The 193,838-nt window shown below is 65.1% G+C and carries 167 protein-coding genes; 81 read left to right on the top strand and 86 right to left on the bottom strand.

Annotation, left to right across the window (positions count from 1 at the left end; genetic code table 11):
• Positions 1-558: 558 nt before the first annotated feature.
• The 4 genes from AABA84_RS29755 to AABA84_RS29740 all read left to right on the top strand — a co-directional run bounded on the left by AABA84_RS29755 (position 559) and on the right by AABA84_RS29740 (position 8,201).
• Positions 559-969: a hypothetical protein gene (locus AABA84_RS29755; RefSeq protein ID WP_338313926.1), complete on the top strand. Its 411-nt coding sequence runs from the start codon at positions 559-561 to the stop codon at positions 967-969.
• A gap of 201 nt (positions 970-1,170) precedes the next feature.
• On the top strand, positions 1,171-2,826 hold the full coding sequence (locus AABA84_RS29750) for a thiamine pyrophosphate-requiring protein (RefSeq protein ID WP_338313925.1): 1,656 nt from the start codon (positions 1,171-1,173) through the stop codon (positions 2,824-2,826).
• 86 nt (positions 2,827-2,912) lie between these two features.
• The gene (locus AABA84_RS29745) at positions 2,913-6,473 is read left to right on the top strand and encodes a GAF domain-containing sensor histidine kinase (protein ID WP_338313919.1); all 3,561 of its coding nucleotides are present in this window, start codon (positions 2,913-2,915) and stop codon (positions 6,471-6,473) included.
• Positions 6,474-6,500: 27 nt separating this feature from the next.
• The gene (locus AABA84_RS29740; protein ID WP_338313918.1) at positions 6,501-8,201 is read left to right on the top strand and encodes an alpha/beta hydrolase; all 1,701 of its coding nucleotides are present in this window, start codon (positions 6,501-6,503) and stop codon (positions 8,199-8,201) included.
• Between the two features lie 4 nt (positions 8,202-8,205).
• Here AABA84_RS29740 and AABA84_RS29735 read toward each other — a convergent pair whose 3' ends face one another.
• On the bottom strand, positions 8,206-9,789 hold the full coding sequence (locus tag AABA84_RS29735) for an MDR family MFS transporter (RefSeq protein WP_338313917.1): 1,584 nt from the start codon (positions 9,787-9,789) through the stop codon (positions 8,206-8,208).
• 156 nt (positions 9,790-9,945) lie between these two features.
• On the bottom strand, positions 9,946-10,461 hold the full coding sequence (locus AABA84_RS29730) for a YcgN family cysteine cluster protein (RefSeq protein ID WP_212251510.1): 516 nt from the start codon (positions 10,459-10,461) through the stop codon (positions 9,946-9,948).
• Positions 10,462-10,755: 294 nt separating this feature from the next.
• Between AABA84_RS29730 and AABA84_RS29725 the strand changes: the two genes are divergently transcribed.
• The 3 genes from AABA84_RS29725 to AABA84_RS29715 are packed head-to-tail and all read left to right on the top strand — an operon-like array spanning position 10,756 to position 14,213.
• Entirely contained in the window at positions 10,756-13,044 is a 2,289-nt protein-coding gene (locus AABA84_RS29725) for a transglycosylase domain-containing protein (protein WP_338313916.1), read from the top strand.
• A 9-nt stretch (positions 13,045-13,053) separates the two neighbouring features.
• Positions 13,054-13,632 (top strand): DUF1214 domain-containing protein, encoded by a 579-nt coding sequence (locus AABA84_RS29720; protein ID WP_212251506.1) that lies wholly within the window; start codon positions 13,054-13,056, stop codon positions 13,630-13,632.
• The gene (locus AABA84_RS29715) at positions 13,629-14,213 is read left to right on the top strand and encodes a DUF1254 domain-containing protein (RefSeq protein ID WP_338313915.1); all 585 of its coding nucleotides are present in this window, start codon (positions 13,629-13,631) and stop codon (positions 14,211-14,213) included. Before AABA84_RS29720 ends, AABA84_RS29715 begins: the two co-directional genes overlap by 4 nt.
• A 182-nt stretch (positions 14,214-14,395) precedes the next feature.
• On the opposite strand, the gene AABA84_RS29710 is transcribed toward AABA84_RS29715, so the two are convergent.
• Entirely contained in the window at positions 14,396-14,701 is a 306-nt protein-coding gene (locus AABA84_RS29710; protein ID WP_338313914.1) for a hypothetical protein, read from the bottom strand.
• A 272-nt stretch (positions 14,702-14,973) separates the two neighbouring features.
• On the opposite strand from AABA84_RS29710, the gene AABA84_RS29705 reads away from it, so the two are divergent.
• Both AABA84_RS29705 and AABA84_RS29700 read left to right on the top strand, forming a co-directional pair.
• A complete protein-coding gene (locus tag AABA84_RS29705) occupies positions 14,974-16,233 on the top strand; it encodes a hypothetical protein (protein WP_338313913.1) in 1,260 nt (419 codons plus the stop codon).
• 53 nt (positions 16,234-16,286) lie between these two features.
• Positions 16,287-16,868, top strand: coding sequence for a hypothetical protein (locus tag AABA84_RS29700; protein ID WP_212251499.1), 582 nt, complete (start codon positions 16,287-16,289; stop codon positions 16,866-16,868).
• 558 nt (positions 16,869-17,426) lie between these two features.
• Here AABA84_RS29700 and AABA84_RS29695 read toward each other — a convergent pair.
• From AABA84_RS29695 to AABA84_RS29665, 7 genes are all read right to left on the bottom strand, one after another.
• Entirely contained in the window at positions 17,427-17,666 is a 240-nt protein-coding gene (locus tag AABA84_RS29695) for a hypothetical protein (RefSeq protein ID WP_212251497.1), read from the bottom strand.
• Positions 17,667-18,333: 667 nt separating this feature from the next.
• Positions 18,334-18,543 (bottom strand): cold-shock protein, encoded by a 210-nt coding sequence (locus tag AABA84_RS29690; RefSeq protein ID WP_092226167.1) that lies wholly within the window; start codon positions 18,541-18,543, stop codon positions 18,334-18,336.
• Between the two features lie 1,134 nt (positions 18,544-19,677).
• Positions 19,678-20,103: a hypothetical protein gene (locus AABA84_RS29685; protein ID WP_212251495.1), complete on the bottom strand. Its 426-nt coding sequence runs from the start codon at positions 20,101-20,103 to the stop codon at positions 19,678-19,680.
• A 216-nt stretch (positions 20,104-20,319) separates the two neighbouring features.
• Positions 20,320-21,498 (bottom strand): MFS transporter, encoded by a 1,179-nt coding sequence (locus AABA84_RS29680; protein ID WP_338313924.1) that lies wholly within the window; start codon positions 21,496-21,498, stop codon positions 20,320-20,322.
• A gap of 55 nt (positions 21,499-21,553) precedes the next feature.
• On the bottom strand, positions 21,554-22,741 hold the full coding sequence (locus AABA84_RS29675) for an MFS transporter (protein WP_212251493.1): 1,188 nt from the start codon (positions 22,739-22,741) through the stop codon (positions 21,554-21,556).
• On the bottom strand, positions 22,738-24,099 hold the full coding sequence (locus tag AABA84_RS29670; protein ID WP_212251491.1) for an NAD(P)-binding domain-containing protein: 1,362 nt from the start codon (positions 24,097-24,099) through the stop codon (positions 22,738-22,740). The genes AABA84_RS29675 and AABA84_RS29670 overlap by 4 nt, the downstream gene beginning before the upstream one ends.
• A 49-nt stretch (positions 24,100-24,148) precedes the next feature.
• A complete protein-coding gene (locus AABA84_RS29665; protein ID WP_212251489.1) occupies positions 24,149-24,466 on the bottom strand; it encodes an ArsR/SmtB family transcription factor in 318 nt (105 codons plus the stop codon).
• 125 nt (positions 24,467-24,591) lie between these two features.
• Here AABA84_RS29665 and AABA84_RS29660 point away from each other — a divergent pair, with 125 nt between their 5' ends.
• From AABA84_RS29660 to AABA84_RS29635, 6 genes are all read left to right on the top strand, one after another.
• Positions 24,592-24,954: an ArsR/SmtB family transcription factor gene (locus AABA84_RS29660; RefSeq protein ID WP_212251487.1), complete on the top strand. Its 363-nt coding sequence runs from the start codon at positions 24,592-24,594 to the stop codon at positions 24,952-24,954.
• Entirely contained in the window at positions 24,947-25,474 is a 528-nt protein-coding gene (locus tag AABA84_RS29655; RefSeq protein WP_212251485.1) for an arsenate reductase ArsC, read from the top strand. Before AABA84_RS29660 ends, AABA84_RS29655 begins: the two co-directional genes overlap by 8 nt.
• Before the next feature lie 2 nt (positions 25,475-25,476).
• On the top strand, positions 25,477-26,532 hold the full coding sequence (gene arsB, locus AABA84_RS29650) for an ACR3 family arsenite efflux transporter (RefSeq protein WP_338313912.1): 1,056 nt from the start codon (positions 25,477-25,479) through the stop codon (positions 26,530-26,532).
• A gap of 16 nt (positions 26,533-26,548) precedes the next feature.
• The gene (gene arsC / locus AABA84_RS29645) at positions 26,549-26,950 is read left to right on the top strand and encodes an arsenate reductase (glutaredoxin) (protein ID WP_338313911.1); all 402 of its coding nucleotides are present in this window, start codon (positions 26,549-26,551) and stop codon (positions 26,948-26,950) included.
• Positions 26,951-27,074: 124 nt separating this feature from the next.
• Positions 27,075-28,010, top strand: coding sequence for an ABC transporter substrate-binding protein (locus AABA84_RS29640; protein WP_338313910.1), 936 nt, complete (start codon positions 27,075-27,077; stop codon positions 28,008-28,010).
• Positions 28,011-28,189: 179 nt separating this feature from the next.
• Positions 28,190-28,597 carry a GFA family protein gene (locus AABA84_RS29635; RefSeq protein ID WP_212251477.1) on the top strand — a complete coding sequence of 136 codons (408 nt, stop codon included), beginning with the start codon at positions 28,190-28,192 and terminating at the stop codon, positions 28,595-28,597.
• A gap of 31 nt (positions 28,598-28,628) precedes the next feature.
• Here AABA84_RS29635 and AABA84_RS29630 read toward each other — a convergent pair whose 3' ends face one another.
• Both AABA84_RS29630 and AABA84_RS29625 read right to left on the bottom strand, forming a co-directional pair.
• Entirely contained in the window at positions 28,629-29,516 is an 888-nt protein-coding gene (locus AABA84_RS29630; protein WP_338313909.1) for a DUF1259 domain-containing protein, read from the bottom strand.
• A gap of 38 nt (positions 29,517-29,554) precedes the next feature.
• Complete coding sequence (locus tag AABA84_RS29625) at positions 29,555-29,788, bottom strand: hypothetical protein (protein WP_038971518.1); 234 nt, start codon at positions 29,786-29,788, stop codon at positions 29,555-29,557.
• 426 nt (positions 29,789-30,214) lie between these two features.
• Here AABA84_RS29625 and AABA84_RS29620 point away from each other — a divergent pair, with 426 nt between their 5' ends.
• Positions 30,215-31,285 carry a Cj0069 family protein gene (locus tag AABA84_RS29620; RefSeq protein WP_338313908.1) on the top strand — a complete coding sequence of 357 codons (1,071 nt, stop codon included), beginning with the start codon at positions 30,215-30,217 and terminating at the stop codon, positions 31,283-31,285.
• Positions 31,286-31,330: 45 nt separating this feature from the next.
• On the opposite strand, the gene AABA84_RS29615 is transcribed toward AABA84_RS29620, so the two are convergent.
• The 7 genes from AABA84_RS29615 to AABA84_RS29585 all read right to left on the bottom strand — a co-directional run bounded on the left by AABA84_RS29615 (position 31,331) and on the right by AABA84_RS29585 (position 39,955).
• Positions 31,331-34,519 carry an efflux RND transporter permease subunit gene (locus AABA84_RS29615; protein ID WP_338313907.1) on the bottom strand — a complete coding sequence of 1,063 codons (3,189 nt, stop codon included), beginning with the start codon at positions 34,517-34,519 and terminating at the stop codon, positions 31,331-31,333.
• Positions 34,516-35,937 (bottom strand): efflux RND transporter periplasmic adaptor subunit, encoded by a 1,422-nt coding sequence (locus AABA84_RS29610; RefSeq protein ID WP_338313906.1) that lies wholly within the window; start codon positions 35,935-35,937, stop codon positions 34,516-34,518. The genes AABA84_RS29615 and AABA84_RS29610 overlap by 4 nt, the downstream gene beginning before the upstream one ends.
• 79 nt (positions 35,938-36,016) lie before the next feature.
• On the bottom strand, positions 36,017-36,409 hold the full coding sequence (locus AABA84_RS29605) for a FixH family protein (protein WP_212251465.1): 393 nt from the start codon (positions 36,407-36,409) through the stop codon (positions 36,017-36,019).
• A gap of 99 nt (positions 36,410-36,508) precedes the next feature.
• On the bottom strand, positions 36,509-36,874 hold the full coding sequence (locus AABA84_RS29600) for a hypothetical protein (protein WP_338313923.1): 366 nt from the start codon (positions 36,872-36,874) through the stop codon (positions 36,509-36,511).
• A gap of 116 nt (positions 36,875-36,990) precedes the next feature.
• Positions 36,991-37,968 carry a tripartite tricarboxylate transporter substrate binding protein gene (locus tag AABA84_RS29595; RefSeq protein WP_338313905.1) on the bottom strand — a complete coding sequence of 326 codons (978 nt, stop codon included), beginning with the start codon at positions 37,966-37,968 and terminating at the stop codon, positions 36,991-36,993.
• A gap of 72 nt (positions 37,969-38,040) precedes the next feature.
• Positions 38,041-38,946, bottom strand: a complete 906-nt coding sequence (locus AABA84_RS29590; protein ID WP_338313904.1) for a VOC family protein — start codon at positions 38,944-38,946, stop codon at positions 38,041-38,043.
• 16 nt (positions 38,947-38,962) lie between these two features.
• Positions 38,963-39,955 (bottom strand): zinc-dependent alcohol dehydrogenase family protein, encoded by a 993-nt coding sequence (locus AABA84_RS29585; protein ID WP_338313903.1) that lies wholly within the window; start codon positions 39,953-39,955, stop codon positions 38,963-38,965.
• 111 nt (positions 39,956-40,066) lie between these two features.
• Here AABA84_RS29585 and AABA84_RS29580 point away from each other — a divergent pair, with 111 nt between their 5' ends.
• The 3 genes from AABA84_RS29580 (at position 40,067) to AABA84_RS29570 (ending at position 42,313) form a co-directional block, all read left to right on the top strand.
• Complete coding sequence (locus tag AABA84_RS29580) at positions 40,067-40,768, top strand: GntR family transcriptional regulator (protein WP_338313902.1); 702 nt, start codon at positions 40,067-40,069, stop codon at positions 40,766-40,768.
• 92 nt (positions 40,769-40,860) lie between these two features.
• Positions 40,861-41,724: a fumarylacetoacetate hydrolase family protein gene (locus tag AABA84_RS29575; RefSeq protein WP_338313901.1), complete on the top strand. Its 864-nt coding sequence runs from the start codon at positions 40,861-40,863 to the stop codon at positions 41,722-41,724.
• Positions 41,725-41,731: 7 nt separating this feature from the next.
• Positions 41,732-42,313: an amino acid synthesis family protein gene (locus AABA84_RS29570; RefSeq protein WP_028142963.1), complete on the top strand. Its 582-nt coding sequence runs from the start codon at positions 41,732-41,734 to the stop codon at positions 42,311-42,313.
• Positions 42,314-42,331: 18 nt separating this feature from the next.
• Here the strand turns inward: AABA84_RS29570 and AABA84_RS29565 are convergent, their stop codons facing one another.
• The 5 genes from AABA84_RS29565 to AABA84_RS29545 form a co-directional block, all read right to left on the bottom strand.
• A complete protein-coding gene (locus AABA84_RS29565; protein ID WP_338313900.1) occupies positions 42,332-44,224 on the bottom strand; it encodes a TRAP transporter large permease in 1,893 nt (630 codons plus the stop codon).
• Complete coding sequence (locus AABA84_RS29560) at positions 44,221-45,246, bottom strand: TRAP transporter substrate-binding protein (RefSeq protein ID WP_028142961.1); 1,026 nt, start codon at positions 45,244-45,246, stop codon at positions 44,221-44,223. Before AABA84_RS29560 ends, AABA84_RS29565 begins: the two co-directional genes overlap by 4 nt.
• Positions 45,247-45,408: 162 nt before the next feature.
• The gene (locus AABA84_RS29555; protein ID WP_038947835.1) at positions 45,409-46,419 is read right to left on the bottom strand and encodes a transketolase family protein; all 1,011 of its coding nucleotides are present in this window, start codon (positions 46,417-46,419) and stop codon (positions 45,409-45,411) included.
• Entirely contained in the window at positions 46,416-47,261 is an 846-nt protein-coding gene (locus AABA84_RS29550; RefSeq protein ID WP_212251452.1) for a transketolase, read from the bottom strand. Before AABA84_RS29550 ends, AABA84_RS29555 begins: the two co-directional genes overlap by 4 nt.
• A 17-nt stretch (positions 47,262-47,278) precedes the next feature.
• Positions 47,279-48,040 carry an SDR family NAD(P)-dependent oxidoreductase gene (locus AABA84_RS29545; protein WP_212251450.1) on the bottom strand — a complete coding sequence of 254 codons (762 nt, stop codon included), beginning with the start codon at positions 48,038-48,040 and terminating at the stop codon, positions 47,279-47,281.
• A gap of 133 nt (positions 48,041-48,173) precedes the next feature.
• Between AABA84_RS29545 and AABA84_RS29540 the strand changes: the two genes are divergently transcribed.
• A complete protein-coding gene (locus AABA84_RS29540; RefSeq protein ID WP_212251526.1) occupies positions 48,174-49,091 on the top strand; it encodes a LysR substrate-binding domain-containing protein in 918 nt (305 codons plus the stop codon).
• 44 nt (positions 49,092-49,135) lie between these two features.
• On the opposite strand, the gene AABA84_RS29535 is transcribed toward AABA84_RS29540, so the two are convergent.
• Complete coding sequence (locus tag AABA84_RS29535) at positions 49,136-49,897, bottom strand: hypothetical protein (RefSeq protein ID WP_212251448.1); 762 nt, start codon at positions 49,895-49,897, stop codon at positions 49,136-49,138.
• A gap of 15 nt (positions 49,898-49,912) precedes the next feature.
• Positions 49,913-50,101: a hypothetical protein gene (locus AABA84_RS29530; RefSeq protein ID WP_018315770.1), complete on the bottom strand. Its 189-nt coding sequence runs from the start codon at positions 50,099-50,101 to the stop codon at positions 49,913-49,915.
• A gap of 253 nt (positions 50,102-50,354) precedes the next feature.
• Here AABA84_RS29530 and AABA84_RS29525 point away from each other — a divergent pair, with 253 nt between their 5' ends.
• Complete coding sequence (locus AABA84_RS29525; protein ID WP_212251446.1) at positions 50,355-51,332, top strand: DUF2336 domain-containing protein; 978 nt, start codon at positions 50,355-50,357, stop codon at positions 51,330-51,332.
• Positions 51,333-51,552: 220 nt separating this feature from the next.
• Here the strand turns inward: AABA84_RS29525 and AABA84_RS29520 are convergent, their stop codons facing one another.
• From AABA84_RS29520 to AABA84_RS29505, 4 genes are all read right to left on the bottom strand, one after another.
• Positions 51,553-51,897: a DUF1491 family protein gene (locus AABA84_RS29520; RefSeq protein WP_212251444.1), complete on the bottom strand. Its 345-nt coding sequence runs from the start codon at positions 51,895-51,897 to the stop codon at positions 51,553-51,555.
• 53 nt (positions 51,898-51,950) lie between these two features.
• Positions 51,951-52,160, bottom strand: a complete 210-nt coding sequence (locus tag AABA84_RS29515; RefSeq protein ID WP_028142952.1) for a hypothetical protein — start codon at positions 52,158-52,160, stop codon at positions 51,951-51,953.
• A 155-nt stretch (positions 52,161-52,315) separates the two neighbouring features.
• Entirely contained in the window at positions 52,316-53,026 is a 711-nt protein-coding gene (locus AABA84_RS29510) for a peptidoglycan-binding domain-containing protein (protein WP_212251442.1), read from the bottom strand.
• Positions 53,019-54,884: a PAS domain-containing sensor histidine kinase gene (locus AABA84_RS29505; protein ID WP_212251440.1), complete on the bottom strand. Its 1,866-nt coding sequence runs from the start codon at positions 54,882-54,884 to the stop codon at positions 53,019-53,021. The genes AABA84_RS29510 and AABA84_RS29505 overlap by 8 nt, the downstream gene beginning before the upstream one ends.
• Positions 54,885-55,295: 411 nt before the next feature.
• Here AABA84_RS29505 and AABA84_RS29500 point away from each other — a divergent pair, with 411 nt between their 5' ends.
• Both AABA84_RS29500 and AABA84_RS29495 read left to right on the top strand, forming a co-directional pair.
• Positions 55,296-55,739, top strand: coding sequence for a DUF5330 domain-containing protein (locus AABA84_RS29500; RefSeq protein WP_212251438.1), 444 nt, complete (start codon positions 55,296-55,298; stop codon positions 55,737-55,739).
• A gap of 68 nt (positions 55,740-55,807) precedes the next feature.
• A complete protein-coding gene (locus tag AABA84_RS29495; RefSeq protein ID WP_212251436.1) occupies positions 55,808-56,236 on the top strand; it encodes a SufE family protein in 429 nt (142 codons plus the stop codon).
• Positions 56,237-56,391: 155 nt separating this feature from the next.
• Here the strand turns inward: AABA84_RS29495 and AABA84_RS29490 are convergent, their stop codons facing one another.
• Together AABA84_RS29490 and AABA84_RS29485 are read right to left on the bottom strand one after the other, a co-directional pair.
• The gene (locus tag AABA84_RS29490) at positions 56,392-56,808 is read right to left on the bottom strand and encodes a MucR family transcriptional regulator (RefSeq protein ID WP_338313899.1); all 417 of its coding nucleotides are present in this window, start codon (positions 56,806-56,808) and stop codon (positions 56,392-56,394) included.
• A 137-nt stretch (positions 56,809-56,945) separates the two neighbouring features.
• On the bottom strand, positions 56,946-57,827 hold the full coding sequence (locus AABA84_RS29485) for a DUF308 domain-containing protein (RefSeq protein WP_338313898.1): 882 nt from the start codon (positions 57,825-57,827) through the stop codon (positions 56,946-56,948).
• Positions 57,828-58,139: 312 nt separating this feature from the next.
• Between AABA84_RS29485 and AABA84_RS29480 the strand changes: the two genes are divergently transcribed.
• Together AABA84_RS29480 and AABA84_RS29475 are read left to right on the top strand one after the other, a co-directional pair.
• Complete coding sequence (locus tag AABA84_RS29480) at positions 58,140-59,789, top strand: glycosyltransferase family 39 protein (RefSeq protein ID WP_338313897.1); 1,650 nt, start codon at positions 58,140-58,142, stop codon at positions 59,787-59,789.
• A gap of 169 nt (positions 59,790-59,958) precedes the next feature.
• Positions 59,959-60,738: a class II aldolase/adducin family protein gene (locus tag AABA84_RS29475; RefSeq protein ID WP_100177703.1), complete on the top strand. Its 780-nt coding sequence runs from the start codon at positions 59,959-59,961 to the stop codon at positions 60,736-60,738.
• A gap of 233 nt (positions 60,739-60,971) precedes the next feature.
• On the opposite strand, the gene AABA84_RS29470 is transcribed toward AABA84_RS29475, so the two are convergent.
• The 3 genes from AABA84_RS29470 to AABA84_RS29460 form a co-directional block, all read right to left on the bottom strand.
• Positions 60,972-62,366 (bottom strand): M20/M25/M40 family metallo-hydrolase, encoded by a 1,395-nt coding sequence (locus tag AABA84_RS29470; RefSeq protein WP_338307572.1) that lies wholly within the window; start codon positions 62,364-62,366, stop codon positions 60,972-60,974.
• Positions 62,367-62,390: 24 nt separating this feature from the next.
• Positions 62,391-63,719, bottom strand: coding sequence for a glycosyltransferase family 87 protein (locus AABA84_RS29465; protein ID WP_338313922.1), 1,329 nt, complete (start codon positions 63,717-63,719; stop codon positions 62,391-62,393).
• Positions 63,720-63,845: 126 nt separating this feature from the next.
• Positions 63,846-65,468: a helicase HerA-like domain-containing protein gene (locus tag AABA84_RS29460; protein WP_338307573.1), complete on the bottom strand. Its 1,623-nt coding sequence runs from the start codon at positions 65,466-65,468 to the stop codon at positions 63,846-63,848.
• Between the two features lie 348 nt (positions 65,469-65,816).
• On the opposite strand from AABA84_RS29460, the gene AABA84_RS29455 reads away from it, so the two are divergent.
• From AABA84_RS29455 to AABA84_RS29410, 10 genes are all read left to right on the top strand, one after another.
• A complete protein-coding gene (locus tag AABA84_RS29455; RefSeq protein ID WP_018315753.1) occupies positions 65,817-66,182 on the top strand; it encodes a hypothetical protein in 366 nt (121 codons plus the stop codon).
• A 25-nt stretch (positions 66,183-66,207) separates the two neighbouring features.
• Positions 66,208-66,615, top strand: a complete 408-nt coding sequence (locus AABA84_RS29450; RefSeq protein WP_028142940.1) for a DUF4332 domain-containing protein — start codon at positions 66,208-66,210, stop codon at positions 66,613-66,615.
• Positions 66,616-66,882: 267 nt separating this feature from the next.
• A complete protein-coding gene (gene folP, locus AABA84_RS29445) occupies positions 66,883-67,743 on the top strand; it encodes a dihydropteroate synthase (protein WP_338313896.1) in 861 nt (286 codons plus the stop codon).
• The gene (folB, locus tag AABA84_RS29440; protein ID WP_027533885.1) at positions 67,740-68,108 is read left to right on the top strand and encodes a dihydroneopterin aldolase; all 369 of its coding nucleotides are present in this window, start codon (positions 67,740-67,742) and stop codon (positions 68,106-68,108) included. The genes folP and folB overlap by 4 nt, the downstream gene beginning before the upstream one ends.
• A complete protein-coding gene (gene folK, locus AABA84_RS29435; protein ID WP_212251422.1) occupies positions 68,108-68,599 on the top strand; it encodes a 2-amino-4-hydroxy-6-hydroxymethyldihydropteridine diphosphokinase in 492 nt (163 codons plus the stop codon). The genes folB and folK overlap by 1 nt, the downstream gene beginning before the upstream one ends.
• An 81-nt stretch (positions 68,600-68,680) precedes the next feature.
• Complete coding sequence (locus AABA84_RS29430; RefSeq protein ID WP_338313895.1) at positions 68,681-70,552, top strand: methylmalonyl-CoA mutase family protein; 1,872 nt, start codon at positions 68,681-68,683, stop codon at positions 70,550-70,552.
• Positions 70,549-71,013: a GFA family protein gene (locus tag AABA84_RS29425; RefSeq protein ID WP_212251418.1), complete on the top strand. Its 465-nt coding sequence runs from the start codon at positions 70,549-70,551 to the stop codon at positions 71,011-71,013. The genes AABA84_RS29430 and AABA84_RS29425 overlap by 4 nt, the downstream gene beginning before the upstream one ends.
• A gap of 23 nt (positions 71,014-71,036) precedes the next feature.
• On the top strand, positions 71,037-73,193 hold the full coding sequence (gene scpA, locus AABA84_RS29420) for a methylmalonyl-CoA mutase (protein WP_212251416.1): 2,157 nt from the start codon (positions 71,037-71,039) through the stop codon (positions 73,191-73,193).
• A gap of 35 nt (positions 73,194-73,228) precedes the next feature.
• On the top strand, positions 73,229-73,525 hold the full coding sequence (locus tag AABA84_RS29415) for a nucleotidyltransferase family protein (protein ID WP_212251414.1): 297 nt from the start codon (positions 73,229-73,231) through the stop codon (positions 73,523-73,525).
• 22 nt (positions 73,526-73,547) lie between these two features.
• Complete coding sequence (locus AABA84_RS29410) at positions 73,548-74,327, top strand: RsiV family protein (RefSeq protein WP_246550819.1); 780 nt, start codon at positions 73,548-73,550, stop codon at positions 74,325-74,327.
• 7 nt (positions 74,328-74,334) lie between these two features.
• Here AABA84_RS29410 and AABA84_RS29405 read toward each other — a convergent pair whose 3' ends face one another.
• Complete coding sequence (locus AABA84_RS29405) at positions 74,335-74,994, bottom strand: SRPBCC family protein (protein WP_338313920.1); 660 nt, start codon at positions 74,992-74,994, stop codon at positions 74,335-74,337.
• Positions 74,995-75,019: 25 nt separating this feature from the next.
• Between AABA84_RS29405 and AABA84_RS29400 the strand changes: the two genes are divergently transcribed.
• The 6 genes from AABA84_RS29400 to AABA84_RS29375 all read left to right on the top strand — a co-directional run bounded on the left by AABA84_RS29400 (position 75,020) and on the right by AABA84_RS29375 (position 81,423).
• Positions 75,020-76,012, top strand: a complete 993-nt coding sequence (locus tag AABA84_RS29400; RefSeq protein ID WP_212251411.1) for a tripartite tricarboxylate transporter substrate binding protein — start codon at positions 75,020-75,022, stop codon at positions 76,010-76,012.
• Between the two features lie 88 nt (positions 76,013-76,100).
• Positions 76,101-76,607 (top strand): tripartite tricarboxylate transporter TctB family protein, encoded by a 507-nt coding sequence (locus tag AABA84_RS29395; protein WP_212251409.1) that lies wholly within the window; start codon positions 76,101-76,103, stop codon positions 76,605-76,607.
• A gap of 6 nt (positions 76,608-76,613) precedes the next feature.
• Positions 76,614-78,125 (top strand): tripartite tricarboxylate transporter permease, encoded by a 1,512-nt coding sequence (locus AABA84_RS29390; RefSeq protein ID WP_212251407.1) that lies wholly within the window; start codon positions 76,614-76,616, stop codon positions 78,123-78,125.
• A gap of 51 nt (positions 78,126-78,176) precedes the next feature.
• The gene (gene meaB, locus AABA84_RS29385; RefSeq protein WP_212251405.1) at positions 78,177-79,166 is read left to right on the top strand and encodes a methylmalonyl Co-A mutase-associated GTPase MeaB; all 990 of its coding nucleotides are present in this window, start codon (positions 78,177-78,179) and stop codon (positions 79,164-79,166) included.
• Positions 79,163-79,819 carry a pyroglutamyl-peptidase I gene (locus tag AABA84_RS29380; protein ID WP_212251403.1) on the top strand — a complete coding sequence of 219 codons (657 nt, stop codon included), beginning with the start codon at positions 79,163-79,165 and terminating at the stop codon, positions 79,817-79,819. The genes meaB and AABA84_RS29380 overlap by 4 nt, the downstream gene beginning before the upstream one ends.
• Positions 79,820-80,052: 233 nt before the next feature.
• Entirely contained in the window at positions 80,053-81,423 is a 1,371-nt protein-coding gene (locus AABA84_RS29375; RefSeq protein ID WP_212251401.1) for a TIGR03808 family TAT-translocated repetitive protein, read from the top strand.
• Positions 81,424-81,551: 128 nt separating this feature from the next.
• Here AABA84_RS29375 and AABA84_RS29370 read toward each other — a convergent pair whose 3' ends face one another.
• The 4 genes from AABA84_RS29370 to AABA84_RS29355 form a co-directional block, all read right to left on the bottom strand.
• Positions 81,552-82,295 carry a TIGR03809 family protein gene (locus tag AABA84_RS29370; protein ID WP_212251520.1) on the bottom strand — a complete coding sequence of 248 codons (744 nt, stop codon included), beginning with the start codon at positions 82,293-82,295 and terminating at the stop codon, positions 81,552-81,554.
• Between the two features lie 637 nt (positions 82,296-82,932).
• The gene (locus AABA84_RS29365) at positions 82,933-84,648 is read right to left on the bottom strand and encodes a S8 family serine peptidase (protein WP_212251399.1); all 1,716 of its coding nucleotides are present in this window, start codon (positions 84,646-84,648) and stop codon (positions 82,933-82,935) included.
• Positions 84,649-84,664: 16 nt separating this feature from the next.
• A complete protein-coding gene (locus AABA84_RS29360; protein ID WP_212251398.1) occupies positions 84,665-85,360 on the bottom strand; it encodes a hypothetical protein in 696 nt (231 codons plus the stop codon).
• On the bottom strand, positions 85,357-85,926 hold the full coding sequence (locus AABA84_RS29355; protein WP_018315733.1) for a sigma-70 family RNA polymerase sigma factor: 570 nt from the start codon (positions 85,924-85,926) through the stop codon (positions 85,357-85,359). Before AABA84_RS29355 ends, AABA84_RS29360 begins: the two co-directional genes overlap by 4 nt.
• Positions 85,927-86,363: 437 nt before the next feature.
• Between AABA84_RS29355 and AABA84_RS29350 the strand changes: the two genes are divergently transcribed.
• Positions 86,364-87,521: a GGDEF domain-containing protein gene (locus tag AABA84_RS29350; RefSeq protein ID WP_212251397.1), complete on the top strand. Its 1,158-nt coding sequence runs from the start codon at positions 86,364-86,366 to the stop codon at positions 87,519-87,521.
• A 63-nt stretch (positions 87,522-87,584) separates the two neighbouring features.
• The gene (locus AABA84_RS29345) at positions 87,585-88,688 is read left to right on the top strand and encodes a DUF2336 domain-containing protein (protein ID WP_212251396.1); all 1,104 of its coding nucleotides are present in this window, start codon (positions 87,585-87,587) and stop codon (positions 88,686-88,688) included.
• Between the two features lie 11 nt (positions 88,689-88,699).
• Here the strand turns inward: AABA84_RS29345 and AABA84_RS29340 are convergent, their stop codons facing one another.
• Both AABA84_RS29340 and AABA84_RS29335 read right to left on the bottom strand, forming a co-directional pair.
• Complete coding sequence (locus AABA84_RS29340) at positions 88,700-89,338, bottom strand: NrsF family protein (protein ID WP_212251395.1); 639 nt, start codon at positions 89,336-89,338, stop codon at positions 88,700-88,702.
• A 2-nt stretch (positions 89,339-89,340) separates the two neighbouring features.
• Positions 89,341-89,886, bottom strand: a complete 546-nt coding sequence (locus tag AABA84_RS29335) for a sigma-70 family RNA polymerase sigma factor (RefSeq protein ID WP_212251394.1) — start codon at positions 89,884-89,886, stop codon at positions 89,341-89,343.
• A gap of 290 nt (positions 89,887-90,176) precedes the next feature.
• On the opposite strand from AABA84_RS29335, the gene AABA84_RS29330 reads away from it, so the two are divergent.
• From AABA84_RS29330 to AABA84_RS29310, 5 genes are all read left to right on the top strand, one after another.
• On the top strand, positions 90,177-90,869 hold the full coding sequence (locus AABA84_RS29330; protein ID WP_338313894.1) for a hypothetical protein: 693 nt from the start codon (positions 90,177-90,179) through the stop codon (positions 90,867-90,869).
• 148 nt (positions 90,870-91,017) lie between these two features.
• The gene (locus AABA84_RS29325; protein WP_338313893.1) at positions 91,018-91,797 is read left to right on the top strand and encodes an enoyl-CoA hydratase; all 780 of its coding nucleotides are present in this window, start codon (positions 91,018-91,020) and stop codon (positions 91,795-91,797) included.
• A gap of 222 nt (positions 91,798-92,019) precedes the next feature.
• The gene (locus AABA84_RS29320) at positions 92,020-93,417 is read left to right on the top strand and encodes a TolC family outer membrane protein (RefSeq protein ID WP_212251391.1); all 1,398 of its coding nucleotides are present in this window, start codon (positions 92,020-92,022) and stop codon (positions 93,415-93,417) included.
• Between the two features lie 24 nt (positions 93,418-93,441).
• Complete coding sequence (locus tag AABA84_RS29315) at positions 93,442-93,999, top strand: hypothetical protein (protein WP_212251390.1); 558 nt, start codon at positions 93,442-93,444, stop codon at positions 93,997-93,999.
• Between the two features lie 48 nt (positions 94,000-94,047).
• On the top strand, positions 94,048-95,010 hold the full coding sequence (locus AABA84_RS29310) for an amidohydrolase family protein (RefSeq protein WP_212251389.1): 963 nt from the start codon (positions 94,048-94,050) through the stop codon (positions 95,008-95,010).
• A 3-nt stretch (positions 95,011-95,013) separates the two neighbouring features.
• Here AABA84_RS29310 and AABA84_RS29305 read toward each other — a convergent pair whose 3' ends face one another.
• The 3 genes from AABA84_RS29305 to AABA84_RS29295 all read right to left on the bottom strand — a co-directional run bounded on the left by AABA84_RS29305 (position 95,014) and on the right by AABA84_RS29295 (position 100,965).
• Positions 95,014-98,130 (bottom strand): efflux RND transporter permease subunit, encoded by a 3,117-nt coding sequence (locus tag AABA84_RS29305; RefSeq protein WP_338313892.1) that lies wholly within the window; start codon positions 98,128-98,130, stop codon positions 95,014-95,016.
• 38 nt (positions 98,131-98,168) lie between these two features.
• Entirely contained in the window at positions 98,169-99,419 is a 1,251-nt protein-coding gene (locus tag AABA84_RS29300; RefSeq protein WP_212251386.1) for an efflux RND transporter periplasmic adaptor subunit, read from the bottom strand.
• 145 nt (positions 99,420-99,564) lie between these two features.
• A complete protein-coding gene (locus tag AABA84_RS29295; protein ID WP_338313891.1) occupies positions 99,565-100,965 on the bottom strand; it encodes a CoA transferase in 1,401 nt (466 codons plus the stop codon).
• A gap of 53 nt (positions 100,966-101,018) precedes the next feature.
• On the opposite strand from AABA84_RS29295, the gene AABA84_RS29290 reads away from it, so the two are divergent.
• Together AABA84_RS29290 and AABA84_RS29285 are read left to right on the top strand one after the other, a co-directional pair.
• Entirely contained in the window at positions 101,019-101,306 is a 288-nt protein-coding gene (locus AABA84_RS29290) for a hypothetical protein (protein ID WP_212251384.1), read from the top strand.
• A gap of 199 nt (positions 101,307-101,505) precedes the next feature.
• Positions 101,506-102,276, top strand: a complete 771-nt coding sequence (locus AABA84_RS29285; RefSeq protein WP_212251383.1) for an SDR family NAD(P)-dependent oxidoreductase — start codon at positions 101,506-101,508, stop codon at positions 102,274-102,276.
• A gap of 179 nt (positions 102,277-102,455) precedes the next feature.
• Here AABA84_RS29285 and AABA84_RS29280 read toward each other — a convergent pair whose 3' ends face one another.
• Genes AABA84_RS29280 through AABA84_RS29270 form a run of 3 tightly spaced genes read right to left on the bottom strand, consistent with a single transcriptional unit; the run spans position 102,456 to position 108,113 of the window.
• Positions 102,456-105,839: an error-prone DNA polymerase gene (locus AABA84_RS29280; protein WP_338313890.1), complete on the bottom strand. Its 3,384-nt coding sequence runs from the start codon at positions 105,837-105,839 to the stop codon at positions 102,456-102,458.
• The gene (locus AABA84_RS29275; protein ID WP_212251381.1) at positions 105,836-107,428 is read right to left on the bottom strand and encodes a Y-family DNA polymerase; all 1,593 of its coding nucleotides are present in this window, start codon (positions 107,426-107,428) and stop codon (positions 105,836-105,838) included. Before AABA84_RS29275 ends, AABA84_RS29280 begins: the two co-directional genes overlap by 4 nt.
• Positions 107,325-108,113 (bottom strand): ImuA family protein, encoded by a 789-nt coding sequence (locus AABA84_RS29270; protein ID WP_212251380.1) that lies wholly within the window; start codon positions 108,111-108,113, stop codon positions 107,325-107,327. The genes AABA84_RS29275 and AABA84_RS29270 overlap by 104 nt, the downstream gene beginning before the upstream one ends.
• 162 nt (positions 108,114-108,275) lie before the next feature.
• Between AABA84_RS29270 and AABA84_RS29265 the strand changes: the two genes are divergently transcribed.
• The 3 genes from AABA84_RS29265 (at position 108,276) to AABA84_RS29255 (ending at position 112,680) form a co-directional block, all read left to right on the top strand.
• Positions 108,276-109,511, top strand: coding sequence for a putative DNA modification/repair radical SAM protein (locus tag AABA84_RS29265; RefSeq protein ID WP_212251377.1), 1,236 nt, complete (start codon positions 108,276-108,278; stop codon positions 109,509-109,511).
• Positions 109,511-110,953: a UdgX family uracil-DNA binding protein gene (locus tag AABA84_RS29260; RefSeq protein ID WP_212251376.1), complete on the top strand. Its 1,443-nt coding sequence runs from the start codon at positions 109,511-109,513 to the stop codon at positions 110,951-110,953. The genes AABA84_RS29265 and AABA84_RS29260 overlap by 1 nt, the downstream gene beginning before the upstream one ends.
• A 98-nt stretch (positions 110,954-111,051) precedes the next feature.
• On the top strand, positions 111,052-112,680 hold the full coding sequence (locus tag AABA84_RS29255; protein WP_212251375.1) for an inorganic phosphate transporter: 1,629 nt from the start codon (positions 111,052-111,054) through the stop codon (positions 112,678-112,680).
• A gap of 73 nt (positions 112,681-112,753) precedes the next feature.
• Here AABA84_RS29255 and AABA84_RS29250 read toward each other — a convergent pair whose 3' ends face one another.
• The gene (locus tag AABA84_RS29250; protein WP_338313889.1) at positions 112,754-113,926 is read right to left on the bottom strand and encodes a M20 aminoacylase family protein; all 1,173 of its coding nucleotides are present in this window, start codon (positions 113,924-113,926) and stop codon (positions 112,754-112,756) included.
• Positions 113,927-114,140: 214 nt separating this feature from the next.
• Here AABA84_RS29250 and AABA84_RS29245 point away from each other — a divergent pair, with 214 nt between their 5' ends.
• From AABA84_RS29245 to AABA84_RS29215, 7 genes are all read left to right on the top strand, one after another.
• The gene (locus AABA84_RS29245) at positions 114,141-115,760 is read left to right on the top strand and encodes a GMC family oxidoreductase (protein WP_338313888.1); all 1,620 of its coding nucleotides are present in this window, start codon (positions 114,141-114,143) and stop codon (positions 115,758-115,760) included.
• A 12-nt stretch (positions 115,761-115,772) separates the two neighbouring features.
• Entirely contained in the window at positions 115,773-116,654 is an 882-nt protein-coding gene (locus AABA84_RS29240) for an alpha/beta fold hydrolase (RefSeq protein WP_338313887.1), read from the top strand.
• 241 nt (positions 116,655-116,895) lie between these two features.
• Positions 116,896-117,840: a metallophosphoesterase family protein gene (locus AABA84_RS29235; protein ID WP_338313886.1), complete on the top strand. Its 945-nt coding sequence runs from the start codon at positions 116,896-116,898 to the stop codon at positions 117,838-117,840.
• 14 nt (positions 117,841-117,854) lie between these two features.
• Positions 117,855-118,190, top strand: a complete 336-nt coding sequence (locus tag AABA84_RS29230) for a cupredoxin domain-containing protein (protein WP_212251364.1) — start codon at positions 117,855-117,857, stop codon at positions 118,188-118,190.
• A 103-nt stretch (positions 118,191-118,293) separates the two neighbouring features.
• Entirely contained in the window at positions 118,294-118,845 is a 552-nt protein-coding gene (locus AABA84_RS29225) for a sigma-70 family RNA polymerase sigma factor (RefSeq protein ID WP_028143205.1), read from the top strand.
• Complete coding sequence (locus AABA84_RS29220) at positions 118,842-119,600, top strand: anti-sigma factor family protein (protein ID WP_338313885.1); 759 nt, start codon at positions 118,842-118,844, stop codon at positions 119,598-119,600. The genes AABA84_RS29225 and AABA84_RS29220 overlap by 4 nt, the downstream gene beginning before the upstream one ends.
• 72 nt (positions 119,601-119,672) lie before the next feature.
• Positions 119,673-120,281, top strand: coding sequence for a hypothetical protein (locus AABA84_RS29215; protein WP_338307602.1), 609 nt, complete (start codon positions 119,673-119,675; stop codon positions 120,279-120,281).
• Between the two features lie 107 nt (positions 120,282-120,388).
• Here the strand turns inward: AABA84_RS29215 and hpnO are convergent, their stop codons facing one another.
• Positions 120,389-121,780: an aminobacteriohopanetriol synthase HpnO gene (gene hpnO / locus AABA84_RS29210; RefSeq protein WP_212251358.1), complete on the bottom strand. Its 1,392-nt coding sequence runs from the start codon at positions 121,778-121,780 to the stop codon at positions 120,389-120,391.
• Between the two features lie 141 nt (positions 121,781-121,921).
• On the opposite strand from hpnO, the gene AABA84_RS29205 reads away from it, so the two are divergent.
• Complete coding sequence (locus AABA84_RS29205) at positions 121,922-122,560, top strand: DUF2147 domain-containing protein (RefSeq protein WP_338313884.1); 639 nt, start codon at positions 121,922-121,924, stop codon at positions 122,558-122,560.
• Here AABA84_RS29205 and AABA84_RS29200 read toward each other — a convergent pair.
• A complete protein-coding gene (locus tag AABA84_RS29200) occupies positions 122,528-125,116 on the bottom strand; it encodes an MMPL family transporter (RefSeq protein WP_338313883.1) in 2,589 nt (862 codons plus the stop codon). The two genes, AABA84_RS29205 and AABA84_RS29200, sit on opposite strands and share 33 nt — an antisense overlap.
• A 463-nt stretch (positions 125,117-125,579) precedes the next feature.
• On the opposite strand from AABA84_RS29200, the gene ispH reads away from it, so the two are divergent.
• The 3 genes from ispH (at position 125,580) to AABA84_RS29185 (ending at position 129,731) form a co-directional block, all read left to right on the top strand.
• Positions 125,580-126,506, top strand: a complete 927-nt coding sequence (gene ispH / locus AABA84_RS29195) for a 4-hydroxy-3-methylbut-2-enyl diphosphate reductase (RefSeq protein ID WP_338313882.1) — start codon at positions 125,580-125,582, stop codon at positions 126,504-126,506.
• Between the two features lie 36 nt (positions 126,507-126,542).
• Positions 126,543-127,703 carry an adenosyl-hopene transferase HpnH gene (gene hpnH, locus AABA84_RS29190; RefSeq protein ID WP_212251355.1) on the top strand — a complete coding sequence of 387 codons (1,161 nt, stop codon included), beginning with the start codon at positions 126,543-126,545 and terminating at the stop codon, positions 127,701-127,703.
• Between the two features lie 1,053 nt (positions 127,704-128,756).
• Entirely contained in the window at positions 128,757-129,731 is a 975-nt protein-coding gene (locus tag AABA84_RS29185) for an alpha/beta hydrolase family protein (RefSeq protein WP_338313881.1), read from the top strand.
• A gap of 78 nt (positions 129,732-129,809) precedes the next feature.
• On the opposite strand, the gene AABA84_RS29180 is transcribed toward AABA84_RS29185, so the two are convergent.
• From AABA84_RS29180 to AABA84_RS29145, 8 genes are all read right to left on the bottom strand, one after another.
• Positions 129,810-130,202 carry a type II toxin-antitoxin system VapC family toxin gene (locus AABA84_RS29180; RefSeq protein ID WP_338307605.1) on the bottom strand — a complete coding sequence of 131 codons (393 nt, stop codon included), beginning with the start codon at positions 130,200-130,202 and terminating at the stop codon, positions 129,810-129,812.
• Positions 130,189-130,464, bottom strand: a complete 276-nt coding sequence (locus tag AABA84_RS29175; RefSeq protein ID WP_338313880.1) for an AbrB/MazE/SpoVT family DNA-binding domain-containing protein — start codon at positions 130,462-130,464, stop codon at positions 130,189-130,191. The genes AABA84_RS29180 and AABA84_RS29175 overlap by 14 nt, the downstream gene beginning before the upstream one ends.
• Before the next feature lie 191 nt (positions 130,465-130,655).
• Entirely contained in the window at positions 130,656-131,405 is a 750-nt protein-coding gene (locus tag AABA84_RS29170) for a phosphorylase (RefSeq protein WP_212251351.1), read from the bottom strand.
• Positions 131,402-133,384, bottom strand: coding sequence for a squalene--hopene cyclase (shc, locus tag AABA84_RS29165; protein WP_338313879.1), 1,983 nt, complete (start codon positions 133,382-133,384; stop codon positions 131,402-131,404). The genes AABA84_RS29170 and shc overlap by 4 nt, the downstream gene beginning before the upstream one ends.
• Positions 133,385-133,435: 51 nt before the next feature.
• The gene (hpnE, locus tag AABA84_RS29160) at positions 133,436-134,692 is read right to left on the bottom strand and encodes a hydroxysqualene dehydroxylase HpnE (protein WP_338313878.1); all 1,257 of its coding nucleotides are present in this window, start codon (positions 134,690-134,692) and stop codon (positions 133,436-133,438) included.
• Positions 134,692-135,531 (bottom strand): presqualene diphosphate synthase HpnD, encoded by an 840-nt coding sequence (gene hpnD, locus AABA84_RS29155; protein ID WP_338313877.1) that lies wholly within the window; start codon positions 135,529-135,531, stop codon positions 134,692-134,694. The genes hpnE and hpnD overlap by 1 nt, the downstream gene beginning before the upstream one ends.
• Positions 135,521-136,405, bottom strand: coding sequence for a squalene synthase HpnC (gene hpnC, locus AABA84_RS29150; RefSeq protein ID WP_212251347.1), 885 nt, complete (start codon positions 136,403-136,405; stop codon positions 135,521-135,523). The genes hpnD and hpnC overlap by 11 nt, the downstream gene beginning before the upstream one ends.
• Before the next feature lie 193 nt (positions 136,406-136,598).
• Positions 136,599-136,832, bottom strand: coding sequence for a hypothetical protein (locus AABA84_RS29145; protein WP_212251345.1), 234 nt, complete (start codon positions 136,830-136,832; stop codon positions 136,599-136,601).
• 458 nt (positions 136,833-137,290) lie between these two features.
• Here AABA84_RS29145 and AABA84_RS29140 point away from each other — a divergent pair, with 458 nt between their 5' ends.
• Together AABA84_RS29140 and AABA84_RS29135 are read left to right on the top strand one after the other, a co-directional pair.
• On the top strand, positions 137,291-137,788 hold the full coding sequence (locus AABA84_RS29140; protein ID WP_212251343.1) for a hypothetical protein: 498 nt from the start codon (positions 137,291-137,293) through the stop codon (positions 137,786-137,788).
• A gap of 77 nt (positions 137,789-137,865) precedes the next feature.
• Complete coding sequence (locus AABA84_RS29135) at positions 137,866-138,699, top strand: hypothetical protein (RefSeq protein WP_212251341.1); 834 nt, start codon at positions 137,866-137,868, stop codon at positions 138,697-138,699.
• Positions 138,700-138,727: 28 nt separating this feature from the next.
• On the opposite strand, the gene AABA84_RS29130 is transcribed toward AABA84_RS29135, so the two are convergent.
• From AABA84_RS29130 to AABA84_RS29115, 4 genes are all read right to left on the bottom strand, one after another.
• A complete protein-coding gene (locus tag AABA84_RS29130) occupies positions 138,728-141,094 on the bottom strand; it encodes an efflux RND transporter permease subunit (protein WP_212251339.1) in 2,367 nt (788 codons plus the stop codon).
• 207 nt (positions 141,095-141,301) lie between these two features.
• Positions 141,302-142,087 carry an ethanolamine ammonia-lyase subunit EutC gene (gene eutC, locus AABA84_RS29125; RefSeq protein WP_212251337.1) on the bottom strand — a complete coding sequence of 262 codons (786 nt, stop codon included), beginning with the start codon at positions 142,085-142,087 and terminating at the stop codon, positions 141,302-141,304.
• A gap of 6 nt (positions 142,088-142,093) precedes the next feature.
• Positions 142,094-143,680 (bottom strand): B12-binding domain-containing radical SAM protein, encoded by a 1,587-nt coding sequence (locus tag AABA84_RS29120; RefSeq protein WP_212251335.1) that lies wholly within the window; start codon positions 143,678-143,680, stop codon positions 142,094-142,096.
• A gap of 151 nt (positions 143,681-143,831) precedes the next feature.
• Positions 143,832-145,214: an ethanolamine ammonia-lyase subunit EutB gene (locus tag AABA84_RS29115; protein WP_212251333.1), complete on the bottom strand. Its 1,383-nt coding sequence runs from the start codon at positions 145,212-145,214 to the stop codon at positions 143,832-143,834.
• A gap of 222 nt (positions 145,215-145,436) precedes the next feature.
• Between AABA84_RS29115 and AABA84_RS29110 the strand changes: the two genes are divergently transcribed.
• Complete coding sequence (locus AABA84_RS29110; protein WP_212251331.1) at positions 145,437-147,176, top strand: methyl-accepting chemotaxis protein; 1,740 nt, start codon at positions 145,437-145,439, stop codon at positions 147,174-147,176.
• Positions 147,177-147,499: 323 nt separating this feature from the next.
• The gene (locus tag AABA84_RS29105; protein WP_338313876.1) at positions 147,500-148,840 is read left to right on the top strand and encodes an epoxide hydrolase family protein; all 1,341 of its coding nucleotides are present in this window, start codon (positions 147,500-147,502) and stop codon (positions 148,838-148,840) included.
• 104 nt (positions 148,841-148,944) lie between these two features.
• Here AABA84_RS29105 and AABA84_RS29100 read toward each other — a convergent pair whose 3' ends face one another.
• From AABA84_RS29100 to hpaR, 16 genes are all read right to left on the bottom strand, one after another.
• On the bottom strand, positions 148,945-149,907 hold the full coding sequence (locus AABA84_RS29100; RefSeq protein ID WP_338313875.1) for an alpha/beta fold hydrolase: 963 nt from the start codon (positions 149,905-149,907) through the stop codon (positions 148,945-148,947).
• Positions 149,908-150,046: 139 nt separating this feature from the next.
• Positions 150,047-151,261 (bottom strand): acyl-CoA dehydrogenase family protein, encoded by a 1,215-nt coding sequence (locus AABA84_RS29095; RefSeq protein WP_338313874.1) that lies wholly within the window; start codon positions 151,259-151,261, stop codon positions 150,047-150,049.
• Between the two features lie 158 nt (positions 151,262-151,419).
• Positions 151,420-152,631, bottom strand: coding sequence for an ABC transporter substrate-binding protein (locus tag AABA84_RS29090; protein WP_338313873.1), 1,212 nt, complete (start codon positions 152,629-152,631; stop codon positions 151,420-151,422).
• A gap of 112 nt (positions 152,632-152,743) precedes the next feature.
• Positions 152,744-153,319 (bottom strand): HdeD family acid-resistance protein, encoded by a 576-nt coding sequence (locus AABA84_RS29085; protein ID WP_212251320.1) that lies wholly within the window; start codon positions 153,317-153,319, stop codon positions 152,744-152,746.
• A gap of 126 nt (positions 153,320-153,445) precedes the next feature.
• Positions 153,446-154,969, bottom strand: a complete 1,524-nt coding sequence (locus AABA84_RS29080; RefSeq protein ID WP_338313872.1) for an FAD-dependent oxidoreductase — start codon at positions 154,967-154,969, stop codon at positions 153,446-153,448.
• A 27-nt stretch (positions 154,970-154,996) separates the two neighbouring features.
• Positions 154,997-155,623, bottom strand: a complete 627-nt coding sequence (gene folE, locus AABA84_RS29075) for a GTP cyclohydrolase I FolE (RefSeq protein ID WP_212251316.1) — start codon at positions 155,621-155,623, stop codon at positions 154,997-154,999.
• Positions 155,624-155,758: 135 nt separating this feature from the next.
• Positions 155,759-156,649: an alpha/beta fold hydrolase gene (locus AABA84_RS29070; protein ID WP_212251314.1), complete on the bottom strand. Its 891-nt coding sequence runs from the start codon at positions 156,647-156,649 to the stop codon at positions 155,759-155,761.
• Positions 156,650-156,775: 126 nt separating this feature from the next.
• Positions 156,776-157,603 (bottom strand): metal-dependent phosphohydrolase, encoded by an 828-nt coding sequence (locus AABA84_RS29065; RefSeq protein ID WP_212251312.1) that lies wholly within the window; start codon positions 157,601-157,603, stop codon positions 156,776-156,778.
• Between the two features lie 215 nt (positions 157,604-157,818).
• Complete coding sequence (locus AABA84_RS29060; protein ID WP_212251310.1) at positions 157,819-158,697, bottom strand: transglutaminase family protein; 879 nt, start codon at positions 158,695-158,697, stop codon at positions 157,819-157,821.
• Entirely contained in the window at positions 158,694-161,219 is a 2,526-nt protein-coding gene (locus AABA84_RS29055) for a circularly permuted type 2 ATP-grasp protein (RefSeq protein WP_338313871.1), read from the bottom strand. Before AABA84_RS29055 ends, AABA84_RS29060 begins: the two co-directional genes overlap by 4 nt.
• 27 nt (positions 161,220-161,246) lie before the next feature.
• On the bottom strand, positions 161,247-164,516 hold the full coding sequence (locus tag AABA84_RS29050) for a transglutaminase family protein (RefSeq protein ID WP_338313870.1): 3,270 nt from the start codon (positions 164,514-164,516) through the stop codon (positions 161,247-161,249).
• Positions 164,517-164,762: 246 nt separating this feature from the next.
• Positions 164,763-166,067: a methyl-accepting chemotaxis protein gene (locus AABA84_RS29045; protein ID WP_338313869.1), complete on the bottom strand. Its 1,305-nt coding sequence runs from the start codon at positions 166,065-166,067 to the stop codon at positions 164,763-164,765.
• A complete protein-coding gene (locus AABA84_RS29040) occupies positions 166,045-166,563 on the bottom strand; it encodes a PAS domain-containing protein (RefSeq protein ID WP_212251302.1) in 519 nt (172 codons plus the stop codon). The genes AABA84_RS29045 and AABA84_RS29040 overlap by 23 nt, the downstream gene beginning before the upstream one ends.
• 243 nt (positions 166,564-166,806) lie before the next feature.
• On the bottom strand, positions 166,807-168,330 hold the full coding sequence (locus AABA84_RS29035) for a UxaA family hydrolase (RefSeq protein ID WP_338313868.1): 1,524 nt from the start codon (positions 168,328-168,330) through the stop codon (positions 166,807-166,809).
• A 162-nt stretch (positions 168,331-168,492) separates the two neighbouring features.
• Positions 168,493-169,269, bottom strand: a complete 777-nt coding sequence (locus tag AABA84_RS29030; protein WP_008549964.1) for an HpcH/HpaI aldolase family protein — start codon at positions 169,267-169,269, stop codon at positions 168,493-168,495.
• A 265-nt stretch (positions 169,270-169,534) separates the two neighbouring features.
• On the bottom strand, positions 169,535-170,068 hold the full coding sequence (hpaR, locus tag AABA84_RS29025; RefSeq protein WP_212251296.1) for a homoprotocatechuate degradation operon regulator HpaR: 534 nt from the start codon (positions 170,066-170,068) through the stop codon (positions 169,535-169,537).
• 110 nt (positions 170,069-170,178) lie between these two features.
• On the opposite strand from hpaR, the gene hpaH reads away from it, so the two are divergent.
• The 6 genes from hpaH to AABA84_RS28995 all read left to right on the top strand — a co-directional run bounded on the left by hpaH (position 170,179) and on the right by AABA84_RS28995 (position 176,748).
• Positions 170,179-170,985 carry a 2-oxo-hept-4-ene-1,7-dioate hydratase gene (gene hpaH, locus AABA84_RS29020; RefSeq protein ID WP_338313867.1) on the top strand — a complete coding sequence of 269 codons (807 nt, stop codon included), beginning with the start codon at positions 170,179-170,181 and terminating at the stop codon, positions 170,983-170,985.
• Positions 170,986-171,014: 29 nt separating this feature from the next.
• On the top strand, positions 171,015-171,413 hold the full coding sequence (locus tag AABA84_RS29015; RefSeq protein ID WP_338313866.1) for a 5-carboxymethyl-2-hydroxymuconate Delta-isomerase: 399 nt from the start codon (positions 171,015-171,017) through the stop codon (positions 171,411-171,413).
• Positions 171,406-172,944: a 5-carboxymethyl-2-hydroxymuconate semialdehyde dehydrogenase gene (hpaE, locus tag AABA84_RS29010; protein ID WP_338313865.1), complete on the top strand. Its 1,539-nt coding sequence runs from the start codon at positions 171,406-171,408 to the stop codon at positions 172,942-172,944. The genes AABA84_RS29015 and hpaE overlap by 8 nt, the downstream gene beginning before the upstream one ends.
• A gap of 128 nt (positions 172,945-173,072) precedes the next feature.
• Positions 173,073-174,056: a 3,4-dihydroxyphenylacetate 2,3-dioxygenase gene (gene hpaD / locus AABA84_RS29005; RefSeq protein WP_212251288.1), complete on the top strand. Its 984-nt coding sequence runs from the start codon at positions 173,073-173,075 to the stop codon at positions 174,054-174,056.
• Positions 174,057-174,230: 174 nt separating this feature from the next.
• Positions 174,231-175,100 carry a fumarylacetoacetate hydrolase family protein gene (locus tag AABA84_RS29000; protein WP_338313864.1) on the top strand — a complete coding sequence of 290 codons (870 nt, stop codon included), beginning with the start codon at positions 174,231-174,233 and terminating at the stop codon, positions 175,098-175,100.
• Between the two features lie 19 nt (positions 175,101-175,119).
• On the top strand, positions 175,120-176,748 hold the full coding sequence (locus AABA84_RS28995; protein WP_338313863.1) for a thiamine pyrophosphate-dependent enzyme: 1,629 nt from the start codon (positions 175,120-175,122) through the stop codon (positions 176,746-176,748).
• A 119-nt stretch (positions 176,749-176,867) separates the two neighbouring features.
• Here the strand turns inward: AABA84_RS28995 and alkB are convergent, their stop codons facing one another.
• From alkB to AABA84_RS28975, 4 genes are all read right to left on the bottom strand, one after another.
• Complete coding sequence (alkB, locus tag AABA84_RS28990; RefSeq protein ID WP_338313862.1) at positions 176,868-177,521, bottom strand: DNA oxidative demethylase AlkB; 654 nt, start codon at positions 177,519-177,521, stop codon at positions 176,868-176,870.
• A 9-nt stretch (positions 177,522-177,530) separates the two neighbouring features.
• A complete protein-coding gene (locus AABA84_RS28985) occupies positions 177,531-178,277 on the bottom strand; it encodes a 2OG-Fe(II) oxygenase (protein ID WP_338313861.1) in 747 nt (248 codons plus the stop codon).
• A gap of 205 nt (positions 178,278-178,482) precedes the next feature.
• Entirely contained in the window at positions 178,483-179,169 is a 687-nt protein-coding gene (locus AABA84_RS28980; RefSeq protein ID WP_338307635.1) for a DUF2848 domain-containing protein, read from the bottom strand.
• The gene (locus AABA84_RS28975) at positions 179,162-180,511 is read right to left on the bottom strand and encodes an amidase (RefSeq protein WP_338307636.1); all 1,350 of its coding nucleotides are present in this window, start codon (positions 180,509-180,511) and stop codon (positions 179,162-179,164) included. Before AABA84_RS28975 ends, AABA84_RS28980 begins: the two co-directional genes overlap by 8 nt.
• A gap of 193 nt (positions 180,512-180,704) precedes the next feature.
• Between AABA84_RS28975 and AABA84_RS28970 the strand changes: the two genes are divergently transcribed.
• From AABA84_RS28970 to AABA84_RS28955, 4 genes are all read left to right on the top strand, one after another.
• The gene (locus tag AABA84_RS28970) at positions 180,705-181,118 is read left to right on the top strand and encodes a Zn-ribbon domain-containing OB-fold protein (protein ID WP_212251274.1); all 414 of its coding nucleotides are present in this window, start codon (positions 180,705-180,707) and stop codon (positions 181,116-181,118) included.
• A 3-nt stretch (positions 181,119-181,121) separates the two neighbouring features.
• Complete coding sequence (locus AABA84_RS28965; protein WP_338313860.1) at positions 181,122-182,261, top strand: thiolase C-terminal domain-containing protein; 1,140 nt, start codon at positions 181,122-181,124, stop codon at positions 182,259-182,261.
• A 5-nt stretch (positions 182,262-182,266) separates the two neighbouring features.
• A complete protein-coding gene (locus AABA84_RS28960; protein ID WP_338313859.1) occupies positions 182,267-183,181 on the top strand; it encodes an SDR family oxidoreductase in 915 nt (304 codons plus the stop codon).
• A gap of 117 nt (positions 183,182-183,298) precedes the next feature.
• Entirely contained in the window at positions 183,299-184,411 is a 1,113-nt protein-coding gene (locus tag AABA84_RS28955; protein ID WP_212251271.1) for an SMP-30/gluconolactonase/LRE family protein, read from the top strand.
• Between the two features lie 61 nt (positions 184,412-184,472).
• Here the strand turns inward: AABA84_RS28955 and ppc are convergent, their stop codons facing one another.
• The gene (gene ppc, locus AABA84_RS28950; protein WP_338313858.1) at positions 184,473-187,265 is read right to left on the bottom strand and encodes a phosphoenolpyruvate carboxylase; all 2,793 of its coding nucleotides are present in this window, start codon (positions 187,263-187,265) and stop codon (positions 184,473-184,475) included.
• Between the two features lie 1,156 nt (positions 187,266-188,421).
• On the opposite strand from ppc, the gene AABA84_RS28945 reads away from it, so the two are divergent.
• From AABA84_RS28945 to AABA84_RS28935, 3 genes are all read left to right on the top strand, one after another.
• Positions 188,422-188,961, top strand: coding sequence for a hypothetical protein (locus AABA84_RS28945; RefSeq protein ID WP_212251269.1), 540 nt, complete (start codon positions 188,422-188,424; stop codon positions 188,959-188,961).
• 95 nt (positions 188,962-189,056) lie between these two features.
• A complete protein-coding gene (locus AABA84_RS28940; RefSeq protein WP_338313857.1) occupies positions 189,057-191,603 on the top strand; it encodes a hypothetical protein in 2,547 nt (848 codons plus the stop codon).
• A 386-nt stretch (positions 191,604-191,989) separates the two neighbouring features.
• Positions 191,990-192,382 (top strand): hypothetical protein, encoded by a 393-nt coding sequence (locus AABA84_RS28935; protein WP_338313856.1) that lies wholly within the window; start codon positions 191,990-191,992, stop codon positions 192,380-192,382.
• A 64-nt stretch (positions 192,383-192,446) separates the two neighbouring features.
• Here AABA84_RS28935 and AABA84_RS28930 read toward each other — a convergent pair whose 3' ends face one another.
• Positions 192,447-192,851, bottom strand: a complete 405-nt coding sequence (locus AABA84_RS28930) for a YccF domain-containing protein (RefSeq protein ID WP_338313855.1) — start codon at positions 192,849-192,851, stop codon at positions 192,447-192,449.
• An 81-nt stretch (positions 192,852-192,932) separates the two neighbouring features.
• Positions 192,933-193,727, bottom strand: coding sequence for an enoyl-CoA hydratase/isomerase family protein (locus AABA84_RS28925; protein WP_338313854.1), 795 nt, complete (start codon positions 193,725-193,727; stop codon positions 192,933-192,935).
• Between the last annotated feature and the right edge of the window lie 111 nt (positions 193,728-193,838).

The raw sequence follows: 193,838 nt of genomic DNA, 5'->3' as shown, positions 1-193,838 counted from the left end.
CACCGGTTGGCCGCCACATCTCCGCAAGCCTTGACGCACAGACCCCGGGCGTCAGGACCACACGACTTCTCCGTCCGCGCACATCCCGATCCGCATTCCCGACGGCTGGCGTGCGCTCGCCGTCGGGGCCGAACAGGGACGCTGTCAGCGCCGTGTCGTATCGCGCCTGCCGCTGCTCACGGGTTTCCCCGCCCTGCAGCCATCATCACGCGCCGACGCCGTCGCGGCCACCGCATCCCGGCCCGCGCTTCGTGACGATCGCGAAACGCCCCTTGTGGCGGGCGGGATGCGAAGGCTTGTACGGCAAAACCGAACTTCTGTAAATTCGAATATTTTTGCGCGGAGCTCTCGACCCACCGCTGGTGTGTTTTGCCCGACAGGCAACACAAGCGATCGTAGCCCCCGATGCCGCGGAGCCGAATTCGAGCGCCGCTCCCACAGATGCATTTTCCCCGGATCCGGCTACGGAACTTTGACCGCCATGTGAGTCCTGATAGTCTTCAGCACGGCGTGGCTCGACGAACCATGCTGTCAATCGATGGACCGGAGCTGTTGAAGATGCGGATCAGAAGCGTGACGCTCTTGGCACTCAGCCTCTTGCTTGCCGGCGTCTGGTCTCAGGACAGCGCGAGGGGACAGACCGCGCCGCCGGTTTCGCTTGCTCCGCCCAAGGCATCGCCGCCGCGGTCGAATGCCAAAAATTCCCCGGCAGCGTCGGACAGGATGGTACCGACACCTGCGACTGGCGGACTTCCACAAGCGCCGAATTCTGCCGCCGACTATGACGGCTTCCGTGCCACCAGTGACGACAATGACACTCCGGATCGGGCGACGCGACCGATCAGGTCGCGCGCCGCAAAGAGCTCCACGCCCAATCCGGATACGCAAGGCAACACGGCTCAGCAATTGATCGATCAGGAAGATGAGGCGTTGAAGCGCAAGCTGATGATCTGCCGAAACTGCAAGTAGGACGGAGCTTCCCGTCGCCCGGAGGGAGCGAAAGCGAAATCCGGGGCCGGCGCCAGCGGGTGCAGTTATCCCGGATTGCGCTTCGCTCCCTCCGGGCTACGGCAGCGCGCTGCATAGCTGACCTACCGCCTCCTTCGCGTCCCCGCACTTTACCCTCCCCCGATTTCCTGATCCTCTCCCCCCAACGCCGGACCAACCGGCCTGCCCCGGGAGAGAGACGCCATGAAGCTCGGCACCGCCATTGCGGAAATCATGAGGCGCGAGGGGATCGAGATCCTCTGCGGCTATCCGGTCAACCATCTGATCGAGCATGCGGCCAAGGCCGAGATCCGCCCCGTGATGGTGCGGCAGGAGCGCGTCGGCATCCACATGGCGGACGCGATCTCGCGGGTGACGTCGGGCCGCAGCATCGGCGCGTTCTGCATGCAGCATGGACCCGGCGCGGAGAATGCGATGGGCGGCGTCGCTCAGTGCTTTGGCGAATCCGTTCCCGTGCTGGTGCTGCCGATGGGCTATCAGCGCCGGCTTGCGCATATCGAGCCGAACTTCAATTCCAGCGAGGCGATGAAGCCGTTCGCGAAATCGTCCGAGCCGATCATCCTGGCGGCCGAGGTCGCCAACATCTTCCGCCGCGCCTTCACCAAGCTGAAGAACGGCCGCGGCGGCCCCGTGATCGTCGAAATCCCCTCCGACATGTGGAACGAGGAGGTGCCGGAGCCGCTCGACTACACGCCGGTGCTGCGCACCCGCTACGGCGCCGACCCTGTTCACGTGAAGGAGGCAGCCAGCCTGCTCGTCAATGCCAGGCGTGCTGTGATCTATGCCGGCCAGGGCGTGCATTACGCGCAGGCTTGGCCGCAATTGAAGCGGCTCGCGGAGCGGCTGGCGATCCCGGTGACCACCAGCTTAGGGGGCAAATCGTCGTTCCCGGAAACGCATCCGCTCTCGCTCGGCTCGGGCGGGCTCGCCGTGCCGCGCGCGGTGCCGAAATTTCTGAGCGAAGCCGACGTCATCTTCGGCATCGGCTGCTCCTTCACCGAAACGAACTTCGGCATCGCGATGCCGAAGGGCAAGACCATCATCCATTCCACGCTCGATCCCAACCATCTCAACAAGGATGTGGAGGCCAGGATCGGTCTCGTCGGCGACGCCGGCCTCGTGCTCGACGCGCTGCTGGAGGAGATCGGCAAGACCGTCACCACCGATCGTGACGCTTCAGCGGTCGCGGCCGAGATCGCGGCCTCGCACAAGGAGTGGCTGGCGAAATGGATGCCGAAGCTCACCAGCAATGACGCCCCCTTGAGCCCCTATCGCGTGCTATGGGACCTGCAACACACCGTCGACATCGACAACACCATCATCACGCACGATGCCGGCAGTCCGCGCGACCAGCTCTCCCCGTTCTGGAAATCGACAAAACCCCTCACCTATCTCGGCTGGGGCAAGACGACGCAACTCGGCTACGGCCTTGGCCTTGCCATGGGCGCCAAGCTCGCAAAGCCCGACAAGCTCTGCATCAATGTCTGGGGCGATGCGGCGATCGGCTTCACCGGCATGGATTTCGAGACCGCGGTGCGCGAGCGCATCCCGATCATGTCGATCCTGCTCAACAATTTCTCGATGGCGATCGAATTGAAGGTGATGCCGGTCTCGACCGAAAAATATCGCTCGACCGACATTTCCGGCGACTATGCCGCAATGGCGCGCGCCTTCGGCGGCTATGGCGAGCGGGTGACGAGGCCGGAGGACATCGTCCCCGCGATCAAGCGCGGCATCCAGAAGACGCAGGAGGGCATCCCGGTGCTGCTGGAGTTCATCACCAGCAAGGAGACGGAGGTGTCGCGGCCGGGGACGTGAGACGGGCCGGACGCTGGCTCCGGCCGCAGGGAATGTGATAATCCGCCCCGGTGCCGCGCCTGTCGCGGCATCAAGCCGGATCGCAAATGACCAACCCTTCCCACGACGTCGCCGATGAGCTCGCAGCCGAGAACGCGCAGCTGCGCAGCGCGCTGGCGACTGCGCGGGATCGCCAAAGCGCCAGCGCGGAGATCCTGCGCACCATCGCGGCCTCGCCCTCCGATGCCCGACCGGTGTTCGAGGCGATCGCGTCGAGTTCCAAGCGCTTGCTGGACGGCTTCTCCGCCACCGTGCTCCAGTTCATCGGCGACGAGCTGCACCTCGTGGCCTACACGCCGACCAGCCCGGAGGCGGACGCGGGGCTCAGTGCGTCGTTCCCGCGCAAGATCGCTGAGTTTCCGACCTTTGCGCTGGTGCGTGGCGGCGAGACGATCCAGTTTCCCGACAGCGAAGCCGCTGACGTGCCGCAGCTGAACCGTGATCTGGCGCGGCTGCGCGGCTTCCGCAGCGTGCTGTTCATGCCGCTGATGAACCGGGGCACGCCGGTCGGCATGATCAGCGTCACCCGCGCCGAGCCGGGCGCGTTCGCCCCCGACCTCGTGCAGCTGCTCCAGACCTTTGCAGACCAGGCCGTGATCGCGATCGAGAATGCGCGCCTGTTCAACGAGACGCGCGAGGCGCTGGAGCACCAGACCGCCACGGCGGACATTTTGAAGGTGATGGCGGCCTCGCCCTCGGACGTGCAGCCGGTATTCGAGGCCATTGCGGCCAACGCCAACCGGCTGATCGGCGGCTTCTCCACGGCCGTGCTGCGCTATGTCGAGGGCGCTGCGCATCTTGCCGCGTTCACGCCGACCGATCCGGCCGGCGATCGCGTGCTCCAGGCCTCGTTCCCGGTACCGTTCGCGCAGTTCCCGCCCTACCATCTCGTGGCCAAGGGTGCGGCGGCGCAACTGCCCGACACCGAGCTCGAGCCGGCCGCGCGCGACATCGCGCGCGCCCGCGGCTATCGCAGCATGCTGTTCGCGCCGCTGATGAGCGAGGGCGAAGCCATCGGCATCATCATCGCAACGCGCCGTGCCACCGGCGCCTTCGCCGAACATCATGTGCGGCTGCTGCAGACCTTCGCCGATCAGGCGGTGATCGCGATCAAGAATGTCAGCCTGTTCAATGCGACGCGGGAGGCGCTGGAGCGTCAGACCGCGACCGCCGACATCCTCAAGGTGATCGCGGCTTCGCCTGCCGACGTCACGCCGGTGTTCCAGGCCATATCCGACAGCGCCAAGGCGCTGATCGGCGGACATTCCTCCGCCGTCACCCGCGTCATCGACGGCCTGTTGCACCTGGCGGCCTTCACCACTGACAACGAGGCCGGCAACGCGGATCTGCTCAGCTTATTCCCGGCGCCGCTGTCGGCATCCGGCATTCACAGCCGGGTGGCGACGAGCGGAAAGTTCGCATTCCGCAGCGACATGCAGAACGAAGGCGACCTCACGGACGCCATGAAGGAGCTGGCGCGCACCAGAGGCTATCGCAGCATCCTCGTGATCCCGATGCTGCGCGACGGCGTTGCGATCGGCACCATTGGCGTGACGCGGCCTGAGGCCGGTCCTTTCCCGGACAAGGCGATCGCCCTGCTCCAGACCTTTGCCGACCAGGCCGTGATCGCCATCGAGAACACGCGGCTGTTCAACGAGGTGCAGGCGCGGACGCACGAGCTTGCGGAGTCACTGGAGCAGCAGACTGCGACATCGGAGGTACTCAGCGTCATCAGCCGATCGGCCGGCGATCTCGCGCCGGTATTCGAGGCGATGCTCAGCAAGGCAATGCAGCTCTGCGGCGCCAGTTTCGGCGTGCTCAATACCTACGACGGCACGCAGTTCCGCACAGCCGCCACTTACGGCCTGCCCCCTGCCTACGATGAATTCCGGCGCAAGGCGCCCCTCAACTATGGTCCAGCGACTGCGCCGGCGCGTCTTTTGAAGGGCGAACCGTTCGTCGAAATCGTCGACCTGCTGGAGTCGGACGTCTATCGCAGCGGCGAGCCGAACCGTCGGGCGCTGGTCGATCTCGGCGGCGCCCGCTGCCTGCTCGCGGTGCCGCTGCTCCAGGACGAGCGCGTGGTCGGCAACGTCATGATCTTCAGGCAGGAGAACCGGCCCTTCTCGGAGAAGCAGATCACCTTGCTGAAGCAGTTCGCGGCGCAAGCCGTGATCGCCATCGAGAACGCGCGGCTGCTCAGCGAATTGCGTCAGCGCACCGAGAATCTGACCGAGGCGCTGCAACAACAGACGGCGACTGCCGACGTGCTCAAGGTTATCAGCCGCTCGGCGTTCGACTTGCAGGCCGTGCTCGATACGCTGGTCGAATCGGCGGCGCGACTGTGCGAAGCCGATATGGCGGCGATTACCCGCAAATCCGGCAGCACCTATTTCCGGGCGGGCTCCTACGGCTTTCCAGCCAAATTCGTCGAATATGTAAGAGATCTTCCGGTCCGGGCAGATAGGCGTACCATCACGGGCAGGACGTTGCTCGGCGACAAGGTGGTCCATGTCACCGATGTGCTCGAAGACCCCGATTACTTCTTTGAAGGCCAGGAATTGAGCGGCAATCCGCGCAGCTTCCTGGGTGTGCCCTTGCTGCGCGAAGGCAGCACCGTTGGCGCCATCGTTCTCGCCCGTCGCGCGATCCGGCCGTTTAGCGAAAAGCAGATCGAACTCGTTACCAGTTTCGCCGACCAAGCCGTCATCGCGATCGAGAATGTGCGCCTGTTCGACGAAGTACAGGCCCGTACCAGCGAACTTGCAAAGTCGCTCGAAGATCTGCGCGGCGCGCAGGACCGGCTGATCCAGACCGAGAAGCTCGCCTCCCTCGGCCAGCTCACCGCTGGCATCGCGCATGAGATCAAGAACCCGCTCAACTTCGTCAACAATTTTGCTTCCCTCTCCGCCGAGCTGACGGATGAGCTGAACGAGGCGCTCGCGCCGGTTCCACTCGCAGACGATGTCCGCAGCGAAGTCGACGAGCTGACCGGGCTATTGAAGGACAATCTCGCTAAGATCGTGCAGCACGGACGGCGCGCCGATTCCATCGTCAAGAACATGCTGCTGCATTCCCGCGAGGGCGGCGGCGAGCACCGGCTGAGCGACGTCAACGCGCTGGTCGAGGAGAGCCTCAACCTCGCCTATCACGGCGCGCGTGCCGAGAAAGCGCAGTTCGACGTCAGGCTGATGCGCGACCTGGATCCGGCGGCAGGCTCAGCCGAATTGTTCCCGCAGGAGATCACGCGGGTGCTCCTGAACCTGATTACGAACGGTTTCTACGCCGTGGCCAAGCGCAAGACAGAGGTCGGCTCGGCCGGTTACGAGCCGGCGGTGATCGCCACGACCCGCGACCGGGGCGAGAGCATAGAAATCCGCATCCGCGACAACGGCACCGGCATTCCGGACGAGGTGAAGGAGAAGATGTTCAATCCGTTCTTCACCACCAAGCCGGCCGGCGAAGGCACCGGTCTCGGGTTGTCGATGAGCCACGACATCGTCGTGAAGCAGCACGGCGGCACCATCGACGTCGCGACCACGCCCGGCGAGTTCACCGAATTCACGATTCTTCTGCCACGCAAGAGCAGCTTTTCAGACAAGCCCTGAGGACAATTTCGCCCGGGAGACGTTTTGATGAATCTGGCGCGGCTCGTTCGGCGACAACTCCTCTCGCTATCAGGCATTGGCCTCGTGCTCGGTGCGCTGTTCTTCGCGGCTGCACTGACGCCGACGCTGATCCCGAGGAGCTATCTCACGCAAGGTGTCCTCGCCGGCGGCTGCTTTGCGATCGGCTATTTCGCCGGCGTGCTGTGGCGGCAGCTGTGGCACTATCTCGAGCTGCCCGAGCCTTCGGCGCGCGCCAGATCGATTGCGAATGCGCTGGCGGCAGCCGCCTGCCTGCTCGTCGTCATCGTCTTCCTGTGGTGCACAGCCGAATGGCAGAACTCGATCCGCGCCGTGATGAAGATGGCGCCGGTCGAGACCGCGCATCCGCTCAAGGTCTGCGTCATCGCCCTGATCACGTTCGTCGTGCTGCTGGTGCTGGGGCGGCTGTTCGCGCTCCTCGCCCGCTTCCTCGCCACGCACACGAGGCGCGTCATTCCGCGGAAACTCGCCAACGTCATCGGCGTACTCGCCGCAGGTCTGCTGTTCTGGTCGATCGCCAGCAATGTCCTGATCAACACGGCGTTTCGCGCACTCGATTCATCCTTCCGCGAGCTCGACGCCTTGCACGAGCCCGAGCGCCCGCAACCAACCGCCTCCGATCGGACAGGAGGCCCGGCGTCGCTGGTGAAGTGGAACGAGCTCGGACGTACGGGACGCAGGTTCATCGCCTCGGGTCCGACCGCAACCGAGATCAGCGCCATCAGCGGAAGGCCAGCGCGGGACCCGGGCCGGGTCTATGTGGGCCTCGCCGGCGGCGCCACCGCGCAGGCGCGCGCCAGGCTTGCGCTCGAGGAGCTCAAGCGCCAGCACGGTTTCGAACGCAAGATCCTGATCGTCGTCACGCCGACCGGCACCGGCTGGATCGATCCGTCCGCGATGGATACGGTCGAATATCTCCACCATGGCGATGTCGCCAGCGTCGCGATGCAATATTCCTATCTCAACAGCCCGATGTCGCTGTTGTTTCAGCCCGAATACGGCGCGGAGGCGGCGCGCGCGCTGTTCGCGGAGATCTACGGCTTCTGGACGACGCTGCCGAGGGACAAGCGGCCGAAGCTGTATCTGCACGGGCTCAGCCTCGGCGCCATGAACTCGGAGAAATCCGCGGAACTGTTCGAGATGATCGGCGATCCCATTGCCGGCGCGCTATGGAGCGGGGCGCCGTTCGACAGCCGCCTCTGGCGCTCGATCACTGCGAACCGCAATCCGGGATCGCCGGCGTGGCTGCCGGAATTCCGCGACAGCCGCTTCGTGCGCTTCATGAACCAGAACGGACCGACGGTCCCGGCAGACGCGCCGTGGGGTCCGATGCGCGTCGTCTACCTGCAATATGCCAGCGACGCGATCACGTTCTTCGCCTATCGCGATGCCTACCAGGCCCCGGCCTGGATGAGCGCGCCGCGCGGGCCGGACGTGTCCCCGGAGCTGCGATGGTATCCGATCGTGACGATGCTGCAGCTCGCGCTCGACATGGCGGTTGCGACCAATACGCCGATGGGCTTTGGCCACGTCTATGCGCCCGAGCATTATGTCGATGCCTGGATCGCGGTGACCGATGTCCATGACTGGTCCGCCGAGGCGCTGGCACAGCTCAAAGCGCAGCTTGCGGCGAAAGCCCGGACGACGGGCGCAGGCAATGTCGACGACGATTCCGACCGCGGCGGCTAGGCGCCTACTCCGCCAGCTCGACGGGCTGCTTCGCCGAAGGGCCGGCGAGCGGCCGCTCCTCCATCGCGATCAGGCACAGCGCGGCGGTGGTCATCAGCGCGGTGGCGGCGCCGAACACGTAGCGGAACGCGTGGCGCATGTCCTCAGTGGGAATAGCGACGGCGCCGGCGGCGTGGTGCTCGCCGGCGAGCGGAACGTCGATGCCCAGCGCGATCAGCAGGATCGCCGCGAACGCGGCGACCGTGAACGAGGACATCAGCGAGCGGAAGAAGTTCATCGCGCCGGTGATGGTGCCGACCTGCGGACGCGCCACCGAGTTCTGCAGCGAGACCACGCAGACCGGGAAGGTGGTGCCGAGCCCGAGCGCGAACGCCGCCATCAGCGTGAGCAAGCCCCACAGCGGCAAGGTGGTGAGCGTGAGGCCGAGGCCGCACAGCGCGGCCCAGGACGTGCCGATGATCGCGACGCGCTTGTAGTGCTTGGCGCGGGCCATGGTGCGGCCGGCGACGGCGGCGCCGACGGTCGAGACCGCCGCGAGCGGGATCAGCGCAAGCCCCGCCTCGCTTGCGCTCAAATGGTAGACCGACTCGTAATAAAGCGGCAGCTGCACGGTGAGGCCGGTGATCGCCCCGAGCCCGCAGCCGCCGGCGGTCAGCGCGAACGGCGCCACCGATCCGGTCAGCAGCTTCAACGGCAGGAACGGCTCGTCGGCCCGCCGGGCGTGCCAGACGAAGCTGACGGCGAGCGCGACCGCGCCGCCCACCATCGCCAGCACGGTCGGCGACAGCCAGGGATAGCGCGTGCCGCCCCAGGTCAGCACCAGCATGAAGACGACGGCGGAGGCCATCAGCAGCACGCCGCCGAGCCAGTCGACCTTGCGCTTGCGGTGGAACACCGGGATCTTCTTCATCTTCGGCAGCAGCATCACGATGGCCGCGGCCGCGAGCGGCAGGTTGATCCAGAAGATCATCGACCAGTGCAGATGCTCGGCGAACACGCCGCCGATGACCGGACCCAGAATGCCGCCGACCATCCAGACGCTGGAGAAATAGGCCTGGTACTGGCCGCGCTCGCGCGGGGAGACGACGTCGGAGATCACCGTCTGCACGACCGGCATGATGCCGCCGCCGCCGAGCCCCTGAAGGCCGCGCGCCAAAATCAGCATCGGCATGTTCGGCGCGATCGCGCACAGCACCGAGCCCGCCACGAACAGGCTGAGCGAGATGATGATCATGACGCGGCGGCCGTAGATGTCGCTCAAGGTGCCGAATACCGGCGCGACCGCGGTCGAGGCGAGCAGATAGGCGGTGATGACCCAGGAGAGATTGGAGACGTCCTGGAACTGGCGCCCGATGGTCGGCAGCGCGGTCGCCACGATGGTCTGGTCGAGCGCTGCCAGGAACATCGTCAGCATCAGGCTGATGACGATGGTGCGGACCTCGTCCTGTGACAGCGGCACCGGCGGCGCGATCGACGGCGCGTCATCGACGCTGATGACTTCGCTCGGAAGCCGGGACAGCTCCTCGGCGATATCGTCAGGCAAAGTCTGGATGTCGGCAGAACTGCTCCGCCGGTCGAACTTGTTCATCTCGCTCGGATGCCGTGTGGCGGCACAACGCCGCAAAGGATTCGTTCTATGCAGCCCAATGTAGACAGCAAAGTTTGTCCCGGGCAGGCACCGCGGCGCATGGGTGCATCCCGCCCCCGGGCCATCCCGAACACGTGATCGGAAGCGTGCGGCAGCTCAGTCCTTCGGACGTCGCTTCAGGCGGGCCCGCTTCGGCAGCAGCGCGGGCCATTGCACGATGTGGTCCTCCAGCTCCTCGTCCGGAATATCCTCCTCGCTACCTTCGACCCGGCCGCGCACGGAGACGCCGGCGTCGTGCACGGTGTTGGGATCACCGGAGACCAGCGGGTGCCACCAATAGAGATCGCGTCCTTCCGCAACCAGCTTGTAGCCGCAGCTCGGCGGCAGCCAGTTCAGGGTGCGGACATTGGCCGGGGTCAGGCGGACGCAGTCCGGAACCTTGTCGGAGCGATTCGGATAGTCCTTGCAGGCGCAGCTCATCCCATCGAGCAGCTTGCAGCCGATATGGGTGAAATAGATCTGCCCGGTGTCCTCGTCCTCGAGCTTGTTCAGGCAGCAACGCCCGCAGCCGTCGCACAGGCTTTCCCATTCGCCCGCCGACATCTCTTCCAACGTCTTGGTTTTCCAGAAGAATCCTTCCTGGCCTGAAGGTCGTTTGGGAACTGCGGTCATGCGCCTCAACAAAAGTTCGAAAGAGCTACGGCTCAAGCCATCTAGGGCGTGCGGCCGGGGTGGTGCAAGCAACGCGCCTTTGAGGCCCGTAATGAACCGGGGTCAATTAGGCTTGTTGTTCAAAATCGCGAGCCTGACCATTGGTTTATGGGCCCCGCTCGGCTAGAAGGAACAGCAAGTCCCTCGGATGCTGGCCGGGCGCCTTGGGTTTGCCGCAACATTCCCTCAAGACGTCTCGATGCCGCCCCCGGCCGGGTGCTTGAACGCTTTCGAACCGAGCCTCAAGGGTTCTAGGTGCGCCAGATCATACCACCGCATTGGAAGGCCAGGGTCCGGAATTTCTTCCTGGACCTCGATGCGCGCATCGACTCCTCGCTGTTCTCCTCGGCCAAGGGCATCCGCGAGCTCTACGAGCGCTACTCGACCTTCATGGACCGCTTCTATGTCGGACGCTGGAAGCGCTGGGTGTTCATCGAGCCGCTGTCGGAAGCCGCGACCCTCGGCCTCGGCGGCCTGGTCGTGATGCTCACCCTCGCCATCCCCGCCTTCCGCGAGACCGCGGACGAGGACTGGCTGAAGAAGTCCGATCTCGCGGTGAGCTTCCTCGACCGCTACGGCACCCCGATCGGCAGCCGCGGCATCAAGCACAACGACTCGATCCCGCTGGAAGACTTTCCGGACGTGCTGATCAAGGCGACGCTGGCGACCGAAGACCGCCGCTTCTACGAGCATTTCGGCATCGACATCGCCGGCACCGCACGCGCGCTCGTGACCAACGCGCAAGCCGGCGGCGTCCGCCAGGGCGGCTCCTCGATCACCCAGCAGCTCGCCAAGAACCTGTTCCTCAGCAACGAGCGCACGATCGAACGCAAGGTCAACGAGGCCTTCCTCGCGGTCTGGCTGGAATGGCGCCTGACCAAGAACGAGATTCTCAAGCTCTACCTCGACCGCGCCTATATGGGCGGCGGCACTTTCGGCGTCGACGGCGCGGCGCATTTCTACTTCAACAAATCCGCACGCGACGTGACGCTTTCGGAAGCGGCGATGCTCGCCGGCCTGTTCAAGGCGCCGACGAAATACGCCCCGCACATCAACCTGCCGGCCGCGCGCGCCCGCGCCAACGTCGTGCTCGACAACCTCGTCGACGCCGGCTTCATGACCGAGGGCCAGGTGTTCGGCGCCCGCCGCAACCCGGCCTTCGCGGTCGACCGCCGCGACGAGGCCTCGCCGAACTACTATCTCGATTACGCCTTCGACGAGATGCGCAAGCTGGTCGACACCTTCCCGAAGTCGTACACCGAGCGCGTCTTCGTGGTGCGGCTCGCGATCGACGCCAATGTGCAGAAGGCGGCGGAAGACGCGGTCGAGAACCAGCTGCGCCAGTTCGGCCGCGATTATCACGCAACGCAGGCGGCGACCGTCGTGTCCGATCTCGACGGCGGCATCCGCGCCATGGTCGGCGGCCGCGACTACGGCGCCAGCCAGTTCAACCGCGCCACGGACGCCTATCGCCAGCCGGGTTCGTCGTTCAAGCCTTACGTCTACACCACCGCGCTGCTGAACGGCTTTACGCCGAACTCGATCGTGGTCGACGGCCCGGTCTGCATCGGCAATTGGTGCCCGCAGAACTATGGCCATTCCTATTCCGGTTCGGTGACGCTGACGCAGGCGATCACGCGCTCGATCAACGTCGTGCCGGTCAAGCTGTCGATCGCGATTGGCCAGAAGGAGCAGCCGAAGGCGCCGAACCCGGCCAAGATCGGCCGCGCCAAGATCGTCGAGGTCGCGCGCCGCTTCGGCCTCAAGGCGCCGCTGCCCGACACGCCGTCGCTGCCGATCGGCTCGGACGAAGTCACCGTGCTCGAGCATGCCGTCGCCTACGCGACCTTCCCCAACCGCGGCAAGGCGGTGACGCCGCATTCGGTGCTCGAAGTGCGCACCGGCGCCGGCGACCTCGTCTGGCGCTGGGACCGCGACGGCCCGAAGCCGCGGCAGGCGATCCCCGCCTCCGTTGCCGCCGACATGGCCGGCATGATGAGCCACGTCGTCAGCGAAGGCACCGCGCGACGCGCCGCGCTCGACGGCATTCCGACCGCGGGCAAGACCGGCACCACCAATGCTTATCGCGACGCCTGGTTCGTCGGCTACACCGGCAACTTCACCTGTGCGGTCTGGTACGGCAACGACGACTATTCGCCGACCAACCGCATGACCGGCGGCTCGCTGCCGGCGCAGACCTGGCACGACATCATGCTCGCGGCGCATCAGGGCGTCGAGGTCCGGGAAATCCCCGGCATCGGCATGGGCCAGAAGCTGCCGCCGCAGCATGTGAGCAACGCGCAGGCCAACGCGGCGCCGAAGGTGCTGGAGACCAAGCCGGGTCCGCCGCCGGTGCTGACCAAGCGCGGCGCCGATATCCTGGTGCGCGTCGAGAAGCTGCTGGATGACGCCGCCAGGACGGCAAAGAAATCGGCGGATGCCGACACCAAGGCGGCCAGGCCGTCCTCGGCGACGAGCGCGCTCGCCTTCCCGCAGAACTATGCGGAAGAGAACGCCAACGCGTCCGCCCCACGCAAGAACTGATCGAAACAAGTGCGGCTGATCCTGATCACATTGACGGCCCTTCTGCTCGCGACGGTGGTCGGCTTGGGTGCGACCTGGATGACGACGACGCGCGGCACCGAGATCGGCGCGCTGACCATCGGCGCCTGGACCGCCCGCCCGCGCACCGGCACCGCCGACGTCGATCCCTATTCGCGCGCCACCATCGTGCGCAACGGCGAGCTGCCGATCGGCACCGGCGACGGCGTCGCCTTCACCGCCACCGCCGACGACAAGAAGAAGGCGCTCGACGGCCGCTGCGACGTGATCGTCTCCGGCGTGACGCCGCCGGCGCGGTTCTGGACGCTGACGCTGTACGACCGCAAGGGCCATCTCGTCGCCAATTCGCTGCAGCGCTACGGCTTCACCAGCCAGGAGATCGTGCGGCAGTCCGACGGTTCGTTCGAGATCCGCATCGCCTCGCGCTCGCGCGCCGGCAACTGGCTGCCGACCGGCGGCATCGAGCGCTACGCACTGATGCTGCGCCTCTACGACACCCCGGTCGGCGTTGCGACGCGCACCCAGCGCGATGCGCCGATGCCCACCATCACGACGGCGGGCTGCTCATGATCCGCCTCCTGTTCACCGTCGTTGCCGGCGTGGTGCTCGGCCTCGTGGTCCACCTCGTCAGCGTGCTGGCGCTGCCGCGGATCGCGACGCAGGACGCCTATTCGCGGCTGACGCCGATGACCAAGCTCAACGGCGTTAGCCAGCTTCCCCTCGCCGATCCGCAGACCTCGCCGATGCCGTTCATGGACCCGGCCTTTGCGCTGGCGATCTGCCGCTACGACCTCACAAGCGGGCCGATCAAGCTGACGGTGCCGGTGAGCCAGGCCTACACCTCGGTGTCGTTCTACACCCGCAACGAGATCGCCTATTACGCCATCAACGACCGCTCGGCGGGCCGCAAGGTGATCGAGCTCGACCTGATGACGGAGGCGCAGCACAACGAGCTGCCCGAGGACGAAGAGGTCACCGCGGCCGACCGCCTGATCATCGATTCCCCCAGCACAACCGGCCTGATCGTGATGAAGGCGCTCGCCCCCGAGCCCGGCCTGATGCCGCAGGCGCAGGCGACGCTGGCGGCCGCGAGCTGCGGCCCGCAGACCGAGCAGCCGGCCAAGGCCGAGGCCCCGCGCGGCCGGCGCTGAGGCGCGGGCGTCTCAGGCACCCGCAAAACAAAAGCGCGAAAACAACCCCATGCACAGTAGCGGGGGCAGCTCAATGTCCGCTCGGCTGACATTACCCGACGTTACAAGAGGGTTCGCGTGGTTCGGCTAAGGGCCACAAGCAGACCATACACATACGCCTGCCTATAGTATTTGTGCATTCGTTAATTTCCAGCGGAAGGCTTCTTGCGAGTCGCGAGTGAACCGAGGAACCCCGCAATCATGCTGGCAAGCTCCCTTTTTGCATCTTCGTCGCTCTCGGCGCATTGCCGCAAGCGTCCGAGCTGAGCATTGAACATAATCCATTTTCGGCGAGCCTCCCCCGGAGGCATGTGATTGAGCGCAACGTTCAACGCTTTCGGATCATGCTCCTTAAGGAACGCGATGTCGCCCTCAAGGCCATCTTTCCAAGCATCGGTATCTGCTTTAGCGCGAAGCCCTAGCTTTAATTGCCTTCTGTAGCGCTTCATGAATTAACTCACGGCAGGTCGGCCAACCCTCATTAAGTTGTAGCGAACATTTTGGGCAACCTCTGACGTGCCGAATGCTAAATTTTAGATGAAGCGAGGCGACTTCCGCATTGGGTCACAAGCTGCCGCGGCGCACCATGCTGCGATTGGTCCGCTGAGGGCCATAAACTGCCATTGAAGATGAAGGCACGATGTTTTTACTCGATCCTGACTGGCTTTCTTCCCGATGTCCCAAAGCCTATCTTGGTTGAAAAGGCGCGAGAGGCAGCGAAATGCTACCGGAACCAATTGCTTATTGCTTCTACCGTTATCGCGGGCTCTGCCTTCACACATGGATCGTCACGACTTTCACAATCATTGTGGCCGCCGCTCAGCTACAGGCTTCAGCAGCACCAAACGCGTCAGCGTGCGGATACCTCGCTGGTCTGATTGATAAGGCACCGCCATCAGGGCCCTTGTTCCTACCCAGCTATCCGACCGTCGAATCGGGGCCTCTGCATGGCGCCGCCTACCTCTATGACAATGCGGTAGCCGCCATCGCGTTGGTCGGTTGCGGTGAGCAAGACAAAGCGTATCGGATTGGCTCGGCGCTTCTCTGGGCCATCGATAACGACCGCACCTGGCATGATGGACGGCTCCGGAACGCTTACGCCGCAGGTGTGGTGGCGAATGGCCCCGTCAAACTTCCGGGGTGGTGGGACAATGCTCAGAACAAATGGTTAGAGGATCGATATCAGGTGGGCAGCGACAATGGTAACATGGCATGGGCCATGTTGGCGTTGCTGTCGCTTGACGATGTGAACGCCGGCTCTCGGTTCCGCGATGGTGCTGCACAGCTTGGCGCCTGGGTCGCGCAATGGCCCGATACGCGCGGTACTGGCGGTTTCACGGGCGGTACGTTTGGGCACGAACCGACGCCGGAAGTGCGGGCGTGGAAATCGACTGAACATAATACTGACCTCGCTGCCGCGTTTGGCCTTCTTGCGATCCGTACGGGGGATTCGCGCTGGCGTGATAAGGCAACGGCTGCTGAGCACTTCGTAAATACGATGTGGAATCCGGCATGCGCCTGTTTCGCTGCAGGGACCGCTGAAGACGGCGTCACCCACAATCCGATTTTGGCTCTCGATGCTCAGGTCTGGCCTTTAATAGCGCTCTACGGAGCGGTCGAGAAATTTGCATCGGCAATTACGACCGCCGAGCAGCGAATGAGTGTCGACGAGGGCTTTTCTTACGGTGAAGACCGAGACGGTGTGTGGACCGAAGGGACGGGCCAAATGGCTCTCTTAATGAAATTGCTCGGCAGGACTGGGAGGGCAAACTCGTTGATCGCTGTAATCGAATCCCAGAGGTCGCCGGATGGTGGGTTCTATGCCACAACTGTCCGCGAGTTACCGACCGGGTTCGTGTTGGACACTGATCCGACCAAGCCGCGACTCTATTTCCGATTGTCACATCTTGGCGCAGCTTCGTGGGCTGCCCTCGCGGAACGTGGGTTCAATCCCTTTACGCTGACAAAAGGACTCCCGTAGTTAAGTCGCGGTGCTTCTCGTTCCGCCTCTCTTTTGGTCTTTTTGATTTCGATATGTCCGCAAAGGGTCACAAGCGTCCCTTTGACCCGGCCCCGACCACGTCGGGATTGCCCCTGTCAGCCGACGTCGAGACAAGCGCCGGAGGCGGTCGAAAAGGGCGGCAAGCGGAACGGCGGCTGGGGAATTTACCGAAGGTTAGCGCTCGTGTTGCACAACCATTGGATGTTGACCATCCGAACGAAGCTTGTCCGCGCATGAGATTGGCGCTCAAAATCGCGCTCGTGGCGATCTGTGCTGCAATCTTGACCGCGGTGCTTCTCATCATCGTCTTGGCCGGCATCTTTGGGATGCAAGGGAGCAGGACGTTGCAAATTCTGAGTTCGGCGCCCGAGCTATACCTCTTGCCCACCATTATCTTCGTTGAATTTTGTTTCCTGACGAACGACTTGCTGGCTTATCTGTGCAAGAAATTCGAGCTGGACTTCGGGATAAACTTCTCCGAGATCCCGTTTAAGTTCGACCTCGATAAGCTGGAAGCACCCATTCCGCTTCGAACGAAACTCGTGCAGCTCTATCCGCTCACGATCCTTCTGACACTGCTCGGGTTCGCTGTCGCGCTAATGACACGCCAATAGGCACGATCTCCAGGTCCGCCAGAGGCTCTCATGGGCAATCGCGCCCTGCCCACAGGGCCGCAATACGGGACGGGTCTGTTCAGACAATCCAAGAGCGGCGAGCACGGCAGCGTGATCGATTGCGTTCGGAGAGGTTTGATAGCTGGCCTGAATCGGCCCGCTCGACCCGCATGCGGAACGCAGCTTCCGCTTTCAGCCGAAGCGGACGTTGTCGTGCTCACAGCCGATCGGCTTGAGACCCGAAGCGGACGTTCATCGAGTCCTGCCGGGTTTGGTTTCGATCGGAAGATCACTGAACGTACGAAAGCTGATCTTCCGTAACGACTCGCTCGATCTTCTCGGACTTGCACTTGATGCGGTATCTAACTCGTCCATCGGATTCGATGGGCATATGCTGGACGATAGTGTAGACCATTGGCGGTTCAGTTGTGGCCCGCCCCTGCGGGCCCTGGGGTTGGTGGCGAACGTCTTCGTTAAGCTTATAGGCATAGGACATGTGCTTACCCTCAACGTTTACGGCTGCTCTGGCGATGCGGACGCCTTTGGTCTTAGCGGGGATTAGTCCTCAAGAACGGATTTCGTCGCCTCGAAGACCTGCTCTGCCGTGCCCTTGATCGTGCCCGTCGCCCAGGCCTGAAACACGGTAACGTAGGCGTTCATGTACGCCTCGTCGTCTGCAGAGAAGTAGACTTCGTCAGTCACCGTATCCAAGACAAGCGCTCCTGTATCGATGCAAATTTCCTCGATCAGTACCAGGCGCTCTTCGTGTTCAGCGAGATGACGTTTTACGATACTCATTGTATCTCCTGCTTTGCGGCGACCTGAAGTCGGGGCCTGACTTGGCTTGGCGAACGCAATTCAAAGCTAGGGGGCGGCTCCGTCGACACATCGTCCGCACTCTCTTCAACGATGGTAAAGGAGTTGCCGGACTGCCATGAACGGCTAATTCCGATCGCAGGCCACCGGTTCAATCTGCTCGTTCGATCATCCTTCGGAAGGGGGACGCCGAACGGGGCCGACAATCAACTTGTAGGTGGGCACCCGAGCGGTATTCCACGATTCCAGGGTCGCGCCGCAAACCGAGCACTCGAAGCTCGCGATCTGCCGACTGGGAGCCATCGCCTCGGTTCGGCCATAGACGGCGCCGCACCGACAGGATCGATGATGAGAATCGAGCATGCCCGTTTATGCGCCTGAAAGACAGAACAAGCCACTTCGAAAGTTCAACAGGCCATCGAGGCCCAAGACAGTGACGCCCGCTGATTTCGGCTTCTCTGTCCGGTCCTCCATCGCAGCCCGGCGACGACAGGCCGAGTGTCCAAGCGAAGCCTCGGACCAACCGACTTTTCCAGTCGCTTTCACGGGTGGAAGCGAAAACCCCGCTCCCGATGACTCGGGGGCGAGGCAGACCACAAGCTCTGCCAGTACATCCGTGGCTGGAGCGACAGGTCTGTCGTGCTCTTAACTAAGCAGCACGGAGATTTTCGGCAGCGGACTTGCCGGTACGACGGTCAGCGACGACGTCATAAGACAACGTCTGACCTTCGCTCAGAGTGCCCATGCCGGCGCGTTCGACCGCGCTGATATGAACAAAAACGTCGTTGCTGCCGTTGGTGGGCTGGATAAAGCCGAAGCCCTTTTGGGTGTTAAACCACTTCACTGTACCTGTATTCATCAGGTGTTCCTTTCGTACGCGCGCAGGATCTGGCGCGCGGACTTGCGGCCAGTGTTCCGGTCAGTCGATGTTGGAGAATGTCTGAAACGTGCGCGCCGTCAGGAGCTGAGGCGAAAGCGGAACAGTTGTTCGGCCAGTATCGATCCCTGAAACAATACACCAACGGTTGCGAGACTTCAAGAAGAAAGCCAACGAGTGCTTCCTGCCACGTTTATCCGTTCCATCGTTAAGAGCCTGTCGAACGCGGTGATTGATTGATCTTTTTCAGAAGCGTGTCTTTAGCCGGCCCCGCAGCAAGAAGGACCGCTTGCGCTTCGAGGCGTTCCTTTTCGGCAAGTATCAAGTATGTTTTGTTCGAAACTGGACGTCTGCTCAAACCCGCGACAATGGACTGCCTCTCCAAGACGTACCGACGATCCTGAAGAGGTATTCGACGAGGCGGTGTCGCGAGAACCGGCCCATCGCCTAACGCGCGTCGGACGATGGGCCGCTCCGGGTGGATGACGCAAACCTAGAGAGGTCCAAGTATCGCGCCACAGACCAATATTGTTAAGCTCACGACGAGAAAGTCGTTCCTGTCGGATACCCAGAAAGAGGCCGGGATGGAGGTCCTTTACGCGCCAGCCGTGTCGACCGATGCCACCGCATTGATTCGCCGGCGCGAACGACCGGCTTTTGCAGACGTGGGCCCCCTTAAGGTCTGCGGAATGATCGCGCCGTCATAGCCCGTCACGAGGAGAATCGTCACCCGCGTCGCCGGCCTCGGGCCACCGGCAAGTTCCATGTGGTTTCCTTTTCCCGCACTTTCCGGCATTGTTCGGCATGGCAAAAGTAAAAGTGAGCTTCAAACCACTCCGTAAGTCTGAGGGCGACTGGGTTATCATCGCCGAGTGCCCAGGCGCAGAACCCCGCGAAATCACGGGCTTCACGAGTAAGGCCGAAATTGACGATTGGATGAATGGAGAGCGCCGGATCGCGTGGCTCCGATCGCAGGGTTACGCCAAGTGACGTGACAACTCCTTCCCTTTGGCGCTTCGCGTCCGTCTGGGAAACCCACCTACGCGCGATTGACCCAAGCGGCGATCGCCGCGTTGCCAGACGAGGGTTGCGTCGGCCTGCGAGCGTTTGCCGGTCCTAACGCTCCTCGGTCGGATGCACCCATTTGTAGGGCGTGATGCTTTGCGTGGCGGTCAGCTTGATCATGTGGACGGGCGGCGCGGAACGTCCCTTTCGGCACGACCGGCACTTGAGCGAGGCTTCCAGCTTCCAGATCGGCGTATCGCGCGGCCGGCGGATGGCATCGAGCGGCAGGCTCGCGCGCGCCTTGCACCTGTTGCATTCGACCTCGAGCCAGCCCATGCCGCCGTTGAGGCATTGGCCGATCGTCGGCGAGGGCTGCGACGGCCCGCCGTAACCTTCCATGCGAAGCGACCAGGCTTCGGCCTCGGCCCGGTCGGCCTCACGGACCGCCTTCTTCGCCTCCTCGCGCGCGTGCTTGGCCGAAATTTCCGCGCCCAGAATCCGGCCGCTCCAGATGACCTCGCGTGATTTGGTGCCCATGCCGTCATCAAAGCTGCGCTCGACGGCGCTGGCAAATTATCGATCGCTGGTAGGCCCGGCGCGCAATTCGATACTGCGGGTCGTGGGTGTGGACAACCGAGGCTGAAGATCCCGTAGCAAAGCCGCGGCGCCGGCGATGGCGGAGCGCCACCATCGAAAGTCGTCACGCCCGCGGGCAACAATCCGGCGTAGTCTTTTCTGCCGAGGCAAGTGGGCTCACGATGGCCGCTTGCCCGCATGATCCCGCCGCGCCCACAGCAGCGCCAGCGGCCCCAGCGCGATTCCGGCAGCCAGAACGATGAACACCAGCAGCCAGCCGTTCGCGCTCCGCGGACCGCCGGCCATGTCGAGTGCGACGCCGGTTCCCCATGCGCCGGCGGCTGACAAGCCGAAGCCGACGGTGGAATGCAGGGCCAGCGTTGCGCCGCGATGCTCGGAGATTGCCGCAGCCGACATGCCTGCGGTCAACGCACCTGAATCCGCCGGCACCGTCAGGCCGTAGATCATCAGCAGCAGCGCGAGCACCCATGCCGGTGCCGTTGCGTTGAGGCCGATCACGAGCGCGACACTGGCCGACGCGATCATCACCACCGTGATGGCGCGATGCCGTCCGAACTTCAGGGCGGCCTCGTTGCCGAGGATGCTTGCGGGCATCGAGATCACCGCGAAGCAGAAGCTCATCAGTACCGGCGTCATCCAGGACGGCCCGCCCTGATGCGCAACGACGAAGGTCCAGAACCCGACCAGCCAGGTGCGAATGCCATAGAGCTCGAAGCAGTGCGCGCCGTAACCGAGGATGTAGCCGAGCGCCTCGCGATTGCCGAAGACAGGCGCGAAATTCAGCAGCCGCCCCGTCTTCGGGACAGGCCGGCGGCCCTCGATCAGGAGGCACGCAACCACCATCGCGACGGGGCCGACGCCGGTGACGTAGAACGCGGTCCGCCATCCCCAGCGATCGGCGAGGACTTGCGCAACCAGGAACGACAGGCCGACGCCGACCGAGAAGCTCGACGTGTAGAGCGTGACCGCCCGCGAGGTGTCGCCGGCCGGCAACCGGTCCGTCAGCGCCTTCAGACCCGGCATGTAGGCGCCGGCAAAGCCCAATCCTGCGAGCGACCAGATCAGCGTGCCCGACCAGAACCCCTGGGCAAAAATGCCGAAGGCCATGGTCGCAAGTCCGCTGACGATGGAGCCGCACAGCAGCACGATCCGCGCGTCGATGCGATCGGTCAGCGTCGTCAGCACCGGCACGGCCAGCATGTAGCCGAACGCATAGCCGCTCGCCATCAGCCCGCCTTCGGCAGCGGAAAGTCCCCACGCCGGCATCAGATGCTGCGCCAAATTCGCGGACAGCGTGACGTGCGGCAGCAGATTGCCGAGCTGGCCGATACACATCACCGCAATCAGCGGCCCCCCGCTCAAGCTCCGAATGCTCGCCTCCCCTCGGTCCCTATCTCGTCTGGTCTGCACGCAGCAACAGAAGCGCAAAAAACGCGGAGATCGAGGCCAGCGCGCTGATCCATAGCGCGCTGCTGCCAAAATGCTCCACCATCAGCCCGAGCGCGAGTGGCGCGAGCGCGCCTGTGGCCCGCGACGGCAACGAGATCATGCCGACCCGTCTGCCGAAGCCCGCCGGCCCGAACAACGCCAGGGGAAGCGTGCCGCGGGCAATGGTGATGATGCCGTTGCCTGCGCCATACAGCACCGTGAAGGTCGATGCGAGCAAGGGGCCGCCCGCGACCAGTGCAACAACCCCGATCGGATTCATGAGCATGGCGAGCCGCGCCGACAACAGCGGATGAAACCGGCCGAGCCATCCTGCTTCCAGCAGGCGGGCCCCGACCTGCGCGGGCCCGACCAGGGCTCCTGCGAACAAGGCCTGCGCCGGCGTCGCGCCGAACGCAACCAGCATGGTCGGCAGAATGGCCGAGACACCCGAGCTGACGAAGCTTGCCGCCGCGAACATGTAAGCCAGCAGCACCATCGCGAACGTCTCGCTCTGCCGTCCGGATCTCTGGCTCGCGCCCGGATCCGGCCGCGGCTGCTGGTCCAATGGAACGGCGCGCGGCAGCGACAGGTTGAGCGGCAACGCCAGGCAGATATGGATCGCCGCCCACACCTGGCAGGCGACGCGCCAGTCATACTCGGAGGCCAGCCACGTCGTGAGGGGCCAGCCGAGCGTGCTGGCGAAACCCGCGATCAGGGTGATGCCGGTGATGGTTCGCCGCGCGTTGCTGCCGTAGATGCGCGCAAGCGTCGCGAAGGCCGCTTCGTAAAGCCCCATGCCCATGCCGATCCCGAGCAACACCCAGGCTGCAACCAGCACCGCAATGCCGTGAGCCACAGACAGCAGGAGCAGGCCCGCCACGAAGACGAGGTTCGAGACGGCAAGCAGACCGCGCCCTCCGAACGTATCGATGGCATGCCCCACCCGCGGCCCGAGCAGGCCGGAGATGACGAGCGCTCCCGACAGCGCGCCGAACACGTAGGTCGGCGCGAGACCGAGATCGCGCGCAATCGGCGCGGCCAGGATGGCAGGGAGATAGTAGCTCGACGCCCACGCGATGGTCTGCGCGGTTCCGAGTGCGGCGACAATGGCGAGCGGACCGGCCACCCGGTCCGCCGGGACCTGCGTCATGAGCAGCCGCACCCCGCGCGACCTGCCTTCTTGGCGTTTTCATCGTCGGCACAGCAGGCTGACGGCTCCTCCTTCGCCGGCCCGCCGCAGCATCCCGCTCCCGCCGTCTCGACACCGCCGCGCGTGCAGACGCCGGTCTCCGGCAGCACGAGCTCGACCCGTGCCGCAGCCTTCTTGTCGCCGGCGATGTCGGCGGCGATGGAGCGGACCTGCTCGTATCCGGTCATCATCAGGAAGGTCGGCGCACGGCCGTAAGATTTCATGCCGGCGAGATAGAAGCCCGGCTCGTCATGCGCGAGCTCGCGCGCACCGTGCGGCCGAACCGTGCCGCAGCTATGCTCGTTGGGATCGATCAGCGGCGCGAGCGCGGCCGGAGCCTCGATCGCCGGATCGAGCCGCAGCCGCAGCTCGGACAGGAACGATAGATCGGGACGGAAGCCGGTCGAGACGATCAGTTCGTCCGCCACCACACTCTGCGCACCGCAGCAGGTGCCTGCCGAAATCCTGAGACGGCCTTCGAAGTCCGACAGATGCGTGACGCCGAAGCCTGTTTCGACCCTGATCTTTCCGGCAGCGACGAGCGCGGCGAAGGTGGAGCCCAGCTCGCCGCGCGCGGCCAGCTTGTCATTGCTGCCGCCCCCGAACGCCTTTGCGGGATCGGTGCCACGCAACAGCCAGATCGCTTGCGTGCCTGACACCTCGCCCGCGAGCTGCACGAGATCAATCAGAGTGCCCAAAGCGGAATGGCCGGCGCCGAGCACGGCAACGGTCTTGCCGGCATATCTGGCGCGCTCAGTGCCCCGCACATCCGGCATGCCATAGGCGATGCGGCCGGCGCGCTCGCGTTCGCCGATCGCGGGCAAACCGTTGCTGCCGGCGGGGTTGGGAGAGAACCACGTGCCTGACACGTCGATGACGGCATCGGCGCGAAGCACCTCGGGGCCTTTGCCGTTCTGATAGCGAATTTCGAACGGCGCCTGCTCCCTGCCCTTCGTCTTCGCCTTGTCGAAGCCGGCGCGGCTGATCGCCGTGACCCGGCTCGACGTCCGGATCGCCTCACGCAGCGGCGTGCGTGTCGCGAGTGGGGTGAGATATCGGTCGATCAGCTCGCCGCCGGTCGGATAAGAATGAGGGTCCGGTGAATTCCACCCCGTCGGCGCGAGCAGCCGCGCCGCCGCCTTGTCGACATTGTATTCCCACGGCGAGAACAGCTGGACATGCTGCCACTGACGGACCGCATGCGCGGCTTCAGGGCCGGCCTCGAGCACGATCGGAGACATACCGCGCTCGAGCACGTGCGCAGCCGCGGCGAGGCCAACAGGCCCGGCTCCGATGATGGCGACCGTCTTGGCGTTCATTCCGACTTCTCCCATCTTTCTAGAATCATCGAATAATTCAACAAATCAATCACGCGGCCGTTTGCGCACCTTTGCATCCGGCTTCGTCGGCGCAGCACTCCGCCGCCAGGAAATCCACCAAGCCCCGCATCGCGTCAAAGTTCGCGTGGCAGATCAGGGTCGTCGATTCCCTGACCTGGCTGACGAGCCCGACCGCAACCAGGGTCTTGATGTGATGCGACAGCGTCGAGGCCGGGATCTTCAGCTTGTCCTGCAGGCGGCCGACAGGCATGCCCGCGTGTCCGGCCCGGACCAGGGCCCGGTAGATTTGAAGCCGGGTCTGATTGCCCAGGGCCTCCAGACGTGCTGCGGCGTCGGCGATCTTCATGGTGCCAGGCTGCGCTCGTTCACGCCGGCTGTCAAACCGTATTTCTAGAATATTCGAATTATGGCCCGACCGGCATGAACAGATTCACATTGACGGCCCGGCCATATTTCCATAAATCTGGATATATGGAAAACGAAGAAGCCGTCCTCGCCCTCGCCGCACTGGCCCAACCGACCCGCCTGGAGGCCTTCCGGACGCTGGTCAGGCACGAGCCCGAAGGCCTTGCAGCGGGCGACCTCGCCCGTCTGCTGGAAGTTCCCCAGAACACGCTATCCGCGCATTTGGCGATCCTGACCCGGGCGCGCCTCGTCTCCTCCGAGCGGCACAGCCGCTCGATCGTCTACCGCGCCAATCTCGGCGAATTCCGCGACGTCGCCGTTTTCCTGCTGCGCGATTGCTGCGGCGGGAGGCCGGAGGTTTGCGAACCCGTCGTCGAAACCTTGCGGTCCTGCTGCGCGCCACAACGAAAGGAACGAAGCCGTGCCTGACCAGATCTACAATGTGCTGTTTCTGTGCACCGGCAATTCGGCGCGCTCCATCCTGGCCGAGTCGATCCTTTGGAAAGACGGCGCCGGCCGCTTTCGGGCCTTTTCCGCCGGCAGCGCGCCAAAGGGCGCGGTGCATCCGCTCGCGCTGCGCACGCTTGAGAGCATGGACTATCCCGTCGACGGGATGCGCTCGAAGAGCTGGCTGGAGTTCGCGAGCGCCGATGCGCCCGTGATGGATTTCGTCTTCACCGTCTGCGACAACGCCGCGGGTGAAGCCTGCCCGATCTGGCCGGGCCAGCCGATGACGGCGCATTGGGGCATTGAGGATCCTGCCGCGGCCGAAGGTTCCGAGCTGGAGAGGCAGGCGGCGTTCGTCACTGCGTTCCGCTATCTCAAGAACCGGATCGACACCTTCGTGAACCTGCCGCTGAGGAGCATCGACAAGCTCTCGCTCGGCACCAGGCTGCGCGAGATCGGCCGCTCGGACGGCGCGACATCCGGCAGAAGCGACGTGGCGTGACAATGAGCATCTTCGAACGATACCTCACTCTGTGGGTTGCGCTGTGCATCGTCGTCGGCGTGGCACTGGGACACGTCCTGCCCGGTTTCTTCGGCGCGATCGCAGCCGCCGAGGTCGCCAAGGTCAACCTGCCGGTGGCGGTGCTGATCTGGCTGATGATTGTGCCCATGCTGCTGAAGATCGACTTCGGCGCGTTGGGCGAGGTGCGGAAGCACTGGCGCGGCGTCGGCGTCACCCTTTTCATCAATTGGGCCGTAAAACCGTTCTCGATGGCACTGCTGGGCTCTTTCTTCATCGGCCACCTCTTCGCACCGTGGCTGCCGTCCGGCCAGATCTCGTCCTACATCGCCGGCTTGATCCTGCTGGCGGCGGCGCCCTGCACCGCGATGGTGTTCGTGTGGTCCAATTTGTGCGAGGGCGAGCCTCATTACACGCTGAGCCAGGTCGCCCTGAACGACGTGATCATGGTGTTCCTGTTCGCACCGCTGGTGGGACTGTTGCTTGGCGTGGCCTCGATCAGTGTCCCCTGGGGCACGCTGCTGCTCTCCGTTCTGCTCTATATCGTGGTTCCCGTGATCGTCGCTCAGCTGTGGCGCAAGGTGCTGCTGCGCGGAGGCGACGACGGCTTCAACCGCGCCATGCGGATGCTGCAGCCTGTGTCGCTGGTTGCGCTCCTCGCGACATTGGTGCTGCTGTTCGGTTTCCAGGGCGAGCAGATCGTCCGGCAGCCACTCGTGATTGCCATCCTTGCCGTGCCGATTCTGGTGCAGGTTTATTTCAATGCGGGCCTCGCCTATTGGCTGAGCCGTCGGCTCGGCGTGGCTTGGTGCGTTGCCGCTCCGGCCGCTCTCATCGGCGCGAGCAACTTCTTCGAGCTGGCGGTCGCCGCCGCGATCAGCCTGTTCGGCCTCGACTCCGGCGCTGCGCTGGCGACCGTGGTCGGCGTTCTCGTCGAGGTCCCGGTGATGCTGTCCGTCGTCCGCATCGTCAAGGCGACAAGGGGCTGGTACGAAGCCGGCGCCGGCAAAGTCCCGAAGGCCCTGGAAGCCCACCGGTGAGGCATGGAGACCGACCATGAGCGTCACGATCTACCACAACCCCGACTGCGGCACCTCCCGCAACACGCTGGCGATGATCCGGCAGAGCGGCGCCGAGCCCGTCGTCATCGAATATCTGAAGACGCCGCCGTCCCGCGAGAAGCTGGTCGAGCTCGTCAAGGCGATGGGCATTTCCGTTCGCGCGCTGCTGCGCGAGAAGGGCACGCCGTTTCGCGACCTCGGCCTCGACGACCCCAAATGGACCGATGACGAGCTGATCGATCAGATGCTCGCGCATCCCATCCTGATCAACCGCCCGATCGTGGTGACGGCGAAGGGCACGCGATTGTGCCGCCCCTCCGAAGCAGTCATCGATCTGCTGGATCGTCCCGTCGGCCGCTTCGTGAAGGAAGACGGCGAAGTGGTCGAAGCGCGATAGGCTGGCTCCGCCGGGAAGGCTGCGGGAAGCCCCAAAAGCCGCTGGCGGGATTCCAACGGCATGTTAGCATTACGTCTCTGCAAGTTCGCGAGCAAACGTCATGCATCGCACAATCTCCCGTCGCGTGGTGCTCCTCGGCTGCTTGGGTTTGGCAACGCAAAAAGCGGCTGCGCAACGATCCCGCATCTGGCGCGTGGCCTATCTGGTGTCTGGGAGAAGCTCGGCCACGGCTCCCGTCATCAAGGATACGCTCCGCTCCCTCGGCTACGAGGAAGGCAAGAATCTCGTTTTCGATGTTCGCGAGGCGGAGGGCCGTTATTCGGCGCTTCCGGAATTGATGCAGCAGCTTCTCCAGTCGAAGCCCGACGTCATCATAGCCGAGGCCACTCCCGCGATAGCCGTCGCCCAGAAGGCCACATCGACCATCCCGATCGTCATGTCGCCGTCGACCGACCCGATTGGCTCCGGCTTCGTGAAGAGTTTCGCCAAGCCCGGCGGCAACATCACGGGCGTCGCCAACATGTTCGGCGACCTCACCGCCAAGACGCTCGACATCGTTCGGCTCGTCTTCCCGAACGTCAGGAAACTCGGAGTGCTGACGTCCAATAACCCGACACACCCCGCGCTGTTCGAGGTTGCCCGTCATGCTGCAGCGAAGATCGGGATTTCGGCGGATCGCTATATCGCACCAAACCCGGAGGACGTGAAGAAGGCCTATCAGGACATGAGCGACGCGGGCTGCGACGTCGTCTATGTGCTTGCCGACCCAATCAGACCTTCGCTTCCTTCCATCGCGCTCGAATACCAGCTGCCTTCAGTTTTTCAGGTCAACAGCTACACGGAATTGGGCGGTCTCATGAGTTACGGCCCGGACATCCTGCCGCTGTTCGTCAAGGCCGCGCACTATGTCGACCGCATTCTCAAGGGTGGAAATCCTGCCGAGATACCCGTCGAACAGCCGACCCAATTCGTGTTTGCAATCAACCTGCGAACCGCAAAGGCGCTCGGCCTTTCAATTCCGGAAAACGTGTTGATCATGGCCGACAAGGTGATCGAGTAGCCTGCGCCAGATTGTAAGCTCGACAGCCGATTCCGCTTCGCCTTCACGACCGGTTCCCCGGCGCCCATGGCAGCAGCTGTCAGGCGACAGTAGGACGCAACTTCAAATCGCTTGCGTCGTTGAAGCCGCACATCTCAAGAGCTATCGATCTGCGATACCGCCTTGCATCGGAGGAACGCATGAGCACCATCACCGGCGGCTGTCACTGCGGCGCAATCCGTTATCAGGTCGAGGGCGACGCGATCGTGCATGCGCTGTGCCACTGCCGCGACTGCCGGCTCCACGCCGGCGCTCCGGTCGTTGGCTGGACGATGTATCCGGAGAGCGCTCTCAAGGTGACCAGGGGCGAGCCCAAGGTCTACCACTCCTCCGAACACGGCCGGCGGCACTTTTGCGGCCATTGCGGCACCGGCCTGTTCTATATCAATGCCGACATGCTGCCCGGAATCATTGATATCCAGAGCGCGACCTACGATGATCCCGATGCCGTGCCGGCGACGATGCACATCCAGGTCGCCGAGCGGCTTCGCTGGATGGAGCATGCGCACGAGCTGCCGACGTTCGAACGCTATCCGCCGCAGCCATAGCGGCGGACGGTGATGCCGGCACAGCTTCGCATCAGCTCTTCGTGCTGGCCGTCTTGTCGAGCGCGGCACGCAAGCCATTCGCCAGCTTGACCGCGTCGTCGTTGGCCCAGAAATGCATGAAGAACAGGCGCGGCTGCTCGTCCAGCATGTGGCTGTGCAGCGCTGTCACCTCGATGCCGTGCGTCCGCAGCGCCACGATGACAGGATTCACCTCGTCGCTGCTCAGCACGAAATCGCCGGTGATGGCGGCCTTGCCGCCTCCGGTCGGCTGGAAGTTGATGGCGATCGCAACGCCCATCGCGCCGACGGGGGTCAGCAACATGCCGTCCGCCGTGATCGGGTCGCGCCGTTTCACGTTGAACTGGTAGACGCCGCCGTTGGCCTGCCCCTTGACGCCGATGATCTGATCGAGCTTTGCCGTGTCGAGGTCGATGGCAGGCGGCGGGCCCGCCGGCGCCGAGACCGTCAAGGGGGTCTTGCTTTCGGCCAGCGCATCGTGGATCGCCGAAGCCAGCTTGACGAGGTCTCCGTGTCCAGCGACGTGCATGTAGAACGTCGCCGGGCTCGCGCGCAGCAGATGATTGTGCACGGCGGTGATCTCGAGACCGCTCGCGATCATCCTCGCCATCACGGGATTGATCTCGGTCTCGAGGAGCACGAGGTCGCCCATGACCATGGCACCGCCATGCGCGGGCTTGAACGCGAGCCAGCCGCCGAGCGCCAGCGCCGGCTTGATCGTCACCCCGTCCAAAGTCACGGTGAGATCGGTGCGGGGAAAGCCGTAGCGGTGGACATCGTCCGCGACGGTGGGCTTGCGGCCCAGCGTCTCGTCAACCTTATTCCAATCGAGATCCTGCGCATGAGCGCCCGCGATGAGGCAGGCACTGACGCCGATCAGCGCCGAGATGGTCTTTCGCATTGCTCTGCTCCTCGAGCTGGATTTCAGCCGTCAGCGTCTCATTTCTGTTCCTTGATCTGGCCGGCGCTGTCGACGACGAGCCGCACGTCCTTGCCGTTCTTCACGGCTTTTGCAGTCATGCCCTCGGCGGTCGACTTGATATCGCTGACCTGCGTGTAGCCGGCCGCCTGGATTTTGGCGACGACCTCCTCTTGTGTCAGAGCGCGTGCGCTCGACAGCCCGCTGGCGATCGCCAGAAAGAGGATTGTGTGAAAGATGACCTTTGTCCGCATGACATTCTCCTGGCGTCTCCTGCCCCAGGTGATGTCGTTTTCGGCGCGGCGCGGTGCGACGGGATGATGCCAACGCACATCGGCGCGGCCACCGCGCACGAATGAAAAATCACGATTTGTCTGATGAGATTGCGAAACGATGACATGCTGCGCCCTTGGTGATCAGGACGCGATTCTTGGGCATGTCGCCTCGCGGGGAGATCGCAAATCCCCGTCGCGACGAATAGAAACCCGGGTGGCCCAGCTGTCAACCCGCGCATGGGCGAGGCGCGCGTCACGAAGAGTTCACTCGGAACGGAACCGCGCCAACCAGCATCTTGAAACGACCGGACGATCTCATTAGGGTTCGTCACGTGGGGACGAAGCAGACTCCCCGTGAGACCCCGGTCCAAGCTCTGCGCAGCACGCCATTCGTGGAGCTTGCGCATGGACACCGAACGACACCTTTCCCCCCGCCAAACACTGGCCATCCTCTCACGCGGCGATGCCGCCGCGCGCCGCGACACGACGGCGCAAAACAGTCGCTTCGTCCGCGTCTTCGAGGCCCTCGCCGCCCTCGGCATCGACGCGCACCCCGTGATCTACGACGAAAGCTTCGCAGGTGCAGTCCGCGGTCAACTGCTCGCGGCCGACGGCGTGCTCGTCTGGGTCGATCCGATCCACCAGGGCAAGACGCGCGCTGACCTCGATCCCCTGCTGCGCGACGTCGCGGCGCGAGGTCCCTGGGTGAGTGCCCATCCCGACGTGATCCTGAAGATGGGCGTCAAGGAGGTGCTTTACCGAACGCGCCAGCTGGGCTGGGGGACCGACACGCATCGCTACGACACCGCCGCTGCGTTCCGCGCCGAATTTCCCCCGCGCCTTCAGGCGAACGGCCCTCGCGTGCTCAAGCAAAATCGCGGCAATGGCGGCCAGGGCGTCTGGAAGGTCGAAGCGCTTCCGAACACGAACGAGACGGTCCGTGTACTCCATGCCCAGCGCGGGAGCCGGCCCGAGGACATCAGGTTCGACGATTTGGTGGCGCGCTGCGAGCCGTATTTCGGATGGGGCGGCTGCATCATCGACCAGGCGTTTCAACCTCGCCTGCCCGACGGGATGATCCGCTGCTACATGAGCGGCGCGAGGGTCGCGGGCTTTGGGCACCAATTGATCAAGGCCCTGATCCCGCCGGAAGGCCCCGACGCGCCCGAGGCGCAACCGGGGCCGCGCATCATGCACGGGCCTTATGCTCCGCCGTTCCAGGCGCTGCGAAGGTCGATGGAGGACGAATGGACGCCGCAGATGATGGAAACGCTCGGTATCGATGCATCGTCACTGCCGGTGATCTGGGATGCGGATTTCCTGTACGGGCCGCCGGATGCGGCGGGCGCCGACACCTACGTGCTGTGCGAGATCAACGCGAGTTCCTGCTTTGCGATCCCCGAGGAAGCGCCGGCGGCGATCGCACGAACGGTGAAGCACCGCCTGCTGCGGAGCCAGCGAACGCGCTCCGGCTGACAGAGACTGTCGACCAGAACAGCGTCCCGTGATGCGCACTGCGCCCTATTCGGCGGCTTGCGGAGCGCGCATTCCACTCACCGGCTCGACGGCGTGATCGGCGGCGAGCGCGTGCTGTTCGCCGCCCGGCAGCCCCCGTCCCTTCACCAGGCCGAAGATCGCCGGGATCACGATCAGCGTCAGCAATGTCGACGAGATCATCCCGCCGATCATCGGCAACGCGATGCGCTGCATGATCTCGGACCCCGCGCCGGTGCTCCACATGATCGGCAGCAGGCCCGCCATGATGGCGACGACCGTCATCATCTTCGGGCGGACGCGCTCGACCGCGCCTTCCATGATGGCGTCTTGGAGATCCCTTCTGGTGAAGCTCCTGCCTTCGGCGTCACGCCGCGCCTTCATCTCGGCCAGCGCGTGATCGAGATAGATCAGCATCACGACGCCGGTCTCGGCGGCGACGCCCGCGAGCGCGATGAAGCCGACGGCGACCGCGACGGACAGGTTGAAGCCGAACCACCACATCATCCAGATGCCGCCGACCAGCGCGAAAGGCAGCGACAGCATCACGATCAGCGTCTCGGTCAGGGCCCTGAAGTTCAGATACAGCAGCAGGAAGATGATCGTGAGCGTCACGGGCACGACGATCCTCAGCCGCGCGGCGGCACGTTGCAGATATTCGTACTGGCCGCTCCAGACGACGTAGGTGCCGGCGGGAAACTGGATGCTCTCCGTCACCGCGCGTTGCGCGTCGGCGACGTAGCTTCCGATGTCGCGATCGCGGATGTCGACGTAGATGTAGGTCGCGAGCTGGCCGTTCTCGGTCCGGATCGAGGTCGGTCCGCGCGCCGGCTCGACCTTCGCCACCTCGCCGAGCGGCACGGCGCCGCCCGCCGGCATCGGCACCAGGATGTCGCTCGCGATCGCCTTGGGATTGTCGCGGAGATCACGCGGATAGCGCATGTTCACCGTGAACCGCTGCCGCCCCTCCACGGTCGTCGTCACCGTCTGGCCGCCGAGCGCGGCCGCGATGGTGTCCTGAACGTCCTGGATCAGGATGCCGTAGCGGGCGAGTGCCTCACGGTCCGGGACGATCTCGAGATAGTAACCGCCGATGCCGCGCTCGGCGTAAGCCGACGACGTGCCCGGGACAGTCTTGATCACCCGCTCGACCTGTCGCGCCAGCCGGTCGATCTCGACGAGGTCGGTGCCCATGACCTTGACGCCGACAGGCGTGCGGATGCCGGTGGAGAGCATGTCGATGCGCGCCTTGATCGGCATGGTCCAGGCGTTGGAGACGCCGGGAAACTGCAGCGCCTTGTCCATCTCCGCAATCAGACTGTCGACAGTGACGCCGGAACGCCACTGCTCCTTCGACTTCAGATTGACCACTGTCTCGAACATTTCCGTCGGGGCCGGATCGGTCGCGGTCGCCGCCCGTCCAGCCTTGCCGTAGACGGAGGCGACCTCGGGGAACGACTTGATGATCCGGTCCTGCGTCTGCATCAACTCGGCCGCCTTGGTCACGGAGATGCCGGGCAGCGTCGTCGGCATGTAGAGCAGCGTCCCCTCGTTCAGCGCCGGCATGAACTCGGTGCCGAGCTGCCGCGCCGGCCAAGCCGTGACGGCCAGGACTGCGAGGCAGGCCAGGATCACAAGCGTCTTGGCGCGAAGCACGCCCTTGATCACGGGCCGGTAGATCCAGATCAGGAAACGATTGATGACATTCCGGCTCTCCGGGACGATCCGGCCGCGGACGAAGATCACCATCAGCGCCGGCACCAGCGTGACGGATAAGAGGGCTGCGGCCGCCATCGAGAACGTCTTGGTGAACGCCAGCGGGCTGAACAGCCGCCCCTCCTGCGATTCCAGCGTGAAGATCGGCATGAACGACACGGTGATGATCAGCAGGCTGAAGAACAGCGCGGGGCCGACCTCTGCGGCGGCGTCGATCAGTATCTGAACACGCGACTGATCCGGCTTGGCGCGTTCGAGATGCTTGTGGGCGTTCTCGATCATGACGATGGCGGCATCCACCATGGCGCCGATCGCAATCGCGATGCCGCCAAGACTCATGATGTTGGAGCCGAGACCGAGCAGCTTCATGGCGCCGAACGCCATCAGCACGCCGACCGGCAGCATCAGGATGGCGACCAGCGCGCTGCGAACGTGCAGCAGGAACACGATGCAGACCAGCGCGACGACGATGCTCTCCTCGAACAGCGTATGCTTGAGCGTGTCGATGGCCGCATAGATCAGGTTCGAGCGATCGTAAACGGGCACGATCTCGACCGATGCCGGCAGGCTGCTCGCGATCTCCTTGAACCGCTTCTTGACGTTCTCGATGACGTCGAGCGCGTTGACGCCGAAGCGCTGCAGCACGATGCCGCTTGCGACCTCGCCCTCGCCGTTCAGCTCGGTGATGCCCCTGCGCTCGTCCGGCCCGAGCTCGACATGGGCGACGTCGCGGAGCAGCACCGGCGTGCCATTGCTCGTCTTCAGCACGATGTTGCCGAGATCGTTGATGCTCTTGATGTAGCCCTTGCCGCGGATGACGTATTCGAATTCGGCGAGCTCGACGGTGCGTCCGCCGACATCGGCGTTGCTGGCGCGAATCGCCTCACGGATCTTCTGCATGCTGATGCCGCGGTCGCGCATCCGCTGCGGGTCGAGCACCACGTTGTACTGCTTGACGAAGCCGCCGATGCTGGCGACCTCGGCGACGCCTTCGGCCTTGGCCAGCGCGAACTTCAGATTCCAGTCCTGGATCGTGCGGGTGTCCGCCAGGTTCAATTCCTTCGACAGGACCGCATATTGGTAGACCCAGCCGACGCCGGTCGCATCAGGCCCGATGGTCGGGGTGACGCCGGCGGGAAGCCTCGATGCTGCGCCGTTCAAAAATTCCAGCACGCGCGAGCGCGCCCAATAGATGTCAGTGCCGTCCTCGAAGATCACGTAGACGAACGAGGCGCCGAAGAAGGAGAAGCCGCGCACGACTTTCGATTTCGGCACGGTCAGCATCGCCGTGGTCAGGGGATAGGTCACCTGGTCCTCGATCACCTGCGGCGCCTGGCCGGGATATTCGGTGTAGACGATGACCTGGGTGTCGGAGAGATCCGGGATCGCATCGAGCGGCAGGTGGATCAGCGCATAGAGACCGGCGGCGGCCGCAAAGCCGGTGCCGAACAGCACCAGCAGCAAATTGCGCGCCGACCAGGCGATGATGCGGGCGATCATTTGTGCTCTCCCGTCGCATGGCCCGCATCGGACGCCTGTGGCGCTCCTTCCGCAAAACCCTTGAGCGCGGCCTTCAGATTGCTTTCCGCATCGATCAGGAAGGTGGCGGATGTGACCACCGCCTCGCCGTCTGCGAGCCCCTCGCGCACCTCGATATAGCCGCCGCCGCGCCGGCCGAGCTTCACCTCACGCGGCTCGAAGCGCCCTTCCCCCTTGTCGACGAGGACGGCCTGGCGCGTGCCGGTGTCGAGCACGGAGCTGTCCTGGATCGCCAGCACCGGCGCGGCATCAGCCGTGTCGATGTCGGCATCGACGTACATGTCCGGCAGCAGCGCCGCATCGGGATTGGCAAGCTCGATCCGGACGCGAACCGTCCTCGTGTCGCGGTTCACCTGCGGATAGACGATTGCGATCTTGCCGCTGAAGACGCGGCCGGGAAAGCTCCGCGCACGCACCGCCACCGACTGCCCCACCGCAATATTGCCGAGATCGCGCTCGGCGACGTCGACCAGCGCCCAGACCAGCGAGGTGTCTGCAATGCGGAACAGCACGTCGCCGGGATTGGCGCGCATGCCTTCGATCGCGTTGCGCTCGAGCACGATGCCCTCGCGCGGCGCCGACCAATGGATGGTGACGGGCGCAACGCGCGTCCTTTCCATCTCGGCGATGACCTGCTCGGGGACGTCGAGATTGACCAGCCGTTGCCGCGAGCCGCGGCCATAGACCTCGACGCCGCCCACCGTCTTGGAGGTGATCGTCGCAAGATATTCCGCGGCCGCGGACGCAACCGCCGAACTGTAGATCTCCATCAGCGGCTGGCCCGCCTTCACGCGCGTGCCGGTGGTGACGTCGGCGACCTTCTGCACGAAACTTTCGGCGCGCATCGCGATCACCGAGACGCGGCGCTCGTCGAGCTGGATCGTGCCGGGTGCCTTGACCGTGACGCGGATCGTCCGTCGCTCGACCGGCTCGGATTTCACGCCGGTGCGCTGGATCTTGCCCGGCGAGAGCTTGACCGTGCCGTCGTCGGCCTCGTCGCCTTCGTAGACGGGGACGTAGTTCATCCCCATCGGGTCCTTCTTCGGCACCGGCGAGGTGTCGGGCAGGCCCATGGGATTGCGGTAGTAGAGGATTTTTCGCGTGGAAGCCGCCTGCGCTGGCTTCGGTGCCACTGCAATCGCCTGTTCGTCATCGTAGACCGGCAGATAGTCGCGCCCGCGGTCGTCCTTCTTCGGACCGGCCGACCAAAGCGGCGCGCCACTGGGATCGCGGTAATAGAGCGGAGTTCGCTCCGTCCGGGCCGCAGCCGGGGTCACCTCGGCATGAGCGGACCAGCGGCTGTCATTCGAGGACCGGTACGCCCCCAGGGCGAGGCCACCGCCGAGAGCGAGAATCGTCAGGAGACGCAGCGTCTTCATGGTGTGTCCTCGCGCGCGATGCGCGCGTCCATGTGAATGGGAAAGAGGAGTTCGGACGCCGCGCGCGGCGTCCGCATGCTCACTTGGTCGCCGTGACGACCACCTTGCCGGTGACGGTCTCCGCCTCGCCCTGCACCTTGGCCGACAGCGTGACCTGGTAGCGGCCGGCCATCGGCAGGTCCGTCCGGAAGGCGTAGACGCCCGGCTCCTGCGACGGCAGCGGCGCCACCGCCGATTCCATCTCGGCCATGCCGTCCGGGGCCATGTCGACGCGAGTCTTGAAGATGACGGCGTCCGCGACCGGCTTGCCGGTCTGCTTGTTGGTCAGGCGAACCGAGAGCGTGACGTCGTCGCCCTTCTTCATTTGCGCAGTGACGGGCTCGAAAGCGTAATCGCCGGCGCCCGCCACCGCGGCGGAAGCGGCAAGCGAAAGGGTGGCGGCGAGCGCCGCGGTGCTGAATTTGGAGAGCATTGTCCTGTCCTCATGATCTGATCTTTCGCCGTGGCGCATGGCGCACACGTCAGTCGTCGTCGCGCGCAGGCGTGCTGCGTGCGTTCGGCTGTTGCGAGATCAGATTCGAGGAGGTCGGAAGGGAGGCCTGCTGCCGCGGACGGAGACGACCTGATCCTCGGGGATGGCGATCGTGCTCACCGCTACGGCGAAATACCCGAAGACGACGGGCCTGATGGCATCGAGCGCGATGGTGCCGCCGACGCAGCAGAAGCCCATCCCGCATTTGTAGCCGCTGGGCTGGGAGGGCGCCCCCTTCATGTCGGGGCAGCAATCGTCCATCGCCATGCCGGCGTCGCTGCCCATCTGCATGGTCGCCTGCATGTCGTCCGACGACATGGCAAGGCTGGATGCGGACGCGCCAACGGGCAGCATCGCCAAGGATATGGCGATCGCGAATGCCAGGATGGTACGGACGAGGCGCATCAATATCGACTTACCTTCGGACTGGAATGTTCTCCCTAGTAACATACTCCGAGGCCGGAGGCATTCGTTGATCCCGGTCAAGCATTCGTGAGCGAGGGCCGCCTGCGGGCTTCAGCTCAGATCTTGGGGATCTTCGCCCGCTCGACCACGCCGGTCCATTTGGCGATCTCGGTCTCGATCAGCGTCTTCATCTCCTCCGGCGAGCTGCCGCGGACCTCACCGCCGACGGCCGTCTCCAGCCGCTGCCTGAGCTCGGGGTCGGCGAGCGCGTCCAGCGTCGCGGCATTGAGCGCGGCGATGATGGCGGGCGGCGTGCCCTTGGGCGCCAGCAGGCCGGCCCAGGTGCGCACGTCGTAGCCCTTGATGCCGGCCTCCTGCACCGTCGGGACGTCCGGCAGCAGCGTTGTGCGCGTCGGCGACGTCACCGCCAAGCCGCGGATCGCGCCGCTCTGGATCTGCGGGGCGAGCAGGACGGGCGTGCCGACGATGACCGGGACGTCGCCACCAAGCAGCGCGGTGGTAGATTGCGAATCGCCGCGATACGGTACGTGCACGATCTCGATGCCGGCTGTGGCGTTGAGCAATTCACCCGCAAGATGATGCGTGCTGCCGAAGCCGACCGATCCGAAGCTGAGCGAACCCGGCTTTGCCTTGGCCATGGCAATGAGCTCGCCGAGCGATTTTGCGGGGTAGTCGCTGCGCACGGCGATGACGAGCGCATAGTAGACCAGCGTCGAGACCATCTCGAAGCTTTCGGCCGGCTGATAGGCGAGGCTCTTGTAGGTCGCCGCGGAAATCGCGTGCGCTCCGGTGACGAGGCCGAGCGTGTAACCGTCGGGCGCCGCCTTGGCGACGGCATCCGCCGCGATGTTGCCACCGGCACCCGGCTTGGCCTCGACGACGATCGGCTGCCCGAGCTTCTTCGACAGTCCGTCGGCGATGATGCGCGACAGCGTGTCGGCGGCGCCGCCGGCGGCAAAGCCATGCAGCAGGCGGATCGGACGCGACGGATAATTGTCCGCCCATGCCGGGCCGGTCACCAGACAACCGCCGAACAGAAAAATGGCCGCAGCAAGCCGCTTCATCCCTCGCATGGATGCTTCTCCCTCAATTGTTATGTCGTTGGCCGCAGCGCGTGCGGCGTCATTCAGATCGAATAGAATTCGCTAGCGCGCGAACTCCGTGCAATCAGGCGATGGCGGCATACCCCAGACGTCGCGCGGCAGCCCGACCCAGACTTTTGGCCGCTGCGGACGATCGCGATGCCAGGGACGCGGCTCGAAATAGCCGAGCTCCTCGTCCACCATCCGGTCGAGATCGCAAAACAGCTCGACCAGATGTCCATCGGGATTGCGGTGGTAGATCGCGGTGTTGTGGCCGGGGCCATGACGCACCGGTCCCCAGAGCACAGGCAATTTGTGCCGCGCGAGATGGTCGCAGGCCTGGTGCATGTGCTCGGGGCCTCGCAACTCGAAGGCGAAGTGATGAAGACTGCGGACCGGTGCGCGGGCGAAGTTGAGCGTGTGATGCTCGAAGCCGCTGCGCATGAAGACGAAGCGGTCCTCGATCCAGTCGGAGACGCGCAGGCCCATGAATTTGGCATAGAACTCCGAGGCCGCGCGCGGATCGGGCGTGCGCAGCGCGACATGGCCGAGCTTGGCGACCGCGAGCGCGCCGATCCGCTCCTGCGCGGGCGTCGGCGTCCAGCCCTGGATCAGCTCGAACCGGGTGCCTTCGGGATCGGTGAAGGAGAGCAGCCTGGACACGCCGGGCAGGAAATCGCTGTGGATCTCGGGCCGCAGATCCGCCTGCTTCAGTGCGGCGCCCAGCGCCTCCAGCTGGACATCAGGCGATATTTCGAACGCGATGCTCTTCAGCGCGGCGTCGCCGGGCTCGATCACCAGCGAGAGCTGCTCGGAATCACTGGCGAGGAACAGGCGGTCTCCGTCTCGGGCAACAAGGCCAAGTCCGATCACGGCGCGGTAGTAATCGAGCAGCCGCTCCGGATCGGGTGAGGTGAAGGTCGCGTGCCGCAGCCGGGTGAAGCGTGCAATGGGTGCTTGTGTGCTCATCGTGCGGTCCACCCCCTCATGGAATCATGATGATCTTGCCGAGCGCGGAGCCCTGCTCCAGCAGCGTATGCGCCTTGCTGACCTCGTCGAGCTTGAGCACTGCCGAGATCGCCGGCTTGATCGCATTGCGGCTCAAGGCCTCGATCACGCTGCGCATCAGGGCACGTCGGCCGTCGCGATCGTGATCGTAGATGTGGAAGGAGAAGCAGCGTATCGCCGGACAGATGTCGAGATGATCGCGCATCGCCGCCATCAAATTCTCCTCCGGCAATCCGGCGAAGGCGTTGTACGACAGCAGCGTGCCCCATTTGCCGAGCGCGCCGAGATAGGCTGTGAATTCGGGCCCGCAGACGTGATCGAGCACGAGGCCGACGCCCTCGCCCTTCGTCAGCTCTCGGGTGCGCGCCACCACATCCTCGCTTCGGTAGAAGATGATGTGATCGGCGCCGTTCGCCCTGGCGAATGCGGCCTTCTCCTCGGTGGAGACCGTGCCGATGACGGTCATCCCGGCAAGCTTGGCCAGTTGCACCAGCGCCGTGCCGACGCCGCCGGCAGCCCCAATCACCAGCACGCTTGCGGGCGCGCGGGGATGGCGGCACTCGTGCAGCAGCGCGTAAGCGACCTGGTAGTTCGACAGACACACGGCCGCCTGCAGGTCGACGTTGTCGGGCAGCGCGTGAACGGCATCCGCTGGCGCGACCACATAGTCGGCGTAGCAGCCGCCGCGTTGGGGCAGATCGCGGGCGCTGAGCAGCACCTTCTGGCCGACGGCAAAGCCCTCGACGCCGGACCCGAGCGCGGAAATGCGCCCCGCGACGTCGTTGCCGGGATTGGCCGGCAGCGGCGGCATCCATTTGTAGACGCCGCGCCGGATCAGCACGTCGGGTTGACCGACCCCGAACGCCTCGGCCCGGATTTGCACCTGGCCGGCTCCGGGCACAGGCACCGGACGCTCGACCACCTCAAGTGCATCCGGCCCACCCGGCTGACGCACCAGCACCGCCCTCATGACTTCACGCGCTCCCCGGACCATATTTTCGAAAATCATACCGTTTACGAAAATTATTGCAAGATGGTCGTTAGCGCGGCATGTTGAGGCATCGATTCAGCGACAGGTCCCATGCCCGAGAGCGCCGTCCGCCCCCGCAAGGAATTCGGCAAGACCATCGCCGCCGACATCACGCATCGGCTGCGCGAGGAGATCATTGCCTGCGCCCTTCCGCCCGGCGAGCCGCTGCGCTTCGACGTGCTGCGCGAACGCTTCGGCGTGAGTTTTACCACGCTGCGCGAGGCGCTGACCGCGCTTGCAGCCGAAGGACTGGTCGACGCCCAGGAGCAGCGCGGCTTTCGCGTGGCGCCGGTCAGCCGCCAGGATCTGGTGGAGGTCACCGATGCAAGGGTGCTGATCGAGGTGGAATTGATACGCCGCTCGATCGAGCGGGGCGATGACGACTGGGAAATCGCCGTAATCTCCACACTGCACCGATTGAAGCGGATCGAGCAGCGCGATCCCGAGCATCCCTTGCGCGATCCCGAGTGGAAGATCGCCCATCGCCAGTTCCACCAGGCGCTGGTCTCCGCCTGCGGCTCGGCGACGCTGCTCGCCATTCGCGCCGAGCTGTTCGATCGCGCCGAGCGCTATCGGCATCTCTCCGCCAATTTCCGGCCGCGCCCGCGCGACAAGGCCGGCGAGCACCAGGCCATCATGCAGGCCGCCATCTCGCGCAATGCCGATCTCACCGTGCAGTTGATCGAGACCCATATCCGCTCGACCTCCGACAACGTCGCCAAATACGCCGGCCATCTGCTCGACGCCGAATAGGCGACCTGCATTTTCACGCAGCAGACTTGCGCCCGGCCTAATTTTCGAAAATAATACGTCAGATCGAAAATCGAAACCGTTAGGGCGAAACCATGAAGCTGCTGTCGTTCTTGGATGGAAATCGGGAAAGCTGGGGGGCCGTTGTCGAAAACGGCGTGGTGGATCTGGGCCGCGCCCTGCCCCAGTACCCGACGCTTGCGGACTTTCTCGGCAGCGATGACTACGCCAAGCGCGAGGCGATCGTCGCCGGGCACAAGCCCACGCTGGCGCTGAGCGACGTCAAATACCTGCCGGTGATCCCGCGGCCCGAGAAGATCGTCTGCGCCGTGCGCAATTATCTCGACCACCACAACGAAGCCGTGGCGTTCGGCATGAAGCGCGAGATCACGGAATTTCCGCCGATCTTCCTGCGGGTCTGGCGTTCCCAGGTTGCGCACAACGCGCCGGTGATCCGGCCGAAGGTCTCGGACAATTTCGATTGGGAGGGCGAGCTCGCCGTCGTCATCGGCAAGGGCGGCCGTCATATCAGCCAGACCGATGCATGGAATCATGTCGCGGGCTATTCGATCTACAACGACGTCAGCGTGCGCGACTGGCAGCGCCACGCCCAGCAGATCGCCTCCGGCAAGAACTTCGTCGGCACCGGCCCGTTCGGACCGTGGCTGGTCACGCCGGACGAGATCGGCGATCCCACGAAGCTCAAGCTGGAGACGCGCGTCAACGGCGCGACCGTGCAGTCCTCCGACACCTCGATGCTGATCTTCTCGATTCCGCGGCTGATCGAATATTGCTCGACGATCTTCGATCTCGTGCCCGGCGACGTCATCGCCACCGGCACGCCGGCCGGCGTCGGCTTCACCCGCAAGCCGCCGATCTTCCTCAAGCCCGGCGATTTGGTCGAGGTCGAGATCGAGAACATCGGCGTGCTCAGCAATCCCGTCGTGGACGAGGCCTAGCTTCAGCATGTCGTCCTACGATATTCGCAAGACCGCGCTCAGCGTCGAGACCATCTGGCATGAGCGCGGCCCACGGCTGGAGAAGCCGCTGCTGGTCGGAACCGCCGTCGCGGTGATCCGCAATCCTTTCGCCGGCCGCTATGAGCCCGATCTGATGCCGTTCCAGGCGGCCTTGCGTGAGCTCGGGCGCGAGCTCGCTGGCGCGCTGATCGCACAGCTCGGCGGTGCGCCGCGGATCGAAGCCTATGGCAAGGGCATCATCGTCGGCGAAGACGGCGAGCTCGAGCATGGCGCCGTCTGGCATGAAGCCGGCGGCCACGGCATGCGCGAGGTGCTGGGTCAACCCAAAGCAATCGTGCCGGCGGCGAAGACCATCGGCGGTCCGGGCACGCGCCTGATGGTGCCGCTCGGCCACATCCATGCCGCCTATGTCCGCAGCCATTTCGGCACCGCGGAGATGACGCTGTGGGACGCGCCACGGCGCGACGAGATCGCCTTCGGCCTCGTGATGGCGACCGGCGGCCGCCCCCACGCCCGCATCGGCGGCCTCAAGGCGTCGGAGATCTCCGTGCATGACGGGCAGCGGTGAGCGCCGCCCGGCTCCGCGTCACAGGAAGCCGGTCGAGATCCACGGGATCGCCGCGACGATCAGCGTGCCGATCAGCAGGGCCACGATATAGCCGACGATCGGCTTGATACCCTCGTCGGGACTGATGCGGCTGATGGCGCAGGCCGCGTAATAGCCGACGCCGAATGGCGGGGCGAACAGGCCGATACCCATCGCGAGCACGACGACCATCGCGTAGTGCACTTCGTGCACGCCGACCTGGCGGGCGATCGGAAACAATAGCGGCCCGAACAGGACGATGGCGGGGATGCCTTCCAGCACGCTGCCCAGAATGACGAAGGCGAGGATCGTCACGCCGAGAAAGACAGGCGTTCCGCCCGGCAGCGCCGTCATGAACTTTGCAAGCGAGGCCGAGAAACCCGATTGCGTCAGAGCCCACGCCATCCCTGTCGCAGCGCCGATGATCAGCAGGATCGCGCCGGACAATGACGCGGTCTCCACCAGCATTGGGTAGAGGCGGCGCCAGGAGAACTGACGATAAATCAGAAGCCCGGTGAGCACCGAGTAGACGATGCCGATGGTCGAAACTTCGGTCGCGGTGGCGACGCCCTCGACCACCGCGGCGCGGATGACGAAGGGCAGCGCCATTGCCGGGATGGCAATGACGAAGGCGCGGCCGATCTCCCTCCCCGTGGCCCGCTTCACATGCGACAGGTCCTCGCCCCGGTATCGCCACCAGACCACGGCGCAGAGACCGATGGCGAGCACGATGCCGGGCAGCAGCCCCCCGGTGAACAACGCCGCGATCGACACGCCCGTCACCGAGCCGATGGTGATCAAGACGAGCGACGGCGGAATGGTCTCGGTCTGGGCCCCGGTCGCCGCGAGCAGCGCCACGAGATCACCGGGCCTGGCGCCGCGCTTGGTCATCTCCGGAAACAGCACCGGCGCCACGGCGGCCATGTCCGCCGCCTTCGAGCCGGAGATGCCCGACACCAGGTACATTGCGCCGACCAGCACATAATGCAGGCCGCCGCGCACGTGGCCGAGCAGGCTGGCGAGAAAGCCGACCATGGCCCGCGCCATGCCGGTCATCTCGATCAGCAGGCCGAGGAACACGAAGAGCGGCACGGCCAGCAGGATCAGATGGCTCATGCCTTCGTCCATGCGACCAATGATGACCGCATCGGGCGTGTTCGTCGTCAGCGCCAGATATCCGACGGTGGCAAGACCGAAGGCAAAGGCGATCGGCACCGCCGCCAGCACCATGGCGCCGACGATGACCACGAAGAAGATCAGCAGGTTGAGATTGCCGAGCGGTTTCAATACCGGCGCGATGAGGACGAGCGCGGCGATGATGCCGGCGACGAGCGCCCCAGCCGCGAGCAGGCTGCGCAGGCTCGAGATGCGGGCGAGCCGCAGGACCGCCGCGACCAGCATCAATCCGATGCCAACGGGTAACGCGGCAGCCCGCCAGCTGTTGACGATTTCGAGCGCCGGGGTCGTGACGAACACCTCGTCGGCCGCGAACTCGTAGGCAGGGTGGACCACCAGCAGCAGGAATGCCAGCGATGCCGCGGCGGCAACGACGTCCAGGAAGGCACGTGCGTCGGGACGGAGCATGCCGATGATGGCCGTCATCCGCATGTGCTCACCGCGCTGGAACGCGATCACCGATCCCAGCATGGCGAACCACAGGAACAGGATGCCGGCAAGCTCATCCGCCCAGATGATCGGAGCGTGAAAGACATATCGTCCGACGATGCCGGCCGACAAAACGACGATCTCGGCGAGCACCAGGAGCGCCGCCGGGATCGCAACCACATGACCAAGCACCTTGTTGGCCGCGACGGCCCAGCGGTGCACACGGGATTGAGGCGCCGCACCCGCGGCGCCCTGATCGATCCCAGGCATATGGTTGATCGCGGTCATGACAGCTTGCCCGCCGCTTTCTCGAGCTGAGTCCAGGCCTCATCGCCGAACTTGGCCCTCCAGTCGGCGTAAAAGCTGGTCTTCGCCAGGGCCTGGCGGAATGCGCCGCGGTCGACGTCGATGAACTGCATGCCCTTGGCGGTCAGGTCGGCGCGCAAGGACTCGCTGAGCTTGGCGACGTCCGCACGCTCGTCCTTGGCCGAGCGATCCAGCTCGCGTGTGACGATCTGCTGCACATCCTTCGGCAGCTTTTCGAAGGCGCGCTTGTTGCCGAGGATCCAGTAATTGTCCCAGACATGCCCGGTCAGGGAACAGGTCTTCTGCACCTCGTACAGCCGGGCCGTCGCGATGATCGGCAGCGGATTTTCCTGACCGTCGACCACCTTGGTCTGGAGCGCGGAGTAAACCTCGTTGAAATTGATCGGCGCGGGGCCTGCCCCGAGCGCCTGGAACAACGACGTCAGATTGGGAGCGGCCGGCACGCGCAGCTTGAAGTTCTTGAGATCGTCCGGCGTCCTGATCTCGCGGCCGGACGACGTGACGTGGCGGAAGCCGTTATCCCAGGGGCTCGACACCGCCATGATCGGCGTCCGCGCGATCTGCGCGCGGATATAGGCGCCGAGCTCGCCATCCATCGCCTTCCAGACCGCGTCATAGTTCGTGAAGAGAAAGCCGAGGTTGACGATGCCTGCGGCCGGCACCAGCGTCGCGAGGATCAGCGAGGACAGGTTGAAGAACTCGACGCCGCCGTTGCGGACCTGCGTCAACAGGTCGGTATCCGATCCGAGCTGGTTCGCCGGGAACAGATTGATCTCGAGCCGTCCGCTCGTCGCCTCGCGAATGCGGTCGGCAGCTTCCTTGGCGCGGATGTTGACGGGGTGCGTCGGATCCTGCCCCGTCGCAAGCTTGTAGGTGAATTCCGCGGCCGAGGCCGGGCGGGTGAGAATGGCACATAGCGGCACGGCGGCGCCGGCCATGAGCAACTTGCGGCGGCTGAGAGTTATCGGCTTGCGCAAGGTCATCGTTTCCTCCTGTCGAGCATGGATTGGTTGATCTAAAGGCGGCTCTTCACCGCCCGTGTTGCTGCTGGCCGGCTCTCGATGCGCCGGCATTGGACAGCAGCCGTCGTGCTTCGCAGCGGCGCTGCGAAGCATGTCGGTCGATTCGATCGTGAAGGCGGGCCGCTAGCGCAGCCACTCCTTGATCTGCCGCTTCACTTCCGCGGTCGAGATGCCGTAGCGGTCGTGCAGCGTCGGCAGCGCGCCGGCGGCGAGAAACTCGTCGGGAAGTCCGATCTGCCGGAACGCGGGATGAACGCCCGCGCGCATCAGCAGCGTCGCCACGGCCTCGCCGAGCCCGCCGATCACGGTGTGGTTCTCGGCGACGACGACGAGGCGGCCGGGCTTGCCCGCTTCGCGCAGGATCGCTTCGGTGTCGAGCGGCTTGATGGTCGGAACGTGCAGGACAGCCGCATCAATGCGGTCGTCCGACAAGGCCTGGGCCGCCTCCAGCGCGCGCATGGTCATGATGCCCGAGGAGATGATCAGGACGTCGCCACCGTCACGAAGCAACGCAGCCTTGCCGAGCTCGAACCGGTAATTGTACTCGTCGAGCACCAGCGGCACCTGTCCGCGCAGCAGGCGCATATAGACCGGTCCGCGATGCGCGGCGATCGCCGGCACGACCTGCTCGATCTCGTGCGCATCGCAGGGATCGATCACCGTCATGTTCGGCATCGCGCGGAACAGGGCGAGATCCTCGGCCGCCTGGTGGCTGGGTCCATAGCCCGAGGTCAGGCCGGGCAGCGCGCAGGCGATCTTCACGTTGCGGTCTTCTTCCGCAATGGTCTGGTGGATGAAGTCGTAAGCCCGGCGCGAGGCGAACACCGCGTAGGTCGTCGCGAACGGCATGAAGCCTTCGGCGGCGAGCCCCGAGGCTGCGGCGAACAGCAGCTGCTCGGCCATGCCCATCTGGTAGTAACGATTGGGAAAAGCCTGCGCGAAGATGTGCAGGTCGGTGTATTTGCCGAGATCGGCGGTCATGCCGACCACGTCCTCGCGGCTGCGGGCGAGCTCGACGAGCGCGTGGCCGAAGGGCGCGGGCTTGGTGCGCTGGCCCTCCGCTGCGATCGAGGCGATCATGGCCGACGTGGTCAGGCGCGGCTTTGCCGAGGGGGTCGATCCGGCGGACTTCATGGCTGGTCTCCCGCGTTCAGTGCAGACAGCGCGAGCTGCCATTCATGCGGCTCGACGCGAATGAAATGGTTCTTCTCACGCTGCTCCAGGAAGGGAACGCCCCTGCCCATCAACGTGTCGGCGACGATCATGCGAGGCTTCGGCTCGGCATGCGCCGTCGCGGCATCGAAAGCCCCCACCACTGCGTCGAGATCGTTGCCATCGACGCGCTGCACGAACCAGCCGAAGGCCTCGAGCTTATCGACCAGCGGCTCGAAGCCGAGCATCTGCTTGGAGGGACCGTCGGCCTGCTGATTGTTGACGTCGACGATTGCGATGATGTTGTCGAGCTTGTGATGGGCAGCAGACATGATGGCTTCCCATTTCGAGCCCTCGTCGAGCTCGCCGTCGGAGAACAGCGTGAAAATGCGCGCCGCCGATTTCTTGCGCTTCAGCCCGAGCGCCATGCCGACGGCAATGCCAAGGCCAAGGCCGAGCGAGCCGCCGGACATCTCCATGCCCGGGGTGTAGGAGGCCATGCCCGACATCGGCAGACGGCTCTCGTCGAAGCCATAGGTCGCGAGTTCCGCTTCCGGAATGACCCCGGCCTCGATCAGCGCCGCATAAAGTGCGATCGCATAGTGTCCGTTCGACAGCAGAAAGCGGTCGCGGCCTTCCCAGACCGGATCTTCAGCGCGAAAGCGCATCGCGTGGAAATAGGCCACCGCCAGCACGTCGGCGATGTCGAGCGCCTGGGCGATATAGCCCTGGCCCTGGACCTCGCCCATCAGCAAGGCGTTGCGGCGGATATTGCGGGCGCGTTGTGCCAGCGTCGGCGCGTTCGGGAGTGTCGGTTTTGCCATGTATATCTCCTCCTCGCTCAGTGGATCAGCATGCCGCCGTTCACGTCGATGACCGCACCGGTGACATAGGCCGACAGGTCCGAGGCGAGGAAAGTGTAGATGCCCGCGACGTCGGCGGCCTCGCCGAGGCGGCCGAGCGGTATGCCTTCGAGAATCTTCGTCCGCATCTCGTCGGTGAGCTTGCCCGCGGTGATATCGGTGCCGATCAGGCCCGGCGTCACGCAGTTGACGCGGATACCGTCGGGCCCGAATTCGCGGGCCATCGCCTTGGCGAGGCCGAGCACGCCGGCCTTGGCTGCCGAGTAATGCGGTCCGCCGAAGATGCCGCCGCCGCGCTGGGCGGAGACCGACGACATGCACGCGATCGACCCGCTCCTGCGCTTGCGCATATGCGGGATCACCGCCTGCGACAGGAACAGGATGCCCTTCAAATTGACGCCCTGGATGCGGTCCCAATCTTCAGGGGTGATGTCGAGAAGTTTCACCGGCTGCGTCACGCCCGCATTGTTGATGAGGATGTCGATCTGGCCGAATTTCGCGATGACCGCTTCAACGGTCTTGATGCAGGCCTGCTTGTCGGTGACGTCCAAGGCGAGGCCAAGATGCGGCGCGCCAGTGCCGGGTTCGAGCCCGCGCGCGGCGGCTTCCGCGGCCGAACCGTCGATGTCGAGAATGGCGACCCGGGCGCCTTCGGCCGCAAAGCGGCGGGCCGTTGCAAGGCCGATGCCCCGCGGCGAGGCCGCTCCGGTGATGATGGCTGTCTTGCCGCGTAGCAGCATTGTGATCCTCCCTGAATGGCTGTTGCCGGCACCGACGGCGCCACTGTTCTTGACCCGTTGATTATGCCCCTGCCTCGTTTCTGACAAACGCGCTGTTGTCTTGCATAGGTGAATTTGGTTCACTCGTCGGATGCTGCTGTCCAGTATTCCGATATCGTCCATCCGCGCGTTCGAGGCGGCCGCACGCACCGGCTCGTTCCGGGATGCGGCGAACGAACTTCATTTGACGCCGAGCGCGGTGAGCCACGCCATCCGCAAGCTCGAAAGCGCGATGGGCACGATATTGTTCGAGCGGAGCGCCCGCGCCGTCCGTCTGACGCCGGCGGGCGAGAACCTGATGCGTCATGCCGGCGCCGCCTTCGACAATCTGCGCCGCGGGATCGAAGAGGTCGCGGGCCGCGGCCCGCAATTGCTGAGAGTGCACTGCGCGCCGAGCTTTGCCGCGCAGTGGCTCGCCCCGCGCCTTGCCCGCTTCATGGCCGCAGAGCCCCAGCTCGAGGTCCGGCTCGCCGCCAGCACGGAATATGCCCGGTTCAGCAACGACGATTTCGACATCGACATCGTCTACGGGCAGCCGAGAGCCGAGGGAGTCGAGGTCATTCCGCTCGGCGAAGAGACCGTGACGCCGCTCTGCACGCCCGAGATCGCGAAGAAAATCCGCAAGCCGAAGGACCTGCTCGATCAGGTGCTGATCCGCTCGGAAGTGAAGCAGGTGCAGTGGCACCAATGGTTCACCGCCAACGGGCTCGAGGCGCCTGCCATTCATGGCATGCGCTTCGATCGCAGCTTCCTGGCGATCGCGATGGCGTCGAGCGGCCTCGGCGTGACGCTGGAGTCAACCCGGCTTGCCGAACGCGAGATCGCCACAAGGCGGCTGGTTGCCCCCCTCGCCGGACGCTCCGTCGACATCCGCTATATCGGCCACCATCTGGTGTTCCCGCGCGCGAGCCAGCAGCGGCGACCGATCCGCGTCTTCGCCGAGTGGATCACGCGGGAGGTCGCGGTTGCCGGCCCGGCTTCAAGCCGATCGAGAGTCAAGTCGACGGGCTGACGGCTCCGACCGCTCAATACGTGCCGCCGAAGCGTCTTTTCTGCTCAGCCCTTCGAAACCACCGCGCGCCCATAGGGCGGTTGTGCCTGGACCGGCGGATTGGCGGTCTGGGCGGCGAGCTCGCCGATCAGGCGGTCGGCATCGGCGGCCATGCCGTCGGGGGCCTGGATCACCAGGCGCTCCAGTGCCCAGCGATAGGACGAGATGCGCTGCTCCAGGCATTGCTGCACCCACTGCACGATCAGCGAGTTCTCCTGCATGCGCGCCACCGCGTCGTCCCTCTCTCTCGGCGAGAGCGCGGAGACGCGCGCCATGCTGGCGTTGCGCTTCCTGTCGAGGTCGATGACGCGGATCGCGGATGCGAAGAACGGCTCGAAGCGGGTGATGTCGTTGCGGACGTCCTCGATCAGCTGCGCATAGCGCGAGGAATGCGAGCGGTGCGGCTCGTCGATCAGCGTGCGGCCGTACATGGTGCGGTCGAACACGATCTTCTGCCGCCAGGGTGACGGCATCGCCTTGTAGTCGCCGAACACGCTCTTCCAGGCGGGGCGCGACAGCGGCGGCTCGATCATGGGATAGGCGAGGTCGCGCAGCTGGCGCTCCTCGTCGGTGAGCTGGAATTGCGAAGGCCTCAGGCCGACGCTGGAGGTGACTTCCGCGCCGAGCCAGCGATGCATGTCGTCGCTGCGCATGTCGGCGCGGGTGCGGCCGAAATCGCCGCCGCTACAGGCACCGAGCGCAGCGCCAAGCAGCGTCAGCAGGACGGCCGATCGGACAGACCGGATCTGGCGGATGGTGTCCGGCATTGCAAAGGCCCGGAATCAGCGACGGCGACGACGGCGCCCCGGCGCTGTGCCCTGCTCCGGCCCGTGATCGCCGCTGGTTTCGTCTGCCTCGCGCTCGATACGGATGACGGGAAGGATCAGGATCGTTCCCATGTCCGCGCGCGGAGCGACATCCCCCGACGAGCCCACCCGGCGACCGGCCGGAAATTCAATGATGGTCCCCATGTCAGCTCTCTTCAATTGCCGCGCGATCAGGCGCGCTCATGCAACATGCATTCATTAAGATCAGTTCATGGTTAACGGGGTGTAAACGTCGCGGTCGGACCGTAACCGCACGGGCCGGCCGCTGCGTCCCGATGCGGCACGAGATCGCTTCAAATCGAGCGTTCGGCTTCACGCCTCGTTTTCCTTAACGAGCCTTTAAAGGAGCCTGCGATAGGCTGGCGACGAGTATCTCTTCCAGGTCGCGTATCTCTCCATGACCAAGTCGCTGTTTCCCGGATTCGACGGGCTGATGTCGCTGTCCCGTCGCGAAGGCGTCGATGTTCGGCCGACGCTGTTGCGCGTGCTGACCGACCTCTATGTGCAGACGCGCGTCCACAGCGACGACGAGCAGCGCCAGTTCACCGAGCTTGCAACGCGGCTGATCGACCAGGTCGACGATGCCACGCGCGCGGCCATCAAGGCCAAGCTCGCGATCTATCCGGCGACGCCTGTCCCGGTCTTGCAGAAGCTCGGCCTGGTCGCAGCCCAGGAAGGCCGCAGGGTTCCGCTCGCCCGCGAGATCCCCATGCCCGCACCCGCCCCCGCGCCGGCCCGCACGCCGACCGACGCCGAGCTGCGCATGGCCGCGAACATGGCGATGCAGCCGAAAGACGCCGCCGAGATCCACGACATGTTCTTCCGCGCCGGCGCCTCCGAGCGCGCGCTGATCCTGCACAATCTGGCGCAGACCCCGCTGAAGGCGGCGCCCCGCATTCCGACCGTGCGCGCCAAGCGCGCGATTCAGATCCTGGAGATGGCGGCGATCGCGGGCGATGTCGAGAACTTCACCCTCGAGCTCGGCGACAGCCTGATCCTGCCCTCGCGCGTCGCGGCCCAGATCGTCGACGATGCCGGCGGCGAAGCGCTCGCGGTCGCCGCGCGCGCGCTCGACATGCCGAGCCCGAACTTCCAGCGCATCCTGCTGTTCTTCAAGCCGGAGATCGGCACGTCCGTGAACGAGGTGTACCGGTTGTCGCGGCTCTACGACCGCCTCAGCGACCGCTCGGCGCTGGTGATGCTGGCGGCCTGGCGCGGCTCGACGCTCGCCGTCACCCGCGCAAAGTACCAGTCGTCACTTCATGACGGCGAACGCCAGCGCGCCCGCGCGGGCGCAAGCCAGACCCGGCCGGGCGTGCAGCCCGGCGCAATGCCGCCGCGCCGCACCGGCACCGACGGATCATCGGAGCGCTGAAACCCGCTGACGCTGAGCGTGAGGCGCGCGGCATCTCCCCAAGCTCGTCATTGCGAGCGCAGCGCGCAGTCGTGCCCCGGACGCAGCGCAGCGCCCCTCGACGATGCGCTGCTGAGCCGGGGCCCATCTCTCCGCCTTCGTTGATGCCGCCTTCTGGGGCCCGGCTCTGCACGGCAACGCTGACGCGTCGCCGCTTGTCCGGGACACGGTGGGGCCGCAGCTACGTCTTCGCCAGCTCAAGGAAATGCCGTCCGGCACGATCCTCGGTCTCGACGATCCAGGCGTCCGGATCGAAGCGGATTTCCTTCGTCAGCCGTTCCTCGATCGTGTGCTCCGGCAGGGCTTGCGGCGCCACCGGCACGAAGAAGCGATCGACGGGGCGGCCGTCGTCGTAAGAGGTCTGCGGCGCCGGCGCGTAGAGCATCGCATGGCCGTCGAGCAGCGACACTTTCACGAACACCGCGCCCGCCTCCTCGGCACCGCGACGGCGTACCGCGCCGAACACGCCTTCGGTCTGGCAACGGCGCAGGTAAGCCGCCACCCATATGTTGGATTTCAAACGCATGAGTCGAACGATAGGCCAGCGTGACGCGCGCCGCCAGTCTCAGCGTCCGATTGTCACGCCTTGCTTACACCTTGCCCGCCGTTGATCTGGCGCGCAACGAGGTATGACAGCGGCATTGCAAGTGCGAATCCCACGGCGACCGCATAGGGGATGTTCCTGATGGCGTCGGCGGCGAAGCTCGGCACCATCAGCACGACGATCAGACTGACGCCCGCCAGCACCGTACCCAGCATGATCCAGACCAGAACCGAGACCTTGAACATGACAACCTCTCTTCTTCGTTGAAGATGAGCGATCATGTTCCCCGAAGCCGTCGGCCGTCATTGATCCCAAGCAAATCGCGCCTGCTGGACGCGGCCAGGCTTGCCGGCGCGCGATGCCCGGAATTGATCGGCGTCAATGACAGGGGGCGGTGAGGCTACTCGACAGGATGGCCGATCGCAGCGCCGAGCTCGCGCAGCAGCCGGTCGGACAGCTGGCCGGTGACCTGCATCTTGTGCTCGCGCTCGAACTTCTGGATCGCGGACTGGGTCTCGCCGCTCATCGTGCCCGTGATCTTCAGATTGCCATAGCCATATTCGGACAGCGCGCGCTGCACGCCGGCGATACGCCGTGCGGCCGGGCTCTGCGGCACGGGAATCGGCGCCGGTGGACGCATGGCCGACGGCGGCGTCGAGGTCGTCGCCTTGACCAGATTGGTCATGGGATCACTGCCCGCGCGCGGCGTCGATGCGGTCGCCTCGACGGGTTTCTCGGGCGGCTTCTCGGCGGCTCGCTCGGCAGGTTTGGGCTCGGCGCGGAACTCGGTCGCGCGCGGCTCCAGCGGCGACGTATCGGCACCGACGGGGCGCGGACGCGGCAAGGGATTCGACAGCGCCACGGAGGACGGTGCGGGAAGATTGATCACGGTGCCGAACATCGGCGCCGGATGCCGGCCGGTCTGCAGGAACAGCGCATTGGCAACGATCGCGCCGATCGCGGCGACGGCGACGAGACCGGCCAGCGTGTCCTTGGGGCTGTGCAGCAGCACGCGCATCACGAGGTTACGCTCGGTCTCGACATCGACCACCGCGGCCTTGGCGCCACGGCGGCGCGGAGCGGCTTCGTCCTTGGTAGACTTCCTAGGCACTTTTCTTCACCAGAGCGGGTTGGTCCTGAGACTGGTCGTGAGTTTGGTTTTGAAGATCCTGGCGCAGCACCGGCGTCAGCGTCGCGACCTTGCTCTCGACCGGCTTGACTTGCGGCGGCGTGTAGACGAGCGGCAGCCTGACGGTGACGGCGGTGCCCTCTCCCAACCTGCTTTGTACCGTCAATTCGCCGAGATGCAACGCCACGAGACTCTTCACGATCGAAAGTCCGAGACCGGTTCCCTCGTGACGGCGCTGATAGGTCTTGCCCGCCTGGAAGAACGGCGCGCCGATGCGCTTGAGATCGTCGGGCGCAATGCCGACGCCGGTGTCGCTGATGCGCAGCGTCAGCTGCGAATCCGACACCGAAGCGGTCACCGAGACCTGACCGCCGCGCTCGGTGAACTTGATGGCGTTGGCGACGAGATTGAGCACGATCTGCTTGAACGCCCTGGGATCACCGGTCATGACGGGCAGATCCTGCGGCGCATCGGTGATGAGATCGATGCCGTTCTCCCGCGCCTTCAGCGCCAAGAGATTGCAGCAATGCAGCAGCGAGGCGCGCGGCGCGAACGGCTCGGACGCGATCTCGAAATTGCCCGACTCCATCTTCGACATGTCCAGGATGCCGTTGACGACCGACAACAGGTGCTGGCCGGAATCGTTGATGAGCTGGGCGTATTCCTGGCGCTGGGCCGCACCCAGCATCAGGGTCTGCTCCTGCGCGATCATCTCGGAGAAGCCGATGATGGCGTTCAGCGGCGTGCGCAGCTCGTGGCTCATGGTAGCGAGGAAGCGCGTCTTGGCGGCATCGGCAGCTTCCGCGGCGCTGCGCGCCTGATCCAGCGCCTGCTCGGACAGCTTGTGGTCGGTGACGTCGCGCATCACGGCGACGACCTCGGCCTCGCGCGTGACGTCGCTATGGGGATTCTGGCCGATATCCTGGTCGAGCGGGCGGCAGCGCATCTCGACCCAGAGGAAATCGACCTGGCCGCGCTCCGAACCGTCGGGCTCACGCCGCAGCCGGAACTCGATGCTGCGCACGTCGCCGCGCGCGGCATCGGAGAGCGCGGTGAGATAGGCCGGGCGATCGGCGACATGGACGCGGTCGAACAGGCCATGCCCCAGCAGTTGAGCCACCGGCATCCCGAGCATGGCTTCCGCCGCCGGCGAGATGAACTGCACCGCACCGTTGCGCTGATGCCGCGAGACGACGTCGCTCATGTTGCGGGCCAGCAGGCGATAGCGCTCCTCCTCGCGCGACAGCAGCGCAACGCTGGTGCGCGCGAGCGATTCCGCGCCGAAGGCAAGGCCGGCGGCATAGAGTGTTGCCGAGACGACGCCGCACGCCATCAGCACGCCGCGTTCCGCGGCGCTGGTGTCTGCAACCGGTGGCCAGCCGAGCTGGCCGACGAGGATCAGGAGTCCCGCACAGGCCAGCGCGAGCAAGGATGCAAAGGCCGCGACGCGGCGCGAGGCCGACAGCGCGGCTTCGAGGGGAACCACGACCAGCCAGACCGCGGCGAATGATTCGATGCCGCCCGTGGTGCCCGCGATCGCCATGATCAGGCCGGCGAGCGCCAGCGACGACAGCACATGCGCGCCTTCATAGCGGCCGGTGCGCGACAGGAACCAGGACAGCAGGATCGGCGCGATCAGCCAGGCGAACGCGGCGACCTCGACCGCGCTCGGCGCGCCACGCATGGCGAGATAGACCGGGAATGCGGCAAAGGCGGCCAGGCTGCCGAGCAGCCGCGGCGCCATGAAGGCACGATGACGCGCCCGCATCAGCGCATCGTAACGCGCGGAGGGATGCAGCAGTGCATCGAGACAATCGCGGATGATACTCAAAACTGTCACGGGTCTCGCGCTTCGGCTCAATCGTCTCTGGAAGACGCGCCGGAACGCCTCCTTGTCGTTGAGCCACCGTGTCAGAGCGACCTTAAACGAGTGCTAAGGCGGCTCGGTGTGCGGCCGAACGCCGGGACATCGCGAGGCTTTTTAGACGATTTGGCGACGTCTTCAGCGAGGATGGTGAACACAGGGTTTCACGCATCCCAGCATGGTTTCGAATTGGTGGATATGCGTGCCTCCAAAATCACGGGCGGCGGCGTCAATCGAAAATTTACGACACCGTCGATCTCGAAGAATTTTGCGTAAATTTTCCGCGAATTAAGCTCAAGGCAATCACTTGCGATTTATCGAGAGTTGCTAGGTCGAAACGCGCGCGGACCATCGCCGCGGACGGGATCTAACGAACAGGTCGATAAGATGCGCTTTCTGCTCCGCATCACATTCTGGCTCGGGTTGGTGCTGGTGCTCCTGCCCAGGGACAAGACGCCCGAATCGGAGAAGCTGCCGCAGATCGGTGCCGCCGACGCGGTGCAGGCTGCGACTGCGGCTGTCTCCGACATGACCCAGTTCTGCAAGCGCCAGCCGGCGGCCTGCGAGGTCGGCGGACAGGCCGCGACCATCATCGGCCAGCGCGCCCAGGACGGCGCCCGCAAGATCTACCAGATCATCAACGACAAGAAAGAGCACATCACCAACGACAAGAACGAGAAGAACGAGAAGAACGAGAAGAAGGCGCCCGACCATACCGGCTCGATCGCGATGGCCGGCGAAGGCGATGCCGCATCGACCGAGGCGCCGCGCGATACCCTGAGCCAGGACGACCTCGCGCTGGAATGGCGCGGCCCGGTGGCGGCGAATTAGCGCCCAAACCCTATCGATTTCGGCTCCTCGCATCCTTATATTGGCGGAAAGCGGGAACACGGGCCAGCATGACGACGATCGACGAAATCAGGGACAATTTCGAGCTCCTGGACGAGTGGGACGACCGCTACCGGTACGTCATCGAGCTTGGCCGCACCCTGGAACCGATGCCCGAGGGCGAGCATTCCGCCGAGAACAAGGTGAATGGCTGCGTCAGCCAGGTCTGGCTGCAGAAGCTGGTCGATCGCGGCCATGGCGCGCCGATCCTGAAATATCGCGGCGACAGCGACGCGCATATCGTGCGCGGGCTGGTCGCGATCGTGCTCTCGCTCTATTCGGGCCGCACGCCGCAGGAGATTCTCGATACCGACGCGATCGCGGTGTTCAACGAGTTCGGCTTTCGCGATCATCTGACGCCGCAGCGCTCCAACGGCCTGCGCTCGATGGTCGAGCGCATCAAGACCGACGCGAAAGAGGCGCTCGCGGAGGCGTCGTAGCGATCTTCACGTGAGGAGCGCGTGCTTCGAGCCACGCAGCAAGAATTCGTAGCGTGGGCAAAGCGGAGCGTGCCCACGATTTGCGTGTGACTGGAGAGAATTCGTGGGCACGGCGCTTCGCGCCTTTGCCCACCCTACGAGATCCGAAGCCTGAATTACTTCCGCTTCCGCTGCTGCTGTCCGAGGCCCATCTGCTTGGCCAATTGCGAGCGCGCCACCGCATAGTTCGGCGCGACCATGGGGTAGTCGGCCGGCAGGCCCCATTTCTCGCGGTATTGCTCCGGCGTCATGTTGTACTGCGTGCGCAGATGGCGCTTCAGCGATTTGAAGCGCTTGCCGTCCTCCAGGCAGACCAGATAGTCGGGCGCGATCGACTTCTTCAGCGAGACCGCCGGCTTGGCCGCCTCGAGCGGCACGGTCTCGGTGCGGCCTGACGACACCCGCACCAGCGCGCCATGCACCTGGCTGATCAGGTTCGGAATCTCCGCCGCGGGCGTCGGATTGTTGCCGAGATAGGCCGACACGATGCTCGCCGTCAGCTCGATGAAATTCTTAGCCCCGGCATCCGACATGGGCCCGCCCTCTCTGCACCTTGCACTTCACGGGATAGACGACGCCGAACTCTTCCGTGTCAACAATTCGTTCGGCTGAAACAAGACGAGTGACGAGGCGACGACGATTGCGGCGCTTGACCGCTGCGCGGCAGAGCTTAGGACCGCTGGTCGAGATGGGCGCGCAACTCGTCGATCGAGGCAAAGCGCATCATGCCCTCCGGCATCTGCGCTTCGATCGAGCCGTCGGAATAGAGCGAATAGGCCATGCCGTCGACGATGCCGGATTTGAGCACGGTGACGGGTGGCTGCTCGACAGATGGCGGCGGCGGTTCGGGTGCAGGCGGGGCGGTCTCGGCAAAGGTCGACGGCGAGCGCGGCGGAGGCCGGCGCGCGGCGGCCGGCGGCTCCGGCGGGCGCATGCGGTCCGGCTTCGGCCAGGCATCGTCAAAGCTTGCCGGCGGAATGTCCGCGGCCTCACCGGGCTCCGCATGTGGCGGCGGCGCCCCCTCGGTGGTCTTCGCCTCCGCGCGCTCGCGCTCCTTGCGTGAGGTCGAGGCGAACATCAGGTTGCGTCGGCGCGGCGCTTCCGGGGCCGCGGGCGGCGTCGGCGCTTCCGGCTCCGGCGGCACCTCGACGCGCGGACGCTCGCGCGCGGCAGCTTCGCTCTGCCACGGCGGCGGGCCTGCGACGGGTGGTGGTGGCGGTGGCGGCTCGATCCTTCCTTCGCCCCTTCCCTCGATCCTGGCCGCCGCGGTGGGCGTCGGCTCGGGCGCAGCGGCGCCTGATGCGGCGAGGCCCGGCAGCACGGGCCTGACACGAACCTCGGGCGGCGCACCGGCCAGCCGGCGCGCGAGGCTCCTCAGCTCAAGCAGCACGAGATGCAGGCCGACCAGTAACATTCCGGAGCAGACGCCGATGGTGCCGGAGATTATGAGGGTACCGCCGAAGCTGAACTCCCTAATCGTCAGACCGAAAATGACCGCGAAGAGACCCGCCACGACGGCGAAAATCCCCGCGATCAACAATGCCAAATTCATCGAACTCACCCCCGGTCGCCATCCACACGCGACAACCGCTACGCCACGATACCGTCATCCGGTGTTCCACGCCAACGACGAATCGTCGGCAGCGTTCCTAAAGGGAAGGAAATCAGGGACTTATTCACATTCCCTTCAGCTACGGCTCGCTACTGCTTAGGCTGCTCTCACGTATCCGGAATTGCTGCGTCGCATCAGGAATTTAGCCATAATGCCCAATTACTTGGTAATGGAACTGCGCTATAGGGATTCCGGGGAACAGGCCCGCGCGCACCAGCAGGGCCAAGAGGGTATTCCGGGGCACCGATAGCCATGACATCCATCACGACTTCGGCGATCGACACGCCTCTGCGGCGCTCGGTCGAACGGACTTGCGACGATCTCGCCATGCTGGTGCTGGCCGCGGTGGCCGTCATTGCGGGCCTTACGTTCCGCGACTACGGCCTCGGCTGGGACGACTACACCCACGCCGAATATGCCGATTTGCTGCTGCGCATGTTCGGTTCCGGCTTCAAGGACACGGCAGCGCTCTCCTTCGCCAATCTCTACATGTATGGCGGCGGCTTCGACATGGTCGCGGCCCTCCTGCACAAGATCATTCCGCTCGAGCTGTTCGAGACGCGACGCTTGCTCGGCGCGATCGTCGGCGTGGTCGGACTTGCGGTGACGTGGCGGCTCGGCCGCCGCATCGGCGGGCCCCTTGCCGGTCTTGCCGCACTGCTGCTGCTCGCGCTGTGCCCGATCTTCTACGGCCACATGTTCATGAACCCGAAGGACGCGCCCTTCGCGGTGGCCATGATCATCCTGATGCTCGGCCTGGTCCGGCTCGCCGAGGAATATCCCAAGCCGTCTCCGCGCACGATCCTGATCGTCGGCCTGGGTGCCGGCCTTTCGATCGGCTGCCGCATTCTCGGCGGGCTCGCGCTGGTCTACGCCATGCTCGGCTTCGTCCCGCTGTTCCTGGAGGAGCTGCGCAGCGAGGGCCTGCGCGAGTCGGTCCGCCGCTTCGCCCATGTCGTCTACGTGCTGCTGCCGGGCCTCGCGTTCGGCTATCTCGTGATGGGCCTGATCTGGCCGTGGTCGATCATAGAGCCCGGCAATCCCTTCGAGGCGCTGACCTACTTCTCGCACTTCTTCGAGAAGCCGTGGAAGGAGATGTTCGACGGTGCGATCGTGTCCGTGCCCGACATGCCCTGGTCCTATCTGCCGACGCTGTTCGCGCTGCAGCTGCCCGAGGTGATGCTGGTGCTGATGGGCGGCGCCGTGGTCAGCACGTTCGCCATGCTGCCGCGAGGCGAGGTGCCGGCGCGGCGCAAGACCATCATGCTGATGCTGACGCTCGCCGCAACCCTGCCGCTCGCGATCGCGATGGTGAAACGGCCGGCGCTGTACAACGGCATCCGCCATTTCGTCTTCGTGATTCCGCCGATGGCGGTGCTCGGCGGCGTCGCCTTCGCGTGGGCCATGGAGCGCCTGCGCGCCAATCACCGCACCTGGCAGCCGGTCGTGCTCGCCACGTTCTGCTTTGGCCTCGCGCTCTCGCTCGCCGAGATGATCCGGCTGCATCCCTATCAGTACACCCACTTCAACCACATCGCCGGCACCGTGCGCGGCGCCGACGACCGCTTCATGCTGGACTATTGGGGTCTCGCGCTGAAGCAGGCCTCGGATGAGCTGCGCGAACAGATCGTCGAGCGCCAGGAAGTGCCGCCGACCAATCGCAAATGGAAGGTCGCGGTCTGCGGTCCGCAGCGCCCGGCCCAGGTCGCGCTCGGACCCGACTTCACCATCGGCTGGGATTCCAACGCGGCCGATTTCGCGATGACGCTCGGCGAGTTCTACTGCAAGGGCCTCACCGCGCCCGTGATGGTCGAGATCAAGCGCGACGACGTGGTGTTCGCCCGCGTCTACGACATCCGCGGCCGCAGCATTTCCAGCCTGCTGTCGATCCCGGCGCCGTAATAATTTTCTCCGAAGCCGTAGCCCGGATGAGCGAAGCGACATCCGGGAAGGCCCCGCATTCGCTCCATGCGGGCTACGCGCGACTGCCGCGCTCCCGACGCGCCTTGCCGCCAGCTTCCACCACGTCTACGCTCCCGCCCCGCAACAACGATGTTCGGAGAGATCAGCCATGTCGCCAGCGGAAGCGCGTCTGAAGGAAGTGCCGTCTGACATGACGGAGGCCGAGTGGCAGCAACGGGTCAATCTCGCCGCCTGCTATCGCCTGGTCGCGCTGTACGGCTGGGACGATCTGGTCGACACCCACATCTCCGCGCGCGTGCCCGGCCCCGAGCATCATTTTCTCATCAACCCCTACGGGCTGATGTTCGACGAGATCACCGCCTCGAGCCTCGTCAAGGTCGATTTGCACGGCAACCAGCTCTCCGAGAGCGAATACAGCATCAACCCTGCGGGCTTCACCATCCATTCGGCGATCCACGAGGTGCGCGAGGACGCGATCTGCGTGCTGCACCTCCACACGCTCGACGGCACCGCGGTGTCGAGCAGCGCCGAAGGCCTGCTGCCGCTGAACCAGACCGCCCAGCTCGTCACCCACGATCTCGCCTATCACGACTATGAAGGCATCGCGCTCGACCACGACGAACGGCCGCGGCTGCAGAAGGATCTCGGCGACCACAACCACATGCTGCTGCGCAATCACGGCACGCTCACGGTCGGCCGCTCGGTCGCCTCCGCCTTCGAGCGCATGTATCACCTGGAGCGCGCCTGCTCGATGCAGGTGCGCACGCGCGCGCTCGGCACGCCGGTCTATCCGGTCGAGGAGACCGCGATCGACAAGAACACCGAGCTGCTCGCCAACCGCGACCGCGCCGAGCTGCGCGCCACCAACCTCGTGTGGCCGCCGCTGCTCCGCAAGCTCGACCGCGAGCTTCCGGGCTACCGGTCTTGAGATTTTCCGGATTTGGTGTAGGGTAGCGTCCAACGAACCTCTACGCCTTTTGGAATGAAACGCCGCCCAATTCCGGGCGGCGTTTTTATTTTGGCCAGCGGCCGCCACGACAACAGAGCCGTAGGGTGGGCAAAGCGGAGCGTGCCCACGTTCTTTCATAATCACTGAGAGATGGTGGGCACAGCGCTGCGCGCCTTTGCCCGCCCTACGGCAGCTCGCTACGGCACCGTGCCCTACTTCACCTCCGCCAACGCGGCGAGAATTCTCGCCCACGAACGAATGCCCTTCTGGAAGCTGCGCAAATCGTACTTCTCGTTCGGCGAGTGGATGTTGTCGTCGTCGAGGCCGAAGCCGACCAGCAGCGAGTCGAGGCCGAGCGTGCGCTTGAAGTCGGCCACGATCGGGATCGAGGCGCCGGAGCCCATCAGCACGGTCTCCTTGCCCCATTCCTCCGTCAGCGCCTTGCTGGCAGCGGCAAGCGGCTTCATGTTCCAGTCGAGCGCGACGGCTGGCGCGGCGGAATGGTCGCCGAACTCGACCTTGCAGTCGCCGGGAATACGCGCCGTCACGTAGTCGCGGAAGGCCTTGCGGATCTTTTGCGGGTCCTGCCCTTCGACCAGGCGGAACGAGACCTTGGCCGAAGCATGCGACGGGATCACCGTCTTGGAGCCCTCGCCGATATAGCCGCCCCAGATGCCGTTGACGTCGCAGGTCGGGCGCGATGATGCCTGCTCGATCAGGAGGCGCCCCTTCTCGCCGGCCGGGATCGACAGGCCGATCGGCTTGAGGAACATCTCCGGCGTCAGATTGAGCTTCTTCCACTGCTCCAGGATATCAGGCGGCAGATCCTTCACGCCGTCGTAGAAGCCGGGAATGGTGATGCGGTTGTCGTCGTCGAACAGGCCGCCGAGAATTTTCGTGAGCACCCGGATCGGGTTCATCGCGCTGCCGCCGAACACGCCGGAATGCAAATCGCGATTGGCGGCGGTGATCTTCAGCTCTTCGTAGAGCAGGCCGCGCAGCGAGGTCGTGATCGCCGGCGTGTTGCGGTCCCACATGCCGGTGTCGCAGACCAAAACGTAGTCGGCCTTGAACTCGTCCTTGTTGGCCTCGATGAAGGGCACGAAGTTCTTCGAGCCGACCTCCTCCTCGCCTTCGATCAGGAAGGTGATGTCGACCGGCAGCGAGCCCGTCACCTTCTTCCAGGCGCGGCAGGCCTCGACGAACGTCATCACCTGGCCCTTGTCGTCCTCGGCACCGCGCGCCACGATGATCTTGCGGCCGTCGGCATGATCGGTGACGACGGGCTCGAACGGCGGACGGTGCCAGAGATCGAGCGGGTCGACCGGCTGCACGTCGTAATGGCCGTAAAAGATCACGTGCGGCCGTCCGCCGGCACCGGTCTTGCCGACGATGGCGGGATGCCCGGCCGTCGGCCTCACTTCGGCGGCGACGCCGAGGCTCGCGATGTCCTTGGCGAGATGCTCGGCCGCCGCCTTGCAATCCCCGGCGAAGGCCGGATCGGCGGAGATCGACTTGATCCGCAACAGCGCGAACAGGCGCTCCAGGCTGTTGTCGAAATCCTTGTCGATGTGGTCGAGCACGGATTGAAGCTGCGCATTGGCCATGGTCGGATTCCTGACTTTCGAGTCTCAAGAGGTACCGGGTTTTAGCGCCGTCGCAGGCTCGGAGCCAGCGGCAACGGGCGGATGGCGGATGTGCCATACGAGGCAACCGACAAGAACGGCGGTCGCCAGGAGATTGTTGCCCCAGGCCTGGAGGACAGTTGGAAACCACGGCAGCGCCAGCAGCATGAGAAGGCCGGCGGCCCCGAGGGCGAGCCAGGTTCCGAGGCGCACCTTCGCCCGTTCGTCGAAAGCGGCGCGATGCATCAGCACCGTCATCGGGAAGAACAGCCACATGAAGTAGTATTGCCGCGCCAAAGGCGAGGCCACCGTGATCAGGCAGAACAGGATGGCGAGCTCCTCGGCATCCGAGCGCGCCGTTCGCCGCGCTTGCTGCGGCATGATCGCGACGAAGCCGAGTCCGAGCAAGGCCGACAGCGCCAGCACGATCCAGTTCGCCGTCCTGTAATCGACGTCGATGATGTTCATCGTGCGCGGCGGCTTGCCGGGATCCTCCTGATTGAAGTTGATCGGACGGACCAGGCGGTGCGTGACGGCGATGAGGGACTGGTTGACCCACGACCAGTTCTGCGCGTCACGCTGGCCAAAGCCCTTTTCCGAACTCGTTCCGACCATGCCCTGATACCAGATCGCAAGCTCGGCCGCGTTGCGCTCGAAGCCGCGGATCGGCGCCGGCACGACATAGAGAAGGATGCCGGTGAAGGCGACCGTAGCGGCGGCCGCCGCCCATTTCCGCCGCCAGACCAGATACGGCAGAACCGCGACGGGAAACACCTTGATGGCAGCGGCGAGCGCGAACATGAAGCCCGCAAGCCAGGGACGTTGATGCCGCAAGCTCCAGAAACCGTAGAGCATCATGGCCAGCAGGACGAGGTTCGGCTGGCCGAGGTCGAACATGTCGAACACGAAGGGCACAGTGATGACGGCGGGCAGCGCCTCCAGCCAGCGGCCGGGGCTGCGCCCCGAGCCGGCCATGACCTGGGAGAACGTCCCGGTGTACCACCACGCCACGGCATTCAGGATCGACAGAACGACATAGAGCGGGATGCTGCCGAACCAGCTCGGGATCGCCAGCAGGATCGCCGGCAGCGGCGGATAGATGAACTCGAAATACTCGATGGCCGTGGCGGGATAGAGTGGCTCACCCTGCAAGACCTGCTGCCCGGCCCAGAACCACAGCGGATAATCCTTGGTCTTGCCACTGCCGAAGATCTCGGGAACGAGCACGTCCGCGGTGAGCAGGACGCAGCAGAACAGAAACAGCAGGTCGAGCGGCGCGCGCAGCGACAGGTGTCTGGGTGCGTCAGGCTTGGCTAACGGGGCGGGCGGGGTCACGGAGTGGTCCTGTGCGGCGGCGAACAGGACGTAGCAGACCGGCGCAGGCTTGGAGAGCCCCTCACCTGAAATTGTACCGGTGGTGGCCTCGGGCAACGGCACGCGGAATTGCCCAAAGCGGCCTGCCTACCGCCGCAGCAATCCGCCGAGCGCGCCGCGGACCAGCGTGCGGCCGATCGAGCCACCGAGCTGGCCGCCGACCGACTTGCCGATATTGGCGGCCATTCCGCCGATCACCTGGTTGGTGACCGATCGCGTCACGTCCCGCGCAATGACCTGGCCGGCCGACAGGCGGCCGCGCTTGACGTTGGTGCCGAAGATGGTGCCGACGATCGAGCCGATCTGGCCGAGAAGGCCGCCGCCGCTTCCGCTCGCTGAGCCGTCGGCCGTCGCCGCCGTGCCGGCGATGCGCTTCTGGATCATCTCGTAAGCGGACTCCTCATCGACCGCGGTGTCGTATTTGCCCTTCACCGGGCTTGCAGCCATGATCGTCTTGCGCTCGTCCGGCGTGATCGGCCCGATGCGCGCCGACGGCGGCCGGATCAGCACTCGCTCGACCATGGCCGGCGTGCCGTTGCCCTCGAGAAAGGACACCAGCGCCTCGCCCTTGCCGAGCTCCATGATCACCTTGGCGGTGTCGAGCTTCGGGTTGGGTCGGAAGGTCTGGGCCGCAGCGGCAACCGCCTTCTGGTCGCGCGGAGTGAAGGCGCGCAGCGCGTGTTGCACCCGGTTACCGAGCTGTCCGAGCACGCGGTCGGGGACGTCGACCGGGTTTTGCGTCACGAAGTAGACGCCGACGCCCTTGGAGCGGATCAGGCGGACCACCTGCTCGATCTTGTCCAATAGCGCCTTGGGCGCATCGTTGAACAGCAGATGCGCCTCGTCGAAGAAGAACACGAGCTTTGGCTTGGGCAGATCGCCGGCCTCGGGCAGCTCTTCGAACAGCTCCGACAACATCCACAGCAGGAATGTCGCGTAAAGCCTGGGGTTCTGGAGCAGCTTGTCGGCGACCAGGATGTTGACCATGCCGCGGCCGTCGCGGTCGGTCTTCATGAAGTCCTTCAGCGTCAGCGCCGGCTCGCCGAAGAATTTGGTGCCGCCCTGGTTCTCCAGCACCAGGAGCTGGCGCTGGATGGTGCCGACGGTGGCCTTGGTGACGTTGCCGAACCCCTGCGCGGCCTTGCGGATGGCTGCGAGCGGATCTTCCTCCGCGTCCGCCCCCTTCTTCCCGCTATCGGGCACGATGGCATCGAGCAGCGCGCGCAGATCCTTCATGTCGATCAGGGTCAGCCCGGCGTCGTCGGCGACGCGGAAGGCGACGTTGAGCACGCCTTCCTGCACGTCGTTGAGGTCGAGCATGCGTGCGAGCAGAAGCGGCCCCATTTCCGTGACGGTCGCGCGCACCGGATGGCCCTGCTCGCCGAACACGTCCCAGAACACCGTCGAGAACTGATCAGGCTGGAAATTCAGCCCCATTCCGGAGGCGCGCTTGACGATGAAGTCTTTGGCTTCGCCGACCTCGGAGATGCCGGAGAGGTCGCCCTTGATGTCGGCGGCGAAGACCGGAACACCGGCGCGCGCAAATCCTTCCGCCATCACCTGCAGCGTCACGGTCTTACCGGTTCCGGTTGCACCTGTGACGAGGCCGTGGCGATTGGCGAGCGCCAGCGTCAGCCATGCCTGCTCGTCTCCCTTGCCGACGAAGATCTTGTCGTCGGTATCGCCGAGCTTGCTGTCCTGTGCGGTCATATTCTCTCTGATCTCTCTGCCGGGTTTCGCGTATTGAAACTCAAATGCACCAGTTCCGTAGTTTAACGCATGTTGCGCGCCGATTGAAACGGTTCAACGCGGCCGAACATGCGACATTGTCGGAAACAGACGGAGCGACATCAGCCGAAAGTAGGAACGAGGTGTTCGCAACGCGGCAATTTTTCGCCGATTCCATCTCCGCTCTTGCATCGCTGCAACACTCTCCGCGCGTTCGAAGGTGAATCGCGACGACGCGTGCGTTCATCGCTTGAATTTCACATCACACCGGCTCAAGATCATTTTCGAAAGAAATACTCCGGCAAGCAAACCGGCTGAGGGGCGGGCCTTATGGACGAGCTGATCGGGCGGCTGGCGACAAACGCCAGCATAGATAGTGCTGTGGCTGAAAAGAGCGTCGGCATTATCCTGGGCTTCCTCCGCAACGAGGGTCCTTCCGACAGCGTACAGGCCCTGATCGATCAGATCCCCGGAGCGGAAGCCGCGATCGAGGCATCCAGGAGCGGCGGCGGACTGTCCCGGCTGATGGGCGGCGGCTTGATGGCGGTCGGCACCCGCCTGATGGGCCTGGGGCTCGGCATGTCCGAAATTCAAAACGTCGCCCGTGAACTTTTCCGCTTCGGCCGAGACAAAATCGGAGCAGATCAGATGGGCAAGATCGTTGCGGGGACGCCGGGCCTCAGCCAGTTCGCCTGAAGCCACGTATTTCATATCGAGTATCATGACATATCCGATCTCCGAGATTGAGGGCCTGTCGGTCTTTGCCGCCAACAAGTTGAAGGCGCAGGGTATCCGCACCACTGACGGGCTGCTCGAGGCGGCCGGTACGGTGAAGGGCCGCAAAGCGCTTTCCGCCAAGACCGGCATCAGCGAGCAGCTGCTGCTGGAATGGGCCAACGTCTCCGACTACATGCGCATCCCCGGCATGGGCCGGGCCAAGGTCGGCCTGGTCCGCGCCGCCGGTGTCACCACCGTGCGCGAGCTCGCCTATCGGAATCCGGCAAGGCTCGCCCAGAGCATGCGGGACGCCAACGAGAAGAAGAAGCTTCTGCGCATCCTGCCTTCCGAGAAGTCGGTCGGCGACATCATCGCCAAGGCGAAGAAGCTGCCGCCGAAGATCACGTATTAGGGCGGTCTTTCGAGAACGGATTCCCGCACCACCTTTTCGGTGTCGTCCTGGCGAACGCCGGGACCCACACCGCGGAATCTATCGGTCACAGACGGTGGCAGTACCGGACTACGAGTCTTCGCCAAACTTTACCCTGGGGGTACGGGTCCCGGCATTCGCCGGGACGACAGCTGGGGTGATGCGCGAGAGTGCCACAATATCGATGCCGCCCGCCGACACCGCCATCCCGCCTTGACTCCCCCTCCCCGACCGCGCAAAGCCACCCACATGAATGCCTCGTCCTTCCCATCCGTCCCGCCGGCCGGCTCGGCCGGGGCTGACGCGCTGCGGATCCTGCTGGAACGACCCATCCCGGCGGTGATGGGCGTGCTCAACATCACCCCGGATTCCTTCTCCGACGGCGGCGAATTCATCGGGCCCGAGCAGGCGCTCGCGCGGGCGCGGGCGATGATCGGGGCCGGCGTCGACATCATCGATATCGGGGCCGAATCCACCCGGCCCTACAAGGGCGCGAAGGCCGTCACGGCAGAAAGCGAACTGGCCCGGCTCAAGCCGGTGCTGGCGGGCGTGGTCGCGCTCGGCGTGCCCGTGTCGATCGACAGCATGAAGGCGGAGGTGGTGGCCTACGCTCTCGACCAGGGCGCGGCGATCGCCAACGACGTCTGGGGCCTGCAACGCGACACCGCGATGGCACCGCTGGTGGCCGCAAGAGGCGTCCCCGTCATCGTCATGCACAACCGCGACGATGCCGATCCCGCCATCGACATCATCACGGACATGAAGACGTTCTTCCTGCGCTCGCTGGACATCGCCGCCAAGGCTGGCATCGCGCGCGAGAAAATCGTGCTCGATCCCGGCATCGGCTTCGGTAAGACCGCCGAGCAGAGCATGACCGCGCTGGCGCGCTTACGCGAATTCGAGATGTTCGGCCTGCCGATCCTCGTCGGTGCCTCGCGCAAACGCTTCATCGCCTCGGTGTCCCCGTCGGAGCCGAAGGAGCGGCTCGCCGGCTCGATCGCCGCGCATCTGATCGCCGCGCAGCGCGGCGCCAAGATCATCCGGACCCATGACGTCGCCGAGACCCTGCAGGCGCTGCGGGTAGCGAACGCAATCGAGGGCAAGCAATGACCGATACGATCTTCGTCACCGGCCTGTCGATCCATGCCCGCCACGGCGTGATGGATCACGAGACCGAAGTCGGCCAGCGCTTCGTCATCGATCTCGAACTCTATACCGACCTGTCGGAGCCCTCGCGCAGCGACCGGCTCGCCGATACCGTGTCCTACGCCGACGTCGTGGCGACGACGACGGCGGCGTTCAAGAACACCAATTACAAGCTGCTGGAGCGCGCGGCCGGCGCGGTTGCCGACGCCATCCTGTCGCACTTCCCGCGCATCCGCGCCGTGAAGATCACCGTGCACAAGCCGCACGCGCCGATCGCCGCGATCTTCGACGACGTCGGCATCATGCTGACGCGCTCGCGGCACCCCTGATGGCAAGCGTGCTGATCGCACTCGGCGGCAATGTCGGCGATGTCCGCGCGACGTTCGCCAAGGCGATCGCCCATATCTGCGGCATGGCACAAGGCGCGTTGATCGCGCGGTCCTCGGACTATGCGACGCCGCCCTGGGGCGACGAAGAGCAGGCTCCCTTCATCAATGCCTGCATCGAGATCGAGACCGACCTCGATCCGCATGCGCTCTTGTTCGTGCTGCAAAAGGTCGAGCAGAAGTTCGGCCGCACGCGGGACAAGGAGCGGCGCTGGGGCCCGCGCACGCTCGATCTCGACATGATCGCTTATGACGATGTCAGCTTGCAGAAGCCCGACCTGACCTTGCCGCATCCGCGCCTGTTCGAGCGCGCCTTCGTGCTGGTGCCGCTGGCCGAGATTGCACCCGACCGGGTCATCTCGGGCATTCCAGTGCGCGACGGGCTCGCCAGCGTCTCGACGCAAGGCATTGAGCGGCTTCCGGATACCGGTTAACCAAAAACAACCGTTTGCAGGGACGGCCCGCCGTGGCAATTTCGCCTGCGAATAACGATACGTTTGGGAGCCCTTGGCCGCATGACCTCCGTGACTGACGATCTGCCGCTGGCGGCCGATTTTCCCAAGGCGACCGTCGAGGATTGGCGCAAGCTGGTCGACGGCGTGCTGAAGGGCGCGCCGTTCGAGAAGTTGGTCGGCAAGACCTATGACGGACTCAAGATCGAACCGCTCTATCCGCGCGCCAAGGGCGTTGCGCCCGTGATGGGACGGCCGGCGGCGGCGCCGTGGCAGATCATCCAGCGGATCGACCATCCCGACGCGGCGCTCGCGAATGCGCAGGCGTTGCAGGACCTGGAGAACGGGGCGACCGGGCTTGCGCTGGTGTTCGCCGGCGCCAATGGTGCTCGCGGTTTCGGCCTGGAACCGTCGGCCGAGGCCGTCGCAAAGGTGTTGAAGGACATCCATCTCGATGCCGGCATCGGCCTCGAGCTCGAGATCGGTCCGCAATCGCGGATGGCCGCGATCCACGTCGCGGAATATGTGAAGAGCAATGGCCTCGATCCCGCCGCCTGCAACATTCGCTTCAGCCTCGATCCGCTCGCGGCCGGCGCGGTGTGGGGCCACAGTCCCTATACTTGGGACGAGATCGCCCCTGCGATCACCGGCGCCATCAAGGGCCTCACCGCACTCGGCTTCAAGGGACCGTTCGCGTCCGCCGACGGACGCGTGATCCACGATGCCGGCGGCTCCGAGGTGCAGGAGCTCGCCTTCGTGCTCGCCTGCGGCGTCGCTTATCTGCGCGCGATCGAAGAGGCCGGCATTCCGCTCGAGCAGGCGCAGGGCATGGTCTATGCGCGACTCGCTGCTGACGCCGACCAGTTCCTGACCATGGCGAAATTCCGCGCGCTGCGGCTGTTGTGGGCGCGCATCGAAACCGCGTGCGGGCTGACGCCGAAGCCGCTGTTCATTGCCGCCGATACGGCCTGGCGCATGCTGACACAGCGCGACCCCTACGTGAACATGCTGCGCGCGACCATCGCGACATTCGCAGCCGGGCTCGCCGGCGCCAACGCGATCACCGTGCTGCCGCATACGCTGGCGCTCGGGCTGCCCGATCCGTTCGCACGCCGCGTCGCACGCAACACGCAAGCCCTGCTGCTGGAAGAGAGCAACCTCGCCAAGGTCTCCGATCCCGCCGCGGGCGCCGGCGGCATCGAGACGCTGACCGCGCAGCTTTGCGAGGCGGCCTGGGCCCTATTCCAGGAGAGCGAGACAGCCGGCGGCGCCTTTGCCGCGCTTCAGCAAGGCGTGTTCCAGAGCAAGGTCGCGGCCGCGCGAAAAGCGCGTGACGCCAACATCGCAAAACGCCGCGACGTGCTGACCGGCGCCAGCGAGTTTCCGAACCTGCACGAGAGCGAAGCTACGGTGCTGAAGGCAACGCCGGTTGCGCTCGCGCCTTACGGGGAACAGAAATACAAGTTCGATCCGCTGCCGCCGATCCGGCTGGCGGAACCGTTCGAGGCGCTGCGCGACAAGTCGGATGCAGCACTCAAGTCGCGTGGTGCGCGGCCAAAAGTGTTCCTGGCCAATCTCGGCACGGCCGCCGATTTCACGGCGCGCGCGACCTTCGCCAAGAGCTTCTTCGAGGCCGGCGGCATCCAGGCTGTCGACAGCGAGGGCTTCGCCGATCCGGCCAAGCTCGCCGCCGCCTTCAAGACTTCGGGCGCCGAGCTTGCCTGTCTTTGTTCCAGCGACAAGGTCTATGCGGAACACGCCGAAGCTGCAGCGAAGGCCCTGCAAACGGCCGGCGGGCGACATATCTATCTGGCGGGTCGCCCGACTGAGGCCGAGGCGGCGCTGCGGGCCGCCGGCGTCACGGGTTTTGTCTTCGCCGCAGGCGATGCGCTTGCGACATTGCAAGACGCCTATCGACGGATGGAACAGAAATGACCGAACCAGGCAAACCAGTTCTCAGCGGCGGCTGCCAATGCGGGGCCGTGCGCTTTGGCGTCACGACCGCGCCAACCAGGATTTCGATCTGCCACTGCCGCATGTGCCAGAAGGCGGCCGGCGCGCCGTTCGCCTCCTTTGCCGACATCAACAAGACGGACTTTGCCTGGACCAAGGGGCAGCCATCGTTCTTCCGCTCCTCCACCATCGCCGAACGCGGCTTTTGCGCCGGCTGCGGCACGCCGCTGAGCTTCGGCCGCATCGGCGGCGACCGGATCGAGATCATGACCGGCGCGTTCGACCGTCCTGACCAAATCATTCCGACGCGACAGTTCGGCACCGAATCCCGTCTCGGCTGGGTGGTCGGCATCGCCAATTTGCCGAGCCAGACCACGCAACAGAATTACGGACCGGAGAAGATGGCGACCATCGTCAGCCATCAGCATCCGGATCACGATTGAGCGCCTATGATATGGTTGAAGCCATGAGCCGCATTCCCAATTTCGCAAACGTCGCCTTCGAGCGCGCCCCTACCGCCGCGCCGTCAGGCAGTGCCGAGCCGTGGCTGACGCCTGAGGGCATTCTGGTGAAGCCCACCTATGGCGAGGCCGATCTCGCGGGCCTCGATTTCCTCGAGACCTATCCGGGCATCGCGCCGTTCCTGCGCGGGCCCTACCCGACTATGTATGTCAACCAGCCCTGGACAGTCAGGCAATATGCCGGCTTCTCCACGGCGGAGGATTCCAACGCGTTCTACCGCCGCAACCTGGCGGCCGGACAAAAGGGCCTCTCGGTCGCCTTCGATCTCGCCACCCATCGCGGCTACGACAGCGACCATCCGCGCGTCGGCGGCGATGTCGGCATGGCCGGCGTGGCCATCGATTCCATCTACGACATGCGCACGCTGTTCGCGGGCATTCCGCTCGACCAGATGAGCGTGTCCATGACCATGAACGGCGCGGTGCTGCCGATCCTCGCGCTCTACGTCGCGGCCGCCGAGGAACAGGGCGTGCCGCCCGAAAAGCTGTCGGGCACCATTCAGAACGACATTCTGAAAGAGTTCATGGTGCGCAACACCTACATCTACCCGCCCGCGCCCTCGATGCGGATCATCTCCGACATCTTCGCCTACACCTCGCAGAAGATGCCGAAATACAATTCGATCTCGATCTCCGGCTATCACATGCAGGAGGCCGGTGCGACGCAGGACCTCGAGCTCGCCTATACGCTGGCCGACGGCGTCGAATATCTTCGCGCCGGCCTTGCCGCCGGCCTCGACGTCGACCGCTTCGCGCCGCGGCTGTCGTTCTTCTGGGCGATCGGCATGAACTTCTTCATGGAGGTCGCCAAGCTGCGCGCCGCGCGCCTGCTCTGGGCGAAGCTTCTGAAGCCGTTCAATCCCAGGGATCCGCGCTCGCTGTCGCTGCGCACGCATTCCCAGACCTCGGGCTGGTCGCTGACCGCGCAGGACGTCTTCAACAACGTGATGCGCACGACGGTAGAGGCGATGGCGGCGACGCAAGGCCACACCCAGTCGCTGCATACCAACGCGCTCGACGAGGCCTTGGCGCTGCCGACCGATTTCTCGGCGCGCATCGCCCGCAACACCCAGCTGTTCCTGCAGCAGGAGAGCGGCACCACCCGCATCATCGATCCCTGGGGCGGCTCGTATTACGTCGAGCGTCTCACGCGCGACCTCGCTGCGAAGGCCTGGGGCCACATCCAGGAGGTCGAGGAGCTCGGCGGCATGGCCAAGGCGATCGAGGCCGGCCTGCCGAAGCTGCGCATCGAGGAGGCCTCGGCCAAGACGCAGGCGCGGATCGATGCCGGCAAGCAGGCGGTGATCGGCGTCAACAAGTACAAGCCGACCGACGAGGAAAGAATCGACATCCTCAAGGTCGACAACACCAATGTCCGACGCCTGCAGATCGACAAGCTGACGCGGCTGAAGAACGAGCGCAGCCAGAAGGACGTCGATGCCGCGCTCGCGGCGATCACGCGTTCGGCCGGAGAAGGCAACGGCAATCTGCTCGCGCTCGCGATCGACGCGGCGCGCGCCAAGGCGACGGTCGGCGAAATTTCGGACGCGATGGAGAAGGTGTTCGGCCGGCACCGCGCCGAGATCAAGTCCATCACCGGCGTCTACAAGCGGGAGGCGTCCAGCATGGGCAACCAGGTCGAGAAGGTTCAGGCGTTGATCGACGCCTTCGAGGAGGCCGAAGGCCGCCGCCCGCGCATCCTGGTCGCCAAGATCGGCCAGGACGGCCACGATCGCGGCCAGAAGGTGATTGCGTCGGCCTTCGCTGATATCGGCTTCGACGTCGACATCGGGCCGCTGTTCGCGACCGCGGATGAGGCAGCGCGCCAGGCGGTCGAGAACGACGTCCACATCCTCGGCGTCTCCTCGCTCGCCGCCGCCCACCTCACCGCCGTGCCGGAGCTGAAGGCCGCGCTGAAGAAGCAGGGCCGCGACGACATCATGATCATCGTCGGCGGCGTGGTGCCGCCGCAGGATTACGACGCGCTCTATGCCGCCGGCGCCGAGGCGATCTTCCCGCCGGGCACCGTGATTGCGGATGCGGCCGAGGAGCTGATCCGCAAGCTCAACGCCCGGCTCGGGCATAGCGAGGCGGCGGAGTAGATGATAGACTGGCTGCCGACCGGCCAGGTGTGTTCATGACGCGTGACGAAATCATCGCGGCGATCCGCAAGAACGCGGATGCCATCAGAGATAAGGGCGTGTCGAAGCTTGCCATCTTCGGCTCGCACGCCGGCGAAGACTACAGCGTCGACAGCGACATCGACATTCTGCTCGAGATCGAACCGGATACCTCTTTTTCACTGCTCAAGCTGATCGATGTCGAACATATCATCGAAGATGCGACCGGCTTGCAAACGCAGGCAACCGTTCGCCGTTCGACGTCTCCCCGCTTTGTGCCGCATAGCGCAGACGACATTGTCGAAATATTCTGACGCTCACGCAGGAGCACTATCCTTGAAATTCATCGCCGGTTTGAGCGCCGTCCTGGCGCTGAGCGCAACATGCGTGTTGTCCGCCCACGCCGCCGACTCCAAACCCGACGCCGCCATCAACACCAAGAGCATCGAGGCCCGCGTCTTCCTCGACGACAAGATCAAGGCGGATGCGGCGCTGGCGGCGGATTGCCTCGCGGAGGGCAAAAAATGGCTCGACAAGAACGCCGCGGAGGCCGCCGCCTCGCGCAAGGCGGACCCGCAGTTCTTTAAGGAAGGCGGCTGGGACTTCGAGCGCAAATATGAGATCCGCTCGGTGGTCGCCGACCGCTACATCAGCGTCCTCCGCAACGACTACATGAACACCCGCGGCGCCCATCCCAATTCGAACGTGGATACGATCCTGTGGGACAAGGCCGACAACAAGCGCATCTCGATCCGCTCGTTCTTCACCGAGACCGCCGACAATGGACCGGCCATGAAGGCGATGGTGAAGGCCGTCATCGCCTCGCTCCGCACCGAGAAGAAGAAGCGCGACGCCAGCGAGACCGCGACTGACGAGTGGTTCAAGGGCGTCGCGCCGAGCCTGCTCAAGATCGGCGCGGTGACGCTGGCGCCGTCAACTGAAACGGGCAAGAGCTCCGGCCTCACCTTCCACTATCCGCCTTACGCCGTCGGTCCCTACGCCGAGGGCGAGTATGTCGCCTTCGTGCCGTGGGAGATGCTGAAGCCTCACCTGACCACAGAAGGCGCGCGCATCTTCGGCGGCGCGCGGCCGAAGAGCGATGTGGACGGGCCGTAGGCGATCGCTAACCGGCCCGAGCCAGCGTTCGCGCCAGCGAATCCGTCCAATCGGGAATCCAGGACGCGAACAGGGCCTGCCAGCGATCGGCATCCGCAGGTTCGGTCTCGAGCGCGACCGACCATTCGATGAGGGTGCGGTCGCCCTCGATGATCGGGCGCAGATGCATGGTGCCTTGATAGCGCGTCGGCGCCGGCGCCTGGCTTCCGTCATCTTGCGGGTACGGCAGCGCTTCGAGACCGGCATAGGTCAGGGTGTGCTGCCGGTCCGAGTGATCGACCAGGCGCTGGCGGATCCAGTTTCCGAGATAGCAGAAGCGTCTGACGGCGCCGACTTCATCGCCGCGCTTGTCGTCTTCGATCACGCTCTCGCTCACGCCGTCGATATAAGCGGGATAGTTGTTGAAATCGCGGATCAGCGACCAGACGTCGTCCAGCGGACGGTCCAGCACGGCGCTGTAATAGGCTTGGGTCATCGATGGCTTGCCTTTGGCTTTGGTTACGCGCAGAGGTTGGCGAATTGCGCCGGCGAAACCCACCCGATTTCCGAATGCCCATCCGATGGGCATGCTGTTTTCACACAACATGTCGATCTCCTTGGTAGCGCTACCTTGCGGCGGCGCTGCAAAGCCGACTACAATGTCGCCATTGACAAGAGCGCCCGGCATCACGGGCGCCGCTGGGAGGCATTCAATGTCCAAGATTTCACGCCGCACCTTTGCGGCTTCGACCGCCGCAGTCGCGGCATCCGCCGCTTTCGGCTTCAAGCCCGCACTCGCACAGGCCTATCCGGCCCGGCCGGTCACCGTGATCGTGCCGTGGGGTGCCGGCGGTGGAACCGATGCGACCGCGCGCATTGTCGCAGCGCTTCTGGAAAAGGATCTCGGCCAGCCCTTCAACGTGGTCAACCGCACCGGCGGCTCCGGCGTGGTCGGCCATAGCGCGATCGCGACCGCGCAGCCCGACGGCTACACCATCGGCATGCTCACCGTCGAAATCTCAATGATGCACTGGCAGGGCCTCACCGAGCTGACGCCGAAGAGCTACACGCCGCTGGCGCTGATGAACGAGGATCCCCCGGGCATCCAGGTCTCCTCCTCCTCGCCCTACAAGACGGTCAAGGAGCTCGCCGAGGCGATCAAGGCGGCGCCCCCCGGCAAGTTCAAGGCCTCCGGCACCGGCCAGGGCGGCATCTGGCATCTGGCGCTGGTCGGCTGGATGCAGGCGATGGGCCTGCCCGCCAACCAGGTCGCCTGGGTCCCGTCGAACGGCGCGGCGCCCGCGATGCAGGATCTCGCCGCCGGCGGTCTCGACCTCACCACCTGCTCGGTGCCGGAGGCACGCGCCATCATCGAAGCCGGCAAGGCCAAGAGCCTCGCCATCATGGCCCCCGCGCGCAACCCGATCTTCAAGGACGTGCCGACGCTGAAGGAGGCGATGGGCATCGACTATGCGACCGGCGCCTGGCGCGGCATCGGCGCCCCGAAGAACCTGCCGCCGGAGATCGCAACCAAGCTCACCGCGGCGCTGAAGAAGGTTTACGAGTCCGCCGAGTTCAAGGACTTCATGAGCAATCGCGGCTTCGGCACGGTGTGGGGCGATGCCGGCCAGTTCGCAGGCTTCATGGACAAGGGCGACGCCCAGATGGGCGAAGCGATGAAGGCCGCCGGCCTCAGCAAGGCGTGATCTTTCACCTCTCCCCGCGCTTGTCCGCCGAAGCTTCAGCGAAGGCGGATGCGGGGAGAGGGAGCGCTTCTTTCATAGGACTCCTGCCATGCGTCTTCCCGACTCCGTCACGGGATCGTTTCTCGTCGTGCTTGGTGCTGCGGCCGCCTATGGCGGCTGGATCTTGCCGCCGGTGCCGGGCCAGCCGGTCGGCCCCAACGTGTTTCCACTGGTGATCGGCAGCGGCCTTGCGCTGTGCGGGCTCGCGATCGTGTTCGGGATCGGCCACTCCTTCGAGGAGGAGGAAGAGCTGATCCCGCTGGAGGACGGCCAGGCAGCGGCCGCTCTACCGCCGCAAGGAAAACTCGAAGGCAAGCTCTACGGCCTGCGCGCCTTGCTGCCGCCGGCGCTGCTGCTGTTCTACGTCGCCGCCGCCGACCGGCTCGGCTTCATCATCACTGCCGCAATCATGGTCTACGTGACGTCGACCGCGCTCGGTGCGAAGTGGAAGCTGGCGCTGCCGCTCGCGGCGCTGTCGCCGTTCGCCATCCACCTCATCTTCGGCAAGCTGCTGCGCGTGCCGCTGCCTGCCGGCCTGCTGCCGACGCCCTGGTAATCCCCCATGCTCAAGACCCTGATTGAAGCATTCGCGCTGATCTCCACCTGGGAGGTCATCATCGCAATGTTCGCAGCCTCCGTGTACGGGCTCGTGATCGGCTCGCTGCCCGGCCTGTCGGCGACGATGGCGACCGCCCTGCTCGTCCCCGTCACCTTCTACCTGTCGCCGATCGCGGCGATCGCAACCATCGTCGCGGCGTCCTCGATGGCGATCTTCTCCGGCGACATTCCGGGCGCATTGCTGCGCATTCCCGGCACGCCCGCCTCCGCGGCCTATGCCGACGAGGCCTATGCCATGACGCGCAAGGGCCAGGCCGAGCTCGCACTCGGGGCCGGCGTGTGGTTCTCCGCCGTCGGCGGCATCGCCGGCGTGCTGTCGCTGATGATTTTGGCGCCGCCGCTTGCCGAGATCGCGCTGTCGTTCTCGACCTTCGAATATTTCTGGCTGGCGCTGCTCGGCCTGATGTGTGCCACCTTGGTGGCGCGCTCCTCCCCGGTGAAGGCGATCGCCGGCATGTTCCTCGGCCTGCTGGTGTCCTGCATCGGCATCGAGAATCCCGGCGGCGTGCCGCGCTTCACCTTCGGCCTCACCGATCTCTTCGGCGGCATCGAGCCGATCCCGGCGCTGGTCGGCGTGTTCGCGGTGGCGCAGGTGATGCGCGCGATGCTGACGCCCGAGCCGCCGCCGCTGCCACGCAGAAAATTCGGAAGCATCATGGCCGGCCAGTGGAGGCTGACCAAGAAGTATCACTGGCAGATGACGCGCGGAAACATCGTCGGCATCATCATCGGCGTGCTACCCGGCGCCGGCGCCGACATGGCCGCCTGGGTCTCCTACGCGATGTCGAAGCGCTTCTCCAAGGAGCCGGAAAAATTCGGCACCGGCCACGTCGAAGGCCTGGTCGAGGCCGGCGCCAGCAACAATGCCAGCATCGCTTCGGGCTGGGTGCCCTCGCTGCTGTTCGGCATCCCCGGCGACACCATCGCCGCGATCGCGATCGGCGTGCTCTACATGAAGGGCCTCAATCCGGGCCCGACGCTGTTCACCGAGAAAGCGTCGAGCATGTACGCGATCTATCTGATGTTCATCATCGCGAACATCATGATGATTCCGCTCGGCATCGCCATGATCCGGATCGCGGCCTACATCCTGCTGGCGCCGCGCTCGGCGATCATGCCGGTCATCATGCTGTGCTGCGCGGTCGGCTCGTTCGCGATCGGCAACAACATGTTCGGCGTCGTCACCGTCGCCGCCTTTGGCATGATCGGCTACGTGATGGAGGCGAACGGCTACCCCGTCGCCGCCATGGTGCTCGGCATCGTCATGGGCACCATGGTCGAACAGGCCTTCGTGACGTCGCTGATCAAGTCCGACGGCAGTATCCTGCCGTTCTTCGAGCGCCCGGTCGCGGCCATCCTTGCCGCGATGGCGATCGGCGCCCTGCTCTGGCCGGTGATGGTCTGGGTCTGGCGCAAGGTGAAACCGGCGCAGACGGCGGTGGCGACAAGCAGGTGATTCCGGGCGAGCGGCCCTCGCCTGCCTCGCCTCGGCGTTGTAAAGCAGGGCATGACTGAGAAGAAGGCCTCGCTGGACATCAAATCCCTCGCCCGCGACTTGCGCGCCGGCAGCCGCGCGGCCCTGGCGCGCGCCATCACGCTGGTGGAGAGCCGGCGCGGCGACCACCAGGCGCTGGCGCGCGAGCTGGTGCAGATGCTGCTGCCCCACACCGGCAAGGCGTTCCGCGTCGGCATCACGGGATCGCCCGGCGTCGGCAAGTCCACCACCATCGATGTGCTCGGGACGCACCTGATCGAACAGGGCCACGAGGTCGCGGTGCTCGCGGTCGATCCGTCATCGGCGCGCAGCGGGGGTTCGATCCTCGGCGACAAGACGCGGATGGCGCGGCTGTCGGCCTCGGACCATGCCTTCATCCGCCCCTCGCCGTCCTCGGGCACGCTCGGCGGCGTCGCGGCGAAAACGCGCGAGGCGATGCTGCTCTGCGAGGCCGCCGGCTTCGACGTCGTGCTGGTCGAGACCGTCGGCATCGGCCAATCCGAGACCGCAGTCTGCGACATGACGGATTTCTTCCTCGCACTGATGCTGCCGGGCGGCGGCGACGAACTGCAAGGCATCAAGAAGGGCCTGGTCGAGCTCGCCGACATGATCGCGATCAACAAGGCCGACGGCGACAATCTCAAGCGCGCCAACATCACCGCCGCCGATTATCGCGGCGCGCTGCATATTTTGGCGCCGAGATCCGAACATTGGCATCCACCTGTCATCACCTATTCCGCGCTGGCCGGCACCGGCATCGCCGAGCTCTGGCAGAAGGTTCTGGATCACCGCAAGGCGATGAACGCATCCGGCGATTTCGCCGTGCGGCGGCGCGAGCAGCAGGTGAAATGGATGTGGTCGATGCTGGAGCAGCGCATGCTGGCGCGGCTGCGCAGCGAAGCATCGGTGCGGAGCAAGGTCCGGAAGATCGAGACTGAAGTCGCCGAGGGCCATCTCACGCCGGCGCTCGCCGCCGAGCAGATCCTGGAGTTGCTGCAATGAGCGATAAGCTCCGCGTTCTCCTCACCGGCTTCGGGCCATTTCCTGGCGCGCCCTATAATCCGACCCAGCCGCTGGTCGCGCGGCTCGCGCAACTACGCCGTCCGGCGCTCGACGATATCGCGATCTCCAGCCATATCTTTCCGGTCACCTATGCCGCGGTCGACCGGCAATTGCCGGAGGTGCTCGCAAAGGTGAAGCCGGATGCACTGTTGATGTTCGGCCTCGCCGCACGCACGCCCTACCTGCGGATCGAGACTCGGGCGCGCAACGCCGTCACCATGCTCTGGCCCGACGCCGCCAACACCCGATCGAGCAAGCGCGGCATCGCCGGCCATGCGGATGCGATGATGTTCGGCCCACACACGGCAAGGCTGCTGCGTGCCGCCCGCCTCACCGGCATCGACGCGCGTGCCTCGCGCGACGCCGGCGCGTATCTCTGCAACTACTTAAGCTGGCGCGCGATCGAGAACGTGAAGGCGGGCGGGCCGCAGCTCGCGGCGTTCATCCACATTCCCCTGCTCGCGCGCGGCGGCGCCGTGCGGCGCAAGGGCGCGCCGCGGATCACGCTGGACGAGCTGGTGGATGCGGGGGAAGCGATGCTGATGGAGATGGTGGGGCTGGCACGGAAGGGGCGGAACGCAGAGATCTCGTAGGGTGGGCAAAGGCGCCCTTGCGACGTGCCCACCATCTCGATCCATCCGCCGTCAAATCGTGGGCACGCTTCCGCCTTCGCTCTGCGAGCTACGGCGGACAAGTCGCTTTGTCCACCTACGGCACCGTCTCTGCGTAAACATTTAACCCTACCGCGAACAATCCTCACGACCCCGGTCGCCCTGCGCTACCTAATCGGCGCGGATGCCCTCCCGCCTCCGCCGGAGGATGCGTCATGGACCTCAATCGCCGTCATCTCATCGGAGCTTCGACCGCAGCCATCGCGGGCGCGCTCGCTATGCCGGCCGACGCCGCGCGCGCGGCGCCGCTGACATCCCTGCTCGGCCGCGACGCCACGCAATACGGCGTGCGGCCCGGCAGCAGCGAAGATCAGACCCGCGCGCTGCAGCGCGCGATCGATGAGGCCGCGCGGGTGCAGATGCCGCTGGCGCTTCCACCCGGAGTCTACCGCAGCGGGATGCTGCGGCTGCCGAACGGCGCACAGCTGATCGGCGTGCGCGGGGCAACGAAATTCGTCTTCACCGGCGGCGCCTCGGCGATCCAGAGCGACGGTTCGGACTCCATCGGCCTCACCGGCATCACCTTCGACGGTGGCAGCATCCCGCTGCCGGCGCGGCGCGGGCTGATCCACGTTCTCGGCGGACGCGACGTCCGCATCGCCGATTGCGAGATCACGAGCTGCGGCGGCAGCGGCATCTGGCTCGAGCAGGTCTCCGGCGACGTCTCGGGCAACATCTTCACCGACATCGCGGTGACGGCGGTGGTCTCGTTCGACGCCAAGGGCCTCAGCGTCTCCCGCAATACGATTCTCGGCACCAACGACAATGGCATCGAGATCCTGCGTAGCGCGATCGGCGACGACGGCACGCTGGTCGCCGACAACCGCATCGAGAACATCAAGGCCGGCCCCGGCGGCTCCGGTCAGTACGGCAACGCCATCAATGCCTTCCGCGCCGGCAACGTGATCGTGCGCGGCAACCGCATCAAGAACTGCGACTACTCCGCGGTGCGCGGCAACTCGGCCTCGAACATCCACATATCAGGCAACAGCGTCAGCGACGTGCGCGAGGTCGCGCTCTATTCGGAGTTTTCGTTCGAGGCCGCGGTGATCGCGAACAATACGGTGGATGGCGCGGCCGTCGGCGTCTCCGTCTGCAATTTCAACGAAGGCGGCCGCATCGCGGTGGTCCAGGGCAACATCATCCGCAATCTCATCCCGAAACGGCCTATCGGCACCGCGCCGGACGACGACGCCGGCGTCGGCATCTACATCGAGGCTGACACCACGGTGACCGGCAACGTGATCGAGAACGCGCCGTCCTACGGCATCGTCGCCGGCTGGGGCAAATATCTGCGCGACGTCGCGATCACGGGCAACGTGATCCGCAAGGCGCTGGCGGGCGTCGGCGTCTCCGTCGTGCCGGGTGCCGGCATCGCGCTCGTCAACAACAACATGATCTCCGAGACCCCGCGCGGCGCGGTGGTCGGCCTCGATCACGCGCGTGCCGTAACCTCGGATCTGTCAGCCGACGGCGCGCAGCGATTTGCGCAGGTGATGGTCGGCGGGAATGCAGTGCGGCGGTAGGTGTGGCTGGCAGAGGGGCCGTTCATCCTTCGAGGCTCCCCATGGGACGCGTCGCGTCCTATGCCTCGCGCCTCAGGATGACGGGGTGAGAGAGGTGCGATTGCTTCCCCTAGCCACGCTCCGAAGTGCTAGAACGCATTCCTGAGCAGCGGGTACTTGGCTTCCAGGCCGTCGAGGCTGAAGGTGAATTCGACGACGCGCTCGGGGGCTGCGACGATTTCGGCGGCCGGCGGGGCGAACTGCGGCAGGAGCGATGCCATCGCGGCAGGCGCGGTCCTCGGCGGCTTCGCGGCAGACACAGCCAGCGGCGGCCTCACTTCCGGCGGGGTGAATGGCGCCGTTGCGGCAGGCGCGAGAGGTGACCTCACGGCAGGTGCGGTCAGCGATGCCCGCGCAGCGGGAGCCTTGAGCGGCGGCATCTCGGCTGGCGCGATGAACGACGCCATCTTAGCGGACGCTACGGGCGCGGCGAGCGGCGCGATCGGGGCTTCGGTGATCTCAGCGAGAACGTCCGGCTTCGGATCGAGCCTGACCGGTACGGCGGCCTCGGGGGCGATGTGGACAGCCTTTGGCTGCAGGGTCTTGGGCTGCACGATCTGCGGCTGTTGCTCGCGCGGAAACACCCGGGGCATGGTCGCCGGCGACCAGCCGAATGCCGGGGTCACGCTTGCAGCGGCCTCGGCGACATCCGCACCGGTCGCAAGCGCGCGCCAGGTCTGGACGGCGCGCTTGGCTTCCTGGATGTTTTCCAGGAATGCGATCTCGGAGTGATAACGGCGCCAGCGGCCGGTCTCGAACATTTCGGAGAGATGTTGCAGCCGCTGCTCGGCGAGAGCGCACCAGCGCGCCGCGACGTCGCGGCCCGCAACCACGGCACGAGCAGACGCGTAATCGGACGCGCAGTTAGACTCTTGGCGATGTGTCATGAACCAGCCCGTCAGGGGAAAACACGGACGCGGGGGGACGCAACGCACACGAATCAATTTAGACGCGACATGAATATTTTGTGGAAAAGTTTTGACTTGTCCAGCAACGACACGGCATTCGTCGTCAATCACCGTAGTCGTGCGGAGATTTGCTGTGTTTTCGAGTCAAGCTTCGCACAAGCATAGCGGACTTGCGGCGTGCTGCCCGATCGCGGCCGGGCACGCCGCCGCGATCTTTCAACCGCAAGCTGAACGCGCATGAAGCTTCGAAAAATCGGACGCCCAGAGCTTCGGGTCTGATTCAATCAGAACCGAAGCTCCGCTTCTCGTTTTGACGCGTTATCTTCCCGCGAACCGGGGTCCACTTCGCTCGAAAGCGCTCTGAAAAGAAAAGACCCGTCCGGGGGGACAACCGGACGGGTCGAGCCATATGGGCGCTTGGGGTGGATGGGCGCTCGCGCCTGATATGACTGATGGGGAGGGATGACCGCTCCCACATAATTTGGTCGTGGCAGCTGGCTGAACGTTCAATGCGGGGTTCGCTTTTTTGAGCTTCGGCCCGCGCGCATCTTTGTCGCAGCCGCTATCGCGTCGCCGGCCTATCCGCCTGAGAAACCGTGGATTTATCGTCCGCGCTCGACAGCGAGGGTTGTTCGATCGCGCGGGTGCCAGGCTCGTCGCGACGCTTCCCGGCATCTTCACGTTTTGTTGTACCGGACGCAGCCGCGACCGGCGTCGCGCCGTCGGCGGGAACAGCCATGACCGCGGCAAACGCATCGGCCTGGCCGTCGCCGAAAAGCTCGTCACGTCCGGGGGAGCCGAGGTCACGCGCGGTCTTCGCCAGCGTCATGCGCAGCGCTTCCGGCTTCAAGGTGTAATTGCGTTCGAGCAGCAACGCCGCGACGCCTGAGACATAGGCGGCCGAGAACGAGGTTCCCGACGTCATCTGGTACTTGCCGTCCGGCGCCGGCAGGAAGATGTCGACCCCGGGCGCTGCGACGGCGATGTAATTGCCGCGGTTGGACGCGGTGAACAGCCTGTCCTGCTGGTCCGTCGCGCTGACCGCGATCACGTTGGGATTGGCGGCCGGATAGAGCGGCGGCGACTTCGCACCGGCATTGCCGGCGGCCGCGATCAGCACGAGGCCGCGCGCGGCAGTCGCCGCGATGGCGCGCTCGATCACCGCGTCCTTTGGACCGGCAAAGCTCATATTGACGATCTGCGCGCCGTGCTCGGCGGCGTAGTTCAACGACCGCAGAATGATGTAGGACGAGCTCTCGGCGCCGCCGTTGGCGCCACCGAAGGCGCGGATCGCGATGATGCGCGCCTCGGGCGCGCTGCCCATCAGCCGGTCATGTGCCACGATGGCGCCGGCGATGCCGGTGCCATGAACGTGCGGCCCCTCCGCGCTGCCGAGCGCATCGAAATTGTCGGCGACGGAATTGGCGAGCTCGGGATGCTTGGTGTCGATGCCGGAGTCGATCACGGCGACCGTGACGTTGGCGCCGTGCGCCAGCGTATGCGCCTGCGGCAGGCGGAGCTTCGTCAGTACATATTGCGCAGGATCGCCTTCGCTGGGCGGCGTCGATTTCTGGTCCTGCAGCACGTAGCGGAAGTTCGGCTGGACCGAGCGCACGCTGCCGTCGGCCGCGAATTCGCGGCGCACTGTCTCGTACGGCCGGCCATCCGTGATGCGGAACAGACCGAACGTAGCCCCGATCAGCGGGAAGCTCTCCGACGAGATCCGCGTCAAGCCGTGCCGGCGGGCGAGCGCGTCGGCATCACCGGGCGACAATGCGCCGTCGATCTCCGCCACGAATTCGTTGGCAAAGCTGCGCAGATTGGCGGCGGCCGGCGTGGCGTTGCCGCGGCCCTTGCCGGCGCTCTTCTTGGCGGGTTTGCCGGGGCCACCGCCGCCGGCATTCGGCTGCGCCAGGCATTCGCCGTCGGCATCGCGATAGGGCGCGGTGCAGGCCGGATACAGGTTCGGCGAGTAGCGCGCATAGGGCAGCACCGTCGTCGTCGGCCGCAGGCGCGACGTCGTGGTGTGGGGAATGGTCGCCATCGTCCGCGGGCCGCGGTCGACGGACACCGCCCTGGCCGAGATGGTCGGAGCGATGCGCGGGGCGATGCTGGGAGAGATGGTCGGCGTTCGCGTGGGCACGCTGATCGTCGGCGTGCGCATGATCGCCTGCGCCTGCGCAACCTCGACGCCGAGGCAGGCGGCGATCAGAAGCGCGGCGCCGACCGATGAAGCGTAGGCCCCGGCGCGCACCCTGCTCTCGGACTTGCCTGTCATCGGGTCAGCGGCGCGCTTAGGGCGCCGCGACGGCGAGGTTGACGAACTTCTCGCGCTGCATCTTGCCGAGCAGCGAGGCGAGCTCGTCCTGGCTCATCGCCTTGTCGAACTGGAGGCGGAACATGCCGCCCTTGGCATCGCCGATGATCGAGGCCTGGTAGCTGTCGAGCAGCGCGGTGATGTCGCCGACGCGGGCCTCGGGCGTGAAGCGCAACAGCGCGCGCGCCGGCGGAACAGTCGTGCCGAGTTCGCGTGTGATCGGACCGCTGGTCGAGAGCGAGGCGGTCTGGAAGGTCGCGGGCTGGTTCTTCATCAGCACGGCGCCGATGATTCCGGCCTGCAGCATCAGCGCGATGGCGCCGAGGCTCGCCGACCACGCCAGCGTGCGCGGCGACAGGCTCGCGAAGAAGGTCGAGATGCGCGCCGACAGCGGCAGCGAGCCGCTCGCCCGCGCCGGCTCGGCGTCGATCGCGGCGAACAGCTTCTGCAGCGCGCGCGCCGACGGAGCCCCCAAGCTCTCGTTCAGATGGATGGTCTCTTCGTACTCGCCGCGGATTGCGGCATATTGCCTGGCAAGCTCGGGATCGCGCGCCAGCGCTTCCTCGACCCGGCGCGCATCGCGCGCGTTCAGCGTGCCGGCCGCGTGCCACGGCAGCAGCAGTTCAATCTCACTGGGCTCTTGCTCCAGCATCTTCTTGCTCAAAGCCATCATGGCCAGCCTCGCTCAACGCCGGCTGCCTTCAGCAGTTCGGCCAGTTTCTTGCGCGCATAGAACAAGCGCGTCTTCACGGTGTTCTCCGGTATCCCGACGATTTCGGCCACCTCTTCCACGGACTTCTCGTGGTAGTAGACGAGATCGACGATTTCCCGATGGTCCGGCGAGAGGCCCGTCAGACACTCCCGCAACGCTTCACTGGTATCCTTCTTCTGCACCACCGTTTCCGGATTGTCGGACGTATCCTCGATCGCGTTGGCGGCGTCTTCGTCCAGTTCAAAATCCTTCCTGCGCCGGAGCGCAGACAGGGCCTTGAAACGGGTGATTGCCAGCAGCCAGGTAGAAACGGCGGATCGGCCCTCGAACTTGCCGGCTTGACGCCAGACGTCGAGAAACACCTCGCTGATGAGGTCTTCCGCCGCCTGCTCGTCCCGCACGAGCCTGAGCCCGAACCTGTAGACCCTGACATGGTGCCGCCCGTACAGCACCTGCATGGCGAGCCGGTCACCTTGGGCGATCCTGGCGATCAGGACCTCGTCCGAAGCCGCCTGTGTCACGCTCAACGCCCGTCTCGCAAAGTTGGTCGGGTCGGCGCGGCGGACGGTTCGATAGGGGGGGCAAAATTGTTCAGGCTACCGCAGTCGTACGGACGCCTGTGTGACCTACCCCACATACGCGGATTTTTCTTGTCCCACCCGCGGCCGGCGGCCGCCTTCATCCAGATCGGTAACATAATACTGCGATACTTCCCTGCGGAATGCCTGTCCGGCACAGGCGGCCCGGCGTCGTCCGGTTCCATAGCAGCCCTGCACGACATATGTCTCGCCAAGCCCGACTTAGGCTCGATCGCATCGCAAAGGATGCCTGATCACCGGCAAAATTTCTCCCGCCGGCCTACCACCTTGTTCCGCGCTGCACGGTTCGGATTCGATTTCAAAGGATACCAAACCTAAAGGCTTGCCACGTAGATTTTTACGCTGACATCACCATTGGCGGGACCATGAGCACGGCCGCGACGTCCTTTCCCGAGAGGAATGCCGCTGAGGTCGCGGATCTCGTGCTCACGCCCGAGGCGGCGGCTTCCGAAGTGCTGGCGCGCCGGGCCCGGCAGCGCCGCCAGATGTATATCGGCCAGGTGGCGAGCTATTCGCTGGGCGCCTCGGTCTTGCTGCTCTACGCCTATGGCGGCGCGGTCTCCATGGCCGTTCCATCGCTGTTCTGGTTCGGCGGCCTCCTGATCATCGGCACGTTCACCGTGCTCTCGGAAGCCGGCTTCGGCGACCGGTTCGAGGATCATTACCTCACCGTCTTCCAAATCTCGGCGCATATGGCGCTGCAGCTGCTGTTCCTGCTCGCAGTGCCGACGGTCGGGGTCGCGTTCATCGCCGTGCTGTTTCTGATCTTCGCGTTTGGCACGCTGCGGATGACCTCGAGCCAGGCGATGGTGACCTGGGGCCTTGCCACCTGCGGGCTCGCCCTGGTCTTCCTGGGCTCGGACCTGCCGATCGGATTGCCGGTCACGACCCGCCTGGAGCGAACCGCCTCGATGCTCTGCTTCGTGCTGGTGATCGGCCAGTGCGCCTTTCTCGGCCTGTTCGGCGCCACCCTGCGCAAGATCCTGTACCGGCGCAGCATCGAGCTGAAGGCCGCCTATCAGCGCATCGAGGAGCTGGCCGAGCTCGACGAACTCACCGGCTCCTACAACCGCCGCTGCATCATGCGGCTGCTCGACGCCGAGATCGAAAAGTCGCGGCAGACATCGATGCCTTGCGCGATCGCACTGATCGATCTCGACTGGTTCAAGCGCATCAACGACGCCCACGGCCATCCCGTCGGCGACGAGGTGCTGCGCACTTTCGCGATCACCATGTTCGCCAACATCCGCCCGGCCGACTGCTTCGGCCGCTACGGCGGCGAGGAATTCCTGCTGCTGCTGCCCGACACGTCGGACGACGCCGCACAGCGCATGCTCGAACGCTTGCGCAGCATCGTCGCCGATCTCGACTGGAGCGCATTCTCCCTGACTATGCGCGTGACCATTTCCGCGGGCGTGGTGACGCTGCGCGACGTCGATACTGCCGACACGTTTCTCGCGCGCGCCGACCGCGCGCTCTATTCCGCCAAGGCGCAAGGGCGCAACCGCATTGCAACGAGCTGACCAATCCATTCTTTCCCGCTGCGACAGAAGCCGCCGCCGGACCGAGCGCTCCAGGACAGGGCCATGAGATCCAGATCCGCAAGAACATCCGAGAATCTGCTCGAGGAACTGCAGGCTGCGCTCTCGCACGGCAACGTCGCGCGCCGGGTCGAGACGCTGCGCCGCGTCACCGATCTGTTCGTGGGCAACGCGGTGGACTATTCCGATGACCACATCCGCGTGTTCGACGACGTGTTCCAGTGCCTGATCGAGCAGATCGAGACGTCGGCCAGGGCGCTGCTCGCCGACCGCCTCGCACCGATCGCGGCCGCGCCGCCGAAGATCATGCGCACGCTCGCGCTCGACGAGGTCATCGAAGTCTCCGGCCCCGTGCTGTCGAAATCGGAACGGCTCGACGAGACGACCTTGATCGAGATCGCGCGCACGAGGGGCCAGGCGCATCTCAAGGCGATCTCGCTGCGGCGGGTCCTGTCGGAAGCGCTGACCGACGTGCTGGTGACGCGCGGCAACGAGGACGTGGTGCAGTCGACCGTCGGCAATCCGGGCGCGCGGCTCTCCGAGGGAAGCCTCACCGATCTCGTCACCCGCGCCGAGCGCGACGACGACCTCGCCACCTGCATCGGCCAGCGGCCGGACCTGCCGCGCCATCACTATTTGAAGCTGGTCGCGAAAGCGTCCTTGAGCGTGCGCAGAAAGCTCGAGGCCGCGCATCCGGATCTCGTGGACGAGGTGTCGAGCGTGGTGCAGGAAGTGGCCCAGAGGGTCCGCGCTGCCGCCATGACGAAGCAGACCGAGATGGCGCGCGCGCTGGTGAAGTCGCTGCACGAGGACGGCCGCCTCAACGAATTCCAGGTCACCAGTTTCGCCGAGCAGGGCAAGTTCGACGAAACCAATGCGGGGCTCGCGGCGCTCGCCGGCGTCGCGGTCGAGACCGCCGAGACCATGATGATCGAAAGCCGCACCGAGGGTGTGATGATCCTCGCCAAGGTCGCGGGCATGTCCTGGCCGAGCGTGCGCGCCATCATCGCGATGCGCGAGAAGCTCTCCGGCGGCTCGCAGACCGACATGTTGACGCTGCGCGACGTTTACGAGGCGCTGCGCTCATCGACCGCGCAGCAGGTGCTGCGCTTCCACCGCATGCAGCTGGGCACGACGCCGGCGGCGTAAGGCCCGGCGCGTCAGTATCTCAGGACCCTCGCCCCGACCGCCGCGCCGATCGCCGTCACCAGCGCGGTCGCGAGCGTGTACCAGGTCGCGACGAACAGGGGTGAATCGTCGGTGCAGTGCGAGGCGTAGAGCGTCGCGGCAAGGCCGGCCGACACCAGGCCGGCGAGCGCGCCGGCAAGCGCCGGCCGCGACGGCGCGCCATGGCGCAGGCCGAACAGCGCCCCCGCAAGCAGCGGCAGCGACATCGCCGGAATTGCGACCAGGCACACTCTTGAGTTCTTGCCCATCAAGCGCATCGTCATCGGCATGGCCGGCGCCATCATCGCCTCACTGCCGATCGCGACCGCGAGCAGCCCGACGGGAAGCAGCAGCAGCCAGCCCCAGCCACGCAGCAGGGCCTCGGGACGCGACAGATGCAGGCTGACGATGATGGCGGGAATCGCGAGCGACAGCGTCACCGCGAATTTCATGTCGAAGAACGGGTTGCGCATCGCGCTCATCACGTCGTGACGCACGCCGAGGAACGTCGCGAAGATCAGGATCGACAAGGGCGCGGCCACCAGCAGCGCCATGGTCAGCACGGCGCCGACGCGCGGCGCGCGATGGGCGTTGTCGGCTGCGAGCGAGCGGATGAGTTGATCGGTGTCCATGACTAGTGGTCCCGCAGTTTGGTCGTCAGCGCCGCAAGTCCGCGATGCAGCGCGACGCGCACCGCGCCCTCGCTCATCGAAAACTTGGCCGCCGTATCCTTGATCGAGGCGCTCTCGACCGCGATCGACTGCAGCACGTCGCGCTGGCGCTGCGGCAGGGTGTTGAGCTGGGCTGCGACCTCGCCCGCGGAGGCCGTTTCCTCGGGCGCCTCGCCCGGCAGGGTTTCGGCGAAATCGTCGATGTTGACGAAGACGCGCCTGCCGCGCCGGCGCAGCGCGTCGATCAGCTTGTTGCGACCGATGGCAAACAGCCAGGGCGCGAAGGGGGCTTCGCTGTCCCAGGTGTGCCGCTTCAGATGCACCGCCAACAGAATCTCCTGCACGATATCCTCTGCCTGGTCGGGAGGCTGGCCTGCCCGTGCCAGGCCTCGCCTCGCGGCAGCGCGCAGCACCGGCGTGACCGCCCTCAACAGGCGATGATACGCCGCATCATCGCCAGCCATGGCCGACCGCATCAGGCCGGTCCATTCGTCCTCACGTCCGCGCACGCGCGCCCCTCACCATGCAATTCGGCCGTCCGTTCAATTTGTTACGCGGGTCGGCCTCGATCACGAATTCGTGATAAGCGCCTGGCTCGCGAGCGATACGGCCGTCAACGTCTGCGACGGCTCATAACACCGATCGGCGCGTCCCGCACCCGGCGGCTGGCTCCACGGGGGCCGGTCTGCCCCGGTTTTGCCCGGTGTAGCCCGAAGATTCCCATTTTCTGCCCCGCTGTCGTCACGTCCCGGGGTCTCTGTTCGTTTCCGGGACGGGCGGAATTGGGGAGATCATCACCATGATGAAAGCCAGCGGGCGCGCGGCCCTGATTGTTCTGGCCGGCCTTTTGTTGCTGTTCGGCGGCCTTGCACAGGCGGCCCCAAGCTCAGCCGCGAGCAAATCGGACAGTGCGGGCAAGCAGGCCGACGCGGCCAAGCCGAGCAAGCACCGGCGCCACGAGTCACGCCGCACCACCACCACCACCAGCGGCAAGACAGCACAGAAATCCGACAACGAGGCCGACAAGACCGCCGCTCCGGCCAAGGCCGACAACAAGGCCGACGAGGCGAAGGCCGACAACAGGGCCGACAACGACGTGCCGGCCTCGAGCCAGATGCCGCCGGCGGTCGCCAACGCCAATGCGCAGCTCGCCGCCGCCGATACACCAACTGCGGCTGCGGCCTCGGCGATGACGGACCGCGCCAACACCAATGTCCAGGCAGCGGCCGATAATACCAACGCGGCGACCGCCGAGAGCCAGGTCGTCGCACCCGATCAGCTCAACGACATCGACCGCGCCGCGCAACAGGACAACCCGCCGGCGCAGAAGGCGGTGATTGCCGCAACCCAGGCGCAGCCCCGGCCGGCACCGGTGATGGCAAGCAGCCAGCAGAGCTCGGCCTGGGACCAGAGCTCCCTGATCGGCAAGATCTTCATCGGCGTCGGCACGCTGCTGACGCTGGCGTCCGCCGCGCGCATGTTCATGGCGTGATCGCCAGCCTGATCCTGGCCTGAATTCCGGGCTCGAAAGACCGCCACCGGAACGCGCATCTCGCTGCGTGTTCCGGCGGCCTTTAGCCCCTTGAAGCCCACCGCGCCAGCGGGCACATTGCCCGCCCAATCAAAAGCGTGGGTGGAGCATGAGCACGTTCGAACACATCATCGTCGAAAGCAAAGGCGCGGTCGGCATCATCAAGCTGAACCGGCCGAAGCTGCTCAACGCGCTCTCCTTCGGCGTCTTCCGCGAGATTGCCGCCGCCGTCGACGATCTCGAGGCCGATGACGCTATCGGCTGCATCGTCGTGACCGGCAGCGAGAAGGCCTTTGCCGCCGGCGCCGACATCAAGGAGATGCAGCCGAAGGGCTTCATCGACATGTTCTCCGAGGACTTTGCCGCGATCGGCGGCGACCGTATCACGCGTTGCCGCAAGCCGACCATTGCCGCGGTAGCCGGCTATGCGCTCGGCGGCGGCTGCGAGCTCGCCATGATGTGCGATTTCATCATCGCCGCCGACACCGCAAAGTTCGGCCAGCCCGAGATCACGCTTGGCACCATTCCCGGCATCGGCGGTACCCAGCGCCTGACGCGCGCGATCGGCAAGTCCAAGGCGATGGACCTGTGCCTCACCGGCCGCATGATGGATGCGGCGGAAGCCGAGCGAAGCGGGCTCGTCAGCCGCATCGTGCCCGCTGACAAGCTGATGGACGAAGTGATGGCGGCGGCCGAGAAGATCGCTTCGATGTCGCGCCCTGCGGCCGCGATGGCCAAGGAAGCGGTGAACCGCGCCTTCGAGACCACGCTCGCGGAGGGCATGAGTGTCGAGCGCAACCTGTTCCACTCGACCTTCGCGCTGGAGGACCGCTCCGAGGGCATGGCGGCGTTCATCGAGAAGCGCAAGCCGGTGAACAAGAACCGGTAACGTCAGCGGACGGGTCAGGCTGGTGTAAGGCTCGGCCGCGTTCCCGCAGAACTCCTGTGACGCACCTGCAACAAGCACGGAATACATGGGGGTTTCCCCCGCGGCAGTTTGCCTGCGGGACCTCGGCTGGCTAAACAGTTAAGAGGCCACCGTCGGCGGGGGCGGACAGCCGAGGTTAAGCGGGATTACATGATTGGGCGTACCGCCAGAGCTGGTCGCGTGATGACGCGGCATCGATCGGGCGTGGGTCCTGTGCTTGCGACATGGACCACGCTGGCGCTGTGCTGCGCCCTGCCCTCCGCCGCCTGGGCCGAAGCCCTGCCGGAGGCGCTCGCCAAGGCCTACCAGACCAATCCACAGCTCAATGCCGAACGTGCGCGACAACGCGCCACGGACGAGAACGTGCCGCAGGCCCTCGCCGGTTACCGGCCGCAGATCGTGGCGAGCCTCAGCGCCGGCCTGCAATCGGTTCGCAATCTGCTGCCCGACAACACCATCCAGACCGGCAATTTGAAGCCATGGATCATCGGCGTCACCGTGACGCAGACCCTCTTCAACGGCTTCCGCACCGCCAACAACGTGCGGGCCGCCGAGCTCCAGGTGCAGTCGGGCCGCGAGGCGCTGCGCAATGTCGGCCAGGGCGTGCTGCTCGACGCGGTCACCGCCTACACCAATGTGCTCGCCAACCAGTCGCTGGTCGAGGCGCAGCGTTCCAACGTCGCCTTCCTGCGCGAGACGCTCTCGGTCACCCAGCGCCGCCTCAACGCCGGCGACGTCACGCCAACCGACAGCGCGCAGGCCGAAGCGCGCCTCAACCGCGGCCTTGCCGACCTCAACGCCGCCGAGGTCGCGCTTGCCATCAGCCAGGCGACCTATGCGCAAGTGATCGGCAATGCGCCGTCGCAGCTTCGGGCCGCCGAGGCCGTCGATCGCTATCTGCCGAAGAGCCGCGAAGACGCGATGACGATGGCAATCCGCCAGCACCCGGCGGTGATGGCCGCTAGCTTCGACGTCGATGTCGCCTCTACCAATATCCGCGTTGCCGAAGGCGCATTGCTGCCGAGCGCCACCATCCAGGGCAGCGCCAGCCGCAGCCGCAACAATGACCCGACGCTCGGCACCTTCGCCGAGGACCAGGCCTCGATCGTCGCCAATGTCACCGCGCCGATCTACGACGGCGGCCAGGCCGCCGCGCAGACCCGGCAGGCCAAGGAGATCACGGCGCAGAGCCGGCTCGTGCTCGACCAGGTCCGCAACCAGGCGCGCACGGCGGCGGTGAGCGCATGGGTCGCCAATGAAGGCGCCAAGATCACCGTGTCGGCCTCAGAGTCCGAAGTGAAGGCCGCGACCGTCGCGCTCCAGGGCGTGCAGCGCGAGGCCGCCGGCGGACAACGCACCACGGTCGACGTCTTGAACTCGCAGGCCGATTTGATCCAGGCCAAGGCCCGCCTGATCGGCGCCAACCGGGACCGCGTCATCGCCTCCTACACGCTGCTCAGCGCCATCGGCCATCTCGACGTCAAGACGCTCAGCCTGAACACGCCGGATTATCTGCCCGAAGTGCACTACCACCAGGTCCGCGATGCCTGGCACGGCCTGCGCACGCCGTCGGGGCAGTAGTTTCAAATCATCTGGACGGGGCCGATGAAAAGCCGCCGCATCCATCTGACGGGCGCTTCCGGCTCCGGCGTCACGACGCTCGGCCGGACGCTCGCGGGGCGGCTTGCGCTGCCGCATCACGACACCGACGACTACTTCTGGCTGCCGACCGTGCCGCCCTACCAGACGACACGCCCTGCCGCAGATCGTCTGCGCCTGATGCGCGAGATGTTTCTGCCGCGTCTCGATTGGGTGCTGAGCGGAACCGTCACCGGCTGGGGCGACGAGCTCGTCGCGTATTTCGATCTCGTCGTCTTCGTGGTCACGCCGCGCGAACTACGGATGAAGCGTCTGCGGGACCGCGAGGCCGCGCATTTCGGTGCTGACGCCGTCGCGCCGGGCGGCTGGCGTCATGAGGAGACCGAAGCCTTCGTCGAATGGGCTTCCCATTACGAAGCCGGTGACCGCGACGGCCGCAGCCTCGCAAAGCAGGAAGCCTGGCTCGCGGGCCTGCCCTGCCCGACCGTGCGCGTCGACGGCTCACGCCCACTTGCGGACCTCGTTGAGCAGCTATGCAGCGACGTGCAGCGGCTGCCGGGCTGATGTGATACTGTCCCGTCATCTTCAAATAACGAAGCAGGGAGAGAAACCATGCTCAGCCGACGCGGCGTCCTCTTCGCCTCCCTTGCCGCCGGAGCAGCCATGACCAACAAAGCCCACGCACGTGCCTCGCAGCCCGCGACGCCGGTCAATTTCGACGTCCCGCTGCACGCCTGCGACTGCCACACCCATATCCATGGCGATGTCGAACAATTTCCGTTCTTCGCGGGACGCGTCTATACGCCGGAGCCGGCGAGCCCGGAAGAAATGGCCGCGCTGCACAAGGCGCTGCATATCGAGCGCGTGGTGATCGTCACCCCGAGCGTCTACGGCACCGACAATTCCTCCACCCTGTTCGGCATGAAGGCGCGCGGGGGGACCGCGCGCGGAGTGGCCGTGATCGACGACAAGACCACCGAGGCGCAGCTCGATACGATGCAGCAGGAAGGCTTCCGCGGCATCCGCATCAATCTGGCGACCGGCGGCATGAGCGATCCCAATGTCGGCCGCGCCCGCTTCACCGCGGCGGTCGAGCGCATGAAGGCGCGCGGCTGGCACGTGCAGCTCTATACGACGCTGCCGATGATTTCCGCGATCAAGGACCTCGTGCTGGCCGCGCCCGTGTCCGCCGTGTTCGATCATTTCGGCGGGCTCGAGGCCGCGCTGGGGCTGGAGCAGCCGGGATTTGCGGATCTGGTCGCGCTCGTCAAATCCGGCAAGGCCTATGTGAAGATCTCCGGCGCCTATCGCTCGTCGAAGCTCGCGCCCGACTATCAGGACATGGTGCCCTATGCGCGGGCGCTGATCGCGGCGAATCCGGACCGCATCGTCTGGGGCACCGACTGGCCGCATCCGGATTCGAGCCGTGTCGAGGGCCGCAAGCCCACCGACATCGCGCCGCTCTATCAGATCGACGACGGCCGCCTGCTCAACCAGCTTCCGGTGTGGGCACCGGATGCCGATGTCCGCAAGAAGATCCTGGTCGACAACCCGGCACGACTCTACGGATTTTGACGGTCAGCGCGCGCGGCGCGAGAAGAATGAGATCAGGACCGGCAAGGTGACGAGGATCACGACCGGCGCCAGCATCATGCCGGTGACGACGACGACCGCGAGCGGCTTCTGCACCTGCGAGCCGATGCCTTCCGACAGCGCCGCCGGCAGCAACCCGACGCCGGCGACGACGCAGGTCATCAGCACCGGCCGGAGCTGAAGCTCACCCGTGCGCACCACCGCGCTCATGCGGTCCATGCCCTCTTCGATGAGCTGGTTGAACTGCGACAGGATGATGATGCCGTCCATCACGGCGATGCCGAACAGCGCGATGAAGCCGATCGCCGCGGAGACGCTGAACGCCGTGCCTGAAATCAACAGCCCCAGCACGCCGCCGAAGATCGCCATCGGGATCACGCTCATCGCGAGCAGCGTATCGGTCATCGAGCCGAAATTGAACCAGAGCAGCACGCCGATCAGCGCCAGCGAGATCGGCACCACGATCGACAGCCGCCGGATCGCGTCCTGGAGGTTGCCGAACTCGCCGACCCATTCCATGCGCGAGCCCGGCGGCAGCTGCACCCGTTCGGCGATCTTCTGCTGGGCCTCGCTGATCGCGCTGCCGAGGTCGCGCTCGCGCACCGAGAACTTGATCGGCAGATAGCGTTCCTGCTGCTCGCGATAGATGTAGGCCGCGCCCGAGACGAGGCTGATGGTGGCGACCTCGCTGAGGGGGATCTGCGTGACGGTGCCGTTCGGCCCGGGTGCGCCGATGCGCAAATTCTGGATCGCCTCGGCACTCCTGCGGTATTCCGGCGCGAGGCGGACGATGATCGGGAAGTGACGATCGGAGCCGGGCTCGTAGAGATCGCCCGCGGTGTCGCCGCCGATCGCGACCTTGATCGTGGCGTTGATGTCGCCCGGCGCAAGGCCGTAGCGCGCGGCCTTGGCGCGGTCGATGTCGATCTGGACGGTCGGCTGGCCGAGCGAGGTGAACACCGCAAGGTCGGTGACGCCCTGCACCGTGGCCAGCACCGACTTGATCTTGTTGGCGGTGTCGGTGAGCGCCTGAAGGTCGCTGCCGAACAGCTTGATCGAGTTCTCGCCCTTCACGCCGGAGACGGCTTCGGAGACGTTGTCCTGGAGATATTGCGAGAAGTTGAACTCGACGCCGGGGAAGCGATCGTCGAGCTGCTTGAGCAGTTGCGCGGTCAGCTCTTCCTTGTCGCGGGTACCGGGCCACTGACTGATCGGTTTGAGCGGCGCGAAGAACTCGGCATTGAAGAAGCCGGCGGCGTCGGTGCCGTCGTCGGGACGGCCGTGCTGAGACACGACGGACTCGACTTCGGGCCGGGCGCGGATCACCTTGCGCATCTCGTTGACGTAGCTGTTGCCTTCCTGGAGCGAGATGGTCGGCGGCAGCGTGGCGCGAATCCAGAGATTGCCCTCTTCCAGCTTCGGCAGGAATTCGAGGCCGAGCATCCGGCTGAGTGCCACCGTCATCAGCACGAGGCCGACCGCACCGCCGAGCACGATGTTGCGGTTGGCGACCGCCCACTGCAGCAACGGCGAGTACAACCGGTGCAGGATCCGCATCACCCTGGTCTCGGTTTCCTCGACATGCGCGGGCAGGATGATCGCGGACAGCGCCGGCGTGACGGTGAAGGTCGCAAGCAGCCCGCCGGCCAGCGCATAGGCATAGGTACGGGCCATCGGCCCGAAGATGTTGCCTTCGACGCCCGAGAGCGTGAACAGCGGCAGGAAGGCCGCGATGATGATCGCCGCGGCAAAGAAGATCGAGCGCGAGACGTCGGCGGCCGCGCTGAGGATCGCGTGGCTCTTCATGCCGAACAGCGTCTCGTTGGACATGTGCTCGGATTCCGACATCGGCGTCGTCTGGGTCAGACGGCGGAAGATCGCCTCCACCATGATGACGGTGGCATCGACGATCAGGCCGAAATCGATCGCGCCAACCGATAGCAGATTGGCCGATTCCCCCCGCAGCACCAGGATGATGACGGCGAAGAACAGCGCGAACGGAATGGTGGCGCCGACGATCAGTGCGCTGCGCAGATCGCCGAGGAAGATCCACTGCAACAGCACGATCAAGAGAATGCCGACCACCATGTTGTGCAGAACCGTATGGGTGGTGAGCTCGATCAGGTCGCCGCGGTCGTAGATGCGTTCGATGCGCACGCCGGGCGGCAGGATGCTGGAATTGTTGATGGTCTGAACGAGCTGGTGGACCCGCTTGATGGTTGGCGAGCTCTGCTCGCCGCGGCGCATCAGGACGATGCCCTGCACGATGTCGTCGGACTCGTCGAGGCCGGCAATGCCGAGGCGCGGCCTCTGGCCGACGGTGACGGTGGCGACGTCCTTGACCAGCACCGGATTGCCGCCGGTCTGCGCCACCATGGTATTGGCGAGATCGTCGATCGACCGGATCAGGCCGACGCCGCGCACGACGGCCGATTGCTGGCCGATATTGACGGTGTTGCCGCCGACATTGACGTTGGAATTGCCGACCGCCTGGAGCAATTGCGGCAGCGTCAGACCGTTGGCGACCAGCTTGTTGAAGTCGACCTGGAGCTCATAGGTCTTGCTCTTGCCGCCCCACCCGGTGACGTCGATGACCCCCGGCACGGCGCGGAAGCGGCGCTGCAGGATCCAGTCCTGGATGGTCTTGAGATCCAGCACGCTGTAGTTTGGCGGACCCACGAGACGGTAGCGGAAGATCTCGCCGATCGGGCTGAGCGGCGAGATCTGCGGCTGCACGTTGCCGGGCAGTGGCGCGAGTTGCGCCAGGCGGTTCAGCACCTGCTGCAACGCCTCGTCATAGGTGTAGGCGAAGGAGAACTGGAGTTTGACGTCGGAGAGGCCGTAGAGCGAGATGGTGCGAATGGTCGTCAGATTCTTCAGACCTGCGACCTGGGTCTCGATCGGGATCGTGATGTAGCGCTCGATCTCCTCGGCCGACAGCCCCGGACTCTGCGTCACGATGTCGACCATCGGCGGGGTCGGATCGGGATAGGCCTCGATGTTGAGCTGGTTGAACGCGATGACGCCGCCGATCAGCACGGCGACGAACATCCCGACCATCAGGAAGCGCCGGTTGACGGCAAGGGCGACGAGACGATCCATCAGGTCTTCAATTTGTCTTCAGTTTTTTGGGTCGTCGATCAGCTGCCGGACGCCGCGCGGTCGATGAACAGGCTGCCCTTGGTGACGATCTGCTCGCCGGGGTTCAGATTGCGGGTGACCTCGACGAGGTTGCCGTTGATGAGGCCGATCTTGATCTCGCGCAGCTCGACCGACTTGTCCTCGCGTGCGACCCAGAGGCGGACCTTGTCGGCCTCATAGATCAACGCCTGCTTCGGCACCGCGGGCGCGGCGCGGTCGCCGGCCGAATAGATCGTGACGTTGGCGAACATCTCGGGCTTGAGCAGCCCGTCCTTGTTGTCGATGGTGGCGCGGACCAGCAGGCGGCGGGTGTTGGGGTCGATCGCGGCAGCGACGTAATTGATCTTGGCGGTCAAGGGGCGGCCCGGCAGCGCCATCACGTTGACGGTGATGTCCTGGCCGATGCAGACCGCGGCGGCGTCGCTCTCGCGCACGAAGGCGGTGAGCCAGACCGTGGAGAGATCGCCGACCACGAAGACCGGATCGCTGGCGCCGGAATTGACGTACTGGCCGGGGCCGATCTTGCGCTGCACGACCGTGCCGGCGATCGGCGAATAGATCGTGACTTCCGGATTGATGGCGCCCTTGTCCTGGAACGCCTTGATGGTCTCGTCGGTGAAGCCGAGGATGCGCAGCTTGTTGCGCGCAGCTTCCAGCGCGGTCCCCGAGGAGCGCACGTCGTTCCGCGCCTGAACCTGGGTCGCTTCGGCCTGCTGATAATCCTTCAGCGGAATGGCGTGGCCCTCGTAGAGGTCCTTGGCGCGCTTGAACTGGATGTCGGAGAGCTCGAGCGCCGACTTCGCCTTGTTTTGCGAAGTCATCGCCGCGATGAAATCGTTCTGGGCCTGCACGGTGTCGGCGGCCTCGATCGTGAACAGCGGTTGGCCCTGCTTCAGCATCTCACCCGGCTTGGCCAGCAGCTTGGTGACGCGGCCCGCATAGGGCGAGAACACCGGCGTCGAGCGGTCCTCGTCGACGGCGACCTTGCCTTCGGTGACATATTCGGCGCGGAAGGCCTTGGCCTTGACCGGCTCGATCGTCAGCGTCGCCCATTCGGACGGCGTCGGCGTGAAGTTCTGCGCATTCCTGCGCGACTGGCTGGAGATCTCGGAGTGCTTCTTTTCCTTGGATCCGGAAGAGAGGAAGCCGTAGGCACCGGCGCCGACACCGGCAAGAGCTAGTAGAACTACGGATGTGATCACCCGTTGTTTTGTAAACACCTGCAATCGCTTGGTATTTTCAACTACCATGGAGCCCGGTCGTGTCTGCGACGATCTCGGCAGATGCCTGCCTTATCGGTTGCGCTAATAGTGCTGAATTGGGATTTCAAACAACCTAAAAAACGCCGGGCGCCTTTCGGTTTGCGTTAAAATTTTACGACATGTCAGCTTCACGTCAGCTTCGCGCCGGCCACTGTGCCGGGTGACTGCCGAGCGGCATCGCCGGACGGCTCCATCGCGCCGGCGTCTTCGACAGCATCGCCGAATGGCGCACCGCCTTCAACATGCCGAAGCCAGATGGCATGCTCTCGATGAACGCAGCATGTACGGCGTCGCCCGTAAGATCCGGGGTGTTCAGTCCGCGATCGAGGCGGCCGAGATTCCAGAGCCAGCGCCCGGTCTGCGCCAGCGATACACGCACGTGCCAGCTGCCGCCGTCGCGGGCCTGACGCGCCTTGGCCATCATCGCGCCGAACGCCATCAGATAGCCGGTGGCGTGATCGAGCATCTGCGCCGGCAATTCCTTGGGGTCATCGAGACCGGCAGCGCGTCCCTCGGCGTGATTGAATCCGGTCGTGGTCTGCACGAGGGAATCGAAGCCGCGCCGCTCGGCCCACGGGCCGGTGTGGCCATAGGCCGACAGCGTCACATAGACGATGCCCGGGTTGATCTGCGCTGCATCCTCGGGCGCGAAGCCGAGGGCGGCGAGCGCGCGCGGGCGATAGCCCTGCGAGAAGATGTCGGCGTCCCGCAACAGTTCGCGCAATTGCGCCCTGCCCGTCTCGCTCTTCAGTTCGATGAAGGTGGTGAGCTTGCCGCGGCCGGTGTCGATGGTGAGCCAGGGAATGGCGGGCAGCTCCGGCCCTGACACCAGCAGAACGTCCGCACCATGCGCAGCGAGCGTGCGGCCGGCGACGGGGCCTGCGATGACGCGGGCGAGATCGAGCACGCGAAGGCCTGACAACGGACGATCGCCTTCTGGCCACGGCTTTGGCGGAGCCTCGCCGATCTTCTCGATCGAGAGCAGCGGCAACTCGGCGAGCGCGTGCGCCTGCGGCAGAGCTGACCATTCGTCATAGGAGCGCATGAGCGCAACGACGCCGCCCGCGGCGTAAGCCGCAGTCTCGAAATCCTCGCCCCTCCATTGCATCAGCGCAGCCTGCACCTTGTCGCGCTCGGGCGCGCAGCCGAGCACCTTGCAGACGGCGTCGCGGTGATGCGGGAAATTGGTGTGGCAGCGAACGAAGCGATTGTCGCCGGTCCTGTAAACGCCGGCGATGGCGTCCCAAGCCGGCGGCGGCGGCTTGTCGTCGACGCGCAGATAACGCTCGGAGCGGCATTCGGCGACGGCGTGACGCATGTCGACGGAGACATCCTGCGTCTGCCCGCTGCGTAGCTTCCGTATTTCGGTCGCGGCCAGACCGGCTGCGGCAATCGTGACCTGGCCGGCGACGGCGACGCGAAACGAGGACGGGATTTGCGGCTCCTCGCCGGTCAGCCGCACGCGTTCGAGCGCGGCCGCATCACCACCGGCAGAGGTCCAGATATCCCTAAGAATGTCGGCGGGGCTTTGCATGACCCTTCTCTCCCTTTAGCCTTCAGCATCCCATTAGCACATAAGGAAATGCAATGGCCGCCATCGACCCTCTCACCGCAGGTGCCGTGTTCATCGCAACGGCGGCCACAGACGCGGTCTATGTCATGTTCACCTCGGCCGTGATCGCGCGCAAACGCATGTCAGCGGCGAACTGGAGCGCCGTCTGGTACATGCTCTCCTCCTACGCCGTGATCAGCTACACCGAGAACCCGTTCTATGTCGCTTTCGCGGCAATCGGATCATGGGCCGGCGCCTACGCCTCGCTGACCTTCCTGCACCGCCCGCCCGGCGGCCCGCCAGTCGGCGCCGCGCCGGAGTGAGGAGGCCCTTGACCATCTCGCACGGCGTCATCATCCGCGAAGGCGGATGATCCAGTATTCCAGAGACGCTGGTAATAGAACCGAGAGGTCGCGACGTACTGGATACCCCGCCTGCGCGGGGTACGACACCCGAGAACGAATTCGACATCCTCGCTCAAACAACTAAGCTCCATCCGACCAACAAAAAGGAAACCCAACAATGGATCTCGGTCTCAAAGGCAAGAACGCCATCGTGCTCGGCGGCACGCGCGGCATCGGGCGGGCGATCGCGGAGACGCTCGCCGGTGAAGGCACCAATGTCGCGGTGTGCGCGCGCAATGCAGATCAGGTTGCGGCCACCGTTGCCGAGCTGAAGGCGAAGGGCGTCAACGCCACCGGCGGCCCGGTCGACGTGACCGACGGCGCGGCGCTGAAATCCTGGATCGAGGGGGCCGCAAAAGAGCTCGGCGGCCTCGACCTGTTGTTCTCCAATGCCGGCGCGATGGCGCAAGGCCACGATCCGGCATCGTGGGAGCAGAACTTCCGGCTCGACCTGCTTGGCGCCGTGCACGCGTTCGACGCCGCGCGGCCGTTGCTCGAAGCCAGCGGCGAGAGAAACGGCGACGCCGCCTTCGTCATCATCTCCTCGATCTCGGCGGCGCAGGCCGACACGGCCAGCTCCTACGGCCCGATCAAGGCGGCGCTGATCCACATGGCCAAGGGACTGGCGCGGCAATATGCGAAGAAGAAGATCCGCGTGAATGTGGTGTCGCCCGGCACCGTCTATTTCAAGGGCGGCGTCTGGGAGATGGTCGAGAAGAACATGCCCGAGCGTTACAACGACGCGATGAAGCGCAATCCGACCGGCCGGATGGCCACGCCGCAAGAGATCGCGAGCGCCGCCGTGTTTCTGGCCAGCCCGGTGTCGGGATTCACGACGGGATCGAATCTCGTTGTGGACGGCGGGATCTCGAACCGGGTGAATTTCTAGACGCGCGCTCCTGCCAGTTCCGTCATCCTGAGGTGTGAGACTTGCGATGCGGATGCATCGCAAGTCGAGCCTCGAAGGATGAACGGCCAAGCTGGCAGCCGGGCCGTCGCCCTTCGAGGGCCGCTGAAGAAGCGGCCACCTCAGGGTGACGGTGATAAATAGACCGTCGCACTACACCTTCAATGAAAATCCCGCGATGGCGGCAGGATGCGGACGTTGCGGGGGTGGCGGATTTTTTGCGCCGGCATGTCCGCAAGCGCGCGGGGGTCTTCGTTGAGCGGCTCGATCACCGTGGCGCCAGATGGCACCGGATGCCTGCGGCTCAGCGCGTCGTTGGCGAGGCCGACAAGATCGTGCGAGCGGTCGATCATGCGCTGGGCGATGAGATGCGTCACCTTCTCGGGGCTGCTCTGGATATAGCCGTGAACCTCGATGAGGCGCGCACCCATCACCTCTTTGCGGTACTGCTCCATGATTTTTGGCCACACCACGACATTGGCGATGCCGGTTTCGTCCTCCAGCGTCATGAACACGACGCCGCTGGCGCTGCCCGGCCGTTGCCGCACCAGCACCACGCCGGCGCAGCGGACGCGGCGGCGCTCGTTCTCATGACTGACATCCTTGCAGGGGACGACGCGCTCGCGCGAAAACATCTCGCGCAAAAATTCCATCGGGTGCCCTTTCAGCGATAGCCGGATGGTCTGGTAGTCCGCGACCACCTGCTCGGCGCGCGGCATCACAGGCAGCGGCTGCGCATGCTCGTCCGGCTGCTCGCGCGCGGTCGCCGCCTCGAACAGCGGCAGAGCGACGTCGTCGGGCAGCCGCCGCACCTGCCACAGCGCCTCGCGGCGGTCGAGCCCGAGCGAGCGAAACGCGTCGGCATCCGCCAGCAGGATCAGCGCGCGCTTGGGCAGGCCGGTGTCGCGGGCAAAATCTTCGAGCGAGGTGAAGGAACGTCGGTTCCGGGCATTGACGATGCGGTCCGCCCAGTCTTCCTGAGTGACGTAGTCTTTGCCCTGCCGCTTCGCCTGCTCCTTCTTGAGAGCCTCCTCATCGGGATCGAGCCAATGGAAGCCGTCGATCCGGCGGAAGCCAAGGCGGACGGCACAATACCTCTCGTCAGTATTCTCCAGCGTGTTTTGAGCAAAACTGTAGGACACGTCGATGTCGCGGACCTCGACGCCGTTCTTGCGGGCGTCGCTGACGATCTGTGCGGGCGCATAAAAGCCCATCGGCTGCGAGTTCAGGAGGCCGCAGCAGAAGGCATCCGGGTGATAGTGCTTCAGCCATGACGAGATGTAGACGAGCTGCGCAAAACTCGCGGCATGGCTCTCGGGGAAGCCGTAAGAGCCAAACCCCTTGATCTGCTCGAAGCAATTTCTTGCGAATTGAGGATCGTAGCCCCGGCGGATCATGTTGCCGGTCATCTTGTCTTCGAAATTGCCTATGGCCCCGACGTTGCGGAACGTTGCCATGGCGCGCCGTAATCCGTTGGCCTCTTCCGAAGTAAACCCTGCGGCCACGATCGCAATCCGCATGGCCTGCTCCTGGAACAGGGGCACACCCAATGTCTTGTGCAGCACCTTATAGAGTTCGTCAGGCTCTCCAAACTCAGGCGACGGAGCCGGATAATTTTCCTTCTCCTCACCATTCCGCCGCCGCAGATACGGATGCACCATGTCGCCCTGGATCGGCCCGGGGCGCACGATCGCGACTTCGATGACGAGGTCGTAGAAGGTCCGCGGCTTCAGGCGCGGCAGCATGTTCATCTGCGCGCGGCTCTCGACCTGGAACACGCCGAGCGATTCTCCTCGCTGCAGCATCTGATAAACTTCGTCGTCATCTTTCGACTTGATATCCGCAAGCTCGTAACGTTTCCCCTTGTGGTCTGCAATCAAATCAAAACATTTGCGGATGCAGGTCAGCATGCCCAGCGCCAGCACGTCGACCTTCATCATGTTGAGCGCGTCGACGTCGTCCTTGTCCCATTCGATGAAAGTGCGGTCGTCCATCGCGGCGTTGCCGATGGGGACATAGGTGTCGAGCCGGTCCTGCGTCAGCACATAGCCGCCGACATGCTGGGAGAGATGGCGCGGGAATTCGATCAGCTCGGTCGCAAGCTCGACCGCGAGGTTGATCATGGGATTGTTGGGATCGAGCCCGGCCTGCCTGACCTGCATGTCGTTGAGACCCTTGCCCCAGCTGCCCCAGACGGTGTCGGCCAGCGCGGCGGTGACGTCCTCGGTCAGGCCCAGCGCCTTGCCGACGTCGCGGATGGCGCTGCGCGGGCGATAGTGGATGACGGTGGCGATGATCGCGGCGCGATGGCGGCCGTAGCGGCGATAGACATATTGCATCACCTCCTCGCGCCGCGAATGCTCGAAATCGACGTCGATGTCGGGCGGCTCCAGCCGCTCCTTGGAGATGAAGCGCTCGAACAACAGATCGACCTTGGTCGGGTCGACCGAGGTGATGCCGAGCACGTAGCACACGGCCGAGTTCGCCGCCGACCCACGCCCCTGGCACAGGATGTTCTGGCTGCGCGCGTAGTGCACGATGTCGTGCACGGTGAGGAAGTAATGCGCGTATTTCAGCTCGGCGATCAGCGCGAGCTCTTTCTTGAGCGTCGCGCGCAGCTTTGCGTCAATGTTCTCGATGCCACCAAAATATTTGTCGACGCCCGCCCAGGTCAAATCCTCCAGATGCCCTTGCGCGGTCTTGCCCGGCGGCACCGGCTCATCCGGATACTGGTATTTGAGCTGGTCGAGCGTAAATTCGATACGATCGGCAAACCGCATGGTTTCCGCGATTGCCCCGGGGAAGTCGCGGAACAGCCGCGCCATTTCTCGCGGCGTCTTCAGGAACCGTTCGGCATTGGCTTCCAGCTTCTTTCCGACCGCCTCGATCGTGGTCTTTTCCCGAATGCAGGTCAGCACATCCTGAAGCGGACGACGGCCGGGATCGTGATAGAGCACCTCGTTGGTCGCGAGCAGCGGCACTTTTGCTTTGGCCGCGAGGTCATCGAGCCGCGCCAGGCGGCGCCGGTCGTCGCCGCGATAGATCAGGCTCGCCGCCAGCCACACGCCCTCGGCGCGGCTCGCCCTCAGCTTTGCAAGCACATCCAGCGCCTGCGCCGGCTCGAAACGATACGGCAGCGTCAGGACCAGGAGCTGGCCTTCCGAGAACTCGAGGAGATCGGCGAAGGTGAGACGGCATTCGCCCTTCTCGATCCGCGTGACGTCGTCGCCGCGCTTGCCCCGGGTGAGGAGCTGACAGAGCCGGCCATAAGCGGCGCGGTCGCGCGGATAGACCAGAATGTCGGGCGTGCCGTCGATGAAAACGATGCGCGCACCGATCAGCAGCTTCGGCTTGTGCAGCACCTTGTCATTGTCGAGCTCATTCCAGGCCCGCACCACGCCGGCGAGCGTGTTGTGGTCGGCGATTCCGATCGCGGGGATGCCGAGCCTGCTCGCCTGATGCACATAGGCGCGCGGATCCGAGCCGCCGCGCAGGAAGGAGAAATTGGTGGTGATGCCGATCTCGGCATAAGCGGGCGTGTTCATGCGAAGAGACCGTGGACATACCATTTCGCGGGAATGGACTCGCCCGCATCGTCAATCAGCTCGTCGTAGAGACCGTCGCGAAAGATCCAGAACCGCAGGCCTTCGGCGTCCTCAATGCGGAAATAATCCCGCGTCAGTTGCCTGCCGTCCTGCCGCCACCATTCCATGGCGATGCGCTCGGGCCCTTCGACCCGCACCACCGCATGCTTCGCGCGCCGCCAGGTGAATTGATGCGGCGGACCGTCCGGCACGGTCGCGAACGGTACCGCGACCAGTTCCGGCTTGTCGAACAGCCTTAGGGGGCGCAGCGGCGGCTCGCTTTTGGTCCGCGCAGGCCATTCGGCCTGCAGGGCGGCGGCGAGATGATGCTGCGCCGGGGCGGCCAGCACGGCGCATTCGGGGATATGAGTATCCTCAGGCAGGTGCACGACGACGCGCTTTCCGCCGATGCGCGCGGCGATGCGGTCGATCAGGGCGGCAAGCTCGTCATTGTCGTGGACATGGGCGTCGAGATCGCGTTGCTCCTGCACCACGATCTCGGTGCGGCTCGCCGACAGGCGCACCATGTCGAAGCCGAAACCGGGATCGAGGGGATCGGCGAGCGCGTCGAGGCGCTCGCGGAACAGCCGGTCGATCACCGCGCTTCGCGTCACCGGACGTCCGGTCTCGACCATGATCGCGCGCACCACGCCGTCAGTGCGGAAGAACGCGGCTTCCAGCCGGCGCGCGCCCTTGCCCTGCTTCTCCATGGAGGCAATCAGCGTGTCCGCCAGTCGCGACAGCGTCATCGCGATCATGGTGTCGGTCGCGATCGGCTCGGCGAAACGCTTCTCCACGATATAATCAGGCAGCGGTTTTCGCGGATTGATCGGCGCATCGCCCTGCCCCAGCGCATGCGCCAGCAGCGTGGAGAACCGCGCTCCGAACCGCGCCGTGATCTCGCTCGGCGAGCGCGTGGCGACGTCGCCGATGGTCTTGAGGCCGGCGCGGCGCAGGCCGGTGGTGATGGCCTCGCCCGCACCGAGCGCGGACACCGGAAACCGGCTGATCGCCTCCGCCTCGCCGCCATCGGCAACGATGGTGCCCATGGTCTGCCGCGTCAGCGTGCGCGCGCAGACCGAGGTGCCGGCGATTGCCGCGCTGACGGCAAAGCCTTGTCGGCCGAGCGCCCGAACCAGCGCTTGCAACAGCGCAGCCTCGCCGCCGAACAGATGCGCACAGCCGGTGATGTCGAGGAACAGCCCGTGCGGCGGATCGAGCGCGACCAGCGGCGTGAAGCGGTCGCACCAGTCGGCGATGTCGCTAAGCGTCTTCGCATCGGCCGCGACGTCGGCGTCGAACACCCGCAAATCCGGGCACATCGCCCGCGCATTGGCCAGCGGCTGGCCTATGTACAGGCCGAGGCGCTCGGCGGCCTCGTCCAGCGCATGGATCACCAGCGCATTGTTGTCCTTGATGACGACGATGCTCGGCTCATTATTGGTTTTACCCAGCCCGGCGCTGTTGAAGAACCGCTGGATCCGGTCGATGGGCAGGCGTGGCAGCCACAGACTGAGAATACGTCGACGGTTCACTGAACTGGCACTCATCACACTTCCATTCCATGATCCACCGGCCGCACGGGCCATGACGATTGCGTAACAACTCGGCATCGAAGCGCGGCGCGCCCCAGGCACTCCATGCCGGCCCCGGTGGTGAATGCGCGGCGCGCAGCATCCACCGCGTCTCCGCCGTCGAAGGCAGCGGCTGCGCCGCCATCCGCAGCATCAGGCCGGTGACGCCGGAGCCTTGCGCGGCCAGCGTCAGCTTGCGGCTCGCCACGAGATCGAACTGCCTGGTCTCGCCCCAGAGCTCGAGCACGACGGCGCCCAGCGCATCGCAGGCAAGCGCATCAGCCGAGGTGCGCAGCGCGCTCTCGACATCGGCGGCGCGCACCATCACCACGCGGCGCGGATCGAGGCCGAGCTCGGCGAGCCCGCTCATCGACAGCGCGCCTGCCTCTATCACTGAAAAATCCTGCCGCACCCACAGCAGCGGCCGCTGCGCCGAGACGCGCCCGGCAAGCCCCATGACGAAGCCGGTCGCAGCCGTCCCCTGAGACCCGGCGCAAAATACCTCGTGGATCGCCGCGCGCGCGAGCCCGCCCTTCAGCGCGTCGTCGGCTTCGCTGTGACCGAGTGCGACCCGATCGTGCGGATGCACGACCGCCGCCGTCTCGATGCGCTCGATCTGGCCGCGCAAGGTCGCAAGCGCGCTGATGCGTGCGCCGCTCATGTCGCCGCTCCTTCAGGGGTGATTGCCGATGGCTCTCAAAAAGAGAACCAGCGGCTGGCTCATTTGTTCATGATATGTTCTAATATAAAGCTAACGGGGCGCGGAGAGTCAATCGAATTGGCGCGCAACTGGATTCATGAGCTGAATCAAAGGGATTCCAAGATGGACGTACAACGCAAACTGGAAATCCTGGCGGACGCCGCCAAATACGACGCGTCCTGCGCCTCCAGCGGCACGGAGAAGCGGGATTCCAGCGACGGCAAGGGCATGGGCTCGACCGCGCCCGGCATGGGCATCTGCCATTCCTATGCGCCGGATGGACGCTGCATCTCACTGCTCAAGGTGCTGCTGACCAACGCCTGCAATTACGATTGCCTCTATTGCGTCAACCGCGCCTCCTCCAACGTGCCGCGCGCCCGCTTCACCGTCGACGAGGTGGTGAAGCTCACGCTCGACTTCTACCGGCGCAACTACATCGAGGGACTGTTCCTCTCTTCCGGCATCATCCGCAGCCCCGACTACACCATGGAGCAGGTGGTGAGCGTCGCGCGAAAGCTGCGCGAGGAGCATCACTTCCGCGGCTATATTCATCTCAAGACCATTCCCGAGGCCGACGATGCGCTGATCGCGGAAGCCGGCAAATACGCCGATCGTCTCTCCATCAACATCGAGATGCCCGAGGAGACGAGCCTGCAGCAATTCGCGCCGGAGAAGGACGTGCGCGCGATCCGCCACACCATGGGCCGGCTGCGGCTGAAGCTGGACGAGGCCGAGGAAGGCCGCAGCGCGAAGACCAGGGCAAAGCCGCAGCGCTTCGCGCCGGCGGGCCAAAGCACGCAGATGATCGTCGGTGCTGATGCTGCCTCCGACCACACCATTCTCCACACCAGCGCCAATCTCTACGGCGCCTACCGCCTGCGGCGCGTCTATTACTCCGCCTTCAGCCCGATCCCAGATGCGAGCCGCTCTTTGCCTCTGGTGCAGCCGCCGCTGCTGCGCGAGCACCGGCTCTACCAGGCCGACTGGCTGATGCGGTTCTACGGCTTCGACGTCGCGGAGATCGTCGACGACAGCGCGATGCTGCCGCTCGACATCGATCCAAAGCTCGCCTGGGCGCTGCGTCACCGCGACCGCTTCCCGCTCGACGTCAACCGCGCCAGCCGCGAGGAGCTGCTGCGCGTGCCGGGCTTCGGCACCAAGGCGGTCGAGCGCATCATCGCAACGCGGCGCACCACCACGATCCGCCTCTCTGATCTGGCGCGGCTGCACGTACCCCGCAACAAGGCGCTGCCGTTCATCGTCCTCAGCGACCACCGCCCCTCACCGCATCGCCTCGATGCGGCCGGGCTGATCGAACGCTTCAAGCCGAAGGCAACGCAATTGGGGTTTGGCTTCTGATGCAGTACATCACCCTCGATCATGAAACCGATTTCGACGGCTGGCGCAAAGCCGCGCGCAGCCTCGTGCTTCATCATGTGCAGCCCACCGATGTCACCTGGACCGTGCAGGGCAGCGAGGCGGAGTTGTTCGCACCGTCCGCGCCGTCTCCGATCCTCGAGGTGAACGAGGGCACCTTCAACGTATCAGGCAAATTCGTCGAGCTCGCCCAGGCCGCAATCCTGCACCGCGATATCCAGCGCTTTGCGATCCTCTATCGCCTGCTCTGGCGGTTGAAGGACAATCACGACCTCATCGAGGTCGCAACCGACCCTGACGTCGCGCAAATCATTGCGATGGCCCGCGCTGTCCATCGCGACGAGCACAAGATGCACGCCTTCGTCCGCTTCCGCGAGATCGGCAGGGAACGCGAGGCGCATTACGTCGCCTGGTTCGAGCCGGAGCATCACATCGTCGAGCTCGCCGCCCCATTCTTCGCAAAACGCTTTGCCGACATGCCATGGTCGATCCTGACGCCGGACCTCTGCGCGCATTGGGACGGCCACGCGCTCGCGTTCACGCCGGGCGTCAGCAAGAGCGAAGCACCGGGCGAAGACCGGCTGGAGGAAACCTGGCGGCGCTATTACGCCAGCATCTTCAATCCGGCCCGGCTCAAGGTGAAGGCGATGCAGGCCGAGATGCCGAAGAAATATTGGAGGAACCTGCCCGAGGCCTCGATCATTAAGCCCTTGATCGAGGACGCCGAACGCATGACCGGCGCCATGATCGCCAATGCCGCAACCGATCCGCACAAGCCTCAGAAGCGGCCGGAGGCTCCGATGAAACGCAAGCCAGCTGCCGACGATCTCGAAGCGCTCCGCGAGGAGGCCGCGCATTGCCGCGCCTGCCATCTCTACAAGGACGCGACCCAGACCGTGTTCGGCGAGGGCCCGAGATCCGCCAACATCATGCTGGTCGGCGAGCAGCCCGGCGACAAGGAAGACCTCGCCGGCCATCCCTTCGTCGGCCCCGCCGGCCAGATGCTGGACCGCGCGCTGGAGGAAGCCGGCGTCGACCGCAAGAAGGTCTATGTCACCAACGCGGTGAAGCACTTCAAATTCGTGCCGCGCGGAAAGATCCGCCTGCACCAGAAGCCGAATACGCCGGAGATCAAAGCGTGCCGGCAATGGTTCGAACGGGAAGTCTTGGCAATCCAGCCCGATCTGATCGTGGCGATGGGCGCCACCGCCGCGCAAAGCGTGTTCGGCAAGATCACTCCCATCGGCAAGACCCGCGGCCGGCTCATCGACCTTCCCGACGGACGCAAGGCTTTGGTGACGGTGCACCCATCCTATCTGCTGCGGCTGCCCGATCCGGAAGCCAAGGTGCTGGAATATCAGCGCTTTGTCGAAGATTTGAAGATCGCTGCCGGCTTGCAGAAGAAAGCCGCGCGGGCCGCCTAAATACTGGCAGGAAAACGCCTTTCAACCGCCGCTTGTCATCCAGCCTTCAAATCCATCGCGGACAATACCCTTACTTCAAAGTTAAGGGGCGTCCAGACATGACCGATGTTGCATTCGACGGCGCGGTAGCCGATCCCGCGCCGATCCAGCCGGCCTCGCGGCCAAATCTCGACAAGGGCTTCAATCCGCTGACGATGATCCTGTTCTTCGGCATCCTCGCCGCGGGCCTGCTTTTCGTCGCCTACAGCATCTATGTCGACGTCAACGCGACCGGCGCGCGCGTGACGAGCTACCTGCCCTACATGCTGTTGTTCGTCGCGCTCCTGATCGCGCTCGGCTTCGAATTCGTCAACGGCTTCCACGACACCGCCAATGCGGTGGCGACCGTGATCTATACCCATTCGCTGCCGGCCGAAGTCGCGGTGATGTGGTCGGGCTTTTTCAACTTCCTCGGCGTGCTCATGTCCTCCGGCGCGGTCGCCTTCGGCATCGTCTCGCTGCTGCCGGTGGAGCTGATCCTGCAGGTCGGCTCCAGCGCCGGCTTCGCGATGGTGTTCGCGCTGCTGATCGCCGCGATCCTGTGGAATCTCGGCACCTGGTTCTTCGGCCTGCCCGCCTCCTCCTCGCATACGCTGATCGGCTCGATCATCGGCGTCGGCGTCGCCAACGCCGTCATGCGCGGCCGTGACGGCACCTCGGGCGTGGACTGGACCAAGGCGACCGAGATCGGCTACGCGCTGCTGCTGTCGCCGCTGTTCGGCTTCATCTGCGCCGCGACGCTGCTGCTGCTGCTCAAGTTCATCGTGCGCAACCCGGCCCTGTATGCTGCGCCCGAAGGCAACAAGGCGCCGCCGCTCTGGATCCGCGGCCTGCTGATCGCGACCTGCACCGGCGTCAGCTTCGCGCACGGTTCGAACGACGGCCAGAAGGGCATGGGCCTGATCATGCTGATCCTGATCGGTACCGTGCCGACCGCCTACGCGCTCAACCGCGCCCTGCCGGAATCCCAGGTCGCCCAGTTCCAGAAGGTCTCGGATGCCGCCTCCAAGGTGATCGCGGCCAAGGGTGCCGGTCACTCGATCATCGGCGATCCCCGTCCTGCGGTGACCCAGTACATCACCTCGCACCACATCAGCGAAGGCACCTACCCCTCGCTGTCGGTGCTGGTGAAGGATGTCGGCGACCAGGTCGCGAAATACGGCTCGCTCAACAAGGTGCCGGCGGAAGTGGTCGGCAACACCCGTAACGACATGTACCTGACCTCGGAAGCGATCCGCTTCCTGATGAAGGACAAGGAAAACGACCTCAACAAGGAAGAGGTCGCGACCTTGAACGCCTACAAGGGCGGGCTCGACAGCGCCACGAAGTTCATCCCGACCTGGGTGAAGGTCGCGGTTGCCATCGCGCTCGGCCTCGGCACCATGATCGGCTGGAAGCGCATCGTGATCACGGTCGGCGAGAAGATCGGCAAGAGCCATCTCACCTACGCACAGGGCGCCTCGGCCGAGCTGGTGGCCGCCGCGACGATCGGCGCCGCCGACGTGTTCGGCCTGCCGGTTTCGACCACGCATGTGTTGTCGTCGGGCGTCGCCGGCACCATGGCGGCCAACGGCTCGGGCTTGCAAATGGCGACCATCCGCAATTTGCTGATGGCCTGGGTGCTGACGCTGCCCTGCGCGATCATGCTGTCGGCCACGCTCTACGTGATCTTCTCGCGGATCTTCTGAGCCGATCATTCCCTCAAAGACAAAGGGCCCGTGCGATGCACGGGCCCTTTTCATTTGTGCTTCTGGCTTGGACTCACGACGCCGCGAGCGACTCCTCGACCAGCTTCACCCAATAGGACGTGCCGAACACGATCGCCTCGTCGTTGAAATTGTAGGCGGGGTGATGCAGGCCGGCGCTGTCGCCGTTGCCGCAGAAGATGAAGGCGCCGGGGCGCGCTTCCAGCATGTAGGCGAAATCCTCGCCGCCCATCAGCGGCGGCATTTCGTGCACATTGGCATCGCCAGCAACCTGCTTTGCAATGCGGCGCGCAACCTCGGTCTCCGCGGCGTGGTTGTTCACGACGGGGTAATTGCGCTGATAGCGCAGGTCGATCTTCGCGCCGGTGATCTGCGCGACTCCGGCCACCACCTCGTGCACGCGCTTCTCGACCAGCTTGCGCACCTCGGGCGAGAGCGTGCGGATGGTGCCCTTCAGCGTCGCCGTCTGCGGAATGACGTTGCGGGCGTTGCCGGCGTGGAATTCGCAGATCGAGATCACGGCCGATTCCAGCGGGTCGACGCTGCGCGCGACGATCGACTGCAGCGCGGTGATCACCTGCGCGCCGACCAGCACGGAATCGATGCATTTGTGCGGACGGGCGGCGTGGCCGCCGAGGCCCTCGATCATGATGTCGACCTCGTCGGTCGCCGCCATGATCGGACCCGGCCGGATCGCGAACGAGCCGATCGGGATGCCCGGGCCATTGTGCATGCCGTAGACCTGCTCGATGCCGAAGCGCTCCATCAGGCCGTCCTTGACCATGGCCGCGCCGCCGGCGCCGCCCTCCTCGGCGGGCTGGAAGATCACGATCGCATCGCCGGCGAAATTACGGGTTTCGGCGAGGTAGCGGGCGGCCCCGAGCAGCATCGCGGTGTGTCCGTCATGGCCGCAGGCGTGCATCTTGCCCGGAGTCTTGGAGGCGTATGGCAGGTTGGTCTGCTCCTCGACGGGCAGCGCATCCATGTCGGCGCGCAGGCCGATCACCTTGAGTCCCTCGCCAGCCGGCTTGCTGCCCTTGATCACGCCGACCACGCCGGTCTGGCCGAGCCCGGTGACGACCTCATCGCAGCCGAACTCGCGCAGCCGGTCCGCCACGAATGCTGCAGTGCGATGAACGTCGTACAGCAACTCAGGATGCTCGTGGATGTCCCGGCGCCAGGCCTGAATATCGGGTTGGAGGTCGGCGACGCGGTTCACGATGGGCATGGAGGGTCTCGAGCTTTGTTGAAAATGCAGGACTGTCTACCATGCAAGCGCCAGTCCACCCAACTGCCGCGGGCCGAGGGTAACCCCTGTCCTCTCGTCATGGCCGGGCTTGGCGCCAGCTTGTCTTGGCCATCCACGTCTGACTATTAGGATAGAAAGTGCGTGGATGCCCGGGACAAGCCCGGACATGACGCGCTGGTTGGGTGGAAGCAGAATGCCGAGACGGCTCGAAGGTGAATTTGACTACATTGTCGTCGGGGCAGGTACGGCGGGCTGCATCGTCGCCAACCGCCTGTCGGCGGATCCCGGCAATCGCGTCCTCATTCTCGAAGCCGGCGGCGACGACAACTGGATCTGGTTCCACATCCCGGTCGGCTATCTCTTCGCGATCGGCAATCCGCGCTCGGACTGGATGTTCAAGACCGAGGCCGAGCCCGGCCTGAACGGCCGTTCGCTCGCCTATCCCCGCGGCAAGGTCATCGGCGGCTGCTCGGCGATCAACGCCATGATCTCGATGCGCGGCCAGGCCGCCGACTATGATCACTGGCGCCAGCTGGGCATGACCGGCTGGGGCTATGACGATGTGCTGCCGCTGTTTCGGCGGATCGAGGATCACTTCCTGGGGGCGAGTGAGCATCACGGCGCCGGGGGCGGCTGGCGCATCGAGGCGCCGCGGCTGTCATGGGACGTTCTCGATGCCGTCGGCGATGCCGCCGAGGAGATGGGCATCAAGCGCATCCCGGATTTCAACACCGGCGACAATGAAGGCACCAGCTATTTCCACGTCAACCAGAAGCGCGGCCGTCGCTGGTCGTCGGCACGCGGCTTCCTCAAGCCCGCCTTGAAGCGCCCGAACCTGCGGCTCGAGAAGCATGTGCTGGTCGACCGCGTCATCATCGAGCAGGGCCGCGCCGTCGGCGTGCGCTTCATCCAGAACGGCGAGATGATCGAAGCGCGTGCGAGACGCGAAGTGATCCTGTCGGCCGGCTCGATCGGCTCGGTGCAGGTGCTGCACCGTTCCGGCATTGGGCCTGCCGACTGGCTGTCGCCGCTCGGCATCGACATCGTCATGGACAAGCCCGGTGTGGGGCGCAATCTGCAGGACCATCTGCAGCAGCGCGCGATCTACAAGGTCGAGGGCGTGCGCACGCTGAACGAGACCTATTACAATCTGTTCCGCCGCGGCCTGATGGGACTCGACTACGCCTTCCGCCGCCGCGGTCCCCTGACCATGGCGCCGTCGCAGCTCGGCATCTTCACCCGCTCGGATGCGACGCGCGCGCGGGCGAACATCCAGTTCCATGTGCAGCCGCTGTCGCTCGACAAGTTCGGCGATCCCCTGCACCGCTTCCCCGCCATTACGGTCAGCGCCTGCAATCTCCAGCCGACCTCGCGCGGCACCGTGCGGCTGCGTTCGGCGAGCCCGGACGAGAAGCCGATCATCGCGCCGAATTACCTCTCGACCGATGACGACCGCCAGGTCGGCGCCGATGCCATCCGCACCACGCGACGCCTGATGCAGCAGAAGGCGCTCGCCAAATACCGTCCGAGCGAATATCTGCCCGGCCCCACCGTCGGTGACGACGACGCCTCGCTCGCAAAGGCTGCCGGCGACATCGGCACGACGATCTTCCATCCCGTCGGCACCGCCAAGATGGGTGCGGTGAGCGATCCGATGGCGGTGGTGGACGAGCGGCTGCGCTTCTACGGGCTCGAAGGCTTGCGTGTCATCGACGCATCAATCATGCCGACGATCACGTCGGGCAACACCAATACGCCGACCGCGATGATCGCCGAGAAGGGCGCGGCGATGATTTTGGAGGATGCGAAGTAGCATCGCATCGCCATGATCAATCCTCACCGCTTTTCAATCGGCCCCGCCGACGCAGCGATCGCCATGTTGCAATGGGGCGAAAGCGGCAAGCCGCCTGCCCTCCTCGTTCATGGCACCGGCTTCGTCGCCGACGTCTGGGACGAGGTCGCGCGCGAGCTTGCATCGACCCATACGGTCTATGCGCTCGACCGCCGCGGCCACGGCGCCAGCCACAAGCCCAGCGCCTATCATTTCCTGGACTATGCGGAGGATGTTTGCCGGGTGGTCGATGCGATCGGCCTGCGAGACGTCTACGGCATCGGCCACAGTGCGGGCGCGACCGATCTCCTGCTCGCGGCAAAGCTCTTGCCCGGACATTTCACGCGGCTGTTCGTGATGGAGCCGACGGTGATGGACCCGCGTGCCGCGCGTACCGGGGGATTGAACGACGAATCCGTCGCCCGTGTCCAGGGCACCTTGCGCCGGCGCGCTGAGTTCGAGAGTGCCGACGCCGTGTTCGCGCGCTACCGCGCCGCGCCGTCCTTTGCGGATTGGACCGAGACCTCACTGCAGGCATATGTGCGCCATGGCTTCACGACGCTTGACGATGGCCGGGTGCGGCTTTGCTGCACGCCGGAGATCGAGTCGGCGATCCTGCGTCCGATCTACGAAGCGATGGAGCAGGTTTACGTCGGCGATGCCCGCGGCAATCCGTTTGCAGGGCTCGCCGAGATCGACTGTCCCGTGCGCGTCACGACCGCCGCGAAGTCAGGCCCGATCTATTGGGAGATGGCGGCGCGCGCGGTGTCGCTGATCCCGAAGGTCAGCACGATGGTGTTCGAGGACGCCGGGCATTGTGTCGCGCAGGAAGTGCCGGCAGCCGTGGCGGAGGCTGTGCGAGAATTCGCGAAGTAGGTCTCGTGCCCGGACGCGGCGCAGCACGAAGTGGTGCGCTGCAGAGCCGGGGCCCATCTCACCGCGCACCGCGCAGCTTTCTGGGTCCCGGCTTTGCAACGCATCACCAAGAGGTGCTGCGTTGCGTCCGGGACACGAGACCGCGTCACCTCACGAAATCGTCATCACCTCCCGCGAATAAGTCCCCTCCTCCCCCAATCACCTCTCCGAAGCCCAATTCCGGGCGAAGCGGAGATACGCGATGAGCGGACACGATCATGGCGGCGACGGCGTCAGCCGCCGCAAGGTGTTGGAATGCATGACCTGGGCCGGCACCGGGGTGCTCTGGACGGTCACCGGCGGCGTGCCGCGCTCGCTCGGCATCATCGATTCCGCGCAGGCCGCGACTGCGGCGACGCCCGGCATGAGCTTCCTCCAGATCAGCGACAGCCATGTCGGCTTCGGCAAGCCGGCCAATCCCAATGCGCTCGGCACGCTGGAGGAGGCCGTGGGCAAAATCAACGCGATGCCGACCAAACCGTCCTTCATGATCCACACCGGCGACATCACGCATTTGTCCAAGGCCGCCGAGTTCGACAATGCCGAGCGCATCATCTCGCAGAGCAAGCTCGACGTGCACTACGTGCCGGGCGAACATGACTTCCTCGACGAGGAGGTGAAATTTTATCGCGAGCGTTACGGACGCGGCACCAAGGGCCAGGGCTGGTACTCGTTCGATGCCGGCGGCGTGCACTTCATCGGCCTCGTCAACGTCGTCGACCTCAAGGCTGGCGGCCTTGGCAATCTCGGCGCCGAGCAGCTCGCCTGGCTCCAGGACGATCTGCGCGGCAAGTCGAAATCGACGCCGATCGTACTGTTCGCGCACATCCCGCTCTGGACCGTCTATCCGGAATGGGGCTGGGGCACCGAAGACGGCGGCCGCGCGCTGGAGCAGGTGAAAGGCTTCGGTTCGGTTACCGTGCTGAACGGCCACATCCACCAGGTGATGCAGAAGGTCGAGGGTAACGTCACCTTCCACACCGCGCGCTCGACCGCCTTTCCGCAGCCAGCGCCGGGAGCTGCCCCCTCGCCTGGACCGATGAAGGTTGAGGACACAAAACTGCGGTCGATGCTCGGCGTTGCCAGCATCAACTTCAAGCAGAACGAGCAGCGGCTCGCGATCATCGACACGCCGCTCCAGGGCTAGGGTGGAAGCTGACAATGAAGACACTCAACCGCCGCGACTTCGGTGTCGACCTCGGTCTCGCTTTGGCCGCGGCCATCCTGCTGCCCGCAACAAGTGCGCGTGCCGACGACATGGACATTCATATCGACAATTTCGTGTTCCAGCCGGCCGAGCTCAAGATCAAGACCGGCACCACCGTGACCTGGACCAACCGGGACGACATTCCGCACACCATCGTGTCGGCCGGCAAGTTCAGGTCCAAGACCCTGGACACCGACGACAAGTTCTCGTTCACCTTCACCAACGCGGGCGACTACAAATATTTTTGTTCGCTGCACCCGCACATGACGGGGATGATCAAGGTTGAGTAACGTCTCCAACCAAGGCATCAACGTCTTGCCCGGCCGGTGGTCCCACGCCGGCCGGGCTCCTGCGTCTCCGGCGACATCAGGCGAAACGGCAAAGCGAGCGGCGATGCCACCGACAAGCGACGATCCAGACAAGGCCCGGCGTTTTCGCGAAGCGGCGCTGCCCCATCTCGACGACGTCTACACGCTCGCGCGCTATCTGCTGCGCGACGCCTCCGACGCGGAAGATGCGGTGCAGGAGTGCTATCTGCGCGCGCTGAAGCACTTCGACAGCTATCGCGGGCCGGCGATGAAGCCATGGCTGTTCGCGATCCTGCGCAATGTCTGCAACGCAGAATACGCCCGTCGTGCGCACAGGCCCAGCGCGTTCGAGGATACGCCCGGCGCCGCCGAGCAGACGCCGATCTGGCAGGAAAGCGAGGCGAGCCCGGAGACCGAAGTGCTGCGCAGCCGCGATGCCGGCGCCATCCGCAAGCTGATCGAGGCGCTCGCCGAACCGTTCAAGGAAACCTTCGTGCTGCGCGAGATCAACAACCTGTCCTATCGTGAAATCGCAGAAGCCGTCGGCGCGCCCATCGGCACCGTGATGTCCCGCCTCGCTCGCGCCCGTGCCCTGCTGCGCGCGGCCTGGACGGCGGAAGAGGAGCAAGCGAAATGACCTGCGACGAAGCAAGGATCATGCTTCACGCGCTGCTGGACGGCGAGCTCGACGCCGGCCATGCGCGCGAGGTCGAAGCCCATATCGCGGGCTGCCCCGGGTGCGCTGCGGAATTGGCCGCACAGCGCGAAATGCAGCGCGTGCTTGCCGACACCAATTTGCGCTACGTCGCGCCCACCAGCCTGCGCAACAAGATCGAGGCCTCGCTGCCGAAGCCCCAGCCGAGCCGCCGCTCCGTGCTGCGCGGCTTTGCGATGGGCTCGGCGGTTTCCGCGCTCGCGGCAACCGGAATCGTCGCCATCGTGCTGCGCCAGGACGACCAGCAGCGCATCCTCTCGGAGGTCGTCTCCGCGCATCTGCGCTCGCTGCAGGCCGGCCACCTCACCGACGTGGTCTCGACCGACCAGCACACCGTCAAGCCGTGGTTCAACGGCAAGCTCGACGTCGCCCCGCCCGTGATCGATCTCACCGCGCAGGGTTTTACGCTGGTCGGCGGCCGGCTCGACTATATCGACGCCCGCGCCATCGGCGCCGTCGTCTACAAGCGCCGCCAGCACGTCATCAACCTGTTCGTGGCACAGACCTCGAGCACCGAACACCGGCCGCCGAAGACCCAGACCATGCAGGGCTTCAACTGTCGCCGCTGGGGCAATCGCGGCCTGAACTTCTGGGCCGTCAGCGACGTCGGCGCCGACGAGCTCGCCGAGTTCGTCGACAAGTTCGAGGCGGCGATGAAGTCGAATGTGGAGGGGTAAGCTGCATTTGCTCATGAGGCGGCATCACAACTTTTGATTGCGACACCAGAGGAGCGCTGCTAATTCAGCGCTATGATGCGCTCTCTCTTTCTTGCCGCAGCCCTCGTCTGGACAATCGCCGCTCCCGGGCCGGCAGCAGCCCGCGACGGGCTCGCCACCACGATGCGAGCCGTCCTCTACGAGGAGGACCTGAGCAATCCCAAGGGCAATCGTGCAGAGGGACAGATCACTTGGCGGATAGAACCGACCACCGATCCCTCCGCTCCATCAGGCGACGTCACGATACGCGGCACGGTCGAGATACCGTCGCGAAACCTGCGAATGACGCTCTCGATCCGACGAAATTTCGACCCCGCCTTGCCCGCCACCCACACGGTCCAGATCGAAGTCGGGCCGGATTTCTCGGCTGGCAAGATCAAACAGGTTATGGGCCTTCTGATGAAGGCCAACGAGCAGGCCAAGGGTGCGCCCCTTGCAGCGTTGTCGGTAAAGGTCGACGACACGCATTTCCTGATCGGCCTGTCGGCCGTGCCGCAGGACGCTTCCAACAATTCGCTTCTGGTCCGAAGCAGAGCCTGGATGGACATCCCGGTCGTCTATGCAACGCAACGCCGCGCCATTCTCGCGGTCGAAAAGAACGGCGACGTCTTACCGATGTTCAATACGGTCTTTGCTCACTGAGCCGATGACGCGCAGCCCCCGGATCGAGCGCAGCGCAATCGAGACCGGTCTCGCCTGCTTTGAGAATCCCGGATTCTGCTTCGCTTCATCCGGGCTAGGGCATCGCCTTACGCCGACCGTCGCACCGCGTTGTCCACCAGCGTCTTGCCGAGCGACCAGATCGCGCCGGGCACCTTGTGGCTGCCGGCGATGACGTCGTCGAACGCCTTTTCGATCCAGCTGCAGTCTTCCTCGGTGATGGTGAGAGGCGGCAGCAGCTTGATGGTGTGGCTGCCGTGACCGGCGACTTGGGTCAGGATCTTGTGATCCTTGAACAGCGGCACGGTGATGAGCTGGCAGAACAGGCCCTTGTTGGCGGCCTCCAGCACGTTCCAGGAGGCGCGCAGCCGCAGCGATTTCGGCGGGCCGAACTCGACGCCGATCATCAGACCCTTGCCGCGCACTTCCTTCATCAGCTCATAGCCGGGCACCATGCGCGTCAGTGCGAGGCGCAGCTCGGCGCCGCGCTTGGCGGCAGACTCGATCAGCTTCTCGGACTCCATCACGTCCAGCGTAGCGATGCCCGCGGCCATCGCGAGGTCGTTCTTGGAGAAGGTGGAGCCGTGCACCACCGCGCGGTCCATCTGATTGAAGATCTTGTCGAAGATGGCCTTGCGCGTCAGCACCGCGCCGACAGGCACGTGACCGCCCGACAGCGACTTCGACAGCAGCACCATGTCGGGCTCGACGTTCCAGTGCTCGACCGCGAGGAAACGGCCGGTGCGGCCCATGCCGGTCTGGATTTCGTCGGCGACGAACAGCGTGCCGTATTTCTTGCAGAGCGCGGCCGCGCCCGGCAGGAACTCGTCGGTGGGCATGTTGACGCCCTTGCCCTGGATCGGCTCGACGACGAAGGCTGCGACCTCGCGCGAGGCCAGCGCCTTTTCCAGCGCGGCCAGATCGTTGAACGGGATCGAGGTGCAGCCCGGCAGCAGCGGCTCGAAGCCGGTGCGGAAGTTCGAATCACCCGTCAGCGACAGCGCGCCATAGGTCAGGCCGTGATAGCCGTGGGCGCAGTAGACGATGCCCGGGCGGCCGGTAGCGCCGCGCGCGAACTTGATCGCGGCTTCGACGCATTCGGCGCCGGAATTGGCGAAGAACGCCTTGTCCAGATAGGGGACATATTTCAGCAGCCGCTCGGCGAGCACGCCGGCGAGCACGGAGACGTCGAACTGGACGAGATTGGGCAAATCGGCATCGAGCACGCTCTTGAGCGCGTCGCGCATGACCGGATGATTGCGCCCGATCGCAAACACGCCAAAGCCGGACAGCAGGTCGAGATAGCGCGCGCCGTCGCGATCGTAGAGATACTGCCCTTGCCCCCTCTGGAAGCCGACATCGTAGCCGATGGTCTTCAGAACCCGGACGAACTGCTCGTTCAGATACCGATTATGCAGGGTGCTGCGCTGGGCCTGACGGTCCGCGAAAAGCTGAGACATGTCTGGATTTGGGCTGTGCATCCGTTACATACTTCGGTTGAGGGCCGTCTCGTCAACTGAAAAGGGACCGCTACTGAAAACGGTCTGTGCGGCCTTTTGCCCTTTTTCGGACCATCTTCGCAAGCACAGCTTTAGCCCATGTTGCACTGCCAAGGAACTATCATGCGTTTAGCCCTTTACACCGGACTAATACTGGCTGGCGGTTTCACCTGCCTGACCCCGGCGCTCGCCGCCGATCCCACCGGCGACTGGCGGGTTGCCGATGGCGTCGCCAACATTCGCGTCGCCCAATGCAATGGCAGCATGTGGGGCGCCGTTTCCTGGGAAAAGCAGCCCGGCGGCCGCGACGAGAACAATCCGGATGCCTCGAAAAAGACCAGGCCGACACTGGGCATGGCGACGTTGATCGACATGAAGAAGAAGCCCGGCGCCGATCAGTGGGAAGGGCAGGTCTACAACGCCAAGGACGGCCAGCTCTATAGCGCGACCATCACGCCGGCCGGTGCCGACCAGCTCGAAATCAAGGGCTGCGTGATGGGCTTCCTCTGCGGCGGCGAGACCTGGACGCGAGTCGGACCGCCGATCCCCTCGAGCACCGCCAATGCCATGGCCAAGGGCGCGCCCAAGTCCACCGGCGCGGCGCCGAAGGCCCAGGGCACGATGGGCGCTGCAGCGGCGCCTGCTCCGGTGGCGGGGGCCCCGAAGAGCGCCGCCACCCCCGCAAAGCCGGGTCAGAAAGCGGCCGCCGACCCAATCGGCGACATCTGCCTACTCCCTGAGATTGCGGGGTTTGCCCATTAGGGCCGGCTGGAACAGCAGCACGGCGGCAAGCGTCGTCACCAGCGAGAGTGCCAGCAGCTTGCCCATGCTGGACGTGCCGGGATGGCTCGACAGCCACAGGCTGCCGAACGCGGTCGCCGTCGTCAGCGCGCTGAAAAAGATCGCGCGTGTCAGGCTGGTCTGGAGCAGGTTTGTCCTGCCCGAGCGCCAGGCCACGACATAGTAGATCTTGAAGGCGACGCCGACGCCGAGCAGCAGCGGAAACGCGACGATGTTGGCGAAGTTGAGCGGCAGGCCGATCAACACGCAGATCTCGAGCGTCACCGCGCCGGCAACCAGGAGCGGCACCAGCGTCATCAGCACGTCGACGAAGCGGCGCAGCGTGATCCACAGCAAGAGGCCGATCACCAGCAGCGCGTAGATGCCGGCGTGGATGAACGCCCGCACCACGGTGTCGCCGGATTTCAGGATCGAGACCGGCCCGCCGATCGCGGTCGGCTCGGCGACGAGCACCGCCGCCGCAAATTTGCGCAGCGTGTCATTGTCGTTGGGATCGCCCTTGGGCAGCGCCTCGACGCGGATGATGCCGTCCTTGCTTTTCCAGGCGCTGACGAGATCGGATGGCAGTGAACTCAGGGTGACGGGCCCGGCCTGCATCGCGTTCCTGAGCTGGTCAAACACGACCTTCATCGGCGTGACGAACACGTCCTGCGCCTTGTTGCGCGTGGCCTCGTCGCCATTGGCGAGCTTTTCGAGCGCGTCTGCCAGACGGCGCGAGGCGATCGAGCCCGGCCCCTTCGCATCGCCCGCGGTCCGGCGCAGATTGTCGACCGAGGATTTCAGCGCCTCGACGTTTTCCTTGTCGGTCGGTGCCGCATCGATCTGGTCGGGATTGAGTGCGGGGTTCAGCACCTTGGCGCCCTGCGCGATCAGCTTCAGCTTCGGCGGCTGGTCCTGGGGCACGAAGCTATCGAGCGACATCACCCGCAGCACCTCAGGCACCTTCTCCAGCTTCGCCTCGACCTGCCTTGCCTGCTCCTCGGACGTGGTCATCACGTTGATGGCATTGGCGCCGGTGTTGGGGTCCTTGCGCAGGTCGAGGAAGGTCGCGATCGATTCGGCCTTCGGGTTGCGCAGGTTCATCGGGTTGAAGTCGAACTTCATGAAGTAGAGCAGCGGCAGGCCGGCGAGCGCCAGCAGCAGCGTGCCGCCCACGACGAGCACACGGTGCTTCTCCAGAAAGTGATCGAGCGGCGCCAGGAAGGCGTAGCCGACCGGCTCCTTCTCGCCGGGCGGGTTCAGCAGCTTCAGCATGGCCGGCAGAACGGTGATCGAGGAGAGGAACGCCACCAGCATGCCGACGCCGGCGATCTGGCCGAGCTCCGCGATGCCCTTGTAGTCGGTCGGCATGAAGCAAAGGAAGCCGGCCGCGGTCGCCATCGCCGCGAGCGACAGCGGCACCGCCGAGCGCTTCGCCGCCAGCACCAGCGCGCCCGAAAGGTCGTTGTGCTTGAAGCGCTCCGAGCGGTAGCGGACGCTGTACTGGATGCCGAAATCGACGCCGAGGCCGACGAAGAGCACAGCGAACGCGATCGACAGCAGGTTGAACGATCCGACCATCATCAGGCCGGCCGCGGTCGTCAGCGCGAGGCCGACGAAGAGATTGACGAACACCGCGAAGATGATCTTTGCCGAATGCAGCGCCAGCCACAGGATGAGCAGCACGACGAGAACCGTGCCGACGCCGTTGACGACGGCGCCCTCCTGAACCGTGGCGTATTCCTCGTTGGCGATCGGGATTGGGCCGGTCAGCCGCACCCGCGCCTGGTATTTGGTCGGAAAATCGAGATCGGCCGCGGCCTTGCGGATCGCGTCGGTGGCATCCTTGCCGGGCTCCAGCGCGTTGTAGTCGAGGATCGGCTTGAACTCGATGAAGGCGCGCTTGTCCGAATCCTTCAGCGGCTCGTCGCTGACGAGCTCGCGCCAGGAGAAGCTCGCATTGCCCTTGTTGAGCACGGTCTCGACCGTCTGGGCGATCAGGTTGAACGGACGCGCCGTGTTGTCGAGCTTGACCTGGCCACGCTTGACGCCCGCAAGTCCCGTCTCCAGCGCGCCGGTCAGGCCGCGGATCGAGGGATCGCCAGCCATGATCTCGATCAGGGGCGCTGCAGATTCGAACTGGCTGGTGATCTTGCCGACCTCTTCGGTCGGCAGGAACAGCAGTCCGTTCTTTTCGAAGAACTCGCCGCTGCCGAGTTGCTGCAGGGACTGGAAGTTGGTCTTGTCGTCCTTCAGCCGGGCATAGAGCGCGTCCGCCGCTGCGCTGGTCATCTCGGGGGTCCGGGCCTCGACCACAGCGAGGATCGTCTCGTTTTGATCGAACGCTTTGTCGAACTGCTGGTCACGCTTGCGCCAGTCGAGATTCTGGGAAATCAGCGAATTGATGTCGGTGTTGATGGCGAAGTGGTGCACAGCGTAATAGCCCGCTCCCACCGACAGCAGGAGCCCGAGAACGACGACGAGGGAGGCAAACCGGGTGCAGGCCCTGACGATGGCAACGACTACGCTTTGCAGCACTTCTTTTCTTTCTGCGGTTAACAGCTTGCCGGAAACGCCCGCTGTTTATCGGAGTTCCCGGGCGAAACCTATTGCTGTTTTGAGTGGCACTCGCCGCCAGAAGGTTCGAGGTAAACGGCGGAAGACCGTGGCAAAATCATGCGGGGCGGTCGGTATAGACGGGGAGTTGAGGCGGGAAAGTGACGAAGGGCTGGCCACTGATGTCGCTGACTTGCGCACTCCCAAGTTCTTACTATAATACCGCACAATTGGCCCGGCAGGGAACCCGGGTCCATTCGATCTTCCCTTACCGCCGATTTTTTGACACAAAGTATTGCGCCTCCATGCGCCGGTGCCCCGACGGGGGTGGGTGGCTACCGCGTGCGCGAACCAATGGTGCGGATATTGCAACGCGTTGGTCAGTATCGGGGTGCCGCCGGGAACTTGCGAAGCGGATTGGTGCAACTTGCGTGATGGACATCCAATGGAAGTTTATCTGGCGCAGCCGCGCGGCTTTTGCGCGGGCGTGGTGCGTGCGATCGAGATCGTGGAACGGGCGCTGGAGAAGTACGGCCCGCCCGTCTACGTGCGCCATGAGATCGTGCACAACAAATACGTCGTCGAGAGCCTGAAGAACAAAGGGGCAATCTTCGTCGAGGAGCTGTCCGAGGTCCCGCCGAAGGCCGTGACGGTCTTCAGCGCTCATGGCGTCGCCCGCAGCGTCGAGGAAGAGGCCGCCGCGCGCGACCTTCCCGTGCTCAATGCCACCTGCCCGCTGGTCACGAAAGTTCACAATCAGGGGAAGCGCTACATCACCAGGGGCCGCACGCTGATCCTGATCGGCCATGCCGGCCACCCCGAGGTCGAGGGCACGATGGGCCAGGTTCCCGCCCCCGTGGTGCTTGTGCAGAGCGTTCAAGAGGTTACGGCGCTGACCCTGCCGGCGGATACGCCAGTGGCCTACATTACCCAGACCACCCTGTCGGTCGACGACACCAAGGATATCATCGCGGCCCTTCAGACCCGCTTTACAGATATTCAAGGTCCGGATATCCGGGATATCTGCTATGCGACACAGAACCGCCAATCTGCGGTAAGGGACTTGAGCAAGCTGGTCGACGTGATCTTGGTGGTGGGCGCTGCCAATAGCTCGAATTCGAACCGGCTTCGCGAAATCGGCACCGAAGCCGGCGTCGCGAGTTATTTGATTGCCGACGGCAGCGAGCTCAATCCGGAGTGGTTGAAGAATGCCAGGACCGTCGGCATCACGGCCGGCGCTTCGGCGCCCGAGGTACTCGTGGATGACGTGATCGAAGCGATGCGGCGGATCGGACCGGTCAAGGTCCAGGTACTGCCGGGCCGCGAGGAAAACATCGAATTCCGGCTTCCGGCCCAATTGGCTGCTAGCTGACCCACCCGAATTCCAAGCCCAGAAAGAAACTTTGTAATGGCTATCCCCTTCTTCAAGGAAATGCGTATCGGCGCCTATCTGCTCAAGCAGAAAATGCTTGGCCGCAAACGCTATCCGCTCGTGCTGATGCTGGAGCCGCTGTTTCGTTGCAACCTCGCCTGCGTCGGCTGCGGCAAGATCGATTATCCGGATGCGATCCTCAACCGCCGCATGACCGCGCAGGAGTGCTGGGACGCGGCCGACGAGTGCGGCGCGCCGATGGTCGCCATTCCCGGCGGCGAGCCGCTGATCCACAAGGAGATCGGGGAGATCGTGCGCGGCCTCGTTGAGCGCAAGAAGTTCGTCTCGCTCTGCACCAACGCGCTGCTGCTCGAGAAGAAGCTCGATCTGTTCGAGCCCTCCCCTTACCTGTTCTTCTCCGTGCATCTCGACGGCCTGAAGGACCACCACGACAAGGCGGTGTCGCAGAAGGGCGTGTTCGACCGCGCCGTCTCCGCGATCAAGGCGGCCAAGGCGCGCGGCTTCACCGTCAACGTCAACGCCACCATCTTCGACGGCCATCCGGCCGAGGAGATCGCGAAATTCCTGGACCTCACCGTCGAGCTCGGTGTCGGCGTCTCGATGTCGCCGGGCTACGCCTATGAGCGCGCGCCGGACCAGGAGCACTTCCTCAACCGCACCAAGACCAAGAAGCTGTTCCGCGACGTCTTCGCGATGGGCAAGGGCAAGAAGTGGAACTTCATGCATTCCGGCCTGTTCCTGGACTTCCTCGCCGGCAACCAGGAATACGAGTGCACGCCGTGGGGCATGCCCGCGCGCAACATCTTCGGCTGGCAGAAGCCCTGCTATTTGCTCGGTGAAGGCTACGCAAAAACCTTCAAGGAGCTGATGGAGACCACCGACTGGGAGACCTACGGCACCGGTCGTTACGAGAAGTGCGCCGACTGCATGGCCCATTGCGGCTACGAGCCGACGGCGGCGACCGCTGCGCTCAACAACCCGATCAAGGCGATGTGGGTGTCGCTGCGCGGCATCAGGACCTCCGGTCCGATGGCGCCGGAGATCGACATGAGCAAGCAGCGCCCGGCGCAGTACATCTTCTCGGCGGAAGTGCAGAAGCGCCTGTCGGAGATCCGCAAGGACGAGGCCGACGCTGCACAGGCCAAGGCCGCGCAGAAGGCTTCGACCGCGGCGTAAGCGGACGCAATCAACTCTCACCACGAAGGCCCGGCCGCGATCGCGACCGGGCCTTCTCTTTATGTGGGTCGTTGTGCCGGCGGTCCGTGTCCCGGACGCGCTGCAGCGCTCTTTGCGCTGCTGCGCAGAGCCGGGACCCAGCAGCCGCGTGCCGTGTCGATGCATGGGCCCCGGCTCTGCAGCGCATCGTCGAAGGGACGCTGCGCTGCGTCCGGGGCACGAGAGGAGATCGAGTCATTCTCTCTCGCCGTCATTACGAGTGTGCGGCAGCAGCTTGCTCTTGCCGTTCGCGCTCTTCATCGCAGACACACCTTCGCATTCCCGCGGCTTCTTTCGCCCGAGTTGTGCTGATCGTCGCCGCCCTCAACTGGACCAGAGGGCGCAGGGAAGGCCGGGCGCCGGCGGCACCCGCGGTCCGCGTGCATCGAAAACGCACACGGGGTGGATCACAGGTGATGCCGGTCGCCCGGCCTTCCCTGCGCGGATGGTTTTAACGGTGTCCTTCGTGCTCTCCTCGGGGAGCGATGCACTATTGCCCCCGTCGTCTTCGCGGCTGATCGATGTGCGCACCCGGTCGGGCCGCGGCATCACCGCAAGACTTGACGCCAGCCTGCGGGCGTCAGGACCACACGACTTCTCCGTCCGCGGACGGCCTCGCCGAAAGCATCGGACGCTCGCGTGTGCTCGCCCCCGATATCCAGCGCGGCCGCTGTTACGGCGCCGTGTCGTATCGCGTCGCGCATGACTCACGGGTTGCCCGCCCTGTCATCGCCTTTCCGCGCCGGCGCTGCCGCGTCCACCGCACCCCGGCCCGCATCTCGTGACGATCGCGAAGCGCCCCTCTGGCAGGGCCGGGATGAGCGCTACATGCCACAAATCCGAAATTCTGAAAAGCGGAATATTTTTGCCGGAAGGGGTTGACGGGTGGTCTGGTGTTTTGCCCGACGGGTCATTTTGACAGCCGTTTGCTGCAGCCAATCGATGGGTTTCGCTTCGCTTTACCCATCCTACCATCTAAGATTGCAGCAGGTTTCAATTTTGGAGTCTTGGCCCTTGCGCGCCTCATTTCTCGTGCTCGCACTGCTGGTGGCGGGCATATCCGCGGAAGCAGATGCTCAGCCATTCAAGGCAAGCGTCACGCGCATCACGGTGCAGGACGCTATCCCGTTTGACGCATTGGTAGCGTATCCGACCGACGTGGCCGAACTATCCTTTCAGGATGGACCCTACATTGTTGCCGCTGGCCGTGACGCGCCCATCGCGCCCGGGGCACGTTTTCCGATTGTTCTTTTCTCGCATGGCGGAGGAGGAACGATCAAAACGGGAGGCACTCCGCTCCCCTATGCCGATCTTCTGACGTCGTTGGCGCGCGAAGGTTTTATCGTGGTGGCGCCTTTTCACCCAGGATCCAAGCTCCCTCGCGAAGCTCTCGAAGACCGCCCCCGCCAGATCCATAGGGCGCTCGATGCCGTATTGGCCGATCCACGCTTCGCAGCGCATGCCGATCCTAACCGCCTTGGCATGACGGGATTTTCTTACGGCGGTGCCGTCACGCTGATTATCGCGGGCGCAGCTCCCAGCCTGGCTCACTTGGCGGTCTACTGCCGAAACCGCACGAACGATCCGATGGCCTGCGACGGCATCCCAACCGACGGCTCTTTGGCCAACGCGGTCGGCAGGAGATCGCCGGATGCGCTCGCGGTGAAAGCGCTCGTCCTGTTGGAGCCATGGGGCTCCTTGTTCGATCGGACCGGATTGATGTCGCTCGACAGGCCGACTCTGCTCTATCGCGCGGAAAGCAGCGCTCTCCAGGCTGACGGCAACATCCTCGCTCTTGCGGAGGCATTGCCCCATCCGCCACGGCTAGAGACCGTACCAGGCGGCCATTTCATATTTTTCGGTCCATGCCCTCCGGCGCTGGAAGCGGACGCGCCCGCTGTGTGCAAGGATGCTCCGGGCATCGACCGGGCGGCAATCCATCGACGGATCAAGGTTGAAATTGGGGACTTCCTGCGCCGAAATCTATAGCGTCGCATCGGCGAGGATAAAATTACGGTGACAGTGCTGTCACCGTAATTCGAGCGATCAGTCGGACGATGGCCGCGACTACAGTGCTTCACGCACCCCTGCATGCCCCGCCGCTTTCGCCGCCTTGACGAGCTTGCGATCGAAGGTGACGAAAGCCTCGCAATGGCCGGATCTCGTCAGATGCAGGGCATCGGCGAAATCCATTCCCCTCTCGGCAAGGTCGAGCGCCGCCGCAACCGTCGCGCCGTCCTCGATCGTGACGGTCGGCAATCCCGCGAAGGCACGAAGCGCGTGCACGATGTCCGCAGTCCGATAGCCGTACGCGCTTCGCAGCACCCACTCGACTTCGAGGAGCACCGTGACGGCGGCGAAGACGTTCTCGCCATCGATCAAGGTGCGGGCACGTGGGGATTGGGTGGCGTGATCCCTGGTCAGGTAACGAACGATCAGGTTGGTATCAATCGCGATCATGCCGCCGCCTGGCTTCGGTCAGCACGCTTGCGTCCATCTCTTCGAGCGTTTTCGGCTTGCCTCGGTAAGCCAGGACCCCAAACACCTCTTCCGGTCGCGTCGCCTCAAAGGCCGGCGCCGGCTTCAGCAGGATGCCCTCCGAAGTCTCCTCGACGGTGAGCCGCGTTCCCGCCTTCCACTCCCGCCGTCGGCGGATGGAGCTGGGCAGAATGACCTGGCCTTTGGTGGAAACGATCGTCGTGAGCTTGTCCGTGGCGGCCATTGCCCGACCTTTCCGATGTAAGACAGATGTAAGATAATCGCAGACGGGCCCACGTTCAAGCTGTCAGGTCGCGTGCGGAGGCCGCATCGAGTAGATCCTCCGCCTGTGACGACGATCACGTGGTTCAAAAAAAGGAAAAGGCCCGGTCACCTGACCGGGCCTTTTCCTTATTCTCAACTCGACGACGCCGTTCAGGCCGCCTTGGACACCAGCGCCTCGCTCTCGATCAGCTCGGTACCGATCAGATAGTCCCGGCAGCCGCGCAAGGACCGCAGCGCGCGGTTGAAGTCGATGCCGGTCGAGACCAGCGCATGCAGGGTTGCGGGATTGCGCACGATGCCGCGCAGCACGGCGGCGAGGTCGATCTGGCCGTTCGGCTTGATGGCGGCGCGGGCGAGTGCCGGCAGGGCGCGGTGGGCGGGGTCGCTGATGACGCGGACCGCGGCAAAGGGCAGCCCGGCTTCAGTGGCGTAGGCGGCGGCGATGTGGCTTTCCATGTCGACGGCAGAGGCGCCGGTCTCCGAATGCAGCGCCGCCTTGCAGGCGCGCTTGGTGACCACTTCCTCGGCACCGGCGAGGCTGCCGCGCACCACGCGGCGGCGGCCCGAGGTCAGGCGGTCGATCAGATCGTCGCCGAGCGAGAGGCCGGCGGCCCAGCGGCTATCGCCGTCGAGCACCTCGGTCGCCAGCACGACGTCGCCGGAGCGCAGGCTCGGGTCGAGCCCGCCGGCCACGCCGAACGAGATCACGCCGCGAATCGTATTGGGATCCACCACGGTCAGGAGCGCCCGCAACTGGGTCGGGCTGCTGGATGAGCAGATGACGGCCATGCCGGGGCCGGCCGCGATGCGGGCCTCCTGCACCAATCCAGTCACGATCAAGATCGGCCGCGGATCAATGGCATTGCCCGCGGTAAGATAGTCCCCCGTCCCCAAAGTCACATTCCGACCCCTACCACCCTGCTGTTGGTGTTCCGCAAGTTCCGATACCGCGCCAGTGCCCACAACGGAAAGAACTTCGGGTAACCATGATACCGCAGATAGAACACGCGGGGGAAGCCTGTGGCGGTGTACCGCTGCTCGTCCCACAGTCCTTTTTTGTTCTGTGTTGCAATCAGGTACTCCACCCCGCGGGCGACGGCCGGGTGATCAACCTCGCCTGCCGCCATGAGGGCAAGCAAGGCCCATGCCGTTTGCGAGGCGGTCGAGGGGGCGGCTTCCCATCCCTTGTAGTCCAGCCGGTAGCTGACCGCGTCCTCGCCCCAGCCGCCGTCCTTGTTCTGGATCGAGGCCAGCCAGGCGGCAGCTTTGCGAATCATGGGGTCCTTGTGGGCGACGCCGGCCATGTTGAGGGCGCAGAGCACCGACCAGGTTCCATAGATGAAATTCATGCCCCAGCGGCCGTACCAGGAGCCCTCGGGGTGCTGGGTCTTCCTGAGATAGGCGACCCCATCAGCCACGTGCTTGCTCGTCTTCTCGGTCTCGCCGAGCTGAGCCAGCATCGAGATGCAGCGCGCCGTGACGTCCTCGGTCGGCGGGTCGAGCAGCGCGCCGTGGTCCGAGAACGGGATGTTGTTCAAATAGTATTCGAGATTGTTCACGTCGAAGGCGGCCCAGCCGCCATCGTCGCTCTGCATTCCCTCGATCCACTCCCGTCCCCGGTCGATCGCGACGTCGTAGCCGGTCGCACCGTGCTCCCGGCGCATGCGGTCCATCGACATCACCACCACGGCGGTGTCGTCGAGATCGGGGTAGTGGGCATTGTTGTACTGAAAGGCCCATCCGCCCGGACGCACGTCGGGCCGCTTCGCCGCCCAGTCGCCCTTCACCTCGAGCTCCTGCTTCGGGATCAGCCAGTCGAGGCCCTGCTTGGCCGCCGGCACCGCCTTGTCGCCGCCGGCTTCCAGCAGCGCATGCGCCGTCAGCGTCGTGTCCCACACCGGCGAGACGCAGGGCTGGCAATAGGCCTCGTCGTCGTGGATCACCAGCAGCTTGTCGATGCCCCGGCGCGTGATCGCGCGCGGCGGGAAATTCTCGTCCTTGCCGAGCGCGTCGTACATCATGACGATGTTGGCCATGGGCGGGTAGATCGCGCCCATGCCGTCCTCGCCGTTGAGCCGCTCCTCGGTGAAGGCGAGCGCCGCGTCGATCGCGCGCTTGCGCAAGGCCTTCGGGAACATCGGCTCGATCACGCGCAGAATCGCGTCGAGCGAGCGAAACAGCAGAAACCAGGCCATGCTCTGGTGCGGCGCCTTCGCGGTCATGCCGATCGAGCGCGGATCCTGCAGGAACAGCTCGTCGATGCCGACGCCCTTCGGGTTCTTCGCGCGCGGCTTGAGCGCTGCGAGCACCATCAACGGCACCATGGTGGTGCGCGCCCAGTACGAGATCTTGTTGAGGTGGAAGGGCGACCAGAACGGCAGCAGCACGATCTCGATCGGCAGCACCGGCACCGCGCGCCAGGTCACCACGCCGTACATCGCAAGCAGGAAGCGCGTGAAGACGTTGCTGTTGATCGCGCCGCCGCGCGCATGAATCGCCTCGCGCGCACGCACCATGTGGGGGGCGTCGACGCTATCGCCGATCATCTTCAGCGCGAAGTAAGCCTTCACGCTGGCGCTCATGTCGAACTCGCCGTCATGCACCAGCGGCCAGCCGCCATGGGCGCCCTGGATGCGGCGCAGGTAATTGGCGATCTTGGCTTCGAGCACGGTGTCGACCGGCTCGGCGAGATAATGGCGCAACAGGACGTATTCGGCCGGAATCGTGCAGTCGGCCTCGAGCTCGAACACCCAATGGCCGTCCGCCTGCTGGAAGCCGATGACGCCCTGCGTCGCCGATGCAATGCTCGATTCCAGGATGCCCGATTGCAAGATGCCCGATTGAGGGGCTTCGCGGCTGGTCGCTTTCACGGAATCCATCTCGCTCGATTGCTCCGATAGTCGATTGAAATTGGCCGGGAGGTCTGCCCGTCAGGGCCGCTTTGCGGCGAGAACCAGATCGGCGGCGCGATCACCGGATCGAACCGATCCCTCGATGGTTGCAGGCAATCCCGTAGCAGTCCAATCACCGGCAAGGAACAGGTTTTTCAGCGCAGTGACCGGCCCCGGACGCAGGGCATTCTGCGCCGGCGTCGCCGCAAATGTGGCACGGCGCTCGCGCACGATCTGCCAAGGGGGCAGTTCGCCGGAAACGCCGCCGGCCTTGCAGACGTCGTTCCAGATCGTCTGCGCGAGTTCCTCACGCGGCATGTCGACCAGACGGTCGCTGTTGCTGATGGTGACGGACAACCGGTTCGGGAACGCGAACAGCCACTCCACGACGCCGCCGATCACGCCGAGGATCGGCGCCGAAGCCGGCGGCGGTGTGATCCGGAAATGCGCATTCACGATGGCGCGATATTCGGTCGGCGTCTTCACGCCCGGCAGCAGGCTCGCAGCAGCCCGCGGCGGCACCGCCATCACGACCACGTCCCCCTCCCCGATCTGAACGACATCCTCGCCGCCGAAATTCAGCGCACTGGCCTTGCCGTCAGTGCTGGTGAAGGACCGCAGCTCATGGCCGAGCTGAACGGTGTGGCCGCGCTCCTGCAGGAACTTCACGGCCGGCTCGATCAGCACGGCGCTGAGACCGTCGCGTGCGATGAGGGGACGGCAGGCCTGTCCGCCGGCCAGCAGCGTCTCGCGCACGATGGCGCCGGCGAGGCCAGCCGAGCCCTCGGGCGGATCGACGTTGAGCGCCGCGAGCAGCAGCGGCTGCACCAGACGCTGATAGAGCACGCCTTCGCAAGGAATGGATTTGCCGACCAATGTGTCTTCCGACGCCCAGATCAGCGGCGCCAGCTTCAGATAATCGGTGAGGCCGGTGTCGGGCACGCGGCGGCTCTCGTCCAGCACCCAGGTCGGCAGCCGGCCGGTGCCGAGATCGATCTGCCAGCGCTGCCCGGTCTTGATGTCGACGAAGGGAAACTGCGCGCTGTCAGGGCCGACGAGGCCGGCCTCGCTGCCGATCGAACGCGCATAGGCGCGCGCATGGCTGTTGCCCGACAGCAGCAGATGATTGCCGTTGTCGATGGTGAGATTGGTGGCGCCGTCGAAATAGGAACGGCAACGGCCGCCGGCCTGCTGCGTCGCCTCGTGCACGGCGACCTTGAAGCCGGCATTGGCGAGCCGCACGGCGGCGGAGAGGCCGGAAATTCCGGCACCGATGATATGAGCTGTCTTTTGCATCAGATGAAAGCGTAGCGAAGCAGGATCAGGATACGTGTGACCTTCGACACACGCACCGGCTGGCGCGGCGCGTTGAAGCCGCGCGCAATCAGCAGATCCAGAATGGAATGATAGTATTTCGACATGATCCGCGGCGCGCGCACCGTGCGGCGCCTGTTGCGGTTCATGATCTCGTCCGACTTCTCGAAATACGCCTTGGCACGCTGCGCCAGCGGCAGGCAGACCTTCGGCAGCGCGCGCTCGGTGATCACGCGGTTCGGGTCATCGGAGGTGATGCCGGCATGCAGCAGCGCCTCGCGCGGCAGATAGAGCCGGCCGAGGCCGGCATCCTCGTCGATGTCGCGCAGGATATTGGTGAGCTGAAGCGCGCGGCCCAGATGATAGGCGAGCTGGATGCCGTCGTCCTCGGGCAGGCCGAACACCCGCACCGACAGCCGTCCCACCGCGCTGGCGACGCGATCGCAATACAGATCCAGCGTCGCCATGTCGGGCGCGCGGATGTCCTGCGGCACGTCCATCTCCATGCCGTCGACGATGGCGAGGAAATCCTCGCGCTTGAGACCGAAGGTCTTCACCGAGCCAACGTAGTCCTGCAGCCGCGGCGGCGGATTGCCCTGATAGAGCGCGTCGATGTCGTTGCGCCATTCCTGAAGCGCGGCGAGACGCTCCGCGCGCGGGCCGTCGGAATCGGCAATGTCGTCGACCTGGCGGCAGAAGCTGTAGATCTGGAACATCGCTTCGCGCTGGTCATGCGGCAGGATGCGCATCGCGGCGTAGAAGGAGCTGCCGGATGCGGTCGAGCCATAATTGGCGCCGGGCGAGGTCGCCTCAAGCGTCATGTGCAGTCCCCGGTCTGGAAATGGCCTTGCGTCCAATTGCGCGGCGGCCGGCCTCGCCGATCATTCCGGCAAGGCTGAAGACGAGCAGTTCGAATTTGTTGAGGTGCACCCGCTCGCGCAGGGGATCGCGCACCTTCAAGAGGCGCACGATGCGGTCGGCATAGGCCTGGATCACCGCGACGTCGACGCCGAGGCGGAAATCCCGGATCTCCGCAGCCAGCGACCTGCCCTCGTCGAGCAGCGCTTGGTTGCGAACGGCGAGCGCCTGCAGGCAGGCCAGCATCGCCGGCGGCGACTGCGAAAGCCCGAGCTGCTCGACGGAAGCACCGTGTGCTGCCAGCGCATCGCGCGGCAGATAGACGCGGTTGAGCTCGCGAAAATCCTTGCCGCAATCCTGCAGGTGATTGTTGATCTGCAAGCCTGCGCAGAGCGCATCCGAGGCGGCCCAGGTCGAGGTGCTCTCGCCGTGGACATCGAGCATGAAGCGGCCGACCGGCATCGCCGAGTAACGGCAATAGTGGATGACCTCGTCCCAGTTCTCGTAGCGCAGCTTGGTCACGTCCATGCGGAAGGCGATGAGCACGTCGAGCGCGTGGCGCGGCGCCATGCCGCGCTCGGCCAGTGCACGGCGCAAGGTGACGGCCTCGGCCTGGGTGTCGCCCTTGCCGAGCAGTTCCGCCTCGAGCAGGTCGAGATAAGCGAGCTTCTGATCGGGCGGCAGGGTCGCGTGATCGGCAATGTCGTCGGCGGTGCGGACGAAATTGTAATACGCCAGGATCAGGGCGCGATGACGCGGATGAATGATCCAGGACGCGACGGGAAAATTCTCGTCGCGGTCACCTTTACCGGATCGCAATTCGCTCGCAGAGGTCATCGAGGGCTGGTTTACAATCGTTTGGACAGGAAGGGCTTCTTCGCTCGCGCGGGCTCATGCCGGCGATCCGCCGCGGCCCCCATATAGGGGAATACGACCGCAAAACCAATCCTGTCTCTCGATGGCTGCCCTTTCGTGGATCGGGCCCGAAAAGGCGGCCCGGAGGCCGCCTTTTGTGGGCCAGTGGCCGAGCTTACTGGTTGTGGGTCTTCAGAACCTGGTCGCAGGCCTGCGAGATCTTGGACCGGTTCTCCTTGAGGCAGGCCAGGATGGTGAAATCGCCCTGGTCGATGACCGGGCGGCAGAACTTCTGCACGTCGCGCGTGCAGGCCTTCTGCTCGGCGTCCGTGCCGCGCCCTGCCTGGGCAAAGGCCGCCGTCGAAAGGGATGCCGACAGCAGGGTGAGAGCGACGAGAAGCTTACGCATTGTATTCCTTCATTCTGACGGCAGAATCGCACCGGACCCGGACTGCACAGGGCGGACACCGGAACGGATTGTTCTGATGGCAAGTCGCCGCGACAGGTGCGGCCTCAGAGAAGGCACAAGCACTGGCAAATGCGGCCAAATTGGCGCCACGCCCACCAAATCAGGTCTTCCCCGCGCCTTCATTGGCAGATGTAAGAGATTGATACTACGTCATAATTCGGAAGCACTGCGTTTTACTGCATACCTGTTGCAGAGCTGCATCTGTCCGCCCCGCCTTTCCCGCCAGAAACATGCGGAAACAGGGCAAATCGACGGGTCCAGGCCTGGCGAGAGGCGTCGTGAACCGCCATCTCTGGCGGCCGGGTTTGAACCTGACACTGGCTCGGAGCACTAAACTTTCGATGTGGCGAGACGTTATCACGCGTAAGCGGGCGTCGTTCCAAAACGGGATATTTGAGATGAAATTCTTTGGGCGATCTGGACTGGCAATCAAGGCGGCCGGCATCGGGGCGGCGCTGCTCTTCTCGGTTTCGGCAAGCCACGCTCAGTCGTCCGGCCCGTTTGCCGGTTTCGACGGCGCGTGGACCGGCACCGGCACGGTGTCGCTGTCCGACGGCTCCACCGAGCGCATTCGCTGCAAGGCCGACTACAAGGTCGCCGGCAGCGGCCTCAATTTGAAGCAGGCTCTGCACTGCGCCTCCGACAGCTACAAGTTCGACCTCACCAGCGACGTGACGAGCCAGGGCGAGCGCATCTCCGGAAATTGGAGCGAGTCCAGCCGCAACATCTTCGGCAATCTCCAGGGCACCGCCGGCGGTGGCCAGATCGACGTGTTCGTCGAGGCCAACGGCTTTGCCGCAAATCTGTCGCTGCGCACCAACGGCACCAAGCAGACGGTGCAGATCAGCTCAAAGGGCGAGATCCGCGGCGTCAACATCACGATGACGAAGGGCTGAGGCCCGTCTCGCTTCGAAAGAAACACGCCCCCGGTTCTCGCGAGCCGGGGGCTTTTTGCTGACATGGACCTGCTGAGATGGATCCAATTCGCAGACATCTGCTCAAGGCCGTCGGGCTCCTCGCGGCCAGTCGCGCCTTCGCCAACGACCGGCAGGAAAAGAACATGCAGCCTTCATCGGTGAAGCCGCGTCACGTGCTCTGCTTTCTCGGCAAGGACGACAGCCTGCTGCATCCGCCGAAGGCCGTGGCCGAGACCATCGCCGATTTCGACTTCGAGATCGACCGCACCTATTCGCAGGCAAAACCCGATGCGAATATGGTGCGTTCGTTCGGCGTGTGCTGGGACCGTGTCTTCCCGAAAGCGTGGTCTGCGTCAGACGAAGCCGCCGTGGCCAACCACAAGGCGGTCCTCTACGTGCGGAGCCCGCCGATGCATCAGCAGAAGACGGCCGCTTATTCGGCCGCGGCCCTGCAGATCGTGGACGAGATGCTCGACGCCGGCGCCGTTGCGGCGAAAGGCGAGAGCGCCGGCGTCGCTCACGGCATCGCGCGGTGGCGAGGTCTCATGGATCAGGCGCGCAAGGGCGCCTTGACCAGCCGGGGCCTGAGCATGACCCCCGCCGTCACGAAGGCCTGCCGCCTTGCCTTCGCCAAGCGCCCGCTCGCCGGCAACAGCTACTACGAGACCGTCGGCTATCACCTCGTTGGCCTGCCGGAGGTCTACGTCGCGAGATCGCGCGGCAACGAATGGTCCGCGGTGATGGCGATGGAGGAGATCGCCAACGCCATGGCCGAGCGCGGCATCGAGGCGACGCTGCGCGAGCGCAAGCTCACGCTCTCGCACGAGCAGGACTACGCGGAGGACGACTTCAAGTTCAATCCGTACGGGATCGTCCGGATCGAGGCGTGAGGCAGGGCAGCCTTAGCTGCCTCGCCGCTCAGATTGCCGGCTTGTCGGTCCCCTGCAGCTTGGCGTGCAGGTTGATCAGCCACATCGCCGTCGGCCGCAGGATGAAGAGGTCGGCGACCAAGGCCATCACCATCGAGAAGGCGCTGAGCCAGCCGAACAGCCGCAGCGATGGCAGGTCGGAGAACACGGTGACGACGAGGCCGCAGGCCAGCACCACCGTGGTCAGGATCAGCGCCGGGCCGACCAGCACGGTCGCGCGCTCCACCGCGAGCGCCGAGCCGACGCCCGGCTTGCTCTCGAGCCGGAGGCGGTTGAGGAAGTGGATGGTGGCGCTGAGGCCGAGACCGAACGAGACCGTAAGCGCGACGACGCTGGCGAATTGCAGGCCCTCGCCCATCGCCCACAGCACCGTTCCCGACATCACCACCGGGAAGATGCCCGGCAGGATGCAGGCGAACATCACCACCCAGGAGCGGAAGGCGAGGCCGATGAAGATCGCGACCAGCGCGAATTCGACGGTGAGCCCGCGGTTCAGCTTCTCGATCATGCTGGCCGAGTTGCGCGCCGCGATCGCGGCAAGGCCCGTCACCGCGACCTCGTAGCCCGGATGCTTCTTGCGGACGGCGTCGAGCTCGGCATCGAGCTTGTCGACGATCGGCAGGAGCTGGCTGGAATCCTTGTCCGGCACGCGGCCGGCGACCACGACCGCGTCCTGCTCGGCGTCAATGAAGCGCCGCACCAGATGCTCGGGAATTACGCTGACATATTCCTTCAGCGTCGCGACGTCGGCGCTGCCGGCCTTTTCCGCAAGCCAGCGGCGCAGGGTCTCGACCGACCAGACATTGCCGACACCGGCCGCCTTCTCCACGGTCGCATGCACGTCCGCGATGGTCTGCAGCGTCTCCGGCGAATAGAGCGATTCACCCTTGGGGAACTGGATCAGCACATTGACCGGGTTGGCGCCGGTGAGCTTGGCGTCGAGCCGGTTGCTGGCAGCGACCGCCTGACGCTTGTCTGGCACCTGGTCGGCAAGCCGGTAGCGCGGCTCCAGATTGGCGTAGATGACGCCGAGGCCGCCGACGAACAGCACTGCGATCAGGCTGAACAGGCCGGGCCGGCCCACCATCCGCACCGCGATCCAATAGCAGAAATTGCGCAGCGCCTGGACGCCGGCATCCGCGCTCTGGAACTTGACCGCGAACGTCTTCTCGTTGCGCACGAGCAGCACGCCGAACACCGGCACCAGCGACAGCACCGCGACCAGCGCGATGATGGTGGCGGCGAGGCCTGCCTCGCCGAACTTGCGGATCAGGTCCGAGTTGGAGAACTGCAGCGCGATGAAGGAAATGCCGGCGGTGCCGTGCGTCAGCACGCAGGCCGGGCCCACCACCAGCACCGCGTTCTTGAACGCGGTGAACTTGTCCTGGCCCGCGATCAGCCGGTCGCGCGCGGCGAAGGTGAGCTGCATCGAGTCCGAGAAGCTGATGACCATGATGAGCGGCGTCATCACGTTCAGGAACATGTTGAGATTGAAATTGGCCCAGCCGAGCGCGCCGAGCGCCAACAGGATCGCGATCATCGGCGGAAACGCCGCGGCGACCATGAACGAGATCTTGCGGAAGAAGATGATGGCGATGATGCAGCCGGCGAGAATGCCGAGGATGTTGTAGGTCAGCCCGTCGCGTTCGACGGCATTGCGGATCTCGAGCTGCATGACCGGCACGCCCGAGAGCTGCACGTTGAGACCGGTGTCACTGAGATCCTCCTTCATCAGGGCGCGGATGTCGCCCACGGTCTTGGTCAGCTTGCTGGACGCCACCACCTCCGGATCGAGCGACAGCACGATCAGCGCCAGCGTGCCGTCTTCCGACAACAGCTTGCCGCGGATGATCTCGTTGTTTTTGACGGTCTCGATGAACTTGTCGTAGTCGGCGCCCTCGGGCAGTTCGGCCGGGAACAGCGCCGCCGGCAGCTTGCCCGGTGCCGGCGCCTGGCGCGCCGAGAACAGCGAGACCAGCCCGCGCGTGCCTTCGACCAGTTGCAGGTCGGTGACGAAGTCGCGCAGCTTCTCCAGATTGTTCCGGGCCAGCAGGTTCTTGCCCTCGACCACGACGAGGACGTCGAATTCCTCGGCCGGGAACTTCTTCGTGACCTCTTCATATTGATGGAATTCGCGACTGTCGGAGCGAAACAGCTGCGACAGCGAATCGTCGATCTTGATCCGGTGGATGCCGAACACGGCTCCGACGATCAGGACGAGCAGGACGATGCAGGAGACGATCGGCGCCCGGACGGCGATCAGCCCGATGCGCTCCAGCCCGAAGGCGATCGAGGACGCAGGTCCCTGCTCGACCTTGTCGACATGAACCTCATTCTCGCTGTGCTTTTCGAGCATGCCTTATCCAGTTCCTAAATCGGCTCGGGCTGAGAGCTTATTGCGCCCCGCGAACGGCTTGAAAACGCCATACCAATGGGAGGCTTGCCCTTTGAAAATGCGCGGAAAATCGCCGCGAGGGGTTTAGCAGGTGAACCGGTCTTTTCGCAAGCAGGCGAAGTGTGGCCGAATCGATCAAGAAGTGGCGATCTGGACCGGGGATGCCCGTCATTCGGGCAATGCCGTGCCAATTCGACGCGGCGCGCGGTCCGCGCTCTCGTCCTTCAGCGCCACGCCGCTGACCTGCCGGGCCAGCCCCTCGCGGACCAGCCAGGCGATCTTGAAGGCGGCCTCGTCGTAGCTCAACCCGGCGTGGTGGATGTTGGACACGCAATTTCGCTCGGCGTCAGTGCGGCCGGGCTTCGGCGCAAAGGTCAGATAAGCGCCGAGGCTATCGGGCGCCGACAGGCCCGGCCGCTCGCCGATCAGCATCAAGGCCATGCGCGCACCGAGAATGGCGCCGATCTCGTCGCCGAGCGCGACGCGCGCGCCTGACGCGACGACGACATGGCCGACCGCGACGTCGTCCCCTTCCGCGAGCAGCGGCAGCAGGCGCCTCACCAGGACCACCGCATGGGCGTGGACCGCCGCCGCGGACAGGCCGTCGCCGATCACGAGCGCAAGCCGGCACGGCGCCGAAGCCGCTCGCGCCAAGACCTCGGCCGAGCCGGGGTCGAGCCGTCGTCCCAGATCCGGCCGCCGCAGATATTCCCTGCGGTCGACCGCCTGGCTCCTCACCTCGGTGACGGCAAGCCCCAGCGCGCCGAGATCGGCGACCATACGCGCTGCATCGAAGGCGGCATGCACGGCATCGCGGGCGCGGGCATGATCGAGCGTGAAATCGAGCAGCGCCTTGGTCGGCACGCTAGCGCCGCTGCGCCCGAGCGCCACGCGCGCGGGCGTGAACGCCCGCAGATCGAGGGTCGGACGGCGCGGCAGGGCCGGATCAGACATGTCGCATCATTCGGCGGGAACGGCGGCCTCGCGCAGCCGGATCGAGTAATTCGAGGCGTTCTGCCTGCCGCTGGAGGCCGCGCGCGCAAAGGTGATGAGATGGTGCGCGATCAGGGTGCATCCGATCAGGCCTTCGAGATCGCCGCGCTTGAGGCGCCCCAGCGCGAACTTCCAGAACACGCGCTTGTAGTCACCGAGCACGCCGACCTTCCAGAAGATGTTGCGCAGCATGACGAGGCCACGCCTGATGTTGGCCCAGGTCTTCATCTCGTCCGGGGTCGGCACCTTGAGGCGGTGAACATAAACGTGGTCGCATTGATACTGGAAGCGCGCGTAGACCTTCTCGGGCGCATATGCGACCGCCATCGCGTGCTTCCAGGACGCGACGACCTCGTCATAGGGCAGCAGGAAGTCGACGTTGGAATCGCGGCCGTCGTCTTCGACCAGGCGCCCCTCGCGCTCCAGCCGGTCCCACAGCGGCGTCTTCGGCAGCGCTTGAAGCAGGTTGATCGTCAGCAGCGGAATCCGGGACTCCTCGACGAAGCCGAGCAGCGCCTCAGACGTATTCGGCTTGTCGGTGTCGAGTCCCATGATGATGCCGGAGACGACCTCCATGCCGTAGGAGTTGATGGTGCGCACGCCCTCCAGGATCGGGACCATCATGTTGTGGTCCTTCTGCATCGCCTTCAGCGCGTCGGGATCGGGCGTCTCGATTCCGCAGAAGATGGTGATGAAATAGGCCTCGCGCATCTTCTCGAGGATCTCGGGCCGCTTGGCGATGTTGAGCGTCGCCTCGCAGGCGAGCCGCACCACGTAGCCGGTCCGCTTCTGCCATTCGATCAGATGCGGCAGCAGATCCAGCGCCGCCTTGCGGTTGCCGATGAAATTGTCGTCGACGAAATAGACCGTGTCCGTCATGCCGCATTCGCGCAGGCGGTCGAGCTCGGCGATGATCTGCTCCGGCGCTTTGAGGCGTGGATTGCGGCCGTAGAGGCCGGGGATGTCGCAGAACTCGCACTGATAGGGACAGCCGCTGGAATACTGGATGCTGCCGAGCATGTATTTCTTCACGTCGGCAAGCTCGTAGGCCGGGATCGGAAACTCCGTCATCGGCACGCGGTCCTTGGTGGTGAGCACCACCTGTTCCTCAGGACGCGTGGTGTCGCGCGACAGGATCTCGATCAGCTGGTTGGTGGCATCGCCGAGCTCGCCGACATGGAGATAGTCGAAGGACGGATAATAGTCGGGACAGGCGCTGACGGAGGGACCGCCGAGCGCGACCGGCAGATCGAATTCATGAGCGCGGCGGCAGATGTCGTTCATCTGCTGGCGCTGGATGTGCATGCCGCTGACGAAGACCACCTCGGCCCACTCGAACTCCTCCCTGGTCGTGCGACGCAGGTTCTCGTCGACGAATTTGACCTGCCAATCCTGCGGCAGATAGGCCGAGATCAGCAGCAGCCCCTGCGGCGGCATGAAGGCACGGACACCATCGGTCAGGGGATAGGAATGCTCGAACGTCCCGAACGACGAGGTGTAGCGCGGAAACACACAGAGAATCCGCCGCGACGTTCCGTTACTTTCAGCTCGCATCAAAGCTCCCCCGCCACGCTCGATCTGGTTGCGGAAATAGCCAGCCAGACACATAGCGTAATGCCGTCGCCGGAATTTCTCAATATTGTGGCACAAGCATAATTCGGAGAGGGACCAATGGTTTCCTGAAGGCCTTAGGGAGCTTCCAGCCTCAGGCGATCAGCCGCGAGGCAAAATCGGGCAGCAGGCCTGCATCGCCGGCAAGACGGAAATCGGCGCCAGTAATCCCTGCCTGCACCAGCCAGTCGTCGAATTCCGGCGCGCGGCGCAGACCGAAGACGTCCCGGACATAGAGCGCGTCGTGAAAAGACGTCGACTGGTAGTTCAACATGACGTCGTCGGCGCCGGGGACACCCATGATGAAGGTGACGCCGGCGGCTGCGAGCAACGTCAGCAGATTGTCCATGTCGTCCTGGTCCGCCTCGGCGTGATTGGTGTAGCAGATGTCGATCCCGAGCGGCAGGCCGAGCAATTTGCCGCAGAAATGATCCTCCAGCCCGGCGCGGATGATTTCCTTGCCATCATAGAGATATTCCGGGCCGATGAAGCCGACCACGCTGTTGACCAGCAGCGGGCCAAAGGCGCGGGCGACCGCATAGGCGCGCGCCTCGCAGGTCTGCTGGTCGACGCCGTGGTGGGCGCCCGCCGACAGCGCCGAGCCCTGGCCGGTCTCGAAATACATCACGTTCTGCCCGACCGTGCCGCGCCCCTGCGACAACCCGGCCTGCTGCGCCTCCTTCAGAAGCGCAAGGTCGATGCCGAAACTGCGATTGGCGGCCTCGGTGCCGGCGACCGACTGGAAGACAAGGTCGACCGGCACGCCCTGCCCGATCAGCGCCAGCGTCGTCGTGACATGGGTCAGCACGCAAGCTTGCGTCGGGATCTTCAGCCGCGTGATGATCTCGTCGAGCAGTCGCAGCAATTGCGCGATGACGGCCGGATCGTCGCTCGCGGGATTGATGCCGATGCAGGCATCGCCGGCACCCAGCAGAATGCCGTCGAGGATCGAGGCGGTGATACCCCTGGCATCGTCGAAGGGATGGTTGGGCTGCAGCCGCGTGCTCATCCGCCCCTTCAGGCCGATGGTGTTGCGGAAGGCGGTGGTGACCTCGCATTTCCGCGCCGCCAGGATCAGATCCTGATTGCGCATCAGCTTCGACACCGCCGCTGCCATCTCCGGGGTGATGCCGCCCGCCAGCTTGCGCAGGACCTCCGGCGTCGCCGCATCCGACAGCAGCCAGTCGCGGAAGCCGCCGACCGTCAGGGATGCCACTGGCGCGAAGGCCTTGGCGTCATGGCTGTCGATGACGAGGCGGGTGACCTCGTCGGCCTCGTAGGGAATCACGGCTTCCTGCAGGAATTGGCCGAGCGGAACGTCGGCGAGCGCCATCCGCGCCGCGATCATCTGCTCGGCAGTGTCGGCGGCGACCCCGGCCAGCCGGTCGCCGGAGCGCGGCGGCGTCGCCCTGGCAAGGAGGTCGCGCAGGTCCGGGAAGGTGTGGGTCGTGGCGTCGATGATGTGGCGGTAGACCAAGGGTCTCTCCGGGGTGCGTCGGCCGGTGGCCGACCTAAGACTATCCTGAAACTCTACCTTCGGATCAAGACGCTGAAATATCTTATCTTTCCTACGACCAAGGACGAAGGGAGCCAGTGGCCGCGTTAACGCCGCATCCATCTTCGTTCTGCATAGTTTTGCATCAAATTCAAACGACCCCGCTCCCCGGCCGCTTCAGGCCAATCCGGGCCCCTGAACACCATGACATCAGACCGATCTGGGAATGCCGCCAAGCTGGCCGGCCGTTTCACGCTTGCCACCAAGCTCTATGCGATCTTCGCGCTGTTCGCGCTGCTGACGGCGGCGATCGCGATGCTGTCCGACTACAACAGCCGCCGCGGCGCCGACCTGACCAGCGCGATCGAGACGGCGAACGCCGCCGCGCTGAACGTCGAGCGCGTCAACTCGCTGGTCTATGCGGTCGTGATGGAATCGCGCGGCGTCTACATGTCGACAGAGCCCGCCGTGGTGAAGAAATACGGCGAGGGCCTGCTCAAGTTCAACGCCCAGATCCTCGACGTCGTGAAGCGCTGGGAGACCATCGTCAAAGCCGACGATGCCGAGCAGTTCGCCACCTTCAAGAAGCGCATCGAGCAGTTCGTCGAGTTCCGCAAGGAGCTGGTGCGCCGCGGCGTCGAGATCAATGCGGCCGCGGGCCGCGAATGGGGCGACAACGACGCCAACCGCACCGTGCGCTCGGCGCTGAACAAGGATCTCGAGGCGCTGTCAAAGGTCTATGCCGAGCGCGCCAAGCAGATCGCGCGTGAGACGGAAACCAATCGCACCCTGTCCTTCGTGCTGACCTGCCTCGGCGGCGTGGCGCTGGCCTTGGTCGTGATCGGCATCGTCATCATCGCCCGCTCAGTCGCCCGGCCGCTCGCAGCGATCACCGCGACCATCAAGCAGGTCGCCGACGGGACCGAGAATGTGGTGGTGCCGCACTCCGGCCGCGCCGACGAGATCGGCGCGCTGGCGCGCGCGATCCAGGTCTTCCAGGAGGCCATGGGCCGCAACCGCAACCTCGCCTCGCAGGTCTCGCAGGACTCTGCCGCGCGCGAGGAGCGCGCGCGTCACATCGAGCAATCCGTCGAGGAATTTCGCGGGGCGATCGGCGCGATCATGCGCGGCCTGAGCAACAACGCCTCCACCATGCGCGAGACCGCGCAGACCATCACCCGCGTCACCGCGGATGCCTCTAGCCGCGCCGGCACGGCGGCGAACGCCACCGAGCAGGCCTCGCACAACGTCACGGCGGTGGCGGGCGCCGCCGAGGAGCTGTCGGCCTCGGTGGTGGAGATCGGCCGCCAGGTGCGGCAGAGCGCCGGCGCGGTCGAGCAGACCGGCCAGCGCACCGAGAAGTCGATCTCCGAGATCGAGAGCCTTGCCGCGGCGACGCAGCGCATCGACGGCGTGCTCAACCTGATCCAGGCGATCGCCGAGCAGACCAACCTGCTGGCGCTGAACGCCACCATCGAAGCCGCCCGCGCCGGCGACGCCGGCCGCGGCTTTGCCGTAGTCGCCCATGAAGTGAAGGCGCTCGCGGGCCAGACCGCCAAGGCGACCGCGGAGATCAGCGAGAACGTCTCGATGATCCAGGCCTCGACCCGCAACGCGGTCGATGCGGTGCGCGAGATCGGCGGCGCGGTGCGCGAGATCAACGAGGTCACCTCCGCGATCGCCGGCGCCATCGGCCAGCAGGACGCCGCCACGCGCGAGATCTCGTCCAACGCGCAAAGCGCGGCGCAGGGCAACGAGACGCTGGTCGCCAACATCACCTCGCTGCGCGACGCCATCGGCGAGACCGACACGGCGGCAGCCTCGGTGCTGACGGCGGCGGGCAGCCTGACCGAGACCGCGGACACGCTGTCGCGCGAGGTGGAGACGTTCTTCCAGAACCTGCGCGCAGGCGCGGCGGACCGCCGCATCGCCAGGGCGGGATGATCAAGGCGGGATGACGGCGCGTCCGCCGCTACAAAGTCGGCGGCGAGCCTCCTCCAAACAAAAAAGTGCGAAACAACCCCATGCACAGTAGACGGGTTCAGCATTATCAATGGCTTGGCGGCCGGGTGACGGCTGCTGATTTTTCGAAGTCCGTCCTAAGCGGAAATGGACAGCAATGCTGAGCTTGCGCCGCTTCGCCATGTTCGCGGCGACTCACAGCATCTAACAACGCCTAACGAGCTATCGGCCGGCCTCCACGCCATGTTGGAGAGCCAGTGTCCTGCCCCGCAGGCGCCGATCGCCTGAGGCCAGGAGGCACTCCGATGCCCATGCCATCCAATTCGTCATCCAGTTCGGAAATCATCATCGACAGAGATCGGCGCACGCTTCTCGGCACCGCTGCGATTGGAGTTGCGGCGGCGATTTCCGCGAGCGTGTTTCCCGCGCACTGGGCGCTGGCGGCCGACGAGAGCGTCATTCGCCCGTTCCGTATCGACATTCCCGAGCAGGATCTCGTCGAGCTTCGCCGTCGTGTGCTGGCGACACGCTGGCCCGATCGCGAGACCGTTTCCGATCAGTCCCAGGGCATCCCGCTGGCGAAGCTGCAGTCGCTCGTGCAGTATTGGGGCACGGGCTACGACTGGCGCAAGATCGAAGCGAAGATGAACGCGCTTCCGCAATTCGTCACAACGATCGACGGGATCGACATTCATTTCATCCATGTCCGCTCCAGACATCCCAATGCGCTCCCTGTCGTGATCACCCACGGCTGGCCGGGATCGGTGTTCGAGCAGCTCAAGGTGATCGATCCGCTCACGGATCCAACGGCCCATGGCGGACGGCCTGAAGACGCGTTCGACGTGGTGATCCCCTCGATGCCCGGCTACGGATTCTCGGGCAAGCCGCGCGACACCGGCTGGGGTCCTGAGCGCACGGCGCGCATCTGGGCAGACCTCATGAAGCGGCTGGGTTACACCCATTACGTCGCCCAGGGCGGCGACTGGGGTTCGCCCGTCTCCAGCGCGATGGCGCGGCTGGCGCCGGCAGGCTTGCTCGGCATTCACATCAACTTGCCGGCGATCGTCCCGCCCGAGATCGCCGCGATCCTCGCCGCCGGCGGGCCCGCCCCGGCGGGACTGTCCGAGAAGGAACGCACGGCGTTTGAAGCATTCAGCGCGGCGGCCAAAATGGGCAACCGGTCATATGCGGTGATGATGGGAACGAGGCCGCAGACGGTCGGCTACGGCTTGACGGATTCTCCCGCGGGACTGGCGGCCTGGATGCTCGGTCATCCAGGCTTCTCGCACTGGAATTACGATGGCACCGACCCTGAGAAGTCCCGCGACGAGGTGCTGGACGACATCACGCTCTACAGGGTGACGAACAGCGCGATTTCATCGGCGCGGCTTTACTGGGAATACAGCGGGCGCAGTCCCGCTCTCGCCGCCCCCGAGAAGACTGCGGAGATCTCGCTCCCGGTGGCCATCACCGTCTTTCCCGGCGAGAGCTATCAAGCCCCGGAGACGTGGGCCCGGCGCGCCTATCGCAACCTCACCTACTTCCACGAGGTCGACAAAGGCGGTCATTTTGCGGCCTGGGAGCAGCCCGAGCTTTTTTCCGCGGAGCTGCGCGCCGCATTCAAACCGCTTCGGCGCGCGAGCTGACGCACTCCTGCGCTTTGGCGCGCATGATGCAGCGGACGACGGGCGTCCGCTGCATCGTCGCAGTTCGGCTGGACAGGCCGCCGATAGAAGCCAATCAGTTCGCGTCATTTCCCGTCGAGGAAAGCCCGCACCTTGCTCACGGTCTGCGCCGGCTGCTCTTCCATGATCCAATGTCCGGAGCCGGTGACGATGCCGCCGTCAACCTTGGTGCCGACTTCGCGCATGATCGCCACTTGCTGATCGCCAAACGACTTTTCAGCGCCAAGGGCCAGGATCGGCATGTTCAACCTGGTCGCGGCAAAAACCCTGTTGTCCGTGGCGTCCTTCCCAAACGCTGCAAACTGCTCGAAGGCGTAGTGCATGTTGCCTGGCCGGGCGTAGAGTTTCGCATAATGGTTGCGCGTCGCTTCGTCGATTGCCTTCGGGTCGGCCGACAGCTCATTGTAGAACCGGTCGAGATAGATGCGCTCGCGGCCCTTGACCAGGCGGTCGACGTCAGGGCCGCGGAAGTTGAAATGCCACAGCATGGGGCTTTTCAGGATTTCGTCCCAGGGCCCGATGCCGGGCAGCGGCGCGTCGATGACGACCCATTTGGTGATGCGGTCGGGATATTGCGCCGCGAGCGCATAGCCCACCATGTTGCCGATGTCGTGCGTCACCAGATCGGCTTTCTGGACGTTGAGCTTGTCCATGACCATGGCGATGTCGACGCCCTGGTTTTTCTTGTCGTAGCCGCCTGGGGCTTGAGACGACAGCCCCATGCCGCGCAGGTCCGGAACGATCACGGTGTGGTCCTTGTAAAGCGCCTTGGCGAGCGGCGCCCACATATCGCCTGTATCGGCGAAGCCGTGCAGGAGCACGACCGCCGGTCCCTTCCCGCCGACGCGGACATGCAGGGTGACGCCGTTGACCGAGATGCGCTGGATTTTGAAATCCGCGGGAAAGGGCTCCACTGCTGCAAGCGCGGATCGGCCGCTGCAGATGATCAGGATCGTCAGGATCGAGGCGAAGATTGCCGCGATGGATCGCGCGCCGGACGTCCGGCGGCTCGGGGCGAAACTGCACATTGTTGACCTGCTCGCTCTTGTGCCGAGCGCAACAACGTCGGCAATGCACGCATTGAAGTGATCCCGTCATCCAAGCATACCATGCTACCTATGACCAGATACTTCCGCGCATTGGGCCAGTCCCGGAGAAGCTGTCTGCCTATCCCATCACCCCGCCGCGCTTGATCAGCTCCTTGCCGACAGCGGCCAGATGCACCTGGTCCGGCCCGTCGCCGATGCGGATGAAGCGGGCGTAGACGTAAGCACGCGCCAGGAATGTGTCCTGCGAGACGCCGGCGGCGCCGTGGATCTGGATGGCGCGGTCGATGACACGGGCGGCCATGCCGGGCACCACGATCTTGGCCGCCGCGATCAGGTCGCGCGCGGCCTTGTTGCCTTCGCGGTCCATCTTGTCGGCGGCTTGCAGCGTCAGGAGCCGCGCCTGCGCGATCTCGCAGAATGAGTTCGCGATATCCTCGCGCACCGAGCCTTGTTCTGCGAGCGGCCTGCCGAAGGCGACGCGGGAGACGGCGCGCTGGCACATCAATTCGAGCGCGCGCTGGGCGCAGCCGATCAGCTGCATGCAATGGTGGATGCGGCCGGGCCCTAACCGCCCCTGCGCGATCTCGAAGCCGCGGCCTTCGCCGAGCAGCATGTTCTCGGCGGGCACGCGGACATTGTCGTAGACGATCTCGGGGTGGCCGCTAGGGGCGTCGTCATAGCCGTAGGTGAGCATGTCGCGGACGATGCGGACGCCCGGCGTGTTCCTGGGCACCAGGATCATGGATTGCTGGCGGTGGCGATCGGGATCGTCGGGCGCGGTCTTGCCCATCACGATCAGGATCTCGCAATCCTCGTTCATCGCGCCTGACGTGAACCATTTGCGGCCGTTGATGACGTAGTCGTCCCCGTCGCGCGTGATCGCGCACTGGATATTGGTGGCATCGCTGGAGGCGACCTGCGGCTCGGTCATCGAGAAGCCGGAGCGGATGCGCCCCTCCAGCAGCGGCTTCAGCCAGCGCTCCTGCTGCGCCCTGGTGCCGTAGTTTGCGAGCACCTCCATGTTGCCGACATCGGGCGCCGAGCAGTTGAAGACCTCGGGCGCCCAAAGGATGCGGCCCATGATCTCCTTCACGGGCGCATATTCGAGATTGGTGAGACCGGGGCCGTGCTTGCCGGAGAGAAACAGATTCCATAGCCCCTGCTCCCGCGCCAGCCGCTTCAGGTCCTGGAGCACTTGCGGCGTCTTGTAGCGCGCGGCCTCCGGCTTGACCTGCTCGTAATAGAGGTCCTCGACCGGCTCGACATGTGTCCGCATGAACTGGCGGACGCGGTCCTGGAGTTCCAGCGAACGGGCGGAGTGTTGAAAGTCCATTTTAATCCTCCCGCTCGCCGACACTCGCGTCAGTCTCGTAGGGTGGGCAAAGCGAAGCGTGCCCACGTCCTGTTTCCGTATTGAGCAGGTCGTGGGCGCGGCGCAAGTGCGCCTTTGCCCACCCTACGATTCCGCGTTCGCGGAGAGAGCCCTGCGCCTCACGTTCCGCGCAAGAGCTCACTCGCCACGATCCAGTCGTTGCCGTCGAACTGCAGCATGTAGCCGTCCTTGATCGGGCGGAAATCCTGCGGCGTGGTATTCAGGGTGATGCCGGGCATCAGCAGCGACAGCGGCACGTTCTTCAGGTTCGCCGCCTGCGCCATGATGTTCTCGCGCGTCAGATTGTCCTTGCACTGCTTCAGCAGCACCACCAATGCCTCGGCGACGGTGTAGCCATAGAGGCCGGCGACGTTGTTGACGTCGGCATTGGGCAGGCGCTTCTTCATGAAGTCGATATAGGCCGTCATCGCCGGATCGTCCTTCGGCGTCTCGACGAACGGCTTGAGCGCGCCAAGCGAGAGCACGCCCTTGCCGGCATCGAGGCCCGCGGGGACCATCACGGTCGCCTTGTTGGCGCAGCCGCTCGCGAGGAAGCGCGTCGGCTGCCAGCCGACCTCATGGGCTTTCCGGATCGCCTGCGCACAGGCGCGCGGCGTTACCGAATAGATCATGAAGACGTCGGCCTTGGTGTTCGCCAGCGTCAGCACCTGGGAATCGACGGTGGGGTCGGCGACCTCGAAGCTCGAGGCCATCGCGATCGCCTTGTCGGCATCCGCACCAAGTGCTTCCTTGACACCGCGAAGATATTCCTTGCCGGCGTCGTCGTTCTGATAGAGCACGGCGAAGCGCGCGTTCGGGTTCTTGGCGCGCGCATAGGCGACGTCGATCGCGGCCTCGCTGGTGTAGTTCGGCGCCCAGGGCAGCGCCATCGACCACGGCATGTTGGCGGGATCGTTCCATTTCGAGGCCGAGCTGATCAGGAACAGCTGCGGCACCTTGTTGCTGTTGAGATATTTTGCGATCGCCGAGCTCGGCGCCGTGCCCATGGTCGCGAAGATGAAGGCGACGCCGTCGCCCTCGACGAGGCGCCGCGCCGCCTCCATGGTCTTGGGCGGCGAGAACGCATCGTCCAGCGAGATCAGGTTGAGCTTGCGGCCGCCAACCCCGCCCTTCTCGTTGACCTCGTCGAAATAGGCCGCGATGACCCTGCCCGTGATGCTGAGCGGCGAGGCCGGCCCGCTATAGGGCATGGTGTTGCCGATCTTGATCTCGGTGTCGCTGACGCCGGGACCGTAGGTTTTTTGCGCGGAGACTGGCGTGGACAGGCAGGCGGCAGCGAGCGCTGCGGCCAGGGCCAAGGCGGCTTTCATGGTTTCTCCCCGGTGATCTCCGCGCGAGGCGGCCGCGCGGCGTGCTGCTTTTTGTCAGCGTGCCAGATCAGCGGAGTTCCGCAAGATGGTCTTGCGTCGAGTTGCTGATGGCTCAGCCGCGCCGCTTCAAGCTGAAGCCCAGGCTGATCCAGCCCGCTCCCGCCATGATCAGGTCGAGGCCGAGGAACAGGCCGAGGATATAGACGCTGTTCACCGGCCAGCGCGCGACGATCAGGAGGCCGAGCAGCAGCGTGATGGCGCCCGACAGCGCCACCCACACCCACGGGCTTTCACGCTTCATGTTGAAGGCGAGAAACAGCCGGACGGCGCCCGAGGCGATCAGCGAGGCGCCGAGAAACAGCGTCAGCAGAACGGCCGCGAATAGCGGATTCTCGAAGGTGAGAAATCCCGCGACGACGTAGAGCACGCCGAGCAAGGCCCAGACCAGGAACTTGCCCCAGCTCTTCATCTGGAATGCGCCGATAATTTCGGCGGCGCCGGCGACGATCATCATCGCACCGACCACGATCACGCTCGCCACCGTCGCCATCACCACGCTGCCGAGCGCGACGAAGCCGGCGATGAGATAGACGAAGCCGAGCGCGACGATCCAGCCCCATTTGGCATGCAGGGCGGCAATGCCGGAGCCGAGGCTCGCATGGTGAGACGTATCCGAAGCACTTGTCATGGCGGTCACTCCTGCATGCGCAGCCCGGAACGCGGCCGAAACCAGCACGCGCCGCTCCAGGACGATAGCCAGCAGAGCAGCGGCAGCCATGCGCGACATTGACGCAAATCAAGGGAATACGGCGCTTCAGGTGCGGGACCGCTCCATCTCGAGCTCGGCCTTGAGGTTGTCGAGATCGCGGTAGATCGAAGCAACCGCGAGCACGCGGCCGTCCTTGCGGTACTTCAACAGGCAGTCCTTGCCGCCGATGCTGCCGTCGATCGCGATCTCGTCAAAGCTCTCGGCGTGGCCGACATAGTTGATCGGCACGTCGTAGTGTTGCGACCAGAAGAACGGCACGGCGTCGAAGCGCTCGCGCTTGCCGAGCATGTTGCGCGCCGCGGTCTGGCCCTGGCGTTCGGCAACGACCCAATGTTCGACGCGGATGCTCTGCCGGGAATGCGGATCGGGCCAGCGCGCGATGTCGCCGGCCGCGAAAATGCCGGCGACACTGGTTTCGAGATATTCGCTCACGCTGACACCGCGATCCGCCGCAAGCCCGGCGTGCTCGGCCAGCGCAAGGCGCGGCCTGACGCCGATGCCGACCACGACGAGGTCGGCTTCGATGACAGCTCCGCTCTTCAGCGTGGCGCGGTTGCCGTCGAGCTTTTCGACGGTGTCCTTGAGGTGAAAGATCACGCCGTTCTCTTCATGCAGCGACCGGACGAAGTCGCCCATCTCGGAGCCGAGCACCTTCTGCATCGGCCGCTCGTCCGGCGCGACCACGTGCACCTCGATCTTGCGCGCCCGCAAGGACGCCGCGACTTCGAGGCCGATGAAGCTGGCGCCGATCACCAAAGCGCGCCTGGCACTCCCCGCGGCCTCGATGATGGCGCGGCTGTCGGCGACCGAGCGCAAGGTGTGGACATGCGGCTGGTCGGCGCCCGGGATCTGCAGCTTGACCGGCTCGGCACCGGTCGCGAGCAGCAGCCGGTCGAACGGGAGTTTGTCGCCATTGCCGAGCGTGACATTGCGCGCCTTCGCATCGACGGCGGAGACGTCAGTGTTGAGCCTGAGATCGATGCCCGCATCCTGATAATAGTCCTCGCCCCGCAGCGGCAGCCAATCCTCCGGTGCGTTGCCCGCGAGATAATCCTTGGAGAGGTTGGGCCGGTCGACCGGCATCGCGCCGTCATCGCTGAGCATGGTGATGGCGCCGGCAAAGCCCTCGCGCCGGAGCGTCTCGGCGGCCGCGAAGCCGGCTGCGCCGCCGCCGACGATCACGAATTTCTCCGGCGTCGGCGCGCTGCGATGAGCGGTCGACGGCTTGGGCGCCTCGCGCTTGCGCCGAACGATGATGTTGTCCCGATCGCGCGCGACCTCCCACACCGCCAGCGCGTTCAGCGCCGGCGGGCGGGTGGCTTCGCCCGTGCGCAAGGAGAAGCAGGCATGATGCCAGGGACAGCGGATGGTGTCGCCCACCACCAGGCCCTCGGCGAGCGGCCCGTGGTAATGGCTGCAGGCCGGCTCGATCGCAAAGATCTCGCTGCCGGCCTGCACCAGCAGGACGTCCTCCTCGCCGACATGACCGAGCAGTTTGCCATCCCTAAACGCGGTCAGCGACACGCCTTTGCTCAGGTCGGGTCCGCTCGGCTTGTTGTTCTCGGTCATGGCGCCGTCTCCTTGAGCAGCCGCGGGTCAATCGTCCGAATTGGCGAGCCCCAACAGTTCCTGGCGCGTCAGCGCATTGTCGCGGAACACGCCCAGCATGCGGCTGGTGACGAGATCGGTCCCGGGCTTGTGCGCGCCGCGCGTGGTCATGCAGTGATGCGTCGCCTTGATGATGACGCCGACGCCTTCAGGCTTGAGCACGTCGTTGATGGTATTGGCGATCTGTGCGGTCATCTTCTCCTGGATCTGGAGGCGCTTCGCGTAGATGTCCACCACGCGCGCAAGCTTGCTGATGCCGACGACACGGCCCTGCGGGATATAGGCGACCCAGGCGCGGCCGACGATCGGCGCTATGTGGTGCTCGCAATGGCTCTCGAAGCGAACGCCGCGCAGCACGATCATCTCGTCATAGCCTTCGATCTCCTCGAAGGTCTTTTGCAGGATTTCCGTCGGATCCTGCGCATAGCCGGAAAAATACTCTTCGAAGGCACGTGCGACCCGGTCCGGCGTTTCACGCAGACCGTCGCGCGCGGGATCGTCACCGGCCCAGCGGATCATGGTCCGGATCGCCTGCTCGACCTCCGACCTGTCGGGCCGTTCGGCCGGCGCCTGCGCCACCGCGACACGTTCCAGCTTGCGCACTTGTGACTTCATCGAGATCCTCCCCTGCAACGAGCCGCATACAGAAGCGACCCTCAGCTTGGACGGCTGCAATCGCAAAAGGTTCCCAGGATCAGGAAAAATCGGAGGGACGGCTGACAAGCCAGCTGGCCGGACGAGAAACGGCCTTTATGAGGCCGCTTTCCGGACCTCGACCACCGCCTGCGCCCATTCGGCCGGCCGCTCCTGCGGCAGATTATGACCGGCATCGGTGAAGACGCGCCGCTCGAATGGGCCCTCGAACTTGCGCGCGTGATGTGCGGTGCCAGGATTGACGCCGTCGCTGTCGCCGTCGATCGCGATGGCCGGGACGCGGATCGGCGGTTGGCCCGCGAGCTTCGCCTCGATCGTGGCATAGGCGGGGTCGCCCGCGACCAGCGCGTAGCGGTGGCGGTAGGAGTGGATCACGACGTCGACGAAATCAGGATTGTCGAACGACACCGCGCTCCGTTCGAACGTCGTGTCGTCGAACGCCCATTTCGGCGACCACATCGCCCAGAGCTGGCGGGCAAAGCCGCGCCGGTTGCGCTCCAGCGCGCGGCGGCCGCGCTCGTTGTGGAAGAGATATTGATACCAGAGCGCAGCCTCTTCCGGCGGCGAGGCCGGCTCCATGGCGCGGGCGATGTCCTGGATGTTGTAGGAATTGCCGGAGACGAGGGCGATCACGCGCTCCGGATGGAGCGCTGAGACCACGCAGGCCGCGCGCCCGCCCCAGTCATAGCCGCCGACAACGGCACGCTCGATGCCGAGCGCGTCCATGAAGGCCAGAAGATCGGCCCCGAGCGCCGCCTGCTCGCCGGAGCGCGGCGTGTCCGGGAAACGAAAACGCGTCGGCCCATAGCCGCGCAGCCAGGGCACCAGCACCCGCGCGCCGGCTTCGGCAATGATCGGCGCGGTCTCGGCATAGGCGTTCACGTCATAGGGAAAGCCGTGGCCCATGATGCAGGGCCAGCCGTCGGGCGCGCCGTATTCGCGATAGGCGATGTCGAGGACGTCCGTGGCGATGGTTTTTTGTTGCATGATTTGCCTGCGGATCTGGTCGCTGTCGTAGCCCGTATGGAGCCAAGCGGAATACGGGATTTACGGATGCGGCGCTCCCGCATTTCGCTTCGCTCCATGTGGGCTACAAGAAACGAGGGGCTCGACCTATCTCTGCGGCCCGGACAGCGAGATGTCGCGCTCGGCGCGGAAGACGTTGCTGTAGAGATTGGCGATCCATTGCCGGCCGATCTCGGTCTTGTTGAGGTAGCCGATCTCGGTCTGGATGTGCGGTGCGACGCTGTTCCAATAGAATTGTGGATAGCGGTTCACGATGTCGGCCGGAGAATCGTAGCCGAGCTGGCGATTGATGCCGACCTCCTCGAACTCGTAATAGAGCGCGTTGGCCTTGCGCAGATAGTTGGGATCGCCGAGCTGACCGATGAAATCGGCGGCGCGCAGGATCGAGGCATCGACGTCATACTCATGGCCTTCCTGGGCCGGAAAGCGCGTTCCCTCGATAGCGCGGGCGATGCGTTCAGGATCGAGGCCGGGAATGTGCTGCAGCCGCCGCGAGACATAGAGCTTCGAGCGGTCGACGTGATACATCATCAAGCTGGCGTCCGACGCACCGCGCGGCAATGAGATCTTGGTGTCGGCGGCATCGATGACAAAGCCGTCGATGTCATCCTCCTCGAACAGGCCGCGGACATAGCCGATATCGTGAGCGAGGCAGGCGATCAGGACATGGACGTAGTCCTCAGCCGTCAGATGGGTATGGAGACTTCGGCCACTGAGGATCGAATGGCCCGCGAGCGTCACCAGCATCGTATGTTCGATATTGTGGTAAAGTGCATCGCTGTTACCGATACATTCCATCGCGGTGCGGGTTGCGCTCTCGACCATGCTTGCAGCGGTCTCGCCGTACCGACGCCGCATAAACGTACCCAGCAGCTTCTCCAGAGATTCAGCCGCCAGTCTCGGCAACGTCATCATGGATGCAGCCCCGCGTGTCGGTGGTGTCCCATGTCAGCTCCCGAAGTCTCGTTCTTGTCCTCGACGCAACGACCCAGCATAGCCCATCTTGGGCCGAGTGACCAAACCCCCGGGAACGCGATTACGGAAATATGTTACCGTTGTGCTATGCAAGATCGCGGTTGCGGTGAAGGCGCGGCACATCCGGGCGGCGAGCCCGGCCGACGGGGCCGCTTTTATTCCACCAGCACCACGTCCACGGCGACGCCGAGCTTCTGCTTCGGCGAGCCGACGATGATGCCGTCGACCGGCGAGACGTCGGAAAAGTCGCGCCCGACCGCAAGCACGATATGGTCGTTGCCGATCAAGAGATCGTTGGTCGGGTCGAAATCGACCCAGCCAAGCTCCGCCCCGCACCACAGCGACACCCAGGCATGGGTGGCATCGGCGCCTTGCAGGCGGGCCTGGCCCGGCGGTGGAATGGTGCGCAGGTAGCCGCTGACATAGGCCGCCGGCAGACCGAGCCCGCGCAGCCCTGCGATCATCACATGGGCAAAGTCCTGGCAGACGCCGTGGCGCTTGTCGAAGACCTCGTTCAGCGGCGTCGAGATCACGGTGGCCTTGGGGTCGTAGCGAAACTCGGTGCGGATGCGATGCATGAGATCGACCGCGCCCTCGAGGATGCCCGCGCCCGGCGCAAAGCTCGTCCCCGCATAGGCGCTGACCGGACGCAGCACCGGCACCAGCGGGCTCGCAAAGACATAGCCGACCGGCGAGGACGGCCCGAGGCTGGTCGCCTCGAAGGCGATGTCGCGGATGCTCTCCCAGCCCGGGCTGCCCGCATCGCGCGCCGGCGGCCGGCGCGACACCGCCACGCGCGACCGCGAGTCGATCCGCAAGTTGCGATGGGAGGCCTCGATCACGATGCTCTCGGTCAGCGTGCCGAAGAAATCGCGCCGGACGTTGCGTTCGGCGGGGCGCGGACGAATCTCCACCTTGTGCGAGATCAGCTCCTGCCCGCCGCCGCTCCTGGGCTCCAGCCGCAGCGTGCAGCGGGCGAAGCTGACCGGATTCTCGTATTCGTAGGTGGTGACGTGACGGATGTCGTAGATCACGCCAGCCCCGTCAGCTTTTCCGGCCGGGCGGCATTGGGGCCATGCGGGAAGTAGTGCTGCCCGATCGCCTCGGCGAGGCTGAGCAGATCCTGCTCCAGCGCGAACAGGGTCTTGACCTCGAGCTTCTCGGCCTCCGCGGTCGCCAGCATCGCCTGCATCGCCACGGCAAGGCGCTGCGGCTTCTCGATCAGGCCGTGCTCCTTCAGGCTCGGCAGCGCGGCGATGTGCTCGTTCAGCGTCGTCACCTGGAACGCCACCGAACGCGGATTGTAGCCGTCGAGCACGGCAAGGTCGCGCACCGGCGCCAGGATCGGCGCCAGCAGGTAACGCGAGCGGTAAGTGATCTGGCAATCCACCAGCGTCAGCAGGATGTCGAGATCCTCGTCGCCGGCCTCGTCATAGGCGAACTGGCGCGTGAAGCGCGTGGTGTTGATGGCGCGCTCGGTGCGGCGGCCGATGTCGAGAAAGCGCCAGCCGGCGGCGCGATTCATGTTCTCCTGCGCCAGCCCTGCGAGGCTCGCGAGTTCCTGCAAGGTCAGCTCGGCCGCGCTCAGCACACCGTCGTCGCCCTCGACTTGATAGGCCAGGCGCTCAGCCATTTCGGTGATGACCTGCCAGGCATCGGGCGACAGCCGCTCGCGCAACGAGGTCGCCGTGCGCTGCGCCGCGCGCACCAGCGACAGCGCCGAGCCGAAACGTTCCGCGCTCTGCAACGCTTCGGCGGTGATCCGCCCGGGCGCGGCGCGCGAGGTCTGCGAGATCGCGCCCCAGGCCACCAGCAGGCGCTGGATGCGTTCGCCCGATTGCAGCGAGGCCGCGGTGCCCTTGTTGGGCCCGCTCGGCGAGCCCAAGGCGCGCACCAGCCGCAGCGTCGCCTCGGCGCGTTCGAGATAGCGGCCGAGCCAGAACAGATTGTCGGCGGCGCGGCTCGGCAGCACGCCGGCGATGCGGCGGATGCGGACCTTGTCGGTCGCCGGCAGCAGCGTCGCGGTCGAGACCTGCTTGTCGGAGACCACCCAGACGTCGGCGGCGCGCGCGCCGTCGCCCATCGACACCGCGCGCGCATCCGGCTGCTCGGCGATCCGGCAGAAGCCGCCGGGCATGATGGCCCAGCCCTCTGGCGTCGCCGCAGCGAACACGCGCAGCACGAACGGCCGCGGCGTGATCTGGCCCTGCTCCCACACCGGCATGGTCGACAGCCGCACCACCTCCTGGCCGACATAGTCCATGCCGCGTGCGGCGATGGCGTCGATCAGGCGCTGGCGGTCGCTCGCATCCAGCTCGCTCGCGAGCACCGGTCCGTTGCTGTCGAATCCGGGCACGCCGCGCCGATAGGCGCCTTCGATCGCGACCTCGTCGAGCCGTGCCAGCACCTCCTCGCGCGCGCTGCGCTGGCCGCACCACCAGGTCGCGATATGCGGCATCTTGAGCTCTTCGCCGAGCAGGCGGCGGCTGAGCGCCGGCAGGAAGCCGAGCAGCGCCCGTGCCTCCAGCACGCCCGAGCCCGGCATGTTGGCGACGACGACGCCGTCCTTGCGCAGCACGTCGATCAGGCCGGGCACACCGAGATGCGAGGACGCATCGAGCTCGAGCGGATCGAGCGAATTGGAATCGACCCGGCGAAGCAGCACGTCGAGCCGCTTCAGGCCGGCGACGGTGCGGATGTGGATGCGGTTGTCGCTGACGGCGAGATCGTCGCCCTCGACCAGCAGGAAGCCGAGATAGCGCGCCAGCGTCGCATGCTCGAAATAGGTCTCGCTGAAGCTGCCCGGCGTGAGCACGCCGATCCTGGGCTCGTCGCGGTCGGCGCGCGCACGAAGACTGTCGCGGAACGCCTCGAAGAACGGCGCGACGCGCGGCACGTTCATCGACTTGTAGAGGTCGGACAAGGCGCGCGAGAGCACGAGGCGATTCTCCAGCGCGTAGCCCGCGCCCGACGGCGCCTGGGTGCGGTCGCCGAGCACCCACCAGCGGCCGTCGGGTCCGCGGCCGACATCGGCGGCATAGATCGACAGATAGCGCCCGCCCGGCGGCGGCACGCCGCAGACGGGGCGGAGATATTCGGGACTGCCGGCAATCGCGGCCGCTGGCAGCGCGCCTTCCGCGACCAGCCGGCCCTCGCCATAGATGTCGCGCAGCACGAGCTCGAGCAGCTCGGCGCGCTGGGTGATGCCGGCGCAAAGCTGCTGCCAGTCGGCCTCGTCGATCAGGAGCGGCAGATGGCTGATCGACCATGGCCGGTCGGCGCTGTCGCCGGGCGCTCGGTAGGTGACGCCGGCCTCGCGCAGATGGCGGTCGGCCATGCCGAAGCGACGCTCGATCTCCTCGGGCGCGAGCGCGCCGAAGGCATCGAAGAAGCGGCTCCAGACCGCGCGCGGGGCGCCGTCGGGGCCCAGGAACTCGTCGGGGATATCAGGCAGGCGCCTATAGTCGCGGACCCATTGCGCGAAGCGGCGCTGGCCTTCACGCTGGCCTTGCCCCTTACCCGCCTTGTGGTCCTCTTCCGCCGCGCCCTCGGCCATGCGCCTCTCCCTGCCCCACCATCATACTCATTGCAGGAGCGGGGTCCGCAAGTCGAGGGTCAGCGGAAACTCATTTGTGCGTTCCTCGGGCGGTGGCTGGACCGGCCCCGGCGTATGGCCATGGTCCTGGAATCGCGCCAGCCGCCGCGCCTCGGCCTCGTAGGTGTTGACCGGCTTGGTATCGTAGCTGCGCCCACCGGGATGGGCGACGTGGTAGACGCAGCCGCCGAGCGAGCGGCCGTTCCAGGTGTCAATGAGATCAAAGGTCAGCGGCGCATGCACCGGGATGGTCGGGTGCAGGCCGGAGGCCGGCTGCCAGGCCTTGAAACGGACCCCGGCCACGGCCTCGGCGGAGCGGCCGGTCGAGGTCATCGGCAGGCGGCGGCCGTTGCAGGTGACGATGTGGCGGCCCTCGACAAAACCCTCCGCCTTGACCTGGAGCCGTTCGACCGAGCTATCGACATAGCGCACGGTGCCGCCGGCCGAGCCCTCCTCGCCCAGCACATGCCAGGGTTCCAGCGCCTGGCGCAGCTCCAGCGTCACGCCGCCATGATGGACGCGGCCGAAGGCGGGAAAACGGAATTCGAGCTGCGCCAGGTACCATTCCGGCTCGAACGGGTAGCCGAACTCCTTGAGCTCGCCGAGCACGTCCAGAAAATCCTCCCAGATGAAATGCGGCAGCATGAAGCGGTCGTGCAGCGCCGTGCCCCAGCGCACGAACTTGCCGGCCTGTGGCTCGCGCCACATCTTCGCGATCAGCGCGCGGATCAGGAGCTGCTGCGCCAGCGACATGCGCGGATCGGGCGGCATTTCGAGCGCGCGGAATTCGACGAGGCCGAGACGCCCCGTGGGGCCCTCCGGGGAATAGAGCTTGTCGATGCAGATCTCGGCGCGATGGGTGTTGCCGGTGATGTCGACGAGCAGATGCCGGAACAATCGGTCCACCAGCCACAGCGGCGTCTGGGTGCCCGGCGGCGGCACGTGCGAGAGCGCGATCTCGAGTTCGTAGATGCTGTCGTGGCGGGCTTCGTCGATGCGCGGCGCCTGGCTGGTCGGGCCGATGAACAGGCCGGAGAAGAAATAGGACAGCGAGGGATGCCGCTGCCAGTACAGCACGAGGCTCCGCAGCAGATCGGGCCGGCGCAGGAACGGCGAGTCCTCCGGACTGGAGCCGCCGATCACGACATGATTGCCGCCGCCGGTGCCGGTGTGGCGGCCGTCGACCAGGAAACGGTTGGCGCCGAGACGCACCTTGCCCGCGTCCTCATAGAGGCCAGTGGTGATATCGACCGCCTCGCGCCAGCTCTTCGCTGGCTGGATGTTGATCTCGATGACACCAGGATCGGGCGTCACCTTGATGACCTCGACGCGCGGGTCGAACGGCGGCGGATAGCCTTCGACATGGACCTGGAGCTGCATCTCCTCGGCGGTGGCTTCGAGCGCGGCGACCAGTTCGAGATAATCCTCGATGCGCTCGACCGGCGGCATGAAGGCGCAGAGCACGCCGTCGCGGACCTCGACCGACATCGCGGTGCGGACCGGGACGGACGTGTTGAGCTGCTCGGGCGCGGCCCGCGGCGGCGCTTCAGGGCGCGCTGCGAGGGTGAACACCGGCAGCTTGCCGCGCGCCTCCATCGGGTCCCGCTCGACGATGTAGGGATATTGATTGGGTGGAACGTAGCCGAGCGACCCGATCGGCAGGCGCAGGCCGAGAGGGGAATCGCCAGGCATCAGGAACAGATGATTGCGCCGCAGCTGCCAGCGCTCGCTGCGCCAGCGCGGCGGCGCGTTCCAGCGCTGCACCGGCAGCACGAAGCCGCGCGGCGTATTGAGGCCCTGCTCGAACACGCGCGCCATGCGCGCGCGCTCCTCCGGATTGGCTAATTTGGAGTCGGACGGATCGACGTTGACGGGAAGCTCGGCTTCCTTCTGAAGCCAGAGCGCGGTGTCCTCATAGGCCGGCATGATGTAGCCGGGATCGAGCCCGAGCCGGAGTGCCGCGCCCTCCATGAAGGTCCCGGCATCCTTGACCTCGGCACGACGCGGATTCCCGATCCTGGCGATCAGGTCGGCATTCTTCCAGATCGGCAGCCCGTCCTTGCGCCAGTACAGGCCAAACGCCCAGCGCGGCAGGCTCTCGCCCGGATACCATTTGCCCTGGCCGTAATGCAGAAGGCCGCCGGGCGCGAAGCGCGTGCGCAGGCGGCGGATCAGATCGTCGCCGAGCGCGCGCTTGGTCGGGCCGACCGCCTCCGTGTTCCACTCCGCAGCTTCGAGATCGTCGACCGAGACGAAGGTGGGCTCGCCGCCCATGGTCAGCCGCACGTCATCGGCGGCAAGATCGCCGTCGACCTGCTCGCCGAGATCGTTGAGCCGGGCCCAGGATTCGTCGGAGAACGGCTTGGTGATGCGCGGCGCCTCGCGGATGCGGCGGACGCTCATATCGAAGGCGAACTCGACCTCGGCAAAGCCGGCGCTGCCGGAGATCGGCGCCGCCGAGCGATAATGCGGCGTGGCCGCGACGGGGATGTGGCCCTCGCCCGCGAGCATGCCGGAGGTCGCATCGAAACCGATCCAGCCGGCGCCGGGCAGATAGACCTCGGCCCAGGCGTGCAGGTCGGTGAAGTCGTTCTCCACTTCCGGCGGTCCCTCGATCGGATCGATGTCGGGACGGATCTGGATGAGATAGCCGGAGACGAAACGCGCGGCGAGGCCGAGATGACGGAAGGTCTGGATCAGCAGCCAGGCGGAGTCGCGGCATGATCCGGCGCCGGAGACGAGCGTCTCCTCCGGCGTCTGCACGCCGGGCTCCATCCGGATGATGTAGCGGACCTTCTTCTGAAGCTCCCGGTTCAGATCGACCAGGAAGTTGACCGTGTTCGGAGCGTCCTGCGGGATCGAGTCGAGATATTTCGCGAACAGCCGATCCGGCTTGACGGTCTCCAGATAAGGCGCCAGTTCGGTCTTCAGGTCGTTCGGATAGTCGAACGGAAAACTGTCGGCATAGGGCTCGACGAAGAAGTCGAACGGGTTGACCACGGTCATCTGCGCCGTGAAATCGACCTCGATCTTCAATTCGGTCGTCTTCTCCGGGAAGACATAGCGGGCGATCCAGTTGCCTTGCGGATCCTGCTGCCAGTTCACGAAATGGTTGGATGGCGTGACCTTGAGCGAATAGCTCAGGATCGGCGTGCGCGTATGCGGCGCCGGCCGCAGGCGGATGGTCTGCGGACCGACATCGATCGGGCGATCGTATTTGTAGTGCGTAACGTGGTGTAGTGCGACGTAGATCGACACGGGGTGCGATGCTCCAGCAGCTTTTTTGAGCAGAACACCTGAGGTGGACGCGATCAAGCACTAACAACGGGCAGAGGGTGCCTAGGAAGTATCCGGGCTACCGGACAGTCTCGCAGGGTGGGCAACGGCGCGCTCTTGCGCGCCGTGCCCACGGCTTCTGTTGCGTGGGCACGGCGCAAGTGCGCCTTTGCCCACTCTACGATTTCAAGCCAGCGGAGAGAAGGCACCGTCCTGTCGGCGAAAGCCCTATGCCGCGGACGTCAGCCGCTGCAGGAACTGCGTCACTTCGCGGCGGAGGGTCTCGACCTCGCCGTGGACGCGTTCGGAGGCGCTGTTGACGCGGCTGGCGACGCGCCCCGTGTCGGCAGCGGCTTCGCTGATGCCTGACACGTTGGAGGACACTTGCGAGGTGCCGACTGACGCCTCCTGGACGTTGCGGGCGATCTCGCGGGTCGCGGTGCCCTGCTGCTCGATCGAGGCGGCGATGCTCGCGGTGATGCCGTCGATCTCCGCGATGGTCTGCGCAATCGCCTCGACGGCTGCGACCGAGTTGGTGGTCGATTGCTGCATCTCGCCGACCTTGGCGCTGATCTCCTCGGTCGCCTTGGCGGTCTGGTTGGCGAGGCTCTTGACCTCGGAGGCCACGACGGCGAAGCCGCGGCCGGCCTCGCCTGCCCGCGCCGCCTCGATCGTGGCGTTGAGCGCCAAGAGGTTGGTCTGCTCGGCGATTTCGCTGATCAGCTTGACGACATCGCCGATCCGCAGCGCGGCATCCGCGAGGCTGCGAATCTCGCTGCCGGCACGATTGGCTTCGTCGACGGCGCGCCCGGTGCTCGTGGTCGAGCCGGCCACCTGGCGGCTGATCTCGGCGATCGAGGATGCGAGCTGTTCCGCCGCGCTCGCCACCGTCGCAACGTTGCTCGAGGCCTGATCAGACGCACTGCGCATGCCGGAGGTCTGGCGGTTCGTCGTCTCGGCCGCCGCCGCCATCTGGCCGGCGTCGGATTCGAGATCGGTCGCGGCGCTCATCAGGCTGCCTGCGACCTCGTCGAGATGCGTGCCGAACTGTTTTGCAAGGCCGGCGATCTCGACCACGCGGCGGCCGAGGCTGTCGGTGCCGGCATTGATGACGGTGGCCGAGCGGCGGAACGAGCCGGGCAATCCGCGCGCGAGGATCTTGCGGAAATACTTGCCGCGGCTGGCATAGTCCATCGACGCCGAGGCCTCGCGGACGAAGGCGTCGGCGATGTCGAGCATGTCGTTGACCGACTTCTGGATGGTGCCGATCCGCCCGGCCTGGCGCTCGCTCAGGATCCGCGCTTCGAGATCGCCGCGCGCCGCCTTGCGGCAGACATCGGCGACCTCATCGACGGCCACCGCCGTGCGGTGCTGACACCAGAGCGCGTAGCCGAGCAGCAGGATCGCCGCGCCGAGCGGCGCTGCACTGATGATTCCGGTCCAGCCGAGCAGCGAGAGGACGAACGCGATACCAGCGAGAAGGCACGCGACTGCGGTCGCTCCCTGCGCCTTAGAGAGAGAGCACAAATTCATCGTAACCGACACCGTTTTGCTTGAGCAGACCGACCATCATTTCGAAGCTCGCACGCATGCCGTCCTTGGCATTGGCGTGGCGCGCCTCTTCCGCGCAGAGCGCCTTGTAGATCGGCTTGATTTTCTCGACCGGCGCCGGATCGGGCCTGCGTCGATTGGAATGATAGCCGATGATGTTGCCGTGATCGTCGAGCGTCGGGGTGACATGGGCGAATACCCAATAATGGCTGCCATCTCCCGCGAGATTGACGACGTAGGCGAAGATCTCCTGCTTGGCCTGGAGCGTATCCCACAGCAGCTTGAAGACGCAGCGCGGCATGTCGGGATGGCGGATCAGGCTGTGGGGCGCGCCCATCAGCTGCTTCCAGGGGTATTTCGCCATGCGGAGAAAGACGTCATTGGCGTAGGTGATGCGGCCTTTGAGATCGGTCTTCGATACAATCAGCTCCTCCTCACCGAGGAGATTTTCCACCCCAGTGGGACGTATCGCTTGCATCGGTTCGATCCTTGGAAAGGCCGGCCCACCACGCTGTGGAGCCGCATCGCCCCGTGTCTACGGCAACAATGTTAACCAGATGTAAGCCGGGAACTGTCGCGACGAGGCCTCTGCCTCCGTATCATTACGTAGCGAAGGATTGTTGCATCCCGGACAAGCACACGCGCCGCCGAAATCGTCGCGGGTATCAAGGCTCCCGACCGCTTTTGATTGCTTTTGCGCGAGATAGCTCGCCGAGCGCGATTACATCGTCGCGCCCAGCACCCACGGCGCGAACTCTGCGCCGCCGAAATCAAAACTCTCGCTCTTGGTCGGCTGTCCCGAGGCTGTCTTGAGGATCAGATCGAAGATGCGCTGGCCGCATTGCTCGACGCTCTCCTCGCCTTCGAGGATGGTGCCGCAATTGACGTCCATGTCCTCTTCCATGCGCTTGTACATGGGCGTGTTGGTGGCGAGCTTGATCGAGGGCGCCGGCTTGCAGCCGAACACGCTGCCGCGGCCCGTGGTGAAGCAGACGAGATTGGCGCCGCCCGCGACCTGTCCGGTCGCCGCAACAGGGTCGTAGCCGGGCGTGTCCATGAACACGAACCCCTTCTTGGTGATGGGCTCGGCGTAACGCAGCACCTCGACGAGGTTGGTGGTGCCGGCCTTCGCCATCGCGCCGAGCGATTTTTCAAGAATGGTGGTGAGACCGCCGGCCTTGTTGCCGGGGCTCGGATTGGCGTTCATCTCGGCGCCTTCGCGCGTCGTGTATTCGTCCCACCAGCGCATCAGGTCGACCAGCTTCTCGCCGACCTCGCGGCTGACGGCGCGGCGCGTCAAGAGATGCTCGGCGCCGTAGGTCTCCGGCGTCTCCGACAGGATCACGGTGCCGCCGTGACGCACGATGAGATCGCTGGCCGCACCGAGCGCGGGATTGGCGGACACCCCGGAATAGCCGTCCGAGCCGCCGCATTGCAGCGCGACCGTCAGCTCGCTCACCGGTACGGATTCGCGCGTGACCTTGTTGGCGTCGGCCAGCGCCTCGCGCACGAAGGCAATGCCCGCTTCCACCGTCTTGCGGGTGCCGCCGACCTCCTGGATGTCCATCGCGCGCAGGCGGCCGGCGAGCTTCTGCTCCTCCATGAGACCACCGATCTGGTTCACCTCGCAGCCGAGGCCGAGCACGATCACATGAGAGAAGTTCACGTGCCGCGCATAGCCGCCGAGCGTGCGGCGGAGCAGTGCCAGGGGCTCGTTCTGCGTCATGCCGCAGCCGGTCTTGTGGGTCAGCGCGACCACGCCGTCGACATTGGGAAAGTCGGCCAGCGGATTGTCGCCGGTGAAGGGATTCTTCTTGAAGACGTCGGCGACGAGGCTTGCGACATGCGCGCTGCAATTCACCGAGGTGAGGATGCCGATATAGTTGCGCGTGGCGACGCGGCCGTCCGGGCGACGGATGCCTTCGAAGCTCGCCGGCAGGTCGAAATTCGGCGTCGGCTTGACGTCGGCGCAATAGGCATAGTCCTTGGAGAAATCGCCCATGCCGATGTTCTGCACGTGCACGTGCTGGCCCGGCGCTATCGGAATGGTCGCAAAGCCGATGATCTGGCCGTAGCGGATGACAGGCTCGCCCACAGCGATCGGCTTGATCGCGACCTTGTGGCCGGAGGGGATGCGCTCGACCGTGGTCACGCCGTCGGCGACCAATGTCCCCGGCGGCAGGCTGGCGCGCGCGATCAGCACGCCATCATCGGGATGCAGGCGGATGACGGGGCTGATGGTCATGGATATCTCCTGTATCGAAATGATCGTGCCCCGGACGCAGCGCAGCGTGAAACGATGCGCTGCTGATCCGGGGTCTGGTTGTTACGTCATGCGCTTTGTTCGCGACTGGGTCCCGGCTCTGCGTTGCAGCGCTTTGCGCTGCAACGCGTCCGGAACACGAGATCAAGCCTTGCCGCCCGAGTCCTTGCGGGTGGCATTGACCTGCATCTTGGCGTAGGTCGTCATCAGGCCGACCTCGTTCGACAGCGTCACCAGCTTGAAGCCCATGTTGATGGCGCGCGCTGCGCCTTCGGCGCCGCTGCAATGGATGCCGGGGTTGAGGCCGCGCTTGCCGCATTCCTTGATGATCTTCTCGTAGATCGCGAGGATCTCGGGCTCGCTGCGGTCGAGCTTGGGCTCGAGGCCGTAGGAGAAGCCGAGATCGGACGGGCCGATATAGACGCCGTCGATGCCTTCGACGTCGAGGATCGCCTCCATGTTCTCGACCGCGGTCTTGGTCTCCATCATCGGCAGCAGGATGGTGTCGGCATTCGCGGTCTTCTGGTACGAGCCCGCGGTGCCGTACATGCCGGCGCGGATCGGGCCGTTGGAGCGCACGCCCTGCGGCGGATATTTGGAATAGGAGACGAGGTTCCTGGCTTCCTGCGGCGTGTTGACCATCGGGCAGATCACGCCATAGGCGCCGCCGTCGAGCACCTTGCCGATGATGCCGGGCTCGTTCCAGGGCACGCGGACCATCGGGGTCACCGGATGCTTGTCCATGGCCTGGAAGCATTGCACCATCGACAGATAGTCCTGCACGCCATGCTGCATGTCGACGGTGACGCTGTCGAATCCGCATTGCGCGATCATCTCGGCCGAGAAGCCGGAGGGTATAGCGAGCCACGCGTTGACCACGGCCTTCCCCGACTTCCAGATTTCCTTGACCTTGTTCGCCACGTTGCCTTCCTTCTTTGTTGTTTGGACCGTGTTATTTGGACCGTGTCATTTGGACCGTCGTCACCATGACGAGCGCCGCGACAGCACGACCCGCTGTTAGCGCGAACCGGGCCGCCGCGCTACGCTCGCAATGACGCAACGCCTATGCGGCCGCCTTCTGGCGCCGGGAATCGGCGCCTGATCGACCGCCAGCCTGGACCGCCATTTGCGCGAAAATGCGCATGCATGTCCATGGCTTGGGGCACCCGGACGGGCATATCTGCTGTCACTCCTCGGAACTTGCCTCCTCGGCGCCGCCGAGCTCTGCAAGACTCTGTTCGAGCGCGCCCAGCATATCCTGCAATTCAGCGAGCTTGCGCGCACCGAAGCGCCGCGTGATCTCGGCATAGATCGCCTCCGAGGTCGGCGCCACCGAGGCCATCAGCTTCACGCCCTCTTTCGAAATCGAGACCATGCTGCGGCGCTGGTCCGCCTTGGCCGTCCTGCGCTCGATCAGATGACGCGCCTCGAGATCGCGCAGGATGCGCGACAGGCTCGGTCCCAGCAGGAACGCCGTGCGCGCGAGTTCCGTGACCTCGACAGTCTCGATCGCCGCCAGTGCACGCAGGATGCGCCATTGCTGCTCGGTCAGGCCGTGCTCGCGCAGCGAGGGACGAAACTGCCGCATCACCGCCTCGCGCGCCCGCAGCAGCGACATCGGCAGGGAGCGCGAGAAATCGCGCATCGGCACCTGCCGTGCAGTGGCAGGTCCTGCGGCAGGCGCGCTTCCGTTGGCTGGATCAGCCGGTCTCTTCACCATATGCCCTTTCAAACCGCAAAACGTTTGCAGTGCAGCAAGCCGAAATTGTGTTTGACGCATTCACTTAACATGTTAAGTATCTCCCGGCACCCCAATTTGTAAGATCACAAATGGCGCTTTCCAACGACGATATCCAAGCTTGCGCGAGGCGTCTGCATCAGGCGGAGAAGACCCGCACGCAGATCCGGCAGCTGTCGCAGGATTTCCCCGGCATCACCATCGCCGATGCCTACGCGATTCAGAAGGCCTGGGTCGACGTCAAGATCGCGGAGGGGCGCATCGTCAAGGGGCACAAGATCGGGCTGACCTCGAAGGCGATGCAGAGCGCGCTCGATATCGATGAGCCCGATTCCGGCGTGTTGCTCGACGACATGTTCTTTGCCGATGGCGGGATCATTCCGACCGAGCGCTTCATCGCGACGCGCGTCGAAGCCGAGCTCGCCTTCGTCATGAGCAAACGGCTCGCTGGGCCCGGCTGCACGCTGTTCGACGTGCTCAACGCCACCGACTTCGTGGTGCCGGCACTGGAAATCCTGGACACGCGGATCGAGCGCGTCGATCCCACGACCAAGGCGACGCGAAAGATCTTCGACACCATCGCCGACAATGCGGCGAATGCCGGCATCGTGCTCGGCGGACGGCCGATCCGGCCTTTGGACGCAGATTTGCGCTGGATCGGCGCGCTGTGTTTCAAGAACGGCCAGCTCGAGGAGACTGGCCTTGCCGCCGGCGTGCTCAATCATCCTGCGACGGCGGTTGCGTGGCTTGCGAACAAGATCGCGCCGCTCGGCCTTGCGCTCGAGCCGGGTCAGGTCGTGCTTGCCGGCTCCTTCATCCGTCCGATCGAGACCCGCAAGGGCGACACAATTCAGGCCGACTATGGCGCCTACGGCTCGGTCAGCTGCTACTTCGCCTAGGCGCAAGAAATACAGGGAGTGAAACCGCGATGCCGCATTTCACGATTGAATATTCGGCCAATCTCGATGGCCGCCTCGACATCGCAGCGGTGTGCGAGATCGTGCGCCAAGCGGCAGTCGAGACCGGCATCTTCCCGCTCGGCGGCATCCGCGTGCGCGCGATCAGGTGCGAGCACTATGCGATCGCCGACGCGCGGAACGACTACGGCTTTCTCGACATGGTGCTGCGCATCGGCGAAGGCCGCGACCTTCCCACGTGCCAGAAAGCCGGCGAGCATGTCTTCCAGGCACTGTCCCGACATCTCGATCCCGTCTTCGCCGCCAGCAAGTTCGCTTTGTCGTTCGACATGCAGATCAACGACAAGGACACCAGCTGGAAGCGCAACAACATCCACGACGCCCTGAAAGCGGAATCCGCCCATGGATAAGCCCAGCCCGAAAGCCGATGTATTCCAGGCCAACCGCGACCGCGTCGCGCCGCTGCTGAAGAAGCTGCGTGCCGACGGCATCGGTCACATGATCGACGGCAAGACAGTTGCCTCGATCTCCGGCGAGACGTTCGAGACGAAGTCGCCGGTCGACGGCACGACGCTCGCAAGCGTCGCGCGCGGCACCGCCGAGGACATCGACCGCGCCGCAACGGCCGCTGCGCTTGCCTTCAAGTCCTGGCGCGACATGGGCCCCGCGATGCGGAAGAAGCTGCTGCATCGCGTGGCCGACGCCATCGAGGACAATGCCGAGGACATCGCCGTGCTCGAATGCATCGACACCGGGCAGGCCTATCGCTTCATGGCCAAGGCGGCGATCCGCGCCGCCGAGAATTTCCGCTTCTTCGCCGACAAATGCGCGGAGGCGCGCGACGGCCTCAGCACGCCGAGCGACGAGCACTGGAATATCTCCACCCGCGTGCCGATCGGCCCGGTCGGCGTGATCACGCCGTGGAACACGCCGTTCATGCTCTCGACCTGGAAGATCGCCCCGGCCCTCGCTGCGGGGTGCACCGTCGTGCACAAGCCGGCCGAATGGTCGCCCGTCACGGCCAGCATCTTGTCGAAGCTCGTCAAGGAGGCCGGCGTTCCCGACGGCGTGCTCAACACCGTCCACGGTTTTGGCGAAGAGGCCGGCAAGGCGCTGACCGAGCATCCCGCGATCAAGGCGATCGGCTTCGTCGGCGAAAGCGCGACGGGCTCGGCGATCATGATCCAGGGCGCCCCGACCCTGAAGCGCGTGCATTTCGAGCTCGGCGGCAAGAACCCCGTGATCGTGTTCGACGACGCCGATCTCGACCGCGCGCTCGATGCCGTCGTGTTCATGATCTACTCGCTCAACGGCGAGCGCTGCACGTCATCGAGCCGTCTCCTGGTTCAGGCCGGCATTGCGGACAAGTTCACGGAGAAGCTCACCGCGCGCGTGAAGGCGCTCAAGGTCGGCCATCCCCTCGATCCCTTAACCGAGATCGGGCCGCTGATCCACGAGCGGCATCTGGCAAAGGTCTGCTCCTATTTCGACGTCGCGCGCCAGGACGGTGCTGTGATCGCCGTCGGCGGCAAGGCCCATGACGGCCCGGGCGGCGGACATTATGTCGAGCCCACTCTGGTCACCGGCGCGCACGGCAAGATGCGGGTGGCGCAGGAGGAGGTGTTCGGCCCGTTCCTCACCGTGCTGCGCTTCAAGGACGAAGCAGAAGCCATCGCGATCGCCAACGACATCCGCTATGGCCTGACTGGCTATGTCTGGACCAACGATGTCGGCCGGAGCTTGCGTGTCGCCGACGCGTTGGAGGCCGGCATGATCTGGCTGAACTCGGAGAATGTCCGCCATCTGCCGACACCGTTCGGCGGCATGAAGGCCTCCGGCATCGGCCGCGACGGCGGCGATTACTCGTTCGATTTCTACATGGAAACCAAGCACGTCTCGCTGGCGCGGGGCACGCACAAGATTCAGAAACTGGGAATTTAGGGAAAGGGTCATTCCGGGGCGCGAAGCGAACCCGGAATCCATTCATCCACCAACTCTGCTGCGCGATGGATTCCGGGTTCGGCTCTACGAGCCGCCCCGGAATGACAGGAGACCGAGGGAAAACGCAAATGCCGGTACCGCAACATATCTTCGAGCCGCCTTTCAACATCATCCGCTCCAGCCACGTCGTGCTCGACGTCACCGATTTGAAGCTGAGCCGCGCGTTCTACGAAACCACTGTCGGCCTGCATGTCGAGGACGCCGACGACAAGGTCGTGTATTTGCGCGCCGCCGAGGAGCATCAGCATCACTCGCTGGTGCTGCGCAAGGCGGCGGTGCCCGCCTGCGCCCGGCTCGGCTTCAAGGTCGGCAACGACGGAGATCTCGACAAGGCCGCCGCCTTCCTCTCCGAGAACGGGCTTTCCTACGCCTTCGTCGATCAGCCCTTCCAGGGACGGACCCTGCAGTTCACCGATCCCTTCGGCTTCCAGATCGAGCTCTATGCGTCGATGGATCGCCGGCCGCATCTCCTGCGCCGCTATGATCTCTACAGGGGCTGCCACCCGCAACGGCTCGATCATTTCAACGTCTTCGCCGCCGAAGTGCAGGACACCGTGGAGTTCTACGCCCGGCTCGGCTTCCGCCTCACCGAATACGCCGAGGAGGATGGCCCGAACGGCCGCATCGCCGCCGCCTGGATGCATCGCAAGGGCAATGTCCACGACTTCGCGATCACCAACGGCAAGGGCCCTCGCCTGCACCATTTCGCCTACTGGACGCCGACGGCGATGAACATCATCCATCTCTGCGACGTCATGGCGTCTCAAGGCTTCGTCAAGAACATCGAGCGCGGCCCCGGGCGCCACGGCATCTCCAACGCGTTCTTCCTCTATGTGCGCGATCCCGACGGACACCGGCTGGAGCTCTACACCAGCGACTATTTCACCGGAGACCACGACCACGAGCCGCTGCGCTGGTCGCTGCGCGATCCGCGCCGCCAGACGTTGTGGGGCGCACCCGCGCCGCGCTCCTGGTTCGAGCAGGGCTCGCCGTTTAGCGGGCAGGCCGTGCGGGAGCCGAAGTTTGTCGCGGACGTGCTGGTTGCGGATTGATGCCCATGACCTGCCGAGCTTCTCTTCCTGTCGTCCCTGCGAACGCAGGGACCCATAACCACAGGGAGGAGTTTTGCGAAGATTGGTCGTTCGGGATCGTCACCGTGCGCTATCGATGGATCACGCGGTATGGGTCCCTGCGTTCGCAGGGACGACAAGAGAGATAGACTGCCTATGAAACTCCCTCGCCTCGCCACCTATTCCGTCAAGGGCGATGCCCGTTATGGAGCCGTCCTCGAGGGCGGCATCGTCGACCTCTCCACACGTTACGCAAAACACTATCCGACGCTGCGCGAGGTGATCGCGGCCGGAAAGCTCGCGAGCCTCGCCGAGGAAGCCGCCGGCCGCGCGCCGGACCACGCGCTCGATGAGATCACCTGGCTGCCGCCGGTGCCCGCGCCGGAAAAGATCATCTGCATCGGCGTCAACTATCCCGACCGCAACGCCGAATACAGGGATGGGCAGGACGCGCCGAAATATCCGAGCATGTTCATGCGCTCGCCGCGCTCCTTCGTCGGCCACGACACGCCGCTGGTGCGCCCGCGCGCGTCCGCCCAGCTCGACTATGAAGGCGAGATCGTGCTGGTGATCGGCAAGCAAGGCCGGCATATTCCGGAAAGCGCCGCGCTCGATCACATCGCAGCATTGACCCTTTGCAACGAAGGCTCGGTGCGCGATTGGCTGCGGCATGCCAAGTTCAACGTGACGCAGGGCAAGAACTTTGATTCCAGCGGCAGCCTCGGCCCATGGCTGGTGCCTTACGCCAGGGAATCGCAGATCGCCGACGTCAGGCTCACCACGCATGTCAACGGCGAGCTCAGGCAGGACGACCGTACCAGCCGGCTGATGTTCTCGTTCCGTTATCTCATCAATTATATCTCCACCTTCGCAACCCTTGTCCCCGGCGATATCATCGTCACGGGCACGCCGACCGGCGCCGGAGCCCGATTCGATCCGCCGCGTTACCTGAAGCCGGGCGATATCATCGAGGTCGCGGCCGAAGGCATCGGCAGCTTGCGAAATGGCGTCGTCGACGAAGCCTGAACAGGATTGGAATGATGCAATGACCACCCTCACCGGCGGCGAAGCGATCGTAAGCGGCCTGGTGGCCCACGGCGTCGACACCGTGTTCGGCCTGCCCGGTGCGCAGGTCTACGGCCTGTTCGACGCCTTCCATCAGGCCCAGCTCAAGGTGATCGGCGCGCGGCACGAACAGGCCTGCGGCTACATGGCGTTCGGCTATGCGCGCTCCAGCGGCAGGCCCGGCGTGTTCAGCGTAGTGCCCGGGCCCGGCGTGCTCAATGCCAGCGCCGCGCTGCTCACCGCGTTCGGCTGCAACGAGCCGGTGCTGTGCGTCACCGGCCAGGTGCCGACGCAATTTCTGGGCAAGGGCCGCGGCCATCTGCACGAGATGCCGGACCAGCTTGCGACCTTGCGCACCTATGTGAAATGGGCCGACCGGATCGAATACCCCGGCAATGCGCCGACGGTCGTCGCGCGCGCCTTCCAGGAGATGATGTCGGGACGGCGCGGCCCGGCCTCGGTCGAGATGCCCTGGGACGTCTTCACCCATCGCGCTGACACCGCCGCTGCCCGGATGCTGGAGCCGCTGCCCGCGCCGCAGCCCGATCCGGATCTCGTCAAGCGGGCCGCGGCGCTGATCAAGGCAAGCAAGGCGCCGATGATTTTCGTCGGCAGCGGCGCGATCGAGGCCGGCGAGGAGATCCTCGAGCTCGCTGAGATGATCGATGCACCCGTGGTCGCCTTCCGCAGCGGCCGCGGCATCGTCTCCAACGCGCATGAGCTCGGCCTCACCATGGCCGCCGCCTACAAGCTATGGCCGAAAACGGATCTGATGATCGCAATCGGCACGCGCGCCGAGCTGCCGGCATCCGGCTTCCGCTGGCCCTTTCAACCGAGCGGACTGAAATCCATTCGGATCGACATCGATCCGGTCGAGATGCGCCGGCTCGCCGCCGATGTCGCGATTGTCGCCGACGCCAGGGATGGGACCGCCGATCTCGCTGCAGCTGTGAAGAGGGCCGGCTATTCGAAAAGCAGCACGCGGCGCGGAGAGATCCGCGAGGCCACTGCGATGGCGCAAGCGGAGATCCAGCGCATCCAGCCGCAGATGGCGTATCTCAACATCCTGCGCGAGGTGCTGCCGGCGAACGCGATCGTCACCGACGAATTGTCGCAATTCGGCTTCGCCTCCTGGTACGGCTTTCCAGTCTACCAGCCGCGCACCTTCATCACCTCGGGCTACCAGGGCACGCTCGGCTCGGGCTTCCCGACTGCGCTCGGGGCCAAGGTCGCGAACCCGGACAAGCCTGTGGTCGCCATCACCGGCGATGGCGGCTTCATGTTCGGCGTGCAGGAGCTTGCCACCGCCGTGCAGTTCAACATCGGCGTGGTGACTCTGGTGTTCAACAACAACGCCTACGGCAATGTCCGCCGCGACCAGCGCGAACGTTTCGACGGCCGCGTGGTGGCGTCCGACCTCGTCAATCCCGATTTCGTCAAGCTCGCGGAGTCCTTTGGCGTTGCCGCCGCGCGCGTCACAGCGCCCGATCAGTTCAAGGCGGCGATGGAAAAGGCGCTCAGCCATGGCGGGCCGTATCTGATCTCGGTCGAGGTAACGCGAGATTCGGAGGTCAGTCCGTGGGCGTTCATCCACCCGCCCAAACCCTGATCCTCATGGTGAGGAGGCGCGTCAGCGCCGTCTCGAACCATGACGGCCCGGGTCTCACATCGGGGGCCATCATCCTTCGAGACGCTTGCTTCGCAAGCTCCTCAGGATGAGGGGATGAATCACCGCGTCCGGCGAAACGTCAGATTGATCCGCTTCCGCCCGAGCAGCGCATGCTCGCCCTCCACAAGCGGCGCGACGCCGTGATAGGCGAGCCTGCTGGCTCCGCCCCAGACCACGACGTCGCCATGCACCAGGCGGAAGCGGCGCGGCTTGTCGCTACGCGCCAGGCCGCCGAACAGGAAGGTCGCGGGCAATCCGAGCGAGACCGAGACGATCGGCGCCGAATAGTCCAGCTCGTCCTTGTCCTGGTGCAGCGACAGCCGCGTGCCGGGCTCGTAGCGATTGACGAGGCACGCATCGGGCGCAAAGTTCTGGAAGCCGCCCTGCTCTGCCGCGCGGCGGGCGAGCTCGCGGAGCACGGGCGGCATCGCCGGCCATGGCGCGCCGGTTCGCGGATCGATGGGGTCATAGCGATAGCCGGTGTGATCGGTGATCCAACCGCGTTCGCCGCAATTGGTCATGGCCACCGACATCAGGTGGCCGCCGGGCGTGGTCATCCGCCGGAACGGCGATTGCGCCACGATGGCGCGGACGGCGGCGATCAGCTCGCTTTCGATCGGTTTGACGAAGCCGCGCAGCAGCACGGCACCGTCCGCGATCTCCTCGCGCGACGGCTGGGCCTCAGCAACACCATCGAACAGATCAGCCGTCAATCGCAGCGCTCATTTGGCATCATGAAAGATCACACCCAGCGTGTGGCGCTGGCCGGATCTGATCCGGCTGACGCCATGGCGCAGATTAACGCGGTAGGTGCCGCGTGTCCCCTGCACCGGGCGGTGATGCACAGCGAAGGCAACCGCATCGCCCTGCGCCAGTGGCACGACCTCGGCGCGGGACTGCATGCGCGGGCGTTGCTCGGTCAGCACGAATTCGCCGCCGGTGAAATCGCGACCGGGCTCGGACAGGAGTATCGCGACCTGGAGCGGGAACACGTGCTCGCCATAGAGGTCCTGATGCAGGCAGTTGTAGTCGCCAGCCTCATACTGCAGCAGCAACGGCGTCGGCCGCGCCTGCCCCGCCTCGTGGCAGCGCTTCAGGAACGCCGCATGCGCTAGGGAATAGCGAATGTCGATCCCCATCGCCTCGTTCCAGCGGTTGGCGACGGTCTGGAGATGCGCATACAGCGCCGGGCGCAATTGCGCGATCAGATCTGGCAACGGGTAGGCGAAATATTTGTACTCGCCACGGCCAAAGCCGTGACGGCCCATGACGATGCGGCTGCGGAAATGCGTGTCGTCCGGGTAGAGCGCGGCGACGGCGCGGCACTGGTCCGGCGTCAGCAGGTGCTTGAGGACGGCGCAGCCCTGGGTGTCGAGTTCGGCGGTGATCTGCGGCCAGTCGAGGCCGTCGACGTGGGCGGTGAGGTCGGGAACGGAGGGTTGGGCCGTTTTGCGTGCGGTCATTGTCATAACAATCACCTTCCCAGCCCGACGTTCACCCCGCCACCCGATTTCCGAGAACCGTCTCCGCGTCATTGCGAGCGAAGATCGATACCGACGTCAAGCAGACCAGTTTCGTAGGGTGGGCAAAGGTGCTCTTGCGCCGTGCCCACGACTTCGTAAGACGTGGGCACGCTTTCGCTTTGCCCACCCTACCGGACCGACGTTTGTGGAGCTAGCCTCGCACCGGTAGAGTTGTCACGTCATAGCCGTGCTTAATAGTCCGCTTCAGCACGGGGTCTTCCAGCTCGAAGTCGAACCGTTCCGCCGGGCGGATGCCGCCCTTGGCTGCAAACGTGCCGCCGAACATGGCGCAACCGTCGGGGAATTTTCCTCCTTCGAAGCCGCGTGCGATCAGGTCGTTCACCGGCAGCATCGCGTCCAGCGTGCCCTCCTGGTAGAGCACGCGCTCGCCCTTGATGGTGGCGTAGGAGCGCAGGATCATCTTGTCCCAGTGGCCGATGACGTCCTCCAGCTCCCACAGCGTCGAGGCGATCGGCTTGTCGCACATCTGCTTGGAAACCGTGACGCTGTAGGCCTCGACCTTGCGGTCGGTATGGTCGGAGCCGCAGCCGACGAAGATGCGGCCCTGCCAGCCGATCAGCACGAACTCGACCTCGCCGGAGGAATCGCCGCCGGTGCATTCGATGCGGTCTTCCTGGGTCAGCCGCCGCGCCGCGCCGCGATAATAGATCGGGGTCGAGGCCGGCGGGGCGATGCCCATCTCCTGCAGCTCCTTGATGTGCTTGTCGCGCGCGACGGGATCGCGGCCGGTCCAGCCGGCGATGACCATCTGGTCGATCGCGAGCGTCAGCGGCGTGGTGGCGTCCTGGGCGTCAACGGTGAAAGTCAGGTCAAACACGAATGACGGCCTCCATGCCGGCAGCAAGTTCAAAGATACGGCGGTCGGAGCCGCCTGCGCCCGCCAGCATCAGGCCGACGGGAATTTCGCCCTCACGATGCGCCGGCAGCGAGATGGCGCAGCCGTCGATCATGTTGATGAGGGTGCAGTTGCGCAGTGCGCGCAGGTTTTCCCTGGTGAACGCCTTGTCGTCGGCGAGATCGGCGATCTTCGGCGGCGTGTTGGCGGTGGTCGGCAGCACCAGCGCATCATAGGGCGCAATGCGCGCGTTGACGCGGGCGATCAGCGAGCGGCGCTCGTTGAGGAGATCGATGTAGTCGGCCGCGCTCTGCGCCTCGCCGCGCATGATCCGCACGGAGACGCGGGGGTCGTAGACGTCGCCCTTGGAGGTGATGAGATAGCGGTGCCAGGCGTAGCTCTCGGACGCGGCAAAGCCGCCCTTGGCGTTCATCGGGCCGATGTCGTGGAACTCCGCCATCTCGATGCGCTCGATGATGGCGCCGTGATCCGAAAGCGTCTTCAGAGCGCGCTCGAACGTCTCGGAGACTTCAGCGTCGAGGTCGTCGAGCGCGATCGTGGTCGGCACCGCCAGTCGCATGCCCTGGATCGGACGCGGCTTCAGCGGGGCGATCGGCTCGTTCGCGAGCACGGCGTCGAGTATGGCACAGCAACTGACTGATCGTGCCAGAGGCCCGATGCTGTCGAGCGAGAACGACAGCGGCACGGAGCCATCGAGCGGCACGCGTCGCTGCGTCGGCTTGTAGCCGACGATGCCGTTGAAGGCCGCCGGAATCCGGCAGGAGCCGCCGGTGTCGGTGCCAAGCGCGCCATGCGCCATGCCGTCGAGCACGGACACCGCCGCGCCCGCGGACGAGCCACCTGGCACATGGCCCACGGACCGGTTCCAGGCGCCCTTCGGCGTGCCGTAATGCGGATTGATGCCGATGCCGGAATAGGCGAACTCGGTCATGTTGGTGCGCCCGATCACGATGAAGCCGGCCCTGCGCAGCCGCGCCACCGTCGCCGCATCCTGCTCGGCCGGCGGCGAATCGTCGAGCGCGCGGGAGCCGGCGCGCGTCACCTGGCCCTTGATGTCGAACAGATCCTTGATTGAGATCGGGATGCCGGCATAGCGCGATGGCGCCGCCTTGGCCTTGCGCAAACCGTCCATCGCGTCCGCCGCGGCGAGCGCGGCGTCCTTGTCGACATGGATGAAGGCGCGCTGGCCCTCCCCGGCGGGATCGGCGATCCTGGCGATGCACGCCTCGACCAGCTTGCGGGCGGTGGTGCGGCCGCTTTCGAGGTCTTCGGCGAGCTTCGCCAGCGTCGGAAATTCGGGCATGTCTGTCTCACGGAATATTGTCGCGCGCAATCTATAGCGCTGCCTCAGTTCGACACAAGCATTGTGCGCATGATGGCATGCATGCGTATTGCTGGACCGTTGACGCACCATGGTCGATTGTCGCATCAAGATCGAAACAGGCGGGCGTGACGCCCTGCCTCATCAAGATTTGCTTCTGGGAGGGCGTTCCGACATGGCCGAACCGCAGCGCGCGCGACCGAAACCGACGCCGGAGACCCAGCATTTCTGGGACGGCACCAAAGACGGCGAATTGCGCCTGCAACGCTGCGACGCCTGCGCGCATGTCTACTTCCCGCCGCGCCCGTTCTGCCCATCCTGCGCCTCGCGCAAGGTCAGCATCTTCAAGGCGAGCGGCAAGGGCTTCCTCTACAGCTACGTGATCAATCACCGTCCCGCCGCGCCGGGCTTCACGCCGCCTTACGCGATCGCGGTGGTGGAGCTTGCCGAGGGGCCGCGGATGATGAGCAACATCATCGACTGCCCGCAGACGCCCGAGGCGCTCGAGCTCGACATGAAGCTCGAGGTCGCCTTCCAGGCGCTCGACGACAAGATCACCCTCCCCGTGTTTCGTCCGGCGAAGGGGTAAGCCATGCGCAAAAATCAGGTTGCCGTCGTCGGCGCGGCCGAGACCACCGAGCTCGGTGTCATCCCCAACGCCTCGCAGCTCCAGCTGCACGCGGATGCGGCGCTCAACGCCATCGCCGATGCCGGGCTGAAGCTCTCCGACATCGACGGCTTTGCCACGGCGGTGGAGACGCCGCAGCAGGTCTGCCACTATCTCGGCATCAAGCCGACCTGGGTGGACGGCACCTCGGTCGGCGGCTGCTCCTTCATGCTGCATGTTCGGCACGCCGCTGCCGCGATCGAGGCCGGGCTGTGCAAGACCGTGCTGATCACGCATGCCGAGAGCGGCAAGTCGATGATCGGCAAGGCGCCGCGCTCGATTCCCGCCGACAGTTTGCAAGGCCAGTTCGAGGCGCCGTTCGGGGTCTACGGTCCGCCGAGCATGTTCCCGATTCCCGTGCTGCGCTTCATGAAGACCTACGGCATCACGCATGAGCAGCTTGCCTCGGTGGCGGTGGTGCAGCGGGAATGGGCGGCGAAGAATCCGCGCGCGATGATGAAGGACCCGATCACGGTCGCCGATGTCCTCAACTCGCGCATGATCGCCTATCCGTTCCGGCTGCTGCAGTGCTGCCTCGTCACCGACGGCGGCGGCGCGCTGATCCTGACCTCGGCCGACCGCGCCAGGGACTTTCCGCGCAAGCCCGTCTACATCATGGGCACCGGCGAGAGCGTGGAGACGCCGATGGTCAGCCAGATGGAGACGTTCAACTCCTCGCGCGCGTTCAAGACCGCAGGGCCGCTGGCCTTCAAGGAGGCCGGCATCGCACATAAGGACGTCGATCACCTCATGATCTACGATGCCTTCGCGCATCTGCCGCTGTTCGGCCTCGGCGATCTCGGATTCATGCCGCATGAGGAGACCGGCAAGTTCATCGCAGATGGCAATACGCGGCCCGGCGGGAAGCTTCAGCTCAACACCAATGGCGGCGGATTGAGCTATATGCATTCGGGCATGTACGGCATGTACGCGCTTCAGGAGAGCGTGCGGCAGATGCGTGGCATTGCGCCGGCGCAAGTGCCGAACGCGAAGATTTCGGTGTGTCATGGCGTCGGCGGCATGTTCGCGGCGAGTGGCACGATCGTGTTTACGAACGAGAGGTAAGGCACATGAGCAAATCACTGCAAGACAAGGTCATCATCGTCACCGGCGCAGGCCGCGGCATCGGGCGCGAGATCGCGCAGCTCTGTGCGGCGGAAGGCGCCAAGGTCGTCGTCAACGATCCCGGCGGAGCCTCGGACGGTGCCGGCTCGAACGCGGCGCCTGCCGAGGAAGTGGTCGAGGAGATCAAGAAGCGCGGCGGCACCGCGGTCGCCAATTTCGAAAGCGTCGCGGAAGCCATCCCCGCCAGCAAGATCGTGAAGACCGCGACCGATCATTTCGGCCGGCTCGACGGCGTCGTCAACAATGCCGGCATCTTGCGCGACATGATCTTCCACAAGATGAGCGTCGAAGCCTTCGAAGCCGTCATCAAGGTGCATCTGATGGGCTCGTTCTATGTCAGCCACGCCGCGGCGCGGATCTTCCGCGAGCAGGAGTCGGGCTCCTTCGTGCACTTCACCTCGACCTCCGGCCTGATCGGCAATTTTGGCCAGGCCAACTACGCCGCCGCCAAGCTCGGCATCGTCGGCCTCTCCAAATCCATCGCGCTGGACATGGGCCGTTTCAATGTTCGTTCGAACTGCGTCTCGCCGTTCGCCTGGACGCGCATGATCGGCACCATCCCGACCGAGACTGAAGCGGAGAAGGCGCGGGTCGAGAAGATCAAGCAGATGGGGCCGGAGAAGATCGCGCCGCTCTGCGGCTATCTGATCTCCGATTCCGCCAAGGACGTCACCGGCCAGATCTTTGGCGTGCGCATGAACGAGATCTTCCTGTTCAGCCAGAACCGGCCGATCCGTTCGGTGCAGCGGAGCGAAGGCTGGACGCCGCAATCGATCGCGGAACACGGCATGCCGGCGCTGAAGGGCTCGTTCTACAAGCTCGACCGTTCCGCCGACATCTTCACCTGGGATCCCGTCTAGCCGCCATTTCCGGCATCCCTGCCCTGCGATCTCCGGTTGTCTTGTCCGGAGATCGCCCCGGTTTACGCCTGATTGCGGGCGAATGGTCGCCTCCCAACAAAACTTTGGGAGGAAACCATGACAAGAATACTGACCAACCCCGACGACACGACTGCAGGCGGCGGTCTCGGCCGCCGCGCGCTGCTGCAGGGTGCAGCGACACTCGCCGCATCGACCCTGCTCGCCTCCAATGCCGACGCCCGCGACTTCGGCGCCAATGCCGAGCCGCAGCGCTATCCCGACCCCGACATCATCGCCATCGATCCCAAGCGCTTCAAGGCCAAGGTCGGCAACACCGCAATCAAGCGGCTCTACACCGGCTGCCTCTGGGCGGAAGGGCCGGCGTGGAATGCGCAGGGACAATATCTCGTCTGGAGCGACATCCCGGCCAACCGGCAGCTGCGCTATCTCGACGATGACGGCCACATCTCCGAGCAATTCCACAAGCCGTCGAACGAGGCCAACGGCAATTCGTTCGACACCGAGGGACGCCAGCTCAGCGCCGAGCGCACCCGCCTCGTCCGCTACGAGCACGACGGTTCGGTGACGACGCTGGCCGAGCAGGCCGGCGGCAAGCCGCTCAACGGCCCGAACGACATGGTGGTGCATCCCAACGACAAGGCGATCTGGTTCACCGATCCCGGCTACGGCGCGATCAGCATCTACGAGGGCAAGCTCGCAAACACCGGCTCGCTGCAGCCGCACCAGAAGGAAGCCGTCTATCGCCTCGACACCCAGACCGGACAGGTGGCGAAGGTCGCGGACGAGCCGTTCAAGCCGAACGGCATCGCCTTCTCTCACGATTACAAGAAGCTCTATGTCTGCGACACCGGCATCACGCACTATCCTGAAGCCAAGAACGTGGTGTGGGCCTACGACATCGACGGGGCCAAGCTGTCCAATCCGAAAAAGCTGATCGACATGACGCTCGACGGCAAGTCCGGCTTCCCTGACGGCTTGCGCGTCGACACCGAGGGCAACATCTGGGTCGGCGCCGGCTGGGTCGGTCCCGGCTATGACGGCGTGCAGGTGTTCGCGCCGACCGATGGCGCGCGGATCGGGCAAATCCTCTTGCCCGAGACCTGCGCCAATGTCTGCTTCGGCGGCAAGAAACGCAACCGCCTGTTCATGACTGCAAGCCAGTCGCTCTATGCGGTCTATGTGGAGACGCAAGGCGCGCATTTCTGTTGAACGAAGCGAGTAGTGAGTGGCGAATGGCGAATAGGGCTCCATTCGCTACTCGCCATTCGCCCTACCCCGTATTCCGCAACCCCGCCGAAATCCCGTTGATCGTCAGTTGAATCCCGCGCAGCACCTGCTCGTCGGGGTTCTGCGCGCGATGCTCCTTCAAGAGCTCGACCTGCACGTGGTTGAGCGGATCGAGATAGGGGAAGCGGTGGCGCACCGAACGCTCCAGCAGCGGATTGCCCTGCAGCAGCCGGTCCTGGCCCATGATGTCCAGGAGCGTCTCGATGCAGGAATGCCATTCGCGGCGAATGCGGCCGAAGATCTTCTCGCGCAAGGCTTCGTCGGGCACCAGCTCGGCATAGCGCGAGGCGATCGCGATCGAGCTTTTGGCGAGCACCATGTCCATGTTCGAGAGCAGCATGCGGAAGAACGGCCATTCCCTGTAGAGCTCCTTCAGGAACGGCATGCCCTTGTCGGGATGATCGGCGATCCACTGCTCGACCGCGCTGCCGAAGCCATACCAGCCCGGCAGCATCAGCCGGCACTGCGCCCAGGAGAACACCCAGGGGATGGCGCGAAGATCCTCGATCGCCCGGGTCTTCTTGCGCGAGGCCGGGCGGCTGCCGATGTTCAGCGTCGCGATCTCGTTGATCACGGTCGAGGACCAGAAATAATCGACGAAGCCGTCGGTCTCGTAGACGAGGCCGCGATAGGCCTTGAAGGCGAGATTCGACAATTCGTCCATCGCGGTCAGATATTCGCGACGCGGCGCGCTCTGGCGCGGATGCAACAGACTTGCTTCAAGCGTCGCCGCCGCGAGGATTTCCAGATTGTTGCGGCCGACTTCGGCGTTGGAATATTTCGACGAGATGATCTCGCCCTGCTCGGTGATGCGGATCTGGCCGTTCACCGCGCCGCCGGGCTGCGCGATGATGGCGTCATAGCTCGGACCGCCGCCGCGGCCGACCGAGCCGCCGCGGCCGTGGAACAGGCGTAAGCGCACGTGATGGCGCTCGAACACTTCGACGAGATTGATCTCGGCCTTGTAGAGCTCCCAGCCCGAGGTGACGAAGCCGCCATCCTTGTTGCTGTCGGAATAGCCGAGCATGACCTCCTGCACGCTGCCGCGGCTGTCGACCAGGCGGCGGTAATCGTGCAGCGACAGCATGCGGTCCATGATGCCGGAGGAGGCCTGCAGATCCTCGATGGTCTCGAACAGCGGCACGATGTTGATGGCGCTGCGCCCGGAGGGATGGACCAGGCCGACCTCCTTCAAGAGCACGGCGACCTCGAGCATGTCGGACATGCCCTTGCACATCGAGATGATGCATTGGGGAATGGCGTCCGAGCCGAACATCGCATGCGCTTCAGCTGTGGCATGGAAGACGTTGAGCTCGCCCATGGTCTCGTCGCTGTATTTGACGAACGGGGAGACCAGTGCGCGCGTCGAGCGCAATTCGTTGGTGAGCAGCGAAATGCGCGCCTCCTCGCCGAGCGCGAGATAGGACATGCCGGGGTTGGCGGCATCCATCAGCTCGGCAATGGTGCGTTCGTGCACCGCCGAGTTCTGGCGGATGTCGAGCCGGGCCAGATGGAAGCCGAAGCAGTCCACCGCGCGCCGCAGCAGCCGCAGCCGGCCGCGGGCGATGACGCGAGCGTTGTTGGAGATCAGCGAGCGGTGCAGCACGTCGAGATCGGCCTGCAGCTCCTTCACGCTCGCATACGGCGCACCCTTGCCGACCGGCCGGCGCGTGATCTCGACCGCGAGCTTTTCGGCCGTCGCGGTCAGGCGCGCATAGATGCCTGACACCGCGAGGCGATAAGGCTCGCCGCTCCGGTGCGGCGAGGTGTCGGGCGAGCGCTCCGCCAGGTTGCGCAGCTCTTCGGAGACGTCGGCGAGATGCGCCGCGATCGACAGTTCCGAACCGAGCACGTGCAGCTCTTCCAGATAGAACTGCATCACCCGGCTCGACTGCAGCCGCAGCGTGCCGCGCATGACGTCGGCGGTGACGAAGGGATTGCCGTCGCGGTCGCCGCCGATCCAGCTGCCCATCCGCAGGAACGAGGCGAGTTCGGAGGCCGCCTGCTCGCCGCCCTCCTCCAGCCGGTCTTCGAGCGCGTTGACGAGGCGCGGCACCTCGCGCAGGAAGGTGTAATCGTAGAACGACAGGCCGTTGGCGACCTCGTCGAGCACGGTGAGCTTGGTCCGGCGGAGCAGATTGGTCTGCCACAGCGTCAGCACCTCGCGGCGCAACTGCTCGTCGCTGGCATCGGCCTCCTCCGCTGTCAACGCCACGCGCTCGCGGCGGTCGAGCAGGCCGGCGACCTCCATCTCGCGGTCCATGGTGCTCTTGCGGCGGACCTCGGTCGGGTGCGCGGTCAGCACCGGGCTGACCAGCGCGGACTTGAAGAAGCTGCGGAGTTGATCGGGGCCGATGCCGGCGTCCCTGGCATGGGCCAGCGTTTCCGCCAGCACGCCGGAGCTCTTGCCTGCGCCGCGGGCGCGCATCTGGCGGATGTTGTTCTGGTCCTCGGCGATATTGGCGAGGTGGGAGAAATAGCTGAAGGCGCGGACGATCCGCACTGTTTCCGAGGTCGACATGCTGTCGAGGATCTGCTCGAGCTCGCGGCGGGCGAGCCGGTCCTCGTCGCGGTGGAAGCGGATCGAGGTCTGGCGGATACGCTCGACCAGGTCGAACACATCCGCGCCCTCCTGATCGCGCACGGTGTCGCCGAGGATGCGCCCGAGCAGGCGGATGTCGTCGCGCAGCCGCGCGTCGGCCTCCAGCGCCTGGACGTCCTCAGGGCGGTTGGCGCGATGCTCGGCGCTGTCGGATGGTGCGGTCTGGAGGGACATGGCTCGCTCCTCTTCAAGAGCTCCCTGCGGCTCCTCAGTCCGGTGGAGTGTGCGATATTTTTCTACCGCAGTGCAAGACGAAGTTGGGGGCGGTGCAAACTGGCCTCGATGCCGCAGTGCCCCGGACGCAGCGCAGCGCGCTTGCGGTGCGCTGCAGAGCCGGGGCCCATCTCTCCCGAGCAATTGTGGAGCTTCTGGGTCCCGGCTCTGCGCAGCAGCGTTGCACGCTGCAGCGCGTCCGGGACACAAGCGGCTGGGACCTTCATCGCCAGACACGCCTTCGCGGTCTCGCGGCGCGTTCCGCCCGAGCTTTGCTGTCCGTTTCGCCCTCCTCGAGAACAAAGGGCGCAGGGAAGGCCGGGGCGCCGGCTGGCACCCAGGGTCCGCACGCGACAAGACGCACGCGGGGTGACCACAGGTGACGCCGGGACATCCCGGCCTTCCCTGCGCAATGGTTTTACGGCTTATGGCGCGCTCTCCCCGGGGAGCGATGCACTATTGCCCCCGTCGCCTTGCGGATCACTGATGCGCGCGCCCGGTCGGGCCGCCTCACCACCGCAAGCCTTGACGCACAGACCCCGGGCGTCAGGACCACACGCTTTTGCCGTCCGCGGACGTCCCTCCCCGGACAGCCGGAAGCTCGCGCGTGCTCGCCCCCGACGCCGAAAAGAAACGCTGTAACCGCGCCGTGTCGTGCCGCGGATCGCGATGGCTCACGGGCCTCGCCCGCCCTGCCACCACCTCACGCGCCGGCGCTGCCGCGTCCATCGCACTCCGGCCTGCGTATCGTGACGATCGCGAAACGCCCCTTTGGCGGGCCGGGATGGCTTACGGTTTAGCCGAAACAGCGAATTCGGTCAATCAGAATATTTTGGGACCCCGCCCCTTGACCTGCCTATGGCGTGTTTTGCCCGTCGGGCGGCGCAAGGGGCTGGGTCTGTGGCGGCTGAGCAATAGCATCGCGGATCTGTTCCGTCTCATTGCAACCAGTGGTATATTGTTCTGAACAGGGGCTCGACTTGACCATAGAAGTGCGCCCGATGGCATTATCTCGAGAGGCCCTTGACGCTGACACGACCGTTCGCGCGCCGGTCGCCGATGCAAATGCGGTTTAGCTGTTACTATGCACTGTGGTGCATACGCGAGGATTTACGCCATGAAAAGAATTGCTGTCTTTGCTTTGGCCACCGTTCTCCCCGTAGCGATTGGTGTCGCGCAGACAGCCCCGCTCGGTTGGCCAGAAGTGACCTCCCTACTCGCCAAGGCTCGGACCCAAGCAACCACTTGTGTCGAGGTGCTCAAGTCCAGCGGGGACAAAGCTGCTCTCGCGAGCGCGCGGCTGACCTACGGGATGGCGAAGGGAGAGATGGACGGCGTCATTGCCGGGCTGACGACGGCCCTCGTCGAAGGTGGCAATCCCGATCGTCTGCCGACGGTTCGCACCAGTCTCGAGGCCTCGGGAAAGGGCCTCAAAGAGATCTGTGACTCCGCCGTCAAGACGATCACTCCCAACACCAAAGGTGTGTGGGAAGAGGTTGCCAAGAGCTTGGTCGAACCGTTGATGAAGGCGATTTCCGACGGCGTCGGCGCGCTTTGGACGCGCCATGTCGAAAAGGACAAGCTCGAACTCGAGACGACGAAGGCCCAATTGGAGGCTGCGAAATGGCCCAATTTCGGAGACATTGCCGCGCAATAGCCGTTGCCCTTTCGGCGTTGGCCGTCTTGGTCTTCGCGAGTGCGCCGGCGCGGGACCAGGGATCGAAGGACGTAACGGATCTCTACGATCGCCCCGTGCTCGCCGTCGATCCCGGCATGCACTCGGCCGGGATTGGGTCGCAAGCCGTCGACGCTGCTGGCCACTTCGCCGTCACATGCAGCTCCGATCGCACAGTACGGATCTGGTCGCTTGCCGATGGCAAGCTGCTGCGCACGGTCTGGATTCCCAGCGGCCCTGGGAGAGTAGGCAACGTATCTACGGTCGCGATAAGTTCGGACGGAGCGATGCTCGCGGTGGGCGGAAGAACTGAGAGAGCCAGTGGCGAGAGCCCGGTCTACCTATTCGATCGCGAATCTGGAAACCTCGTTCAGCGCATTGGCGGCGACATTCCAGCTGATGCCAAACGCCTGCAATTCTCTCCCGACGGTCGCTTCCTTGCCGTCCTGTATGCCGATACGCAAGGGCTGCGAGTCTTCGACCGCGACAAACATTGGGGCGAGATCTTCCGCGAGGAACATTACGGAGCGAGCAGCTTTGGGGCATCGTTCGCCGGCGACGGTCGCCTCGCAACATCGAGCGGCGATGGCTTCATACGTTTGTACCGTTATGATCCCGCCACCGAACATCCGAATTTTCACCGCGTCGGCGAGCCCGTCCGGGCAATGAGCGGAACTTACCCCTATGGAATAGCTTTCAGTCCGGACGGCACCCGCCTGGCCGTCGGCTACTGGGAGACCGCGGTCGATATCCTGGATGGAAGCACGCTTGAACGCGTAGGTGGACACCGCCCCAAAGGGGTCAGGGGATCCTTTTTCGGTTTCACCAAAGTTGCGTGGTCCCGCGATGGTCAAACCTTGTTTGCCGGCGGCTCCGTGGTCGACGACAAGGGGAGGATAGTTCTCTTCGCGTGGGACGGGGCGGGGCTTGCCGACGAACGCCGCATTATGAACCAGTGCCTAAGGAGAGGGATGAGCGGCATCGACACCCTGCCAGATGGACAAGTTATTGTTGCCTCGCAAATGCCTTCCCTCTGTCTCTTGGATGCGCGAGGCGAAGTGGAGTGGACTGTTGCTTCGCCCATCCTACCGGTAATCGGTCCGGCCGACAGCCTGCGTGTTTCCCGGGATGGCAAAGTCGTTGATTTCAGTGCTGCCCGATCGGGGGGGCCCGTCTTGAGATTTGATGCGAGGTCACTGACGTTATCCAGCTCTCCGATCGATGACGCGGTCACCATTGCACCGCTTCGCAAAGGCTTGACAATTCTCAACTGGCAGAACGAAAACCATCCGACGCTGAACGGCCGCGTGCTTCCGATCGGAAATGAGATGGCGCGCAGCCTCGCAATCGCTGCGGACAGTAAGCGCTTCTTTCTCGGCACCCACTGGGCGCTCAGAGCGTTCGACGACGCGGGAGCCCTGATATGGTCTTACTTTGGCCGAGGCGAAGTTCTCTCAGTGAATGCCAGTGAAGATGGGCGGATCGTCGTTGCGGCCTATAGCGACGGAACGCTTCGCTGGCATCGCGCCGCAGACGGACACGAAATCCTTGCCTTGCAGGTCCTCCTGAACAAGAGTGATCCGGCCAAATGGGACTGGGTGCTCTGGACTCCCGAAGGATTCTATGACGCGACGCCAGATGCCCGGGAGGTGCTAAAGTGGATGGTAAACCACGGCCCCGACAAGGCCTCGACGACGCTTCCCGTTTCCGCTATCGCCAGGCTACATCGACCAAATACGTTACCTCTCGTTCTGGACCAGCTCGAGACCGCGCGGGCGATCGGCATCGACGAAATTACGAAGGCGAGATTTGATGTTCAGGCCAAAACCGCCAGTGCCAAGCCGCCGGGCGGGATACTGCGTGTCTTGACGATCGGCATCGATAAGTTCGGCGACAAGGCGGGAGACCTGCACCTAGACTACGCCGTCAAGGACGCACACGACGTCGCGACCGCGCTTCTCGAGAGTCAGAAAGGCGGCCCCGGCAAGTCGAGTCTTTACGCCGACGTCAGCTTAACACATCTCCCCAACGGCAAGGCCGACGGTGCGACCATTCTCGACGCGCTCGACGCCATGGCGCAAGCTGCGGCTAAAGGCGATCCCGGTCAGGACGTCGCCGTTATTCTGATTTCGAGCCACGGCCTGATGATCGACGGGCAGTTCTACATCATCCCATATGATTTCGACTCGGGATCACGGAACAAGAGCATCAAGAGCGCGGTCTCGGCGAGCGAATTTGCCAAGAAAGTGCACGCGCTCGCCAACTATGGAAAGGTTCTGCTTTTGCTCGACGCCTGCCATTCCGGCGCGGTCGGTGCTCAGGGTTGGGCAACTGACCCCGACTCCAAGGTCCTCCGGGATGCCATGGACCTCGAAAACGTCACCGTCCTGACTTCGTCCAGAAAGAACGAGTTGTCGGAAGAGCTTCCGGAATGGAAGCACGGCGCTCTCGCTCAAGCCTTCCTGGACGCGCTCGCCGGCGCGGCCGACTCGCAGGGCATCGTCAAGCTTTCAGCGCTGATTGACGCGATGGAGAACGAGGTTAAGTCGCTGACCAGAGGCCGACAAAACCTCGGCATGCATGTCAATTTCAACGGTGATCTGTTTGTGGCAAAGCAATACTGACGGGGGTGCTGGATACAAGGGATGTGCAGCGGGAGGTGCCAAGCAAATCAATTACGGCCTGCAATAGTGCAGACGCACAGCCAATAGTTTGCCGATGGAAAGTGGCGCTGGAGGCACGTCTCAAGCCGGCACGATCACTTCTTCCGATCGGCTGCCGCGCGTAGGATGGGTTGAGCCCTTGCGAAACCCATCCTGTTGCGTCATGGGCGGAGGGACTGATGGGTTTCGCTGGCGCTCTAGCCATCCTACGGGCTAACAATGCTCGCATGCGCCAGCTCGCCGTCCTGCTGATTGCCCCGTTCGTTTTCTCCACGGAAACGCTGTCCGCCTGGCCCGCCGCCACGCGTTAGGATACCCTCAATCGCGTTCAGATTGCGTCGAACGATTTGGACGACCAGCTTCTTTCGATCATCAAGAGCCGCAATGGTGGCCAGATCGGAAACGATCTCATTCGATTGCGCAGGACCCCGGAGTTCTCCTGGGTTGATTTTCACGTCGTGGAAGGTCGCCTCAGGAAGCTTGGGACGGACATCTATCTGGTTGCCGCGCCATTTCGCTTCCACAAAAGCGTGACTGCGAACGTCCAATCTGTTCCGGAGAGCAATTGGACGTCCCGCGCAGTTCTCGGAGATGCGGAAGATCTTCCCTATTTTCTGTGGGTCGAGGTGAACGGCCACGACAAGTTTCTCGCGAAGCTGAGCGAGCTTGGGATCGGCAGCGAAGACATCAATCTCGAAAATCTCAAGCGCACCGGCATTCTCGCCCCCAGGAAACTGTGACGAATTCCGGATAGCGGAGGGATGATGGGTTTCGCTGGCGCTCTACCCATCCTACGAATTCAGCCTAAGCCGGCACGATCACCTTGCCGATCGGCCAGAGCGCGATGCCGGCGAGCTTCAGGTGAGCCCAGGCAAAGGGAATGCCGATGATGGTGACCGCAAGCACCAAGGCCGTCAGGAGGTGGCCAAGCGCCAGCCACCAGCCGGCGAGCACGAACCAGATGATGTTGCCGATCACGCCGAGCGGGCCGGTGCCGATATCGCTCATGCCGGTGACGTCGTAGCGGCTGACCGCCTTTGAACCGAACGGCAGCAGCGTGTAGACCGCGATGTTGAACGCCGCCCGCGCCCAGGGCAGGCCGACGATGGTGATGGCCATGATGACGGCGGCGACCACCCAGCCGAACGCCATCCAGGCGCCGCCGATGAGGATCCAGAGGATGTTGAGCAGCATGGAAACGGGGGTCATGGCATGATCCAGAAGTCAGTGACCCCGTCCATATAGGCACGAAATCTGTCTCTGCTAAGACGGCCCAACAGGCACAACCGGCTACCGCCCTTCGAATTTCGGCTCGCGCTTCTCCATGAAGGCCTTCATGCCCTCAGCCATGTCCTGGGTTTTGAACAGCGGCAGGAGCTGCAGATAGACGTGGTGAACGTGGTCCTGGAAGTTCTCGTTGAGGCCCATCCGCATCATGCGCTTGGAGGCCTGCACCGCCAGCGGCGCGTTGGCGGCGATTTCGCGGGCGATTGTGGTGGCGCGGCCCATCAGTTCGGCATCCGGCACGACCTCGTTGGCGAGGCCCCAGTCGAGGCATTCCCGCGCGCCGAGCGTGCGGCCGGTGAAGATCAGCTCGGAGGCCTTGGCCCAGCCAAGCATGCGCGGCAACAGCCAGGTGCCGCCGGATTCCGGCACCACGCCGCGCTTGACGAAGGCGGCGGCGAGCTTGGCGGATTCTCCCATGATGCGGATGTCGCAGCCGAGCGCGGTGTCCATGCCGTAGCCGGCGGCGCCGCCGTTGACGGCGCAGATGGTCGGCTTGTCCATCGCCTGCAACACCGTCGGCGGCGTGTTGCGGAGGTTGATCGTGGTCGGCGAGGACGCGGCGCTCAGGCCGGTGCCGTCGCGCTCCTTGCGCAGGTCGAGCCCGGCGCAGAACGCTCTGCCCTTGCCGGTGAGGATCACGACGCGGACTTTCTTGTCCTCGTTGGCTTCAGTAAGTAAGCGCGCCAGATCGTTCAGCATCGGGCCGGAGATCGTGTTCATGCGCTCCGGCGCGTTGAGGGTGATGGTCGCGACGTGGTCGGCGACTTCGTAGAGGACTTCGTTCGCGGCGTCGGTCATGACAAATGTTTCCTCGTCCCTGATCTCGTAGGGTGGGCAAAGGCGCGCTTGCGCCGTGCCCACGATCTGTCTCCGTAAGCAAAATTGGTGGGCACGCTTCCGCCTTCGCTC

Source organism: Bradyrhizobium sp. TM239 (assembly GCF_036247985.1).
Classification (GTDB): Bacteria; Pseudomonadota; Alphaproteobacteria; order Rhizobiales; family Xanthobacteraceae; genus Bradyrhizobium; species Bradyrhizobium ottawaense.
Note: the sequence above shows the minus strand (reverse complement) of the source record. Positions and strands in the feature narration are given on the sequence as shown.

Coding starts and splice junctions, on each gene's coding strand:
- AABA84_RS29755 (WP_338313926.1), top strand. CDS start 559: ATGCGGATCAGAAGCGTGACGCTCTTGGCACTCAGCCTCTTGCTTGCC.
- AABA84_RS29745 (WP_338313919.1), top strand. CDS start 2,913: ATGACCAACCCTTCCCACGACGTCGCCGATGAGCTCGCAGCCGAGAAC.
- AABA84_RS29740 (WP_338313918.1), top strand. CDS start 6,501: ATGAATCTGGCGCGGCTCGTTCGGCGACAACTCCTCTCGCTATCAGGC.
- AABA84_RS29735 (WP_338313917.1), bottom strand. CDS start 9,789: ATGAACAAGTTCGACCGGCGGAGCAGTTCTGCCGACATCCAGACTTTG.
- AABA84_RS29730 (WP_212251510.1), bottom strand. CDS start 10,461: ATGACCGCAGTTCCCAAACGACCTTCAGGCCAGGAAGGATTCTTCTGG.
- AABA84_RS29715 (WP_338313915.1), top strand. CDS start 13,629: ATGATCCGCCTCCTGTTCACCGTCGTTGCCGGCGTGGTGCTCGGCCTC.
- AABA84_RS29710 (WP_338313914.1), bottom strand. CDS start 14,701: ATGAAGCGCTACAGAAGGCAATTAAAGCTAGGGCTTCGCGCTAAAGCA.
- AABA84_RS29705 (WP_338313913.1), top strand. CDS start 14,974: ATGCTACCGGAACCAATTGCTTATTGCTTCTACCGTTATCGCGGGCTC.
- AABA84_RS29700 (WP_212251499.1), top strand. CDS start 16,287: ATGTCCGCAAAGGGTCACAAGCGTCCCTTTGACCCGGCCCCGACCACG.
- AABA84_RS29695 (WP_212251497.1), bottom strand. CDS start 17,666: ATGAGTATCGTAAAACGTCATCTCGCTGAACACGAAGAGCGCCTGGTA.
- AABA84_RS29690 (WP_092226167.1), bottom strand. CDS start 18,543: ATGAATACAGGTACAGTGAAGTGGTTTAACACCCAAAAGGGCTTCGGC.
- AABA84_RS29685 (WP_212251495.1), bottom strand. CDS start 20,103: ATGGGCACCAAATCACGCGAGGTCATCTGGAGCGGCCGGATTCTGGGC.
- AABA84_RS29680 (WP_338313924.1), bottom strand. CDS start 21,498: ATGTGTATCGGCCAGCTCGGCAATCTGCTGCCGCACGTCACGCTGTCC.
- AABA84_RS29675 (WP_212251493.1), bottom strand. CDS start 22,741: ATGACGCAGGTCCCGGCGGACCGGGTGGCCGGTCCGCTCGCCATTGTC.
- AABA84_RS29670 (WP_212251491.1), bottom strand. CDS start 24,099: ATGAACGCCAAGACGGTCGCCATCATCGGAGCCGGGCCTGTTGGCCTC.
- AABA84_RS29665 (WP_212251489.1), bottom strand. CDS start 24,466: ATGAAGATCGCCGACGCCGCAGCACGTCTGGAGGCCCTGGGCAATCAG.
- AABA84_RS29660 (WP_212251487.1), top strand. CDS start 24,592: ATGGAAAACGAAGAAGCCGTCCTCGCCCTCGCCGCACTGGCCCAACCG.
- arsB (WP_338313912.1), top strand. CDS start 25,477: ATGAGCATCTTCGAACGATACCTCACTCTGTGGGTTGCGCTGTGCATC.
- arsC (WP_338313911.1), top strand. CDS start 26,549: ATGAGCGTCACGATCTACCACAACCCCGACTGCGGCACCTCCCGCAAC.
- AABA84_RS29635 (WP_212251477.1), top strand. CDS start 28,190: ATGAGCACCATCACCGGCGGCTGTCACTGCGGCGCAATCCGTTATCAG.
- AABA84_RS29630 (WP_338313909.1), bottom strand. CDS start 29,516: ATGCGAAAGACCATCTCGGCGCTGATCGGCGTCAGTGCCTGCCTCATC.
- AABA84_RS29625 (WP_038971518.1), bottom strand. CDS start 29,788: ATGCGGACAAAGGTCATCTTTCACACAATCCTCTTTCTGGCGATCGCC.
- AABA84_RS29620 (WP_338313908.1), top strand. CDS start 30,215: ATGGACACCGAACGACACCTTTCCCCCCGCCAAACACTGGCCATCCTC.
- AABA84_RS29615 (WP_338313907.1), bottom strand. CDS start 34,519: ATGATCGCCCGCATCATCGCCTGGTCGGCGCGCAATTTGCTGCTGGTG.
- AABA84_RS29610 (WP_338313906.1), bottom strand. CDS start 35,937: ATGAAGACGCTGCGTCTCCTGACGATTCTCGCTCTCGGCGGTGGCCTC.
- AABA84_RS29605 (WP_212251465.1), bottom strand. CDS start 36,409: ATGCTCTCCAAATTCAGCACCGCGGCGCTCGCCGCCACCCTTTCGCTT.
- AABA84_RS29600 (WP_338313923.1), bottom strand. CDS start 36,874: ATGCGCCTCGTCCGTACCATCCTGGCATTCGCGATCGCCATATCCTTG.
- AABA84_RS29595 (WP_338313905.1), bottom strand. CDS start 37,968: ATGCGAGGGATGAAGCGGCTTGCTGCGGCCATTTTTCTGTTCGGCGGT.
- AABA84_RS29590 (WP_338313904.1), bottom strand. CDS start 38,946: ATGAGCACACAAGCACCCATTGCACGCTTCACCCGGCTGCGGCACGCG.
- AABA84_RS29585 (WP_338313903.1), bottom strand. CDS start 39,955: ATGAGGGCGGTGCTGGTGCGTCAGCCGGGTGGGCCGGATGCACTTGAG.
- AABA84_RS29580 (WP_338313902.1), top strand. CDS start 40,067: ATGCCCGAGAGCGCCGTCCGCCCCCGCAAGGAATTCGGCAAGACCATC.
- AABA84_RS29575 (WP_338313901.1), top strand. CDS start 40,861: ATGAAGCTGCTGTCGTTCTTGGATGGAAATCGGGAAAGCTGGGGGGCC.
- AABA84_RS29570 (WP_028142963.1), top strand. CDS start 41,732: ATGTCGTCCTACGATATTCGCAAGACCGCGCTCAGCGTCGAGACCATC.
- AABA84_RS29565 (WP_338313900.1), bottom strand. CDS start 44,224: ATGACCGCGATCAACCATATGCCTGGGATCGATCAGGGCGCCGCGGGT.
- AABA84_RS29560 (WP_028142961.1), bottom strand. CDS start 45,246: ATGACCTTGCGCAAGCCGATAACTCTCAGCCGCCGCAAGTTGCTCATG.
- AABA84_RS29555 (WP_038947835.1), bottom strand. CDS start 46,419: ATGAAGTCCGCCGGATCGACCCCCTCGGCAAAGCCGCGCCTGACCACG.
- AABA84_RS29550 (WP_212251452.1), bottom strand. CDS start 47,261: ATGGCAAAACCGACACTCCCGAACGCGCCGACGCTGGCACAACGCGCC.
- AABA84_RS29545 (WP_212251450.1), bottom strand. CDS start 48,040: ATGCTGCTACGCGGCAAGACAGCCATCATCACCGGAGCGGCCTCGCCG.
- AABA84_RS29535 (WP_212251448.1), bottom strand. CDS start 49,897: ATGCCGGACACCATCCGCCAGATCCGGTCTGTCCGATCGGCCGTCCTG.
- AABA84_RS29530 (WP_018315770.1), bottom strand. CDS start 50,101: ATGGGGACCATCATTGAATTTCCGGCCGGTCGCCGGGTGGGCTCGTCG.
- AABA84_RS29525 (WP_212251446.1), top strand. CDS start 50,355: ATGACCAAGTCGCTGTTTCCCGGATTCGACGGGCTGATGTCGCTGTCC.
- AABA84_RS29520 (WP_212251444.1), bottom strand. CDS start 51,897: ATGCGTTTGAAATCCAACATATGGGTGGCGGCTTACCTGCGCCGTTGC.
- AABA84_RS29515 (WP_028142952.1), bottom strand. CDS start 52,160: ATGTTCAAGGTCTCGGTTCTGGTCTGGATCATGCTGGGTACGGTGCTG.
- AABA84_RS29500 (WP_212251438.1), top strand. CDS start 55,296: ATGCGCTTTCTGCTCCGCATCACATTCTGGCTCGGGTTGGTGCTGGTG.
- AABA84_RS29495 (WP_212251436.1), top strand. CDS start 55,808: ATGACGACGATCGACGAAATCAGGGACAATTTCGAGCTCCTGGACGAG.
- AABA84_RS29490 (WP_338313899.1), bottom strand. CDS start 56,808: ATGTCGGATGCCGGGGCTAAGAATTTCATCGAGCTGACGGCGAGCATC.
- AABA84_RS29485 (WP_338313898.1), bottom strand. CDS start 57,827: ATGAATTTGGCATTGTTGATCGCGGGGATTTTCGCCGTCGTGGCGGGT.
- AABA84_RS29480 (WP_338313897.1), top strand. CDS start 58,140: ATGACATCCATCACGACTTCGGCGATCGACACGCCTCTGCGGCGCTCG.
- AABA84_RS29475 (WP_100177703.1), top strand. CDS start 59,959: ATGTCGCCAGCGGAAGCGCGTCTGAAGGAAGTGCCGTCTGACATGACG.
- AABA84_RS29470 (WP_338307572.1), bottom strand. CDS start 62,366: ATGGCCAATGCGCAGCTTCAATCCGTGCTCGACCACATCGACAAGGAT.
- AABA84_RS29460 (WP_338307573.1), bottom strand. CDS start 65,468: ATGACCGCACAGGACAGCAAGCTCGGCGATACCGACGACAAGATCTTC.
- AABA84_RS29455 (WP_018315753.1), top strand. CDS start 65,817: ATGGACGAGCTGATCGGGCGGCTGGCGACAAACGCCAGCATAGATAGT.
- AABA84_RS29450 (WP_028142940.1), top strand. CDS start 66,208: ATGACATATCCGATCTCCGAGATTGAGGGCCTGTCGGTCTTTGCCGCC.
- folP (WP_338313896.1), top strand. CDS start 66,883: ATGAATGCCTCGTCCTTCCCATCCGTCCCGCCGGCCGGCTCGGCCGGG.
- folB (WP_027533885.1), top strand. CDS start 67,740: ATGACCGATACGATCTTCGTCACCGGCCTGTCGATCCATGCCCGCCAC.
- folK (WP_212251422.1), top strand. CDS start 68,108: ATGGCAAGCGTGCTGATCGCACTCGGCGGCAATGTCGGCGATGTCCGC.
- AABA84_RS29430 (WP_338313895.1), top strand. CDS start 68,681: ATGACCTCCGTGACTGACGATCTGCCGCTGGCGGCCGATTTTCCCAAG.
- AABA84_RS29425 (WP_212251418.1), top strand. CDS start 70,549: ATGACCGAACCAGGCAAACCAGTTCTCAGCGGCGGCTGCCAATGCGGG.
- scpA (WP_212251416.1), top strand. CDS start 71,037: ATGAGCCGCATTCCCAATTTCGCAAACGTCGCCTTCGAGCGCGCCCCT.
- AABA84_RS29415 (WP_212251414.1), top strand. CDS start 73,229: ATGACGCGTGACGAAATCATCGCGGCGATCCGCAAGAACGCGGATGCC.
- AABA84_RS29405 (WP_338313920.1), bottom strand. CDS start 74,994: ATGCCGGGCGCTCTTGTCAATGGCGACATTGTAGTCGGCTTTGCAGCG.
- AABA84_RS29400 (WP_212251411.1), top strand. CDS start 75,020: ATGTCCAAGATTTCACGCCGCACCTTTGCGGCTTCGACCGCCGCAGTC.
- AABA84_RS29395 (WP_212251409.1), top strand. CDS start 76,101: ATGCGTCTTCCCGACTCCGTCACGGGATCGTTTCTCGTCGTGCTTGGT.
- AABA84_RS29390 (WP_212251407.1), top strand. CDS start 76,614: ATGCTCAAGACCCTGATTGAAGCATTCGCGCTGATCTCCACCTGGGAG.
- meaB (WP_212251405.1), top strand. CDS start 78,177: ATGACTGAGAAGAAGGCCTCGCTGGACATCAAATCCCTCGCCCGCGAC.
- AABA84_RS29380 (WP_212251403.1), top strand. CDS start 79,163: ATGAGCGATAAGCTCCGCGTTCTCCTCACCGGCTTCGGGCCATTTCCT.
- AABA84_RS29375 (WP_212251401.1), top strand. CDS start 80,053: ATGGACCTCAATCGCCGTCATCTCATCGGAGCTTCGACCGCAGCCATC.
- AABA84_RS29365 (WP_212251399.1), bottom strand. CDS start 84,648: ATGACAGGCAAGTCCGAGAGCAGGGTGCGCGCCGGGGCCTACGCTTCA.
- AABA84_RS29360 (WP_212251398.1), bottom strand. CDS start 85,360: ATGATGGCTTTGAGCAAGAAGATGCTGGAGCAAGAGCCCAGTGAGATT.
- AABA84_RS29350 (WP_212251397.1), top strand. CDS start 86,364: ATGAGCACGGCCGCGACGTCCTTTCCCGAGAGGAATGCCGCTGAGGTC.
- AABA84_RS29345 (WP_212251396.1), top strand. CDS start 87,585: ATGAGATCCAGATCCGCAAGAACATCCGAGAATCTGCTCGAGGAACTG.
- AABA84_RS29340 (WP_212251395.1), bottom strand. CDS start 89,338: ATGGACACCGATCAACTCATCCGCTCGCTCGCAGCCGACAACGCCCAT.
- AABA84_RS29330 (WP_338313894.1), top strand. CDS start 90,177: ATGATGAAAGCCAGCGGGCGCGCGGCCCTGATTGTTCTGGCCGGCCTT.
- AABA84_RS29325 (WP_338313893.1), top strand. CDS start 91,018: ATGAGCACGTTCGAACACATCATCGTCGAAAGCAAAGGCGCGGTCGGC.
- AABA84_RS29320 (WP_212251391.1), top strand. CDS start 92,020: ATGACGCGGCATCGATCGGGCGTGGGTCCTGTGCTTGCGACATGGACC.
- AABA84_RS29315 (WP_212251390.1), top strand. CDS start 93,442: ATGAAAAGCCGCCGCATCCATCTGACGGGCGCTTCCGGCTCCGGCGTC.
- AABA84_RS29310 (WP_212251389.1), top strand. CDS start 94,048: ATGCTCAGCCGACGCGGCGTCCTCTTCGCCTCCCTTGCCGCCGGAGCA.
- AABA84_RS29305 (WP_338313892.1), bottom strand. CDS start 98,130: ATGGATCGTCTCGTCGCCCTTGCCGTCAACCGGCGCTTCCTGATGGTC.
- AABA84_RS29300 (WP_212251386.1), bottom strand. CDS start 99,419: ATGGTAGTTGAAAATACCAAGCGATTGCAGGTGTTTACAAAACAACGG.
- AABA84_RS29295 (WP_338313891.1), bottom strand. CDS start 100,965: ATGCAAAGCCCCGCCGACATTCTTAGGGATATCTGGACCTCTGCCGGT.
- AABA84_RS29290 (WP_212251384.1), top strand. CDS start 101,019: ATGGCCGCCATCGACCCTCTCACCGCAGGTGCCGTGTTCATCGCAACG.
- AABA84_RS29285 (WP_212251383.1), top strand. CDS start 101,506: ATGGATCTCGGTCTCAAAGGCAAGAACGCCATCGTGCTCGGCGGCACG.
- AABA84_RS29280 (WP_338313890.1), bottom strand. CDS start 105,839: ATGAACACGCCCGCTTATGCCGAGATCGGCATCACCACCAATTTCTCC.
- AABA84_RS29275 (WP_212251381.1), bottom strand. CDS start 107,428: ATGAGTGCCAGTTCAGTGAACCGTCGACGTATTCTCAGTCTGTGGCTG.
- AABA84_RS29270 (WP_212251380.1), bottom strand. CDS start 108,113: ATGAGCGGCGCACGCATCAGCGCGCTTGCGACCTTGCGCGGCCAGATC.
- AABA84_RS29265 (WP_212251377.1), top strand. CDS start 108,276: ATGGACGTACAACGCAAACTGGAAATCCTGGCGGACGCCGCCAAATAC.
- AABA84_RS29260 (WP_212251376.1), top strand. CDS start 109,511: ATGCAGTACATCACCCTCGATCATGAAACCGATTTCGACGGCTGGCGC.
- AABA84_RS29255 (WP_212251375.1), top strand. CDS start 111,052: ATGACCGATGTTGCATTCGACGGCGCGGTAGCCGATCCCGCGCCGATC.
- AABA84_RS29250 (WP_338313889.1), bottom strand. CDS start 113,926: ATGCCCATCGTGAACCGCGTCGCCGACCTCCAACCCGATATTCAGGCC.
- AABA84_RS29245 (WP_338313888.1), top strand. CDS start 114,141: ATGCCGAGACGGCTCGAAGGTGAATTTGACTACATTGTCGTCGGGGCA.
- AABA84_RS29240 (WP_338313887.1), top strand. CDS start 115,773: ATGATCAATCCTCACCGCTTTTCAATCGGCCCCGCCGACGCAGCGATC.
- AABA84_RS29235 (WP_338313886.1), top strand. CDS start 116,896: ATGAGCGGACACGATCATGGCGGCGACGGCGTCAGCCGCCGCAAGGTG.
- AABA84_RS29230 (WP_212251364.1), top strand. CDS start 117,855: ATGAAGACACTCAACCGCCGCGACTTCGGTGTCGACCTCGGTCTCGCT.
- AABA84_RS29225 (WP_028143205.1), top strand. CDS start 118,294: ATGCCACCGACAAGCGACGATCCAGACAAGGCCCGGCGTTTTCGCGAA.
- AABA84_RS29220 (WP_338313885.1), top strand. CDS start 118,842: ATGACCTGCGACGAAGCAAGGATCATGCTTCACGCGCTGCTGGACGGC.
- AABA84_RS29215 (WP_338307602.1), top strand. CDS start 119,673: ATGATGCGCTCTCTCTTTCTTGCCGCAGCCCTCGTCTGGACAATCGCC.
- hpnO (WP_212251358.1), bottom strand. CDS start 121,780: ATGCACAGCCCAAATCCAGACATGTCTCAGCTTTTCGCGGACCGTCAG.
- AABA84_RS29205 (WP_338313884.1), top strand. CDS start 121,922: ATGCGTTTAGCCCTTTACACCGGACTAATACTGGCTGGCGGTTTCACC.
- ispH (WP_338313882.1), top strand. CDS start 125,580: ATGGAAGTTTATCTGGCGCAGCCGCGCGGCTTTTGCGCGGGCGTGGTG.
- hpnH (WP_212251355.1), top strand. CDS start 126,543: ATGGCTATCCCCTTCTTCAAGGAAATGCGTATCGGCGCCTATCTGCTC.
- AABA84_RS29180 (WP_338307605.1), bottom strand. CDS start 130,202: ATGATCGCGATTGATACCAACCTGATCGTTCGTTACCTGACCAGGGAT.
- AABA84_RS29175 (WP_338313880.1), bottom strand. CDS start 130,464: ATGGCCGCCACGGACAAGCTCACGACGATCGTTTCCACCAAAGGCCAG.
- shc (WP_338313879.1), bottom strand. CDS start 133,384: ATGGATTCCGTGAAAGCGACCAGCCGCGAAGCCCCTCAATCGGGCATC.
- hpnE (WP_338313878.1), bottom strand. CDS start 134,692: ATGCAAAAGACAGCTCATATCATCGGTGCCGGAATTTCCGGCCTCTCC.
- hpnD (WP_338313877.1), bottom strand. CDS start 135,531: ATGACGCTTGAGGCGACCTCGCCCGGCGCCAATTATGGCTCGACCGCA.
- hpnC (WP_212251347.1), bottom strand. CDS start 136,405: ATGACCTCTGCGAGCGAATTGCGATCCGGTAAAGGTGACCGCGACGAG.
- AABA84_RS29145 (WP_212251345.1), bottom strand. CDS start 136,832: ATGCGTAAGCTTCTCGTCGCTCTCACCCTGCTGTCGGCATCCCTTTCG.
- AABA84_RS29140 (WP_212251343.1), top strand. CDS start 137,291: ATGAAATTCTTTGGGCGATCTGGACTGGCAATCAAGGCGGCCGGCATC.
- AABA84_RS29135 (WP_212251341.1), top strand. CDS start 137,866: ATGGATCCAATTCGCAGACATCTGCTCAAGGCCGTCGGGCTCCTCGCG.
- AABA84_RS29130 (WP_212251339.1), bottom strand. CDS start 141,094: ATGCTCGAAAAGCACAGCGAGAATGAGGTTCATGTCGACAAGGTCGAG.
- eutC (WP_212251337.1), bottom strand. CDS start 142,087: ATGTCTGATCCGGCCCTGCCGCGCCGTCCGACCCTCGATCTGCGGGCG.
- AABA84_RS29120 (WP_212251335.1), bottom strand. CDS start 143,680: ATGCGAGCTGAAAGTAACGGAACGTCGCGGCGGATTCTCTGTGTGTTT.
- AABA84_RS29110 (WP_212251331.1), top strand. CDS start 145,437: ATGACATCAGACCGATCTGGGAATGCCGCCAAGCTGGCCGGCCGTTTC.
- AABA84_RS29105 (WP_338313876.1), top strand. CDS start 147,500: ATGCCCATGCCATCCAATTCGTCATCCAGTTCGGAAATCATCATCGAC.
- AABA84_RS29100 (WP_338313875.1), bottom strand. CDS start 149,907: ATGTGCAGTTTCGCCCCGAGCCGCCGGACGTCCGGCGCGCGATCCATC.
- AABA84_RS29095 (WP_338313874.1), bottom strand. CDS start 151,261: ATGGACTTTCAACACTCCGCCCGTTCGCTGGAACTCCAGGACCGCGTC.
- AABA84_RS29090 (WP_338313873.1), bottom strand. CDS start 152,631: ATGAAAGCCGCCTTGGCCCTGGCCGCAGCGCTCGCTGCCGCCTGCCTG.
- AABA84_RS29085 (WP_212251320.1), bottom strand. CDS start 153,319: ATGACAAGTGCTTCGGATACGTCTCACCATGCGAGCCTCGGCTCCGGC.
- AABA84_RS29080 (WP_338313872.1), bottom strand. CDS start 154,969: ATGACCGAGAACAACAAGCCGAGCGGACCCGACCTGAGCAAAGGCGTG.
- folE (WP_212251316.1), bottom strand. CDS start 155,623: ATGAAGTCACAAGTGCGCAAGCTGGAACGTGTCGCGGTGGCGCAGGCG.
- AABA84_RS29070 (WP_212251314.1), bottom strand. CDS start 156,649: ATGCAACAAAAAACCATCGCCACGGACGTCCTCGACATCGCCTATCGC.
- AABA84_RS29065 (WP_212251312.1), bottom strand. CDS start 157,603: ATGATGACGTTGCCGAGACTGGCGGCTGAATCTCTGGAGAAGCTGCTG.
- AABA84_RS29055 (WP_338313871.1), bottom strand. CDS start 161,219: ATGGCCGAGGGCGCGGCGGAAGAGGACCACAAGGCGGGTAAGGGGCAA.
- AABA84_RS29045 (WP_338313869.1), bottom strand. CDS start 166,067: ATGAATTTGTGCTCTCTCTCTAAGGCGCAGGGAGCGACCGCAGTCGCG.
- AABA84_RS29040 (WP_212251302.1), bottom strand. CDS start 166,563: ATGCAAGCGATACGTCCCACTGGGGTGGAAAATCTCCTCGGTGAGGAG.
- AABA84_RS29035 (WP_338313868.1), bottom strand. CDS start 168,330: ATGACCATCAGCCCCGTCATCCGCCTGCATCCCGATGATGGCGTGCTG.
- hpaR (WP_212251296.1), bottom strand. CDS start 170,068: ATGGTGAAGAGACCGGCTGATCCAGCCAACGGAAGCGCGCCTGCCGCA.
- hpaH (WP_338313867.1), top strand. CDS start 170,179: ATGGCGCTTTCCAACGACGATATCCAAGCTTGCGCGAGGCGTCTGCAT.
- AABA84_RS29015 (WP_338313866.1), top strand. CDS start 171,015: ATGCCGCATTTCACGATTGAATATTCGGCCAATCTCGATGGCCGCCTC.
- hpaE (WP_338313865.1), top strand. CDS start 171,406: ATGGATAAGCCCAGCCCGAAAGCCGATGTATTCCAGGCCAACCGCGAC.
- hpaD (WP_212251288.1), top strand. CDS start 173,073: ATGCCGGTACCGCAACATATCTTCGAGCCGCCTTTCAACATCATCCGC.
- AABA84_RS29000 (WP_338313864.1), top strand. CDS start 174,231: ATGAAACTCCCTCGCCTCGCCACCTATTCCGTCAAGGGCGATGCCCGT.
- AABA84_RS28995 (WP_338313863.1), top strand. CDS start 175,120: ATGACCACCCTCACCGGCGGCGAAGCGATCGTAAGCGGCCTGGTGGCC.
- AABA84_RS28985 (WP_338313861.1), bottom strand. CDS start 178,277: ATGACAATGACCGCACGCAAAACGGCCCAACCCTCCGTTCCCGACCTC.
- AABA84_RS28975 (WP_338307636.1), bottom strand. CDS start 180,511: ATGCCCGAATTTCCGACGCTGGCGAAGCTCGCCGAAGACCTCGAAAGC.
- AABA84_RS28970 (WP_212251274.1), top strand. CDS start 180,705: ATGGCCGAACCGCAGCGCGCGCGACCGAAACCGACGCCGGAGACCCAG.
- AABA84_RS28965 (WP_338313860.1), top strand. CDS start 181,122: ATGCGCAAAAATCAGGTTGCCGTCGTCGGCGCGGCCGAGACCACCGAG.
- AABA84_RS28960 (WP_338313859.1), top strand. CDS start 182,267: ATGAGCAAATCACTGCAAGACAAGGTCATCATCGTCACCGGCGCAGGC.
- AABA84_RS28955 (WP_212251271.1), top strand. CDS start 183,299: ATGACAAGAATACTGACCAACCCCGACGACACGACTGCAGGCGGCGGT.
- ppc (WP_338313858.1), bottom strand. CDS start 187,265: ATGTCCCTCCAGACCGCACCATCCGACAGCGCCGAGCATCGCGCCAAC.
- AABA84_RS28945 (WP_212251269.1), top strand. CDS start 188,422: ATGAAAAGAATTGCTGTCTTTGCTTTGGCCACCGTTCTCCCCGTAGCG.
- AABA84_RS28930 (WP_338313855.1), bottom strand. CDS start 192,851: ATGACCCCCGTTTCCATGCTGCTCAACATCCTCTGGATCCTCATCGGC.
- AABA84_RS28925 (WP_338313854.1), bottom strand. CDS start 193,727: ATGACCGACGCCGCGAACGAAGTCCTCTACGAAGTCGCCGACCACGTC.